At 68.8% G+C, this 205,805-nt stretch carries 205 protein-coding genes, 2 tRNA genes, 1 other RNA gene and 5 pseudogenes (1 of these 213 only partly in view); 133 read left to right on the top strand and 80 right to left on the bottom strand.

Annotated elements, in window-relative coordinates:
* Positions 1-287: 287 nt before the first annotated feature.
* Positions 288-1,352, bottom strand: coding sequence for an ATP-dependent DNA ligase (locus ACIBK6_RS17840; protein WP_399052184.1), 1,065 nt, complete (start codon positions 1,350-1,352; stop codon positions 288-290).
* Positions 1,353-1,407: 55 nt separating this feature from the next.
* Between ACIBK6_RS17840 and ligD the strand changes: the two genes are divergently transcribed.
* From ligD to ACIBK6_RS17820, 4 genes are all read left to right on the top strand, one after another.
* Positions 1,408-2,424 carry a non-homologous end-joining DNA ligase gene (ligD, locus tag ACIBK6_RS17835; protein WP_399052183.1) on the top strand — a complete coding sequence of 339 codons (1,017 nt, stop codon included), beginning with the start codon at positions 1,408-1,410 and terminating at the stop codon, positions 2,422-2,424.
* Between the two features lie 106 nt (positions 2,425-2,530).
* Entirely contained in the window at positions 2,531-3,322 is a 792-nt protein-coding gene (locus tag ACIBK6_RS17830) for a VOC family protein (protein WP_399052182.1), read from the top strand.
* Positions 3,323-3,501: 179 nt separating this feature from the next.
* A complete protein-coding gene (locus ACIBK6_RS17825; RefSeq protein ID WP_399052181.1) occupies positions 3,502-3,762 on the top strand; it encodes a WhiB family transcriptional regulator in 261 nt (86 codons plus the stop codon).
* A gap of 85 nt (positions 3,763-3,847) precedes the next feature.
* The gene (locus tag ACIBK6_RS17820; RefSeq protein ID WP_399052180.1) at positions 3,848-5,449 is read left to right on the top strand and encodes a GMC family oxidoreductase; all 1,602 of its coding nucleotides are present in this window, start codon (positions 3,848-3,850) and stop codon (positions 5,447-5,449) included.
* A gap of 118 nt (positions 5,450-5,567) precedes the next feature.
* Here ACIBK6_RS17820 and ACIBK6_RS17815 read toward each other — a convergent pair whose 3' ends face one another.
* The 3 genes from ACIBK6_RS17815 to ACIBK6_RS17805 all read right to left on the bottom strand — a co-directional run bounded on the left by ACIBK6_RS17815 (position 5,568) and on the right by ACIBK6_RS17805 (position 9,214).
* The gene (locus ACIBK6_RS17815) at positions 5,568-6,536 is read right to left on the bottom strand and encodes an acyl-ACP desaturase (RefSeq protein WP_399052179.1); all 969 of its coding nucleotides are present in this window, start codon (positions 6,534-6,536) and stop codon (positions 5,568-5,570) included.
* Positions 6,537-6,705: 169 nt separating this feature from the next.
* The gene (locus tag ACIBK6_RS17810) at positions 6,706-8,358 is read right to left on the bottom strand and encodes an ABC-F family ATP-binding cassette domain-containing protein (RefSeq protein WP_399052178.1); all 1,653 of its coding nucleotides are present in this window, start codon (positions 8,356-8,358) and stop codon (positions 6,706-6,708) included.
* A 439-nt stretch (positions 8,359-8,797) separates the two neighbouring features.
* Positions 8,798-9,214 carry an SsgA family sporulation/cell division regulator gene (locus ACIBK6_RS17805; protein WP_399052177.1) on the bottom strand — a complete coding sequence of 139 codons (417 nt, stop codon included), beginning with the start codon at positions 9,212-9,214 and terminating at the stop codon, positions 8,798-8,800.
* Between the two features lie 227 nt (positions 9,215-9,441).
* Between ACIBK6_RS17805 and ACIBK6_RS17800 the strand changes: the two genes are divergently transcribed.
* Positions 9,442-10,512 carry a WD40/YVTN/BNR-like repeat-containing protein gene (locus tag ACIBK6_RS17800; protein ID WP_399052176.1) on the top strand — a complete coding sequence of 357 codons (1,071 nt, stop codon included), beginning with the start codon at positions 9,442-9,444 and terminating at the stop codon, positions 10,510-10,512.
* Between the two features lie 18 nt (positions 10,513-10,530).
* Here the strand turns inward: ACIBK6_RS17800 and ACIBK6_RS17795 are convergent, their stop codons facing one another.
* On the bottom strand, positions 10,531-10,830 hold the full coding sequence (locus tag ACIBK6_RS17795; RefSeq protein ID WP_399052175.1) for a YciI family protein: 300 nt from the start codon (positions 10,828-10,830) through the stop codon (positions 10,531-10,533).
* Between the two features lie 87 nt (positions 10,831-10,917).
* On the opposite strand from ACIBK6_RS17795, the gene ACIBK6_RS17790 reads away from it, so the two are divergent.
* On the top strand, positions 10,918-11,619 hold the full coding sequence (locus tag ACIBK6_RS17790; protein WP_399052174.1) for an endonuclease V: 702 nt from the start codon (positions 10,918-10,920) through the stop codon (positions 11,617-11,619).
* 19 nt (positions 11,620-11,638) lie between these two features.
* On the opposite strand, the gene ACIBK6_RS17785 is transcribed toward ACIBK6_RS17790, so the two are convergent.
* Positions 11,639-12,820, bottom strand: a complete 1,182-nt coding sequence (locus tag ACIBK6_RS17785) for a saccharopine dehydrogenase family protein (protein ID WP_399052173.1) — start codon at positions 12,818-12,820, stop codon at positions 11,639-11,641.
* 237 nt (positions 12,821-13,057) lie between these two features.
* Here ACIBK6_RS17785 and ACIBK6_RS17780 point away from each other — a divergent pair, with 237 nt between their 5' ends.
* From ACIBK6_RS17780 to ACIBK6_RS17765, 4 genes are read left to right on the top strand one after another with little or no spacing between them, the layout of a single operon-like run.
* Positions 13,058-14,239 (top strand): CaiB/BaiF CoA transferase family protein, encoded by a 1,182-nt coding sequence (locus tag ACIBK6_RS17780; RefSeq protein ID WP_399052172.1) that lies wholly within the window; start codon positions 13,058-13,060, stop codon positions 14,237-14,239.
* Between the two features lies 1 nt (position 14,240).
* The gene (locus ACIBK6_RS17775) at positions 14,241-15,383 is read left to right on the top strand and encodes an acyl-CoA dehydrogenase family protein (protein WP_399052171.1); all 1,143 of its coding nucleotides are present in this window, start codon (positions 14,241-14,243) and stop codon (positions 15,381-15,383) included.
* A 43-nt stretch (positions 15,384-15,426) separates the two neighbouring features.
* Positions 15,427-16,641: an acetyl-CoA C-acetyltransferase gene (locus tag ACIBK6_RS17770; RefSeq protein ID WP_399052170.1), complete on the top strand. Its 1,215-nt coding sequence runs from the start codon at positions 15,427-15,429 to the stop codon at positions 16,639-16,641.
* A gap of 38 nt (positions 16,642-16,679) precedes the next feature.
* Positions 16,680-18,854, top strand: a complete 2,175-nt coding sequence (locus ACIBK6_RS17765; protein ID WP_399052169.1) for a 3-hydroxyacyl-CoA dehydrogenase NAD-binding domain-containing protein — start codon at positions 16,680-16,682, stop codon at positions 18,852-18,854.
* A gap of 73 nt (positions 18,855-18,927) precedes the next feature.
* On the opposite strand, the gene ACIBK6_RS17760 is transcribed toward ACIBK6_RS17765, so the two are convergent.
* The 3 genes from ACIBK6_RS17760 to ACIBK6_RS17750 all read right to left on the bottom strand — a co-directional run bounded on the left by ACIBK6_RS17760 (position 18,928) and on the right by ACIBK6_RS17750 (position 21,371).
* The gene (locus ACIBK6_RS17760; protein WP_399052168.1) at positions 18,928-19,662 is read right to left on the bottom strand and encodes a MerR family transcriptional regulator; all 735 of its coding nucleotides are present in this window, start codon (positions 19,660-19,662) and stop codon (positions 18,928-18,930) included.
* A 208-nt stretch (positions 19,663-19,870) separates the two neighbouring features.
* Entirely contained in the window at positions 19,871-20,080 is a 210-nt protein-coding gene (locus ACIBK6_RS17755) for a hypothetical protein (protein WP_399052167.1), read from the bottom strand.
* Positions 20,081-20,273: 193 nt separating this feature from the next.
* Positions 20,274-21,371, bottom strand: coding sequence for an alpha/beta hydrolase (locus ACIBK6_RS17750; protein WP_399052166.1), 1,098 nt, complete (start codon positions 21,369-21,371; stop codon positions 20,274-20,276).
* A 368-nt stretch (positions 21,372-21,739) separates the two neighbouring features.
* Here ACIBK6_RS17750 and ACIBK6_RS17745 point away from each other — a divergent pair, with 368 nt between their 5' ends.
* Both ACIBK6_RS17745 and ACIBK6_RS17740 read left to right on the top strand, forming a co-directional pair.
* Positions 21,740-22,213: a hypothetical protein gene (locus ACIBK6_RS17745; protein ID WP_399052165.1), complete on the top strand. Its 474-nt coding sequence runs from the start codon at positions 21,740-21,742 to the stop codon at positions 22,211-22,213.
* 234 nt (positions 22,214-22,447) lie between these two features.
* Positions 22,448-23,326 (top strand): oxygenase MpaB family protein, encoded by an 879-nt coding sequence (locus tag ACIBK6_RS17740; RefSeq protein WP_399052164.1) that lies wholly within the window; start codon positions 22,448-22,450, stop codon positions 23,324-23,326.
* A gap of 72 nt (positions 23,327-23,398) precedes the next feature.
* On the opposite strand, the gene ACIBK6_RS17735 is transcribed toward ACIBK6_RS17740, so the two are convergent.
* Both ACIBK6_RS17735 and ACIBK6_RS17730 read right to left on the bottom strand, forming a co-directional pair.
* Entirely contained in the window at positions 23,399-24,424 is a 1,026-nt protein-coding gene (locus ACIBK6_RS17735) for a LacI family DNA-binding transcriptional regulator (RefSeq protein WP_399052163.1), read from the bottom strand.
* Between the two features lie 150 nt (positions 24,425-24,574).
* Positions 24,575-26,107 carry a M1 family metallopeptidase gene (locus tag ACIBK6_RS17730; protein ID WP_399052162.1) on the bottom strand — a complete coding sequence of 511 codons (1,533 nt, stop codon included), beginning with the start codon at positions 26,105-26,107 and terminating at the stop codon, positions 24,575-24,577.
* Positions 26,108-26,308: 201 nt separating this feature from the next.
* Here ACIBK6_RS17730 and ACIBK6_RS17725 point away from each other — a divergent pair, with 201 nt between their 5' ends.
* Entirely contained in the window at positions 26,309-28,312 is a 2,004-nt protein-coding gene (locus tag ACIBK6_RS17725; protein ID WP_399052161.1) for a Xaa-Pro dipeptidyl-peptidase, read from the top strand.
* Positions 28,309-29,586: a M14 family metallocarboxypeptidase gene (locus ACIBK6_RS17720; protein ID WP_399052160.1), complete on the top strand. Its 1,278-nt coding sequence runs from the start codon at positions 28,309-28,311 to the stop codon at positions 29,584-29,586. The genes ACIBK6_RS17725 and ACIBK6_RS17720 overlap by 4 nt, the downstream gene beginning before the upstream one ends.
* A gap of 1 nt (position 29,587) precedes the next feature.
* Here ACIBK6_RS17720 and ACIBK6_RS17715 read toward each other — a convergent pair whose 3' ends face one another.
* Entirely contained in the window at positions 29,588-30,529 is a 942-nt protein-coding gene (locus tag ACIBK6_RS17715; RefSeq protein ID WP_399052159.1) for an FAD-dependent oxidoreductase, read from the bottom strand.
* Positions 30,526-31,008, bottom strand: a complete 483-nt coding sequence (locus ACIBK6_RS17710) for a thioesterase domain-containing protein (RefSeq protein ID WP_399052158.1) — start codon at positions 31,006-31,008, stop codon at positions 30,526-30,528. Before ACIBK6_RS17710 ends, ACIBK6_RS17715 begins: the two co-directional genes overlap by 4 nt.
* A 3-nt stretch (positions 31,009-31,011) precedes the next feature.
* Between ACIBK6_RS17710 and ACIBK6_RS17705 the strand changes: the two genes are divergently transcribed.
* The gene (locus tag ACIBK6_RS17705) at positions 31,012-32,649 is read left to right on the top strand and encodes an ABC-F family ATP-binding cassette domain-containing protein (RefSeq protein ID WP_399052157.1); all 1,638 of its coding nucleotides are present in this window, start codon (positions 31,012-31,014) and stop codon (positions 32,647-32,649) included.
* 137 nt (positions 32,650-32,786) lie between these two features.
* Here ACIBK6_RS17705 and ACIBK6_RS17700 read toward each other — a convergent pair whose 3' ends face one another.
* Together ACIBK6_RS17700 and ACIBK6_RS17695 are read right to left on the bottom strand one after the other, a co-directional pair.
* A complete protein-coding gene (locus ACIBK6_RS17700; RefSeq protein WP_399052156.1) occupies positions 32,787-35,234 on the bottom strand; it encodes a Tex family protein in 2,448 nt (815 codons plus the stop codon).
* 66 nt (positions 35,235-35,300) lie between these two features.
* Complete coding sequence (locus ACIBK6_RS17695) at positions 35,301-36,164, bottom strand: hypothetical protein (RefSeq protein ID WP_399052155.1); 864 nt, start codon at positions 36,162-36,164, stop codon at positions 35,301-35,303.
* A gap of 131 nt (positions 36,165-36,295) precedes the next feature.
* Here ACIBK6_RS17695 and ACIBK6_RS17690 point away from each other — a divergent pair, with 131 nt between their 5' ends.
* Both ACIBK6_RS17690 and ACIBK6_RS17685 read left to right on the top strand, forming a co-directional pair.
* Positions 36,296-37,258, top strand: a complete 963-nt coding sequence (locus ACIBK6_RS17690; protein WP_399052154.1) for a GlxA family transcriptional regulator — start codon at positions 36,296-36,298, stop codon at positions 37,256-37,258.
* 96 nt (positions 37,259-37,354) lie between these two features.
* Positions 37,355-37,993 (top strand): DJ-1/PfpI family protein, encoded by a 639-nt coding sequence (locus ACIBK6_RS17685; protein WP_399052153.1) that lies wholly within the window; start codon positions 37,355-37,357, stop codon positions 37,991-37,993.
* Here the strand turns inward: ACIBK6_RS17685 and ACIBK6_RS17680 are convergent.
* Positions 37,965-38,732, bottom strand: coding sequence for an enoyl-CoA hydratase/isomerase family protein (locus ACIBK6_RS17680; RefSeq protein WP_399052152.1), 768 nt, complete (start codon positions 38,730-38,732; stop codon positions 37,965-37,967). The genes ACIBK6_RS17685 and ACIBK6_RS17680 overlap by 29 nt on opposite strands.
* Positions 38,733-38,843: 111 nt before the next feature.
* Between ACIBK6_RS17680 and ACIBK6_RS17675 the strand changes: the two genes are divergently transcribed.
* Positions 38,844-39,521 carry an HdeD family acid-resistance protein gene (locus tag ACIBK6_RS17675; protein WP_399052151.1) on the top strand — a complete coding sequence of 226 codons (678 nt, stop codon included), beginning with the start codon at positions 38,844-38,846 and terminating at the stop codon, positions 39,519-39,521.
* A 133-nt stretch (positions 39,522-39,654) separates the two neighbouring features.
* Complete coding sequence (locus ACIBK6_RS17670) at positions 39,655-40,155, top strand: ATP-binding protein (RefSeq protein WP_399052150.1); 501 nt, start codon at positions 39,655-39,657, stop codon at positions 40,153-40,155.
* Here the strand turns inward: ACIBK6_RS17670 and idi are convergent.
* Both idi and ACIBK6_RS17660 read right to left on the bottom strand, forming a co-directional pair.
* Positions 40,130-40,735: an isopentenyl-diphosphate Delta-isomerase gene (idi, locus tag ACIBK6_RS17665; RefSeq protein WP_399052149.1), complete on the bottom strand. Its 606-nt coding sequence runs from the start codon at positions 40,733-40,735 to the stop codon at positions 40,130-40,132. The two genes, ACIBK6_RS17670 and idi, sit on opposite strands and share 26 nt — an antisense overlap.
* A 118-nt stretch (positions 40,736-40,853) precedes the next feature.
* Positions 40,854-41,795 carry a cation diffusion facilitator family transporter gene (locus tag ACIBK6_RS17660; RefSeq protein WP_399052148.1) on the bottom strand — a complete coding sequence of 314 codons (942 nt, stop codon included), beginning with the start codon at positions 41,793-41,795 and terminating at the stop codon, positions 40,854-40,856.
* A 398-nt stretch (positions 41,796-42,193) separates the two neighbouring features.
* Here ACIBK6_RS17660 and ACIBK6_RS17655 point away from each other — a divergent pair, with 398 nt between their 5' ends.
* The 19 genes from ACIBK6_RS17655 (at position 42,194) to ACIBK6_RS17565 (ending at position 63,232) form a co-directional block, all read left to right on the top strand.
* Positions 42,194-43,999, top strand: a complete 1,806-nt coding sequence (locus ACIBK6_RS17655) for a DUF5941 domain-containing protein (protein WP_399052197.1) — start codon at positions 42,194-42,196, stop codon at positions 43,997-43,999.
* Positions 43,996-44,733, top strand: a complete 738-nt coding sequence (locus tag ACIBK6_RS17650; protein WP_399052147.1) for a sugar phosphate nucleotidyltransferase — start codon at positions 43,996-43,998, stop codon at positions 44,731-44,733. The genes ACIBK6_RS17655 and ACIBK6_RS17650 overlap by 4 nt, the downstream gene beginning before the upstream one ends.
* Entirely contained in the window at positions 44,721-45,782 is a 1,062-nt protein-coding gene (locus ACIBK6_RS17645) for an iron-containing alcohol dehydrogenase family protein (RefSeq protein ID WP_399052146.1), read from the top strand. The genes ACIBK6_RS17650 and ACIBK6_RS17645 overlap by 13 nt, the downstream gene beginning before the upstream one ends.
* Entirely contained in the window at positions 45,760-46,539 is a 780-nt protein-coding gene (locus ACIBK6_RS17640) for a CDP-alcohol phosphatidyltransferase family protein (protein ID WP_399052145.1), read from the top strand. The genes ACIBK6_RS17645 and ACIBK6_RS17640 overlap by 23 nt, the downstream gene beginning before the upstream one ends.
* Before the next feature lie 8 nt (positions 46,540-46,547).
* A complete protein-coding gene (locus tag ACIBK6_RS17635; protein WP_399052196.1) occupies positions 46,548-47,420 on the top strand; it encodes a glycosyltransferase family 2 protein in 873 nt (290 codons plus the stop codon).
* Between the two features lie 72 nt (positions 47,421-47,492).
* On the top strand, positions 47,493-48,374 hold the full coding sequence (locus ACIBK6_RS17630) for an ABC transporter permease (RefSeq protein ID WP_399052144.1): 882 nt from the start codon (positions 47,493-47,495) through the stop codon (positions 48,372-48,374).
* Positions 48,361-49,176 (top strand): ABC transporter ATP-binding protein, encoded by an 816-nt coding sequence (locus tag ACIBK6_RS17625; RefSeq protein WP_399052143.1) that lies wholly within the window; start codon positions 48,361-48,363, stop codon positions 49,174-49,176. Before ACIBK6_RS17630 ends, ACIBK6_RS17625 begins: the two co-directional genes overlap by 14 nt.
* Before the next feature lie 402 nt (positions 49,177-49,578).
* Positions 49,579-50,490, top strand: a complete 912-nt coding sequence (gene hpnC / locus ACIBK6_RS17620; RefSeq protein WP_399052142.1) for a squalene synthase HpnC — start codon at positions 49,579-49,581, stop codon at positions 50,488-50,490.
* Positions 50,487-51,437, top strand: a complete 951-nt coding sequence (gene hpnD, locus ACIBK6_RS17615) for a presqualene diphosphate synthase HpnD (RefSeq protein ID WP_399052141.1) — start codon at positions 50,487-50,489, stop codon at positions 51,435-51,437. Before hpnC ends, hpnD begins: the two co-directional genes overlap by 4 nt.
* A gap of 136 nt (positions 51,438-51,573) precedes the next feature.
* Entirely contained in the window at positions 51,574-52,956 is a 1,383-nt protein-coding gene (hpnE, locus tag ACIBK6_RS17610) for a hydroxysqualene dehydroxylase HpnE (RefSeq protein WP_399052140.1), read from the top strand.
* The gene (locus ACIBK6_RS17605; protein ID WP_399052139.1) at positions 52,953-54,062 is read left to right on the top strand and encodes a polyprenyl synthetase family protein; all 1,110 of its coding nucleotides are present in this window, start codon (positions 52,953-52,955) and stop codon (positions 54,060-54,062) included. Before hpnE ends, ACIBK6_RS17605 begins: the two co-directional genes overlap by 4 nt.
* Positions 54,063-54,169: 107 nt before the next feature.
* Entirely contained in the window at positions 54,170-56,164 is a 1,995-nt protein-coding gene (gene shc / locus ACIBK6_RS17600; RefSeq protein WP_399052138.1) for a squalene--hopene cyclase, read from the top strand.
* On the top strand, positions 56,164-56,811 hold the full coding sequence (locus ACIBK6_RS17595) for a 1-hydroxy-2-methyl-2-butenyl 4-diphosphate reductase (RefSeq protein ID WP_399052137.1): 648 nt from the start codon (positions 56,164-56,166) through the stop codon (positions 56,809-56,811). Before shc ends, ACIBK6_RS17595 begins: the two co-directional genes overlap by 1 nt.
* A gap of 5 nt (positions 56,812-56,816) precedes the next feature.
* Positions 56,817-57,839, top strand: coding sequence for an adenosyl-hopene transferase HpnH (gene hpnH, locus ACIBK6_RS17590; RefSeq protein WP_399052136.1), 1,023 nt, complete (start codon positions 56,817-56,819; stop codon positions 57,837-57,839).
* Positions 57,840-57,843: 4 nt separating this feature from the next.
* Positions 57,844-59,010, top strand: coding sequence for a flavodoxin-dependent (E)-4-hydroxy-3-methylbut-2-enyl-diphosphate synthase (gene ispG / locus ACIBK6_RS17585; protein WP_399052135.1), 1,167 nt, complete (start codon positions 57,844-57,846; stop codon positions 59,008-59,010).
* Between the two features lie 50 nt (positions 59,011-59,060).
* Positions 59,061-60,968: a 1-deoxy-D-xylulose-5-phosphate synthase gene (dxs, locus tag ACIBK6_RS17580; RefSeq protein ID WP_399052134.1), complete on the top strand. Its 1,908-nt coding sequence runs from the start codon at positions 59,061-59,063 to the stop codon at positions 60,966-60,968.
* Complete coding sequence (locus ACIBK6_RS17575) at positions 60,965-62,392, top strand: aspartate aminotransferase family protein (protein WP_399052133.1); 1,428 nt, start codon at positions 60,965-60,967, stop codon at positions 62,390-62,392. The genes dxs and ACIBK6_RS17575 overlap by 4 nt, the downstream gene beginning before the upstream one ends.
* 66 nt (positions 62,393-62,458) lie before the next feature.
* Complete coding sequence (locus ACIBK6_RS17570; protein WP_399052132.1) at positions 62,459-63,052, top strand: helix-turn-helix domain-containing protein; 594 nt, start codon at positions 62,459-62,461, stop codon at positions 63,050-63,052.
* A gap of 15 nt (positions 63,053-63,067) precedes the next feature.
* Positions 63,068-63,232 carry a DUF6126 family protein gene (locus ACIBK6_RS17565; protein ID WP_399052131.1) on the top strand — a complete coding sequence of 55 codons (165 nt, stop codon included), beginning with the start codon at positions 63,068-63,070 and terminating at the stop codon, positions 63,230-63,232.
* Positions 63,233-63,245: 13 nt separating this feature from the next.
* On the opposite strand, the gene ACIBK6_RS17560 is transcribed toward ACIBK6_RS17565, so the two are convergent.
* Entirely contained in the window at positions 63,246-64,058 is an 813-nt protein-coding gene (locus ACIBK6_RS17560; RefSeq protein WP_399052130.1) for a tyrosine-protein phosphatase, read from the bottom strand.
* 162 nt (positions 64,059-64,220) lie between these two features.
* Here ACIBK6_RS17560 and ACIBK6_RS17555 point away from each other — a divergent pair, with 162 nt between their 5' ends.
* The gene (locus ACIBK6_RS17555; RefSeq protein WP_399052129.1) at positions 64,221-66,350 is read left to right on the top strand and encodes an alpha-galactosidase; all 2,130 of its coding nucleotides are present in this window, start codon (positions 64,221-64,223) and stop codon (positions 66,348-66,350) included.
* Between the two features lie 166 nt (positions 66,351-66,516).
* Positions 66,517-67,308 carry an SGNH/GDSL hydrolase family protein gene (locus ACIBK6_RS17550; protein WP_399052128.1) on the top strand — a complete coding sequence of 264 codons (792 nt, stop codon included), beginning with the start codon at positions 66,517-66,519 and terminating at the stop codon, positions 67,306-67,308.
* 128 nt (positions 67,309-67,436) lie between these two features.
* Here the strand turns inward: ACIBK6_RS17550 and ACIBK6_RS17545 are convergent, their stop codons facing one another.
* The 3 genes and pseudogenes from ACIBK6_RS17545 to ACIBK6_RS17535 all read right to left on the bottom strand — a co-directional run bounded on the left by ACIBK6_RS17545 (position 67,437) and on the right by ACIBK6_RS17535 (position 70,165).
* The gene (locus ACIBK6_RS17545; RefSeq protein WP_399052195.1) at positions 67,437-68,414 is read right to left on the bottom strand and encodes an NAD-dependent epimerase/dehydratase family protein; all 978 of its coding nucleotides are present in this window, start codon (positions 68,412-68,414) and stop codon (positions 67,437-67,439) included.
* 123 nt (positions 68,415-68,537) lie between these two features.
* Positions 68,538-69,305: pseudogene (locus ACIBK6_RS17540) on the bottom strand (polysaccharide deacetylase family protein).
* A 260-nt stretch (positions 69,306-69,565) separates the two neighbouring features.
* Positions 69,566-70,165 carry a GNAT family N-acetyltransferase gene (locus tag ACIBK6_RS17535; RefSeq protein WP_399052127.1) on the bottom strand — a complete coding sequence of 200 codons (600 nt, stop codon included), beginning with the start codon at positions 70,163-70,165 and terminating at the stop codon, positions 69,566-69,568.
* A 70-nt stretch (positions 70,166-70,235) separates the two neighbouring features.
* On the opposite strand from ACIBK6_RS17535, the gene ACIBK6_RS17530 reads away from it, so the two are divergent.
* A complete protein-coding gene (locus ACIBK6_RS17530) occupies positions 70,236-70,682 on the top strand; it encodes a TIGR03618 family F420-dependent PPOX class oxidoreductase (protein WP_399052126.1) in 447 nt (148 codons plus the stop codon).
* Between the two features lie 311 nt (positions 70,683-70,993).
* The gene (locus ACIBK6_RS17525; RefSeq protein ID WP_399052125.1) at positions 70,994-72,238 is read left to right on the top strand and encodes an MBL fold metallo-hydrolase; all 1,245 of its coding nucleotides are present in this window, start codon (positions 70,994-70,996) and stop codon (positions 72,236-72,238) included.
* Between the two features lie 443 nt (positions 72,239-72,681).
* Here the strand turns inward: ACIBK6_RS17525 and ACIBK6_RS17520 are convergent, their stop codons facing one another.
* Both ACIBK6_RS17520 and ACIBK6_RS17515 read right to left on the bottom strand, forming a co-directional pair.
* The gene (locus ACIBK6_RS17520) at positions 72,682-73,263 is read right to left on the bottom strand and encodes an HD family hydrolase (RefSeq protein WP_399052124.1); all 582 of its coding nucleotides are present in this window, start codon (positions 73,261-73,263) and stop codon (positions 72,682-72,684) included.
* Positions 73,264-73,280: 17 nt separating this feature from the next.
* Complete coding sequence (locus tag ACIBK6_RS17515) at positions 73,281-73,850, bottom strand: hypothetical protein (protein ID WP_399052123.1); 570 nt, start codon at positions 73,848-73,850, stop codon at positions 73,281-73,283.
* A gap of 759 nt (positions 73,851-74,609) precedes the next feature.
* Between ACIBK6_RS17515 and ACIBK6_RS17510 the strand changes: the two genes are divergently transcribed.
* The 5 genes from ACIBK6_RS17510 (at position 74,610) to ACIBK6_RS17490 (ending at position 77,949) form a co-directional block, all read left to right on the top strand.
* Positions 74,610-74,828, top strand: coding sequence for a hypothetical protein (locus ACIBK6_RS17510; RefSeq protein ID WP_399052122.1), 219 nt, complete (start codon positions 74,610-74,612; stop codon positions 74,826-74,828).
* Between the two features lie 317 nt (positions 74,829-75,145).
* The gene (gene dapF / locus ACIBK6_RS17505) at positions 75,146-75,946 is read left to right on the top strand and encodes a diaminopimelate epimerase (RefSeq protein WP_399052121.1); all 801 of its coding nucleotides are present in this window, start codon (positions 75,146-75,148) and stop codon (positions 75,944-75,946) included.
* Positions 75,943-77,028, top strand: coding sequence for an ATP-grasp domain-containing protein (locus ACIBK6_RS17500; RefSeq protein ID WP_399052120.1), 1,086 nt, complete (start codon positions 75,943-75,945; stop codon positions 77,026-77,028). Before dapF ends, ACIBK6_RS17500 begins: the two co-directional genes overlap by 4 nt.
* A 43-nt stretch (positions 77,029-77,071) precedes the next feature.
* On the top strand, positions 77,072-77,599 hold the full coding sequence (locus tag ACIBK6_RS17495; RefSeq protein WP_399052119.1) for a C39 family peptidase: 528 nt from the start codon (positions 77,072-77,074) through the stop codon (positions 77,597-77,599).
* Complete coding sequence (locus ACIBK6_RS17490) at positions 77,596-77,949, top strand: glutamate ligase domain-containing protein (protein WP_399052118.1); 354 nt, start codon at positions 77,596-77,598, stop codon at positions 77,947-77,949. Before ACIBK6_RS17495 ends, ACIBK6_RS17490 begins: the two co-directional genes overlap by 4 nt.
* On the opposite strand, the gene ACIBK6_RS17485 is transcribed toward ACIBK6_RS17490, so the two are convergent.
* On the bottom strand, positions 77,946-78,158 hold the full coding sequence (locus ACIBK6_RS17485; protein ID WP_399052117.1) for a hypothetical protein: 213 nt from the start codon (positions 78,156-78,158) through the stop codon (positions 77,946-77,948). The genes ACIBK6_RS17490 and ACIBK6_RS17485 overlap by 4 nt on opposite strands.
* Positions 78,159-78,365: 207 nt before the next feature.
* Between ACIBK6_RS17485 and ACIBK6_RS17480 the strand changes: the two genes are divergently transcribed.
* Positions 78,366-78,695, top strand: coding sequence for an Lsr2 family protein (locus ACIBK6_RS17480; RefSeq protein ID WP_399052116.1), 330 nt, complete (start codon positions 78,366-78,368; stop codon positions 78,693-78,695).
* Positions 78,696-78,746: 51 nt separating this feature from the next.
* Here the strand turns inward: ACIBK6_RS17480 and ACIBK6_RS17475 are convergent, their stop codons facing one another.
* On the bottom strand, positions 78,747-78,947 hold the full coding sequence (locus tag ACIBK6_RS17475; protein WP_399052115.1) for a hypothetical protein: 201 nt from the start codon (positions 78,945-78,947) through the stop codon (positions 78,747-78,749).
* Between the two features lie 2,270 nt (positions 78,948-81,217).
* Between ACIBK6_RS17475 and ACIBK6_RS17470 the strand changes: the two genes are divergently transcribed.
* From ACIBK6_RS17470 to ACIBK6_RS17425, 10 genes are all read left to right on the top strand, one after another.
* Positions 81,218-81,305, top strand: an RNA gene (locus ACIBK6_RS17470) — hammerhead ribozyme type II.
* A gap of 19 nt (positions 81,306-81,324) precedes the next feature.
* The gene (locus ACIBK6_RS17465; protein WP_399052114.1) at positions 81,325-81,627 is read left to right on the top strand and encodes a hypothetical protein; all 303 of its coding nucleotides are present in this window, start codon (positions 81,325-81,327) and stop codon (positions 81,625-81,627) included.
* Between the two features lie 879 nt (positions 81,628-82,506).
* Entirely contained in the window at positions 82,507-83,154 is a 648-nt protein-coding gene (locus ACIBK6_RS17460) for a hypothetical protein (RefSeq protein ID WP_399052113.1), read from the top strand.
* A gap of 117 nt (positions 83,155-83,271) precedes the next feature.
* Positions 83,272-83,754, top strand: a complete 483-nt coding sequence (locus tag ACIBK6_RS17455) for a hypothetical protein (RefSeq protein ID WP_399052112.1) — start codon at positions 83,272-83,274, stop codon at positions 83,752-83,754.
* Positions 83,754-84,038, top strand: a complete 285-nt coding sequence (locus ACIBK6_RS17450; RefSeq protein WP_399052111.1) for a hypothetical protein — start codon at positions 83,754-83,756, stop codon at positions 84,036-84,038. Before ACIBK6_RS17455 ends, ACIBK6_RS17450 begins: the two co-directional genes overlap by 1 nt.
* 516 nt (positions 84,039-84,554) lie before the next feature.
* On the top strand, positions 84,555-85,592 hold the full coding sequence (locus ACIBK6_RS17445) for a DUF3987 domain-containing protein (protein WP_399052110.1): 1,038 nt from the start codon (positions 84,555-84,557) through the stop codon (positions 85,590-85,592).
* 68 nt (positions 85,593-85,660) lie between these two features.
* The gene (locus ACIBK6_RS17440; protein WP_399052109.1) at positions 85,661-86,251 is read left to right on the top strand and encodes a hypothetical protein; all 591 of its coding nucleotides are present in this window, start codon (positions 85,661-85,663) and stop codon (positions 86,249-86,251) included.
* Positions 86,252-86,352: 101 nt separating this feature from the next.
* On the top strand, positions 86,353-86,745 hold the full coding sequence (locus tag ACIBK6_RS17435) for a histone-like nucleoid-structuring protein Lsr2 (RefSeq protein ID WP_399052108.1): 393 nt from the start codon (positions 86,353-86,355) through the stop codon (positions 86,743-86,745).
* Between the two features lie 48 nt (positions 86,746-86,793).
* Positions 86,794-87,342 carry a hypothetical protein gene (locus tag ACIBK6_RS17430; protein ID WP_399052107.1) on the top strand — a complete coding sequence of 183 codons (549 nt, stop codon included), beginning with the start codon at positions 86,794-86,796 and terminating at the stop codon, positions 87,340-87,342.
* Entirely contained in the window at positions 87,335-87,922 is a 588-nt protein-coding gene (locus ACIBK6_RS17425; protein WP_399052106.1) for a hypothetical protein, read from the top strand. The genes ACIBK6_RS17430 and ACIBK6_RS17425 overlap by 8 nt, the downstream gene beginning before the upstream one ends.
* A gap of 140 nt (positions 87,923-88,062) precedes the next feature.
* On the opposite strand, the gene ACIBK6_RS17420 is transcribed toward ACIBK6_RS17425, so the two are convergent.
* Positions 88,063-88,605, bottom strand: a complete 543-nt coding sequence (locus ACIBK6_RS17420) for a hypothetical protein (RefSeq protein ID WP_399052105.1) — start codon at positions 88,603-88,605, stop codon at positions 88,063-88,065.
* A 69-nt stretch (positions 88,606-88,674) separates the two neighbouring features.
* Here ACIBK6_RS17420 and ACIBK6_RS17415 point away from each other — a divergent pair, with 69 nt between their 5' ends.
* Positions 88,675-88,818: a hypothetical protein gene (locus ACIBK6_RS17415; protein ID WP_399052104.1), complete on the top strand. Its 144-nt coding sequence runs from the start codon at positions 88,675-88,677 to the stop codon at positions 88,816-88,818.
* A gap of 139 nt (positions 88,819-88,957) precedes the next feature.
* Here ACIBK6_RS17415 and ACIBK6_RS17410 read toward each other — a convergent pair whose 3' ends face one another.
* The 10 genes from ACIBK6_RS17410 to ACIBK6_RS17365 form a co-directional block, all read right to left on the bottom strand.
* Positions 88,958-89,158, bottom strand: a complete 201-nt coding sequence (locus tag ACIBK6_RS17410; RefSeq protein WP_399052103.1) for a hypothetical protein — start codon at positions 89,156-89,158, stop codon at positions 88,958-88,960.
* Between the two features lie 42 nt (positions 89,159-89,200).
* Positions 89,201-90,025 (bottom strand): peptidoglycan-binding protein, encoded by an 825-nt coding sequence (locus tag ACIBK6_RS17405; RefSeq protein WP_399052102.1) that lies wholly within the window; start codon positions 90,023-90,025, stop codon positions 89,201-89,203.
* A 72-nt stretch (positions 90,026-90,097) separates the two neighbouring features.
* The gene (locus ACIBK6_RS17400) at positions 90,098-90,337 is read right to left on the bottom strand and encodes a hypothetical protein (RefSeq protein WP_399052101.1); all 240 of its coding nucleotides are present in this window, start codon (positions 90,335-90,337) and stop codon (positions 90,098-90,100) included.
* A gap of 9 nt (positions 90,338-90,346) precedes the next feature.
* On the bottom strand, positions 90,347-90,862 hold the full coding sequence (locus ACIBK6_RS17395; protein ID WP_399052100.1) for a hypothetical protein: 516 nt from the start codon (positions 90,860-90,862) through the stop codon (positions 90,347-90,349).
* Between the two features lie 53 nt (positions 90,863-90,915).
* Positions 90,916-91,758 carry a hypothetical protein gene (locus tag ACIBK6_RS17390; protein ID WP_399052099.1) on the bottom strand — a complete coding sequence of 281 codons (843 nt, stop codon included), beginning with the start codon at positions 91,756-91,758 and terminating at the stop codon, positions 90,916-90,918.
* A 282-nt stretch (positions 91,759-92,040) separates the two neighbouring features.
* The gene (locus ACIBK6_RS17385; protein WP_399052098.1) at positions 92,041-92,934 is read right to left on the bottom strand and encodes a hypothetical protein; all 894 of its coding nucleotides are present in this window, start codon (positions 92,932-92,934) and stop codon (positions 92,041-92,043) included.
* A complete protein-coding gene (locus ACIBK6_RS17380; RefSeq protein ID WP_399052097.1) occupies positions 92,924-93,673 on the bottom strand; it encodes a hypothetical protein in 750 nt (249 codons plus the stop codon). Before ACIBK6_RS17380 ends, ACIBK6_RS17385 begins: the two co-directional genes overlap by 11 nt.
* Positions 93,673-94,707 (bottom strand): hypothetical protein, encoded by a 1,035-nt coding sequence (locus ACIBK6_RS17375; RefSeq protein WP_399052096.1) that lies wholly within the window; start codon positions 94,705-94,707, stop codon positions 93,673-93,675. Before ACIBK6_RS17375 ends, ACIBK6_RS17380 begins: the two co-directional genes overlap by 1 nt.
* Before the next feature lie 17 nt (positions 94,708-94,724).
* A complete protein-coding gene (locus ACIBK6_RS17370; protein ID WP_399052095.1) occupies positions 94,725-95,729 on the bottom strand; it encodes a phage distal tail protein in 1,005 nt (334 codons plus the stop codon).
* 3 nt (positions 95,730-95,732) lie between these two features.
* Complete coding sequence (locus ACIBK6_RS17365; RefSeq protein WP_399052094.1) at positions 95,733-96,929, bottom strand: siphovirus ReqiPepy6 Gp37-like family protein; 1,197 nt, start codon at positions 96,927-96,929, stop codon at positions 95,733-95,735.
* 496 nt (positions 96,930-97,425) lie between these two features.
* On the opposite strand from ACIBK6_RS17365, the gene ACIBK6_RS17360 reads away from it, so the two are divergent.
* Positions 97,426-97,683: a lactococcin 972 family bacteriocin gene (locus ACIBK6_RS17360; RefSeq protein ID WP_399052093.1), complete on the top strand. Its 258-nt coding sequence runs from the start codon at positions 97,426-97,428 to the stop codon at positions 97,681-97,683.
* Between the two features lie 21 nt (positions 97,684-97,704).
* Positions 97,705-98,325 (top strand): hypothetical protein, encoded by a 621-nt coding sequence (locus ACIBK6_RS17355; RefSeq protein ID WP_399052092.1) that lies wholly within the window; start codon positions 97,705-97,707, stop codon positions 98,323-98,325.
* Between the two features lie 59 nt (positions 98,326-98,384).
* Here ACIBK6_RS17355 and ACIBK6_RS17350 read toward each other — a convergent pair whose 3' ends face one another.
* The 14 genes from ACIBK6_RS17350 to ACIBK6_RS17285 all read right to left on the bottom strand — a co-directional run bounded on the left by ACIBK6_RS17350 (position 98,385) and on the right by ACIBK6_RS17285 (position 114,599).
* On the bottom strand, positions 98,385-105,017 hold the full coding sequence (locus ACIBK6_RS17350) for a CHAP domain-containing protein (RefSeq protein WP_399052090.1): 6,633 nt from the start codon (positions 105,015-105,017) through the stop codon (positions 98,385-98,387).
* 11 nt (positions 105,018-105,028) lie between these two features.
* Entirely contained in the window at positions 105,029-105,415 is a 387-nt protein-coding gene (locus ACIBK6_RS17345) for a hypothetical protein (RefSeq protein WP_399052089.1), read from the bottom strand.
* Between the two features lie 17 nt (positions 105,416-105,432).
* The gene (locus ACIBK6_RS17340) at positions 105,433-105,726 is read right to left on the bottom strand and encodes a hypothetical protein (RefSeq protein ID WP_399052088.1); all 294 of its coding nucleotides are present in this window, start codon (positions 105,724-105,726) and stop codon (positions 105,433-105,435) included.
* Positions 105,727-105,807: 81 nt separating this feature from the next.
* Complete coding sequence (locus tag ACIBK6_RS17335) at positions 105,808-106,509, bottom strand: hypothetical protein (RefSeq protein ID WP_399052087.1); 702 nt, start codon at positions 106,507-106,509, stop codon at positions 105,808-105,810.
* 790 nt (positions 106,510-107,299) lie between these two features.
* A complete protein-coding gene (locus ACIBK6_RS17330; RefSeq protein ID WP_399052086.1) occupies positions 107,300-107,692 on the bottom strand; it encodes a hypothetical protein in 393 nt (130 codons plus the stop codon).
* Positions 107,682-107,918, bottom strand: coding sequence for a hypothetical protein (locus ACIBK6_RS17325; RefSeq protein ID WP_399052085.1), 237 nt, complete (start codon positions 107,916-107,918; stop codon positions 107,682-107,684). Before ACIBK6_RS17325 ends, ACIBK6_RS17330 begins: the two co-directional genes overlap by 11 nt.
* A 432-nt stretch (positions 107,919-108,350) precedes the next feature.
* Positions 108,351-108,932, bottom strand: a complete 582-nt coding sequence (locus tag ACIBK6_RS17320; protein WP_399052084.1) for a phage gp6-like head-tail connector protein — start codon at positions 108,930-108,932, stop codon at positions 108,351-108,353.
* Between the two features lie 141 nt (positions 108,933-109,073).
* Positions 109,074-110,081, bottom strand: a complete 1,008-nt coding sequence (locus ACIBK6_RS17315; protein ID WP_399052083.1) for a hypothetical protein — start codon at positions 110,079-110,081, stop codon at positions 109,074-109,076.
* A 25-nt stretch (positions 110,082-110,106) separates the two neighbouring features.
* Entirely contained in the window at positions 110,107-110,691 is a 585-nt protein-coding gene (locus ACIBK6_RS17310) for a hypothetical protein (protein WP_399052082.1), read from the bottom strand.
* 65 nt (positions 110,692-110,756) lie between these two features.
* Complete coding sequence (locus tag ACIBK6_RS17305; RefSeq protein ID WP_399052081.1) at positions 110,757-112,202, bottom strand: phage portal protein; 1,446 nt, start codon at positions 112,200-112,202, stop codon at positions 110,757-110,759.
* Positions 112,195-113,217: a hypothetical protein gene (locus tag ACIBK6_RS17300; protein ID WP_399052080.1), complete on the bottom strand. Its 1,023-nt coding sequence runs from the start codon at positions 113,215-113,217 to the stop codon at positions 112,195-112,197. The genes ACIBK6_RS17305 and ACIBK6_RS17300 overlap by 8 nt, the downstream gene beginning before the upstream one ends.
* 22 nt (positions 113,218-113,239) lie before the next feature.
* Positions 113,240-113,809 (bottom strand): hypothetical protein, encoded by a 570-nt coding sequence (locus ACIBK6_RS17295; protein WP_399052079.1) that lies wholly within the window; start codon positions 113,807-113,809, stop codon positions 113,240-113,242.
* Positions 113,810-113,828: 19 nt separating this feature from the next.
* Complete coding sequence (locus tag ACIBK6_RS17290; protein WP_399052078.1) at positions 113,829-114,224, bottom strand: hypothetical protein; 396 nt, start codon at positions 114,222-114,224, stop codon at positions 113,829-113,831.
* A gap of 24 nt (positions 114,225-114,248) precedes the next feature.
* Positions 114,249-114,599 (bottom strand): HNH endonuclease, encoded by a 351-nt coding sequence (locus ACIBK6_RS17285; protein ID WP_399052077.1) that lies wholly within the window; start codon positions 114,597-114,599, stop codon positions 114,249-114,251.
* A 905-nt stretch (positions 114,600-115,504) separates the two neighbouring features.
* Between ACIBK6_RS17285 and ACIBK6_RS17280 the strand changes: the two genes are divergently transcribed.
* From ACIBK6_RS17280 to ACIBK6_RS17205, 16 genes and pseudogenes are all read left to right on the top strand, one after another.
* Complete coding sequence (locus ACIBK6_RS17280; protein ID WP_399052076.1) at positions 115,505-116,143, top strand: hypothetical protein; 639 nt, start codon at positions 115,505-115,507, stop codon at positions 116,141-116,143.
* Between the two features lie 42 nt (positions 116,144-116,185).
* Complete coding sequence (locus ACIBK6_RS17275) at positions 116,186-116,647, top strand: hypothetical protein (protein ID WP_399052075.1); 462 nt, start codon at positions 116,186-116,188, stop codon at positions 116,645-116,647.
* 367 nt (positions 116,648-117,014) lie between these two features.
* Positions 117,015-117,242: a hypothetical protein gene (locus ACIBK6_RS17270; protein ID WP_399052199.1), complete on the top strand. Its 228-nt coding sequence runs from the start codon at positions 117,015-117,017 to the stop codon at positions 117,240-117,242.
* Positions 117,142-118,023, top strand: a complete 882-nt coding sequence (locus tag ACIBK6_RS17265; RefSeq protein ID WP_399052194.1) for a PD-(D/E)XK nuclease family protein — start codon at positions 117,142-117,144, stop codon at positions 118,021-118,023. Before ACIBK6_RS17270 ends, ACIBK6_RS17265 begins: the two co-directional genes overlap by 101 nt.
* A 75-nt stretch (positions 118,024-118,098) precedes the next feature.
* Positions 118,099-118,233 carry a hypothetical protein gene (locus ACIBK6_RS17260; protein ID WP_399052074.1) on the top strand — a complete coding sequence of 45 codons (135 nt, stop codon included), beginning with the start codon at positions 118,099-118,101 and terminating at the stop codon, positions 118,231-118,233.
* A gap of 14 nt (positions 118,234-118,247) precedes the next feature.
* Complete coding sequence (locus ACIBK6_RS17255; RefSeq protein ID WP_399052073.1) at positions 118,248-118,775, top strand: hypothetical protein; 528 nt, start codon at positions 118,248-118,250, stop codon at positions 118,773-118,775.
* 53 nt (positions 118,776-118,828) lie between these two features.
* A complete protein-coding gene (locus tag ACIBK6_RS17250) occupies positions 118,829-119,644 on the top strand; it encodes an AAA family ATPase (protein ID WP_399052193.1) in 816 nt (271 codons plus the stop codon).
* The gene (locus ACIBK6_RS17245; protein WP_399052072.1) at positions 119,637-120,014 is read left to right on the top strand and encodes a hypothetical protein; all 378 of its coding nucleotides are present in this window, start codon (positions 119,637-119,639) and stop codon (positions 120,012-120,014) included. The genes ACIBK6_RS17250 and ACIBK6_RS17245 overlap by 8 nt, the downstream gene beginning before the upstream one ends.
* 10 nt (positions 120,015-120,024) lie before the next feature.
* The gene (locus ACIBK6_RS17240) at positions 120,025-120,801 is read left to right on the top strand and encodes a BRO family protein (RefSeq protein WP_399052071.1); all 777 of its coding nucleotides are present in this window, start codon (positions 120,025-120,027) and stop codon (positions 120,799-120,801) included.
* Between the two features lie 9 nt (positions 120,802-120,810).
* A pseudogene (locus ACIBK6_RS17235) lies at positions 120,811-121,017 on the top strand (hypothetical protein); the annotation flags it as partial.
* 25 nt (positions 121,018-121,042) lie between these two features.
* On the top strand, positions 121,043-121,696 hold the full coding sequence (locus tag ACIBK6_RS17230) for a toprim domain-containing protein (RefSeq protein WP_399052070.1): 654 nt from the start codon (positions 121,043-121,045) through the stop codon (positions 121,694-121,696).
* Entirely contained in the window at positions 121,696-122,142 is a 447-nt protein-coding gene (locus ACIBK6_RS17225; RefSeq protein ID WP_399052069.1) for a DUF3310 domain-containing protein, read from the top strand. The genes ACIBK6_RS17230 and ACIBK6_RS17225 overlap by 1 nt, the downstream gene beginning before the upstream one ends.
* Positions 122,139-122,900 (top strand): hypothetical protein, encoded by a 762-nt coding sequence (locus ACIBK6_RS17220; protein ID WP_399052068.1) that lies wholly within the window; start codon positions 122,139-122,141, stop codon positions 122,898-122,900. Before ACIBK6_RS17225 ends, ACIBK6_RS17220 begins: the two co-directional genes overlap by 4 nt.
* The gene (locus ACIBK6_RS17215) at positions 122,897-123,577 is read left to right on the top strand and encodes a hypothetical protein (protein ID WP_399052067.1); all 681 of its coding nucleotides are present in this window, start codon (positions 122,897-122,899) and stop codon (positions 123,575-123,577) included. Before ACIBK6_RS17220 ends, ACIBK6_RS17215 begins: the two co-directional genes overlap by 4 nt.
* Before the next feature lie 8 nt (positions 123,578-123,585).
* Positions 123,586-123,738, top strand: coding sequence for a hypothetical protein (locus ACIBK6_RS17210; RefSeq protein ID WP_399052066.1), 153 nt, complete (start codon positions 123,586-123,588; stop codon positions 123,736-123,738).
* A complete protein-coding gene (locus ACIBK6_RS17205; protein ID WP_399052065.1) occupies positions 123,728-123,973 on the top strand; it encodes a hypothetical protein in 246 nt (81 codons plus the stop codon). Before ACIBK6_RS17210 ends, ACIBK6_RS17205 begins: the two co-directional genes overlap by 11 nt.
* Positions 123,974-124,327: 354 nt before the next feature.
* On the opposite strand, the gene ACIBK6_RS17200 is transcribed toward ACIBK6_RS17205, so the two are convergent.
* The gene (locus tag ACIBK6_RS17200) at positions 124,328-125,896 is read right to left on the bottom strand and encodes a recombinase family protein (RefSeq protein WP_399052064.1); all 1,569 of its coding nucleotides are present in this window, start codon (positions 125,894-125,896) and stop codon (positions 124,328-124,330) included.
* 90 nt (positions 125,897-125,986) lie between these two features.
* Between ACIBK6_RS17200 and ACIBK6_RS17195 the strand changes: the two are divergent.
* A pseudogene (locus tag ACIBK6_RS17195) lies at positions 125,987-126,340 on the top strand (MBL fold metallo-hydrolase); the annotation flags it as partial.
* 748 nt (positions 126,341-127,088) lie between these two features.
* Positions 127,089-127,757, top strand: a complete 669-nt coding sequence (locus ACIBK6_RS17190; protein WP_399052063.1) for a pentapeptide repeat-containing protein — start codon at positions 127,089-127,091, stop codon at positions 127,755-127,757.
* 1 nt (position 127,758) lies between these two features.
* On the opposite strand, the gene ACIBK6_RS17185 is transcribed toward ACIBK6_RS17190, so the two are convergent.
* Positions 127,759-128,637 (bottom strand): aKG-HExxH-type peptide beta-hydroxylase, encoded by an 879-nt coding sequence (locus ACIBK6_RS17185; RefSeq protein WP_399052062.1) that lies wholly within the window; start codon positions 128,635-128,637, stop codon positions 127,759-127,761.
* Between the two features lie 57 nt (positions 128,638-128,694).
* Positions 128,695-128,874 (bottom strand): hypothetical protein, encoded by a 180-nt coding sequence (locus tag ACIBK6_RS17180; RefSeq protein ID WP_399052061.1) that lies wholly within the window; start codon positions 128,872-128,874, stop codon positions 128,695-128,697.
* A 729-nt stretch (positions 128,875-129,603) separates the two neighbouring features.
* Between ACIBK6_RS17180 and ACIBK6_RS17175 the strand changes: the two genes are divergently transcribed.
* The 4 genes from ACIBK6_RS17175 to ACIBK6_RS17160 are packed head-to-tail and all read left to right on the top strand — an operon-like array spanning position 129,604 to position 131,563.
* Complete coding sequence (locus ACIBK6_RS17175; protein ID WP_399052060.1) at positions 129,604-130,011, top strand: hypothetical protein; 408 nt, start codon at positions 129,604-129,606, stop codon at positions 130,009-130,011.
* Entirely contained in the window at positions 129,983-130,507 is a 525-nt protein-coding gene (locus ACIBK6_RS17170; RefSeq protein WP_399052059.1) for a DUF6879 family protein, read from the top strand. The genes ACIBK6_RS17175 and ACIBK6_RS17170 overlap by 29 nt, the downstream gene beginning before the upstream one ends.
* Before the next feature lie 10 nt (positions 130,508-130,517).
* The gene (locus ACIBK6_RS17165) at positions 130,518-131,363 is read left to right on the top strand and encodes a helix-turn-helix domain-containing protein (RefSeq protein WP_399052058.1); all 846 of its coding nucleotides are present in this window, start codon (positions 130,518-130,520) and stop codon (positions 131,361-131,363) included.
* Between the two features lie 14 nt (positions 131,364-131,377).
* Positions 131,378-131,563 (top strand): DUF397 domain-containing protein, encoded by a 186-nt coding sequence (locus ACIBK6_RS17160; RefSeq protein WP_399052057.1) that lies wholly within the window; start codon positions 131,378-131,380, stop codon positions 131,561-131,563.
* Between the two features lie 101 nt (positions 131,564-131,664).
* Here ACIBK6_RS17160 and ACIBK6_RS17155 read toward each other — a convergent pair whose 3' ends face one another.
* The 5 genes from ACIBK6_RS17155 to ACIBK6_RS17135 all read right to left on the bottom strand — a co-directional run bounded on the left by ACIBK6_RS17155 (position 131,665) and on the right by ACIBK6_RS17135 (position 137,621).
* The gene (locus tag ACIBK6_RS17155; RefSeq protein ID WP_399052056.1) at positions 131,665-131,880 is read right to left on the bottom strand and encodes a hypothetical protein; all 216 of its coding nucleotides are present in this window, start codon (positions 131,878-131,880) and stop codon (positions 131,665-131,667) included.
* Positions 131,881-132,024: 144 nt separating this feature from the next.
* Positions 132,025-132,348 (bottom strand): putative quinol monooxygenase, encoded by a 324-nt coding sequence (locus ACIBK6_RS17150; RefSeq protein ID WP_399052055.1) that lies wholly within the window; start codon positions 132,346-132,348, stop codon positions 132,025-132,027.
* 518 nt (positions 132,349-132,866) lie between these two features.
* Complete coding sequence (locus ACIBK6_RS17145) at positions 132,867-133,292, bottom strand: hypothetical protein (RefSeq protein WP_399052054.1); 426 nt, start codon at positions 133,290-133,292, stop codon at positions 132,867-132,869.
* Positions 133,293-133,498: 206 nt separating this feature from the next.
* Positions 133,499-134,914, bottom strand: coding sequence for an efflux RND transporter periplasmic adaptor subunit (locus ACIBK6_RS17140; RefSeq protein ID WP_399052053.1), 1,416 nt, complete (start codon positions 134,912-134,914; stop codon positions 133,499-133,501).
* Positions 134,915-135,065: 151 nt separating this feature from the next.
* Positions 135,066-137,621: an MDR family MFS transporter gene (locus ACIBK6_RS17135; protein ID WP_399052052.1), complete on the bottom strand. Its 2,556-nt coding sequence runs from the start codon at positions 137,619-137,621 to the stop codon at positions 135,066-135,068.
* 212 nt (positions 137,622-137,833) lie between these two features.
* On the opposite strand from ACIBK6_RS17135, the gene ACIBK6_RS17130 reads away from it, so the two are divergent.
* Entirely contained in the window at positions 137,834-138,427 is a 594-nt protein-coding gene (locus ACIBK6_RS17130) for a DUF6232 family protein (RefSeq protein ID WP_399052051.1), read from the top strand.
* Positions 138,424-138,780, top strand: coding sequence for a hypothetical protein (locus ACIBK6_RS17125; RefSeq protein WP_399052050.1), 357 nt, complete (start codon positions 138,424-138,426; stop codon positions 138,778-138,780). The genes ACIBK6_RS17130 and ACIBK6_RS17125 overlap by 4 nt, the downstream gene beginning before the upstream one ends.
* A gap of 32 nt (positions 138,781-138,812) precedes the next feature.
* Here ACIBK6_RS17125 and ACIBK6_RS17120 read toward each other — a convergent pair whose 3' ends face one another.
* A complete protein-coding gene (locus ACIBK6_RS17120; protein ID WP_399052049.1) occupies positions 138,813-139,301 on the bottom strand; it encodes a MarR family winged helix-turn-helix transcriptional regulator in 489 nt (162 codons plus the stop codon).
* Between the two features lie 260 nt (positions 139,302-139,561).
* On the opposite strand from ACIBK6_RS17120, the gene ACIBK6_RS17115 reads away from it, so the two are divergent.
* From ACIBK6_RS17115 to ACIBK6_RS17080, 8 genes are all read left to right on the top strand, one after another.
* Positions 139,562-140,992, top strand: a complete 1,431-nt coding sequence (locus ACIBK6_RS17115) for an RICIN domain-containing protein (RefSeq protein WP_399052048.1) — start codon at positions 139,562-139,564, stop codon at positions 140,990-140,992.
* Positions 140,993-141,183: 191 nt separating this feature from the next.
* Entirely contained in the window at positions 141,184-142,041 is an 858-nt protein-coding gene (gene lgt, locus ACIBK6_RS17110; protein ID WP_399052192.1) for a prolipoprotein diacylglyceryl transferase, read from the top strand.
* Between the two features lie 125 nt (positions 142,042-142,166).
* Positions 142,167-144,230 carry a transglycosylase domain-containing protein gene (locus ACIBK6_RS17105; RefSeq protein WP_399052047.1) on the top strand — a complete coding sequence of 688 codons (2,064 nt, stop codon included), beginning with the start codon at positions 142,167-142,169 and terminating at the stop codon, positions 144,228-144,230.
* A gap of 413 nt (positions 144,231-144,643) precedes the next feature.
* Positions 144,644-146,569, top strand: coding sequence for an ATP-binding protein (locus ACIBK6_RS17100; RefSeq protein WP_399052046.1), 1,926 nt, complete (start codon positions 144,644-144,646; stop codon positions 146,567-146,569).
* A 7-nt stretch (positions 146,570-146,576) separates the two neighbouring features.
* Complete coding sequence (locus ACIBK6_RS17095) at positions 146,577-147,011, top strand: roadblock/LC7 domain-containing protein (protein ID WP_399052045.1); 435 nt, start codon at positions 146,577-146,579, stop codon at positions 147,009-147,011.
* A gap of 2 nt (positions 147,012-147,013) precedes the next feature.
* On the top strand, positions 147,014-147,385 hold the full coding sequence (locus ACIBK6_RS17090) for a DUF742 domain-containing protein (protein ID WP_399052044.1): 372 nt from the start codon (positions 147,014-147,016) through the stop codon (positions 147,383-147,385).
* Positions 147,363-147,980, top strand: coding sequence for a GTP-binding protein (locus ACIBK6_RS17085; protein WP_399052043.1), 618 nt, complete (start codon positions 147,363-147,365; stop codon positions 147,978-147,980). Before ACIBK6_RS17090 ends, ACIBK6_RS17085 begins: the two co-directional genes overlap by 23 nt.
* 2 nt (positions 147,981-147,982) lie before the next feature.
* Positions 147,983-148,552: a GAF domain-containing protein gene (locus ACIBK6_RS17080; RefSeq protein ID WP_399052042.1), complete on the top strand. Its 570-nt coding sequence runs from the start codon at positions 147,983-147,985 to the stop codon at positions 148,550-148,552.
* A gap of 27 nt (positions 148,553-148,579) precedes the next feature.
* Here the strand turns inward: ACIBK6_RS17080 and ACIBK6_RS17075 are convergent, their stop codons facing one another.
* Positions 148,580-149,785: an acyl-CoA dehydrogenase family protein gene (locus ACIBK6_RS17075; protein WP_399052041.1), complete on the bottom strand. Its 1,206-nt coding sequence runs from the start codon at positions 149,783-149,785 to the stop codon at positions 148,580-148,582.
* A gap of 1,226 nt (positions 149,786-151,011) precedes the next feature.
* Here ACIBK6_RS17075 and ACIBK6_RS17070 point away from each other — a divergent pair.
* The 5 genes from ACIBK6_RS17070 (at position 151,012) to ACIBK6_RS17050 (ending at position 157,117) form a co-directional block, all read left to right on the top strand.
* A complete protein-coding gene (locus tag ACIBK6_RS17070; RefSeq protein WP_399052040.1) occupies positions 151,012-152,193 on the top strand; it encodes a Gfo/Idh/MocA family protein in 1,182 nt (393 codons plus the stop codon).
* Between the two features lie 158 nt (positions 152,194-152,351).
* A tRNA-Pro gene (locus ACIBK6_RS17065) sits at positions 152,352-152,428 on the top strand.
* Between the two features lie 176 nt (positions 152,429-152,604).
* Complete coding sequence (locus tag ACIBK6_RS17060) at positions 152,605-153,183, top strand: hypothetical protein (RefSeq protein WP_399052039.1); 579 nt, start codon at positions 152,605-152,607, stop codon at positions 153,181-153,183.
* 133 nt (positions 153,184-153,316) lie between these two features.
* Positions 153,317-155,986 (top strand): TIM-barrel domain-containing protein, encoded by a 2,670-nt coding sequence (locus ACIBK6_RS17055; RefSeq protein ID WP_399052038.1) that lies wholly within the window; start codon positions 153,317-153,319, stop codon positions 155,984-155,986.
* A gap of 147 nt (positions 155,987-156,133) precedes the next feature.
* Entirely contained in the window at positions 156,134-157,117 is a 984-nt protein-coding gene (locus tag ACIBK6_RS17050) for an MDR family oxidoreductase (RefSeq protein WP_399052037.1), read from the top strand.
* 30 nt (positions 157,118-157,147) lie between these two features.
* Here ACIBK6_RS17050 and ACIBK6_RS17045 read toward each other — a convergent pair whose 3' ends face one another.
* Together ACIBK6_RS17045 and ACIBK6_RS17040 are read right to left on the bottom strand one after the other, a co-directional pair.
* Positions 157,148-158,035, bottom strand: a complete 888-nt coding sequence (locus ACIBK6_RS17045) for a DMT family transporter (protein WP_399052036.1) — start codon at positions 158,033-158,035, stop codon at positions 157,148-157,150.
* The gene (locus ACIBK6_RS17040) at positions 158,032-158,850 is read right to left on the bottom strand and encodes a phosphatase PAP2 family protein (protein WP_399052035.1); all 819 of its coding nucleotides are present in this window, start codon (positions 158,848-158,850) and stop codon (positions 158,032-158,034) included. Before ACIBK6_RS17040 ends, ACIBK6_RS17045 begins: the two co-directional genes overlap by 4 nt.
* A 170-nt stretch (positions 158,851-159,020) precedes the next feature.
* Between ACIBK6_RS17040 and ACIBK6_RS17035 the strand changes: the two genes are divergently transcribed.
* Positions 159,021-159,620 (top strand): TetR/AcrR family transcriptional regulator, encoded by a 600-nt coding sequence (locus ACIBK6_RS17035; RefSeq protein ID WP_399052034.1) that lies wholly within the window; start codon positions 159,021-159,023, stop codon positions 159,618-159,620.
* Between the two features lie 73 nt (positions 159,621-159,693).
* Here the strand turns inward: ACIBK6_RS17035 and ACIBK6_RS17030 are convergent, their stop codons facing one another.
* Positions 159,694-160,473, bottom strand: coding sequence for a DeoR/GlpR family DNA-binding transcription regulator (locus ACIBK6_RS17030; RefSeq protein WP_399052033.1), 780 nt, complete (start codon positions 160,471-160,473; stop codon positions 159,694-159,696).
* A 141-nt stretch (positions 160,474-160,614) separates the two neighbouring features.
* Here ACIBK6_RS17030 and ACIBK6_RS17025 point away from each other — a divergent pair, with 141 nt between their 5' ends.
* From ACIBK6_RS17025 to ACIBK6_RS17000, 6 genes are all read left to right on the top strand, one after another.
* Entirely contained in the window at positions 160,615-161,499 is an 885-nt protein-coding gene (locus tag ACIBK6_RS17025) for an SIS domain-containing protein (RefSeq protein WP_399052032.1), read from the top strand.
* A 54-nt stretch (positions 161,500-161,553) separates the two neighbouring features.
* A complete protein-coding gene (locus tag ACIBK6_RS17020) occupies positions 161,554-162,411 on the top strand; it encodes a ketose-bisphosphate aldolase (RefSeq protein WP_399052031.1) in 858 nt (285 codons plus the stop codon).
* A gap of 160 nt (positions 162,412-162,571) precedes the next feature.
* Positions 162,572-163,801, top strand: a complete 1,230-nt coding sequence (locus ACIBK6_RS17015) for a cytochrome P450 (protein ID WP_399052030.1) — start codon at positions 162,572-162,574, stop codon at positions 163,799-163,801.
* A 49-nt stretch (positions 163,802-163,850) separates the two neighbouring features.
* Positions 163,851-164,606, top strand: a complete 756-nt coding sequence (locus ACIBK6_RS17010) for a (Fe-S)-binding protein (protein ID WP_399052029.1) — start codon at positions 163,851-163,853, stop codon at positions 164,604-164,606.
* Positions 164,603-166,021: a LutB/LldF family L-lactate oxidation iron-sulfur protein gene (locus ACIBK6_RS17005; protein WP_399052028.1), complete on the top strand. Its 1,419-nt coding sequence runs from the start codon at positions 164,603-164,605 to the stop codon at positions 166,019-166,021. The genes ACIBK6_RS17010 and ACIBK6_RS17005 overlap by 4 nt, the downstream gene beginning before the upstream one ends.
* Entirely contained in the window at positions 166,018-166,647 is a 630-nt protein-coding gene (locus tag ACIBK6_RS17000; RefSeq protein ID WP_399052027.1) for a lactate utilization protein C, read from the top strand. Before ACIBK6_RS17005 ends, ACIBK6_RS17000 begins: the two co-directional genes overlap by 4 nt.
* Here ACIBK6_RS17000 and ACIBK6_RS16995 read toward each other — a convergent pair.
* Positions 166,637-167,122: a DUF309 domain-containing protein gene (locus tag ACIBK6_RS16995; RefSeq protein ID WP_399052026.1), complete on the bottom strand. Its 486-nt coding sequence runs from the start codon at positions 167,120-167,122 to the stop codon at positions 166,637-166,639. The genes ACIBK6_RS17000 and ACIBK6_RS16995 overlap by 11 nt on opposite strands.
* 93 nt (positions 167,123-167,215) lie before the next feature.
* On the opposite strand from ACIBK6_RS16995, the gene ACIBK6_RS16990 reads away from it, so the two are divergent.
* Both ACIBK6_RS16990 and ACIBK6_RS16985 read left to right on the top strand, forming a co-directional pair.
* Positions 167,216-167,289: transfer RNA gene (locus ACIBK6_RS16990), tRNA-Pro, on the top strand.
* A gap of 186 nt (positions 167,290-167,475) precedes the next feature.
* Positions 167,476-168,192, top strand: coding sequence for an MgtC/SapB family protein (locus ACIBK6_RS16985; protein ID WP_399052025.1), 717 nt, complete (start codon positions 167,476-167,478; stop codon positions 168,190-168,192).
* Here the strand turns inward: ACIBK6_RS16985 and ACIBK6_RS16980 are convergent.
* Complete coding sequence (locus ACIBK6_RS16980) at positions 168,177-168,989, bottom strand: hypothetical protein (protein WP_399052024.1); 813 nt, start codon at positions 168,987-168,989, stop codon at positions 168,177-168,179. The two genes, ACIBK6_RS16985 and ACIBK6_RS16980, sit on opposite strands and share 16 nt — an antisense overlap.
* Positions 168,990-169,282: 293 nt before the next feature.
* On the opposite strand from ACIBK6_RS16980, the gene ACIBK6_RS16975 reads away from it, so the two are divergent.
* The 4 genes from ACIBK6_RS16975 to ACIBK6_RS16960 all read left to right on the top strand — a co-directional run bounded on the left by ACIBK6_RS16975 (position 169,283) and on the right by ACIBK6_RS16960 (position 173,378).
* The gene (locus tag ACIBK6_RS16975; RefSeq protein ID WP_399052023.1) at positions 169,283-169,966 is read left to right on the top strand and encodes a chaplin; all 684 of its coding nucleotides are present in this window, start codon (positions 169,283-169,285) and stop codon (positions 169,964-169,966) included.
* Between the two features lie 219 nt (positions 169,967-170,185).
* On the top strand, positions 170,186-171,052 hold the full coding sequence (locus ACIBK6_RS16970) for an ABC transporter substrate-binding protein (RefSeq protein ID WP_399052191.1): 867 nt from the start codon (positions 170,186-170,188) through the stop codon (positions 171,050-171,052).
* A gap of 131 nt (positions 171,053-171,183) precedes the next feature.
* Entirely contained in the window at positions 171,184-172,416 is a 1,233-nt protein-coding gene (locus ACIBK6_RS16965) for a cytochrome P450 (protein WP_399052022.1), read from the top strand.
* 134 nt (positions 172,417-172,550) lie between these two features.
* Complete coding sequence (locus ACIBK6_RS16960) at positions 172,551-173,378, top strand: SAM-dependent methyltransferase (protein WP_399052021.1); 828 nt, start codon at positions 172,551-172,553, stop codon at positions 173,376-173,378.
* 59 nt (positions 173,379-173,437) lie between these two features.
* Here the strand turns inward: ACIBK6_RS16960 and ACIBK6_RS16955 are convergent, their stop codons facing one another.
* The 3 genes from ACIBK6_RS16955 to ACIBK6_RS16945 form a co-directional block, all read right to left on the bottom strand.
* A complete protein-coding gene (locus tag ACIBK6_RS16955; RefSeq protein WP_399052020.1) occupies positions 173,438-173,695 on the bottom strand; it encodes a hypothetical protein in 258 nt (85 codons plus the stop codon).
* Positions 173,696-173,856: 161 nt separating this feature from the next.
* Positions 173,857-174,753 carry a hypothetical protein gene (locus ACIBK6_RS16950; protein ID WP_399052019.1) on the bottom strand — a complete coding sequence of 299 codons (897 nt, stop codon included), beginning with the start codon at positions 174,751-174,753 and terminating at the stop codon, positions 173,857-173,859.
* On the bottom strand, positions 174,750-175,754 hold the full coding sequence (locus ACIBK6_RS16945; protein WP_399052018.1) for an SPFH domain-containing protein: 1,005 nt from the start codon (positions 175,752-175,754) through the stop codon (positions 174,750-174,752). The genes ACIBK6_RS16950 and ACIBK6_RS16945 overlap by 4 nt, the downstream gene beginning before the upstream one ends.
* Positions 175,755-176,059: 305 nt before the next feature.
* On the opposite strand from ACIBK6_RS16945, the gene ACIBK6_RS16940 reads away from it, so the two are divergent.
* Positions 176,060-177,316: a hypothetical protein gene (locus ACIBK6_RS16940; protein WP_399052017.1), complete on the top strand. Its 1,257-nt coding sequence runs from the start codon at positions 176,060-176,062 to the stop codon at positions 177,314-177,316.
* 331 nt (positions 177,317-177,647) lie between these two features.
* Positions 177,648-177,848: a hypothetical protein gene (locus ACIBK6_RS16935; RefSeq protein ID WP_399052016.1), complete on the top strand. Its 201-nt coding sequence runs from the start codon at positions 177,648-177,650 to the stop codon at positions 177,846-177,848.
* A gap of 111 nt (positions 177,849-177,959) precedes the next feature.
* Here the strand turns inward: ACIBK6_RS16935 and ACIBK6_RS16930 are convergent, their stop codons facing one another.
* From ACIBK6_RS16930 to ACIBK6_RS16920, 3 genes are read right to left on the bottom strand one after another with little or no spacing between them, the layout of a single operon-like run.
* Positions 177,960-178,640: a phosphatase PAP2 family protein gene (locus ACIBK6_RS16930; protein WP_399052015.1), complete on the bottom strand. Its 681-nt coding sequence runs from the start codon at positions 178,638-178,640 to the stop codon at positions 177,960-177,962.
* Positions 178,637-179,218, bottom strand: coding sequence for a phosphatase PAP2 family protein (locus ACIBK6_RS16925; RefSeq protein ID WP_399052014.1), 582 nt, complete (start codon positions 179,216-179,218; stop codon positions 178,637-178,639). The genes ACIBK6_RS16930 and ACIBK6_RS16925 overlap by 4 nt, the downstream gene beginning before the upstream one ends.
* Complete coding sequence (locus tag ACIBK6_RS16920; protein ID WP_399052013.1) at positions 179,218-179,895, bottom strand: DedA family protein; 678 nt, start codon at positions 179,893-179,895, stop codon at positions 179,218-179,220. Before ACIBK6_RS16920 ends, ACIBK6_RS16925 begins: the two co-directional genes overlap by 1 nt.
* Before the next feature lie 132 nt (positions 179,896-180,027).
* Here ACIBK6_RS16920 and ACIBK6_RS16915 point away from each other — a divergent pair, with 132 nt between their 5' ends.
* The 6 genes and pseudogenes from ACIBK6_RS16915 to ACIBK6_RS16890 all read left to right on the top strand — a co-directional run bounded on the left by ACIBK6_RS16915 (position 180,028) and on the right by ACIBK6_RS16890 (position 183,781).
* Complete coding sequence (locus ACIBK6_RS16915) at positions 180,028-180,414, top strand: BlaI/MecI/CopY family transcriptional regulator (RefSeq protein WP_399052190.1); 387 nt, start codon at positions 180,028-180,030, stop codon at positions 180,412-180,414.
* Positions 180,411-181,352 carry a M56 family metallopeptidase gene (locus tag ACIBK6_RS16910; RefSeq protein WP_399052012.1) on the top strand — a complete coding sequence of 314 codons (942 nt, stop codon included), beginning with the start codon at positions 180,411-180,413 and terminating at the stop codon, positions 181,350-181,352. Before ACIBK6_RS16915 ends, ACIBK6_RS16910 begins: the two co-directional genes overlap by 4 nt.
* A 251-nt stretch (positions 181,353-181,603) precedes the next feature.
* Entirely contained in the window at positions 181,604-182,140 is a 537-nt protein-coding gene (locus ACIBK6_RS16905; RefSeq protein ID WP_399052011.1) for a DoxX family protein, read from the top strand.
* 321 nt (positions 182,141-182,461) lie between these two features.
* Positions 182,462-183,330 (top strand): annotated as a pseudogene (locus ACIBK6_RS16900) (Scr1 family TA system antitoxin-like transcriptional regulator).
* Positions 183,327-183,512, top strand: coding sequence for a DUF397 domain-containing protein (locus ACIBK6_RS16895; RefSeq protein WP_399052010.1), 186 nt, complete (start codon positions 183,327-183,329; stop codon positions 183,510-183,512). The pseudogene ACIBK6_RS16900 and the gene ACIBK6_RS16895 overlap by 4 nt, the downstream one beginning before the upstream one ends.
* An 83-nt stretch (positions 183,513-183,595) precedes the next feature.
* Positions 183,596-183,781 carry a DUF397 domain-containing protein gene (locus ACIBK6_RS16890; RefSeq protein ID WP_399052009.1) on the top strand — a complete coding sequence of 62 codons (186 nt, stop codon included), beginning with the start codon at positions 183,596-183,598 and terminating at the stop codon, positions 183,779-183,781.
* Between the two features lie 194 nt (positions 183,782-183,975).
* On the opposite strand, the gene ACIBK6_RS16885 is transcribed toward ACIBK6_RS16890, so the two are convergent.
* Positions 183,976-185,523 carry a hypothetical protein gene (locus ACIBK6_RS16885; RefSeq protein WP_399052008.1) on the bottom strand — a complete coding sequence of 516 codons (1,548 nt, stop codon included), beginning with the start codon at positions 185,521-185,523 and terminating at the stop codon, positions 183,976-183,978.
* A 360-nt stretch (positions 185,524-185,883) separates the two neighbouring features.
* Between ACIBK6_RS16885 and ACIBK6_RS16880 the strand changes: the two genes are divergently transcribed.
* A complete protein-coding gene (locus ACIBK6_RS16880) occupies positions 185,884-187,701 on the top strand; it encodes an APC family permease (protein ID WP_399052007.1) in 1,818 nt (605 codons plus the stop codon).
* Between the two features lie 113 nt (positions 187,702-187,814).
* On the opposite strand, the gene ACIBK6_RS16875 is transcribed toward ACIBK6_RS16880, so the two are convergent.
* Entirely contained in the window at positions 187,815-188,342 is a 528-nt protein-coding gene (locus ACIBK6_RS16875) for a universal stress protein (RefSeq protein ID WP_399052006.1), read from the bottom strand.
* Between the two features lie 386 nt (positions 188,343-188,728).
* Between ACIBK6_RS16875 and ACIBK6_RS16870 the strand changes: the two genes are divergently transcribed.
* From ACIBK6_RS16870 to ACIBK6_RS16850, 5 genes are all read left to right on the top strand, one after another.
* Entirely contained in the window at positions 188,729-189,310 is a 582-nt protein-coding gene (locus ACIBK6_RS16870) for a hypothetical protein (RefSeq protein ID WP_399052005.1), read from the top strand.
* A gap of 100 nt (positions 189,311-189,410) precedes the next feature.
* On the top strand, positions 189,411-189,776 hold the full coding sequence (locus ACIBK6_RS16865) for a hypothetical protein (protein ID WP_399052004.1): 366 nt from the start codon (positions 189,411-189,413) through the stop codon (positions 189,774-189,776).
* 199 nt (positions 189,777-189,975) lie between these two features.
* Positions 189,976-190,407, top strand: coding sequence for an aspartate 1-decarboxylase (gene panD / locus ACIBK6_RS16860; protein ID WP_399052003.1), 432 nt, complete (start codon positions 189,976-189,978; stop codon positions 190,405-190,407).
* Between the two features lie 94 nt (positions 190,408-190,501).
* Complete coding sequence (locus ACIBK6_RS16855; protein ID WP_399052002.1) at positions 190,502-190,840, top strand: GNAT family N-acetyltransferase; 339 nt, start codon at positions 190,502-190,504, stop codon at positions 190,838-190,840.
* Entirely contained in the window at positions 190,837-191,472 is a 636-nt protein-coding gene (locus tag ACIBK6_RS16850; RefSeq protein ID WP_399052001.1) for an aspartate/glutamate racemase family protein, read from the top strand. Before ACIBK6_RS16855 ends, ACIBK6_RS16850 begins: the two co-directional genes overlap by 4 nt.
* Before the next feature lie 733 nt (positions 191,473-192,205).
* On the opposite strand, the gene gndA is transcribed toward ACIBK6_RS16850, so the two are convergent.
* Positions 192,206-193,648, bottom strand: coding sequence for an NADP-dependent phosphogluconate dehydrogenase (gene gndA / locus ACIBK6_RS16845; protein ID WP_399052000.1), 1,443 nt, complete (start codon positions 193,646-193,648; stop codon positions 192,206-192,208).
* Between the two features lie 230 nt (positions 193,649-193,878).
* Between gndA and ACIBK6_RS16840 the strand changes: the two genes are divergently transcribed.
* Positions 193,879-195,066, top strand: a complete 1,188-nt coding sequence (locus tag ACIBK6_RS16840; RefSeq protein WP_399051999.1) for a peptidoglycan DD-metalloendopeptidase family protein — start codon at positions 193,879-193,881, stop codon at positions 195,064-195,066.
* On the opposite strand, the gene ACIBK6_RS16835 is transcribed toward ACIBK6_RS16840, so the two are convergent.
* Positions 195,036-195,971 (bottom strand): DMT family transporter, encoded by a 936-nt coding sequence (locus ACIBK6_RS16835; protein WP_399051998.1) that lies wholly within the window; start codon positions 195,969-195,971, stop codon positions 195,036-195,038. The genes ACIBK6_RS16840 and ACIBK6_RS16835 overlap by 31 nt on opposite strands.
* A 345-nt stretch (positions 195,972-196,316) precedes the next feature.
* Between ACIBK6_RS16835 and ACIBK6_RS16830 the strand changes: the two genes are divergently transcribed.
* The 4 genes from ACIBK6_RS16830 (at position 196,317) to ACIBK6_RS16815 (ending at position 199,612) form a co-directional block, all read left to right on the top strand.
* Positions 196,317-197,048: a (2Fe-2S)-binding protein gene (locus tag ACIBK6_RS16830; protein WP_399051997.1), complete on the top strand. Its 732-nt coding sequence runs from the start codon at positions 196,317-196,319 to the stop codon at positions 197,046-197,048.
* A gap of 33 nt (positions 197,049-197,081) precedes the next feature.
* Complete coding sequence (locus ACIBK6_RS16825; protein ID WP_329461777.1) at positions 197,082-197,324, top strand: hypothetical protein; 243 nt, start codon at positions 197,082-197,084, stop codon at positions 197,322-197,324.
* A 2-nt stretch (positions 197,325-197,326) separates the two neighbouring features.
* Positions 197,327-197,872, top strand: coding sequence for a Clp protease N-terminal domain-containing protein (locus tag ACIBK6_RS16820; protein ID WP_399051996.1), 546 nt, complete (start codon positions 197,327-197,329; stop codon positions 197,870-197,872).
* Between the two features lie 213 nt (positions 197,873-198,085).
* Positions 198,086-199,612, top strand: coding sequence for an SDR family NAD(P)-dependent oxidoreductase (locus ACIBK6_RS16815; RefSeq protein WP_399051995.1), 1,527 nt, complete (start codon positions 198,086-198,088; stop codon positions 199,610-199,612).
* 74 nt (positions 199,613-199,686) lie between these two features.
* Here ACIBK6_RS16815 and ACIBK6_RS16810 read toward each other — a convergent pair whose 3' ends face one another.
* Positions 199,687-200,259 (bottom strand): HD domain-containing protein, encoded by a 573-nt coding sequence (locus ACIBK6_RS16810; RefSeq protein ID WP_399051994.1) that lies wholly within the window; start codon positions 200,257-200,259, stop codon positions 199,687-199,689.
* Positions 200,260-200,603: 344 nt separating this feature from the next.
* On the opposite strand from ACIBK6_RS16810, the gene ACIBK6_RS16805 reads away from it, so the two are divergent.
* On the top strand, positions 200,604-200,777 hold the full coding sequence (locus ACIBK6_RS16805) for a hypothetical protein (protein WP_399051993.1): 174 nt from the start codon (positions 200,604-200,606) through the stop codon (positions 200,775-200,777).
* Between the two features lie 74 nt (positions 200,778-200,851).
* Here ACIBK6_RS16805 and ACIBK6_RS16800 read toward each other — a convergent pair whose 3' ends face one another.
* The 3 genes and pseudogenes from ACIBK6_RS16800 to ACIBK6_RS16790 all read right to left on the bottom strand — a co-directional run bounded on the left by ACIBK6_RS16800 (position 200,852) and on the right by ACIBK6_RS16790 (position 201,882).
* Positions 200,852-200,995, bottom strand: coding sequence for an amidohydrolase family protein (locus ACIBK6_RS16800; RefSeq protein ID WP_399051992.1), 144 nt, complete (start codon positions 200,993-200,995; stop codon positions 200,852-200,854).
* A gap of 82 nt (positions 200,996-201,077) precedes the next feature.
* Positions 201,078-201,444: pseudogene (locus ACIBK6_RS16795) on the bottom strand (amidohydrolase); the annotation flags it as partial.
* A gap of 30 nt (positions 201,445-201,474) precedes the next feature.
* Positions 201,475-201,882, bottom strand: a complete 408-nt coding sequence (locus tag ACIBK6_RS16790; RefSeq protein WP_399051991.1) for an amidohydrolase family protein — start codon at positions 201,880-201,882, stop codon at positions 201,475-201,477.
* On the opposite strand from ACIBK6_RS16790, the gene ACIBK6_RS16785 reads away from it, so the two are divergent.
* Both ACIBK6_RS16785 and ACIBK6_RS16780 read left to right on the top strand, forming a co-directional pair.
* On the top strand, positions 201,847-203,871 hold the full coding sequence (locus ACIBK6_RS16785) for a prolyl oligopeptidase family serine peptidase (protein ID WP_399051990.1): 2,025 nt from the start codon (positions 201,847-201,849) through the stop codon (positions 203,869-203,871). The genes ACIBK6_RS16790 and ACIBK6_RS16785 overlap by 36 nt on opposite strands.
* Positions 203,872-203,971: 100 nt before the next feature.
* Positions 203,972-205,805: the 5' portion of an alpha-L-fucosidase gene (locus tag ACIBK6_RS16780; RefSeq protein WP_399051989.1), read on the top strand. Its footprint extends 521 nt past the window's final position; the window shows 1,834 of its 2,355 coding nt (coding positions 1-1,834); it begins with the start codon at positions 203,972-203,974; the stop codon falls past the right edge of the window.

The following is a 205,805-nucleotide window of genomic DNA, read 5'->3' as shown; positions in this document are numbered from 1 at the left end:
AACATCGCCCGGACACGGTTCACTTCATGTACGTCCACACTCCCAACATGCTCGCGATCAGGACTAATAGGAAGACCTAACGGAGTCCTACTAGGGGGTGTCCGGTGGGTCATGGCCGGGGGCGCGGCGTCTGGCACGGCACCTCGCCGCGTTGCCGAAACGTCCCCATAGCTCCTCCCCCAAGGCCTTAAGGGCCAGGGGGGACCCCCATTGAAGACGCTCCGGCGCCTTGCGATGCACCGCACCAGACGCCGCGCCCTATCCGCCCCTGACCCACCGGACACCCCCTACGCCAGCACCTCCGCCAGGTCGTACCGGACCGGCTCCTCCAACTGGGCGTAGGTGCAGCTGGCAGGAGCGCGGTCCGGGCGCCAGCGCCGGAACTGGGCGGTGTGCCGGAACCGGTCGCCCTCCATGTGGTCGTACGCCACCTCCGCCACCAGCTCCGGACGCACCGCCAGCCACGACAGGTCCTTCTTGCCGGTCCAACGGCTGGTCGCCCCGGGCAGCCGGGCGCTCTCGTGCGCCGACTCCTCGGCCCAGGCGGCCCAGGGATGACCCTGGGCCACCGGGTCGTCCATGAGTAGCGGCGCGAGCTCCTCGATCAACTCCGCGCGCCGTTTCATCGGGAAGGCCGCGCACACGCCGATGTGCTGGAGCCCGCCCGCCGAGTCGTACAGGCCGAGCAGGAGCGAGCCAACCACCGGGCCGCTCTTGTGGTGGCGGTATCCGCCCACCACCACATCCGCCGTGCGCTCGTGCTTGATCTTGTACATGAGGCGGGCGTCGGGCCGGTAGGGGAGATCGAGCGGCTTGGCGATCACCCCGTCGAGCCCGGCACCCTCGTACTGCTCGAACCACCGGCGGGCCACGTCGATGTCGGTGGTCGCCGGAGCCAGGTGAACGGGCGCCGAAACCGCTCCCAGGGCTTTGACCAGCGCCGACCGCCGCTCGGCCAGCGGGGTGTCGAGCAGCGACGCGTCCCCGAGCGCGAGCAGGTCGAAGGCGATGAAGCTCGCCGGGGTCTGTTCGGCGAGGAGCTTCACCCGGGACGCGGCGGGATGGATGCGCTCGCTGAGCCGGTCGAAGTCGAGCCGCCCCTCATGGGCGATGACGATCTCACCGTCCACCACGCAGCGCTCGGGCAGCCGCTCCAGGAGGGCCCCGGCCAATTCCGGAAAGTAGCGGGTCAGCGGCTTGCCGTTGCGGCTGCCGATGACGATCTCGGCGCCGTCCCGGTGCACGATCGCCCGGAACCCGTCCCACTTCGCCTCGTACTGCATTCCGGGCGGAATCCTCGCCACGGACTTGGCGAGCATCGGCTTCACAGGTGGCATCACCGGGAGATCCATACCGTCGATTCTCGCCGATATGCGGCATTGATGCCCTCCGCCTACCGTGGCCTGCATGGGCAAGGGCGAGGCGATCGAGCTGGTGGCCGGCGGGCGGACCATCCGGCTCTCCAATCCGGACAAGGTGTACTTTCCGGCGACCGGCTACACCAAGCTGGACGTGGCGAACTACTACCTGTCCGTCGCCGACGGCATCACACGCGCCCTGCGCGACCGCCCCACCACGCTTGAGCGCTACCCCGACGGCATCGAGGGCGAGTCCTTCTTCCAGAAGCGGGCCCCGAAGAACCTCCCCGACTGGATCCCCACCGCCAGGATCGCCTTCCCCAGCGGCCGCCACGCCGACGAGATCTGCCCCACCGAGCCCGCCGCCGTCCTGTGGGCCGCCCAGCTCGGCTGCCTGACCTTCCACCCCTGGCCGGTACGGCGCGAGGCCACCGACCATCCCGACGAACTCCGCATCGACCTGGACCCGCAGCCCGGCACCGACTTCGGTGACGCCGTCCCGGTCGCCCACGAACTGCGGGCGCTCCTCGGTGAGTTGGGGATCAAAGGCTGGCTCAAGACGTCCGGCGGGCGCGGCATCCACGTCTTCGTACCGATCGAACCCCGCTGGACGTTCACCGAGGTGCGCCGCTGCGCCATCGCGATCGGCCGCGAGCTGGAGCGCCGCATGACGGGCCGGGTCACCACCGCGTGGTGGAAGGAGCAGCGCGGCGAACGGATCTTCGTGGACTACAACCAGACCGCCCGCGACCGCACCATCGCCTCGGCCTACTCGGTACGCCCCAAACCGCACGCCCCGGTATCGGCGCCGCTGCGCTGGGACGAGCTCGACGACGTGCACCCCGAGGACTTCGACCTGCGGACCATGCCCGCGCGGTACGCCGAACTCGGCGATCTCCACGCGGACATGGACGACCACGCCTTCGGCCTCGAACCGCTCCTCGAACTCGCCGACCGCGACGAACACGACCACGAACTCGGCGACATGCCGTACCCGCCGGACTACCCCAAGATGCCGGGCGAACCCAAACGGGTTCAGCCGAGCCGAGCCGCCAAAGGGCCGTAGGACCCCCCTCGGCCCCAGGGCCTCCCGGGGCGCTCACCCCGGATTGTCAGTGCCCGGTGCAAGACTCAGGATTGACAGGACAACGGGACACCCGAAGGAGCTCACCATGCTCACCACCCGTTACGTCACGGGCTCTCCCAGCTGGATCGACCTCGGCACGCCGGACATCGACGCCGCGGCCGCCTTCTACACCGGCCTCTTCGGCTGGACCTTCCGGCCGGGCGGGCCGGAAGTCGGCGGATACGGCACGTTCCAGGCGGCCGGCAAGACCATCGCGGGCGGCATGACCGTCCCTGCCGAGCAGAGCGGCCCGGCCTGGAACGTGTACTTCCAGACCCCGGACGCCGACGCCACGGCCAAGGCCGTCGAGCAGGGCGGCGGCAGCATCACCTTCCAGCCGGTGGACGTCATGGAGCTCGGCCGCAGCGCCTACTTCCGCGACCCGGCGGGCGTCGGCTTCTCGGCGTGGCAGCCCCGGCAGATGAACGGCATGGAAGCCGCCGGCGAGCAGAACACACTGAGCTGGGTCGAGCTGTACACCCCGGACGTCCAGGCGGCCACCGCGTTCTACCACACGGTATTCGGCTGGGAAACCTCGGAAGTGCCCTTCCCGGGCGGTACTTACACGACCGTGAACCCCTCGGGCGCGGGGCCCGACTCGATGTTCGGCGGCGTCGTCCCGATCGACAGCGACCCGCTGGAGGCCGAGGCGGGACCGTACTGGATGCCGTACTACGAAGTGGCCGACGCCGACGCGATCGCCGCCAAGGCGCAGGAGCTGGGCGGCCAGGTCCGCATGGCGCCGGTGGACATGGCGGACGTGGGCCGGTTCGCCAAGCTCGCCGACCCGCACGGCGCGCGCTTCGCCATCATCAAGAGCGCGACGCCGACGTCATAGCCGGAGTCGGACGCCCACGTCATGGGCACAGTCACGGGCGGATGCCGGGTCCGGGCGCGGCAGCGCGGACGTCTGGACCCGGCGGCGCAGGGATGTCGACCGTACGGGAGGCGGTGATCAATTTCGGCGTTCAACGTTCGTTGACCGGACGTTGATCAGCGGCGGGCAACGTGGTCCGCATGCTGAACGACACCATCACCCCCGGGCCGGAACTCGCCTGGCAGGAGAGCGCGTTGTGCGCCCAGGCGGGAGCCGAGTTCTTCTTCCCCGCCCCGGGCAGCTCGACGCGCGAGGCCAAGCAGCTCTGCGGAGCCTGCGACGAGCGGCTGGCCTGCCTGGAGTACGCCCTGGCCAACGACGAGCGGTTCGGCGTGTGGGGCGGCCTCTCCGAGAAGGAGCGGCTCCGCCTCCAGCGCACCAGACAGCGCGACCGCGCCTGACCGCCCGACGTCCCCTGGCGCCACGGCGCCGGGGCGGTCCATGCTGGCCCCGCACGCCCCACAACTACGGGACGAGGGAGCCGGGTTGAGCACTCGGGGAACAGCGGGCAGCGGGACGTACGACTACATCGTGGTGGGCGCCGGATCCGCGGGCTGCGTCCTCGCGGCGCGGCTCTCGGAGGATCCCACCGTCCGGGTGGTCCTCGTCGAATCGGGCCCGCCCGACCGCAAGGCCGAGATCCGGATCCCGGCCGCCTTCCCCAAGCTCTTCAAGTCGCCCTACGACTGGAACTTCACCACCGCCAAGCAGGAGGCGCTGGGCGGCCGCGAACTGTACTGGCCGCGCGGTCACACCCTGGGCGGCTCGTCATCGATGAACGCCATGATGTGGGTGCGGGGCCACCGCGACGACTACGACGCCTGGGGCCGGGCGGCCGGGCCCGACTGGTCGTACGACCGGCTCGTCCGCTACTTCCGGCGCGCCGAGAACTGGACCGGGCCCACCGCCGACGGCACCGTCCACGGCACCGGCGGACCGCTCTTCATCTCCCCGCAGCGCGACCCGAACACCACGACCGGCGCCTTCCTCGCCGCCTGCCAGGAGGCCGGGCTGCCCGAACTGCCGGAGCTGAACGCGCCGGACCACTCGGGCTGCGCGATCACCCCGGTCAACCAGCGCGGCGGCCGCCGCTGGAGCGCCGCGGACGGCTATCTCAAGCCCGCCGCCCGCCGGCCCAACCTCGACGTCCTCACCCAAGTGCGGGTGACCGGGCTCCGGTTCGACGGGCCCCGCGTCACCGGTATCGCCGCCGAAGGCCTGCCGGGACCGCTCACCGCCCGCCGCGAGGTGGTCCTCAGCGCGGGCGCCATCGGCTCGCCCCATCTGCTGATGCGGTCCGGGATCGGCGACCCCGAACGGCTGCGCGCGGCGGGCGTGACCGTTCGGGTCGCCGCACCGGAGGTCGGCAGGCACCTCCAGGACCACCTGGCCTACGCGGTCACCGTGCGCTGCCCGATCCCCGTCAGCCTCACCGGCGCCGACTCGCTCGCCAACGTGGGCCGCTTCCTGCTGCGCGGCCGCGGTCCGCTCACCTCCAACCTCGGCGAGGCGGTCGCCTTCCTGCGCACCGACCCGCAACTGGCCGCCCCCGACATCGAGTTGGTCTTCGCGCCGGGGCCCTTCGTCAACCACGGCCTGACCCCGCCGACCGAACACGGTCTCACCATCGGCGTCATCCTGCTCCAGCCGGCCAGCGAAGGCCGGATCGACCTGGCGGGGACCGAGGCGTCCACCGCGCCCCGGATCGACCCCGGCTACCTCACCGCGGAAGGGGACCTGCCCCGGCTGATGGCGGGGATCCGCAGGGCGGAGGAACTCTTCGCGCGCCCCGCCCTCGCCCCGTACGTCTCAGGACCCATGGAGCCCTACCCGGGCACGGTCGACGACGAGCGGCTCGCCCGGTCGGTGCGGGACGTCGCCGAGACGCTGTACCACCCCGTCGGCACCTGCCGCATGGGCAGCGACGACGGCTCGGTCACCGACCCCCGGCTCAAGGTGCGGGGAGTCGAGGGGCTGCGGGTCGTGGACGCCTCAGTCATGCCGCGCATCACCCGCGGCCACACCCACGCGCCCACGGTCGCGATCGCCGAGAAGGCGGCGGAGATGATCCGGGAGGACGCCAGATAGCGCGACGGCGGACGCCCGCCGGTGATCCGGGGGCGTCCGCCGAACGGAGTGTGAGCGTGCGATGAGGAAGGCTTCCCGGCCCGCGACGAAGGCCTATCCGGCTCGCGCGGCGGGCTCCTCAGGCCCGCGCGGCCATCCGGGCCTTCCGCGCGGCCAGCTTCTCGTCGAACTTGGCCGCCTCGGCGTTGAGCCCGCCCATGTACATGCCGAGCTCCTCCTGCGCCTTGAGACCCTCGGGGCCGAGCCCGTCGATCTCCAGGACCTTGAGGTAGCGCAGCACCGGCTGCAGCACGTCGTCGTGGTGGATCCGCATGTTGTAGATCTCGCCGATCGCCATCTGCGCGGCCGCCCGCTCGAAGCCCGGCATGCCGTGACCGGGCATCCGGAAGTCCACGACGACGTCGCGCACCGACTGCATCGTCAGGTCCGGCGCGATCTCGAAGGCCGCACCGAGCAGATTGCGGTAGAAGACCATGTGCAGGTTCTCGTCGGTCGCGATCCGCGCCAGCATCCGGTCGCAGACCGGGTCGCCCGACTGGTGGCCGGTGTTGCGGTGCGAGACCCGGGTCGCCAGCTCCTGGAAGGCGACGTAGGCGACCGAGTGCAGCATCGAGTGCCGGTTGTCCGACTCGAAGCCCTCGCTCATGTGCGCCATCCGGAACTGCTCCAGCTTGTCCGGGTCCACCGCCCGCGAGGCGAGCAGGTAGTCGCGCATCACGATGCCGTGGCGGCCCTCCTCGGCGGTCCAGCGGTGCACCCAGGTGCCCCAGGCACCGTCCCGGCCGAACAGGGACGCGATCTCGTGGTGGTAGCTGGGCAGGTTGTCCTCGGTGAGCAGATTGACCACCAGGGCGATCTTGCCGATGTCCGTGACCTTGGACTGCTGGGGCACCCACGCCTCGCCGTCCTCGAAGAGCCCGGGGAAGTTGCGGGCGTCCGACCACGGCACGTACTCGTGCGGCATCCAGTCCTTGGCGACCTTCAGGTGCCGGTTGAGCTCCTTCTCGACCACCTCTTCCAGCGCGAACAGCAGTCGGGCGTCGGTCCACGCGTCCGAACTGCCGAGGTGGGGAGAGGTGATCGTCACGGGGGTGCTCCAGGGGGACGGAAACGGGGACGGCAGGCTTACCTACGGATTCGTAGGTTACGAGACCGTAGGTTAAGGCGGCGGTAAGCCCCCGGCCAAGCCCGCCTTCCCCTTCGTCCGGTTACGTTCTGTTATATGCGCAGGCCGTCGGTGTGGATGGAGAGGCAAGTCACTCGGTTCGGGAGTGGACCACCGCCCCCTCCCGGACCGCCTCGGCCGTGGTGTCGGTCAGCTCGCCGTCGAGCAGCAGCCATCGGGTGACCCCGATCGCCGCCAGGAACGGCACATCGTGACTGGCCACGATCAGAGCGCCCTCGTAGGCGTCGAGCGCGGCCGTGAGGGCGCGCACACTCGCCATGTCCAGATTGTTCGTGGGCTCGTCCAGCATCAGGAGCTGCGGGGCGGGCTCCGCGAGCAGCAGCGCCGCCAGCGCGGCCCGGAACCGCTCACCGCCCGAGAGGGTCCCGGCCGGCCGGCCCGCCCGGGCCCCCTTGAACAGGAAGCGCGCGAGACGTGCCCGGATGGCGTTGTCCGTCGCGCCCGGTGCGTACCGGGCCACGTTCTCCACCACGCTCAGCGCGTCGTCCAGCACATCGAGACGCTGGGGCAGGAACCGCAGCGGAACATGCGCCACCGCCTCGCCGGCCACCGGCTCCAGCTGCCCGGCGAGCGTCCTGAGCAGCGTCGTCTTGCCGGAGCCGTTGCGTCCGACCAGCGCGATCCGCTCGGGTCCGCGCACGTCGAGCTCGCCCTTGACGCGTGCCCCGTAAGGGAGTCGGAGCTCCCGCAGGGTCAGCACGGCGCGCCCCGGATGCACCTTGGTGTACGGCAGCTCGATCCGGATCTCCTCGTCGTCCCGCACCGCCTCCACGGCCTGGTCGAGCCGCTCGCGCGCCTGGTCGAGGCGCTCGGTGTGCAGGATGCGGTGCTTGCCCGCCGACACCTGCGCCTCGCTCTTGCGGCCATTGGCGACGATCTTCGGCACCACCTTGTTCTCGAAGCTCTTCTGCGCGTACTTCCTGCGCCGCGCCAACTTCACGTGGGCGTCGGTCAGTTCGCGTTTCTGGCGCTGTACGTCGGCCTCGGCGACCCGCACCATCCGCTCGGCCGCCTCCTGTTCGGCCCGCAGTGCCGCCTCGTACGCCGTGAAGTTCCCGCCGTACCAGGTGAGTTGGCCCTCGCGCAGATCGGCGATGCGGTCCACCCGGTCGAGCAGTTCCCGGTCGTGGCTGACCACCAGGAGTACCCCGCTCCAGGCGTCGACCGCGCCGTACAGCCGCTGCCGCGCGGGCAGGTCCAGGTTGTTCGTCGGTTCGTCGAGCAGCAGGACGTCCGGGCGCCGCAGGAGCAGTGCGGCAAGCCGCAGCAGCACCGACTCGCCGCCCGAGACCTCGCCGATCGTGCGGTCCAGGCCGATGCCGTCGAGGCCGAGCTGGTCGAGGGTGGCGCGGGCCCGCTCCTCGACGTCCCAGTCGTCGCCGACCGTCTCGAAGTGCCGCTCGTCCGCGTCGCCGCCCTCGATGGCGTGCAGCGCCGCGCGGACCGCGTCGATGCCGAGGGCCTGGTCCACCCGCAGGGCGGTGTCGAGGACCAGGTTCTGCGGCAGGTATCCGATCTGGCCGGCGGTCTTGATGTGGCCATCGGTCGGGGCGAGTTCACCGGCGATCAGCTTCAACAGGGTTGACTTCCCGGAGCCGTTGAGACCGACCAGGCCGGTCCGGCCGGGGCCGACCGCGAGCTGGAAGTCCTCGAAGACGGGGGTTCCGTCCGGCCATGCGAAGGAGAGCGCGGCCGAGTTGATCTGAAGGGGGAAGGTTGACATACGGGTCTCCCGGTTGCGGGGAAGGAGTGGGAGCCCGGGGCGTGAAGGGGCCGGGCTCTGAGGGCAACGGGGGTTCTGAGACACCGCTCAGGGCACGAAGAAGGCCCTGGTCGTGGAGGACATGGCTCGGAGGCAGAGGTCACACCGGGCGCGCGACACGGAAGGAAGTGCGCGAAACGGTGTCTCAGGGCCTCAGACGAGCAACGTCCTTCTCCGTTCGACGACAACAGGGCCAGTCACGAACGTACGCCGGTCCGGCGCGGACCCGCAAACGAATTAATCCGGATCGCGGGTCCACGTGAGGCGGGCTCACTTGAATGCGGAACACGGGTCCGCCGCCGACGCGGGGGAGCTGTGCATCGTCACGACCGGGCAGGAGCGGAGACGGTGCGGGGGGGGTGCCTCCCTGGAACTGGAACGCCTCCGCAGGATGGTGGACTCAGCAGGCGTCGCGCAGCAGCGCCGCGAGATCCCCGTCCATGTCGAGGTACTGGTGTTCGTGGCCGGCCGGCACCATGAGCTGCGCGCTCTTGAGGAAGCGGCGCACCTCGGACGTGCGGATGTGCACCATGGCGACACCCTCGCGGGCGTGGAATTCGAGCACCGTGCGGTCGTAGCCGTACGGCCGCACCCGCACGTCACCGACCCCGGCGGGCGCCTCGATCCCCACTTCGAGCAGTTCGCGGGCGAACTCCCAGGCGACTTCGGCGCCTTCGAGGGTGGCCGGGGCGGGGAACGCCATCTGGACGGCGAACGGGTCGTCGCGGTCGTAGCGCAGCGTCGCGGGCACGGTCTCCATGCGGGGCGCGGACGCGATCAGGCGTACCTGGACAGGCTGCTCGATGACGGTGGACAAAGCCCTGCTCCCTCAGCCTCGGTGGTTCTCTCCTGCCGCCCGGAAAGACGGCGGAACGCAGCATTCCGTGCACCGGCGGTTCACGTGAGCTGTATCACTACCGCTATTGCCGGGCTTCTTTCAGCTGTATGAGGAGATTGCCGCGCAGCGCGTGGCGGTGCCCGGCGCAACGGGCGCACTCTGGACGGGCCCGGCGCGCTGGGCTAGCTTCCGACGCCATGAGGCCCATGGGGAAGACGAGAAGGATGCTGTCGGTGGGACTGGGCGGGGTGGCGCTGGCGGCCGCGATGACCGCGCCGGCCCAGGCGCACGGGCACGGCCATGACGCACCGAAGTGGGAAGTGAAGGCCACCGGCACCGATGCCCGCTTCCGCGGCCTCGCCGCGGTCAGCCGGTCGACCGCGTGGGTCGCGGGCTCGAAGGGCACGGTGCTGCGAACGTCCGACGGCGGCCGCAGCTGGAAGAACGTGTCGCCGCCCGGCGCGTCCGGTCTGGAGTTCCGGGACGTGGAGGCCTTCGACGGGCGGCGCGCGGTCGTGCTGGCCATCGGTGAGGGCGAGGCGTCCCGGGTCTACCGCACCGAGGACGGCGGGACCACCTGGAGCGAGTCGTTCCGCAACACCGATCCGAAGGCGTTCTACGACTGCCTGACCTTCCTGGACGCTCGACACGGTCTGGCGGTGAGCGACCCTGTCGACGGCAAGTACCGCATCCTGTCCACGGCGGACGGCGGCCGCTCGTGGAAAGTCCTGCCGAACACCGGGATGCCGGCCGCCCAGCCCGGCGAGGCGGGCTTCGCCGCGAGCGGCCAGTGCCTGGTGAGCTCCGGGCCGCGCGACGTCTGGCTCGCCACCGGCGGCGGCGTGACCGGCCGCGTCCTGCACTCCTCGGACCGCGGGCTCACCTGGACGGCAGCCGAGACGGCCATCCCGGCCGGCGACCCGGCGCGCGGGGTCTTCGGCCTCGCCTTCCGCGACCGTACGCACGGACTCGCAGTCGGCGGCGACTACCGGGCCGGTCAGCCGTCACCGTCGGCCGCGGCCGTCACCGGGGACGGCGGCCGCAGCTGGCGGCAGGCCGCGACACCGGTCGCCACCTACCGCTCGGGCGTCGCCTGGCTGCCGCACTCCCGGTCGGCCGCGCTCGCCGTCGGGCCCACCGGCACCGATCTGACCCGCGACGGCGGCCGCACCTGGCGGACCGTCGACACCGGCTCGTACGACACCGTCGACTGCACCCCGGACGGCGGCTGCTGGGCCTCCGGCGAGCAGGGCCGGGTGGCAAGGCTCGCCGACTAGCGCGCGTCCGGTGCTCTCTCAGCTCGGCAACTCCTGCCGGTACGGGGCGAGTTCGGGCGCCACCTTGGTGGCGAGGAACTCGGTGATCCCGTACGCGCAGGCGCCGTTGACGACGAAGGGGTCGGTCGCCACGAGCTGCTCGATCGCCGCGCGATCGTCCCCGACGGCGAGGATGATCCCGCCGTCGCGGGGCTCCTTGCGCCCCGAGGCGATGAAGGTGCCCGCCGCGTAGTGCGTGTTCAGCCAGGCGACGTGGGTGTCGAGCAGCTCGTCCACGCGGGCGAGCGGGGCGGTGTAGGTCAACTCCAGTACGAACATGATCACCAGGCTACTCGGGGCCCGTCCGGCGACCCGGGCCCGCCCCTGGGCGCGGTAAGTCCCCCTGGGCACCCTTAGGGTGGCGGCATGGAGATGATCACGGGGATTCCGGACGGCTGGCCGGCCGATGAGGCGGCCGCCCTCGCCGTACAGGACGAGCTGCGCGGCCGCGTCGTACTCGACCAGCCGGGGCCGCCGCCCGGGAAGGGGCTCGTCACCGGGGTCGACGTGGCGTACGACGACGAGCGGGACCTGGTCGTCGCGGCCGCCGTCGTGCTGGACGCCGCGACCCTGGAGGTGGTCGAGGAGGCCACCGCGGTGGGCCGGGTGGCCTTCCCCTACGTTCCCGGACTGCTGGCCTTCCGCGAGATCCCCACCGTGCTCGCCGCACTGGAACGGCTCAACTCCGGCCCGGGGACGGTCATTTGCGACGGATACGGCCTGGCTCACCCGCGTCGCTTCGGGCTTGCCAGCCACCTCGGCGTGCTCACCGGGCTGCCCGTCATCGGCGTCGCCAAGAACCCGTTCACCTTCACCTACGAGCAGCCGGGCCCCCGCCGCGGCGACAGCTCAGCGCTGCTCGCCGACGACGGGACCGAGGTCGGCCGCGCCCTGCGCACCCAGGACGCCGTCAAGCCCGTCTTCGTCTCGGTCGGCCACCGGGTGAGCCTCGACAACGCCTGCGCGCACACCCTCCGACTGGCCGGGCGCTACCGCCTCCCCGAGTCCACCCGGCAGGCCGACTCGCTGTGCCGCCGGGCACTGAAGGCGGCGGTCGGCGCCCGCTGACCTAGGTTTCCGCCGCGGCTCAGCGTGTGCCGGCCACCCGGAAACGCATTCCGGCCGCCCGCAGCCGCTCGGTCAGGGTCTCGCCCATCGCCGTGGCAGGGGTCAACTGGCCTGCCAGTTCAGGGAGTTTGTCGAAGGCGAGGCTCAGCGCGGCCTCGGCGAGGATCTTCGCCGTCTCGTCGTAGCCGGGGTCGCCCCCGGAAACCTCGGTGAAGACCCGCCGACCGCCGCCCTCGCCGACGAACCGGACCGTGAACCAGCTGCGCCGGCGCCGCGCCTCGTCCGGACCGCGCCCCGATTCGTATCTGCTCATCAACCAATCGCGTGCGGGCGGTAGTTGAGTGGCGGCGGCGACGGCGCCCGCCGCGGCCACCCCGCCGATGGCCACCGGGAGGTGCTTCACCGCGGCGAAGTGCCGGTAGCGGAAGTCGGGCCCGTACCGCGCGTCGGCCGCCGCGGAGCGGGCGATCACCTGCGGGTCGATGGTGGGCAGCGGTACCGCCCAGGCGCCGGCCTCCCTGCTGAAGTGCGGGGCGCCGATCGGGGCGCGGGCCCGGCGCCCCACCAGGCGCGGCTCGTACAGCCGGCGCTCCCGGGCGGCCCGCGCGGTCTGCACGCCACGGCCCAGCGCGGTCAGCGCGGAGGCCAGGGTCCCGCCGGAGAAGGTCGCATTCGAGCGTACGAAGCCGTCGATCCGCAGCGGCACCCCAGCCGGCAACTGCTGCACGGTGAACAGCACCCCGAGGTCGTGCGGCGCCGAGTCGAAACCGCAGGAGTGCACCAGACGGGCGCCCGTCTCGCGGGCCCGCGCATCGTGACGTACGTACATCGTGTCCACGAACTCCGGCTCGCCGGTCAGGTCGAGGTAGTCGGTGCCCGCCTCGGCGCAGGCCGCGACCAGACCCTCGCCGTACCAGACGTAGGGGCCGACCGTGGTGGCGACGACCCGCGCCGATCCGGCGAGCGCGCGCAGCGAGGCCGGGTCGGTCGAGTCGGCGGTGACGAGGGGGAGCGTGGCGCACGCCGGGTCGATCTCCGTGAGCCGCTCGCGCAGCCGCTCCAGCTTGGCCCGGCTGCGGCCGGCGATCGCCCACCGGCAGTCCGCGGGCGCGTGGGCCGCGAGGTATTCGGCGGTCAGTGACCCGACGAAACCCGTCGCGCCGAACAGCACGATGTCGTAATCCCGATTCGACCGTTCCACCCTTGTGCCTCCGCACTTCTGCTGCCTGGTGCTGCCGTCGGCTGACGCCGGTTGCAGAGGCTAGCGTGCGTCCGCGCCGCGGGCAGCCCGGAGCATGCCGCTGCCATGGCCAAAGGCGGGGAAGAGGGGTGCGTATGCCCGGCATATCGGGCAACTGGCGCCCGAACTCCACTCCATCGCACTAAGCGCTTGCTCGCTGGGGCTTGTGCGGAGTGGAACGTGTTCTTAGCATCACTGATGTTACATCAGTTGTGTCACAGTGCTGGGGGCTTGATGACAGCGACAGGAACCGGCCCGCTGGCCGGGGTGCGCGTGGTCGAGCTGGCGGGCATCGGGCCGGGCCCGTTCGCCGCCATGCTCCTCGCCGACCTCGGCGCCGACGTGGTGCGCGTGGACCGGCCCGGCGGCGCCGGCCTCGCCATCGATCCGGCGTACGACCTCACCAACCGCAACAAGCGCTCCGTGATCATCGACCTGAAGGCGGCGGAGGGTCCGGCCCGCGTCCTCGACCTGGTCGAGCGCGCGGACGTCCTCATCGAGGGCTACCGGCCCGGCGTCGCCGAGCGCCTCGGCGTCGGCCCGAAGGACTGTCTCGCCCGCAACCCCGGGCTGGTCTACGGGCGGATGACCGGCTGGGGCCAGGAGGGCCCGCTCGCCCGGCGGGCCGGGCACGACATCGCGTACATCGCCGTCACCGGCACCCTCAACATGATCGGCAAGCCCGACGAGGGCCCCACCGTCCCCGCCAACCTCGTCGGCGACTACGCGGGCGGCTCGCTCTACCTCGTCATCGGCGTGCTCGCCGCCCTCCAGCACGTGCGGACCCAGGGAGCGGGGCAGGTCGTCGACGCGGCGATCGTGGACGGGACCGCGCACCTCGCCACGATGATCCACGGCATGCTCGCGGCCGGCGGCTGGCAGGACCGGCGCGGCGCCAACCTCCTCGACGGCGGCTGCCCCTTCTACGGCACGTACGAGACCTCCGACGGCCAGTACATGGCGGTCGGCGCCCTGGAGCAGCAGTTCTACGACCAGTTCATCCGGCTCCTCGGCATCGAGGACGCCGCCCCGGCGCGCAAGGACCTCGCGGGCTGGCCCGACCTGCGCACCACCATCGCCGAACGCTTCCGCACCCGCTCGCGCGCGCAGTGGACGGCCGTCTTCGAGGGCTCGGACGCCTGTGTCGCGCCCGTGCTGTCCCTGACGGAAGCGCCCCACCACCCGCATCTGGCGGCCCGGGGCACCTTCACCGAACACGGCGGCATGACGCAGCCCGCGCCCGCGCCCCGCTTCTCCGCCACCCCCGGATCCATCCACCGGCCCCCCGCGCTGCCGGGCGCCCACACGGCGGAGGTCGCCCGCGACTGGGACGTACCGGCCCTGGCCGACTATCCGGCAACTCCCGTACAGGAGGCTTGAGTTGAAACGGCAGATCTTCACCGCCGAGCACGAGGCGTTCCGCGAGACCGTCCGCACCTTCCTTGCCAAGGAGGTCCTGCCGCACTACGAGCAGTGGGAGAAGGACGGCATCGTCTCGCGCGAGGCCTGGCTCGCGGCCGGCCGGCAGGGGCTCCTCGGGCTCGCCGTGCCCGAGGAGTACGGGGGCGGCGGCCAGGCCGACTTCCGCTACAGCGCGGTCCTCGCCGAGGAGTTCACCCGGGCCGGGGCCGCCGGACTCGCGCTCGGCCTGCACAACGACATCATCGGCCCCTATCTGACCGGGCTCGCCACCGAGGAGCAGAAACGGCGCTGGCTGCCCGGATTCTGTGACGGCTCCCTGATCACCGCGATCGCCATGACGGAACCCGGCGCGGGCTCCGACCTCCAGGGCATCCGCACCACCGCCGAGGACCGGGGCGACCACTGGCTCCTCAACGGCTCCAAGACGTTCATCTCCAACGGCATCCTCGCCGACCTGGTCGTCGTGGTCGCCAAGACCACCCCCGAGGGCGGCGCGAAGGGCCTGTCGCTGCTGGTCTTGGAGCGCGGCGCGGAGGGCTTCGAACGCGGCCGCAACCTCGACAAGATCGGGCAGAAGTCGCAGGACACGGCCGAGCTGTTCTTCCACGACGTACGCGTCCCGAAGGACAATCTCCTCGGCGAACTCAACGGCGCGTTCATCCACCTCATGACCAATCTCGCACAGGAGCGGATGGGCATCGCGGTCGCCGGAATCGCCGCCGCCGAACACCTCCTGGAGATCACCACGAGTTACGTCAAGGAGCGCGAGGCCTTCGGCCGGCCGCTGTCCAAGCTCCAGCACATCCGGTTCGAGATCGCCGAGATGGCCACCGAGTGCGCCGTCACCCGCACCTTCCTCGACCGCTGCATCGTGGACCACTCCAACGGGGAACTCGACGCCGTGCACGCCTCGATGGCCAAGTGGTGGGCCACCGAACTGCAAAAGCGCGTCGCCGACCGCTGCCTCCAACTGCACGGCGGCTACGGCTACATGACCGAGTACCGGGTCGCCAGGGCCTTCACGGACGGCCGCATCCAGACGATCTACGGCGGTACGACCGAGATCATGAAGGAGATCATCGGCCGCTCCCTGCTCGGCTGAGAACGCTCTCACGAACCACCCTCATCTGGAAAGGCTGCTGACGTTGAGCACCGAAGCGTATGTGTACGACGCGATCCGCACCCCGCGCGGACGCGGCAAGGCCAACGGCGCCCTGCACGGCACCAAGCCGATCGACCTCGTGGTCGGCCTGATCCACGAGATCCAGGCGCGCTTCCCGGGCCTGGACCCGGCCGCCATCGACGACATCGTGCTCGGCGTCGTCGGCCCGGTCGGCGACCAGGGCTCCGACATCGCCCGGATCGCGGCGATCGCCGCCGGACTGCCCGACACGGTCGCCGGCGTACAGGAGAACCGCTTCTGCGCCTCCGGCCTCGAAGCGGTCAACATGGCAGCCATGAAGGTCCGTTCGGGCTGGGAGGACCTGGTGCTCGCGGGCGGCGTCGAGTCCATGTCGCGCGTCCCGATGGCGTCCGACGGCGGCGCCTGGTTCGCCGACCCGATGACCAACTTCGACACCAACTTCGCCCCGCAGGGCATCGGCGCCGACCTCATCGCCACCATCGAGGGCTACTCGCGGCGCGACGTGGACGAGTTCGCCGCGCTCTCCCAGGAGCGGGCCGCCCAGGCGTGGAAGGACGGCCGGTTCGCGCGCTCCGTCGTCCCCGTCAAGGACCGCAACGGCCTCGTCGTCCTCGACCACGACGAACACCTGCGGCCGGGCACCACGGCGGACTCCCTGGCGGGCCTCAAGCCCTCGTTCGCCGCGATCGGCGACATGGGCGGCTTCGACGCCGTCGCGCTGCAGAAGTACCACTGGGTCGAGCAGATCGACCACGTCCACCACGCCGGCAACTCCTCGGGCATCGTGGACGGTTCGGCCCTCGTCGCCATCGGCTCCAAGGCGGTCGGCGAGCGCTACGGCATGACCCCGAGGGCCCGCATCGTCTCCGCGGCCGTCTCCGGCTCCGAGCCCACCATCATGCTCACCGGCCCCGCGCCCGCCTCCCGCAAGGCGCTCGCCAAGGCCGGACTGACCATCGGCGACATCGACCTCGTGGAGATCAACGAGGCCTTCGCCGCAGTCGTGCTCCGCTTCGTCAAGGACATGGGCCTCAGCCTCGACAAGGTCAACGTCAACGGCGGCGCCATCGCCATGGGCCACCCCCTCGGCGCGACCGGCGCGATGATCCTGGGCACCCTCGTGGACGAGCTGGAGCGCCGCGACCTGCGCTACGGCCTCGCCACGCTCTGCGTCGGCGGTGGCATGGGCATCGCCACCGTCGTCGAGCGTCTCTGACCGTCCTTCCCGGCACCCTCATACGGAGAATCCGAGCCATGACCGAGAGCACCACCATCCGCTGGGAACAGGACGAGACCGGCGTCGTCACCCTCGTACTGGACGACCCCAACCAGTCCGCCAACACCATGAACCAGGCCTTCAAGGACTCCATCGCGGCCATCGCGGACCGCGCCGTGGCCGAGAAGGACTCCATTCGCGGCATCATCTACACCTCCGCCAAGAAGACCTTCTTCGCGGGCGGCGACCTCAAGGACATGATCCAGGTCGGCCCCGAGCTCGCCCAGCAGGCCTTCGACACCGGCACGGCCATCAAGAACTCGCTGCGCCGCATCGAAACCCTGGGCAAGCCGGTCGTCGCCGCCATCAACGGCGCGGCCCTGGGCGGCGGTTACGAGATCGCGCTCGCCTCGCACCACCGCGTCGCGCTCGACGCGCCCGGCTCCAAGATCGGCCTCCCCGAGGTCACGCTCGGACTGCTCCCGGCCGGCGGCGGAGTGACCCGCACCGTGCGCCTCATGGGCATCACGGACGCCCTGCTCAAGGTGCTGCTCCAGGGCACCCAGTACTCCCCGCGGCGCGCCCTCGAAAACGGCCTCGTCCACGAGGTCGCCGCCACGCCCGAGGAGATGCTGGCTCAGGCGCGCGCGTTCATCGACGCCCACCCCGAGTCGCAGCAGCCCTGGGACGTCAAGGGCTACAAGATCCCTGGCGGTACGCCCTCCAACCCCCGCTTCGCCGCCAACCTGCCCGCGTTCCCCGCCAACTTGAAGAAGCAGTTGCAGGGCGCGCCCTATCCGGCGCCGCGCAACATCCTCGCGGCCGCAGTGGAGGGCGCGCAGGTCGACTTCGAGACCGCGCTGACCATCGAGGCCCGCTACTTCACCGAGCTGGTCACCGGGCAGACCTCGAAGAACATGATCCAGGCGTTCTTCTTCGACCTCCAGGCCGTCAACTCCGGTGTCAGCCGCCCCCAGGGCATCGAGGCGCGCCCCGTCCGCAAGGTCGCGGTCCTCGGTGCCGGGATGATGGGGGCGGGCATCGCGTACTCCTGCGCTCGGGCGGGCATCGACGTCGTACTGAAGGACGTGTCGCTCGAAGCCGCCCAGAAGGGCAAGGCGTACTCCGAGAAGCTCCTCGCCAAGGCGCTCTCCCGGGGCCGTACGACCGAGGCCAAGCGCGACGAGCTGCTCGCCCGCATCACGCCGACCGCCGACCCGCAGGCGGTGGCGGGCTGCGACGCCGTCATCGAGGCGGTCTTCGAGGACACCTCGCTCAAGCACAAGGTGTTCCAGGAGATCCAGCACATCGTGGAGCCCGACGCGCTGCTGTGCTCCAACACCTCGACGCTGCCCATCACTTCACTGGCCGAGGGCGTCTCGCGACCGGTGGACTTCATCGGCCTGCACTTCTTCTCGCCCGTCGACAAGATGCCGCTGGTCGAGATCATCAAGGGCGAGCGCACCGGCGACGAGGCCCTGGCCCGCGCGTTCGACCTGGTACGCCAGATCAAGAAGACGCCGATCGTCGTGAACGACTCGCGCGGCTTCTTCACCTCGCGGGTGATCGGGCACTTCATCAACGAGGGCGTCGCCATGGTCGGCGAGGGCATCGAGCCCGCGTCCGTCGAGCAGGCGGCGGGGCAGGCCGGCTACCCGGCCAAGGTCCTGTCCCTGATGGACGAGCTGACCCTGACCCTGCCGCGCAAGATCCGCAACGAGACGAAGCGCGCCATCGAGGAAGCGGGCGGCGTCTGGCCCGGCCACCCCTCGGACGCGGTCATCGACAAGATGGTGGACGAGTTCGGCCGGACCGGCCGCAGCGGGGGCGCCGGGTTCTACGAGTACGGCGAGGACGGCAAGCGGGGCCTGCTGTGGCCGGGACTTCGCCAGCACTTCACGAAGCCCGGATACGAGATCCCGTTCGAGGACATGAAGGAGCGGATGCTCTTCTCCGAGTCCCTGGACACGGTGCGCCTCTTCGAGGAGGGCGTCCTCACCTCGGTCGCCGACGCCAACATCGGCTCCATCATGGGCATCGGCTTCCCGGCCTGGACCGGCGGCGTCATCCAGTACATCAACGGGTACGAGGGCGGACTGCCGGGCTTCGTGGCCCGCGCCCGCGAACTGGCGGAACGCTACGGAGAGCGCTTCCAGCCGCCGGCACTCCTTGTGGAGAAGGCGGAGAAGGGGGAGCGGTTCGGGGACGCGTGAGGTGAGAGCCCACGGGCTCTGCGGGAGCGCCGGCCGGAGAGCCCGGCCGGCGCCCGCCCGCTCAGGGCTCGTGTCACGCCTCGTCCGCGTACCGGGCGCGCAGTTCCTCCTTCAGGGAGCGCTGGAACGCGGTCACCAGGGCCTGTACCACCATGGGCTGCATGTGGGCCGAGAGCGATTTCATCGCCTCGACGGCCTCCGGGTCGCGCTCGCGCTGCCGGTAGGGCCCCCACACCTCGTCCTGGAACAGCCGGGTCAGCTCCTTCGCCGCCGCCCGGGTGTGTTCGAGCACCACCGTGCGCGCCGCCAGGATCGTCTCGTGCGCGATCGGTACGTCGAGGAGCTGGACGCCCAGCGCGAGGAGCCCCGGGTCCACGCGGAAGGCGTCGGGCGAACCGGGGACGCGCTCCAGGACGTTCATCGCCGCGAGGCGGTCGATGTCGTCGGCCGGGAGCGCTCTGCCCGCGCGTCGCTCCAGCTCGGCGCGGGTCGCGTCGTCGGCCGAGTCCGGGGCCCAGGAGGCCACCACGGCGCGGTGGATGGCGAGGTCGTGCGCGCTCAGGTCGTGCGGAAGCTGCTGGAGGTAGCGTTCGATCGCCGCCAGCGTCATCCCGTGGTGCTGCAACTCCTCGATGAGGGCGAGCCGGGACAGGTGCGCGGGACCGTAGTGGCCGACGCGGCGCGGCCCGATCACGGGCGGCGGCAGCAGCCCGCGCGTGCTGTAGAAGCGGATGGTGCGCACGGTGACGCCGGCCCGCGCGGCCAGTTCGTCGACCGTGAGGGTCGGCTCCTCGGTCTCCGTCGCCATGGCGGTGCCTCGCTTCCCGGTATCCCCCGGCCGCCGGTGTGCGCGGCCTATCCGGTGCAACAGTATTGCTGTCTCACCACAGTTGTGAAAGGTGTCCGGGGGCCGGGCAGGGGTGCGGGCGGTCGCTGTACGGGAGTGGACACCGCCGGGCGGACACCGCAGAGCCCGGCCCGAGCGGCAACTGCCGTCGGGCCGGGCCGAGTTGGGTTCAGGAGCAGGAGGAGAGGGTGGTGCTGGTGTTCGCGATGTGCAGCGAGCCGTTCTGCACGTCGAGCGCGCGACCGTTGCTCAGTGACGTGAAGTTCGCGCACTGGACCGGCGTGCCGCAGGTCCCGTCCGCGTGCGCGGTGCCCGTCATGGACGGGGACAGCGCGATCCCCAGGGCGACGCAGCAGGTCGCCACCAAGGCGGCGATCATCCGCAGGTAGCGGACCGGGTGTCTCGGGGGATGGTTCGTGACCAATGACTTGGTTCAGTCCTCGTCTCTTGGGGCGCGCGTGGGTTCTTGGACGCGCGCCGTCTCTTGGATGCGCGTCGTATCGGGACGCGTTTGAGGGATGCGTGGTGGGCGATGGAAGGGCAGGGACGGGCAGGGACGGGCCGCCGATGGGTCAGGCTGAGGCGAACGCCGCTTCCAGGCGCGGTACGTAGTCCACGAGGTCCTGGGCCCAACAGCCGCCCTCGTGGCCGCCGTTGCAGTGGGAGCCCCAGCCGGTACCGTTGCCGTAGTCCACGTAGTGGTACGGGTGGGCGAGAGCGTCCAGGTGGTCCTTGGCGTGCTGTGCCGCCGACTGGGCCCAGAACTCCATGTTCGCGGGATCGCCGTTGCCGTTGCCGGTGTAGATCGCGATGCCCGTCCCGGCCAGCGCGGCCATGTGCGTGGACGGGTCGGCCTCGTTCCAGCGCCAGTCGGCGTTGAACACCGGGTACGGGGAGCCGAAGATCGCTTCGCCGGAGACCGTGGGGCCGAAGGTGAGGGAACAGGTGGGGGAACTGGAGCCGCAGAGCGGGGCACCGGCATTGGTCAGCGTGGCGACGACGGCACCGCGCATGACCATGTGGTCCACCGAGAGGTCGTCGGCGCCGGAGAACGAGGCCACCTGACTGAACAGGCCGGGATGCCGCTGGGCGTAGGAGAGGGCGCCGAAGCCGCCCATGGAGATCCCGCCGACGGCCCGGCCCTGCCTGGTCGCGAGGGTGCGCAGGTTGGCGTCGATGAAGGGGATCACCTGGTTGATGTGGAAGTTCTCCCAGTTCTGCGCGCCCGCGACGGTGCTCTGGTCGAGCCAGTCGGTGTACCAGCCCCGGAGTCCGCCGTCCGGGATCACCGTGATCATCGAGGTGGCCGCGGTGAGGGCGGGGTAGGCCAGGTACGGGTTGGCCGGGTCGTCGGAGGCGCCGTGCAGGAAGTAGAACACCGGGTAGCGCTTGGCGGGGTCCGCCGCGTAGCCGGCGGGCAGCAGGATCCGGATGTGGTGCTCTCCGGCGACCTGGGCGGTCTTCACGGTGATCACGAAGTTGGTGGCGGTGCCGGTGGCGGCGCCGGCCTGGGTCAGGCCGAATCCGTCGGCCATCGTCGGCGGGGCCGGGGCATCGGCGTGCGCCGAAGGCGCGCCCAGCAGGAGGAGCGCGGCGCCCACCGCGGCGACCGCCGCCTTCAGACGCAGGAACCCCGGCCGAGGTCTGACCCCGCCCCGCCCGGCCTTCACGGCGCACCCCCGCCGTCGCGGATCCGTCTTTCGTCGGTACGGAGCTTCATCGGAGATCCCCCCTGCAGAACCGGTCAATGGACTGCGGTCGGCCACGCCCGGACGGGAACTGCCGCGGCGGCCTGCCGCGCACCATAGCCAGATCTAGAACGGGTTTCTATAAGAACGTTCTAATCCAGCCAAGGGTGAAGCCGACCGTGAACTCCCTTTCGCGCTCGGGTGATTGGACCCCCGGGCGCACAACGCCGGCCGCGATCGGCTGGAGGCAACCTCCCTGCGCTCGCTGTCGTACCCCTGTCGTACGATCTGGAGAACGACAGCTCAGGCCGCATGAGCCCCGGGCGCGTGTGAGAGAGAAGGTGCCAGGCGTGAATCTCCTCCCCATCGATGTGGGCCCGCTCAATCCCACGGTGCCGGATCTGCTGATCGGCCTGGTGCTGTTCGCGCTCTGCTTCTGGGTGATGGCCGGCGTTCTGCTGCCCCGCATCAAGCGGACGCTGGACGAGCGGGAAGCACTCACCACGGGCCGTACGCACGAGGCCGAAGCCATCCTCACGGAGGCGGCCGAGGTACGCGCGCGGTACGAGGCCGAGCTCGCCGACGCGCGCCACGAGGCGGCCCGCATCCGGCAGCAGGCCAAGGAGGACGGCACCGCGGCGATAGCCGCGGCCCGCGCCGAGGGCGTCCGGGAGCGGGACGAGATCCTCGCCGCCGGCACCGCGGACATCGCCGCGTCCCGAGCCGCCGCCGAGGCCGAACTGCGCCCGTACGTTGACGTTCTGGCCACCGAACTGGCCGGCCGCATCCTCGGCGAACCCCTGCCGGCCCCGGCCGGGCGCTGAGCCGGACAGCAGGAACACCCCGGCGAGACGGCCTCGCCGGGGCATTGGCCGCAGGCAGGGGTGGCCTGCGAGGCATGGCCGTAGGCAGGGGTGGCCTGCGCGGCGTGTGATCGGAGTTGCTCCCTCTGTGACCTGAGCCCCCGCCTGCTTCCGTGCCCCTGGGTGATCGCATACTGGAAACACCCATAGACCCGGCAGTGCATAACGACCCCGTCAGTCCCAGGAAGCCCACCCATGAACCGCCGCGACGCCGCACCCGTGCCGCCTCCGCCCGGCGGCGTGCTGTGGAGCCTCGTCGGGGACGTCCGAATGCTCCTCACTCTGCCCGCCGCGCTCACCATGCAGGTCGCGCACCCCGCGGTCGGCGCGGGCGTGGACGAGCACTCGGTGTTCCGCACCGACCCGTGGGGCCGGGGGGAGCGCTCGCTGCGTTCGTTGCAGCTCTGGGTGTACGGGGGCGACCGGGCCGCCGAGGAGGGGCGCCGGCTCCGTCAGCTGCACAAGACCATCCAGGGTACGGACGCCACGGGCCGGCGCTACCACGCGCTCACGCCCGCCTACTACGCGTGGGTGCACGCCACCGGATACCCCGTCTTCGCGCACGCCCAGCAGTACCTCGGCCGCCCGTTCACCGACGCCCAGCACCGCAAGCTGTACGCGGAGTGGCTCCAGGTCGGCCGAATACTCGGGATCCACGACCGGGACATGCCGCAGACCATCGAGGAGTTCTGGCCCTACTACCGCAAAGTCCTCGCCGACGAGATACACACCAACACCGTGGTAGAGGAGCTGGTCGCCACCGACCGGCCGGTCCCGGCCCCCGACCGCGGTCCGCCGCTCCTGCGGCTGCTCCTGAGAGCACTCTGGCCGGTGCTGCTGCCGCCACTCGCGCGCTTCAGGCGGTTCGTCACCATCGGATTCATGCCGCCGGACGCGCGCGAGGCGATAGGGCTCGACTGGACGGACGAGCAGGAGCGGAAGCTGCGCCGCTTCGGCCGGGTGGTGCGGGCCGTGGTCCCCGTACTGCCGGAGCGGCTGCGCTATCTGCCGCTCGCCCGCAGGGCCAGAGCGGAGTTCAGGCACTCGGCGGGCGGGCGGGTGCGATCCTGCTGACTGCTGACTGCTGACTGCTGACTGCTGACTGCTGACTGCTGACTGCTGACCCCAGGCCCCAGGCCGCTGACCTCACGCCGAAGCGCGGCGGACCAACGCCGTCGAGGTGATCACCGAGGCGGGCGGGGCCGCCCCGGCGCCGCCCTGGTCGAGTCCGCGCAGCAGCAGGCGCGCCATCAGCCGGCCCATCTCCTCGATCTCCTGGCGTACGGTCGTCAGCGGCGGATCGGTCGCCTCCGCCACCGAGGGCATGTCGTCGAAGCCCACCAGCGCGACATCCTCAGGCACTCGCCTGCCGCGCTCCCGCAGTACCCGCAGCGCACCCGAGGCCATCAGGTCGTTGGCGGCGAACACGGCGTCCAAGTCCGGGCGGCGCGCGAGCAGTTCGGCCATCGCCCGGGCCCCGCTCTCCGCCGTGAACGCCCCCTCCGCCACCAGCGTCGGATCCGCTTCCGGGAGTACGTCCCGGTACCCGTCGAGGCGGTCCGTCGAAGCCGTCTGATCGAGCGGGCCCGCGATGTGCGCGATGCGCCGGCGGCCGATCGAGAGCAGATGGCGTACGGCCTCGCGCGCCCCGCCCCGGTTGTCGGCATCGACGTAGGGGACATTCGTGGGCCAGCCGGGCCGACCGCCGTAGACCGTCAGCATCCCGGAGCCGCGGATGATCGCCGGCAGCGGATCCTCGTCGTGCAGCGAGAAGGCGAGCGCTCCGTCGACATGGCCACCCGTCAGATAGCGCGACACCCGCCCGTAGTCATCGGGGCCCTCCACCAGGAGGAGCACCAACTGGGTGTCGCGCGCGGTGAGTTCCCTGCTGATGCCGCGGATCTGCTGGGAGAAGAAGGGGTCGGCGAAGAACCTGGTCTCCGGCTCGGCGACGATCACGGCGACCGCGCCGGTGCGGCGGGTGACGAGCGAACGGGCCGCCGGATTGGGGATGTAGCCCAGCTCCTCGACCGCCTGGCGCACCTTGTCGACCAGGGGCGGACGCACCCCCGTACCTCCGTTGACGACCCGGGACGCGGTGGCCCGGGAGACACCGGCACGCGCGGCGACGGCTTCGAGGGTGGGGCGCGTCCCGAAGTGCTGCTCGGCCAAGGCGAGTTCTCCTCATCGGCGGATCCGGGCCAGCGTATCGGGTGCCGGACACGCAGGGGAGGCGAGCGGAAGAGCTCCGCCCGCTGCGGAAGAGCTCCGCCTGCCGCGGAAGAGCCGCCTGCTCTCCTCGCTCGCCCCCCGCTGCTCTCCTCAGTGCCCCGCGTGCACCGAATGCGTATCGGAGATCTGCTTCCACGACTTCGGCTCGACGGGCTTCACCGGGTCGGCCGCCTTGCCCGGCTGCGCCCCGCTGATGCCCGCTCGGGCCACGAACCTGGCCTTCGCCGCAGCCGAGTTGGACGGCCTGGCTGGCTGGAAGAGCCAGGTGTCGAAGAGCCCCGCGAGCGGCTTGCCCGAGACCTTCTCGGCGTACGTCACGAAGTCGCCCACCGCCGCGTTGCCGTAGGCGTGCTCGGCCGGCCAGCCCTTGAGGATCTTGAAGAAGGACGTGTCGCCGACCGTGTTGCGCAGCGCCTGGATGGCGAGCGCGCCCCGGTCGTAGACGGCGGCGTCGAACTGGTTGTCCGGGCCCGGGTCGCCCGGCTTCACCTTCCAGAACGGGTCGTCGGCCGGGTGCTGCGCGTACACCCAGTCCGCCAGTTCCTGCGCGGTGCCCTCGCCCTCCTTCTCCGACCAGAGCCACTGGGCGTAGGACGCGAAGCCCTCGTTGTCCCAGATGTCCTTCCAGCCCTTGACCGAGACGCTGTCGCCGTACCACTGGTGCGCGAGCTCGTGCACGACCACCGAGACGTTGGCGCCCTTGGCGAACTGCGCGGGGCTGTAGAACGGGCGGGTCTGCGTCTCCAGGGCGAAGTGGCTCGGCACGTTCGGGACGTACCCGCCGAGCGCGTTGAAGGGGTACTTGCCGAAGACGCTCTCAAGCCACTCGGCGACGTCCTTGGTGCGCTCGACGCTGGCGCGCGCCGCCCCGTCGTTGTCGCCGAGATCCTTGCTGTACGCGTTGAGGACCGGCAGTCCGCTCGCGGTCTTGTCGGTGGTGATGTCGAACTTGCCGACGGCGAGCGTGGCGAGGTAGGACGCCTGCGGTTTGTTGGAGCGCCAGTTGTACGTCGTCCAGCCGAGCTTCGAACTCTGGCCCTGGAGCACGCCGTTGCTGATGGCCTGGGTGCCGTCCGGAACCTTCACCGACACGTCGTACGTGGCCTTGTCCAGCGGGTGGTCGTTGGACGGGAACCACCACACGGCGGAGTCCGGCTCCTGGGCCGCGACGCCGCCGTCCGGGGTGCGCTGCCAGGCCGTCCAGCCGTCGATCTTCAGCTCGGAGGGCTTGCCCGCGTACTTCACCACCACGGTGATGGACCGGCCCTTCGGCAGCGGGGCGGCCGGAGTGATCTCCAGCTCGTGGCTGCCGGACTTGGCGAAGGTCGCCTTGGCGCCGTTCACCCGCACTTCGCTGACGGCCAGCCCGAAGTCCAGGTTGAAGCGGGAGAGGTCCTGCTGGGTGGTGGCGAGCAGTGTCGCCGTGCCCTCCAACAGGTCCGTCGCGGGCTGGTACTTGAGCCTCAGGTCGTAGTGCGAGACGTTGTAGCCGCCGTTGCCGCTGGCCGGGTAATAGGGGTCGCCGATGCCCGGGGCGCCCGGAGTGAAGTCCGCGGCCGATGCCGGGATCACCAGCAGCAGCGAGGCGGCGAGCACGCTCGGGGCGATGATTCTGCGGTACACAAAAGCTCCAAGTCGTCGGGGTCGTCGTGGGGTGAACGATCTCTTCGGACCCTATTCAGCCCCGGCCGCTCCGGTCATGTCCATGGCCCCTGCTGTCACACGATCGCCATTCGGCCGACATGTTGACTTGTGCGGCTTCGGTCGCTTTAGTTCTTCGACTGCCCCCTTTTGCACGGGAGTTGACCGGAGTACCTTCCGCCCATGCTGATACGCACACGGGGCATCCGCCTCAGGACACGATCCAACAGGTTGCGGCCCCTCAGATCCTTCGTCTTCGCGGCCGTGGCCGCCCTGGCCGCGGTGCTGGTCACCCCGGCGGGCGCCCAGGCCGCCCATGTCCGGGAGAGCCAGCCGGTCTACTCGTACGAGAACGCCATCCGCGAGGCCGTCTGGGTCGACACCGGTCTGGACGGTGACGGGGACGGGAAGAGCGACCGGGTCGCGGTCGACATCGTCCGGCCGCGCGAGCCCGCGCAGCAGGGCCGCAAGATACCGGTCATCATGGATGCCAGCCCCTACTACTCGTGCTGCGGACGCGGCAACGAGAGCCAGCTCAAGACGTACGACGCGAACGGCGACGTCGTGCAGATGCCGCTGTTTTACGACAACTACTTCGTGCCGCGCGGCTACGCCTTCGTCGGCGTGGACCTGGCCGGAACCAACCGCTCGGACGGCTGTGTGGACGTGGGCGGCCGCTCCGACGTCCAGTCCGCCAAGGCCGTGATCGACTGGCTGAACGGCCGCGCCCGCGCCTACACCACGCGGACGGGCAGCGAGCGCGCCACCGCCGGGTGGACCAACGGCCGCACCGGCATGATCGGCAAGAGCTGGGACGGCACCATAGCCAACGGGGTGGCCGCCACCGGCGTCGCGGGCCTCAAGACGATCGTGCCGATCAGCGCCATCTCGTCCTGGTACGACTACTACTTCGCCAAGGGCGCCCCGCTGTACGACGGGGGCCCCGCCGACCTCGCCGGCTACGTCGAGAGCCCGGACGCGCAGGCGCACTGCGCCGCGGTGCAGCAGAAACTCGTGGCGGGTTCCCCACGCACCGGCGACTGGACGAATCTCTGGACCGAACGCGACTACGTCCGCCAGGCCGGCAACGTGCGGGCCAGTGTCTTCGTTGTGCACGGCATGCAGGATCTCAACGTCCGTACGAAGAACTTCGGCCAGTGGTGGGACGCGCTCGCCGCGCACGGCGTCGAGCGGAAGATCTGGCTGTCGCAGACCAGCCACGTCGACCCGTTCGACTACCGGCGCGGCGACTGGGTGGCCACCCTCCACCAGTGGTTCGACCACTATCTGCTCGGCTACGACAACGGCGTCGAACGCCGGCCCATGGCCGACATCGAGCGCCACCCCGACCAGTGGAGCACCGACCGCGTGTGGCCGCCGGCGGGCACCGCGACGACCGTGGTGAACCCGGTGAGCGGACCGGCTCCCGGCGTCGGCGGGCTCGCGCTGAGCCCCGCGCCCGCCGGAACCACCTCGGCGTTCACCGACAACCCGGCTCAGGACGAGACGAGTTGGGCGGCCCAGATCGACAAGTCGACGCCCGACAAGGCGGGTTTCACCACCCAGCCGCTCACCAAGGACCTGCGGGTGTCCGGCTCGTCCAAGGTGACCGTCACCGCGACCCCGACGACCAGCAGCGCCCACCTCTCGGCGGTCCTCGTGGACCTCGGGCCCGACACGATCCGCAACTACGCCGGGGCGGGCGAAGGCATCCTCACCGGCACCGACCGCACCTGCTGGGGCGAGAGCACGGCCGGTGACAGCTCCTGCTTCCTGACGACCTCCGCCGACAAGAAGGACGTCGGCTACACCGTCTTCAGCCGCGGCTGGGCCGACCTCGGCCACTACGCCTCCGCCACCAAGGGCGTCCCGCTGACGCCCGGCAAGCCGTACACGATCACGCTCGACCTGGCCGCCACCGACCACGTCGTACCGGCCGGACACCGGCTCGCGCTGATCGTCGCGGGCACCGACAACGGCCTCATCAATCCGCCGACGAGCACGCCGACCCTCACGGTGGACCTGGCGCGCACGGCGGCGAAGGTGCCGTTCGTGGGCGGCCCCTGGGCGTTCGCCCGGGCCACTTCCGGTACGCATCCGCAGCTCGGTGCCGGGAGCTCCCTGACACCCAAGGGCGTTCCGGTCCCGCGCATGACGCAGCGGCTGCCGGGGGATCTCCGCCGGTGAAAGCACGTCTGGTGCTGCTGGGGGTGACGGCGGCCGCGCTCGCCGTCCCCCTGGCGACCGCGCCCGCCGCGGCGACCTCCACCGTGCCCCGGACCGGCTTCGAGAACAGCGACGGGGCACACTGGACCAGCCAGCCGGAGGAGCAGACGTTCCTCGCCGCGGTCGACCGGCTCAGCGAACGGACCTCGGTGCGCCGGATCGGCACCACCCGGCAGGGCCGTCCGCTGCAAGAGGTGCGCATCGGCGGCGGACACACCACGGACACCGTGCTGCTTGTGTGCAGCCAGCACGGTGACGAACCGTCAGGGCGCGAAGCGTGTCTCACCACGATCCGCGATCTCGCGCTGACCCGGGACGGGACGACGCTGCGCTTCCTGGAGCGCACCGCCGTCCTGGTCATCCCGACCGCCAACCCCGACGGCCGGGCCGCCGACACCCGGGAGAACTCCGAAGGCGCCGACATCAACCGCGACCACATGGCCCTGAAGACCGCGGAGGCGCGGGCCACGGCCACGGTCCTGCGTGACCAACACCCCGATGTCGTCTACGACTTGCACGAGTACCGGGCCACCCCCGAGTACTACGACAAGGACCTCTTCGACCTGTGGCCGCGCAACCTCAACACCTCTCCGTGGGTGCGTCAGGAGGCCCGGAACCTGTCCGGTGACTACGTCCGCGAGGCCGCCCGGGATGCGGGCTACCGGACCGGCACCTACGGCATCTGGACCGACCCGGCCACCGGCGCCCCCGTCAAGCAGGTCACGGGCGACGGCCAGGAACGGATCCTGCGCAACACCGCGGGCATCAAACACGCCGTGGCCCTGCTCATCGAGAGCCGCGCGGATGCGATGACCGAGGCGGAGAAGGCCGATCCTGCGGTCAACAACCGGCGTCGGGTGGATTCCCAACTGGCCGGACTCAACGGGCTGTTCACGTTCGTGACGGACCGTCGGGGGTCCCTTGAGGCGGCCACGCGAGCGGCCCGTGTCGCCGGGTACCGCGACCAAGGGCCGGTCTACCTCAATGGTGCGGACAACGCGCCCCCGGCCCCGGCGGACATCCTCCGCGACCCGCCGTGCGGCTACCGTCTGAGCCCCGCCCAGTACGAACAGGTCAAGGAGCAACTCGCCCTGCACGGCGTCCAGTTGAAGCGGACCGCCGACGGGGGAGCCTTCGTGCCGCTGCGCCAGTCGCTGCGCGCCCTGGTGCCGCTGCTGCTCGACGCACGGGCCCAGTACGACCTGATCGCGGCCGAGCCCGTCGAGCGCTGCTGAGTCAGCCGGAGGAACGCGGCGCGGGGGAGGAGGTGGCGAGCGCCGCCGCCTCCTCGGCGCAGCCCCAAGCCACCGTCACCCCGGCGCCGCCGTGCCCGTAGTTGTGCACCAACACCCCGCCGTCCGGGGTGTGTTGACGCTCGACGCGCACCCCCGAGTCCCGCGCCGGGCGCAGGCCGACGCGGTGGGCGACCACGCGTGCTCCGGCGATCTCGGGGCGTACCAGCGCACAGCGCGCGATGATCCGCTCGGCCGTCACCGGATCGGGCGCCAGGTTCCAGTCGTCCTCCTCGGCGGTGCCGCCCAGGAGCAGCCCGTACGGCTGGGGAAAGAAGTAGGTCGTCTCCGGGCCGCCGTGCTCCACCGAGGTGTACCAGTCCCGGATCCCCGGATTCTCGACCACCACCAACTGGCCCCGCACAGGCCGTACTTCGGGATCCGGTACCAGATCGCGGGCGCCGAGCCCCGTGCAGTTGACCACGACCGGTGCATCCGGAAGACGCTCGGCCTCCCGCGTCTCGACCGTCCCTCCCGCGGCCGCCAGCCGCCGCTCCAGCCACCGCAGATGGACCGGCATGTCGATCAGCGGGAGCCTGGCCCGCAGGCCCTGCGGGCAGGCGCGCAGCCCGGCCACCTGGGCCGCCCACGGCCCGAGACCGTCCAGCCAGGTCCCGGCGTGCAGCCCCTCGACCAGCCGCACCCCGGTCTCCTCCGACTTGTGGGCCAGCTCCTCGTACACTCGGAGCGAGGTCAACGCCCAGGCGCCGACGCGGATTTCGGGATCGATGCGGTACGGCCACCACAGCGCCCCGGCCGTCGCGGACGTCGTACCCCGCGCCGGCTCCGCGCGCCACACCGTCACCCGGTGCCCCGATTCGGCCAGGACGATCGCCGTCGTCAGCCCGATGACCCCGCCGCCCACCACGATCACTTCGCCGCTCATGACCGGCCCACGCTTCCCAGCGTTTCGGTCGGGTCCGACGCCCGCACTTGGCGGTGGTGCGGCGCAGGGAAACCGGAGACGATCAGCCGGTCGGGCTGCTGTCGGCCGGCGTCCCGCAGGGCGCGGATCCCGTACGAGACCGGGGCCCCCGGGCTGTGCCCGAAGAAGGCGTACGGCGCCCGGCTGAGCGGCACATCGGCGAGGAACGCCGCGACCTTCCGGAGCGGTGCCGCGAGCCGGGGCGCGGGTGGGTGGCTGGCGTTGCCTGGTTCGGCGGGGTGCGGTGGGGTCGGCGGTGCCGGGTTTGGCGGGGCTTGGTGTGTGGCTGGGGCGGGGTGCGGTGGGGTCGGCGGCGCCTGGTTCGGCGGGGTGCGGTGGGTGGCTGGCGTTGCCTGGTCCGGCGGGGTTCGGTGGGTGGCTGGCGGTGCCGGGTTCGAGGGGGCTCGGTGTGTGGCTGGCGACCGCTTAGGATCGGTCACCTCATGACTGCAACCCTCGTCGCCAAGGACCTCGCCGCCGGCCACGGCGACCGCACCCTCTTCGCCGGGCTCGACCTGGTGGTCGCCCCCGGCGACGTCATCGGCCTCGTCGGCCCCAACGGCGCGGGCAAGTCCTCCCTGCTCCGCCTGCTCGCCGGGCTCGACACCCCCGAACAGGGCGAGCTGCGGCTCTCCCCGCCCGGCGCGACCGTCGGCCACCTCCCGCAGGAGCCCGACCGGCGGCCCGGCGAGACGATCCGCGCGTTCCTGGCCCGCCGCACCGGGGTCGCCGCCGCCCAGGAAACCATGGACGCCGCCACCCAGGCCCTGGTCGACGGGGCCCCCGGCGCCGACGACGCGTACGCCGACAGCCTGGAGCGCTGGCTCGCGCTCGGCGGCGCCGACCTGGACGAGCGGGCCGAGGAGGTCGCCGCGTCGCTCGGCCTGACCACCGGCCTCGACCAGCCCATGACCGCGCTCTCCGGCGGCCAGGCCGCCCGCGCGGGCCTCGCCTCGCTGCTCCTTTCCCGGTATGACGTGTTCCTGCTCGACGAGCCGACCAACGACCTCGACCTGGACGGTCTGGAGCGGCTCGAAGCGTTCGTGAAGGGGCTGCGGGCCGGCACGGTCGTCGTCAGCCACGACCGCGAGTTCCTCGCCCGCACCGTCACCAAGGTGCTCGAACTCGATCTCGCGCAGCAGCAGATCAACCTGTACGGCGGCGGCTACGAGGCCTACCTGGAAGAGCGCGACACCGCGCGCCGCCACGCGCGCGAGGACTACGAGGAGTACGCCGACAAGCGCTCCGCCCTCGAAGGCCGCGCCCAGATGCAGCGCTCCTGGATGGACAAGGGAGTCAAGAACGCCCGGCGCAAGGCCACCGACAGCGACAAGCTCGGAAAGAAGTTCCGCAGCGAAGCCAGCGAGAAGCAGGCCTCCAAGGCCCGCCAGACGCAGCGCATGATCGAGCGCCTCGACGTCGTGGAGGAGCCCCGCAAGGAGTGGGAGCTGCGGATGGAGATCGCGACCGCACCCCGCTCGGGCGCCGTCGTCGCGACGCTGCGCGACGCCGAGGTGCACCGCGACGGCTTCACCTTCGGGCCCGTCTCGCTCCAGATCGACTGGGCCGACCGGGTCGCGATCACCGGCGCCAACGGCTCCGGCAAGTCGACCCTGCTCGCCGCCCTCCTCGGCCGGCTCCCGCTGGACGCGGGCCACGCCTCGCTCGGCTCGGGCGTGGTCGTCGGCGAGGTCGACCAGGCGCGCGGCCTGTTCCTGGGTACGGAGACTCTGCTCGACGCGTTCTGCGCCGCGGTCCCCGATACGGAACCGGCGGAGGTCCGCACCCTGCTCGCCAAGTTCGGCCTCAAGGCGCACCACGTGCTGCGCACCGCGGCCTCGCTGTCCCCGGGCGAGCGCACCCGCGCCGCGCTCGCCCTGCTCCAGGGCCGGGGAGTCAACCTCCTGGTCCTCGACGAGCCGACCAACCACCTGGACCTCCCCGCGATCGAGCAGCTGGAGTCCGCCCTCGACTCGTACCAGGGCACCCTGCTCCTGGTCACCCACGACCGGCGCATGCTCGACGCGGTCCACACGACGCGCCGCCTGGAAGTGGCGGACGGAAAGGTGACCGCGTACTGACCCGGCCAGGACCTGCTCGTGCTGTGCGGTCACAGCGGGCCCGGTCGCCCTGGGGCTGACACCGCCCGCGCTTGTGCCAACGAGGGGCAGGCGCACGCCAGTTGACGCGGCGCCTGCCCCTCGGCGCAGGCTCGTGCTCAGCGTCCGCCGCGGCCCTTCGGGTCGAGCAGGCCCGCCTTCCGCAGGGCGTCCGCCATCGCGCTGTTGGCGGGAGCCGGCGCCGGGGCACGGCCCTGGCCGCCCTGCCGGCTGCCGCCACGGGCCTCGCCGCCGCCGTTTCCACGGCGCTGCTGCCCTTGACTCTGCCCCTGCCCCTGTCCCTGGCGCTGCTGCGGAGGCCGGCCGCCCTGGCCCTGACCCTGGCCGCCCCGCTCGCCGCGTTCCCGCTTGGGCGCGCCGCCCGGCGCCGCAGCATCGTCGTCCAGCCGCAGCGTCAGCGAGATCCGCTTGCGCGGTACATCGACGTCGAGGACCTTCACCTTGACGATGTCGCCCGGCTTGACCACGTCGCGCGGGTCCTTCACGAACGTCTTCGACAGCGCCGAGACATGCGCGAGCCCGTCCTGGTGCACACCGATGTCGATGAACGCGCCGAACGCCGCCACATTCGTGACGACACCCTCCAGCACCATCCCGGACGCCAGGTCACCGATCTTCTCGACGCCCTCCTTGAAGACGGCGGTCTTGAACGCCGGACGCGGATCGCGGCCCGGCTTCTCCAGCTCGCGCAGGATGTCCGTCACCGTGGGCAGACCGAAGGTCTCGTCCACGAAGTCGTCCGGCCGCAGCGAGCGCAGCACCCCGGTGTTGCCGATGAGGGAGGCGACCTCGCTGCCGACGGTCTTCACCATCCGCCGCACCACCGGATACGCCTCGGGGTGCACGCTCGACGCGTCCAGCGGGTCCTCGCCGTCGCGGATCCGCAGGAAGCCCGCGCACTGCTCGTACGCCTTCGGGCCGAGTCGCGCCACGTCCTTGAGGGCCCGGCGCGAGCGGAAGGGGCCGTTGGCGTCGCGGTGCGCCACGATGTTCTCGGCGAGGCCGGAACCGATGCCCGAGACCCGCGAAAGCAGCGGCGCGGACGCGGTGTTGACGTCGACACCCACGCCGTTCACACAGTCCTCGACCACCGCGTCGAGCGAGCGCGACAGCTTCACCTCGGACAGGTCGTGCTGGTACTGGCCGACGCCGATGGACTTCGGGTCGATCTTCACCAGCTCGGCGAGCGGGTCCTGCAGGCGCCGGGCGATGGATACCGCGCCGCGCAGCGACACGTCCATGTCCGGGAACTCCTGGGAGGCGAACGCCGAAGCCGAGTACACCGAAGCGCCCGCCTCCGACACCATCACCTTGGCGAGGTTCAACTCCGGGTGTTTCGCGATGAGTTCACCGGCGAGCTTGTCCGTCTCGCGGGACGCCGTGCCGTTGCCGATGGCGATCAGCTCGACCGCGTGCTCCTGGGCGAGCCGGGCCAGCTTGGCCAGCGACTCGTCCCACTTGTTCGCCGGGACGTGCGGATAGATCACGTCCGTCGCCACGGCCTTGCCCGTCGCGTCGATCACGGCCACCTTCACTCCGGTACGGAAACCGGGGTCGAGGCCGAGCGTGGCGCGCGTGCCGGCCGGGGCGGCCAGCAGCAGGTCCCGCAGGTTGGACGCGAAGACCCGCACCGCCTCGTCCTCGGCGGCCGTACGCAGCCGCAGTCGCAGGTCGATGCCGAGATGCACCAGAATGCGGGTGCGCCAGGCCCAACGCACCGTGTCCGCGAGCCACTTGTCACCGGGACGGCCCCGATCGGCAACACCGAAGCGGCGCGCCACCATGTTCTCGTACGTCGAGGGGCCCGGCTCCGCCGAAGGCTCCTCGGGCTCCAGGACGAGGTCGAGGACCTCCTCCTTCTCGCCCCGCAGCATCGCGAGCACCCGGTGCGAGGGCAGCGCGGTGAACGGCTCGGTGAAGTCGAAGTAGTCGGCGAACTTGGCGCCCGCCTCCTCCTTGCCCTCGCGTACCTTCGCCGCGAGGCGGCCCTTGGTCCACATGCGCTCGCGCACCTCGCCGATCAGGTCGGCGTCCTCCGAGAACCGCTCGGCGAGAATGGCGCGGGCACCCTCCAGGGCGGCCGCCGGATCGGCGACGCCCTTGTCGGCGTCCACGAACGCGGCCGCCGCGGCGAGCGGCTCCACCGACGGGTCGCCGAGCAGGCCGTCGGCGAGCGGTTCCAGGCCCGCCTCGCGCGCGATCTGCGCCTTGGTGCGCCGCTTCGGCTTGAACGGCAGGTAGATGTCCTCCAGGCGGGCCTTGGTGTCGGCGGCCCGGATCCGCGCCTCCAGCTCCTCGGTGAGCTTGCCCTGCTCTCGTACGGACTCCAGGACCGCGGTGCGCCGCTCTTCCAGCTCCCGCAGGTAGCGCAGCCGCTCCTCCAGCGTGCGCAGCTGCGCGTCGTCGAGCATCTCGGTCGCTTCCTTGCGGTAGCGCGCGATGAACGGGACGGTGGACCCGCCGTCGAGCAGCTCGACGGCGGCCTTCACCTGCCGCTCCCGTACGCCGAGTTCCTCGGCGATCCTGCCTTCGATGGACGTCGTCACGTTGCCGTACCGCCTTCTCGCTGAGCCTGAGGCGCCATTGTGGCAGGAGGCACCGACAATCGACGATCAGCCCTTGCCGATGAGGTCCGCCGGGAAGCCGCCCGCCAGGGCCGCCGTCACCAGGTAGCCCTTGGCGAGCTCGGTGAGCCGGGCCACGCCCTGCTCGCCGAGGAGTTCGTACGGGGCGAGGTCGAGGCGGTCGGTGCGGTCCTCCAGCTCGGCGCGCAGCGCCACCCCGGCCTCCGTCAACTGGCCCTCGGCATCGAGCAGTCCGCGCTCACGCAGCCGCCCGGCGGCCGCGTCCCAGTCCGACTGCTCCCAGCCGCGGGTGACGAGGATCCAGCGGGGCGCCATGCCGTTGCCGGTCGCGGTGTGGCTGACGAGGGCCTCCAGCGGGTCGAGGCCCAGGTCGAGCAGGACGGCGAGGTGACCGTCGCCCCGGTGCTCGCGCAGCAGGGTCGTCGCGTGCCAGAACGCGAGGTGCGGCTGCTCCGGCACGGGCAGATCGGCGTGCGCGGCGTACAGCGGGCGGGCGTGCCGGGTGCAGCCCTCGGTGGCGCGCAGTGCGAGACGCGCCGCCTCGGCCATCTCGTCCGAGGCCAGCGCCTCCTCGCCGAGCAGTCGGCGCAGCGTGCTGTCGACGCCCCGCAGCCGCGCGGCCAGGACGGCCTCGGGGGAGGCGGTCCGCCACACCATGGGCAGGTGCCGGGCGATCACGTCGGGGCGGAAGTTGTAGAACGTGGCCGCCACGACACCGGGACCCACGGCGCCCATCGCGGCCGCGCGCCCCGCGAAGTAGGCGGCGGTGCGGTCCTCGATGCCGATCCCGGCGAGCTCCTTGGTGACGTCCGGCGAGAAGTAGACCGTGGCGTGCAGGGAGTTGAGGGGGCTGTGGCAGCGGCGTCCGGCGCGCGGCGGGAGAGTACTCATACCCGGCACGTTACCGACTGGTCGGTACGCCGTGAAGGGGTGGGGCGGACCGAAGCTCCCCGATTCCGATGGCAGGATAGGTGGGATTCTCGTCATTGCGGCCAGCGCGGCGGAGGCCAAGGATGGAGGGCATGACGAAGCGCTCGGTGCTGGTCGTCCTGTTCGACGGCGTCCAGAGTCTCGATGTGACCGGCCCCGCCGAGGTGTTCGCCGGGGCGGGGCAGGTCATCGGCGACCCCACCGCCTACCGGCTGCGCTTCGCCTCGCTCGACGGCGCCCCGGTCTCCTCGCACTGCGGGCTGCGCCTCATGGCCGACTCCGCGCTCGCGGACGCCGACCCGACGGACATCCTGCTCGTCCCCGGCGGCGAGGGCACCCGCCACCCCGACCCCCGGCTGATCGACTGGCTACGGGTGCACGGCCCGCGTGCCACAAGCCTCGTCTCGGTGTGCACCGGGGCGCTGCTGCTCGCCGAGACCGGGCTGCTCGACGGGCGCCGGGCCACCACGCACTGGGCGTTGTGCGACCAGATGGCCCGCCGCTACCCGGCGGTGCGCGTCGACCCGGACCCGATCTTCGTGCGGGACGGCACCATCGCCACCTCGGCCGGGGTCACGGCGGGGATCGACCTCGCGCTCGCCCTCGTGGAGGAGGACCACGGCCGGGAAGCGGCCCTGGCCGTCGCCCGCCGTCTGGTCGTGTTCCTGCGCCGCCCCGGCAATCAGGCCCAGTTCAGCGCGCAGCTCGCCGCGCAGACGGCCAGGCGTGAGCCGCTGCGCGAGCTCCAGCAGTGGATCACCGAGCACCCCGACGGCGATCTGTCCGTCGAGGCGCTGGCCGGGCGGGCCAGGCTCTCACCGCGCCACTTCGCCCGCGCCTTCAACGCCGAGACCGGCACGACCCCCGGCCGCTATGTGGAGCGCGTCCGCCTGGAACACGCCCGGCGCCTCCTGGAGGAGACCCCGGACGGCGTGCGCGAGGTCTCCCGCGCGGCCGGTTACGGCACCCCCGAGGCGATGCGGCGCGCCTTCGTCAAGCAGCTCGGCACGGCCCCCGCCGAATACCGCCGCCGCTTCCGCCCCACCTCCGCGTAGCCCCGTCACTTCTGCGCGGCCCCGTCACCTCCGCCCGGCCTCGCCACCTCCGCCCAGCCCCCGGCACCTCCACGTAGCCCCGTCGAAAGGCAGCCCATGCAGATCGCGATTCTGCTGTACGACCGTTTCACCGCGCTCGACGCGGTGGGCCCCTACGACACCCTCAGCCGGCTGCCCGGTGCCGAGACGGTGTTCGTCGCCGAGCAGGCCGGGCCCGTACGCAACGACAGCGGGAGCCTCACGCTCGTCGCCGAGAAGTCCCTGGCCGAGGTGGTCCGGCCCGACATCGTGATCGTGCCGGGCGGCCCGCCCGAAGCGGTCGAAGCGCACCTGGAGGGCGGGCCGGTCATCGACTGGCTGCGCGCCGTGGACGTCACGTCGACGTGGACCACCTCGGTGTGCACGGGCTCGCTGCTGCTCGCCGCGGCCGGGCTCCTGAAGGGGCGCCGGGCCATCTCGCACTGGCTCGCCCTCGACCACCTGGCGACGTTCGGCGCGACACCGACCGGCGAGCGGGTCGTGGCCGACCACAAGTACGTGACCGCGGCCGGTGTCTCCTCCGGCATCGACATGGGGCTCACCCTGCTCGGCCGGATCGTCGGGGACCGGTACGCGCAGGCCGTGCAGCTGCTCATCGAGTACGATCCGCAGCCGCCCTACGACGCGGGCTCGCCCGACAAGGCGCCCGCCGAGCTCGTGGAGAAGTTCAGGACGGAGGGCTTCCCTCGGGACTGACCCGCCAGGTGAAGCGCGGAGCCCGGCGCTCCAGGAAGGCGGCGACCCCCTCCGCGGCGTCGCCGCTGCCGCGCGCCTGCTCCGCCCAGTGGGCCTCCCGGTCGGTCCTGCCGTCCGCGAACTCCTTCGCCGCCGCCTGGGTGAGCTGCGAACGCGACGTCAGTACGCGGGTGAACTCGGCCACCCGCTTGGCCAGTTCGCCCTCGGGCAGCACCTCGTCCACGAACCCGGTCCGCAGCGCCCGGCCGGTGTCCATCAACTCGCCCGAGAACAACAGGTACTTGGCGGCGGCGGGCCCGACCAGGGCGGCCAACCGCCGGGTGGCGGACGCCGGGTAGACGATGCCGAGCTTCGCGGGAGTGATCCCGAACGAGGCGCCCTCCTCCGCGAACCGCAGATCGCACGCCGCCGCGAGCTGGCTGCCGCCGCCCACGCAGTAGCCGCGCACCGCGGCCAGCGTCGGCTTCGGGAAGGCCGCCAGCGCCTCCTCGGCCCGTACCGCGAGGGACTTGGGGTCCTCGCCGGGCTCCCGCAGCGCGGAGATGTCCGCCCCGGCGCAGAACGTGTCCCCGGCCCCGGTCAGTACCAGCGCCCGTACGTCCGGGTCGGCAGCCAGGCCCGCGAGGAGCGGCGGCAGCGCCCGCCACATCGCGGACGTCATCGCGTTGCGCTTGGCGGGATTGCTGATGACGACGGTGGCGACGCCCTGGTCAAGGCTCTGCTCCAGCTGCGGCTGCATGCGCCGGATGCTATCCGGGGACCCGGAACCTATGATCGTCAGGGGGTGTCCGACCGCGACCACCGGACAACCCCCGAGGGGGGCCGCACGCGGATCTGTGAGGAGACGCCGATGGCCGAACGCACTCAGCACGTCGGGCGTGACGGCAGGAAACTGCGCCGCAGCTTCGGACGGCTCGCCCTGCTCGGTGTGATCCTGGTCGTGGCCGGTCTCGTGGGCCTCGCCTATACGGGATTCGCGACCCTCACCACCATGCTGCTCTTCGGCTGGCTGCTGCTCGTCGGCGGCGTCGTCGGTCTGGCGCACGCGATCCAGTCGCGCGGCTCCAGCTTCTTCTGGCTCGGCGTCGTCGTCGCCGCGCTGAACCTCGCCGCGGGCGTGGTGGTGATCCGCCGGCCCGAGGGCAGCGCGGAGGCGCTCACCATGTTCGCCGCCCTGCTGTTCCTGACCGGCGGAGTGTTCCGCCTGGTGGGCAGCGTGGTGGTGCGCGGGCCGCAGTTCGGCTGGACGCTGGTGCAGGGCGCGTTCGGGGTGCTGCTCGGCGTGCTGGTGCTCGGCAGCTGGCCGAGCAACAGCCGCTACGTCATCGGCACCTTCTTCTCGCTGGCCCTGCTCTTCGACGGCCTCGGGCTGATCGCCATCGGAGTGGGCGGACGCAGAATCGTCACGCTGGTGAATGAGGCGACGACCCCCGCGGAGGCCGCGGAACACACACCTCCGATGTCTCCGACACCCCCGCAAGGCATGGCAAAGCCCTCAGACGAGGATCAGAACCCCATGGAGAAGTGACTTTCTCTGGCATCGGGGAGCAAATAGCGGCGATAGGTGCTGACTTCTGTTCAGTGTGCTGGCCCGGACCAGCACACTGCCGACACTCTTCAGTAGACGGGTGCAGCCGAGCCGCGAGGGTGGGTGCCGGAACATGGAGATCCGCGGGAGCCTCCCGCCCGACCCCGCCGCGCTGGCCGGTGCGCGTCCGTACGAGGGGGTGTGGCGGTTCACCGCCCCCGCCGTCGAAGCCTCCGTCCCGCAGGCCCGGCACGCGGTGCGCGACCTGCTGGCCCGCCAGGGCGTACCGGCCCACGACGAGCTCGTCCAGGGACTGCTCCTCATCGTCTCCGAGCTGGTCACCAACGCGGTCAGACACGCGGCACTGCTCTCTCCCCAGGTCGCCGTCGAGGTGGCGATCGGCGCCGAGTGGATCCGGGTCGCCGTCGAGGACAACCACCCCTACCGCCCCAAGGCCCTTGAGGCCGACTACGCCCAGACCGGCGGCAGGGGACTGCTCCTGGTGCGGGAGATCACCGAGGAGGCGGGCGGGGTGTGCGACGTCGAGCAGACCGCGAACGGCGGAAAGATCGTCTGGGCCGCACTCCCGCTGGCCCCGCTGCCGGGGATCACCAGCCCGCGTCGGGCCCCGTGAGCTCCTTGACCGCGGGCCGGGCCGCGTCGAGCACCGTCATGAACCACGCCGAGAACGTGGCGCGGGCGTGCCGCTCGGCGAGCTCCTCGGGCGTCACGAACGCCGTCTCGCCGACCTCCTCGGGGTCCGGCCGCAGCGGCGACTGCACGAGGCCCACGAAGAGGTGGTTGTACTCCTGCTCCACCAGCCCCGAGTCCGGGTCCGGGTGGTTGTAGCGGACCGTGCCCGCCTCGGCGAGCAGCGTCGGCGAAATGCCCAGCTCCTCATACGTACGCCGGGCGGCCGCGGCGAACGGGGACTCGCCGGGGTAGGGGTGGCCGCAGCAGGTGTTGGACCAGACACCGGGGGAGTGGTACTTGCCGAGCGCCCGTCGCTGGAGCAGCAGCCGGCCCGCCGGATCGAAGAGGAAGACGGAGAACGCCCGGTGCAGCTGACCGGGCGCCTGGTGGGCGGCGAGCTTCTCCGCCGTTCCGATGGTGTTGCCGCTCTCGTCGACCAGTTCGAGCATGATCTCTTCCGCGGCTGCGCCCGTGGTCCCGTTCGACGAGTTGTTCGCCGTGGTGGCTGGTGTGCTCGGCATAACCATCCTTCGCTTCGGTCCTCGGCTGCCCAGTCTGCCGTACAAAAGCGGCGTGTCCGCACTTCCACGGGCACCCGCATGTCCCTGCCCCGCGAAGGGCGCCGGGAACCGCGGAGGGTCAGTGGCAGAGCTTCGCCTCGTGCTCGGCATGGCCGCCGGGCTCCAGCTGGAAGGTGCAGTGCTCGACGTCGAAGTGATCACCCAGGCACCCCTGCAACTCGTGCAGCAGCTTCTCGTGCCCCACCGTGTCGAGGACCTCCTGGCTGACCACCACGTGCGCGGAGAGCACCGGCATCCCGGACGTGATCGTCCACGCGTGCAGATCGTGTACGTCCTCGACACCGGGCAGCTCCACGATGTGCGCCCGCACCTCGCCCATGTCGACCCCCTTGGGAGCCGATTCAAGGAGCACGTTGAGGGTCTCGCGCAGCAGCTTGACGGTACGGGGCACGATCATGAGGCCGATCACCAGCGAGGCGATCGGGTCGGCCGCCTGCCACCCGGTGGCCATGATGACCAGACCGGCCAGCACGACGGCCGCCGAGCCGAGCGCGTCGGAGAGCACCTCCAGGAACGCGCCGCGCACATTCAGGCTGTCCTGCTGCCCCTTCATGAGGAGGGACAGCGACACCGAGTTGGCGACCAGCCCGATCAGACCGAAGACGACGGCCGTGCCGCCTGCGGTGTCGGCGGGCTCCACGAACCGGGAGACCGCCTCGAACAGGACGTAGCCGCCCACCCCGAGCAGCAGCAGGCAGTTGGCGAGCGCGGCGAGTATCTCGGCGCGGGCGTAGCCGTAGGTGCGGTTGCCGCCGGCCGGCCGGTTGGCGAAGTGGATGGCGAGCAGCGCCATTGCGAGCCCGAGGCCGTCGGTCGCCATGTGCGCGGCGTCCGCGACGAGCGCGAGCGAGTCGGCGAGCAGACCGCCGACGATCTCCACGACCATCACGGTCAGTGTGATGCCGAGCGCGATCCGCAGCCGCCCCCGGTATGCGGCGGCGGCGGTGCCGGTCGGCGGCGGCCCTCCGTGCGTGTGTCCGTGGTCGTGCCCAGCCCCCATGAGAGCCCTCCTGGATCCGGTCCCGTTCGATGGTGACATCTGTGTACGAGGGGTCAGTGAACTACGGGTGGGGGGTATCTGCAACACGAGACTGAACACCGTTGTCATGTGCTCTGACCTGCGGAAATGCTCGCAGGTCAGCGGCTCGGCCGGAGCGCCGCGCGAGCGGCAGGGCGGCCGGGCCCGCAGAGCGCGCGGTACGCGGTTTGTGGGCTGCGGCCTTGATCGACAATGATGGCCGGGGCGCCCCGCAGCGGGCGCCGCCGGGCCCGGCCGGGCGCGAACGGCCAGTGAATTCCCGGTTCCGTACATCCGATAGCCTCTGCCGACGTGCCGCCCGCGCCGTGCCGGGCCGAGCCGCCGCGCATCCGTCCTGCCCGTCCAAGGAGTGAGTTCGACTGTCGACCGCCATCCTGACCGGTCCCCCGGTCCCCGGGTCGCAGCTCGGACCCGAGCTGGGTTCCTTGGGCTTCGACGTCCGCTCCGCCCAGCGGCCCGAGGACGTGTCCGACCTGCTCGCCGAGGTGTCGGCCGGTGAACGCGTCGCCCTGGTCGACCCGCGCTTTCTCGGACACATCCACTCCCTGCGCCTGGCGCTGACCGACCCCCGCTTCCCGGCGGCCGCCGTGCCCGGCGCGCTGACGGTCCAGGCCGAGGCCCGCCCCGCGCTCGCCCGCGCCCTGGCCGGCGCTCCGGCGGCGCCCGGCGCCCCGGTGCGTACGGGCTCCGTGCTCACCGACGACATCGCCGCGGCCATCGAGGCCGACGGCGTCGCGGTGCACCGCCCCGAGCTCGGCTCGCTGATCGCGACCGTCCCCGCCGACGAGGTCGCCGCGGCCGCCGCGAGCCGGGCCATCGCCGCCGTGGACGACGAGGCCGTACGCCTGCGCAACGCGGTCAAGTCCCGCGACGGCTTCTTCACCACCCACTTCATCAGCCCGTACTCCCGCTACCTCGCCCGCTGGTGCGCCCGCCGGGGACTCACCCCCAACCAGGTCACCACCGCCTCGCTGATCACCGCGCTGATCGCGGCCGGCTGCGCGGCGACCGGGACCCGCGGCGGCTTCGTCGCGGCCGGACTGCTGCTGATCTTCTCCTTCGTCCTGGACTGCACCGACGGGCAGCTGGCCCGCTACTCGCTCCAGTACTCGACGATGGGCGCCTGGCTCGATGCCACCTTCGACCGCGCCAAGGAGTACGCCTACTACGCGGGGCTCGCGCTCGGCGCGGCCCGGGGCGGCGATGACGTATGGGCCCTCGCGCTCGGCGCGATGGTGCTCCAGACCTGCCGCCACGTCGTGGACTTCTCATTCAACGAGGCGCACGTCGTGGGCACCGACGCCACCGCCAACGCCAGCCCCACCGCCGCCCTCTCCGACCGGCTCGACTCGGTCGGCTGGACGGTCTGGGTACGCCGCATGATCGTGCTGCCGATCGGCGAGCGCTGGGCGATGATCGCCGTGCTGACCGCCGTCACCACGCCCCGCATCGTCTTCTACGCCCTGCTCATCGGCTGCGCGTTCGCCGCCTGCTACACCACCGCAGGCCGGGTGCTGCGCTCGCTGGCCCGCCGGGCCACCCGCACCGACCGGGCGGCTCAAGCACTCGCCGACCTCGCGGACAGCGGGCCCCTCGCGCAACTGGTCGCCGCGAAGGCGCCCCGGGTGCCGGGAGCCCCCGTGGTGGCCGCCGTCGGCGTCGTGGCCCTCATCACTACCGCGCTCACGCAGCCGGTCGGCAGCCGCCAGATGGTCGTCGCGGCCGTCTTCTACGTGATCCTGTCGGGCCTCGCCGTCGCCCGGCCCCTCAAGGGCGCCCTCGACTGGCTCGTACCGCCGCTGTTCAGAGTGGCCGAATACTGCACGGTCCTGATCCTGGCCGCCCGCTCCGGGGTGGACGGCGCCCTGCCCGCGGCCTTCGGGCTCGTGGCCGCGGTCGCCTACCATCACTACGACACGGTCTACCGCATCAAGGGCGGCTCCGGCGCGCCGCCCCCGTGGCTGGTGCGACTGATCGGCGGCCACGAGGGCCGCACGCTCGTGGTGGCGGTGCTCGCCGCCGTCCTCGCCACGCGAGACACAGACTTCACCCTGGCGCTCACCGCCCTCGCGGCGGCCATCGCGCTCGTGGTGCTCGTGGAGTCCATCCGCTTCTGGGTGTCCTCCGGAGCACCTGCCGTACATGACGAAGGAGAAACAGCATGATTGGCCTCGTACTGGCAGCCGGTGCCGGACGGCGTCTGCGCCCCTACACCGACACGCTCCCGAAGGCCCTCGTGCCTGTCGACGGTGACACCACCGTCCTGGACATCGCGCTGAAGAACTTCGCCGAGGTCGGCCTCACCGAAGTCGCCATCGTCGTCGGCTACCGCAAGGAGGCCGTGTACGCGCGCAAGGAGGCCCTGGAGGCCAAGTACGGCGTCGCGATCACGCTGATCGACAACGACAAGGCCGAGGAGTGGAACAACGCCTACTCCCTGTGGTGCGCCCGTGAGGTCCTCAAGCGCGGTGTGATCCTCGCCAACGGCGACACGGTCCACCCGGTCTCCGTCGAGAAGACGCTGCTCGCCGCGCGCGGCGACGGCCAGAAGATCATCCTCGCCCTCGACGCGGTGAAGCACCTCGCCGACGAGGAGATGAAGGTCATCACCGCCGACGGCAAGGGCGTCCAGCGCATCACCAAGCTGATGGACCCGGCGACCGCGACCGGTGAGTACATCGGTGTCACGCTCATCGAGGCCGAGGCCGCCGAGGAGCTCGCCGACGCCCTGAAGACCACCTTCGAGCGCGACCCCGACCTCTACTACGAGGACGGCTACCAGGAGCTCGTCAACCGCGGCTTCACCGTCGACGTGGCGCCCATCGGCGAGGTCTCGTGGGTCGAGATCGACAACCACGACGACCTGGCGAAGGGCCGTGAGATCGCGTGCCAGTACTGACTCGGCTCATCCCCTCGCCGGTTGTCGTGGACATCCGGCGGGGGGCTCTGGACGATCTGGCGGTCGTCCTCGCCGACCAGCGCATCTCGGCCAACGGCAAGCTGGCGATCGCGATCAGCGGCGGCTCCGGCCTGAAACTGCGTGAGCAGTTCGCCCCGCTGCTGCCGGGCGCCGAGTGGTACCCCGTCGACGGCGGCACCATCGACGCGGCGGTCAAGCTCGCCGACGCGATGCGCGGCAAGCGCTACGACGCCGTGGTGGCGCTCGGCGGCGGGAAGATCATCGACGTGACGAAGTACGCGGCGGCCCGGGTCGGGCTGCCGATGGTCGCGGTCGCCACGAACCTCTCGCACGACGGCATCTGCTCGCCGGTCTCCACCCTGGACAACGACAACGGCCGCGGCTCCTACGGGGTGCCCACCCCGATCGCCATCCTGATCGACCTGGACGTGATCCGGGACGCGCCCGCGCGCTTCGTGCGCTCGGGCATCGGCGACGCGATCTCCAACCTCTCCGCGATCGCGGACTGGGAGCTGTCGCACCGCGAGACCGGTGAGCCGGTCGACGGCCTGGCCGCGGCGATGGCGCGCAGCGCCGGCGAGGCGGTGCTGCGCCACCCCGGCAGCGTCGGCGACGACGACTTCCTGGTCACCCTCTCCGAGGGCCTGGTCATGTCCGGCATCGCCATGTCGATCAGCGGCGACACCCGGCCCTCCTCCGGCGCCTGCCACGAGATCAGCCACGCCTTCGATCTGCTCTTCCCGACGCGGGCCGCCAGCCACGGCGAGCAGTGCGGCCTCGGCGCGGCCTTCGCGATGCACCTGCGCGGCGCGCCCGAGCAGTCCGCGCTGATGGCCGAGGTGCTGCGCCGGCACGCGCTGCCGGTCCTCGCGAGCGAAATCGGCTTCACGGACGACGAGTTCGTCCGGGCCGTCGAGTTCGCCCCGCAGACCCGCCCCGGCCGCTACACCATCCTCGAGCACCTCGACCTGTCCACCGACCAGATCAGGGACGCGTACGCCGACTATGCCAAGACCATCCGTAGCTGAGCTCCGCCCGGTCGTGCACCCGGCGGGTGTGAAGGACCGGGTCAGCGGAGAACACTGGGGCGGCCGCCTGTACATGCGCGAGATCTCCCTGCGCATCACCCGCCGCCTGGTCACCACCAAGGTCACGCCGAACCAGCTGACCTACCTGATGACCCTCTGCGGTGTCCTCGCGGCCCCGGCCCTGCTCGTCCCGGGCATCTGGGGTGCCGTCCTCGGCGTCGTGGCCGTCCAGCTCTACCTGCTGCTCGACTGCGTCGACGGCGAGGTCGCCCGCTGGAAGAAGCAGTTCTCGCTCTCCGGGGTGTACCTGGACCGCGTCGGCGCCTATCTGTGCGACGCGGCGGTCCTGGTCGGCTTCGGCCTGCGCGCCGCCGACCTGTGGGGTTCCGGACGGATCGACTGGCTGTGGGCCTTCCTCGGTACGCTCGCCGCACTCGGCGCGATCCTGATCAAGGCCGAGACCGACCTCGTCGGCGTCGCCCGGCACCAGGGCGGGCTGCCGCTGGTCAAGGACGCGGCGGCCGAGCCGCGCTCCTCCGGCATGGCACTCGCCCGCCGGGCCGCCGCCGCGCTGAAGTTCCACCGGCTGGTCCTCGGCATCGAGGCGTCCCTGCTGATCCTGGTCCTCGCGGTCGTGGACCAGATCCGGGGCGACCTGTACTTCTCGCGGCTCGGCGTCGCCGTGCTGGCGGGCATCGCGCTGCTTCAGACGCTGCTGCACCTGGTGTCGATCCTCGCTTCCAGCAGGCTGAAGTGAGCGCCCCCATGAAGGTCGGCGCGGTCGTCATCACGATGGGCAACCGCCCCGCCGAGCTGCGGGCCCTGCTCGACTCGGTCGCCAAGCAGGACGGCGACCGGATCGAGGTCGTCGTCGTCGGCAACGGCGCCCCGGTGCCGGACGTCCCCGAGGGCGTACGCACCGTGGAACTGCCGGAGAACCTGGGCATTCCGGGTGGCCGCAACGTCGGTATCGAGGCGTTCGGCCCGTCGGGCGCGCAGATGGATGTGCTGCTCTTCCTCGACGACGACGGGCTGCTCGCGAACCCGGACACCGCCGAGCTGTGCCGGCAGGCCTTCGTGGCCGACCCGGAGCTCGGCATCATCAGCTTCCGCATCGCCGACCCGGAGACCGGGGTCACCCAGCGCCGCCACGTCCCGAGGCTGCGCGCCGCCGACCCGATGCGCTCCTCGCGCGTGACGACGTTCCTCGGCGGCGCCAACGCCGCGCGCACCAAGGTGTTCGCGGAGGTCGGCGGGCTGCCCGACGAGTTCTTCTACGCCCACGAGGAGACCGATCTGGCCTGGCGGGCGCTGGACGCCGGCTGGATGATCGACTACCGCGCGGACATGGTCCTGCACCACCCGGCGACCGCCCCGTCCCGGCACGCGGTCTACCACCGGATGGTGGCTCGCAACCGGGTCTGGCTGGCCCGGCGCAACCTGCCCGCGCCGCTGGTCCCCGTCTACCTCGGGGTCTGGCTGCTGCTCACCCTCGCCCGCAAGCCGTCGGGCCCCGCGCTGAAGGCGTGGTTCGGCGGTTTCAAGGAGGGCTGGACGACGCCCTGCGGACCGCGCCGCCCCATGAGGTGGCGTACGGTCTTCAGGCTCACCCGGCTGGGCCGTCCTCCCGTCATCTGAGAGTCTCGGATCTGAGAAGTCCTGGGCTCTGAGACCATCGGGTGTACTTCATGACCACGAAAGTTTTCACTTGTGAGTGACACAACCCTGTCCCCGGCGGACCTCGCCGCCAAACACGGGCTGTCGGTGAGCGGGGCGCGGCCCCAGCTCACCGCCTACATCAAGCAGCTCTGGGGTCGGCGCCACTTCATCCTGTCCTTCTCGTCGGCCAAGCTGACCGCCCAGTACAGCGAGGCGAAGCTCGGCCAGATCTGGCAGGTGGCGACGCCCCTGCTGAACGCGCTGGTCTACTACTTCATCTTCGGCGTTCTGATGAACGCGAAGAGGGGCATCGACGCGAACGCGTACATCCCGTTCCTGGTGACCGGCGTGTTCCTGTTCACCTTCACGCAGAACTCGCTGATGGCCGGCGTACGGGCGATCTCGGGCAACCTGGGCCTGGTGCGGGCCCTGCACTTCCCGCGCGCCTCGCTGCCGGTCTCCTTCGCGCTCCAGCAGCTCCAGCAGCTGCTGTTCTCCATGATCGTCCTGATGATCGTGGTGGTCTCGTCCGGCTTCATGCCGGGCATGACCTGGCCCCTGATCATCCCGGTGCTCGCGCTGCAGTTCGTCTTCAACACCGGCCTGGCGCTGATCTTCGCGCGCCTGGGCGCCAGGACGCCGGACCTCGCGCAGCTCATGCCGTTCATCATGCGTACGTGGATGTACTCGTCCGGCGTGATGTTCAGCCTCAGCACCGTGCTCAAGGGCAAGCCGCACTGGCTGAAGGACATCCTTCAGTGCAACCCCGCCGCGGTCTACATGGACCTGGCGCGCTACGCCCTGATGAACGGCTACGGCGGCCACGGGCTGCCCCCGCACGTGTGGGCCCTCGCGGTCGGCTGGGCGGTCGTCGTCGGGGGACTGGGATTCGTGTACTTCTGGAAGGCTGAAGAGCGGTATGGTCGTGGCTGAGGACATCAACGACCGCGATGCGGCGGTCGACGCGCGCATCCCCACCGTCATCTGCGACGACGTGCACATCGTGTACACCGTCAACGGAGGCGGCGGCGGAAAGGGCAGCGCCACCGCCGCCCTGAGCCGCATAGTCAAGCGGGACAAGACCGGTGGCGCCTCCCGTGGCATGCGCCGCGTGCACGCCGTACGCGGCGTCTCCTTCACCGCGTACCGCGGCGAGGCGATCGGTCTGATCGGCAGCAACGGCTCCGGCAAGTCGACGCTGCTGCGGGCCATCGCGGGTCTGCTGCCGCCGGAGAGCGGGCGGGTCTACACCGACGGCCAGCCCTCGCTGCTCGGCGTGAACGCGGCGCTCATGAACGACCTGACCGGCGAGCGCAACGTGATCCTCGGCGGGCTGGCCATGGGCATGTCGCGCGAGGAGGTCAAGGACCGCTACGAGGAGATCGTCGACTTCTCCGGCATCAACGACAAGGGCGACTTCATCTCCCTGCCGATGCGGACGTACTCCTCCGGCATGGCGGCCCGGCTGCGGTTCTCCATCGCCGCGGCCAAGGACCACGACGTCCTGATGATCGACGAGGCGCTGGCCACCGGTGACCGGCAGTTCCAGATCCGCTCCGAGGAGCGGATCCGGGAGTTGCGCAAGCACGCCGGCACCGTCTTCCTGGTGAGCCACAGCATCGGCTCCATCCGCGACACCTGCGACCGCGTGCTCTGGCTGGAGCGCGGCGAGCTCCTCATGGACGGGCCGACCGACGAGGTCGTCAAGGCGTACCAGAAGGAATCCGGCCGCTGACGCTCAGTCATTTTCCGGACCGCGCAACCGGAGCCCCTGTCGATCAACCCCGGCGGGGGCTTTCGCGTCCTAGGGTGTGGCCGGAGGGTCAAGATCCCGTCAAGTTCCCAGTGTACGGGGAAGGTTGGGCCGGATTGGAGTGTTCTTGTAATGCTCTCAACACCCCGATGTGTTGTCGGCCGTTGTACAACGTAAGCTGTACCGGTGCTGATTCGCGGCAAGTGGGGTAATACGCCCCGGGCGCACTCGCGAGACGGGTCACCCCGTCCGGGGAGGTCAGGCGGCGTGTCCGAAATAGGATGTTTTGGGTCGGCGGTGTAGAACGGGAGATGTGACGGCCATGGCTACGGAAGATCTCCAGCTCAGAGGGACGGCCGCCGTTCCCGCGCCGGGCGGTACCCGGTGACCCCAGTCCGGGACGCGCGTACCGGATCCTCCTCGCGCAGCACGCTCGACAAGGCCACGGAAGAGAACTTCCCGGTGGCCCCCTTCTTTCTGCCGCGCGCCTGGCGCGACGACCTGATGGCCGTCTACGGCTACGCCCGCCTCGTCGACGACATCGGTGACGGCGACCTCGCCCCCGGCGGCGCCGACGCCCGCCACCTCGGCGTGGACCCCGCCGACGCGGACGACCGCCTCCTGCTGCTCGACGCCTTCGAGACCGATCTGCGCCGCGTCTTCGACGGGACCCCGCACCACCCGCTGCTCAAAGCCCTCCAGCCCACCGTGCGCCGCCGCTCGCTGACCCCCGAGCCGTTCCTCGGCCTGATCGCGGCCAACCGCCAGGACCAGCGGGTCCGGCGCTATGAGACCTACGGGGAACTGCTCGCCTACTGCGAGCTTTCGGCCAATCCCGTGGGGCGGCTCGTCCTCGCCATCACCGGCACCGCGAGCCCGGAGCGCGTCCGGCGCTCCGACGAGGTCTGCACGGCGCTGCAGATCGTCGAACACCTCCAGGACGTGAAGGAGGACCTCGGCCGGGACCGGATCTATCTCCCCGCCGAGGACATGGCGCGGTTCCACGTCACGGAGGCCGACCTGGCCGCCCCCCGAGGGAGCGCCTCGGTGCGTGCCCTGGTCGCGTTCGAAGCGGAACGCGCCGGGTCGTTGCTGAATGAAGGCACCCCCCTGGTGGGTAGCGTCCACGGCAGACTCAAGCTGCTGCTGGCCGGATTCGTGGCCGGAGGACGCGCCGCGCTCGACGCGGTCGCTGTCGCCGGCCACGACGTACTCCCGGGACCGCCCAAGCCCACCAAGGCAAGGCTGCTGCGCGAGGTGGGAGCCGTCTTGCGAGAAGCGCGTAGAGAGGGGTGAGCCGGACCGTGGAGGCACAGGCACCCGTGTCCGCACCGGTACAGGCCGCATACAGCTACTGCGAGGCGGTGACCGGGCAGCAGGCGCGGAATTTCGCCTACGGCATCAGGCTGCTGCCGGCCGACAAGCGGCAGGCGATGTCGGCGCTGTACGCGTTCTCGCGCCGGGTCGACGACATCGGCGACGGGTCGCTGGCGGCGGACGCCAAGAAGACGCGTCTGGAGGAGACCCGGGCGCTGCTCGGGCGCGTCCGGGACGGCGAGGTCGACGAGGACGACACCGACCCGGTGGCGGTGGCGCTCGCCGACACCGCGCGCCGCTTTCCGGTGCCGCTCGGCGGGCTCGACGAGCTCATCGACGGCGTCCTGATGGACGTGCACGGTGAGAGCTATGAGACCTGGGACGACCTGAAGGTCTACTGCCGGTGTGTCGCGGGCGCCATCGGCCGGCTCTCCCTGGGTGTTTTCGGTACGCAGCAGGGCGCACCGGGCACCGAACGCGCCGCAGAGTACGCCGATACGCTGGGGCTCGCCCTCCAACTCACCAATATCCTGAGGGATGTTCGGGAGGACGCGGGCAATGGAAGAACTTATCTCCCCTCCGACGACCTGGCCAAGTTCGGCTGCTCGGCGGGCTTTCACGGCCCGGTGCCGCCGGCCGGCTCCGACTTCGCGGGCCTCGTCCACTTCGAAGTACGGCGCACCCGGGCCCTGTTCGCCGAGGGCTACCGGCTGCTGCCGATGCTGGACCGGCGCAGCGGCGCCTGCGTCGCCGCCATGGCCGGAATCTACCGGCGCCTCCTCGACCGCATCGAACGCGACCCGGAGGCGGTGCTGCGCGGGCGGGTCTCGCTGCCCGGACGGGAGAAGGCGTACGTCGCGGTACGCGGCCTTTCGGGTCTCGACACCCGGCACGTCTCCCGGCAGACCGCCAGGAGGCGCGCCTGATGCCCGACGCACACCTGGACGAAGGGCCGAGCGCGATGACGCGGGCCCGGCGTGCAACTTCGAGGCGGCCTGACGCGTCCCTGACTGCATCGGCCTGCCGTGCGCCCCGCGCCGGCGCGGCCGGAGGGGAGGGCGCATGAGCACGGGGCAGCACCGGCGCGCGGTGGTCGTCGGCGGCGGACTCGCCGGCATCACCGCGGCGCTCGAACTCGCCGACGCGGGCCTCGACGTGACCCTGATCGAGGGCCGGCCGCGCCTCGGCGGCCTCGCGTTCTCCTTCCGGCGCGGCGACCTCACCGTCGACAACGGCCAGCACGTCTACCTGCGCTGCTGCACCGGCTACCGGTGGTTCCTCGACCGGGTGGGCGGAGCCGAACTCGCCCCGGTCCAGGCCCGGTTGGACGTGCCCGTCCTCGACGTGGCACACCCCAAGGGCCCCCGGCTCGGCCGACTGCGCCGCACGGCCCTGCCGGTGCCGCTGCACCTCGCCAGGAGCCTCGCGACCTACCCCCACCTCTCGCTCGCCGAGCGGGCCTCCGTCGGGCGCGCCGCACTCGCGCTCAAGCGGCTCGACCCGGCCGACCCGGCGCTGGACGGCGTGGACTTCGCGACCTGGCTGGGGCGGCACGGCCAGTCCCCCCGCACCATCGAGGCGCTGTGGGACCTGGTCGGCGTGGCGACCCTGAACGCCACCGCGCCGCACGCCTCGCTGGGCCTGGCCGCCATGGTCTTCAAGACCGGACTGCTCTCCGAGCCGGGCGCCGCCGACATCGGCTGGGCCCGCGTGCCGCTCGGCGAACTCCACGACACGCTGGCCCGCAAGGCGCTCGACGCGGCGGGGGTACGCACCGAGACGCGCACCAAGGCCGAGTCCATCTCCCGTACCGAGAACGGGAGTTGGCAGGTGCGGGTGACTGGCGAGACGCTGGACGCCGAGGTCGTCGTGCTCGCCGTACCGCAGAAGGAGACGTACGACCTGCTGCCCGACGGCGCGCTGGACGATCCGGGCAAGCTGCTCGACATCCACACCGCCCCGATCCTCAACGTCCATGTCGTCTACGACCGCAAGGTCCTGCGGCAGCCCTTCTTCGCCGCGCTCGGTTCCCCGGTGCAGTGGGTCTTCGACCGGACCGACTCCTCGGGGCTGCGGGGCGGCGGTCAGTATCTGGCCATTTCCCAGTCGGCCGCGCAGGACGAGATCGAGCTGCCCGTGGCCGAACTTCGGGCGCGCTATCTCCCCGAGCTGGAAAAGCTGTTGCCCGCGGCGCGCGGCGCGGAGATCCTCGACTTCTTCGTCACCCGGGAGCGGACAGCGACGTTCGCCCCCACGCCCGGCGTCGGACGGCTGCGGCCGTCGGCGCGGACCCGCGCGGACGGCCTGTACCTGGCCGGAGCGTGGACCGCGACCGGCTGGCCCGCGACCATGGAGAGTGCCGTGCGCAGCGGATTCAGCGCCGCCGGCGCCGCCCTCTCCACCCTCGGCCGCCCCCATGTTCATCCGCTTCAGGAGGCGGCATGACTGTTAGCAGTACTGGAACAAGAGGAGAGACTGTGCCGACTGTGCCTTCGGCTTCGGCGAATCCGGCTGTGGACACCGTGGACGTCACCGCCCTGCTGGAGCGGGGGCGCGCGCTGTCGACTCCGGAGCTGCGCGCGGCCGTCGACCGGCTCGCGGCTCCCATGGACACCGTCGCCGCCTACCACTTCGGCTGGATCGACGCCCAGGGCCGCCCGGCGGACGGCGACGGCGGCAAGGCCGTACGGCCCGCCCTCGCCCTGCTCTCCGCGGAGGCGGCGGGCGCCGCCGCCGAGGTCGGCGTCCCCGGCGCGGTCGCCGTGGAACTCGTGCACAACTTCTCGCTCCTGCACGACGACCTGATGGACGGCGACGAGCAGCGCCGCCACCGCGACACGGTGTGGAAGGTGCACGGCCCGGCACAGGCGATCCTCGTCGGCGACGCCCTGTTCGCCCTCGCCAACGAGGTCCTGCTCGAACTCGGCACGGTCGAGGCCGGCCGAGCCACCCGCCGACTCACCACCGCGACCCGGAAGTTGATCGACGGTCAGGCCCAGGACATCTCCTACGAGCACCGCGAGCGGGTCACCGTCGAGGAGTGCCTGGAGATGGAGGGCAACAAGACGGGCGCGCTGCTCGCCTGCGCCGTCTCCATCGGCGCGGTCCTCGGCGGCGCCGACGACCGGACCGCCGACACCCTGGAGGCGTACGGCTACCACCTCGGCCTCGCCTTCCAGGCCGTCGACGACCTGCTCGGCATCTGGGGCGACCCGGACGCCACGGGCAAGCAGACCTGGAGCGACCTTCGCCAGCGCAAGAAGTCGCTGCCGGTCGTCGCGGCCCTCGCCGCGGGCGGCCCGGCCTCCGAACGGCTCGGCGAGCTGCTCGCCGCCGACGCCAAGAGCAACGACTTCGACAGCTTCTCCGAGGCGGAGTTCGCCACCCGGGCGGCCCTGATCGAGGAGGCCGGCGGCCGCGAGTGGACCTCTCAGGAGGCCCGCAGGCAGCACGCCATCGCGATCGAGGCGCTCCGCGCTGTCGACATGCCGGAAAAGATCCGCGCGCAGCTCACCGCGCTGGCGGACTTCGTCGTCGTACGAAAGAGATGATCACCATTCCCATATGACTCGCAGTCGCCGGAAGGGCCCGGGAGACCGGGCCCCGTCCGACGGAGACCCCAGCACAGCAGAAGTAGCTACTGCACGAAGGGGAAGCCATGACAGCGACGACCGACGGAAGCACCGGGACCCCGCGGCCCCGGGCCGCCGCGGCCAGTGCACCAACCGGGACGGCTCCCGGCGCGGACGCGGCACTCGAAGCCGCCCGGCAGGCCGCCGAACGCGGCATCGAGCACCTGCTCGGCAGGCAGGACGCCCAGGGCTGGTGGAAGGGCGACCTGGAGACCAACGTCACCATGGATGCCGAGGACCTGCTGCTTCGTCAGTTCCTCGGGGTGCAGGACGAGAAGACCGTCCAGGCGGCCGCCCTGTTCATCCGGGGCGAGCAGCGGGACGACGGAACCTGGGCGACGTTCTTCGGCGGCCCCGGGGAGCTCTCCACCACCATCGAGGCGTACGTCGCCCTCAGGCTCGCCGGAGACCGGCCCGAGGACCCGCACATGGCCCGCGCCTCCGCCTGGATCAGGGCGAACGGCGGAATCGCCGAGGCCCGGGTCTTCACCCGGATCTGGCTGGCCCTGTTCGGCTGGTGGAAGTGGGACGACCTGCCCGAACTGCCGCCCGAGCTGATCTTCCTGCCCACGTGGGTCCCGCTCAACATCTACGACTTCGGCTGCTGGGCCCGGCAGACCATCGTGCCGCTCACCGTGGTCTCCGCGAAGCGCCCGGTACGGCCCGCCCCCTTCGCGCTGGATGAGCTGCACACCGACGCCCGCACCCCCAATCCGGCCAAACCCCTTGCGCCGGTGGCGAGTTGGAACGGCGCGTTCCAGCGGCTCGACACGGTGCTGCACGCCTACCGCAAGGTGGCCCCCCGCAAGCTGCGCCGGGCCGCGATGCGCAGCGCCGCCCGCTGGATCGTCGAGCGCCAGGAGAACGACGGCTGCTGGGGCGGTATCCAGCCGCCCGCCGTGTACTCCGTGATCGCCCTCCACCTGCTGGGCTACGACCTCCAACACCCCGTGATGCGGGCCGGGTTGGAGTCCCTGGACCGGTTCGCGGTATGGCGCGAGGACGGCGCCCGGATGATCGAGGCCTGCCAGTCGCCGGTGTGGGACACCTGCCTGGCCACCATCGCGCTCGCCGACGCGGGCGTACCCGCCGACCATCCAGCCCTCGTCAAGGCGGCCGACTGGATGCTCGGCGAGGAGATCACCCGCCCCGGCGACTGGGCCGTACGCAGGCCCCAACTCGCGCCGGGCGGCTGGGCGTTCGAGTTCCACAACGACAACTATCCGGACATCGACGACACTGCCGAAGTGATCCTGGCGCTGCGCCGCGTCCAGCACCCTCGGCAGGAGAAGTCCGAGGCCGCCATCGCCCGCGGGGTGCGCTGGAGCCTCGGCATGCAGTCGAAGAACGGCGCCTGGGGCGCCTTCGACGCCGACAACACCAGCGCCTTCCCCAACCGGCTGCCGTTCTGCGACTTCGGCGAGGTCATCGACCCGCCCTCGGCCGATGTCACCGCGCACGTCGTGGAGATGCTGGCCTTCGAGGGCAAGTCGCACGACCCGCGCACCCGGCGCGGCATCGAGTGGCTGCTCGCCGAACAGGAGGCCAACGGGGCCTGGTTCGGCCGCTGGGGCGTCAACTACGTATACGGAACAGGGTCGGTGGTGCCCGCCCTGACCGCCGCCGGGATCCCCGCCTCGCACCCGGCGATCCGCCGCGCGGTGGGCTGGCTGGAATCGGTGCAGAACGACGACGGCGGCTGGGGCGAGGACCTGCGCTCGTACGGCGAGACCGAATGGATGGGCCGCGGCCCCTCGACGGCCTCGCAGACCGCCTGGGCGCTGCTCGCGCTGCTCGCGGCGGGGGAGCGGGACGGCAAGGCGGCCGAGCGCGGCATCGCCTGGCTCGCCGAGAACCAGCGCGAGGACGGCTCCTGGGACGAGCCGTACTTCACCGGCACGGGATTCCCCTGGGACTTCTCGATCAACTACCACCTCTACCGGCAGGTGTTCCCGCTGACCGCGCTGGGGCGCTATGTCCATGGAGAACCGTTCTCCCTCAACAGCACCAAGGGGAGTTGATGGACACACCCCAGGCCCCGCAGCCCGTGCCGCTGGTGATCGCCTGCGCGCTCACCATCGAGCGGCTCGCGCTGCGCGGCGCCGCCCGCGCCGGCGCGGACACCCCGGTCACCGTGCTGCGCAGCGGCATGGGCCCCCGGGCCGCCGAACGGGCCGTCGCGCGCACGCTGGGCGCGCCCGCGAACCGCGACGCGGTGGTCATCGCCTCAGGCTTCTGCGCCGGCCTCGCCCCCGGGATGCACCCCGGGGACCTGGTCGTCGCCGGGGAAACCCGCGATCCGCGGGGCACCACTTCGTGCACCGACACCGAGGTGCTCGCCAAGGCGCTCGCCGAGGCACTGCCGGGCCGCACCGTCCACACCGGCCCGCTCACCGGCTCCGACCACGTCGTACGCGGCCCCGAGCGGGCCGATCTGAGGGCGACCGGGGCCATCGCGGTGGACATGGAGTCCGCCGCCACGCTGTGGGCCGCCCAGCAGGCCGGACCGCGCCCGGTTGCGGCCGTACGGGTGGTCGTGGACGCTCCAGAACATGAACTCGTCCGGATTGGCACGGTGCGCGGTGGAATATCAGCCTTCCGCGTTCTCCGTGCCGTCCTTCCCGCTTTCTTTGAATGGCACCGTTCTTTGCTGCTCCCCAGGAGGTGAGCCAGATGGCCATGCCGCTTCGCCAGTCCATCAGGGTCGGGACCTATCTCTTTGAACAGAAGCTGCGCAAGCGCAAGAAGTTCCCGCTCATCGTCGAGCTGGAACCGCTCTTCGCCTGCAACCTGAAATGCGAGGGCTGCGGAAAGATCCAGCATCCGGCCGGGATCCTGAAGCAGCGCATGCCGGTGGCGCAGGCCGTCGGGGCGGTCCTGGAATCCGGTGCGCCGATGGTCTCCATCGCGGGCGGCGAGCCACTGATGCACCCTCAGATCGATGAGATCGTGCGGCAGTTGGTGGCCAAGAGGAAGTACGTCTTCCTGTGCACGAACGCCCTGCTGATGCGCAAGAAGCTCAAGGATTTCACACCGTCGCCGTACTTCGCTTTCGCCGTGCACATCGACGGGCTGCGTGAGCGGCACGACGAGTCGGTGGCGAAGGAGGGCGTGTTCGACGAGGCGGTGGAGGCGATCAAGGAGGCCAAGCGGCAGGGCTTCCGGGTCACCACCAACTCGACGTTCTTCAACACCGACACCCCGCAGACCATCATCGAGGTGCTCAACTTCCTCAATGACGACCTCAAGGTGGACGAGATGATGATCTCGCCCGCCTACGCCTACGAGAAGGCACCCGACCAGGAGCACTTCCTGGGCGTCGAACAGACCAGGGAGCTCTTCAAGAAGGCGTTCGCCGGCGGGAACCGCGCGCGCTGGCGGCTCAACCACTCGCCGCTCTTCCTGGACTTCCTGGAGGGCAAGGCGGACTTCCCGTGCACGGCGTGGGCGATCCCCAACTACTCGCTTTTCGGCTGGCAGCGACCCTGCTACCTGATGAGCGACGGGTACGTGCCGACGTACCGGGAGCTGGTCGAGGAGACCGACTGGGACAAGTACGGCCGCGGCAAGGACGATCGGTGCGCGAACTGCATGGCGCACTGCGGCTACGAGCCGACCGCCGTGCTCGCGACCATGGGGTCGCTGAAGGAGTCGCTCAGGGCGGTCCGCGAGACCGTCCAGGGAAACCGCGGGTGACGTGATGGGCCTCGGAGAGCCGGTCTCCCTGGGGCTCCCCGCGCTGCCGGCCCGGCCGCTGGCGGTGCGCCGCACCTCGCGGCGCATCCAGGTCGGGTCGGTGGCGGTCGGCGGGGACGCGCCGGTGTCGGTGCAGTCGATGACGACGACGCGGACGTCGGACATCGGGGCGACGTTGCAGCAGATCGCGGAGCTGACGGCGTCGGGCTGTCAGATCGTGCGGGTGGCGTGTCCGACTCAGGATGATGCGGATGCGCTGGCGACGATTGCGCGGAAGTCGCAGATCCCGGTGATCGCGGATATTCATTTCCAGCCGAAGTACGTGTTCGCGGCGATTGACGCGGGGTGTGCGGCGGTGCGGGTGAATCCGGGCAATATCAAGCAGTTCGACGACAAGGTGAAGGAGATCGCGCGGGCGGCGAAGGATGCGGGTACGCCGATCCGGATCGGTGTGAACGCGGGTTCGTTGGATGCGCGGCTGCTGAAGAAGTACGGGAAGGCGACGCCTGAGGCGTTGGTGGAGTCCGCGTTGTGGGAGGCGTCGCTCTTCGAGGAGCACGGCTTTAGGGACATCAAGATCTCGGTGAAGCACAACGACCCGGTGGTGATGGTGAATGCGTACCGGCAGTTGGCGGCGCAGAGCGACTATCCGCTGCATCTGGGTGTGACGGAGGCGGGTCCTGCCTTCCAGGGCACGATCAAGTCGGCGGTCGCCTTCGGGGCGCTGCTGGCCGAGGGGATCGGTGACACGATCCGGGTTTCGCTGTCGGCTCCTCCGGTGGAGGAGATCAAGGTCGGCATCCAGATTCTGGAGTCGCTGAATCTGCGTCAGCGTCGTCTGGAGATCGTGTCGTGTCCGTCGTGCGGGCGTGCTCAGGTGGATGTGTACAAGCTGGCGGAGGAGGTCACGGCGGGCCTGGAGGGGATGGAGGTTCCGCTGCGGGTGGCTGTGATGGGCTGTGTGGTGAACGGTCCGGGCGAGGCGCGTGAGGCCGACCTGGGTGTCGCTTCCGGCAACGGCAAGGGCCAGATCTTCGTGAGGGGCGAGGTCATCAAGACCGTCCCGGAGTCGAAGATCGTGGAGACGCTGATCGATGAGGCGATGAAGATCGCCGAGCAGATGGAGAAGGACGGCGTCGCATCGGGCCGGCCCGACATCACCGTGCGTTGAACCTGAGCTTGATCGTGAGCTGAACAGGATCCGAAAAAGGGGGCCCGAGCGTGACGATCTTGGAGAACATCCGGGGGCCGCAAGACCTGCAAGCGCTGGACCAGGCGGCACTTGGCGAACTCGCCCAGGAGATCAGGGAGTTCCTGATCCAGGCGGTCGCGCGGACCGGCGGTCACCTGGGGCCCAATCTGGGGGTGGTCGAGCTCTCCATCGCCCTGCACCGGGCCTTCGATTCACCGGTCGACCGCATCCTGTGGGACACCGGGCACCAGAGCTACGTACACAAACTCCTCACCGGGCGGCAGGACTTCTCGAAGCTGCGCACCAAGGGCGGCCTCTCCGGCTATCCCTCGCGCGCCGAGTCCGAGCACGACGTCATCGAGAACTCGCACGCCTCCACCGTGCTCGGCTGGGCGGACGGGCTCGCCAAGGCGAATCAGGTGCTCGACAGGGACGGCCACGTCGTCGCCGTCATCGGCGACGGCGCGCTCACCGGCGGCATGGCCTGGGAGGCGCTCAACAACATCGCCGCCGCCCGGGACCGCCCGCTGATCATCGTCGTCAACGACAACGAGCGCTCCTACGGGCCGACCATAGGCGGACTCGCCAACCACCTCGCCACCCTGCGCACCACCGACGGCTACGAGCGGATCCTGGCCTGGGGCAAGGAGGTGCTCCAGCGCACCCCCGTCGTAGGGCAGCCGCTGTACGAGTCGCTGCACGGCGCGAAGAAGGGGTTCAAGGACGCGTTCGCCCCGCAGGGCATGTTCGAGGACCTCGGGCTGAAGTACGTCGGCCCGATCGACGGGCACAGCACGGAGGCGGTCGAGTCGGCACTGCGGCGGGCAAAGCGCTTCCACGGGCCGGTCGTTGTGCACTGCCTCACCGAGAAGGGGCGCGGCTACCAGCCCGCGCTCGACGACGAGGCCGACCGGTTCCACACGGTCGGCGCGATGGACCCGCTCACCTGTGAACCACTGGCTCCCTCCAACGGCCCTTCCTGGACAGCGGTGTTCGGAGCAGAACTGGCCCAACTCGGCGCTGAGCGGCGGGACATCGTCGCCATCACCGCGGCCATGCTGCACCCCACCGGCCTTAGCGCGTTCGCCGAGCGCTTCCCGGACCGGGTGTGGGACGTCGGGATCGCGGAGCAGCACGCGGCCGTCTCCGCGGCCGGACTCGCCACCGGCGGCCTGCACCCGGTCGTCGCCGTGTACGCGACCTTCCTCAACCGGGCCTTCGACCAGGTGCTGATGGACGTCGCGCTGCACAGGTGCGGAGTCACCTTCGTCCTCGACCGGGCCGGGGTGACCGGGGTCGACGGCCCGTCCCACAACGGCATGTGGGATCTGTCGGTCCTCCAGGTCGTACCGGGGCTCAGGATCGCCGCGCCGCGTGACGCCGGCCAGCTGCGGGCCCAACTGCGCGAAGCCGTGGACGTGGCCGACGCGCCGACGGTACTGCGCTTCCCCAAGGAGTCCGTCGGCCCCGACCTCCCGGCCGTGGCCAGGATCGGCGGCATGGACGTGCTGCGCCGCGACGAGGACGCCGATGTGCTGCTCGTGGCGGTGGGCGTACTCGCGCCGGTCTGCCTCCAGGCGGCCGAGCTGCTCGCCGGGCGCGGCATCCGGTGCACGGTGGTCGACCCGCGCTGGGTCAAACCCGTCGACGAACAGCTCGCCCCGCTGGCCGGGCGGCACCGCCTGGTGGCCGTCGCCGAGGACAACGTCCGTACGGGCGGGGTCGGTTGGGCCGTGGGGCAGAGTCTGCGCGATGCCGGGGTGGACGTCCCGCTGCGCACCTTCGGCATCCCCGAGCAGTTCCTCGCGCACGCCAAGCGCGGCGAGGTACTCGCGGACATCGGGCTCACCCCGGTGGAGATCGCGGGACGGATCGGCGCCGCGCTGGCGGCCACGGAGGAAGCCGCCGCGGCGGCCGAGAAGGAGAACGACGCATGACCGAAGGCGAGCCGAAGGGCTTCGCAGCACCGGGTCCGCAGGTCAAGGGCTTCGACCTGACGCGACTCCTCGCCGAGCGCGGGGCCGAACGCTACGAACTGCACACCAAATACCTCAACCATCAACTGCCGCGGATGCTGCACACCATCGGCTTCGACAAGGTCTACGAGCGGGCCGAGGGCGCGTACTTCTGGGACTCCGAAGGCAACGACTACCTCGACATGCTCGCGGGCTTCGGAGTGATGGGGCTCGGCCGCCACCACCCCGTCGTGCGCAAGGCCCTGCACGACGTGCTCGACGCCTCGCTCGCGGACCTGACCCGCTTCGACTGCCAGCCGCTGCCCGGACTGCTGGCCGAGCGGCTCCTCGCGCACAGCCCGCACCTGGACCGGGTGTTCTTCGGCAACAGCGGCACCGAGGCCGTCGAGACCGCGCTCAAATTCGCCCGGTACGCCACCGGAAAGCCGCGGGTCCTTTACTGTTCGCACGCCTTCCACGGCCTGACGACCGGCTCGCTGTCGGTCAACGGCGAGTCCGGGTTCCGCGACGGCTTCGCGCCGCTGCTGCCCGACACGGCCGTACCGCTCGGTGATCTCGCCGCGCTGGAAAGGGAGTTGAAGCGCGCTGACGTGGCCGCGCTCATCGTCGAGCCGATCCAGGGCAAGGGCGTCCACGAGGCGCCGCCCGGCTATCTGCTCGCCGCGCAGGAACTGCTGCACCGGCACAGGGCCCTGCTCATCGCCGACGAGGTGCAGACCGGTCTCGGCCGTACCGGGGACTTCTACGCCTACCAGCACGACCAGGGCGTCGAACCGGACCTGGTGTGCGTCGCGAAAGCGCTCTCGGGCGGCTATGTGCCGGTCGGCGCGACCCTCGGCAAGGAGTGGATCTTCAAGAAGGTCTACTCGTCCATGGACCGGGTCCTGGTCCACTCGGCCAGCTTCGGCTCCAACGCCCAGGCGATGGCGGCCGGGCTCGCCGTGCTGTCGGTCATGGAGGACGAGGGGGTGGTCGAGAACGCGCGCGCGACCGGTGATCTGCTGCGGACCCGGCTCGCCGCCCTCACCGACCGCTACGAGCTGCTCTCGGACGTGCGCGGGCGCGGGCTCATGATCGGCATCGAGTTCGGCAGACCGTCCTCACTGGGCCTTCGCAGCCGCTGGACCATGCTCCAGGCCGCCCGCAAGGGCCTCTTCGCGCAGATGGTGGTCGTGCCGCTGCTCCAGAAGCACCGCATCCTGACCCAGGTCTCCGGCGACCACCTGGAAGTGATCAAGCTGATTCCGCCGCTGACCATCGGGCAGCGCGAAGTCGACCGGTTCGTGGCGGCGTTCACGGCCGTGATGGACGACGCGCACAGCGGCGGCGGACTGATGTGGGACTTCGGCCGGACCTTGGTGAAGCAGGCGGTCGCCAACCGCTAGTGAGCCGCCTTTGCCTCAGAGGCAAAAAGTTTGCCCCTGAGGCAATGGCCTGTCTGAATGGAGTGCATGAGCACTCCTGCCGACGATGTCGCGGCGCTCCCCGGCGTCGCGTCCCGGCTGCGCGAACTGCGCCGCCGCCGCGCCCTCACGCTGGAGGCCGCCGCCCAGCGGGCCGGCCTCTCGCCCGCGCACCTCTCCCGGCTGGAGACCGGCGCCCGTCAGCCCTCGCTGCCGATGCTGCTCGCCCTGGCCCGTATCTACGGTACGACGGTCTCCGAGCTGCTCGGCGAGATGCCGCCCGAGCGCGAACCCGTCATCCGGGCCGGCCGCGCCGCGCCGCGCGAGGCCGACGGCTGGACGTACCACCAGACCGGCGGCCCGGGGCGGGCCATGCAGGCGCTGCGCGTCGAGGTCCCCTACGGCACCCAGCGGGAACTCGTCCGGGTCCACCCCGGCGAGGAGTGGCTCTACGTCCTGACCGGGCGGCTCCGGCTCAGCCTGGGGGATGCCACGCACGAACTCGACCCCGGTGACAGCGCGCACTTCGACTCGCTCACCCCGCACCGGATCTCCGCGGTCTCCCGCGGCGGAGCCGAGTTCCTCTTCGTACACACCCTGCTGCAGAGCCCGGACCCGCATCCGCACCACCCGCACAGCTGAGAGGACGGCTTGGTCATGTCCGAGCACGAGACCACACCCGCCACGCCCCGCAAGAACACCGAGGACACCGCGCAGACCAAGTTCCCCCGGGGCCTGGTCGTCCGGCTCTTCGCCTACCTCATCGCCGGACACATCTTCGCGGGCTTCCTCTACCTGCTGTTCGAGGTGGGCGGACGGTAGTCACACCCGTCAGTCACACCCCGTCCAGGAGCCGCTCGCGCAGCCGCTCTCGGGTCTCGGGCGCAAGGCCCAGGCCCTCGGAGAAGTAGCGCTCGGTGCTGCCCCAGGTCTTGTCGATGGTGTCGAACGCCGCGTGCAGATAGCTGGCGCGGGCGTCGAAGAGGGGGCTCAGGAGCTCCATGACCTCGGGGGACATCGCATCCGCCGACTCGCTGGTGCGGCGCACCTTGTAGCGGCGGTGCGGGTCGTTGGACTTGAGGTAGTCGGCCTCGATCGCGTCCCGCTCGACGCCGACCGCGAGCAGCGCCACCGCGATGGACAGGCCCGCCCGGTCCTTGCCCGCCGCGCAGTGCATCAGCGCAGGGACGCTGTCCTCGGCGAGCGCGTGCAGCACCCGGCTGTGCTCGGCCGTGCGCAGGGTGATGATCTCCCGGTACGAGTGGATCATCCGGTCCGCGGCCCGGCCGCCGGACAGGGCGGAGCGCAGTTCGTCCAGGCCGCCGTCGCGGACCATCTTCCAGAACTCCGCGCCGTCGGCCGGATCGCTCAGCGGAATGTTGATGTTGCGCACGCCCGGCAGCGCGATGTCCGGGCCCTCCAGCTTGTGGTCGCCCGCATTGCGGAAGTCGAAGACGGTGTGCAGCCCGAGGGTGGCGAGGAAGGCAGCGTCCGCCTCGGTGGCGTGCGCGAGGTGCCCGCTGCGAAAGAGCCGCCCGCCGCGCACCCGCAGACCGTCCACGGTCGGCAACCCGCCCACGTCACGGAAGTTGCGCACCCCCGCCAGCTCGGGCTCTGTCGAGGGGACCTGCGGAATCTGCTGGGTCACGGGGGCTCCTGACGTCGATCCGGGGTGGGCGCGGCCTGCGCGTCTCCCGACGATACGACATGCGTTTACGGGGCAACCTTCCCCGTGCGTACCGCACAGGCGTTGCCCCGGGGGCATCCCCACCCCGATCCTGTGCGTACGTGTGCGGATCTGGGGGTCGGGATGATTGAGATCGGTGACAACGGACGTCTTTGGCTGCTGTCCGGCCGGACCAGCAGCTATGCGTTGTACCTCACGGACCGGGACGAACTGCTGCACCTCCACTGGGGCCCCCGGATCTCGGGTGCCGACGCGGCGGCGCTGGCCCGCGTACCGCTGCCGCCCCCCTGGCCCTTCGAGTCCAGCCTGGACGGAGCGGAGGAGTACCCGGTGGAAGGCGGGCCCCGCTTCGTGCGCCCGGCGCTCTCGGTGCGTACGGGGGAGGCGCGGGGCACCGCATGGCGCTTCACGGACGCGGACGCCGACGGTGACGAGCTGCGGCTGGGGTTCACCGATCCCGTGAACGGGCTCGCGCTCACCCTGCACTACCGGATGCGGGACGACTTCGACGTCGTGGAACGGTGGGTCACCGCGGAGCATCAAGGGGCGGACGGCGCACTGGAGTTGCTGCGCGCGGACGCCGCGACCTGGACACTGCCGCAGCGCGACGGCTGGCGGCTCAGCCAGCTGCACGGCCGCTGGGCCGCCGAGTCCCGCCTCGTACGCTCCGAACTGGCCCCCGGCGAGCAGGTGATCGGCAGCCGGCGCGGGCACACCGGGCACCAGCACCTGCCCTGGGCCGCGCTCGACGCCGACGGCGCCGCGACCGAGGAGAGCGGGGAGGTGTACGGGTGCGCGCTCGGCTGGTCGGGGTCCTGGCGCATCGCGGTGCACCGGCTGCCCGACGGGCGGGTGCAGATCAACGGCGGTGCCGGGTACGACGATTCGGGTCTGGTGCTGCTTGCGCCCGGCCAGGCGTACACCTCGCCAGTGTTCGCCGGACTGTGGAGCGAGGGGGGCTTCGGCGGCGCGAGCCGGGAGTGGCACGCCTGGCAGCTGGCCCGGGTGGTTCCGCACGCCGACGAGGTGCGGCCGGTGCTCTTCAACTCCTGGGAGGCGACTCTCTTCGAAATCTCCGAGGACCAGCAGCGCGCCCTCGCCCACCGGGCGGCCGACATGGGTGTGGAACTGTTCGTGGTGGACGACGGCTGGTTCGGCGCCCGTACCCACGACGCGGCGGGACTCGGCGACTGGACTCCTAACCCGGGGCGTTTTCCTGGGGGGTTGAAGCCGTTGGCCGACGAAGTGCACGCGCTCGGCATGCGGTTCGGGATCTGGGTCGAGCCGGAGATGGTCAATCCCGACAGCGAGCTCTACCGCGCCCACCCCGACTGGGTGCAGTTCCAGCCCGGTCGCGCCCGCACCGAGTTCCGCAACCAGCTCGTCCTGAACCTCGCGCGCCAGGACGTGCGCGAACATCTGTGGGAGCGGTTGGACGGGCTGCTCTCCAGCGTTCCCGTCGACTATGTGAAGTGGGACTTCAACCGCTGCTTCACGGACGCGGGCTGGCCGGGGGAGCCGTACCCGCAGAAGCTGTGGGTGGAGCACGTGCACGCCTTCTACGCACTTCTGGACCGGCTGCGCGCCGCACATCCACGGGTCGCCTTCGAGTCCTGCTCGGGTGGCGGCGGGCGGATCGACCTCGGGGTGCTCTCGCGCACCGACCAGGTGTGGACCTCCGACAACACCGATCCGCTGGACCGGCTCGCCATCCAGCACGGCTTCAGCCAGCTGCATCCCGCCCGCGTGATGGCGGCCTGGGTGACCGACAGCCCCAACACCCAGCTCAACGGGCGGGTCAGCAGCCTCCGCTTCCGCTTCGTGAGCGCGATGGCCGGGGTGCTGGGCGTCGGCGGCGACCTGACCCGGTGGAGCGCGGCCGAACTCGCCGAGGCGCGCGACTGGGTCGCGCTGTACAAGGCGATCCGCCCGGTGGTGCAGCTCGGCGCCCAGTACCGGCTGCGGGCACCCGAGGGCGGTCTGAGCGCCGTCCAGTACACCCGGGGCGAGGACACCGTCGTACTCGCCTGGCTCCAGGCCCAGCACCACGGGGAGCGCCCGCCCGCGGTCCGGCTGCGCGGGCTCGACGCGAGCGCGGCCTACGAGTGCCTCGACACCGGGACCGTCCACCGGGGGGCCGTGCTGCTGCACCAGGGGCTCGTCACCGGCCTTCGGGGCGATCTGGACGCGGCGGTGTTCCGGCTGCGGCGCGTTGGCCGAGAGCGCCCCGCTCGGCCTGAACCACTGGGGTAACCGGGGCAGTTCGGCGCGCACACCGGAGCCCCGCGTTCCGTGCCGCGGGGCTCCCCAGCCCCTCTATTCCCGGTACGGGGAAACTGACCGGGTGGTCTATCTCACCCGCCGTCAACCCCTCCCTACGGTGGCGTAGGTCACTTGCGGGGGTGGAGGATAGGCCCTCGTGGCAGACGATTCGAGATCACTCAACAGCGGCACGTTCGGGTCGTACACGGCGATCGGCGACAGTTTCACGGAAGGCGTCGGCGACCCCGGCCCGGACGGGGCGTACGTCGGCTGGGCGGACCGGTTCGCCGTGCTCCTCGCGGACCAGCGGCCGGAGGGGGAGTTCCGCTACGCCAACCTCGCGGTGCGCGGCAAGCTCCTCGACCAGATCGTCGAGGACCAGGTGCCCCGGGCCAAGGAACTCGCCCCCGACCTGGTGAGCTTCTGCGCGGGCGGCAACGACATCATCCGGCCCGGGACGGACCCCGACGAGGTGGCCGAGCGGTTCGAACGGGCCCTCGCCGACCTGAAGTCGGCGGTCGGCACCGTCATGGTGACCACCGGCTTCGACACCCGGGGCGTCACCCTGCTCCGCCATCTGCGCGGCAAGATCGCGACGTACAACGGGCATGTGCGGGCCATCGCGGACCGCTACGACTGCCCGGTGCTCGACCTCTGGTCGCTGAAGTCCATCCAGGACCGGCGGGCCTGGGACGACGACCGGCTGCACCTCTCGGCCGAGGGGCACACCCGGGTCGCGCTGCGCGCCGCCCAGGTGCTCGGCCTCGACGTGCCCGCCGACCCGGACCAGCCGTGGCCCCCGCTGCCGCCGCGCAACACCCTGGAGGTGCGGCGCGACGACATCCACTGGGCTCGCGAGTATCTGGTGCCGTGGATCGGGCGGCGGTTGCGCGGGGAGTCCTCGGGCGACGAGGTCGCGCCCAAGCGCCCTGACCTACTGCCTCTCTGACGCTTCGTTAGATGTGATGGTTAGTCACATCCCAGTCCGGGCAGGGTTGATGGGCGCCTGCTTCCGGCCTGTACGCAACGGACGGGGCCCGGGGCCAGGAGCGGTCGCCCGCCCCGCCCCGGCCCGGGTCAGCCGCCGAGCACCTTGGCCTCCGTCTCCGGGTCGAGGCCGACCTGGGGGCGGTCCGGGCGCTGGGGTGCTGTTCCGCCGATCGAGCGGAGCCAGGCCCAGGTGTCGGCGACCGTCTCCTCGACGGGGCGGCAGCGCAGCCCGGCCGCGACGGCCTTCGCCACCGACGAGCCGTGCATGGTGTCGTGCATCTCGCCCGGCGGAATCCACACCGGCAGGTGGAGCCACGGCTCGATCCCGGCCGCCAGGATCGGCTCGGCATCGGTCCAGCGCGGCACGGCCACGCCGCCGGTGACCTCGACGCACGCATCCAGCAGCCCGCCCATGGTGGTGTGGCCGGGCGGGCTGACCAGGTTGTACGGGCCGCTGAGCCCGGCCTCGGCCGCGTCCAGGGTCCACTCCGCCAGGTCGCGGCAGTCCAGGTACTGGATTCCCAGGTCGCGCGGTCCGGGCGCGAGCATCTCGCCGCCGCGCGCGGCCCGGGTCAGCCACCACGGCAGTCGGCCGATGTTCTCCCACGGCCCGAGGACCAGACCCGCCCGCACCAACAGCGCCCGGTCCACGCCGAATTCGCGCACCGCGGCCAGTTCGCCGCCGCGTTTGGCCTGCGCGTAGTCCACCTCGCCCGCGTCGTCGGGGGAGCCCGGCACCAGTGGCGCGTCCTCGTCCGCGCCGAGTGCCGTGGGGTGGACGTACACGGACCGGCTCGACACATACACGTACCGGCCGGCCCGCCCGCTCAGCAGCCGGGCCGCGTCGCGGACCGCGGCCGGGGCGTGCGACCAGGTGTCGACGACCACGTCCCACTCGCCGTCCGCGAGCGCCGCGAGTCCGCCCTCGGCGGTGCGGTCGCCGTGCAGTGAGACGACCCCGGCCGGCGGCTCGTGGCGCCCCCGGTGGAAGACCGTCACCTCATGGCCCCGAGCCAGCGCCGCCTCGGTCACGGCCCGGCCGACGAATTCCGTTCCACCCAGCATCAGGAGTTTCATGGCCGCAACTCTGCCTGCGGGACGGGCCGCGGGGAACGGTTGCTTGCTGTGGGCGTAATCGGGGTGACCGGCGTACTCGGTGTGGTGCGGACGGGCCGGAACCACAGGCTCTCAGGGCCGGTAGACGGTGCCGGGCTCGGCGGTGCCCGGGGCGAGCAACTGCGGGACGGTCGCGAAGGTGTAGCCCCGCTTCTTGAGCCCGTCGATGATGCCGGGGACGGCGGGCACGGTGCCGTCGTAGATGTCGTGCAGCAGGATGATGCCGTCGCGGCCGGCCTGGTCGAGTATCCGCTTCTGGATCAGGGCGCTGTCGGTCGTCGCGTAGTCCTTGGCGGTGGCGCTCCACAGCACTTGGGAGAGCCCCAACTCCTTGCTGACATCGGCGACTTCGCCGTCGGTGCGGCCCTGTGGCGGGCGCATCAGCGTGGGCTCGCGACCGGTCAGGGATTTGATCGCCTGCTGGGTGCGGCCGAGTTCGGAGCGGATCTCGGCCGGGTCGAGCTGGTCGAGGCGCCGGTGCGTCCAGGTGTGGTTGGCGATCTCGTGGCCCTCGGCGGCGGCCCTGCGGACCGTGTCGGGGTAAGTGTCGACGTGGTTCTTGCCGAGCAGGAAGAACGTCGCCTACACGTTCTTCTCCTTGAGGGTGTCGAGGAGTTGGGGCGTGTGCGGGCCCGGGCCAGCGTCGAAGGTCAGCGCGATGCACTTGTCCTGGGCGCAGTCCACGGCGCCCGGGGCGCTCGCGGCCTTGACCTCGGCGCGGCCGCGGGCGTCCTTGGGGGACGTGGAGTCCTGGCCGCAGCCGCTCAGCGCCAGGGCGAGCGCGGCGGCCGCCGCCAGGCCGACGGCGGCTCGGGGCCGTATGCAACGTGATCTCTTCATGGGCATGGCGGTGCTCTCCGACGGTGGAATTCCCCTCGCGACCCTCTCCTGAGGATCCCTGGTGGACTATACGCGACGTGTATACACCGAGTGTATAGTGGGTCGGTTTCGGACCGGGTGATGATGCGCGCCGGAGGAGGATTCGCGCCGAATGACGAGGGGAGCCGGGGCAGCGGTGGGTGTCGGAGCTGTCGCAGGGGGCCGGGCACAACCGCCCGGTGAATTCCGGGAGGTTGTTCAGCGGCCCCGGCCGCCCCGGGTCAGCCGCCCGACGGCCAGGGGTCGCCTGCCACCCGGGCGTGCAGATGCTCGTCGTGCCAGCCATCGGCGTGCAGCAGCGCGCTGCGCATCGTGCCTTCCAGGGCGTACCCGGCACGCTGGGCCACCCGGCAGGAGGCCGGGTTCGCCACCGAGTGCGTGATCCGGATCCGGTGCAGCCCGAGTTCCTCCAGCGCCCACCGGCTGACCCGAAGGGTGGCGTCGAGCGCCGCTCCCGCCCCGCGTCCGGCCGGCAGCAGCCAGTAGAGGATCTCGCCGCTGCCGCCCCGCAGATCGAGGTCACCGATCCCCATGAGCCCCACGGCTTGGTCGTCGTCCCGCCGTGAGATCGCCCAGATCGCGGCGGCCTCGTCGGTCCAGCGCTGCCCCCAGCGGGCGATCTTCTCGCGGGCGGTGCGTGCCGAGAGGCGTTCGACGCGGTTCCACTGGACGATCGCCGGATCCCGGCCCGCGGCCACCAGCACGTCGGCGTCCGACTCCCGCCAGGGGCGCAGCTGCCGCCCGCCGGGCAGAACGAAGGAGGGCTGCGCCTGCCGGGCCATCCGTCCGGCGGGCACCACGGGAGATATCGGAGTGATCATCCCCGCATCATGGCAGGCGCCGCGGGGCGGTCCCGGGGAATCCGGCAGTCCCTTTCGGCGTTCCCCAGCCATGACGGCATTCGACGCACCCCAGGAAGCCCTGCTGAAGCTGGTCGCCGAACAGGACGGCGGCGTCCTCGTCACCCTGAAGCGCGACGGGCGGCCCCAGCTCTCCAACGTCAATCACGCCTATTACCCCCACGAGGGCGTCATCAAGGTCTCGCTCACCGACGACCGGGCCAAGACCAGGAACCTGCGCCGCGATCCCCGCGCCAGCTACCACGTCACCAGCGACGACCGCTGGGCGTGGACCGTGGCCGAGGGGACGGCCGATCTCACCCCGGTCGCGGCGGACCCGTACGACGAGACGGTCGAGGAACTGGTCTCCCTCTACCGGGACTTGCGCGGCGAGCACCCCGACTGGGACGAATACCGCGGCGCCATGGTGCGCGACCGGCGGCTCGTGCTGAGGCTGCGCGTGGAGCGGGCGTACGGCCAGCCGCGCCAGGGAGTCTGAACGACCGACGAAGCCGCGGTGGAGCGCGTGCACGGTGGTTTTCGCCGGGGAGTCTGAACGACGGGCGAGGCTTCGGTGGAGCGGGCGTACGGTCGGTTGCGCCAGAGAGTCTGAACGACCGGTGAGGCCGCCGTGGAGCGGGCGCACGGGCGGTTGTCCCGGGGCGCATGAACGACGGGCGAGGCTGCGGTGGAGCGGGCGCACGGGCGGTTGTCCCGGGGAGCCTGAATCACTGTCCCGATGCCACCTGCCCGAACGTGCGCTCGCGGCCGCCGCACATAATGGAACGACCCCGAGCCCCAGGAGGTGCCGTGACCGGCGCTGGTTCTCTGCTTCCACTCCGCTCCAGGCTGCGCGAGCTGCGGCCCGACGCGTTCGGTGCCGACCCGACGGGGGAGCGGATGGCTCGGATCCGCCGCTCGCCGAACTTCGCGGACGGCGTGTTCCAGAACCCGGAGGGCGCCCGGACCAGACCGTCGGGTTCCACCCTGGAGTTCGCGAAGCTGTTCTTCGAGAAGGAGCAGCGGGTACGCCGGGCCCCCACCGGCAACCTCCCGGTGTACCCGACGACGCTCGCGGACATCGCGAAGCCGCCGGTCACCGGAGTGCGGCTCACCTGGATGGGGCATTCGAGCGTGCTCGCCGAGATCGACGGGCGCCGGGTGCTGTTCGATCCGGTGTGGGGCGAGCGCTGTTCGCCGTTCCCGTTCGCCGGGCCCAGGCGACTGCACCCCGTCCCGGTACCGCTCGCCTCGCTCGGGCCGGTGGACGCCGTCGTCATCTCGCACGACCACTACGACCACCTCGATCTGCCCACGATCCGCGCGCTGGCCGGAACCGGTACGGTCTTCGTGGTGCCGCTCGGTGTCGGCGCCCACCTGGAGCACTGGGGCGTGCCGGCCGACCGGATGCACGAGCTGGACTGGAACGAGTCCGCCAAGGTCAACGGGATCACCCTCACCGCGACCCCCGCCCGCCACTTCTGCGGCCGCGGCCTGCGCAACCAGCAGCACACGCTCTGGGCGTCCTGGGCGGTGACCGGGCCCGAGCACCGGATCTACCACAGCGGCGACACCGGCTACTTCGGCGGCTTCCGCGACATCGGCGCGGAGCACGGCCCGTTCGACGCCACCATGATCCAGGTCGGCGCGTACAGCGAATTCTGGCCCCAGAACCACACGGAGTGTACGCCGCTCCCTGGCCCGTGGCCAGACATCCACATGTCGCCTGCTCAGGGGGTGCAAGCACACCTTGACCTGCAAGGAGGCGCCGCGAGCGGTGTCATGCTGCCGATCCACTGGGGCACCTTCAACCTAGCGCCGCACGCCTGGGCCGAACCCGGTGAGTGGACCCTGGACGCGGCAGAGGAGGTTGGCCAGGTCGTAGCGACCCCTCGGCCCGGCGAGCCTTTTGAGCCCGCTGGGACGGTTCCGGCCGATCCCTGGTGGCGAGCGGTGTCGGCGCCGATCGCCCATCCTTGGCGCCGCCCTGCGAGTGTGCTCACCTCACGGGTTACCGCTCCGGAGGCTGACCTTGACCTTGCTGGCGACCGGTGACGCCTGGCTATGAGTGATCTCGATGAGATGGCGCGGTTATGGGGCGGGATGACCAGTGAGGAGCGTGACCGGCTTGTGCGAAGGATCGACGGTCCGGTCAGGCCTGCGCGGAACGAAGAGAGCAAGCAGTTCACGCCTCTGCCTACTTCAACTGGGAAGTCGCGCATCGTTGTTCGAACTCGGTTCGTAGGGCCGCAAGATGCACCACCGTGCGACGAGTGAAAGTCAAGGCAACGAAAGATCAGTAAAGTCGGGGCGGCGGGCTGCTGAGCGCGCCGCCCCGGCCGTCACAGTATTGAAGCCGCATCCACCGATGTGATCAGGCAGCCCAAGCGGCGGTGTGCACGATGGGCAATCACGGCAGTGCTAACAGGCCAGCCGCCGAAGGCCCTCGCCCCTGGCAATTCCGGGCTCAGCGGAGGGCCTTCGCGCATTGCACGACGTCACTCACCGAGGAACGTCTTTCGCCACTCCAACGGCGACATCGTCAGTGCGGCCTCGGCGAGCGCCTGCGCGGAAGCCGTCTTGAGGCTGCTGAGTGAGGTGTCGATCCAGTCTTGGACCAGGCTGTAGCCCTGGGCGCGGTATTCGACGGCCTGAACCAAGCACTCCAACTTGTCGGCATCCTTGGCCACGATGGCTTCCGGCGTGCCGCTGTTCTCGTACTCCTCGACGACGCGCTGTACCCCGGCCTTCACGGCCGGGTGGGCCGCAGAGACCTGGTCGGCGGTGACCTTTTCGTTCGTCGCTGCGTCGATGTAGCGACGGCCGATGTGCGGGATGTCGCCGAGCCGGGTCTCCTGCGTGTCGTGGAAGAGACACATCAGTGCGACTTTCGCAGGGTCGACGCCCTCCATCATCGCCAGGACGGCGCCAATGATGCCCACACGGAACGAGTGCTCGGCGATCGACTCAGGGTTGTTGTTCCCGGTAAACCACCAGCCCGTGCGCTTGGCGTTCTTGAGAACCCCCATCTCGAAGAGGTATCCGGCCGTGCCCTGAGCGTTCGTCGTCTCGTCTGCCATGTGGTGGACCTCCGATTTCAAGTGCGATCACGAAGAAGGTAGTTCACGGTGCCGAGTTCCCGCCGGGACCTTTCGGAGATGCCCCCTCCGTCCATGAGCCGCTCCGTACGCCCCGCCAGCTCACGCGCGAGCAGGCCCGACGCCTGCGGCAGCCACGGATGCGCGGTCAACAAGGACCACAGTGTGTGTGCGTACAGATCGACGTAACCCGGGGCGTCGTGAAGGCCGTTGGTCAGGCTGCGCAGGAGCGTGACGGGGTCCCAGCCGGTCAGCTTCCGGTCCCGCATGAACCCGTCGTCGGCCTGCGGCAGCGGGGTGCCGCCCAGCCAATAGGCCCAGTAATTGAGATTGGCAGCCTCCCCGGCGTCGTCGTTCACCACTGCGCGCTCGATGAAGTCCCAAAGGGGCTGTGGATCGCCGAGCCGGGCAAGCGCGGTAGCGGTCGAACGTGCCTCCGCCCACTGGGGAGTCCAACCCCTGCGCGAGAGAAGGCCTCGCCTCGTATGAAGCGCCTGCGCCGTCCAGGACACCGCCTCGGGGCTTCGATCGTACGAGGTCAGATAGAGCGCCTGACGGTGGAGAAGCACGCCCTGGGCCTCCGTCCTGGGCGCCGCCTCCGCCGTGGTCCGCAGTTGCTCGAAGAAGACTCGGCGGTCTTGTGCAGGGAGGAGCGGGGAAGCCGCTGCCGGTCCTCTCCGGCGCGAGGATGGGACCAGGACAAGCGAGGGCGGCCGAGCCCCAGTGAGGGCCCACGCCAGCATGTGCGCGGTATCGCGGGTGTGCACCCACTCAGCGAGAGGGTGCGGCCCCCCAATGGGCCGGAGAGTGGCGCTGATGATCCGGTCAGCGTCCATCGCCGCATCCAGCATCCCCACGGCAGCCGGGTCCGCCCCCAGCGTGGGTAACCGCCGCCGGAGGGCGATCAAGTCCGCAGCCTTCATATTTGCGACCGGCCGCCGGCCCGACTCCCAGCCCTGCACCGTGGCGAGATCAACGCCCAGTAGCTCGGCCATCGCCACCTGTGTACGCGGGATGGACTCACGCGCTGTGCGCAGCACAAATCCCGCAATCGTTCCGGTGATTTGTCTCGCGGCCATGACACCCCCGAATGCGGTCCGTCCCTCAAACACGTACCCGTGGTCAGTCCTACCGCACCCAGCGCGACCGTACGTTCATCTCGCGGAATCAACCAGGGGCCTCCCACCGCCCGGAAGTTGACGACGCAGCCGCCCGGAGCTAGCCAACCGCACAGGGTTCCCCTAGCACTCTGGACGGCCCAGTCAGCGGCCGGTCCTCGGCGTCCCCCGTCGTCGGTGACCGGCCGCCATGCACCGAGGAGCCTCCTCATGAACACAGTCGACTCACTGGGGCATGAGCGGGACCCCCGTATCGGGAGACGGGTCCGCGACATTGCCTCGCAGGGTGAAGGCGAGCTGACCGCGATCGTCCGCGAGAAGGTCTCCCGCAGTGGAGACGAGCCCCGGTATGCGCGCCTCGCCTACATCAAGTCCCCGTCCGGCGTTGAGTGGTCCACCGCCCCTGAGAACATCGAGGTGCTGCGATGAGCGGCCGTCACGGCCGCGAGCCCGAGCCCGTCCGGTTACCTGGCGTCGGATTGTTGGCCGCGCTGCTCGGCATCGGGCTCGTCGGCCCCGCCATCGTCTTCCACGATCGTGTCGCTGACCTCTGTCAGGCTGACTGGGCCCCGGCGCCGGTAACCGCGCCCGACAGGCTGCCGCCCGGCGAGTAGAACCCCCAAAGCTCCGCCCGCCCCTCCTGGCAGTCGGCACGGGCGGAAACCGGCGCCGGGGCCTTCCCCCCCGATGGCTCCGGCGCCACCTTCCTTCGGATCAGTCATGTCGGTAACCACGAGGAGACCCACTTGAAATTCCGAAAAGTCCACGGGGCGGGGAACGACTTCGTCCTCCTCGCCGGATCACCTGAAGACCTGCGCAAGGACTGGAGCGGCACGGCGCGAACCCTGTGCAGCCGCCGAACCGGTATCGGTGCGGACGGGTTCGTCGTCAGTGCGCTGCTGGACGACGCACCTGACGTAATCGGTGTCGCGTGTATCAACGCGGACGGCTCGGTCGCCACCATGTGCGGCAATGCCCTGCGGTGTGTCGCCCGGTGCGCTGCCGAGGATTACGCCCTTCGGGACATGACTCTGGTCATGTCTGGTGTGAAGCACAAAGCTCTCGTGCGCGACACCCAGGTTGAGGTGACCGCCGAAGTCGGAGCCGTCGACCTACGGCTCTTCGAGGCCGTGTGGAACGGCCGGCCGTTCTGGTTCGACTCTGCGCACACTGGTACCGAACATGTCGTGGCGGTCGTTGAGAACGTCGATGCCGTTGACGCTGCCGCCTTCGGCCGCCTCGTGCGCCACCACCCCCAGCTCGCGCCCATCGGCTCGAACGTCAACTTCATCCAGACGACGGGGCCGAGCGAGCTGAAGATCCGTACCTACGAGCGCGGGGTGGAAGCCGAGACGTTGTCCTGCGGCAGCGGCGCCGTGGCCGCCGTCGTCATCGCACGCCACCGCGGCCTCGTCGGAAAGGACGAGGTCACCGTGCACAACGAATCTGGGACACCGCTTACCGTGCGCCCCCACTGGGATCGCCCCGCGCGAACCTACTGGGTCGGCGGCCCGGTCACCCACGTCTTTGAAGGAGCGACGGCATGACGATCTTCCTCGACCCCGCTGACACGGGGAACGTGCAGCGTGCCACCGGCTGCCTTCGAGGGTGGCGCCGTGAGCACCAGGGCCTGAAAGTTGCAGTGGTCTACGGCCCGGTATCAGCCGAAGACCAGCTCTACCACTCGAAGTGCCCCGTGGAGCAGCGGTCAAGCACCGCGTTGGCGGAATCACTCGCGGCGGTCGGCGTGTGGTTCAAGGTACTCGACCCGACCGAACCGGACTTCGTTCAGGAGCTGGTCGGGTACGACGTGGCGCTCTCGAACCTCCACGGCCCCTTCGGAGAGGACGGGAGGTTACAGGGCCTGCTCGACTACCTTCGGATGCCGTACTGCGGCAGCGGCGTGGCCGCGTCAGCCGTAGCGGCCGACAAGATCCTGTGCAAGCGGGTCATGGAAAACCTCGGGGTTCCGACTCCCGGCTGGCGGCTGTGGTCAGGCGGGGCACTGGAATGGGGCGGTGGTGCCGTCATGGTGAAGCCGCCGTTCGGGGGCTCCAGTGTGGGGATGACGCTAGTTCGCGAAGAGGCGGACTTGCTTGGGGCGCTGGTGGATGCCGCCGGTCCCGAGGGCGCGCCGGTTCTGGTTGAGGACTATGTCCCTGGCGTTCCGGTGACGGTGGGCCTGCTGGAATTGCCCGCAGGAGAGGTACTGACCTTCCCCCCGCTCGCGACCGAAGTCCACGAAGCCGAGTACTACGACGCCGAGACGAAGCTGGACGTGGACTCGAAGGGAACGGTGACGGTATCGCCAGCGGACCTGTGGCCCGAGGTTCTGGCGGCAGTAACAGGGCACGCCCAGGCGCTGTGGGACGGGCTCGGCCTGCGAGGACAGGCACGGGTGGACTTCATGGTGGCCGGCACTGACGACGTATACGCGCTGGAGGTGAACACCACGCCGGGCATGTCGTGGTGCTCCAACTTCGTCACGGGCGCGGGGCTGTGCGGGCTCACCCACAGTGATGTCGTACTGGCCATGCTCCACGAAGCGCTCGCACGGCCGCCGTACGATGTGCCCCTGCCCGCTCCCGTATTCGCCCGCTCGACTTCGGTACGGGAGGCTGCTGCCTGACCCGTAGGAGTCCGCCACTGTGCCGCGCGTCCACGATGTCCCCATGTGCCGCCAGCTCATCGACCCCGCCGAGTGGGATCTCCACGGGGGGTGGGCACTCGGAGACAGGACCGAATGGTCCAACCGGGCGTGCGGCCTGGCATCGCTGAGAATGATCTTGCTCGCCTACGGCCGCCAGGCGCCGACCGTCACGGAACTGCTGAAGCTCGCGGTCAAGCACGAGGTTCTGACCCCGCGCGGAGCGCTTCATGCCGGTATCGCCGCCCTGGCAACCGACCTCGGAGTCTCCTCCCGCGCGGAACCAGCCACGACCGGGGAACTGCTCGATCGTCTCGACGATGCTCCGCTGATCGTGTCGGTGACCGAGCAGTTCCCCGACGACGGCCGCGAGGGCGGCCACCTCGTCATCGCGCGCGGCTACGAAGAAGGGCCCGACCCCGACATCCTCATCCGCGATCCGTCCTCCTGGGGGCAGACCCACGACCGGGTGTCCCTGAGGCGTCTGTCCGCTTCGTACACCGGGCGTGCGATCACCTTCGCACCCCTGACCACCGGAAAGGCGCAGTTGTGACGGAGACCGAAGGCGGCCGGAGGATCGCCGTACTCGGGGAAATGCTGGAGCTGGGCGGCGAAGCGCTTGAAGGCCATCGAGCCGTGGGGCGCATGGCGGCCGAGAACGGCGTCGATCTGCTCGTGGCCGTCGGCGGGGACCTCGCCAAGCAGCTTGCGCTCGCCGCCGGAGCGGCAGGCGTACCCGAAGTGGCAATTGTCGCCGACAACGCCACCGCCGCCGCTTTCGTCAACGCCCAACTCCGCCCCGGTGACGTCGTATTGACCAAGGCATCTCGCGGCGGCCAGCTATGGCAGGTTGCCCAGGCCCTCACCGGGCAGCCTGTTACGGGCCTCGAAGGCAATCATTAGGCCTCATCGGGCCAGTCCTCCACGCCGCCGCCCCGCCACTCGATCAACTCCGAGTCATTGAGGTCAATGTCGTCGGGGTCTAGGCCCGCCTGTCGGAGGAACTCAACGACGTCGGAGAACCTGTAGGCGACCCCGTAGCGCTCGCCGCGGATCGTAACCAGGCGGCCCTTGGCCCCGGGCGGATGGACGACGACAGGCGGGTGGTCCATGGGTCCAGCGTGAGGCGCCGACGGTCCTACCGCATGTCGAGTACGCCCTCGATGCCTCTTGGTGCCCATCGGGGGCACTTTTCATGGCTGCCGACCGCCTATCGGCAGTCCCGCTACTCCGCCCTTCACAGTTCAGCTGCGTAAGCAGCACTACCAAGGTAGAGAGAACGGATATTCATGGCCTCAAATCAGCCATAGACTCCGCTCATGGCACAGAAGATCGTAACCATCTACACCGATGACCTCACGGGCAAAGAGTCCGAGGAGGCCGCAACCCACACCATCGTGATCGACGGAGTGGGATACGAAATCGACCTCGGCTCCGACAGCTACGACAAGCTGCTTGAGGCCGTCGCCCCCTTCACCAAGGCGGGTCGCCGCATCAAGGCAGGCCGCATCAAGACCGCCCCGAAGGCCACAGGCGGGCGTACCGACACGGCGGCAATCAGGGCCTGGGCCAAGGAGAAGGGCTACGACATCAACGACCGCGGCCGAGTGCCGGCCGAGATCCGCGAGGCCTACGACAAGGCCAACTGAACACGACGCACCTCATGAGGAAGGCCCCCGTAATGGGGGCCTTCTTGTGTCTCAGGCCAGCACTCCGAGGCTCGTGAGCACCAGGAGCAGGAGGGTCAGCGAGCCCCCGAAGGCCACAGTGCCCCGTGCGATGCGTGCGGGCATCTGGTTGCCGTCGAGGCGCGCAAGCATCCCGGCCAGCATCCCCACGATGACCGATACCAGCGCCGCCGCCAGGACGAGCAGCAGCTTCACGCTGAACGACAGTCCCACTTCAACCTCCGTTGCACACAGCCCAGATGACGCCATCAGCATCCGCGCGGTCCAGTGATGCGACTACGATTCTGGAGTACCTAAGAACTAGTCAGGACTACTCGGGACTACGGCCTCGGCTCTACGGAGAGGACTACGGTGAGTCACTATGGGGAGACGGCCCAATAAGTTAGACCCGAGTAACCCTCTGCACTCCTTTGCTATCGAGCTTAGGAAGTTGCGAGACTCGGCTGGTGCGGCGGGCGGGTGTCAGGCTACCTGCAAGAGCGCTGGTATTTCTAAGGCTACTTATTATGCATGGCTGAGCGGTGTGCAAATTCCAGGTCGAGCCGCCTTTGAGCTCGCAGTTGCTTCATGGCGTGGAGATCGTCAGTATTGGCTGTCGCTACGGAGGAACGCCGAAGACCGCACATTGGAGAAGGGAGCAAAATCTCCTACCGAAGACCGCACATTGGAGAAAACAGCAAAAACTCCTTCCTGGCCGTTCGAGCGATCAGCGGAAGAGTCCGCATTGTATGCGGAGGATATCCCTATCACAGATCAACAAGCTCGATCTCTCCTGTCAGCGTACCGGAACGCAGTGACAGTTTTCACCGAATCCTTGTACAGCCTAAGATGCTCCATGGGCTCTCCTGGGGCCGACGAGCTGGTAACTCTCAGGTTATCTCCCAGCCGCGTGAAATCCATTCTAGATGGAGAGGCCCTGCCGATTGATGTCGTGGAAACCTGTCAGCAGCGAATCGAAGTAATCAATGCGCTTGTCTTCTATGCGCAGGAAAGTAGGATTTCAACAACGCGGATGAGAACAGTCGCTGAAGGGTGCCGAGAAGAGGCTCGGGATCTTCTGAGGCTCATGAGCAAGAAAGATAAGTAGGTAGGCGGTTACAGCCGAGACTCAGATGCGTACGTAGGGCGAGGACGGGCCTCGGCTGGCGGTTCCGACTGAGAAAGCAAAACATTACCCCGCCTAATCTTCTACCTATTTAACTATTCGCCTTTCAATTCTTCTGGCATCAAGCCTTCATGCGTCGAAGCATGCAGATATAAAGGCGCGGGGAAAGATAGGTAAGCCGCCGGGAGTCGGAGAAAGTGGCCCGCCGTAACGTCGGAGTGGTGGTCCATATCCACTCACCGTGAGCCCCGATAAGCCGCCTGGGCGTCATCCTGAGGGCCCATCTCTGACCCCACGGGTAGTTGCCTATCGCCCGCTTTCCAGGGCCCCGGGAGGCCGTTAAATTGATCCCGGATTTCGGCGTACTGGATTACTCAACTCTGTACGTGTGGTGCTATAGTTAAGACATCGCCGAGAGGGGAAGGCGAAAAGCGGGACCGAAAGGTATCGCGATTCGCCCCCTCGGGGTGGTGCTAGCAGTATCGATTGATGATGCCCGGAGGGGCGTGGATCGGCCTGTGACGCGATGGTTGGTGCAGCGATAGGCAAGCTGCACTCGTGTGACTCCATCGTACGAGGCTGCCTAAGTGAAGCGTCGCAAAGGAAGCATTTGTTGCTTGAGAACTGAATAGTGTAGCCATGTTCGCGGGTGGATACCTTTACTGGCGATACAGCGTTACGGCAGACGGGATACTTGTATCTCTGACTAGCTCCCTGGGCTTGCCTAGGGATGACTACCGTAGTGCGCGTCAATAGTACGGCTTTCTGTCGTGATCGGATCTGCTTTCGATCCCGCGAACTTCTCCAATTTCTTTCTTTCTCTCTTTGTGCTTCGGTGCAGCGTGGGGGACAAGTCGGGGTGCTGCCTGCCTAGGTGGTCCTCTAATGCCAGTCTTGTCCTCGGCGCTGCCCTCACAGGTTCGCTTCTGTGAGGCAAGTCGATGTCAGAGGAAATGTAGGGTTTATTTTTTTGGCAAGTAAGTCAACTCTGTACGCCCTGCGGTAGGGAGAGTGAGATGTCACGAGTCTTTGGTCTGTGGCGCGGTGGGTCTGGATATGGCCTCGGCGACATGTTCGAAGACATGGAGTCCTGGCCGTCACGGAAGGCGGCCAAGACGGCTCTGTGGCGACGAGCGGAAACCGGAATGTGGCCCTGCGACGACCATGCCCAACGCGTCGAATTCGACGATGAAGGATTTGCCTCGCTGGGAGAGGCGGTTGGTGCTGTTGCATATCCGCTCGTCGAATCGGGCGAGTGCAGCCTGGAAGTCTTCGGTTCCGAGCGGCAAGGCCAAAAGTGGGCTGTGTCGGGTGAACCCATTGAGCGATGGACGCTTGGCTCTCGCGGTGGAGTCCGCGTTGAGAGCTGCTGAGAGATTGCCGAAACATCCTCTTCCCTCGCGGCCGGCCAGGGGAGAGGTGTGTCCGCGGAACGTGGCCTTTCCGCGCTGATGAGGCAGGCCATTGAAAGACAGGAGATCTGTGATGACTCAGAGCGTCGATGCAAATGATGGATTTGTCGAGACGGATGAGTATGCGCCTTGTTCAGGGTGCTGGAGGTGTCACGGCACGCAGGACCTCTTGGCGCAAGTTAAGCGGTCGATTGAAGAGGACCGAGTGAAGAGCTATCTGCTTGATGTCTTCGATGTCGACACGCAGGAGACGGTGCATTTTGTTGCTCTTAAGTGCAAGGACTCTGATTACGAGAACCGAATCACGGAACTCGTTAACGCCTTCATGGCTGTTTCTGGGCGGGATGTAGAAGCCTCGGTGATACACGAGGCATAGCCGAAACGTCGTTCCGGGGGTTTCTTCGAAACGGCGTCCACGGGAGTTCGCCTACCCGTGCTGATGAGGCAGGCGTCGAGAAAGGAGAAGTCATTGCGAAACGGACCGATGCTGTGTGGTCAATGCAGTACTGGCATGTTCGCTGACGTGAGGCGCCCGTATTACGAGTGCACGGAGTGCGGGCACAGGCTGGCTCTCAGAGACATTGTGCTTGATCCGGGAGAGACAACTTACCTGGTTCATAGCCGTCTCTACATCCAGTACGCCGATTCGTATGTTCCGGAGGTTTCCTGCGGTGAGTAGTTCCGCGATGTTCTATTACCGAGTGGTGGTATTGAAGCGGACTTACGGGGCTGGTGTGAGCTATAGGGAAGCCATCCGTCAAAGGCAGCATGGAGCGCGTCTTAGGGCCACCAAAATGGAGGCCCGGCAAGTCGACTACGTATCTGCCAAGTATTCGAGTGAGTTGATTCACCGATTCGGTGACCTTACCTACGGTTTCTCGCTGTTCAGTCTGGCGTCTGGTTCTGGTCCTGGTTACAAAGTGTCTGCCTATTGGCCGGGCCAGGACTCCGCTGTGAGTCAGTGCTATATCTTCCGCGATCGGCGCGAGGCGATACGGGCTGCTCAGCATCGAATGGTGCTGGAAACAGCGGCCTACGCGTATAGGGCGGAGCGTTCCTATGACCGAGCGGAGAAGCGGCGCCTATATGTAGGCGACCAGCCTTTCCAGCGAACAGTTCTCTGGCATAGCGAGATGGAGTGGTGACGTAGCGAAAGAGCCCCGGATCGCCCATGGGTGAACTGGATACGTGCAGGTTCGATTCCTGTCCGGGGCGCCGCAGTCATGACGGCTGCGAGAGAAAGAACAGGAGACACATGGAATACAGGAACGTCGCGTTCGGCTACGTCCCTCAGGCTGGTTACGTCCGGCTGGAGTGGAACTGCGAAGGCGACATCAAGGCCACCCGTATGTTCACAGGCCAGACCATGGACCTGTGCGGGGAGGCCCACGGCCCGATTCCAGAGGAGGCCACACCTCAGGCCCTATTCGAGGCGTTGGCCGCGTGCAACGGGCACGCGCTGTTCGGTGAACCGGCGACCTGGTCCCGCTACGAGGCCCTGTGGGGCGATGACTCCATGCACCGTCGTGCTCGGCACGGCCACGGCATGGGGATCACCTCCGACAGCCTCTTGAAGGTCTTGCAGAAGGCCGCGTCCTGGGACCGGATCGAGATTGCCGTAGAGCAGTTGCAGGCCCCCGCGGCCTGGCAGGCAGGCATGCACGTACCCAAGCCACACGTGGATGGGGAGTGGTTCGAGCCTGTCCTTGTCGATGCCGGCGACGTGCGCACGATGCTGCGTACTGCCGACTACCTCATGCCCGAAGACAGCCTTGTTGCGGGCGTCGTTGTCGACCTCTTGCAGACAGACGGGGCTCGCGTAGCCAAGTTTATCGAGCACGACCTCACGCCCTATGAGGCTGAGGCGACCTTGGAATGGGCCATCTTCGGCTCTGGTTTATGACCGACTGATTCAACTGATTTAAATCAGCCCCTACCCCGTTCGGGGAGGCGTACCGGTTCGATTCCGGATAGGGGTGCTGTGGCCTGCCCTGGCCACGCTGAGAGAAGAGGGAGAAGAGTGAATCACGACGACTTGAGGTACGGCAATCTCAAGCATATGCAAACGGCCTGGAGTGAAGCGACTCCGGGAGTTGTGCATGCCTCTTGGTCGGGACACCGCACAGCGTGTGGGAAGTCAGTGGTTGAGGCGAAGCCTGTCTATGAATCGCACCCGCGTGACATCACGTGTGCGGAGTGCGGTGCAACGGCAGTTTTCGACCTTAATACTGCCCGTGAGCACGCTAGGGCTGTCACCGAGAAGTACGAGGCCAGTGGTGCAATCAGGCACGACTTTGCATCTAGCTTTCGAGAGGAGGCTATCGAAGCGATAGCCCCAAAGGCTTTCGAGATGCGCAGGAACGGTGAGTCGTGGAACAAGATCGCCACGGACTTTCTGCTGATTGCCGCATCTGGCGAAGATGGTACGTCGAGGTTCGTCGGCAAAGTCGGCCAGGCTGTGATTGACGCTCTGGAAGAGTCCGAGTTCCCGGAGGGTTACTGATGTCGGTCAGGTATCACGGTCGCGATGTCGATCCAATCGAGCCACTGAATGAGATGGTGGCCGAGGTGGTAAAGCATGGCGTCGAATGCCGTCTGCGGCCTGAGCGTGGTGACTTCCTCATCACCTCAGGTGCCTGGGCCGAGCGAATGCGCATCTCTTATGACAACGGTCGAGGGATGTTCGTGGCTGAGGTTATCACCTACGGTGAGAACGAATGGCGTCAAGCCGGATTCCTTCCGCCGACATCAAGCGCGCGCTACTTCGCGCAGCGGGTATTTCGCTAAATAAGTAGAAGCCCTCCTAGGTGGATCAGGCCGGTTGCAAATGCCGGGCGGGGCACAATGCTGCCTTTTTCAGGTGGCAGAGAGAGAAAAGGAGAAGGTCATGCGATGTGGACCCTGCGCAATGGAGGGAACCACTACCGATGCCGTAGGTCTGCTCAGCATGACCTTCGGCAGCGTAGCCGAGACCGGAATGTGTCAACGTCATGGAAAAGCCCTATGGGACTACTTCATGGACGCTTTCGGCTCGGTTGCCGTGATCGACGGAGAGGAACAATGAACGGATCGCGGGACGTAGAATTCTACGGGCCAATCGGCGATGCAGTGCAGCGGATAGCTCCGTACGTTGAAACGGATCCTGTTGGTATCTATGCGGCATGCCTGTCCATGTGGTCAATGGCCATAGGGAACAGGGTGTTCATGGATGCCGGCCGCAGGCGGAGCCCCCTCGTGTCCACAGCCATCGTGGCTGATACGGGTTCGGGTAAGGGCGTATCGCTTGAGGGAGCTCGACACATCATGGCCGAGTCGATCGGGCGTGACATTGAGCTGAGGGAGACCTCCGGCCTGACATCGGGTGCCGCCTTGGTGGACCACGTGTACAGGCAGATGGTTAAGACCGAAGAGGCTTACGGGATTGCTGACACTCGGGTCCTGGTCGTTGAGGAGGAGTGGCGGGAGATCCTGGAGAGGACTGCCCGAGACTCGTCCTTCACGTCCAAGATTCGGCACTGCTGGGACTGTGCCACTCTGCGGAACACGACGAAGAAGAAGTCAGAGAACGACACTCCACAGGAAGTACGTCATGCGCGGGTGGTCTTCCACACGCACATCACACCTTCCGACTGGAAGAAGTTCGTCAGCTTCACCGACGCGGCGGGCGGAAGTTTCAACCGAATCCTGCCCATCGCTCTGGACGACGTACCGCTCCTGAGGAAGCGCAAGCTACCGCCAGTTGACACCACTCGATTGATCGAGGCGTGGGACTGGGCCTCAAGCGAGCGACATGTCATGCAGTTCACGACTGGCGCAGACAATCTCAACTGGGTACTGCGCAGGGCGGAACGCATTCTCCTGAAGGCCTTGCCTTCGCATCAAGGGGACTTCGTCGCACGAACCGCTGAGCAGACGACGCGCGTTGCCGCACTGCTGGCGACGTCGGAGGGCACACACCGCATCACCCGAACTCATATGGACGCCGCTGTCACCTTTGTGCGGCACAGCGTTCGTACCGTCCTGGATCTCACCAAGGACGGACCGGGGAAGAAGGTGAAGTCCACGCCCGAAGATCGCGTGTTGAGCGAGCTGGGGAAGCATCCCGGCGGCATGCGGTCGGCTGTCCTGCAACGAGCAACGGGCGCACTCGCGCACGACCTCCAGAACATGGAGGAGCGCGGCCTCATCAGGCATCGCGTGATCAAGGAGGGCCCCGGCCGCCCGGTCAAGCAGTACCAACTCGTCGGAAAGTCCGGCGTGCTAGCGCGGCCGGCCTCGGGTACACCCATGCCTTCTTCCACGCGAGGCAATCCGTTCCTGATGGCGCTTCAGAGCGCCTGAATCCTCCGTCGCTCTATCCGCAACTCCTATGGGGTTGCTGTATCCAGCACATGAAATAGGGAGAACACATGCTGTACCAGGCGCCGACCGGCAAGGTGCATTCCTCGCTGGTCGACCACGACCTGTGCGTCTTCATTCGTAACAACGCGAAGACCGACTACGCGGCTCTTTCGGAGCTACCGGTTGGCGGGTACGAGCCGGGTGACGACTGCCTCAACTGCCAGTCGGCTATCGCGGAAGAACTGAAGTCGGCTCCTGACCTCGAAGGTTCGAACCAGGCCGATAGCGGCGAAATGCTGTTCGGGCAGGGCGGCGACGAATCTGACGTTGACGATTGGGAGGACGAGGATGAATTTGTCGTCGACCCGGAGAAGAAGGCCGCAGCCGAGGTAGACCTCGGGATCCGGGATGCAGAACAGGCCCTCTACAACTGGGAGTACATCGTCGACCAAGCAAGGAGCGACCAGGGTCGGGAGTTCTGGCGAAAGAAGATCCAGGACCTCCGAGACGCCATCGAGTTCAGGCCGGAGGCAGAAAACCCCACCGGCGGACAGGAGGAGATTTCGGCGCAGGAAGCAGTCGAGGACGAGAGAGTTGCGCCGAAGGGGACTGCCTCACGCCGTAAGCCTGTGAAGAAGGCGGCGACATCTGCCGCGTAGACCATCAGCCCGCCTAGTTTGGGTAAGCCGTGGTGCAAATCCACGGCCGGGCACCATGCCGATCAAGTCGGTCGGTAGCAGAGAAGGACATGGAGGCAGAGATGGCAGTCATCAAGCGTGTGGTTCATGACTACACGGACGATATGACGGGTCTGGAGATAGCAGAGTCTGACGTCGAGTTGAAGTTCACATTCTCGATTGATGGCGCACGATTCCAGATCGATACTCACTCGGAGACTGCGAAGGAGCTCCGCGAGTGTGTTGCGCGGGCTGCTGCTAATGGATCGATTAGCTACTACGTGGAGAAGCCGCCCGCACCCCAGGTCAAGAAGAGGACCAATCCGGAGCGGAGCCGACTCCTGAAGAAGATCCGATACTGGGCTAACGAAAACGGCAAGCAGGTAGCGAGCCAGGGAAGGATCCCGGAAGACATCGTCACCTCTTACCGCACTGCCAACCCCGGCGTAGACATGATGCCTTACGACTCGGAGTAAAACGAATAGTTAGCTTCGATAGGGGCGCGGTCACCAAGAGGGGTGGTCGTGCCCTTTGTCGTGGCTGCCTATCGGGGCGGTCCGAAAGAGAGGCTGACAGTGGGAACTTGGAAGTATGAGATCTGGGAATGCAAGACCGGCTTCACCGAGCCACACGAGCATGACGGCTCATGCGGCTTGTGGGAACGAACCGCGATTTGCTGGGATTCACTGTGGTTCTTGGCGATCGAGAAGGCGTCGACCCTCCCGCACGCATTCGTGCAGTCCATCTACACCGTGAACGGCAAGACGAGGACGATCTACGAGCACGTGGAAGGTGGCGGCCTGTGCCATGGATGCTGGGAGCGGCACGAGAACACGCACACCAAGCACGAGCTCGACGAGAAGACAGGCCTGTGCACACCGTGCGTAGACGTTCAGAAGCGGAGAGGCCCATATACACGCACCGCATCCGGCAACGAGTTCATGTGTGAGGACTGCCGGGCTGCATTCCGGCGCGTGCACGAGCAGACAGCGTATGAGATGGGATGGGACGCAAACACGCGGCTGTACCGGCCAGTCCTGGACATCTCGCGCGAGGATGCGAACCGTGACTGACCCCGCAGAAGAGAGAGTGCTTCGATTCCTCAAACGCTCTCAGGCGCCGGTAAGAACGTCAGAGATCCTGCGGGGCACGGCCATCAAAGCAGCCACGCTCAGAACCATGGAGGCACGTGGTCTCATTCTGTCCGAGTTAGTTCGTATAGAAGAGCCCGGCCGACCTGCCCGCATGTACCGGCTGCCGTACGGATCACTCGACCCTGTAGACGTCCGGGCTTACACGGTTGCTAAGGGGCTTTACGACGCGAGCGACACATCACCGGTCACCCTTCCGGAGTTCCGGGCCTACGAGGCTCATCTGCAACATCAGGAGAGGCGTGCCCACGCAGACACGGCAAGACAGAGGAAGGAGGCCGCCGATCTCCGACGGCAGCATCGCAACGACCTGGTGGCCAGTTGGCCGCACACCAAGATCCCTCGCGTGCGCAGATGGGCCGAGCACAAGGGCTTGGACATAGGCAAGAGGGGGCGCCTGCCGCAATGGGTCATGGACAAGTACGACCAGGAGGTGGACGACCAGGCCGAGCTTCAGTCCGTGCTCAGGAACCTTGGGCTATTGGATGACGTGAACCGGTAGAACGCAGAAAAGGCCCCCAAGGCGCGCCGCGATGGCATGTCTTGGGGGGCTTCTGTGGTTAGGGGGAGGGCCGGTGCTACAAGAGGTCACATCATTTGAAAGGCGAGGGCCTCACCCCTGCTCCTGGCCCAGGCGCTGGTTCAGTTAAAGGAGCAGGGGATGACGAAGTCGTCGTAGGAGCGCTTCACGTCGATTGCGCGGTCCGAGCCGTAGTATCCGCCGACCTGGTAGTAGGACACGTCAAGATGGCGGAAGCCGCACTTGATGATCCCGATGCCCCGGCCCTCATTGTTGCTGCGGGATTTCTGCTCCCAAGTGACCGGTTGCGTGACTGAGGGGCCACCTTGGGACGGGCTGGCGCTCATGTTGACGGTCGCACTTACGCGGGCACTGTAGCCGGCGGTGGTGTTGTACCAAGCGCCGCTCCACCAGTAGGTGTTCCTGTCGGTCTCGATGCTCACGCTGGATCGACCTTCACGGTCTCCAACTTGGACACAGACGCGGAAATCGGTGAAGGTGTAGTCGCCACGGCCGTAGACCGATTCCCAGGGGGTGCAGTGCGTGCCAACTTCGGGGTGGGGGCCGTCGGCGGCGGCCGGCGAGGCCGCGGGAGCCATAAGGACAGATAACGCCATGGCCGAAGCTGCGGCGGTGGTGCGGGCCAGGTGCTTGATCTTCTTCATGGAGACTCCTCCGTGCGGCGATCCCGCCGCCGTGGGTGCGCGACATTGGAATTTTCCCAATGAGAAGGCGTGCCAGGAAATGCCCCGAAGGTGTGGGTTTCATTCTGCTTCGGCTGGTTCTTCGTGGCCTACGACATGCGGTCGACCAAGTCGCATCACGACGCGATGGCTGACTGGCGGCAGCAGGCGCGCAGGCCGCAAGACGAGGACTAGCTTCGGGTTAGCTTCGATGTTCTGACTACCCGTCGGCCGGTGGTACCAAGGGCGATACAGCGTGCCCCTGGCCCTCAGGCGTGACGACCTCTGGCTTCTGGGGCCACCCGCTATCTCGGTCGCAGTTACGGGCAAGCCCTTAGCCGAGAGTGACCTCCTGCCCGGCTGCTGTGGTCTTGCTGTCCTCGGTGCGCTGGACGGCTTCACCGACACCGAGCACGGCCGCCGCAAGTCCAAGGCCCAGTGCGGTCGGCAGGTCCGGTATGTAGTGGGCGGCCAGGGCGAGTGCCGCGACCAGGACGGCGTAGATGCGCGCGGGGTGCCGCTTGATGAACTCCACGTGGTTCCTTTGCTGTTGGTGGCGTTGCGAGTGGGGAGGGGGTTAGACGGCCGGGACCTTGAGGGCATCCCAGCTCTTTCGTCCGGGCCAGCCGTCGGCGTCGCTTCCGGCGTAGCCAAGGTGCCGCTGCCACTTCGCGTAGGAAGTACGGTCGGCGCTGGTCCACTGCGGGGCCGGCCCCTCGTCGTACGCGGAGCAGCCTTCGGAGACCAGGCGCTTGCCCATGGCCGTGATCAGCGCGGAGCGCGGTTGTGCGCGGAACCAGTCAGGCCCCGGAAAGGCGGCGTACCCGCTCGGGGTGCTGCCGCCGTTCGGGATGTCGGCCTCGCTCGCCTCCTGGCCGAAGTAGACGACACCCTTGCGGCCCTTCCAAGACGGGTCGGCCAGGACCACGCCCTCAGGGAAGTCGGGGATGCCGTAGCCGTACACGTACGACGACTTGCGGGGACGGGACTTCAGGTACACGCCGTCGCCCTCGGCACTGCCGTTGACGTTCGTGTTGCCCTCGATCGTGAAAATGGTGTCGCTGGTGTAGGCGTAGACGATGCCGGTGTGCGTGCCACCGCCGGGACCGTAGAAGACCTGTCCGCCGATCACCGGGTAGTCAGTGAAGCGTCCGCGCTGCTCGAACCAGTCGACGCCCTCAGCGCATGACGCGGTTCGCGGGTACAGGGATGCCGCGCCGGCCTGCATGGCGGCCCATGAGGTGAAGACGGCGCACCAGGGCTCTTCGTCGTCGGAGACCCATGCCAGGCCCGGCACCTGACCGGCGTACTTTTCGCGGTTGTTCCAGTGGCCGTTGCTGCGGCCTTCCTGGTATCCCTTCTCGGCCTTGGCGATACGGATGACGTTCTGAGCGATTGACAAGTGCGCGTGTTCCTCTGTTCGGGGGCATGAAAAAGGCCTGCCGTAGCGGGCCGACATGTACTGAGATGGGGCTTAGCTGCGTGCGATCTGCACGAGAGCTACGATCGCGGAGGCGGTTGACGTGACGACCGATGCGGAGATGGCGTAACGCCATTTCTCGATCCCCCGGATACGTGTCTCGTGGTCGTCCAGTCGACTGGCATTGGAGTCCATGACCTGTCCGATTCGCTGTACCTCGATGGAGAGCGTGCGCAGTTCGCCGTAGATGTCACGAGCCGTGATGGTGACGACGGCGTCAGTGTTGTCGGGCAAGTGCGTGCCTTACGGAGTGATGGCGCCAGGGGCAATGAGCGTGAACGTGACGCTGTTGAGTTGGCCGCTGGGGCGGGTTCCAGAGGAGACCTCCCACGCGCCCGTACGCGCGGCGGCGTTCGCGCGGATGGTGAGGCGATCTCCTTGTGTGGCAAAGACGAGGCCCCGCATGGAGCTCGTGAGATAGGTGCTGGGAACCAGGACCGTGTTGTACGAGCGGAGCCACTCGCGTTCCCCGCCGGTGGCCTGCATGTTCACGCACACGAGGCGGAACGCCGGGTACTTGCTGACGTCGGTGGGCACGAGGGCGGTGACGCTGGCGGAAGTGAAGTAGATACCGGTGGCCGGTACGGTAAACGATTCGCTGTCGTTCGTGGCCCATCCGCCGTACTGATCCGCGCTATCCCACTTGAGAGGCTTGTATATGCCGTCGTCGGGGATGCTACTGATCTTACTCAATCCGCTGATAGCGAGCCGTGGAGGATTGGATAGACCGCGGATTGAGTCGCGGATTCTGGAATTCATCTTGGCTGCATCTGCGAGGTCTCGCGGATGCCATGCGCTTACGTCGACTGGTCTTACCCCTTCGTGCTGATCGCGGTTGATCCCAACATGACGGCACCAAATGCATGCCATCCGTCATTGCTGGGCTCGGGCCGCCATGTCAGTCCCGTACCAGTTCCCATAAGTTCAGTAGAAACGGTGTCGCCCGCCGCGAGGTACAGAACCTCACTGAGGGGAATGGTGGTTGAGTAGCCAATGCGCGTGTTCTGCCGCTGCCGTACCGCGAAGGGCTGGCCATTCCGCAACAGGTTGACCTGGTAGGACCCGTAGGGCCCTTGCGTACCGTCGCGCTGCACTCCCGTGAAGGCGGTGACCAGGTAGACACCTGAGCGGGGGACCGTGAACGTGGTGCCGTCGCCGCTGATCCTCCACCCGCCGCACTCCTCCATGACGGCGGTACTCCACGGGATGAGAGTCCGCTGATTCGAGGCGGACGTGTACGGAGCAACCGCGCGCGTGAGAACCCGTACGGGGCTGTAGAGGGTGCGTAGGGGAGCGGTGATGCGCGTCGTCATGTCGGCCGCAGTAATCACGGCCTGGTCCATCCAGTCCGCCAGGGATCCGACGGGAACCGGTGTCTCTGCGAAGGAGGCCGCTCCGGCACCGACCATGAACACGCTGAGGTGGCATTCCCACTCGCCGCCCTGGATTGCGTAGGCGGGATTGGGCGAGCCGGAGTCGAGATAGGACGCCACCGCGACGGCTTCGCCTGCCCGGAGGTGGGCCACCGTGCATACGGAGACGACTTGGACCGATGCCTGAACCGAGAGCTCGCGGACGGTGGCAATGGGGGAGATCGTTCCGTTCACTGCCCGGCGGTCCACGTAGAGAACGACACCATCTCCAGTTGCTGCCACGGCAGTTGTGCTGACGCTGAGGGTCGAGGAGAGGACGTAGATGCCGGTGTCTGGCGCGGTGAACCATGTGCTGTCCTGGCTGGTGAAGCCGGTCAGGCTGGGAGGCGCCCATGCAACGTAGATCTTCCTTCCCCGAGGGATCTTCTGCCCGGCCGTGGCGCCGCGAGTGGCTATCCGCGGGGGGTTAGATAGATAGGTCAGAGGGCTAAGGATGCTGTCGAGGCTGTCGGCGGTGACGACTTCACGTTGAGCCCATGTGGGCAGAGGCGGCGCTGCTATAGGTCACTCCAGGTAGGTGGTCTTGCCGAGGACGGAGGCGGCCTGGTCACCGAGGATCCACACTCCATGCCCGTCCGGATTGGCCCTGCCGGGGATGGTGATCAGGGCTACGCCCACCTGGTCGACGGTGGCGTCGAGTTGGAGCACTCCAGGTGAAGCGGGGGCTCCTACGGTGTCTGCGGCCATCATGTGGACCTGTAGATCGCCGAACCGGCCGTAGGCGTCGCGGGGGTCGGTGAATCCCGTGGGCCAGGCATTGCCGGTGAGATCCCGTGACAGGGCGACGACGACGTACAGCGAGGTGAAGTCGCTGCCGGCCTGGAGGTCCAGGTGGTCTGTGCTGACTGCCGTCTTATAGTCGACGATCGGTTCTGCGGGCAGTGCGGCCGTGTTCGCCTGCCGGTAGATGAAGTTGGCGACCACGGCTCCGGTGTCCTTCTTGCCGGAGACTCGCCAGGACACTGAGCGGCCCTGGCTCGGATGCCACTCGACCATGCTCACCTTGAGGCGGAGTTTGGTCGGATCGAGCACCGCGGCATAGGCGCCACGGAGCGGTTCGAACTCGGTCTCAACACCCCTGTCCTGAGGCGAGTCGCTGGCGAGCATGCGCCGGGGTGCGGGCTCGGCTTCTCCGTACGACGCGCATACCGAGACCACGACGTCCGAGAGGCGTATCCCGTCCGGGAGCGGAAGAGTGATCACATCCACGTCGGTGAAAGCACCCTTGGTACTGCCGATGTACCGGGGGAACTCGACAGCTGGCAGGCGTGCGGTGCGCCACTGCGAACCGTCCCAGATGCGTGGTGGATCAGATGGCTTCCACGCCTTGCTTGTCCGCGCCTGAAGCGTGGCCACCCGCCACTTGGTGCCGTCCCAGGTCAACGTCTCATTCGGCATACATCACCCACACATCCCCAATCTGTGGATTGTCAGGCGGAGTTGCTCCGGAGAAGATGCGGGCGTTGCCGATGTTGGTGCCTGTGACGGTTCCGGCTGAGATGACCGAGCCGTCCGCCTTGACCGTGAAGACAGAGCCTGTGATTGCGGGGGCTGAGCGTCCAGTGTGAGCGGTGATGAAGTTGCCCGCGGGGGTTGATGTCCCAAGGGCAAGAGCGGTTGGAGCACCGGAGACAGGGTCGATGTGCAGGGCGCCGTTGTTGAACAGGCGGGTGTAGACATCGGTTCCGTTGGTGAACTGAACGACTGTGCCGGCTCCGTCACCAGGCACGCGAACAGTGAGCCAGTCGCGTTGCTCGGGTGCCTGGACGGTTCCGCCGGCCTTGGGCAAGGCGCGGTCGAAGATGGAGTTCGCGTAACTGCGGTCACCGTGGGGATCGAGTCCCTGCACGTGCTCGTCGAGGCGGGTGACGGTGTCGGTGGGCAGCATCATGTACTTGCCGGATCCGAAGTCCACCCACAGGTAGCGTGCCCCATCGGGCCCGTAGAACGCTGGAACCATGCCGTTCTTGTCGGCGCTCAGCATGGACATCGGGTTGCCGTTGATGTCGATGAGATCGGTGAGTTGACTGGCGTCCGCGGCGCCTGAACTCCACACCGTGCCCGTGGCGTTGGGGAGTCTGGCGCCAGTGGCGGTCTCGGCTGCGGTGTCGGTCGTGCCGCCGAAGAGGTATCGCATCAGGCATTCCCCTCACGGAAGTAGTCGGCAACGTAGACACCGGTAACGATCAGTGTGGAGTCCACAGGGAACGTTCCCCACCAGTCGCCGCCGTTCATCGGGGGCCCGGTGGTCTGGAACACGGGCTGGCAGGTGGATCCGCCGTAGGTGTAGGCGCTGCCAATGACGTAGTTCGGCATGCCGCCGTTGCCGTCGGCGTGGTCGTTGTTCATCAGCGCGCATGTGAGTACCTGCCACATGCCGCCCCGGGACTTGGTGGGGAGTGACACGCTCAGCGCATCGGTTCTCCACGTCTTGCCGCTGGTGTTGCGGACGTTGAGGGAGACGAACATGGAGTTCGAGCTGAGCCACTGGTACTGACCCTTGGCGCTGTAGCTTCCGGCCGACCAGTTGAGCTGTGGCGTGTAGCTGACGGCCTTGCCGAGGCTTGCCGCGATCGACCAGCCTCCATTGGCCGCATACATGTGCAGCTCTTCGGCGCCCGTGTCCTGGCTCTTGTAGTAGGCGAGATCACCAGGTGTCGGGTTGGTGGGGATGTTGGTGTTGGCCACCGCGGGCGGCCTGCCCGAGTCGATCAGCGTGCGCACGTCCCGAATGAAATCGACTGCTGTCTGTCCGCGCCGCACGGTGACCTGCGCGAGTGGGTATTGCCAAGTGCCGCCGTCGATCTGGCGGACTCCAGGCGCTACAGGCGTCGTGGCCGGCTGGCCCTTCACGACGCGGAGAGCGGCCTTGCTGTTGGGAATGTCGAGCTCGACCACCACGAGGTCGATGCGGGGATTCGGCTCGGTCTGCGTCGTCAAAGTAAGGGTGACGGGCTGGTCAGTTTGGTAGATGACGCCGCGTACGAACGCCTTCCCTGGTGCCACATCCACGGCGCCGGGCTGAGTGGAAGAGACGGACACCGACAGGGCGGAATCGCCCCAGCGTCCGATCACACCGTTCGCCGATCCCGGAGTGATGAGGGACTGCCAGCGGGGGGGATCAACGCGCTGTCCGTCGCCCTTGTCGAAGGGCCAGGAGGTCTCTGCCAAGAAGAGGTTCCTTTGGTTCAGCCCCCGACGTAGGAAAGGTAGCGGGGGACATGGTGCAGTCGAATGAGGGTGGTGGGGCCGACATCAGTCGCCATGACACGGAGCTGGTTCCTGCCAGGGCGCAGGGGCCATAGGGCCGAGTCGGCGTTCATCTGCGGCCACGCGTTCACGCCGTCGAGTTCAACGGTCTTGATTCCGGGCCGTGTGTCGATCACCAGCGCCTTGCCCGTGGGGACGGTGACGTTGTCGCGCAGGCGGAAGCGCTGGCCGGTCGTGACGTTCTCCAGAGCCAGGCTCGTGAGGGGCCCATAGGCCGTCCATACGGGCCAGGCCTCAACGGAGGAGTCATTGACGGCGTCGACCAGGCCGCCGGGGCTGAACCCGGCGCTGCTGATGCGCATGGGGAAGAAGCCGGGGTAGGCAGCATTCGACAGGAACGGCATCGCCGTACCCGTATCAAGGTGCCAGTCGTATTGCCGCTCGGCCGCGGAGTACCAATAGGGGTCCATCGCGCGCAGAACGAGCGCCATCTTCATCCAGGTGAACGCCCCGTTCTCCTCGGTCTCGGAGCCTTCCGCGCCGGAGATGTAGTAGCACTCCAGGTGCCGGGCGATACCGTCGCCCTCGGTTGCGGTGATCCAGCCCGGCCCCGTATTTGGGTTGAGTGCGCGCAGAAGCCGGTTGTGCATCTTGAGCAGGCTCGTGCGGTCCACACCCCGGATGATCAGCGGAATGGTGATGTCCCGTGTGGTCGCCCTTGTCGAGCGGAACAGGCCGCCGTCCATGTTGGGCAGCTGATCGGCTTTGAGGTCGAACGTTGGCATGCCCAGACCTGCCGGTCCCTTGGCGATGGCGATGCCGGCCGGAGAATCGCGGCCGGTGATGTCGCCGGTCAACGGGATGGTGTCGCCGTTGGATCCGCACCAGGTAAGGAAGGTACGAGGCCATGGGACCGGTGTATAGGTGGTGTCACTCGGCTGTCCGATGTCGGGCCGGTCGTCGTATGTCGCCGGAATCGGCATCGATCACATCCTGGTACTGAGAGCGTTGACCTTGCGCCACAGCGCCTTGATCTCGCCGAACACGTTGGAGGGCTGGTCGGTGCCCTGATTGCCGATGCTCGGTGTGATGGTCGAGCCGTCGGCGGAGTCGGAGATGGTGACCTGCCGGACAATGTCCTCTCGAACCACACCGTCGACAAGGCACGTGACCTTGTCGCCCAAGCGCCAGTGCACACCGAACGTCTGCGAGGGAGTGTCGATCGGATACACCTGCATGTTGCCCACGGCCTGGCCCTCGCTGAGAGCGGCTGCTCCGCGCTGATCCATCGTGGCCTGAGCGGTCGCCACAGTGGTGCCCTGCTCGGCCTGAGGCGCGAGAGCGGCCTTACCGTCCTTGCCCTTCACCAGCGGAATGTCACGAGCGTCAACGAACTGCTCCGCGACGATGCCCCAGTACACCTCAGCGTTCGTGTCGATGTACTGCTTGATCCAACGATCCTTGCCCTCACCCTGGGCGGCAACGATGGCACGCGTGACCTTCGGTGCGGTCTGGCTATAGACGACCTGCTTCAGGTTTCCGAGATCGGGACTGAAGCGGACCGTGTCGGTGCGGTCCTCAACCTGGTAGGTCTCCAGGCGGATGCTGCGGGACTCGGGGTCATAGACGTTGCGCCATCCCAACTGGCCGGCCTCGGCAATGGGCCTGATCGCATCCCGCAGATTGTCGAACCTGGCACTGAACGGCGTCTTCGGCCCCCAGCGGTCATAGGGCCACGCAGCACCGTCCGGTGTGGTGTATCCCAGCGGTCGGCGGTCACCGCGGGCATGTGTTCCCACGTTCCAGTCGACCAGGGACTCCAGGGCATACGCGGACTCTCGATCAGTCGCACTGTCGGTTGCCCGGGTCTGCTGATCCACTGCATTGCCCGGATCGGGGAAGGCAAGACGACCAGCAACGATCTGGTTGTCATCGGCGCCAGTGATCCACAGAGCGCCGTCCCCGGAGTCCTCATCGACGGTCCAGTACTTCTGAATCCCCTGGACGGGACCGCTCATGACGGGCTGCCCCATGCCATCGCGGTACACGGCAATGCCGCAACCCGGCTGAAGGAGACGTGTATGGGGTCGGCCCGCATTGATCTTCAGCGTCCATTGGCCGACGTCGTTGAACTTCAAGACCATCTCAAGGGAGAGGTAGTCGTCGATCTGGCCAATGGGCACGAGCTGGCTGTCACGGACGATGATTCGGTACTCGCCGATAGGTGACTCCCTTCGTGGGGCCGCTGTCCACAGTGGATGCGATGGGCGGCAGGGCGCCAAGATCGCCAGCTTCCAACGAAATATTGACGCAACAGCACGCTGAGACGGCGTCGCTAAGTGCAGAAATATCCGGAACGCGCGTACAGATCGGGCAAGGATAGTTTTCGGTCAACTGGTTTAGCTTCTCTTTACAGGCAGGTGTAGACCTGTAGATGATCTCTTCCGGTTCCCACACGGGGAATCAACGGGAGGGGTTTTCGTGAAGATTTTCGGTAGGTCGGTTGGATTCGCCGTTGCGGGTGCAGCCCTAGCTGCTGGAATGCTCGCCACACCGGCCACTGCGGACAGTGCTCAGCGCGATGGCTCTGCCGTCATCACTGTCCACCACCGCGGGGATGGAACCCAGCCGCCCGCAGAACTGGGCAACCCCAAGGAGTGGGGCGTTATCACGTTCTCCGTGAACGACTCGGCGGGCCGCATGAAGCCGATGGCTGTCGAGCACCCGGGTGGGGGAGACTGGTACTACGGTTCCGAGGCCAGGGACGACCACAAATACTGCTACTCGAACTACTACCACCCCAGCGTGCAGCACGGCTCGACCGCGAAGCTCGGCAACGCCTCGAACAAGGGTGTAGCGTTCCCGGGCCAGATCTCCTACGCCAACGTCACGGGCAAGCTGTGGGAAGACTGCTCCGCCTACTACGCGAAGTACTAGACAACTAGGCCAAGAGGAACCGTGAATACACTCCGCACCCGTGTCGTTTCCATTGCGCTAACTATCGGTGCGGGTGCGGCTCTTGGTCTGCTCGGACCGGTGGCAGAGAAATTCAGTAACCCAGTATGCCAGGCCGTGGGTGTTGTGTTCACCGGAGGTTGGCCGTGGGCGTGCTTCGCATTTATGGTCGGGTATTTCTGCCGGTCCTGGATCGAGGCGGTCCTCGTAGCACCCCCGGCTCTGGGCATCGGCGTTATTGTGTATTACCTGGCGAAGGCACTGCACCCGACCGGACTAGGCGGTGCCGGCCATGGGGCGGTGTCGGATATCAGCTCCATGACCGTGGTGTGGTGTATCGGCGCCGTGGTCCTCGGCGTTCCGCTCGGGGCCATCGGATATCTAGCGGCCACCCCTGGTATTGCCGGGCTTTCATTCCGGCTGCTCATTCCGGTGATCGCATTCATGGAGACCGGCTGGCGCCTGGATACGGCGGGCGGGTTGGAGAGCCCGGTTGCCGCCGTGACTTGGGGCGCGGTCCATATTGGTGCTGTCGCGGTAGCCGTGGCTCTTTTGGGACATACGGTATGGAGCTGGCATGCTCGGCGCAGCCAACCTGATAGACGAGCAAAAGCCGATGCGTAGGCTCGTGCGTGTAGCAGGACGGAACGCGCGGCTCACCGAAATACGGTGAGCCGCGCGACCTACAGTCCGTGCATGATGTGCGCCCGCTCCAGAGCCCGAAGAATGGTCTCCTCGGTGGGCACGTCGGGAGCCGCGTACACGTTCACCGTGATGTCCCGGCCGCCCATCATGGAGGCGGTGTCACGAGCGGAGAACACCCGCTCTCCGCCCTGCATCTGGATCAACTCAGGACCCTGCTCGCCGACCAGGGCCAGGCCCGGTGACGCGCTCTTGGTGCCCTTGGCGTACCAGTGGTTCCGCTTCCAGAAATCCCAGGCCTTCGCCGGATCCCCGTAACGGTCCTTGATGTAGCCGAGCCCCCAACGCTCCTGCGTGACGGGGTTGGTGAGCCAGTCAGGTCCAGCCGTTGCCATCTTGTCGGCGGGGAGCGACTGGGGGATGCCGTACGCCCCACTGCTCGGGTTCTTGGCGTACTGGGACCACCCTGACTCGCGCGACCACATGGAATCGAGCGCACCGAACTGGCTGCCCCATCCCATCTGGTTGAGGAGCTGCTTGGCGACGCCCTTGTTCTGCTCGGGGGTGCCGCCGTCGAGTCCGCCCGCAGTCGGGATGTCCACACCTGTGGCGTACGCGCCGGGCCAGCCGGAGAACGATGCTCCTTCGGCCTGGCCGCCCTTGGCCCGGAACACGTGATCCGGGTCCGAGAGTGCCCGTGTGAGGCGTCGGACGGACGGACCGGTGTTGCCTTCGATGGTGTGCAGGACGCCGTTGGCGACGGATTCGACCAGGCCGATATGCCCGCCGTTCCGGAAGGACACGACGTCACCGGCACGGGCCTGTGAGGCGGAGATCTGCGAGCCCGCGGCCTCGCTGTTCCAGGTGGAAACGCTCGGCCAACGGCTGCCCGGAGTCCCTGTCGGGCTGTTCCAGTACGACGCGTTCGCGGAGGCCTTGTCGACGACCCAGGAGAGGAAGTCAGCGCACCATTCCTCACCGTTGAACTGGTTGTACTTGACCATGTTCGGTCCGGTCTCGGTGTAGCCGAGCTCCTGCTGAGCTTGCTTCACCACTGCTGATGCGCCGCCTACGTGGTCATCGAGGTACTTGCCCCAGGACAGGACGGAACCCTTGAAGTGCTCCACCGTCCCGGAACTGACGACACCCGCAGTGGCGAAGGCATCGTTCACCGTGCGTGTCATCGCCTCGACGATCTCAGACCATCCGTGCCCGAGGGCATCGGCATAGCCGGTATAGGCGTCGTTCTTGTGGGCCTCCACCCATGCGCTTGCGGTCGGGGACTTCCAGCCGATGGGCTGGACGATGCCACCGTTGGCGAACATGTTGCCGCCCATGCGGGCCGCACGGTTCCATGCGTGGATGACGTCCGGCCCGAGGGCTCGAACGACTTCCGGGCGCAGGATTCCCTCACCGGGACTCAGTACGGCCGGCACCGTGTCATTGCCCGGCGAATAGCCAGGAACGACACCACCGTGCGCGAACTTCAGTGGCTTCAAGGGAGCCGGAGCACCCGACAGCGAGGCCATGGCCGAAGTCATCGACACCACACCCGAGTTGTACGGGCCGTTCAGTGTCGACCTCGTGGAGGAGTCCACGTAGGACATGGCAGAGCGCCATGAACTGGTGATCTCCGATCCAGCTGACCCGAAGGTGTCCCGCAGGCCGCTGACGCCGGACGCCAGGGACCCGAACGAGGACAGTGACGATGCCTTCGACTGATCAACCTGCTGAGCAGCGGCCGACCAAACGCCCTGATGAGCGGCCAGGAAATCGCGTTCAGAGGAGGTGAGATCACCACGTACGCACGAGGACCAGGCGCTCGTCGTCGGTAGGACGTCGTTCTGCCATGTGGCCCGTACCGTCGTGCCCACGGTCGTCCAGGTGTCCACGCTGGTGGCCTTGAACGCGTTCGTGGTTGGAGTGAGGTCGGTCTTGACCTCCTGAGACATCGACACGAACGACGGTTCGATGAGCGTGCGCCACATGCGCTCGATCAACTCGGCCAGGCCCTGGAAATTCCCGGCCCGTGCCGCCGAGTTCATACCGTCGATCTGATCGGAACCGAGCATGCGCGTGATCTCCGGGCGAAGGATGGCCTCACCGGGGCTGAGCATGGCCCGGACGCTGTCGCGGCCCGGCGAGTAGCCAGGCACGACGCCACCCGAGGCATAGCCCTTGGAGAAGTCGAACAGGCCCGTCATGTTGGGCAGGGCATCTTTCAGGCCCTGGAGGAGATCGTCCAGGACCTCCTTCGCATAGCCGGAGGGGCTCGATGCGATGGCGTCGATAGCCCGCCAGGCGTCGGAGAACATCCCGACGAATCCGGTGAACTGCTCGGTCGCCCAGTCCTTCAGATCGCCGAGGACGCCACCGGGATCGGTGATGAACCGGCCTGCCAGCGACAGGAGTTCCTTGACGCCCGTCCACACGTCCTTGATCAGGCTGAGCAGATTGTCGAAAACCTGCTCAACGGTATCGAGGCTGAAGACCTCCCCGGCCATGCGCTTGGCACGCCCAACGATGTTGCCGTCACCGTGGTAGACCTGCGACATGAAAGCGTCGCCAACTACCGGCGAAACCAGTCCTGTTGCGAGGCCGGCAAGCTGCGTCCACGGAGCACCTTCCGCCTGTTCGATCAGAGCCGGAGGCAGCTTCTTCGTGACCCACTTGAGCAAGTTGTCGGGCAGGCCCTGAAAGCGGCTTCCGGCCCACGTGACCTTGGTGCCGACGAAATCGCGGATGTTCGCGCCCGTCTGACCGAGCTTGGTCGTGGCGCCGTCTACGCCGAGTGCGGCCGTAGCGGTACGGGCCAGACTCGACAGGTCGAGCATGCGACGCAGTTCGTCGAACTGCGAGAAGAGCGAACCCAGTCGGCCACCGCCACCACCGCCACTGCGTCCGCCTGCCGCTGGTGCTGCCGCAGCGCGCGCCATACTCGGCGCCGCCATGAGGGAGAACCCAGCAGGAGAAGCAGCGGAAGCACTCGGACCAGAGGCCCCGCCACCCGCAGCCGGACCGATCGATCCGCCACCGAATGACGCGTGAACGCCGGTATCAACAAAGCCGCGAAGCGTGGGACCAGGCGCGGAACGGGTCTTCTTCCCGCCGCCCTTGTCCTTGCCGCTTCCTCCGCCGTTGCCGCCCTTGGACGAGCCACCGCCGGTGGCTTCATCCACCGACTTCAGGGCCAGGACCAGAGCACCTGTGGCTTCAGTGACGCTCTCGATCTTCTTCTTGAGATCGTCGAGCTTGCCCTGGGCGCCCTTGAACTCGACATTATTGATCTTACTCAGGGCCGAGTTCAGACCCGTCTTGGACGTCGGAAGGCCCGTCGCATCCTTCACCTCGTCAACGGCACTCTTCAGGCTTCCCGGGCCGTTGAAGCGTGCCTTGATCGCCTCAAGGCTGATGTCCGCAACGTTGGTGATAGCCGACGCGAGACGGGATACGGACTCCTTCGCACCCTGTGCGGCAGTGCGAACAGAGCCCTCTGCGCCGTCGAGCTGGCCGCGTACCTGGGCAGTCGAAGCCCCCTGATTAAGATCAGTAAGAGCAGAGCCGACACCGTGAACATGACGCTCAGCCGTCGAGGCAGATGAAGCGACAGAGGTCGTTTCACCACTGAGTTCAGACTGGGCAGGGCCAAGACTGGTGGTGTTCAGTGGTTCCAAGGCCTGGGTCTTGATGGCCTTGACAGCGCTCTCGGCCTTGGCCGCCGAGGACTCCAGAGAGGAGCCGCCCTCCAGGCCGGCCAGACGTCCGCGGAGCTGGCCTACGTCCGCCTGGTTGAGCGGCGTGATACCGAGCGTGCGGATGTGGTCAATGGCGTCCTGAGCCTTGACCGCCATGTGGGAGATCGACTGCGGCTGACCGTCGAACTCGCCCTGAACATGGGCCAGTCGCACGTCATTGACGCGCCGGAGATCAAGGTTGAGTGCCTTGATCTTCTCCTGGAGCTGCTTGATCGCGGTCTCCGCTTCGGAGACGTTGATCCGGATCCGCTCCTCCTGCGTCTGCGGGACGGCAGGGAGGTGATCACTTGCGGTCCGGCGAGCAGTGCGGCGCCGCTCTCGTCCCTCTTCCCGGCGCTGACTGCGCAGCTGGCGGTTGAGGAGATCACTCTCATCGTCGGAGAGGTCACCGCCATCCCTCGCCCGGGATATCCCTTCGCGAGTCTGGCGACGAGAGGCCCTTGCCTGCTGGCGGGGCGTGCGGCGGTTCTCTCGGTAGCGCTGCCGGTTCGCACGGATATCACGCTCGTTACGGACCAGTTCACCCGCGTTCTCCGCCGTCTGCGGAGTGACATTGCGGAACTGGCGAAGAGCACGGTTACGGCGCCGGAACGCATCGCGGTCGCGCGCTCGCCGATCGCGCTCATCAAAGTCGATCAGCCCGCCAGTGGCGTACTGAGTGGTTGCACGACCGTAGCCACGAATCGTCTCGGCGCGTCCGGCACCCCAGCGTCGGCGAGCGTTGTCACGGCTGTCACGGAGCCGGTTCGTCCAGCCCCAACCATCCTCCCGTGCGGCATTGCTCCGGCTGCGGGACGCCTGATAGCCGCCGAGGAAGCTGCCCCCGTTGCGGCGCGAGATCGCCCCGCTTGCTGTGTGCTTGATGCCTCGCGAGAGGGCCAGGCCGGACTTGCTGATGCCCTTGGCCGTACCCAACGCGGCCTTGCCGAGTACCTTGCCGGAACCGAGGAGACCGCCGACCATCCCGCCGAACTTGCCGAGGACCTTCGCGGCGACACCGAAGGCAATCAGTAGCGGTAGGGCCTTGACGGAGAACAGTGCTGCGGTCTTCAAGGCACCGGCGAGTGCCGGGTGATCGCGGATGAACTCCACGGTGGTCGTGGCGATGGCGATGACCTTGTTCACGCCGTCGACGAATGCTTTCGCGGCGACCTTCAGGCCGGGAAGGCTGACCTTCCACAGGTATTGCAGGCCGTCGAGGACCTTGAGGACGTGCTTGTACAGGTCGGTCTGGACGTGCGTGAGCATCCCTGTATTGGGGTCACGCTGGACCTCGAAGTTCCCGTTCTTGTCGCGCTTGGCGAACAGGCCCATGAGGTCTCGCTGGGCGTTCTCCTTCATCGCCTGGAGGCGGCCCTTGACCGTCGCGTTCTGAGCGCGCTTGGCCGCGCCATCGATGCCGACCCCGGACTTGATCAGGGCTTCAATGAACTCGTGACCGGACGGCGCGACTGACTTGGTCATGGCCGCCATGAGCTGAGCGGACGCGCTCTTGCCCTTGGTGGGGGTGCCCTTATCTTCCTTGTAGACGGCCTTGCCGTCCTGGAAGCCGGACTTGATGAACTTGCCGTCGTCGTCCTTGACCCACTTGCCGCCGACCTGGCTGAAGTGCTGGCCCTTGGCCTTGGTGGTGCCGCCGCCCGGCGCATCCTTGTACCCGAGCATGGTGGCGATCTGCTGCATGCTCATGTTCGTGGCGTTCTCGAACGGCTTGAGATTGCGCAGCGTCAGCTTGTCGGTGTCGAGGATGTACGCGATCTGCTGCATCGCCCGCGCGAGCTTGTCAGGGTCGGTGATACCGCCCTTGGCCGCATTGTTCGCGATGGCCTTGATCAGCGCCTCAGACTGTGTGGCTGCCGCGTCCGGCTTGGTGCCGTGAGACGTCAGGATCCTGACGTACTGCGGGGCGAACTCGTTCATGTCGTCCAGCGAGAAGGACGAGTTGATGGCGAACTGCTGAAGATCGTTCAGCAGGCGCTTCGTGGCGCCGATCGACACACCGAGCCCGCCAAGGGAGTTGGCGGCCTTGTCGAAGCTGTCGGTGGCCTTGATGCCGAACACGGTCGCCATGCCGCCCGCTGTGGCCAGGGGCGTGACGATGTTCCGGTTGATCAGGTTGCCGAGTTCCACGGACTGGGTGCCCATGTGCTCGATCTGCTGGGAACCGCGCTTCCACCGGGTCGCGGCCGTGGCGAAAAGCCCGGCCTGCGTGGCCGACGCGGTCTCCTGCGCGCGGGTTGCGGCGGCCAGCTCGGTACGCAGGGAGGTCAGCCGCTCGGCGAGCTCGGCCTTGTAGGCGAGCGTGGCCTCCCGCTCGGCCGCGATCTCCTGGCTCTTTGCGGCCTTGTAATCCCGCAGTCCTTCACGGAGGTTGGCGACAAGAGCTGTCTGGTTCTCCCGAAGGACTGCCTTGTACTGGAGGCTGGTCTCCTTGAAGGCCTGCTGTTTGCGGGCCTCGCCGAGTCGGCTCGCGCGAACCATCGCCTTGACGGCGGACTCTTCGTCCAGGCCCATCGTGGAGAGGATCCGCTTGTGCCGGGCGGACAGGCCCAGCAACGCGCGATGCTTTTCGTCGGCCGCGCTGAAGGCCATCTTCACGACGGCGGCGACGGCCTGGCCTTCCTTCTCCACCACCCAGTCGATAGCTCGGGCCTGGGCCTGAGATGCCCGAGTGGCGGCAGCCTTGAGGGCGGCTTCGGAGCGGCGGCCGGCCTCGGCAGAGGACACGGCCAGGCCCTCAAGGGCAGCATCAACCCTGGGGACAAAGCCCCGGTCGAATGCGGCACCAGCACCTTCACCGGCCTGGCCCATGGCCCGCTCGACAGCCTGCTTCATGCGCCGAGCGCCGGACTCATCCAGCGTCGGTGTGACGGGAACCTTGGCCCGCGCTACGGGGATGCCCGAGTCTTCACCAGCCAAGTTCACGTTCCTTAAAGCGAGTTCATGTGACCGAACCAGGCCGCCACATCGGCACCCGACGCCGTAACAGGGGCCGGAGGTTCGGAAGGTTCAATGCCAGGGCGCCACATCGGCTCGGGCGCATCGAGGGTGGTGTCACCCGTCGAGTTGGCGCTGATGAAGAGCCAGTTCGATGCCTCAAGCGCGTCAGAGATCCGCGCAAGGATGTGCGCCTCATGAGTCCAGATGGCCGACTCATCGATGGCGGCGACCAGAGCACCGGTGCCCTGACGAGTCAGGAGAGACGAGATCAATACGTGCAGGCGCCGCAGTGAGATCCGACCCGTCCAGAGGTCCAGCAGATCGACGCTGAAGAACTCCAACAGGTCGGCCTCAAGCGCGTCGCTGTGCTCCCTCACCACGGTGAGGGTGCGGATCAGTTTCCCGAATCACCGAACCCGGCAGCCTCGGCCACGTCCTGGGCGAACTCCTCGAAGTCCTCGATGGTCGGGCGGGTGTCCTTGAACGCTACCCACTGCTCGGGGCCAACGATGGAGCGGATGATCGCAACTTCGCTTCGGTCATCGTCAATGGCCTCCAGGACCTCGAATGGCAGCTTCTTCGCGGACGGGATTGTGAACTCAACACCGTTGAACTCAAAGGTGGTCGGCGCGTCGGTGGCCTCGGCCTTCTTCGCGACAGTGGTCTTCTTCGTGGTGGTGGCAGCCATGGTCATACTCCGTAAGCAAGGATGAGAAAGAACAGGCCGGAGCGGTTAGAGCCAGCCCCGGGAAGGCGTTAAATCAATAAGTCAGGCGCCGATCGGCTTGTTGCCGCCGCCGATGTCGAGCGGGTTCTCAATCGGCGAAGACGTCCCGCCGGCGTCCGGCAGAGACTTCGGAGCCGGAGGAATGACCGGCGGAGGGGTCGGAGAGATCGAAGGGTCATCACTCAGGAAGTAGCCCAGAAGGCTGTCCGAATCGAGAGCGTCAATCGTGAGCTCAAGCCCCTGGTTCTTGGTGCGGGTCAGAGAGATGGAGCCGCGGTCAGAAACCATCGCCCGCCCGATCACCGCACGATAGGAGGCAACGTCGTCCGACCAGTCGACCGCGAGCGAGATCTCCGCAAGATCGGGGTTGGAGGACAGGTCGAGCCGGTACTGATCCCGTCCGGCCTTCGTCTTCTCCGTGGTTTTGGTCCACTCGGCGCCGTAGAACAGGCGCGTGGTGTTGGCGTTGACCTGCTGGAGAGTCGACTTGATCTGGAAGCTTGCGGACTTCACGTATCGCAGCACCGGGACGCTGGACTGCCACACGGACAGTTCGTCAGTCTCGATCTTCGGCGTGATCTCCACGCCGTCCTCCGACGTGTAGCCCAGTTCAATGAAGCCCGTTGCCGTGAGGTCTTCATCAACGGCCTTGGGAAGAGAGGCGCCGGGCAGGGCGCCGAAGTGAACACTGAGCTTGCCCTTGGGGGCGAAGCGGATCTGAGAAGCATTGTTGGCATTGGCCACAGACAGGCAGTTCCTTACGAGGTGGGGACATGCGAAGGTACGGCCACCCCGAGTATATGGGCGCCGAGTCATGAATTAGAAGCGAGGAGATTCGAGATTTTGGAAAGCAGCCCCTGTTGGGACGGATTACTGATGGGCGGCACAACCCGGCTGCTGCCCCGGGTGGTGAGCTCAGACACCCGGGAATCGAACAGGGGGGCGGAGATTCGGCAAGGGGGTATCTCCGAGCGAGGGCAGGTGCTCCGAATGGCATTTCTGAAAACGGATATCGTTTCACGCCTACCGCTAATTTCAGCCCAAACTCAACTGAATTCAGCCACGGCGCATAGTTTGAATCGGCGAGGGGCAGCACTGGATTTGGGCGATCCCCGGCCAATTGATGACCGTTGACCCCAGGAAAAATGAAAGCGAGGCGCCATGAATTCGAACGAAGGTACTGTTGCTGGCGACTGCACATGCGGCCCGGGCTGTAGTTGCGGATGCCAGAGCGGCGGCCCCTGCCAGTGTGGCGGTTCATAGACGAGCAACATGATGAGCCCCTGGATAGCCTGTCCGGGGGCTCTGTCGTATCCCGGAGAAGAACCGAGCCACGTGGGCACATCATCCCGGAGCCCCGAACTCCGTTGCGGTCTTGAGCTGGTGGCACCCCTGGCCAGCACTTGCACATTGCTGTCTATGTCCTCCGCCGCTGAGTGACAGTGGGTGCACACGGTCCACGTCCACCACGTCCGCGGGGAAGTCGCCCAAGTATCAGCGCAATAAATCAAACACTGTGTCTGAGTTGTGCGTGTTAGACAGACGCTTCGGTGAGGTAGACCGCGATAGCTGCGACGTAGCGGTACTCACCGGAGGTCATGTCGGCCAGGAAGAACGGACTGTGTACCTCGGTGACGTCGAGGACCAGGCCGCCGCTGGCCACCGTTCCGGGAAGCTCTTCAAGGAGGCGTTCCCGCAGGGCGAATGCCAGGTCGGCAGCCTGGTGCATGGTGCGGTGGTAGGTGTTGATGGTGAAGTCGGCGCGGTCGGCGCGATGGCGTACGACGCGGTATCCGCCGGTGCCGTCGAGGATCACGGACGGTTGTCCTTTGACCCGGTCGATGAGGGATGCGGAGACGAGGATCCCGGCGGTTTCCGGGAGGGCTGTGAGGTAGGCGTGCAGGACGCGCATCGGATCAGTCCGCATGCGTCGTCCGCTCGCGCATCACAGCATCCCGGAGCAGATGCCTGCCAGGCGTCTTGTTGGTGCCGTACTCCAGGTGCATCGCATGAGCGGCGCCGCTGGGAACGTCAGCATCGGGGATGACACCGCCGACCGGTTTCCCGTCGATCCACACCATGGCGGTGCGTACGTTGATGGAGGCGGCAGTCTTGTTGCCTTTGGGGCGCTTTCGGTTGTAGCGGGCCAGCATGGCGCGATAGCGGCGAGCGATCCGCAGGGTGGCCTTCTCGACTTCGGCCGCGGCTTGGGTACTGCCCTCAAGACGGACGATTGCGCGGGGATCCCACTCGATCTCGTAGGGCTGCCGGCTCAGTGGGTCACGCCCCAGAGGCGGACCTTTACGTGGCGAAGGCGTCCCTTGTCCCAGCGAGCAGGCTCGCCGAGCACGTCGTACCAGGACCCGTTATAGAGGACGCGGTCAGCCGAATCCGGCTCCGCTGATATGGGCAGGTAGGCGTTCAGCATGGTGCTTGCGGTCTCGTTCGACGGGTCGCGGTCCTCGTACGCCTTGTAGGGCTGGACGCTGGCCGGACCTGACCAGATGCGGCGGGCGTTGTCCCAGTCGCGGCGCCGGGTGTAGGCGTCTTGGCTGATCGGGGCGCGGTAGATGTCGAGGACATCGTCAAAGCGAATGGGACCTCCTCACGTGGGTGGATGCGACGCGTCGCCGGTGGTTACGAAGTGCCTGTTCGGCTGCGGGTGACAGGCTTTGTGTGGGGGCGGCTGTGCCGTAGTGCATCTCCAGTTCGCCGACCTTTTCGGCGGTGACACCGGGTTGCACGGCAAGCCAGCGGATGACCTCGGTGCAGATGACGGCGGTCACCGTGGGAGGCACAGCGGGATAGCCGTAGGAGGCCCGCACGGTAATCGTGCGGGCCTTCCCACTGGCGGGAGGCTGCCACCCCCCAGCGCGCCACAGAGAGCGGCGGCTGTAAGACCAGTCCTCGACGAGCGTCCCGTCACCCCACCTGACCTCGATGACAGAGGTGAGCGGGAGCATGAAGCGGGGGAGCGGCAGTTCCACCCCGGAGACCGGATCGAGCACGGCCAGGCCGTCGTCGTGACGCTGGAAGTCGGTGCCGCAGTAGTCAGTGACCAGGGTGGAAACATCGAGGAGGAAGGCGCCGATGCGGGGCTTCTCCTCCTCGATGAGGGGGCGGCCGATCCGGGCCGCCACGTCCTCAATCGTCGCGAGGCTCGACATCAGCCTCCTTGGGAACTGCCTTCTTCCGCGCCCGGCGGACAGGCTTCTTCACCGCGGGAGCGGCGGATTCGTCACCCTCTTCCCAACCGTCAATCCGCTCTGCAGCGCGCATTGCGGTGACGGCACTTTGCGGGGAGAGGGTCAGGGAGAAGGGGCCGACTTCGGGCCCACCGCGATCAGCTGCTCCGGCCTGATGATCTTCGCGTCATAGTGGACACGCGACTTGATGGCGTCGGTGAACTTCTTCTCAGGCTTGTACGCGGCCATCTCCGCATGCGGGATCACCACCGACACGCAGTTGGTCGCGCCGAGCAGCATGTCAACGTTCCGCAGGGCCGTATCGAGCGCGGGCTTCACCAGCGGCTTGCTGGGCGTCTTGACCGTGCCGAGCTGGTTGGAGACGTACACCGGAACACCGAGGATCTGGCCGATGTGGCCGGTCGGGATGACCGGCTGGCCGCCGTAGTAGCTCGCGTTGACGAACATCTCGTCCTTCAGGAGTTCCTTGCGGAGCGATGGCGAGATGATCAGGTAGCGGTCTTCCGGAGCCTCGATGTAGTCGAGCTGCATCATCGCCTCAAGGACCATGTCGTAAGCGGAGTCCTTGGCCGTGCGTTCGATCTTCTCGACCTTGCTGTGCAGGTCGAGCATCTTGGTCTCGTCGGTGATGCCGGACGCGGCGCTGTTGTAGTCCTTGCCGTTCATCGCGTGCCCGATGGTGTTGGCCACGAGCTTGTCGATGGACTTGGCGGCCTGCTTGGCACGCTGGGCCATCAGGTTGGTCATCTTGGCGATGCCGGGCTGGGTGAAGAGCTGATCCAGGGCATCGATCTCGATGTGGAAGGAGCTGCCCTTCTGCACCGTCATGCGGATGTAGTCGAGCTCCGCATGGTCGGCGGTACCGATCTCGCCGTACGACGGCACCACACCCTTGTCCTCCACGGTGTCGAGGAAGTGCGGGATGCGGATGGTGTCGCCGCCACGCTTGAACTCGCCCTCGTAGCTGTTGTTGACGATGAGGGGGGAGGACAGGATGGAGTTCTGTTCCAGGTCCTGTAGGAGCTGGGCAGTCCAGATCTCGGGGGAGAAGACGCCCTGTACGCCAGCGTTGAGTCGCTGGCCGGCGTCCTTGTAAAAGCCAGTAGCCAAGTGGAGAAACGTTCCTTCTGAGTGGTTAGAGCTCCCCGCGCATCAGCGCGTCCAGGAGGCCCTTGGAGCGGGCTGCGTTGATCTGGGCGGGCGTCATGCGGGAGAGGTCGGAGCGGGTGAGCTGTCCTGCCTGGCTGGTGCCCTGGCGGCCAAGGCCGATGTCCTGCTTGTACTCGGGCTGCGGCGGCGTGTTCGTGGACAGGGTGGTGACAAAGTGGGTGATGGCGTTGGTGTCCGGCTGGCCGTCCTCGCCGAGGAAGCGGGAGAGGTTCAGATAATCGGCGGCCGGGAGCGTGGCGCCGGTGCTTGCGGCCTGGGCGCGCAGTTCAGCGGCCACCAGCTGGCTCCCGACTTCGGAGAGGGCAGCGGTGCGAGCCTCGGCACGGGCGGTTTCGATGGCCCGCTCCTGTTCGGTCATGGCGGCCTGGCGGAACTGCTCAAGTTCCTTCGAAGCGTCCTTGAACGCCTTCTCGTTCTTGCGGCTCATCGAACGCCACTTGTCGACCTCGGCCGTCAGGACAGTCGGATCCGGCGCCTGCTCGGACCCCGAAGTGGTCGAGTTCGCGGCAGGCTCGTTGGTGGAAGCGGGGGCGGGAGTCAGCTCAGTCATGGGGCTATCAGTCCGTTTCGGAGGTACAGAAGGCTCCCGTTGCGGGAGCCATGGGAAGGAGCGCTCTAGCGGCGCGTTCCGTCATCGCCTGCACGCTTGCGTGCGGAGTTTCCGGCGTTGCCCTGCGGGGCGGTAGCAGCCATCTCGGCTGGATCAACGGTCTTGTCCGTGCCGGAGGATCCGTCGCCGGAGATGGCAGAGGGATAGGAGCCGATCAGCTCCTCCTGGTCCTCCAGGAGGGCAGGGAAGCGGTCGATCTCCTGAGGAGTGAAACCGGCGCGCTCCCACAGGACAGCGGCAGGAACACCGAGAGAGAAGAGCTTTACCAGGGCATCCATGTGCTGTGCTTCGGACCGGTTCTCGACGTCGGCCCAGATGACGGACGCGTCGAAGGCGTCGGCCCGGCGGTCCTTCTTGACCTTGAAGCACAGGCGCATGACCTCGACCCAGGCACGCCCGAAGTGAAGGATCCGCTCCCGGATCTTGGCGACCAGGCCGTACTCGGCGGCCTCGGCGCCTTCGCCTGTTGCGGGCTGTCCCGTGGAGTCGATCATCCAGTGCGGCAGGCGGGCGATGCTCGCCAGGTGCTTGGTCAGCAGGTCGACCAGCGTGCCGTAGTTCGACAGGTCTGCGGCCTGGAACTGTCCGAACTTCGCGTTCGGGTCCTCGGCCTGGAGGACCTTGTCGATAGCGACACGGAAAGGTTCGATCGGGTTGCCGTCGGCGTCCTCCGCGATCTCCAGACCCGTGACGAAGCGCGCCGGGAAGGCCGCCATTTCGGAGGCCACCAGAGCATCGGTGATCGTCTTGTTGATCGCGTCCTGGAGGGGAATGATCGCCTTGAGGTCCGACTGTGCGGTACCCGTCAGCCGAAGCCGATTGGAGATCGGTACCACGGGAACCACGCCGAGCGGGTTCCGCGCCCGTACAGGCTCAAGCCATCCGTGGTCGCCGGTCACCGACGTATAGAGGTACTCCGGAGTCCACAGCGTGACGTGATCGCGGCCCCAGTCGTCCGTGAAGAACTTCGCGGCGGCGTCCAGTTCAGTCCGGCTCCCGGGCTTGTACTGCACCACTACGTGCTCTGCGGACTCGCAGGAGATGACGGGTTCGCCATCGACGCCGGCCCACACAATGGCGTAGGACTCGCCGTGAATCATCGCGTCGAGGTGCGCCGCACTGGACTGCACGTCCATCTGATTGCGCTGCCAGATCGCGTGGGCATCCTCATCCGCATCCGGATCCTTCGTCATGCGGAAGCCGATGACCTTCATGCGCTCGTTGACCGCGTCGACGATCAGCGCACAGAAGTTGTCGGACCAGGAGCGGAAGGTGTCGCCGAAGGCGGTGTTGTAGATCGCCTGGGAGAACGGCATCGTCTCCTGGCGGCCCTCGTAGTACTCGGCGTACCGGCGGATCTGCGAGAGCTGTGAACCATGCTTGCCCTGGAGGTAGTTGATCCACTCAAGGGCGGTGGTGGGTGGGGAAGTGAAGTTACTGATCTTATCCAAAGCCGACTACGCGTCTCCTCTTTCTCGTCAGTCGCCCGTCGGCTATCGCATCGGCCCGCGCCTCGAACGCCAACACGGCGCATACGGCCAAGTCGATCTTCCTCTTGGACTTCGGGGAGTCCTTGCGGATCAGCACGCCTTGGGGAACCTCGCGGGCCACGGCGTTCAGCACGTGGCGAGTCAGCTTGGTCTCGTCGGAGTGGCTGAGGTCCTTGGTGGTCACCGCGGTACGGAAGCGCTCGATGGCATTCACCATCCGGCTGGGCTTGCTGGTCCAGTACTCAAAGACCCTGTCGTCGCCGTAGGCCAAAGCCCAACGGCCAATGGCCTCCTGCCAGTGCGGCGGATCGGCGTACATCCACTCAACGGTGTAGTCGCTGAAGGCCCGTTGAACTGCGGCCTCCACGGCCAGGACGTCCACCTCCCAATCGGGGCCGGCCGTCTCCGGCTTCTCCCACACACCGATCGTGAACAGACGCCCATCCCTCAGACGGACGCCCACGATCCCGGTGGCGTCATTGAAGAGGCTCCCGTCGAACCCAAGGGCGATCTGATCCCCGGGACGGATCGGATCATCGTCGGTGAAGCACGCTTCCCACTCGGTCTTACTCATCCACGAGTCAGCGGACTCCGCAATGTTGTTCAGGTAGAACCGGTAGTCATGGGCGGCATTGGTGCCGTACACGATGACGCTGACGAGCTGCTCGATCGGCGCCCACCAGGAGTCCCCGTAGGCCTCGATCAGTCCGGCCCGGACTGCATCCGGATCCTTGAGGTTGATACCAGGGGAAGCCTCGCGGCAGTCGTAGAGGATCAGCGGGTTGCCGTTCAGCACCTTCTCGTGTGTGAGCTGAGCAACCGATTCCTCGTTCGGGTCGTACGCGTTCGTCGTCTGGACGACCCGCGAACCCTGACTCAACGTCTTGTTGGTGTTGCGGCCCAGGGTCTCGAAGAACCCCGGGCCCGCGTTGCTGTGCACCCAGTGGTGCGTCTCATCGGCTACGACGAACGCCACGCGGCCCCGGCAAGCAGTCAGCTCACCGGGGCCGCGCAAAGGTGGGCCTCGCCCCCTCATTGCCACGAGTCGAGGACGTAACCGGCGTGATCTTTCCAGGGCGGTTGCCCTTGAACTGGATCATCGTCTTCGAGATGTCCAGGTCGTATTCACGCTCGGCCGGCGACTCCGAGAGCATCCCGCGGATCATGTCCATCGTCTGGGCCGTCTGGTCCAGTGAGGTCGCAGCGAGCTGCACAAGGGGGAGGTGCACCGGCTTGCCTACCGGGATCAGTGTCCCGTCCTTGGCTGTTTTGATCTGGCCCGTCCAACGACAAGGCCCGATGAACTCAATGATCGCGAGCGCTGCCAGAAGAGGCGTCTTACCAAAGCCCTTGGCTCGGCGCAGGGTGGCCTCTGTATAGGCCCAACCGCCATCAGGCTTCAGGGCGTAGAGCCAGAGAATGAAGTGACGCTGCTCGGGAGTGAAGCGCCATGGGCTTCCGGCGTTCTCTCCATCGGGCTGGACGATGTAGCGCTCTGCCCAGGCCAGAATGTGATGCCCGAGGGTGAGGTCAGGCTCATGCGCGGGGAGATTTCCCGTCTGCGGCACAGCCCTCCCTCGATCTTATTTATCCAATCAAGTCGTCCAGGACGTCATCACCGGTCGACTGTTCACTGTCCTTCTTCACCTTCATCCGCAGCCGTTGACGGTCGAGGACCGTGCCACCGAGAAGGGACTCCTGCTGCCGGAGCTCGGCATACGCCTTGAGGTCTGCACCTTCCATCTCGTAGATGCGCTGGACCAGAAGGACCAGGATCTTGAGGCGCTGCACGTCGGTAGGAAGGAACTGCTCAGCCTGTGCAGACCGTCGCCAGGTCTCCCACCACTCCTGTACCGCCGGAAGGTATCGCTCGGCGTTGGGAAGCTCGGGGACGATGCTGGAACCGGCACCGGTAAGAGGTGCTTCCATGTGCTTGTTGCGGCGTACCGCGTTGATCTTCGGCGGCACACCCCTGCCAGCCATGCAGGCTCCTTTGAGTTAAATAAGTCAGTGTCCGTAGCGGCCCTGTCGGGCCTCACGGCGCGTCTTGTCCTGATGACAAGTCCGGCAGCAAGCCGAAAGATTCAGTGGGGATTCGGTACCGCCGAAGGCGACAGGAACAATATGGTCCACCTCGTTCGCCTTTGCTCCGCAGAGGTAGCAGCGGTAGTTATCCCGCCGGAGGATTGCCAGACGAATCCTGTTCCATCCTGTGGAACGTGACTGGTTTCTCTTGGACTTGTTGGCCCAGGGCTTTCGATGGTCAATGTACTTGGGTGCGTGTTCTGCACACCCGCCGGACTTGATAGCTACCCTGGGGCATCCGGACCTGAAGCAGATCTGTCGAGCTCTGGGCATTTGAAATCCTCGGGGCTTCGCCCCGGGTGAGACCAGACTGCACAGCCTCTGTCGACGTGTTGAAATCTCACCCGGGGAAAAGAAACCCCGCAGGGGTGCTCAAACCTTTAAGGGAGCATCAACCCTGCGGGGAGTCTCTTAAGTATTGAAAATAAAGGAAGTCTCTACTCTTCTAAAGAAGTAGAAGAGTTTTTGTTTTTCTTACCTCTCATACTTAAGGCATGGTCACGGAGGCCGGATCCCACTCGCGCTGCGATGTGATCGTCGTCACGTGGTGTCGAGTTGCCTAAGCGTACAGAGTTGAGTAACTTTCTGTCTGTCACCGCACAGCACGTGCTTGAGACCCTCCGGCTTCTGCTGGATTGACAACCTCAGAGCAACACCCGGAGGCCACCCCGAGAGCGCGGGAGGCCCCACTAGACCTAGGCGCCAACTCTGGTTGGCGCCGCCGTCAGCGGCCTGCGAGCCACCAAGGATTCACCGTCTTCTGCAGCCCGTCGAACAAGACCCGTCGTTGCCGGCTTCGGCCGGATGCTCAGTGCTAGCGATTCGACAGCACCAGCGCGGGGAGCGGTGCGAAAGCCTGCCTTGATGAGCAGTTCGTTGACTGCTGACGGCCAGTAAGTAGTAACTCCCTGATGGTCTTGCCGCAGTGCCCCGGCATCGACGGGGTCCCGAGGCTGGATCATCAGGCTCTATTGAGGATCCAGTATGAGCAATACCCAACGTGAGCGGGAGAAGTGGCGCAATAAGCGTCGCCAGGAGCGAGAGGCGCTTAGTGTCTTCTCGTCCGTCAAGCCTGTGCAGCGGATGAATTTAAAGATTATTCGTCACACGCGAGCTGAATGGGATGCAGTCCCGCAGGAGATCTACCACAGAAACAACGGGGCTATCACGGGAGTCGATTGCACAACTTCATAGTAGAAGGTGAGGAGTTTGCGAGGGCTGCCTACAACGCTCTTGCGTTCACCCCTGCGCGTTCACCGGTGCCCGCCGCCATGTTCTATGTATCGGATACGGAAGTGTTCTTCCTGGCTACCGACACGTACGCCGTGGGGCGGCCAACCCTTGGTGAGGTGCCGGATGCGAAGTGTGAGGCAGCAGTTGAACTCACGCGTGCGGATCTTGCCAACTTGGATAAGCTAGGCCGTACATGCAAGGGGGAACTGCGTGTGGCCATCCCAGACGGCCGCGGACTCGTTGTGTCCGGAGTTCAGGCCACCATGCAAGAGGTGATACCCAGTCGGGTTGAGTCTCTGAGCTACGACCGCAAGGTCTGGGAGCTCTGTCATTCCCTTTTGAACCATTTGGATCGGAAGGAGGCGAATATGCCAGAGCTCCTGGCCCTGGACCCTGGGCTTCTGTCGCGGTTCGGAAAAATCAAGACGCCGCGTGGGACAAGTCCAATGCTTGATATGAAGATCAGTTCCGATAGGGATCCGATCCTCGTCAAGTGTGGGCCGAACTTCAAGGGGGCTCTCATGCCAGTAGACAGAGAAGTAGCAGGAAGCGCTGCTGCCCGTGGTAGTGACTTTCTCTGGTGAGGGAACGGTTAGTGTGACAGCAATCTGTATTGGAGAACCGAAATGGGGCGCCCACCCATCCTGCCCCCGGCCAGCGAGATATTCCGAGATCTCGCTCTGGGGAAGTACAAGGACAAGGCTTCCATCGCCAGAGCTTATGGCGTAACCAAGGGCGCGGTGACCAAGGCTCTTGCCCCGTATGAAGAAGGTAAGATCGATTACCGGGCGTTGATGCCATGGGATTTCAAGGTGTCTACCGACGCCTACAACGCCAGGCCTGCTAGGATGCTTCGTTTGCATCTCAAAGCCCAGTTGCAGAACCATGCGCTGACCCAGAAAGAGGCTGATGACCATCACAATTGGATCGCGAGCCTCGCAGATCGGACGCTCGCCTATTCTGCGGACGAGCGTTGGCACTATGTGCCCCGTACCCCTGAGCACAGGGGTTTGGTTGCTGTTCTCCCTGTAGAGGCAGAGTTGCCCGCTGAGACGGTATCGCTCTACGAGCGGATCGAGGCGGGCTAGAGCCCGTTAAGCGTCATTAGGCAAACGAGCCGCCCCCTTCGGGAAGCGGCTCGTTGGCGTTTTGGGCGGCATCCGAGACGCGTGCGTCGACTCACATGATCAACTCCGTTGAAAAATAGTCCTGTTGAAAGTGTCAGGCCGTGCTCACTTTAATGCTAATTGACGAACCGTTAACCATTGCATAGGTTGACTTCGGGCCTTCGCCGGGGTGGGAGAAGGCTGATCGGACGCGCGAGATGTGATCTCGCGGCATCCCTGTCGCAACAGGGAAAGGGGAAAGATAGTAGTGGCAACACCGACCATGGTTCCCTCAAGCTATCGGTCACTGCTCGAAGTGGCTCCGGAGGTAACTCGGATCATCGGGGGGATGACTGCCGTAGCGGGTTTTGTTGTACGGTTTGAGCACCGCGACGGCGACCACATTGTTCATTATCACTGCGAAAAGACCGACGGGCGGCAGCACCGTGCCCATTTCGACGCTATCCCCGACGGGTATGACTTCCTTCGGACAGAGAAAGTCGAGGGATTCGAGTACGTGCCCGTCAACGGAGGGGGAAGATTTGCCGACGTCTACCGGCAAAGGAAAGCCGCGTAGTCATAGTCAATACAATCGATACGCCCAGTGCGGCGAAGCGTACAAGCTGGAGCGAATAGATAGGCGCCCCAGCGATCCGGCCGGATGGTTCGTACAAGGCACCGCAGTGCACAGCGGAGTCGAAGCGTACGAACGATCCGGCCGAAGTCTTTCCCGGGCTCAAACGGTCGCCTCCTACCGACATGCGTGGGAGCGGGAACTCGCGGCCGGCCTCGCGAAGCAGAGCGACATTAGCCAGTGGATGACTGGCGGATTCAAGTCGGGAGCCAAGGATCTAGCCGACCGCCGCGAGCTCGGCGAACACCAGGTACTCGACTACATCGACTACGCCGAGCAGTCGGGAGAGTCCATCTGGACCACCCCGGACGGCAAGCAGGCGATCGAGCTTGAGTTCAAGATCCGCCTCGGTGATGTACCCGTCCGGGGATTCATTGACCAAGTCGTACAGACGCCGTACGGCCTGACCGTCCGTGACATCAAAACCGGCACCAAGAAGCAGTCCTCTGCCCTCCAACTCGCCCTGTATCGACGTGCGATCTGGGAGACCTACCAGATTGACATCACCTGGGGGGATTTCTTCACGTGCGCCCGCAAGGGCCGCTCACCCAAGCAAGGAGGGCCCACCGAGCCCTATGACCTGACACGCATCGACCAGCACTGGCTCGAAGCGCAATACGCAGCAATGGACGCCGCGGAACGTAACGGCGTCTACCTGGCCAACCCTGGCGACCACTGTGCCACATGCGGAGTCAGCCGCTTCTGTAAGGCGAAGGGAAACTGAGTGAACGATCCGGGCTTCACCTGCACATTCCGGCCGGCACCCAATGTCGAAGTGGCCTTCCACGGAGAAACACCCATGACAGTCGGACCAAACGTAGAGGCCTTTGCCGTAGCGGCACCCCGATACGCCGACCTCCTCAACCAGGCCCAGGCCGCCTTCAACCTCGGCGACCTTGGCGCCACCGTCATAGCGACCACCAACCCTCGATAGTAAGGGACCTCCTCTTGCACGACAACACCACCAACGACTTCGCCCCGAGCGCTCCCATGGGCAAGACCTTCAAGTTCAGCAACGTCGGAGACACAGTCAACGGGTACGTAGAAAACGTGTCCCAGCGGATTCCGCTCAACAAGTTCGGGACCGAGCAGCAGGACACCGATCACAACGGAAATCCTCGCTGGCAGCGTGTCATCACCCTGGCCACTCCAGAGGGAGGGGACTCGGATGACGGTCTCCGTACTGTCTGGATGCCCGTGGGATCCCAGATGGCTACGGCCATCGGGGACGCTATGAAGCGCGCAGGTGCGGCCACCGGTAACCCCGCCAGCGGCGCCTTCTTGAAGCTGACCTTCGCCCGAACGCGTCCCTCGAAGTTCGGCAATCCGGCCAAGATTTACGTTGCCGAGTACACCCAGCCTGCCGCAGCTCAGGCCAAGCCGGTCCCCGAGAGCGCAACGAGCTCCTGGCCGACGAACAGCAACGGATGGGCGCCGCCGACACAGAACGCTGCCCCTGCCCCCTGGCAGCAGTAACCCCACCCCCTTTTTTTGCTCGATTAATCAACTCTGTACGCTGATGGGTCGGTATTGGCCCACCCGCCACGGGGAGGTCGCTCATACTCACGCTCTCGCAGGCACTCCATAAGCGGGGCTCAGCAGGCGAGCCCATCCCAACCAGCCTTAAGGCCCTGCACGATCTGGGTGTCCACATCCGTCGCGGGCAGCTCCACCTCATTGCGGCAGGACCCGGCACTGGTAAGTCAGCGCTCGCCTTGAACATCGCGATCAAGTCGGCGGTCCCTACCTACTACTTCAGCGCCGACAGTGACGCCTTCACCCAGTACGTTCGCAGCGCCGCGAACATCAGCGGCTGGACCACCGCACAGGTGGAAGAGGCGATCGAGCAGCAGCGGACCGAGGCCTTCGACAAGTCTCTGGCCGACCTCGACATCCGATGGAACTTCGACGCGTCGCCAGACCTCGACGAGATCGAACAGTCCCTCAAGGCCTACGCCATGATCTACGGCTGGCCGGCCCTTGTCGTGATCGACAACGTGACCAACGTCAGCGCCCCCGAGATGGGGGAAGGGCATGCTGCGCTCGATGAACTCTGCGCCTTTTTCCATGACTTGGCCCGCCGAACAGGCAGCGCCGTTGTCCTCCTGCACCACGTCACCGGCCCGTACAACGACGGCGTCAACCCCATCCCGCTCAGCGGCATCAAGGGCCAAGTCGGCCGAGTCCCCGAAGTCATCCTCACCCTCCATCGCGGCGGCACCGAGTTCGAGGGCTACGACCTACGGGTGTCCAACGTCAAGAACAGAGGCGGCAAGGCCGACGCCTCCGGCTTCACCTTCGCCCGCCTCCAGTGGCAGCCCGAAAGGATGCAGATCATTGGCTAACCCCAAACCTCGCAAGCTCACCAAGCCCAACGGTGCCGCCGTAAAAGCCAGGGGCCGCAACTGGGAGAACGACCTCGTCAAGGTCTTCCACGACCTGGGATACGAGGATGCCAAACGCAACGGCGCCATCTACGGATCGCACGACCGCGGCGACATCGGCAACATCCCACTTACCGTTCAGGCCAAGGCGGTTGACCGCATCCAACTCTGGAAGCACCTGGACGACGCCCTAGTGCAAGCCCACAACAACGGCACGGGTGATGAGGCGTGCGTGATCTACAAGCGGCACAACGCTCCCACCGAAGACGCCGCATGGGTGCTTCCCGGGGCGTTCGCTGAACGACTCATTCACACCTACTACAACAAGTAAGAGGAACGAAGTGTTCAACAAGATCTTCAAGCGCAACGACGGAAAGCAGTTCGAGGTGCGGGTGCACCAGGACATGCAGGGCGATCCTTGGTTCGTGGCTGGCGACGCCTGCAAGGTTCTCGACCTGGGCAACGTCACGATGGCTCTCTCGCGGCTTACCCCCTCTGACCTGCGAACTTTCAGCGGTACTGAAAGTCTGCCGGGCTTCCGCAGGGACACCCGATGGATCAATGAATCCGGGCTGTATGACCTGATCCTCGACAGCCGGAAGCCGGAAGCCAAGCAGTTCCGTCGCTGGATCACCTCGGAGGTCCTGCCGACTATCCGCAAGACGGGTAGCTACCAGGCTGACGACGTTCTCCAGGCCGCGATGCAGCAGCTCGTCTCTGACCCAGCCGCTGGCCTCATGAAGCTGGCCGAGTTGAGGAAGCGTGTGGACCAGGCCGAGGCTCTGGTGGAAGAGCAGGCACCCAAGGTCAGTGTCTACGACCAGATCATGGCGTCCGAAGGCGACTACGACGTGGTCCAGGCCGCGAAGGTGCTCGCCCCTCTGTTCGGCGGCGAATTGGGCCGCAACCGTCTCTTCGCCCTCCTCGTAGACGAAGCAATCCTCATTAAGAACCGGAAGGGTTACCGGCCTTACCAGCATGCAGCCCACCACTTCCGAACTCTCACCTGCTCCGTCGAGCACGGCAATGGATCATTCATCGCAACAGGAGTGAAGATCAAGCCCTCTGGTCTCGTATGGCTCTTCAAGCGCTTCGAGGCCAAGGCGGAAGCGGTGTGAGTTGCCGTGATGGTAGGGCGCAGCGAAAAGCCCCCCATTCTTGAGGTCCTGAAGCACTACTACGCCGACTGGGAAACACCCCGCCGAGATAGCGGTACCTGGCAGGCATGCAAATGCCCGGCACCCGACCACGACGATACCAACGCCAGCGCCTCAATCAACATTGACGAGAACGTTATCCACTGTCATGGCTGCGACTTCAGCCATGACAGTTGGAGCGTCATCATGGAAGAGGAGAGGTGTGACTTTCTCGCCGCCATCGAAGCAGCGAATCGCCTTTTTGAATCAGGCAGCAGCCACCTACCACAAACAGCTCGACGGCTCACCCGCCGCCGAGTATTTGAAAAAGCGGGGCCTATCCCAGGACAGCGTTCAATACTTTCGACTCGGGTACGTCGCAAGCCCACTCTCGGGTCATGAACGTTACGCCGGACTACTTGCTATTCCCTACATCAACCGCCAAGGCGTCGTGGCAATCCGGTATCGCTGCATAGCCGATCACGACTGCAAGACCATCGACAAGCACACCAAATACATCAGGGAACCGGGCGACGACGCCAAGCTCTACAACATCCTGGCCCTGACACTCCCCGTCTCCCGCCTCGCGATCTGTGAGGGGGAGATCGACACAATCACCGCCTGGCAGGCCGGTATCCCAGCCGTCGTTGGAACGGCCGGCGCGCAGAACTGGAAGCCCATCTTCAACCGACTGATCTGGGGATACAACGAAGTCATCACCCTCGCAGACGGCGATACCGCAGGTCTCAAACTCGCCGACACGATCGCCGAGAAGAACGAGCGCGCAACCACACGTCAGATGCCCCACGACCTGGACGTGAACCAGTACTACCGAGAACACGGCCAAGCGGCCCTTCTGGAAAAGGCGGGCTTTTGATGTCCCCATACAGCATCGGCGACTGGATCGAGGTCAATGCTGAAGTCTATCGAGAACACCGGCACTTCCACGGAAAGCGTGGCGCTATTACCGCCAAGGACTACGTCGATCGCTATGACGGCCAAGCATGGCGTGTGCTTCTCGAAAGCGGCGGCGAGATCACTCTGTACGAGAAGGAGATGAACCTCGTTGACTGGAACATAGACAAGTCCAAGCCCGTGCAGTCCTCGACGATCAACGACGCTGTCAACAGCCCCTCGTACTACACACAGGGATACGCCAACGGCGCTGAAGTCATCGACATTGCCGAGGCCCTGCCTTACAACCGGGGCGCCGCACTGAAGTACCTCGCACGTGCCGGGAAGAAGGAGAACGAGATCGAGGACCTGCAAAAGGCCCTGTGGTACATCAAGCGCGAGCTGGAGCGAATCGGGGCCAGCGCTTGAAGCGAATCATCCTGATCTCCGACCTCCAGATGCCGCTTGAGAACAAGCGGGCCAACCGCAACCTCATCAACCTCATCCACGACTCCCAGCCGGACGAAGTGATCAACATCGGCGACATCAACGACTACACGGCGTCGGGTAGATGGTCGGCCGGCAAGCGCGCCGAATACGGAATGACCGTCCGGCAGGAAGCCAACTACACCATCAGGACCCACATCCAGCCGCTACGAGCCGGATACGACGGGCCTATCACCCTGCTTGGCTCCAACCACGGGGAAAGGCCACACAAGTACCTCGTGGACCGGGCCCCCGCCCTGTACGACGAAGAGTCCTTCCGTGAGGACAAGCTCCTCCGCCTGGACGACTTCGGGATCAAGTTCGAGCCCGTGCGCTACGACTTCGCCCCCGGCTGGAGCGCCATTCACGGCCACGGCAAGGGCATCAACCTGGCCCGCTACTCAGGCGGAACCGCCATCAACGCAGCCCGCCGGTACGGACGTTCCATCGTCATGGGCCACACCCACCGTGCGGGCATCGTCTCCGAAACCACCGGCCCAGCCGGTTCCAAGACCGTCACCGGCGTCGAGCTCGGCCACCTCATGGACATCACCAAGGCCGCCTACCTGGGCCCCGAACGCCTCGCCAACTGGCAGTCAGCCTTCGGCCTGTTCTACGTCGACGGCACCACCGTCACACCCCACCTCATCCCAGTCAGCCGCAACGGCTCGTTCATCGTGGAGGGCGAACGCTACAAGTGACCCAGATCAACCCCGAGATCATCAACACTTCCCGCAGGGTGGCCTCCAAGCTCCAGCGGGAGAACCCCTACTGCGAAGCCGATGACATCTCGCAGTTCATCCTCCTCAAGTACTGGGAGAGCAGGCACCGTTTCGACTCCTACGAGCCCGCCGTCCTCTACACGATCTTCCGGGGCATCGGCGTCGAGCACTGCAAAGCCGAACGACTGCACTACACGTACAACACCGCCGAATGGATCTACACCCCCAAAGAAGTCCGCAACGTCCTCCAGCACGCCTACTACCGCGAAGAAGCCCGCGAACTCATCCCCAACCGAAAGGACGACCTCCTCCGCGTGGCAGGGGACCCCGGCAGCGTCGCCCTCAGCATCTGGGACATCGACGAAGCCATGAGCAGCCTCTCCGATGCCCACCAGGCCGCCATTGAACGGGCCTTCCTCCACGAGGAGAAGCCCCCGCACGGCAGCGCCGAACACAAACAGCTTCAGCGTGCCATCGACCGGCTCACTGAACGACTCAACAGCAAGACCGACCAGCGAGGCCGCGAACGAGCCGCCGCGCAAGGGAATGCCGGCCGGATGGGATCCGCCGCCGCAACCGCCGTCGCGGACACCACCTACTACGGGGCTGGTGGCGCCTCCATGGCCTACGTCATCACAGAACGAATCGGAGCCTAGAACCACCCATGCTCGACAACACAGTCGCGTGGCTCAGCGTCAACCGAGAGGCCATTGCCTTCAGCCTCGGCGGGGGTGTTCTCGCGCTCACCGCCTGGACGTGCGGCCTCATCACCCGAACCGTCATCGACACCATTGCGAAGGAAGACTGTGACTGCTGACTCCATGCCCGACCCTGACGAGTTTGCCGCCTACCTGCTCAACCTCGACGCGGAAGGCCTGGCCGACAACCTCAAAGAAGAGGCCTTCAAACGAGCGGCGGAAGGGGCCGAAGTCGTCATCCGTTACGCATCAACAGTCCGCCAGAAGGCCCTTGATGCCGGGTTCTCCATACCGACCGCAGAACGCATGGCCCTCGACTTCTGGGACGTAGCAAGCGGCCTGGGAGATGCATGAGCCAGAACATCGCCAGTACTCGTGAGGAGCCCCCTAGCACGCATTACTGCCCAGGATGCACCGACTGGAGGATCGAGTACGCCTCGGTAGACATCACTACTCCGACGGGCAAGACCACGATCTGCTGGTCCTGTCGCGAGATCCTGGACAACCTTGGCTTTTCTGACTGATCTTACTGATCTTACTGAACGGCAAGAGAGCTGAGTGCGACGTTTGAACACAGTTATCTGTGTGGGAGCTGCTGTGAAGGTCTATGTCTACACGGTCAGCAAATCAGGCGAGCGGAAGCTGGTCACCGTGGCTGAGCGCTGATCGAATCCCGCCACACCCTCAGGTGTGGCGGGATTCTTTGCGTTACAGCTTCTTCTCGAAGTAGTCCTTCCTTATGACCAGGCGACTCTTCACGTCATCGGGGATGAGCAGATCGCAGTGGTCTGGGTGGACGACGAACGTGATGCCAGCACGCAGCAGGTCTTTCTCTATCTGTTCGGTTCCGAGCCGTGTCCAGTGCTCGCGGTAGGTCACACCCATCGAGGTGTATGTCCACCGGTCCTTTGTACTCTCGGGGTCGATCTGCTGTAGTTCGACGCCAAGGCTTTGGAGGGTCTCTTCGGCCTGCTTCTGGATGAAGCCACCCACGGAGAATGTGCCACCGGGCGCAAGGCCATCCATGTAGTGCTTGATGGATGCCTGCAATTCGGTAACCCGAGCGAGGTTTTCGGCACCCATGGCGTACTCGCGGTGAACTACCTCGTAATCACCCAGTTGATCTAGCGCAGTGTCAGACAGCGCTGTGTACATCACGTCGGGGTCGAAAACCGGAGCACCGCACGGTTCTGTGGTGTACGTAGAACAGCGAAGCTTGGGGTATCGGCGAACCTCGCCGTTCTTGCGCTGCTTGGTCGAGACATGCTTGTACATGTTCGCCAGGCAGTTGCCACACTTGATCACCCCGAGGAAGCTCGACAGCTTCTTGCCCTTCCCGGTCCTCTGCCCGTGCTTGGCGTTTCGCTTGAGCAGAGCTTGGATCTCGTCGAACTCCTCGTCGGAGAAGATCGGCGGAGCGACCCTTACGGGCTGTCCGTCCGACCCGTAGACGATGCGGGAAATCTCGTTGCTCGTAGCCTTTGGCGGGCGGATCACTCGAACCCCCTTCAGTGCGGGGTTCGTGAGGATCGCAGTGAGGTTCCTTGCGTACCACTTGCCGCCGTTTGGTGCAGGGGCACCTGCGCGGTTCACGATCTGCGTGATCTTGTACATGGATCGCCCGCGCTTGAGCATGGCGTAGATCCACCGGAGTACCTTCCGCCTGAAGGGGTGGACGACCAGCTTGCGGCCTTCAGCCGTGTCCTCGCTGATGTAGCCGTAGATCGGCTTACCGATCACCCAACGCTCGGTGGTCCGGGCGTACTTCCAGAGTGATTCCAAGCGAACCCCGGTGTTTGCAGCCTCGATGCGCGCCATGCCAGCGATCATCGTGACCATCATCTCGCCGTATGCGCTGTCAAGGTCGATGGGGTCCTTGTCGGCTGCAAGGACCTTGTTGTGCTCCTTGCACCACTCGATCATGAGGTGCAGGTCGGAGATGCGCCGAACGAAACGGTCGAGCTTCCAGAAAAGGATCTGGTCGAACTCGGGCGCCCGGTTATTGATCCAGTCGCCCAGTTCCGGGCGGCTCCACGGTGGCACCTTTGTGGCGGACACGTTGAGGTCCTGGGCCACACCCACGACACGGCAGCCCCGGTTGATGGCGAAGCGCCGAAGATCCAGCTCTTGCCGTATGGGGGAAGTGGTCTCATCCGTAAGTACAGAGAGACGGACGGAGAGAAGGGCCCTGGGCGCGTCGGCTGGCAGAAGAAGTTCCCTCTGCCTGAGATCCTCTAGTTCCCGCAGCTCAGCAAGCGACCACGCTATGTGAAGCACCAGCTAATCCTAACCATCGGTGACACATCGGATGGTTCGAGGCAGAGCTGCACGCATGTGTAGATGACCGCTGGCCTCCACGGCGTGTGGTTCTGGCCGGACATCCACATGACCCCGGCCGAGGGCCTGCGCGCCCATCTCGATCTCCAGGGCGGTGCGCCGCACGGCGTGCTGATGCCGATCCACTGGGGCACCTTCAACCTTGCGCTTCATCCGTGGGCCGAGCCCGCCGAGTGGACACTCGACGTCGCGGACGAAGTTGGGCAGGCCGTAGCAATTCCTAGGCCAGGTGAACCCTTCGAGCCCGCTGGCAAGCTTCCTTCTGACTCCTGGTGGCGGGCGGTGTCGGCGCCGATTGCCCATCCCTGGCGCCGCCCTGCGAGCGTGCTGACCCCACGGGTTACCGCTCCTGAGGCTGATCTCGACCTTGCTGGCGACCGGTGACGCCTGGTTATGAGCGATCTCGATGGGGTGGCGCGGTGATGGGGCCGGATGACCAGTGAGGAGCGCGACCAAGCCGTGCGGAGGATCGACGGCCCGGTTAGACCCGCACAGAGCGAGCCGCCTCAGCATGTCACCCCCCTGCCCACTTCAAGTGGACGGCCGCGCGTGACTGTTCGGACAAGGTTCGTGGGGCGGCGCCTTGCAGGGAGTGACACCTTGGAGACAAGGAAAGATCAGTAAAGTCGGGGCGGCGGGATCCTCATCACGCCGCCCCGCGCAGGGACCGGCGATGGGTCATCGGCCGAGTGTTGTCTTGCTGGCGAGCAAGAGGGCAAGCGGCCCGGCCGGGAGGAGGAAGCGGCCTGCCTCTGCCGCTTTGATGGCATCGTCCATGCGCCACCACGCGAGGTTGAATCCCACTTCCGTGCAGGTGAGATCTTGTGGCCCACACGTCAGTTGTCGAGTCTCAAAGAGGTGCACGCGCGCTGTTGAGGCGAGATTCGGCGTACGAGCGGAGTGGGCGCCATTCTTCGGCAGCGCCGCCAGCCTCCTCGCGCAACGCTGTGCAAGGAGTAGACGGAGCGGAGGGCCACGGGACAGTCAACCCCGTTCTGCTCGAAGCGCGGTTTCGCTGAAATGAGTGCCATCGAAATCTGTCGCCCTTAAGAGTGATGAACGAGACGTGCTGGTGGATGCAATATGGCTAGAATCGAGGGCACCGCCACGCCTCGAAGAATGGAGATCTTCCATGCCCCAGATCACCCGTCAAGGTGGAAAGATCAAGGCGCCGGAGGCTCCTCGAATTCCTTCTGTGCTGAGGCCCGCAGATGGTGTCGAGCTGGAGGACGACGCGATCCTGAAGGGGATCAACTTCGATGGTGAGACCTTCGTGGGGCTGGAAGTCGAAGCCGCCGAGGCCGACTCCTGCGTCTTCGCCAACGTCCGCTTCACCGGCACCAGCCTGCGCCAAACTCAGTTCAGTGACAGCAAGTTGGACACCTGTGACTTCTCCCAGATGTCCGCCGGAGACGTTTCGCTGATCCGGTGCACGGTGGAAGGCAGCAGGCTCACCGGCTCCTCGTGGAAGGCCGGTACGTTCCGGGACGTACGGCTCTCCGGCTGCGTAGCAACGCCCGGGATGTTCCGGAATATGAAGATCTACGCGACCGTATTCGAGGATTGCCGACTCGCGGGGATAGACTTTCAGTTCACCGAATTCCACAACGTCAGGTTCGTAAATTGTGACCTGACCGGTGCTCAGTTCGGAAACGTGAAAGTCGGCTCCATGCGAATCGAAAATTGCACGCTTCTCGACGTGGGGGGAGCGGCGTACCTGCGGGGGACCACCGTGGCAGGCCCGGGGTCGATGGAGCTGGCCCTGAGCCTGGCACGTGAGGCAGGGATCGTCTTCGAGTAGGTCAGGCTGCGACCTGTGGGCGGTAGCCGGAGAACTCCGGGCTTGTGATGCCCCGGACGACCCGGTCGAAGTCGACCGGGTCGGTCTTCACCCATGCGGTCATCTCGTCCAGGATGAGCTGGCCGTATTCGGTGAACAGCTCCCGCTTGGTCTGCATGTCGTCGCAGGCGTCCCGAAGGGACGCCGTGTACTGGTCCACGAGCACGTGCTCGCCCTGGCTGTGCTCCATGTACATCAGCGGTACCGCGACGGCCGCAGCGTGCAAGGCAGCGTGCAGCGGCCTCTTCTCGCCGATCTTCACGGCCGAGAGCGCGCGGTTCTCCGCCTTCCCCAACTCGGCCGGCGGGAGGGTGAACATCGGAGACACCGAGTCGAGGATGAACAGCCCCGTGTGGAGGCCCTCATGGACGACGCACATGGCGTAGTCGAGGGTGAGCCACGTCGCCCCGGGGCTCACCATCACGACCCCAGGCATTCGGTTGGCGGAACCGCCGCCATCCGCGCCTGAGTTCAGGACCACGATGTCGGTGACCAGCAGGTCCACCATCCGACGCAGGCCCGGGTTGATCTTCGTGATGAGGTCCAACGCGTTGGTTACCTCGCGGTCCCATACCTCGCGGGTCGGTCCGTCCGAGGGGGAGGCCGGTCCGACGATGTGCGCGAAGATCTGGTTCTCCTTGCAGTGGCCCACCCACCCACTGTCCTCGTATCCGAGCTTGATGCCCTCGGGTTCCGCCTGGAGGGCGGCAGGACGCAGGGTGTTGATCGCCTCGACGTACGCCGGGCGCAGGCAGTCGATCGAGTCCACGTGCTTGCCATTGATGGCGTGGACGAACCGGGCCAGGGTCTCCACCAGATGGCCGGTGTTCAGCATGTGCATGGTCGTGTAGCCCCTCTGCCAGGTGACGGGGTGTGCGCGCCCGGAGTGAGGTCGTCTTCAACTCCGGACGCTGTGTGCAACTGCTGGGCCTGGGTGGCTAGTCATCACAACCTCGGCGTCCGACTGGGCCGTGGTGACCCGGCTCTTGATGCCGGCCGCGACGGGCTCCGGGTCGGACTGGATGGCCGTGATCAGCTCGGCGAACTGCGGCTCGGTGCGCTCGATCTTGACGGGCATAACTGCTCCTTCGTCGGATGAACGTGGGACCTTGCTACCCGCCCCGTGAGGAGCGGGGGCTTTGGGGGCGTCAGACGGCCATGCCGCGCGCCACTATGAGCGCGACGGTGGCAACCCATGCGATGGCGCCGAGCGTCACGGCGATGGCGTCACGCTTCACGCTTCGCTCCGGTCCGGCAGAGGTAGCACCGGCACGGCGGCCACATGTCGGCAGCGGGGGTGGGCGGGGGCGTCTCTTTGTTCGTGGGGTAGACGACCTGGCCCGCGAAGGTCCGGCCGTTGTCCCGCGAAACTCGGATGGTCATGGTCACGGCCGTCACCCCGCCTTGATCGGTCGGTTCAGGTGCGGGTGTCGCAGGATCTCCCGGTTGCACTCGCCCACGGTGCGGAAGTCCCCTTCGCCGTAGGCGTCCGTGCGCTTCTCCGACTGGCTTAAGCACGTCATGCACCGGGGGGGCCGTGCAAGGTGCGCGCTCGGAGGCGGTCCCCGGGCCGGCGCAGTCCGAGGGAACCTTTCGAGCCGGTGAACAGGTACTTCCTCGGAAGCTCGCCACGGCTTCGCCTCGTTCCTGTGTCGCTCGGGGGTTCTCAACGAACGTAAAGCCGGGTGTCCCCAACTCCCAAGAAACTTGCAGATGTTTGCAGCATGGCGATTGACGGGCCTGAACAGTCAGACGACCATCTGACCACCGCGCAAACTCGTGCAAGACAGAAGACGGGAGAGCGATCATGAAGCTACGGTTCTTGGGTAAGAACTCGACTCCGGGCGACAGCCCGACGTTGTACGCCACGGACAAGGGCAGCTACGTCGTGCAGGGTTGGAAGATCTTCGCGAACGATCTGCTCATGCAGCTCGACGTGCCAGCCGGGCACACGGCGGTCGAGGTCCCGATCGAACTGTTTGAGCACCTGACCAAGGACGGACTATCGTCCGGGACGATCAAGAACTTCGTGGCCCCGATCATGATCGTCACCGACCACGGGACGTGCATCCTGCAGGGTCCCAAGATGCGTGACCCGGAAGCCCTGAGCCAGATGCGGCTGCCCGACTACGAGGACTGCATCGAAGTCCCGCGATCCGCGATCCTGAATCTCCTGGAGAAGAAGAGTGGACCTGATCACCAGCGCGCAGCGTGACGAGTTGTTCAACAGCTTCGAGCGCGACGCCTTCCACCTGGAGCTGAGGGACGACTACGGCTCCCCGGTAGAGGACACGCCGTACGTGCGTTGGCAGCGGGGCGAGCCGGACAGCTACGAGTGGCTGGACCCGTGGAAGGACCTGATACGCCGGGTCACGGGGGAGGGCAAGACCGTGCGGCGGGTTCGGGTGATCACGGAACCCCACTCTCAGTACGTCAGATGGGAGCACTCCCTCACGTCGCAGAACATCGACGTTGGCGAGGACATTCGCTGGCTCCCGCGTCACCAGCTCCCCGAGAGGATCAACTTCCCCGTGCAGGGAAATGACTGGTGGCTCTACGACGACAGGCTGCTCGCCGTCGGCCACTTCGATGGCGAAGGCCGTGTTCTCGGATCTGAGCTGATCACCGATCTGGAGACCGTGACTGAGTGCGTCCGCATCCGGGACCTTCTCTGGGGCCTCGCTACTCCCCACACTGAGTACAAGCCCTGATCACCGGATCGTGAGCACAGAGGCACAAGACCAACGAGAGGCGCTGGGCGCCCGCTTGCGCGTGTTCCGGAGAAACGCCGGATACGCCAGCGGGCGTTCCTTCGCTGCGGCCACGGGCTTCCACGAGTCCAAGGTCTCTCGGATCGAGCACGGGCGGCAGACGCCCAGCGAGAACGACCTCCAGGTCTGGTGCGAGGTGTCCGGCCAGCAGGCACAGCTTCCGGACATGATCGCTGCTCTGCGGCACATCAACGAGCTGTGGTTGGAGTGGAAGCGTCAGCTCTCGGATGGAGCGGCGGCGAGGCAGCAGAAGGCCATACCGGTCTACGCCAGGACCAAGCTCTTCAGGATCTGGCATCCGACGCTCATCTGGGGCGCCCTGCAAACCGCGGACTACGCCGAAGACACCTTCAAGCAGGTCGTCAGCTTCTTCGAAGTTCCTGACGACATCGAGGCCGCCCGGGACAAGCGTTTGGAGCGGCAGAAGTACCTCTACGAAGGCGACAGGTCATTTCACGTCCTGCTCGCAGAGCAAGCCCTCTACAGCAACTTCGGCGGCCGGAACGTGATGCTCGCGCAGCTTGAGTGGCTACTGAACGTCATGCGGCTTTCACGATTGAGTCTGGGGTTCATCCCACGGTCGGCCCCGTTGTGGATCTGGCCCGGCAACTCGTTCTCGATGTTCGACGACAAGCTCGTCCTGGTGGAGACGTATTCCGCAGAGCTGACGGTGACGAAGCCCTCGGAGATCGAGATGTATGTCAAAGCCTTCGGGCTTCTCAAGCGATCAGCGGTCTATGGGGACTCGGCCAAGGAGCTGATACGTGGTGCCATCCGGCACTACGACCGGTACTGACACTAGGAGACGAAATGACCGGACGTCTGAACTGGCGTACCAGCACCTACACGAAGACGGACAACTGTGTGGAGGTGGCCGACAACGATCCGGCCACGATTCACGTCCGTGATACGAAGGATCGGACCTGTCCAAAGGTCGAGGCCGGCCGGAAGGCCTGGGGAGAGTTCATCGACTACGTCAGCCACCCCGAGGTCTGATCACACGATGACACAGCGCCGACTTGCCTCGTTCGCCGAGGGCATGGCAAGGCGCGTTACGCAGCTCGGCACGGCGAACCCCGGAGTGAGTACGAGGTCGATCACGAATCCGGGGCTGGCCGGTTCTCCACGCCGCCGCCCCGCCACTCGATCAACTCCCAGTCACTGAGGTCAATGTCGTCGGGGTCGAGGCCTGTCTGTCGGAGGAACTCAACGACGTCGGAGAACCTGTGGGCGACTCCGTAGTGCTCGCCGCGGATCGTCACCGGGCGGCCCTTGGCCCCGGGCGGGTGGACGATGACGGGCGGGTGGTCCATGGATCGCCGTGTCGGGTGGTGCCGAGTTGTCACCGGATGCACGGGTAGGCGGGTAAATCGCTGTCGCGCAGTCGCTCTTGAGCTCGGCCCGTCCGGAGGGTCCGCTGCCTTGCGCTGTCTCGCGGCGGCGGCTCTTGTTCCTCGTCACTCAGCCGTTCGGCCGTGAACGTAGACGGCATGGCCGTAGGAGCCTTCGGGTTGCTTGGCCAGGAGCGGAGGAAGGCGCTGTGACACCGTTGCGACCGCTTCGGAATGGGTGGTGGTGTCGTGTGCTTCCCTATCGGTCCACAACTGCGTCATCCAAATTGTGTCCGGGTCCTCAGGTGCCGTGTTGATGCTGTAGGTCAGCAAGCCGCTGTCATCGCCGCTGGCGCGGAACGCTTCATGGAGCAAGGCGATGAGCGCGTCGCGCCGTCCAGGCAGTGCGGTCATTCGTCCGTAGACGCTGAACATATTCGCGCTGGACATGCCTCGCCCTTTCGCTGGATCTGTCCGCGCCCAGCCTACTCGCCCCCTCCATCACGCGTACTGGTCGTCCTGCGCCGAAGGAGAGCCAGTGTGATGCGCCAGTAGTGGTACGTCAGTTGTTGTGTGACTTCTGCTGCTGGTGCGTCAGTTCCTTGTCGCGGTCCGAAGCTGGAGCCGTTGCTTCTGGCCGAGGACGAGCGGGTGGTGCTGGAACGACGGCCCCGTCGGCCGAAGTCGGCGCAGGCACTTGCTCTGCGGGCGAGGATCGTGCTGGCGTGCCGTGACCGGGCCCATCCCCCATCCCCGGCGGCGGCCGATGCCGGGCTTGGCGGGGCCGGAGACGGCCCCGGCGGAACTGGATCTCGCGGGCGAGCGATAAGCGACAACGGACGGTGGTGACCCTGACCGCCCTGTCGCCCGAACCCGGCCCGATGCGCGGGCCGGGGTTCGGGCCGTCGCGGGATGATCGCCCGCCGCCCGCGGCTACCTCCGGCGACCGGCCCAGCGCATCGGCAGCCTCACGAACGGGACGCGGCCAGGGCGGAGGAGTCGCTGGTGGTGTGCAGGGCCGCGGCAGGCGCGGGCTTCTCGGGGTGGCGGAGATGGTGCTTCTCCACCAGTGCCCCGGCCATGAAGGCCAGCGCCGCGGCCACGCCGACGGCCAGGAGCAGCGTCAGCCACGGCATGTCCCGCCACGGCGGAGCGCTGCGCTTCTTCAACTCGCCCGGCGTGCACGGCAGTTCCGCGAAACCCTGCGCGGGCGAAGGCGTTGATGGAGTCGATGCGCCGGTGCCATCGGTGGGCTGTTCGTGAACCACGGGCTGAACCTCGGCCTGAACCACGGGCTGGACCGCGGTGGGGGCGGGTGAGGGGGCGGTCGCTGGAGAGGCTGGCGTGGGGTCCTGGCCGTCGGGCTTCGTGAACTCGTCACGGTCTCGGACCATGTTTTCGGTACTCCCTTGGTTCGTGTGTTGGTGCGGTCGTGATGAACGCCGTGAGAGTGGTGATGAACGCCGTGAGAGGGCCGCACGGCGGGCGGGCCGGGGACCGGACGCCCTGTCACACACCCCGTGGCCACCCTGATCGCGACCGCGTCGCCGACCGGATCAAGGGGAGACTCACCGTCGCGGACACCGCCCCCGGCCCCGGATCAGTACCGGTTGCCGAGCGCGCCGCTCGCCGAGCCGCTGTGGCCGGACGGCGCAAGGGTGGTGATCCGCACCTTCTGCCCCTGCGTCAGGCCGCTGGTGATCTGGGTGTTGGTGTCTCCCTCGACGCCCACCGTCACCGATGCGGGGTGCGCGGTGCCATCCGTTCCGACCACCGTTACCGTGCGGGTGGGCCCGGTACCGCTCAGCGCCGCCGTCGGCACGTACAGGGCATCGGACGCCTCACCGGCGACGATCTGGACGCTGACGCTCTGTCCGGTATGCAGGTCCTTGGTCGGGCCCATGATGTCGAGCGTCACGGGGTACTGCGCGGTGGTGCCGCCACCGGTGCCGGCGCCGCCGTTCACCGCGAGCGTACCGACCGACAGGACCTTGGCGTTGAGCACGGTGGTGGCCTGGGCGTTCAGGGTGACGGTGGCCGGCTGGCCCGGCTTGAGCCTGAGCGCGTCGGCTTCCGAGACGTTGGCCTTCACCTGCATCCCGGTCGGGTTGGTGATGACGATGAAACCGCTTGGTGCGGACGGGGTGCCGCCCGTGCCGTTTCCGCCCGGGGTGCCCGATGTGGCCGGCGCGCCCGGTGCCGAACCAGGGGCGGCGCCCGATCCGGAGGTGTACGTCGTGCCGATGACCGTCTGGCCGACGGCGGCGCTCACTGATCCGACCGTCCCGTCGACCGGTGCGGTCATCACGGTTCCGTCGACCGTGTGCTGGGCGTTGTCCACCGCGGTCTGCGCCTGGGCCACCTGCGTCTGGGCTTGCAGGAGTTGGGTGGGATCCACAGGTCCGGCGGCGGGGACCGCGTCGACGAACGAGGCGTTCCGGACGGATATGCCGCTGAAGGCCGCGCTTGCGGGCGAGGCGGTGGACGACGAGGGAGTGGGAGTCTTCTGACTGGGCGTCGGTGTCGGGGTGGACTTCGGGGTGGGGGTCGGCGTGGGCGTGGGGGTCGGCGGCTGGCTCGGACCGCCGGAGGGGTTGGCACCGGGACTGGCCGGCGGGCTGGGTGTCTGACCCTCCGTCACCTTGGTGAGGTACGCCTTGGCCGCTGCCAGCGACGTCTTGGCCTGGGCGAGTGCCTGGCGCGCCGCCGTGTCGTCGACCTTGGCCATCACCTGCCCCTTGGTGACCTTGTCGCCGGCCTTGACGTCGACTTCGGTCAGTTGCCCACCGGTGGTGAAGTTCACCAGGGCATCGCTCGGCGATGTCAGCGAACCGGACCCGGTGACGGTTGCCTGCACCCGCCCCGTCGCGACGGCGACCGTGCGGGTGTCCGTCCGGGTGGGAGGGGCGTCGTCGGAGTTCACCACCGCGTAAGCACCGCCCACGGCTGCAAGGAGTACTACGCCGAGCGCCGAATTCAACAGGACGGCTCTGTGCAGCCGTGGAAGGACCTTCATACCGCGGATCCTGACACCCGCCCCCGCCGCGCACCATGACCCTTCGGCCAAGCTTCCGGACCAGGACGTTGGTTAAATGATCTAGCGTACGGGGCCGTCAGGCGGGCCGGAAGGCCCTCGTGCCGACGGGGCGGAGGAACACAGGGGCGTCCTAACTGCGGTTGGGGTTCGGCGCCTTGGCCGTGACCGTCAGCCCGGCGACCAGTCCGGCGAGCAGCAGGGTGGCGACCACCCACCAGAGGGTGGAGGTGTATCCGCCCATGGTCGCTTCGGCGAGCGGCTTCCACAATGCCGGCGGAAGCCCTCGCTGCCCGACGGCGTGCCCGCTCCGGGCCAGCTCGTCAAAGACCGGCGGAGCCCCTGTCACACCACGCAGCCGGGCGGCGATGACCGAGCCGAGGACGCTGCTGAACGCCACCGCGCCGATCGAACTCCCCAGCTGCTGGGCGCTGTTCACCGTCGCCGACGTCACACCGGAATCCTGCGGGGTGCTGCCGGCCGTCGCGATGGCGAAGAGCGGCATCAACGTCACGCCCGTCCCGAGGCCGGTGAGCAGCATGCTGGGTAGCACCTGGGTCGGGTAGGCGCCGTCGAGCGTGAGGCCCCTCAGAAGCAGCACGCCGAGGGCTACGAGCGCCAGGCCCGGCACCATCAGGGTGCGGGGTGCGACGCGGTGCAGCAGCCGGGCGGAGATCTGGGTGGAGCCGACGGCCATCGCGGCGACGGAGGGCAGGAAGGCCAGGCCGGTCCTGGCCGCGTCGTAGCCGAGGACGTCCTGGAGGTAGAAGGTCTGGGTCAGGGAGAGCGCGAGCAGGGCCATGCCGACCAGGAACAGGGTGAGGACGGCACCGAGGCGGTTGCGGTCCTTGAAGACGTACGGCGGCAGGAGTGGACTCGACGCTCTGGTCTGCCACCACGCGAAGACCGCGAGCAGGAGGACGCCACCCACGAGCAGCGCCACGATCCGGGGGTCGGTCCAGCCCCATGTCCCGGCATTGCCGCAACCGTAGGTGAGGGCGGCGAGTCCGCCGGTGCCGAGGACCGCGCCCGGCACGTCCGGGCGCGCCGCGGTACGGCCCGGCCGGTCGTGCACCAGGGTGGCCGCGCCGACCGCGGCGATCGCGGCGATCAGGACGTTGGCGTACAGGCACGGGCGCCAGCCCAGTGCCGTGAACAGCCGGCCGCCCGCGAGCAGGCCGATCGCCCAGCCGCCGCCGGCGATCACACCGAAGACCCCGAAGGCCCTGCCGCGTTCCTTCGGGTCGGTGAAGGAGGTGGACAGCAGGGACAGCGCCGACGGCCACAGCAGCGCGGCGAAGGCACCCTGGAGGGCGAGGGAGCAGATCAGCATGCCGCTGACGGGGGCCGCGCCGCCGAGCGCGGAGGCCGCCGCGAAGCCGACCAGGCCGGTGATCAGCGCCCGTTTGCGGCCCACGAGATCCGCTGTGCGCCCACCGAGCAGCAGCAGACCGCCGAAGGCGAGCGGATAGGCGAGGAACAGCATCCTCAGGCCGGCGACGGGCAGGTGCAGATCGGCTTGGAGGGACGGCGCCATGACGCTCAGGTACGACGCGTTGATCAGCACGAGCAACTGCGCCAGCGTGATCGCCACCAGGCCCCACCAGCGCCGGGGATGCGGACCCCGGACATCGGCGGAAGGCGCGGGCGCGGCGCCGGGGTACGGTCCCGGCGGCGGGCCGAAACCCGGCGCCGGGCGGAGGTCCGCCGGGGCCGTCGGCGCGTACGCGGGCGGTGGAGGCAGCGGCTGGGCGGGCGGGGCAGCAGGGACCGGCGGGGCGGCCGGAGCCTCGGGCGCATAGTCGAGCAACTGGGCCGCATGGCGCCCGAGTTGGGCAAGGACCGGGCCCGGGAGCCACTCCTCGGCCCGGTCCGTCGCCGTGCGCGCGGCCACCTCCGGTGGGGTGGGACGCCCGGCCGGATCCTTGTGCAGACACGCGCGTACGAGGTCGACAAGCGATTCCGGTACGCCCGTCAGGTCCGCCTCTTCCTCGGCGACCCGGAAGAGGTGGGCGTTCAGACCGGTGTCGGTGGCGCCGAAGAGGAGGCGTCCGGTGGCGGCGTGGACCAGGAGCGCGCCCAGGCAGAAGACGTCGCTGGCGGGGGTGAGTTCAAGGCCGCGTACCTGCTCCGGCGACATGAAGCCGGGAGAGCCGACCAGGATGCCGGTGCGGGTGTGCAGGCTGTCCCCGGTCAGGCTGTCCAGCGCCCGCGCGATGCCGAAGTCGATGACGCGGGGGCCGTCGACGGTGACCAGGACGTTGGACGGCTTGAGGTCACGGTGGATCAGGCCCGCCTCGTGCACGGCCTGAAGGGCCAGCGCGAGGCGGTTGGCGAGGACGTGGACCGAGTGCTCGGGCAGTGGCCCGAAGTCCTTGGCGACCACGGTGTGCAGGTCGGGCCCGGGAATGTACTGGGTCGCCACCCAGGGCACCGCGGCCTCGGTGTCCGCGTCGAGCACGTCCGCCGTCCAGGCCCCGCCCACCCTTCGTGCCGCGCCCACCTCGCGCGTGAACCGCTTGCGGAACTCGGGGTGGTGGGCGAATTCGGCCTGGACGACCTTGACCGCGACGGTCCGCCCGATGTCGGAGCGGGCGAGGTAGACGCGCCCCATACCGCCCTCGCCGAGGCGGGCGATGAGGCGGTAGGAGCCTATGTGGGTCGGGTCTTCGGCGATCAACGGGTCCACCCGCAGGAAGTTAGCAAACCGGCCTGCTCCTTGGCCGGTTTTGGCAAGGACGGAACCGTAACTCCCTTTCACGGAAAGGGAGTCGTGTTGTTAATGTTCCGGATGCGCGTGGCGCTTCGGACGACATTTCGGGGGGATTTGTGCAGAACTCAGAGCCGATGCGGCCGGCCGAGCCGCCTGGGCCGCCGGGGGCGACGAGCTCGTGGCAGCACATGCCGGACGTTCCCGCTCCGCCTGCGGCGGCGCCGACCGTCAGCATCGATCTGCGGGTCAGCAAGCGGTTGTTGTGGATCGGCGATGCCGTCTACCCGCTGCGGAACATAGCGCGGGTCCACACGTTCACCATCCACCCCAGGCGCAAGGAAGCCGCACTGCTCTTCTTCAAGAGGGCGGCGATCACACTGTCGGGGGCGATCGGTCTGACCCTGCTGAGCGCGGCCTGGGGAGGACTGCACTCCTTCGGCGGCCGCTCCGACGGCGGGGCCGGAACGCTCCTCGTCTTCGTGTGGCTGGGCGCTGCGGCGGCGCTGATCTGGTCCGGGGTGGAGCTGGCGTCCGTACTGACGGCCCAGTCGCACTACGTGCTGTCCGTCGAGACGTCCGGCCCCTCCATCGCGGTGGTGACCAGCGCCAACCCGGGACACCTGCGGCAACTCGTCGGCTACCTCACCAACGCGATCGAGCACCCGGAGACCGAGTTCCACGTACGAGTGGAGGCTCTCACCATCAGCCCCAAGAACTACTACTTCGGCGACAACGTGAACATGTACGGCGGATCGGGAAACGTGGGGATGGCCAACTCATGAGCGGCGACAACTACTACTTCGGCGACAACGTCACCATGCACGGCGGCCGGAACAATACCGGCATGATCAAGAACTCCGGGACCGGCGACACCCAGGAGGTGCCCCCGGCGCTGACCGAGGCCCTCACGGAACTGCACCACCTGCTCCAGGACCTGCGCGCTCAGGTCCCGCCCGCCAGCGTCCAGGCCATCGACGACTCGTTGCCGAGCATCACCACCGACGCCCCGGTCCCGCAGCAGGAGCGCCACCGCGCGCTGATGGCCGTCGCGGGCATCGCCGCGACCGTGGGAACGGTGGGGCGCCCGGTACTGGAGACGGTCAACAAGATCCTGGACCTCGTGGGCGGGCGGTAACCGCCGCGCAGTCCGGGCGTCTGGGCTGCCGTTCAGGCCCCCGCCTCGTCGCCGTCGAGGTGTTCGGCGATGCGCAGCAGGGCGGGCAGGGCAGCTCGTACGGCAGTGCGGTCGGCCTCGTTCAGGGCGTCGAGGGCGGTGTCCAGGCGGCGTTCGTGGGCCTGGGCCCAGGAGGTGAGCTGGGCGCGGCCGGCTTCGGTGAGGGTGACGACGGAGGCGCGGCGGTCGGCGGGATCGACCTCGCGGGTGACGAGTCCGGCGGTGACCATCTGCCCGACGAGACCTGAGACGGTGCTCGCGGCCAGCCGCTGGCGGGTGGCGAGATCGCTGACGCGGGCCGGTGAGTGCCCGGCGAGGACCTGCAGGAGCTCGACCTGGGCCATGGGCAGGGTTTCCCACGGGTAGTCGGTGCGGATCGACGCGCGCAGCGCACGTCGCAGCCGAGTGACGGCCTCGGTGAGCACGCGGGCGTCCGGCGCGGCGGTCCCGCCGGGCGGCGTCTCGGTGCGGGTCTGCGGCATGGCGTCAGCCTAAAGGGCGTTGCGGCAGGCTGGGTGCGGGGCGTTTTGCCATGCCTGATCTTGCGTGGGTATCCCCGGCTTCAACCGGGGGAGGAGTCACGACTGCTCGGTCCGGGAACCCTCGCGGGACCGGCCCGTGCAGTGGATCGGCGCGCGCGGGCGGACGGCTGGTCACGCGGTGCGGCGGGGCAGCGGTGACTGCCTCCGGAGCTGTCCGCTCCGCCGGTGTACGGGCCGACGCGGGGCATTTGAATCGGTGCGTGAGTATCTGGACTTTACTGGAGCCCGCCGCGACGAGTGTCGACCCGGGGGACAGCGCCGTGGTGAGGCTGCGGGTGCGCAATACCGGGGACACGGTCGAGGAGTACCGGCTGTCCCCACTGGGGGACGGGGCGGGCTGGACCACGGTGGAGCCTGCCGCGCTGCGGCTCTATCCGGGTACGGAGGGGATCGCGGAGATCACGGTCGCTCCGCCCCGCACCCCCGACGCGCCCGCGGGTCCGATGCCGTTCGGCATCAGGGTCGAGCCGCGGGAGCACCCCGGTGCGGGTGACGTGGTGGAGGGCCGGGTCACGATCGGTGCGTACCACGCACTGCGGGCCGAGCTGGTGCCGCGCACGGTGCGCGGGTGGCGGCGGGCCAAGGGGCGCATCGCGGTGGACAACCTGGGCAACCAGCCCCTGACGGCGTCGTTCTCGGCCCGGGACAACGGGGACGCGGTCGAGGTGGCGGCCTTGCCGGGGGCGGTGCGGGTGGCGCCGGGCCGCGCCGGGTTCGCGGAGCTGAACATCACGCCGGGCAAGGTGAAATGGGTCGGCACCACCACCCAGCACCCGTTCTCCGTCTCGGTCCTACGGGCCGACTCACCAGCGCCCGAGGAACTGCACGGCACGTACATCCAGCCGTCGGTGTTTCCGCGCTGGGTGCTCGCGGCGGGCTCGGTTCTCGTGGCGGCGACGGTGGCGCTGACGGTGGTGTGGTTCCAGCACGATCCGAACATCAAGACCCAGGCCGGCGAGAAGGCGGAGGGCGCGGCCCAGCTCACACCCCAGCAGAACTCCCAGGGCCCGGTGGCCAGTCAGGCCCCCTCGGCACCACCGTCGCCGCAGGCCTCCGGCGCGGCCGGCGCCCCCGCGGCCCCGCAGGTGCCCCCGAAGGCGGACGCCCCCAAGGGTGGCGGTGGTGGTGGCGGAGCCGCGCCGCCGCCCCCGGCCAGGAGCGACAGCGGCAAGAAGCTCTCGGTGTCCGAACCGGTGGTCATCAAGAGCCGCGGGAACTCCATCGCCGTGCTCGACGTCCTGGGGGGCAGCAAGGAGAACGGCGCCAAGGTCACCACGTACCAGTGGTCGAACGAGCAGTACGGCCGCAACCAGTGGTGGACGCTGTACCGCTACCCCGACGACACCGTCGCCTTCGTCCCGGGCAACGCGCCGGGGAGCGTGCTCGAAAAGAACGGGAACGACCGGGACACCGCCATCCGGTCGGTCAACGGCGGTGACCAGTACCTCAAGGAGGGCAGGCTGCCCGCCAACCAGAAGTGGCGCCTGGTGGACAAGGGCAATGGCTACGTCAACATCCTCAGCGTCGAGACCAACCAGTGCCTCAGCGACCCGGCGGCCCTCAACGAAGCGGTGCTGGTCTATGACTGCAGCCAGGCCAACGCCCCCTGGCAGGAGTGGAAGATCGGCTGACGCGCCGCCCAGCGGTATCTCCATGCCTCGCGAGGCACCGCACCAGCCGCCGCGCCCCGCCCGACCCTGACCCACCGGACACCCCCAGGTCGCCGGATCCCATCCGTCACTCGAAAGGTTCGGGGCCCGATGTAATGTCGTGCGGGTCCTCCGGCACTGGCCCGGACCGTACGGCGAGAGCGATGACCCCCATGACGCTGGCGTATCTGCCGAGCCCCTCCCAGGGGGTGTGGCACCTCGGGCCGGTGCCGATCCGCGCGTACGCGCTGTGCATCATCACCGGCGTATTCGTCGCCGTGTGGCTGACCGGGCGGCGGTGGGCCGCGCGGGGCGGCAACCGGGAGGACATCGCCGACATCGCGGTGTGGGCGGTGCCGTTCGGCCTGCTCGGCGGGCGGCTGTATCACGTGATCACCGATCCGGAGCTGTACTTCGCCGCCGGAAGGCAGCCCATCCGCGCGCTGTACATCTGGGACGGCGGGCTCGGCATCCCCGGCGCCGTCGCACTCGGCGCGGTCGGGGCGTGGCTTGGCTGCCGCCGGCGCGGCATCAAGCTCGCGGACTTCGCGGACGCCGCCGCCCCGGGCCTGGTGCTGGCCCAGGCGATCGGGCGATGGGGCAACTACTTCAACCAGGAGTTGTTCGGCGTCCCGACCAGCCTGCCCTGGAAACTCCTGATCGACCCGGCGCACCGCCCGGACGACAGCCCCACCGTCGCCTTCTACCACCCCACCTTCCTGTACGAGTCGCTGTGGGACCTCGGCGTGATGGCCCTGCTGCTGTGGCTCGACCGGCGCTACCGGCCGCGCCGGGGGCGGCTGTTCGCCTGCTACGTGCTGGCCTACACCGCGGGCCGCGCCTGGATCGAGGCGCTGCGCGTCGACCACGCCAACCACTTCCTCGGGCTGCGCCTGAACGACTGGGTCTCCGTCGGCCTGTTCGCCGGGGCCCTCGGCTACCTGTACGCCACCCGCCGCTCCGGGCCCCGCGAGACGCCCCCGGAGACGGCGGACACCGGGGCCGGGCACGAGGACGGCGAGCAGCGCTGATCCGGCAGCGGGGACGTCGGCGACAGCGGCGAACGTCCAGGTCGTCGGCCTGAGGGCAGCCGGAATTACCCTCCAAAGACGATTATTTGACGGAATTCATAGGTGTGCTGCGTATGTTTCGCAGTATGCCCTCGATGCGCTCCCGCCCGCCCGGATCCACCACCGCCCGCACCTTCCGGTTTCTCGGGGTCAGTATCCTGGCGGGCGCGCTGGCCGCCGGGATCGCGCTGCCCGTGGTGGGCGCGCTCGGGATGGGCGCCAAGTCCGCCGCGCAGAGTTTCAACAGCCTTCCGGACGTGTTCAAGACGCCGCCGCTCTCCCAGGCGTCCCAGATCTACGACGCCGACGGCGGTCTCATCGCCACCGTCTACGACCGCAACCGCACCGTCATACCCGGCGGGCAGATCGCCCCGGTCATGCGGAAGGCGCTCGTCGACATCGAGGACAACCGCTTCTACCAGCACGGGGCCGTGGACCTGCAGGGCGTGCTGCGCGCGCTGAACAAGAACGCGGCGAGCGGCAGCGTCGCCCAGGGTGCCTCCACCCTCACCCAGCAGTACGTCAAGAACGTGTTCGTGGAGCAGGCCGGCAGTGACCAGAAGGCGGTCCTCGAAGCCCAGCGCCAGACCGTCGGCCGCAAGATCCAGGAACTGCGCTACGCGATCGAGCTGGAGCAGACCCTGCCCAAGGACCAGATCCTCACCAACTACCTGAACATCACCTTCTTCGGCGAGCAGGCGTACGGGATCGAGGCGGCCGCTGAGCGCTACTTCAGCGTGCACGCCAAGGACCTCTCGCTGCCCCAGGCGGCGCTCCTGGCCGGGCTCGTCCAGTCGCCGTCGATGTACGACCCGGTCACCAACGCCCGCCTGGCCAAGGAGCGCCGCGACACGGTGCTGACCAAGATGGCCCAGTACGGCTCGATCACCACCGCACAGGCCAAGGAGGCGATCAGCACACCGATCAAACTCCAGGTCAGCGCGCCACGGCAGGGCTGCATCACCGCCCAGCAGGGTGAGGGCTTCTTCTGCGACTACGTACACCGGACCCTCGTCACGGATCCGGCGTTCGGCAAGACCGCCGCCGAGCGGCAGGCCCTGTGGAGCAGGGGCGGTCTGCAGATCCGCACGACGCTCGCCCCGAAGGCGCAGAAGTCCCTCCAGCAGTCGGTCACCTCCCATGCGTTCACCACGGACGATGCGGCCGCCGTGATGAGCCTCGTCCAGCCCGGCACCGGCAAGATCGTCGCGATGGGGCAGAGCCGCGACTACGGCCTGGGCGCCCACCAGACCGAGATCAACCTCAATGTCGGCACGGACCTGGGCGGCGGTCTGGGCTTCCCGACCGGCTCGACCTTCAAGCCGATCGTGGCGGCCGCCGCCCTGGAGAACGGCACACCACCGGACCAGCGGTTCCCGGCGCCGTACTCCATGCCGTGGCCCGCCATGTCCGACTGCTCGGGCCACACCTACCCGGAGAGCGGCGAGGTCCACAACGACAGCAAGTCCCTGGCCGGACCGTTCGCCATGCCGGACGCCATGGCGCAGTCCGTCAACACCTACTTCGCCCAGCTGGAGGCCGACACGGGTCTGTGCCCGGTGGCGAAGATGGCCAACGCGCTCGGCATCACGGTGCAGGCAGGCGGCACCAAATTGCAGGTGGTCCCCTCGCTCACGCTGGGCAGCAACGACCTGACCCCGCTGGAAATGGCCAATGTGTACGCGACCTTCGCCAATCACGGCACGTACTGCACCCCGGTCGCCATCACCTCGGTGACCAAGCCGGACGGCCGGAACGTCCCGGTGCCGCAGGCCAATTGCCATCAGGTGATGTCCGCGCAGACCGCCGACACCGTCACCACCATGCTCCTGGGCGTCGTCCAGGACGGCACCGGCAAGCCCGCCGGGCTCACCGACCGGGACAGCGCGGGCAAGACCGGCACCACCGACGCCAGCAAGCAGGTCTGGTTCGCGGGGTACACCCCCGAACTGTCCGGCGCCGCCGTCGTCGGCGACACCAGGAGCCCGCAGGACCTCGACGGCCAGAGCATCGGCGGCAGCACCGTCGGCCAGGCATTCGGCGGCACCCTGGCCGGCCCCGTCTGGCGCGACGCCATCGAAGGAGCACTCGCCGGAGACCCCGCCGGAACGCTCACCACGACCCCGCTGCCCGGATCGAAGAAGGGGTAGGGATCCGGCGCGGATCGGTCCGCGCCGGGGAAGTCCCGGCAGCCGTCGCCGATGCGGTCCCAGCCGTCGCTGCCCTTCGAACCCACGTAGCAGCACATTCCGGCCACCTGTGGCGGCGACCCTGTCACCGCCGCGCGGCCGCACCGGCGTACGACACGAAACGGAACGCGGAAGAGCAGAAAGCGGCAGTAGCCGTTCCGTAGTGGGCAGTTGAAGATCCCGCACGTTATCGGTCTGTCGTACGATGCGTCATACCAGAGCGGGACGCTGTGCGTGGAACTTTGCCAACTGAGCACCGAGGGTGATGGATTGACGACTACCGTAAGTGGTCGCCGATCAATGTGGGCCCTACAGCAGCCGAGTTGGGCCTGCCACAATGATCCCTGGGACCACCCCACGCACCGAGGACGCCGATGTCTCATCTCCGCGCACCCGCCGCGCGGCCGGACCGCCGCGAGGGCGGGCGGCACGGCCGCAACGCCACCCGGCCGCAGCAGCCCCCGGCCGACGCCGGTCGCCAGACCCCGGCCGGCCGGGCGCCGACGCCCCCCGGGCCGCGCCCGTCGCCCGAGTCCCGCATACGGCCGCAGCTGCTGCGCGCCGCCGTGCTGCCCGCCACCGTGGCGGTGCTGTGCGGCGCGGCCGCCGTTGCCTTCACTCTGCACTCCACCGGCAAACACCCCTCGCCAGGACTCTGGGCCGCGCTCGCGGGCCTGGCCGCGCTCGCGATCGCCGCTCTGGTCGCGGCCGGAATCGGCGCGGACCGCGCCGCCAAGACGGTGCTCGGCCGCGCCAACGGACTGCGCCGCGGCACCGCCCGATCCGCCGCCGACCTCCGTACCGTCGTCGAGGCGCTGCGCCGCGGCGAAGGCCCGCCCGGGCGCCATGCCCCGGCCCAACTCCCGGCGGGGGCCGACGAGTTCGAGCTGCTCGCGCATGAGCTGAACCGCTCGCACGACGCCGCGGTGGCCGCCGTGGTGCAGGCCTCCCAGCTCTCCAGCAGCGTCGGCAACGAACAGAAGGTCGAGGTCTTCGTCAACCTCGCCCGCAGGCTCCAGTCCCTCGTGCACCGCGAGATCCAGCTCCTGGACGAGCTGGAGAACGAGGTCGAGGACCCGGAGCTGCTCAAGGGCCTGTTCCACGTCGACCACCTGGCCACCCGCATCCGCCGGCACGCCGAGAACCTCGCCGTGCTCGGCGGCGCCATCTCGCGGCGCCAGTGGTCCCACCCGGTCACCATGACCGAGGTCCTGCGCTCCTCCATCGCCGAGGTCGAGCAGTACCCCCGGGTCAAGCTGGTGCCGCCGATCGACGGGACGCTGCGCGGCCACGCCGTCGCCGACGTCATCCACCTCCTCGCCGAACTGGTCGAGAACGCCACCGTGTTCTCCGCCCCGCACACCCAAGTCCTGCTGCGTGCCCAGCATGTGACGGCGGGTCTGGCCATCGAGGTCGAGGACCGTGGCCTCGGCATGCCGCTCACCGAGCAGAACAAGATGAACGCACTGCTCTCCGACCCCGACCAGGTCAACGTCGCCCACCTCCTCCAGGACGGCCGCATCGGGCTGTTCGTGGTCTCGGCCCTGGCCCGCAGGCACGGCATCGCGGTCCGCCTCCAGACCAACATCTACGGCGGAGTACAGGCCGTACTCGTGCTGCCGCAGGGCCTGTTGGGCGCCGAGCAGGAAAGCACCAGCCAGTTGGGCGACGCCCCGCAGCACGCCACCGAGAGCACCGGCCGGATGCCCGCCGTCCCGGCGCCCGCCCAGGTCGCGCGACCCGCCGAGGTGAGCGTCCCGGTCCCGGCCGCCGTCCCCGCGCCCGCCCTCGCCCCCGCACCTGCGCAGCCCGCGCACCAGGCGCGGCCGACCCACGACCTGCCGCGGCCGACCCACCACCTGCCGCCCGTGCCCAGGCCGCGCCTGGACGAGCCGACCACGGCCGGACACGGCAGTGTGCCGCTGCCCGTGCGCGGCACGCACGACGAGCGGCCCAACCCGGCCGCCGCGCCCCCCGGCATCAACCACGGCACCGCCCCCGAGCCCGCCGAACCCCGGCTGCCCCCCGTGCCGCGCGCCCAGAACGGCGCCGTGCGCGGCACCATGGGCCGCCCCGACCTGCCCCGGCGCCGCAGCCAGGAGCACCTCGTACCCCAGCTGCGGGACGCACCCGCACCCCGCCGGGAAGACGAACACGCCCTGCACGACCCGGGGTTGATGGCCGCCTTCCAGCGGGGCATCGGACTCGCCGAGTCCCAGCCGACCCACTCCGCACAGCCGACCCACCTCTCCCTCCAGGCGCACCAGTTGGACACTGACGCCGAACACTCCAAGGAGTAGATGCACCATGGCGAGCGATGCCCCGACCGGACACGTCTCGGACCTCGACTGGCTGCTGAGCGGACTGGTCCAGCGGGTGCCCTACACCCGCAATGCGGTTCTGCTCTCCTCCGACGGTCTGGTGAAATCCGTTCACGGCCTGGACACCGACAGCGCCGACCACATGGCAGCCCTCGCCTCCGGCCTGTATTCGCTGGGCCGCAGCGCGGGGGCGCGCTTCGGCGACGGCGGCGAGGTCAGGCAGGTGGTGGTGGAGCTCGACTCCACGCTGCTGTTCGTGTCCACGGCCGGCTCGGGCACCTGTCTCGCCGTCCTCGCCGGCCGGGAGGCCGACGCGGCGGTCCTCGGCTACGAGATGGCCATGCTCGTCAAGAGCGTACGGCCGTATCTCGTGACCCCGGCCCGGCAAGGCGCCGGATCACCGAGCGGCCTGAGGAATTGACCGTGCCGGCCCCGCAGGACGGCCCGTGGCTGGACGATGCGGCGGGGCGGCTGATCCGCCCCTACACCGTCAGCAACGGACGCACCAGGCCGACCGCGACCCTGGACCTGCTCTCCCAGGTCATGGCCACCGGCTCGGTGCCCCAGGCACACCTGGGGCCCGAGCACTCGCAGGCCCTCGGCCTGTGCAAGGGACCCACCTCGGTGGCGGAGATCTCGGCGCACCTGCGGCTGCCGGCCGTCGTCACCAAGGTGCTCCTGTCCGACCTGGTGGACTGCGGGGCGGTGACCGCACGGGCCCCCCGCTTCCACCACACGCCCACCGACCGATCTCTGCTGGAGGCAGTCCTCGATGGCCTACGACGACGGCTTTGAAGCCCTCCCCGCCGGGGACGCCGTGGACCTGTTCCCGACCGCGCTGAAGATTCTCGTCGCGGGCGGGTTCGGGGTCGGCAAGACGACCTTTGTCGGAGCGGTCAGCGAGATCGAACCGCTCTCCACCGAAGAGCTGCTCACCACGGTCAGCGTGGCGCACGACAGTCTCGAAGGGGTCGAGTCCAAGACGACCACCACGGTCGCCATGGACTTCGGCCGCATCACCCTCGACGACCGCCATGTGCTCTATCTGTTCGGCACGCCCGGACAGGAGCGCTTCTGGTTCATGTGGGACGAGCTGTCCGAGGGGGCCCTGGGCGCGGTCATCCTCGCCGACACCCGGCGGCTCGACGAATGCTTCTCCGCCGTGGACTTCTTCGAGCGGCGCGGGATCGGATTCCTCGTCGCCGTCAACGAGTTCGACGGTTCCTACCGCTACGAGCCGGAGGAGGTGCGGGCCGCCATAGACCTCAAGCCCGAGGTCCCCGTCGTGCTGTGCGACGCCCGCATCGGCAGTTCCGGCATCAGCACGCTGGTCACCCTGGTCCAGCACCTGCTCGCCACCATCCCGGCAGCCACCAGCCATGGAGCCTGACTATGACGTACGACCCGACCGGACACCTGCTGCTCACCCCCGTCGACCGGGAGGCGCCGGTGCGTGTGCAGCGGCTGCGCCAGCTGGGGATAGGGGAGCAGCCCGACCCCGCCTTCGACGAGTTCGCCCACAAGCTCGCCGAGGTGACCGGGGCGCCCTTCTCGATGGTCAACTTCATCGATGAGAACCGGCAGTTCTTCGCCGGACTCCACACCCCGGACGGCACCCGCACCGGCTCCGACCTCGGAGCCGCGGCCACGGCCGGCGGGGTCAGCCGGATCATGGCGCGCGACCACGGGTACTGCCCGCACGTGGTGGTCCGCCGCAAGGCGCTGGTCCTGGAGGACGTCTGCGACTACCCGCGCTTCGCGGGCAATCCCGTCGTGGACGAGATCGGCATCCGGTCGTATCTGGGGGCGCCGCTCATCGACCGTACGGGGATCGCGCTCGGCACGATCTGCGTGGTCGACACCGAACCCAGGCCCTGGGGCCGGGCCGGGCTCGAAACCATCAAGTCGATGGCGGCGGAGCTGGTCGAGCAGATCCACCGGCGCGAGGACGGCGGCTACTGACCGCCGTCCCGCTCGTACGCCGCGCGGTCAGTGGGCCGCGGCCAGCTCCTCCATGCGCACCAGCTCGGAGAGCCGCTGGGACCACTGGCCCTTCGCCGTGCCAAGCGCCGCCTCGGCCAGCCGCAGCAGCTGTACGTCCGAGGTGCCGGCCGGGGCGAAGATGTGGTGGGCATCGCGCAGATACCGCTCGATGGGGCGGTCGGTGAACAGACCGGCCGCCGCGTGGATCTCCATGGCGTTGCGGGCCGAGTCCAGCGCCGACTCCACGTTGACCACCTTGGCGTTCATCAGCTCGGCGTCGCACGGCAGACCCTGGTCGAGCAGATGGACCGCGTGGTAGGCGGCGAGCCGGGCCGTCATCAGCCGGGACTGCAACTGCCCCAACTTGATTTTGATGTTGGGGAGTTCGTGCAACGGCTTGCCGTAACGGATCCGCTCCGTGCAGAACGTGGCCGTCTCCTCCAGGATCGCCTGGTGGATGCCGAGCGAGACGGCGGTCAGGTTGGCCCGCCCGTACAGCACGCTGGAGGAGTACGCGACGGCGAGCCCGTCGCCCTCCTCACCGAGCCGATTGACGGCGGGGACACGGCAGTTGTCGAAGGACAGCTCGCCGAAGCTGAAGCCGTGCAGGCCCATGGACTCGCGGTGCTCGCCAAGGGAGAAGCCCGGCCGGTCGGACTCGACGAGGAAGGCGGAAAGCCCCTGGGAGCCGGGCCCGGTGCGCAGCACCACACCGTGAAGATCGCCGACATGGCTGTTGCCGACATACACTTTCCGGCCATTGAGTAGGTAGTCGTCACCGTCGCGGACCGCACTCGCCGCCATTCCCAGCACATGGCCGCCCGACTCGGGCTCGGTGACCGCGATCGTCGGCAGGCACTCACCCGCGGAGACCGCGGGCAGCCAGGTCTTCTTCTGCTCCTCGTTCCCGAAGTGGACGATCTTGGCGACACCGAGCTGGGAGGCCTGCACCATGGCGCCCATCGCGCCGCTGACCCGGGAGAGCTCCTCGATGATGATGGTCTTGCCGAGGTGCCCCACCCCCATCCCGCCGTACGCGGGGCTGACGGTGGCTCCGATCCAGCCCTGCCGGGCGATGAGCCGTGACAGCTCGTGCTGGACGGTGCGAGCTGCCTCCATCTCGGCGATCCGTGGCCGGACCTCGCGTTCCGCGAAGTGCCTGACGTCTTCCCTGAGTTGATGGTGCAGCCGGGTGTTGAAGTATCCGTCCATCCGTGAGCCCTCCTCCGCGAAACGCCTGTCGCGGGTGGCCCGCGCAGGTGGTGCATCGGCAGTGGTCCCGTTCCGAAGAGGCCGACCCCCCTCATGCTGTTGATCACCGTCGGCTCGTACAACGTTCATCGTCAACTTTGGCCGGAACCCGGCGTGTTGACGTGTGGTTGACGATGTGTTCTGTGTGGTCCGGCCCGTTCGGTCCCCGTCGATTGCATCCCCTTCACCCATGTTTCTGCCACATGCCCACGGCAAAGGTTTCGTGGGCATGTGGCACTGAGGGACAGCAAGCGGAATCAGATGGGCACGGTCGTGACATCCGAGGACAGTTGAAGAACCGATTCGGCTTCGAGATCGACGGAAATGAACTCTCCTTGATCCGTGTGGGTGAACGGCACAAGCCCACGCTGCCGTACGGACCAGCCCCTTCCCTTCGCTGAGGTGGCGTCGGGTGGCGGATCGCCCCGCAGCGGACCGGAGTTGACCCGCGAACAGACGCCCCGCGCAACCGACCCGGAATGCCGCGCGAGCACCCCTGCCGCACCGCTGACCTGGCCGCCTTCCGTACGGGGCGAAGCATGGCGGAACCCTGTCCGGCGGCGGTGCGAGCGGTTGCGGAGCGAGGCGCGGCGAGTGAAGCGCTGAATCGACGGTACGGCACCGCCCGGGGAAGTCCGCGCGGGCCGAGGGCCCCGATGTCTGAACTTCCGTTCACCGCAGGGGAGTCGATCACAAACGAAGCGAGCCTGAACGCCCTTTCGCACGAGAACGCCAACGCCCGTGCGCAGCGCGTTGGGGTACGGTGCGGCGCGAACGGTGTGACTGGGTGGTGCAGGGGCGCAGGCCGGAGCGGGCGATGCGGAACCGGGCGCCGCTGTCGTCGCGTTCCCTCGGTATTGGCGCGATCCGGCCGGGAAGCAACTGTATCCGGACACCCGCCACTGAGGCGATACCCGGATTGGCCGAGCGGCGCGCGTGAGGGAACAGGCCCGCGTGGTCCGTGAGGTGTGGGGAAGTGGTGAGGAATCCGGCCACCTGCCGTGTCATGCGAGCGAGGGCCCGGCCGATGCCGGGAACCGGCTGCCGCGATGTACCCGCATCGGCCACCGGCATCGAGAACAATGCCCAGCATGCCCGTCGGCCGGCGCCCCGCCGCCCTTCGCACCGGCGTTGCCCTGCGCCGCCCGGCCCGCCCGGCAACACCGCCCGACGAGAAGGAAGTTGACATGACCGACCTCCGTATCGGCGTCATCGGATACGGCATGCGCGGCAGCATCGCGCGCACCGCGCACCGGCCGGGACGCGGTGCGACCGTCGCCGCCGTCGCGGACCCCGACCCCAGGGCCCGCGCGGCCGCCGCCACGGCGTTTCCCGGCGCGCGCGTCGCCGGTGACCACCGGGAGGTGACCGAGGCCCCGGACCTCGACGCCGTGCTCGTCCTCACCCCGGACCACACGCACGCCGACGTCGCCTGCGCGGCCCTGCTCGCCGGCAAGCCGGTCTTCGTGGAGAAGCCCCTCGACATCACGGTCGAGCGCTGCGACGAGATCCTGCACACCGCGCGCGAGACCGGCACCCGGCTGTACGTCGGCCACAACATGCGGCACATGCCCGTCGTGCGGATCATGCGCGATCTCATCGGCCGGGGCGCCATCGGCACCGTCAAGACGGTCTGGGTGCGCCACTTCGTGGGGTACGGCGGCGACTGGTACTTCAAGGACTGGCACGCCGAGCGCCAGTACACCACCGGCCTCCTGCTGCAGAAGGCCGCGCACGACATCGACGTACTGCACTGGCTGTCCGGCGGCTACACGCGCGACGTCCAGGCCATGGGCGATCTGATGGTGTACGGCGACAACCCGCATCGCAGGGCGCCCGGCGAGCCCAAGACGGACGACTGGTACACGGAGGACGGCCACTGGCCACCGCACAGCCAGCGCGCGCTCAACCCCGTCATCGACATCGAGGACGTCTCGCTGCTCAACATGCGCCTCGACAACGGCGTCCTCGCCTCCTACCAGCAGTGCCACTTCACCCCCGACTACTGGCGCAACTACACGGTCATCGGCGACGCGGGCCGCCTGGAGAACTTCGGCGACGGCCCCGGTGGCCAGGTGAAGGTCTGGAACTCCCGGCGCTCCGAGTACCGCCCCGAGCCCGACGAGACGCACGAGATCCCCCAGGCCCAGGACGACCGGGGGCACGGCGGCGCGGACCCACTGATCATCGACGAGTTCCTGCGCTTCGTACGCGAGGGGGGCCGTACCGACACCTCGCCGGTGGCGGCCCGGATGGCGGTGGCGGCGGGCTACCAGGCCACGGCCTCCCTACGGGCCGGCGGCACCCCCCGCGAGGTCCCGCGGCTCGACCCCGAACTGGCGGCGTACTTCGAGCGGGGGCAGCGGTAGGGGAGCGGCCGAGGCCGGGTCGGGGCTCGGGCCGTGGGCGGGCGCGCGGCCGGGCTGCGTCGTGCGTCGCGCCGGGAACGGGTTCGTGACCACCCGGCGAAGTGCGGTATTGTTCTGATGCGCGTTCGGCCCGGGGAAACCCCAGGTCAGACGAGCACCGGGACGTGGCGCAGCTTGGTAGCGCACTTGACTGGGGGTCAAGGGGTCGCAGGTTCAAATCCTGTCGTCCCGACCAGCGTATTCGCCGGTCGGAGGCCGCTTTCGCAGAGATGCGAGGGCGGCCTTTCTGCTGCCTCCGGGGCCGTGCGGAGTCGAGTGGTCACGGTCTGTGTCCGGGCTCGTGCCAGGGTGTGCCGCTGCGGTGACAGGGGGGAACACCGTGGCGGGGGAAAGCGATTACGATCCGGGCTCATGAGCACCTCGGATCAGGAACAAACGGTGGACGCGGCCGCGGAAGCGCCCACAGCGGCGAAGGCGACGATACCGGAGCAGCCCCCGGCGCGGCGGCCCTCGAACCCGGAGAGCCCCGAAGCCCGCGAGGGCGCGCAGAGCTCCGAGTCCCCCCGGTCCGAAGCTCCGGCAGCCGCCCAACAGGCCGATGGTTCCACTGACTTGAAGGCCCAGGAGGGCCAGAAGGGCCGCGAGAGCTCCGGGGACTCCGATGACTTGAACGCCGCGGTGGCCCCCGAGAGCTCCGAGGACTCCGACGGCTTCGCGGACGAGCCCGCGCGGCAAGGTATGGCGCCCCGGCAGGCGCGGCGGCTGCGGATGGTTGCCGCCGGTGTGCTCATGGCGGCGATGGCGGTGGTCCTCGTCGTACGCCTGGCGAGCCGCTCCTCCGTCCTCGTCGTCGGCGTGTACGGACTCGCGCTGATCCTGTGCGGTGTGGTCATCGAGCTGAGCCGCAACGGGCGTACCCGGCTGGGTTCCTGGCTCCTCGTGGCGGGTCTCGCGGCCGCGCTCGGCATGGACTGGTTCGTCCTGCCGTAGTAACCGGCCGCCGCCCAGCCGTTGACATGTACCCGGCCCACGGTGAATCTTGATGCTCGAAACTCCAGTGTTCCAAGCACGAACGCGCACGCCGCGCGCTCGGCTGCTGCTCGGTACGAACGGAGAACGACTCTTGCGGATCCACCGGCACCGTCCCCACCCGCCCAGGCGGCCCGCCGTCGCCGTGCTTTCGGCGCTCGCGCTCGCCCTCACCGCCCTGACCGTTCCGGCTGCCCGGGCCGAGGCCGCGGCGCCGCCCGGCGGCGTCCTGGACAGCGGTACGAAGTCCGTGACCTGGCAGAGCCCGGTCTATGAGAAGGGCACGGTCGGCTCGCCCGACAAGTGCCCACCGCTCGCGCAGGACCCGGCGAACGCGGTCTGCGACCGCTTCGACCTGACCGTGAACCCGCCGGCCGGCCAGTGGGACGACAACCCGGAGGGCGGGGTGCCCGTCTCCATCCAATGGGCCACCCCCACCGACGACTTCGACCTGTACATCTATGACGCCGCCGGCAAGCAGGTCGCCTCCAGCGCGGGCACCGCCGACCCCGAGGCGACCGTCATCCCGAAGGCGTCGGGGACGTACCACGTGGTCGTCGTCCCCTACGACGTGCACCACACCTCCTTCACCGGCAAGGCGTACCTGCCCGAGCCCACCGACGCCGGGAACCTCACCGGCTTCAGCGGCAAGGGCGGCACGTACGACATCGCGGCGGGCCCGCTCAAGGCCCGCGCGGACTTCCTCGCCGACGACACCCTGCGGCTGCGCGCCGCCCCGGACGGCACCTTCACCGACCCGCCAGGCAGCCACATGATCCAGGCCGAGCCGAAGCCGCAGAAGGACACCAAGTCCTTTGACGCGGGCGCCTATTACGGGATCCGGAGCAAGGGCGTCGTCCTGCGCGTCTACAAGAAGCCGCTCCGCTTCGCCCTCTACAAGGGCGACAACCGCACCGCGATCTGGTCGGAGGCCGACCCGCTGCGCTGGACCTCCGGCGGCATGCGGCAGAGCCTGACCCGCGGAACGAACGAGCAGTTCTTCGGCGGCGGCGAGCAGAACGGCAGCTTCTCCCACCGCGACCAGGTGATGAACGTCGGCAACAACACCAACTGGAACGAAGGGGGCTGGAACAACTCGCAGCCCTTCTACATCTCCTCCGCCGGATACGGCGTGTTCCGCAACACCTTCTCGCCCGGCGTGTACGACTTCGGGCCGCACGTGCGCACCGGGCAGCAGGAACGGCGGCTGGACGCCTACTACTTCACCGGTGACGTGAAGTCCGTCATCAACAAGTACACCTCCCTCGTCGGCAAGCCCTTCATGCCGCCCGTGTACGGACTCGAACCCGGCGACTCCGACTGCTACCTCCACAACGCCAACCGGGGCGAGCGGCACACCCTGGACGCGCTCAAGGTCGCCGACGGCTACGTCCAGAACCAGATGCCGCTCGGCTGGATGCTGGTCAACGACGGCTACGGTTGCGGCTACGAGAACCTCGCCGAGACCGGCAAGGGCCTCCAGGCCCGCAACACCCAGCTGGGCCTGTGGACCCAGGACGGCCTCGACAAGCTCGCCGAGCAGGTCAAGGCGGGCCAGCGGGTCGCCAAACTCGACGTGGCCTGGGTCGGCAACGGGTACGGCTTCGCCCTGAACGCCTGCGACCAGGCCAAGGCCGGCATCGAGAACAACAGCGACGCCCGCGGCTTCGTCTGGCTGCCCGTCTCCTGGTCCGGCGCCCAGCGCTGCGGCGTCCTGTGGAGCGGCGACCAGAAGCTCAGCTGGGACTACATCCGCTGGCAGATCCCCACCTACGCGGGCGCCACGCTCTCCGGCATCGCGTACAACACGGGCGACATCGGCAGCATCTTCGGCCACGACCCCAAGATGTACACCCGCGACCTCCAGTGGAAGGCCTTCCTGCCCGCCGTGATGACCATGGACGGCTGGGCCAAGGACCTCACCACCGGCAAGGCCGCCGACCAGCAGCCCTGGCTCGACGGCGAGCCGTACGCCGCCATCAACCGCAAGTACCTCCAGCTGAAGGAGCGGCTCGTCCCGTACATGTACGGGCTCTCCAAGGACGCCGCGAAGACCGGCGTCGGCGCGGTCCGGCCGCTCTCCCTGGAGTACCCGGACGACCCCAACACCCTTGGTCCGGACGCCAAGTACGAGTTTCTGGCCGGGCCCGACTTCCTGGTCGCCCCGGTCTACAGCGACACCAGCGTCCGCAACGGGATCTACCTGCCCAAGGGCACCTGGACCGACTACTGGACCGGCAAGACCTACCAGGGCCCGACCACCGTCAACAACTACGCGGCACCGCTCGACACCCTCCCGCTGTTCGTGAAGGGCGGCTCGATCGTGCCGATGTGGCCCAAGGGCACGACGTCCTGGCAGACCCGGGACAAGGGAGAACTCGACTACGACATCTACCCGCAGCGGGGCAGTTCCTCGTACACGCTGTACGAGGACGACGGGGTCACCCGGCAGTACGCCCAGGGCTCCTCGGCCACCCAGCGGGTCGAGGTCACCTCGGCCGGGCGCGTCTCGGTCGTCAACGTCGGTGCCAGTGTGGGTAGTTATCAGGGGAAGCCGTCCACCCGGTCCTACCGGTTCACCGTGCACACCAAGTCGGCTCCCGCGGTCGTCGCCCTCGGCGGGGACCGGCTGCACCGGTACGGTTCCGCCGCCGAGCTCGCCGCGGCGGGCAGCGGATGGTGCTACGACGCCGCGACCGGAGTGACGGAGGTCAGGACACCGTCGCTGCCGACCGGGCACGGCTTCTCGGTCGAGCTCGCCTGAACGGCCGTCACCAGGTCGGGGGCCGTACCGTGAGCCGTCCGGTACGGCCCCTCCGCACGGCGGTAACGGCGGTGGGGCAAGATCGAGTCGCGGGCGGCCGTACCGCCCGCGGCTGATCAGGCACTCGACTGCTAGGGGATCGATTCGATGTCATTCCGCGCCATCCGCGTGAGCAAGGACGAGCAGGGCCGCCGCGTCGAGACCGTCACGCTGGAGGAGAGCGAGCTCCACGAGGGCGATGTGACCGTCGCGGTGGACTACTCGACCGTCAACTACAAGGACGGCCTCGCGCTCGCCGACAAGGGCATCGTGCGGACGTATCCGCTGGTGCCCGGCATCGACTTCGCGGGCACCGTCGAATCGTCCGGCCACCCCTCCTTCGCGCCCGGCGACAAGGTCGTGCTCAACGGCTACGGAGTCGGCGAGAGCCACGACGGCGGCTTCGCGCAGAAGGCCCGGGTCAGCGGCGACTGGCTGGTCCCGCTGCCCGCCGGGCTCAGCACCCGGCAGGCCGCCGCGATCGGCACCGCCGGATACACCGCGATGCTCAGCGTCCTCGCCCTGGAGGACGCCGGAGTGACCCCGGCGAGCGGCGACGTGCTCGTGACCGGCGCCGCGGGCGGTGTCGGCTCGGTCGCCGTGGCGCTCCTCGCCAAGCTCGGATACCGGGTGCTCGCCTCCACCGGGCGCCCCGCCGAGGCCGACTACCTGCGCGAACTGGGCGCCGCCGACATCATCGACCGGGCCGAACTCTCCGGCCCGGGCCGCCCGCTCGGCAAGGAACGCTGGGCCGGGGCGGTCGACTCGGTCGGCAGCCACACCCTCGTCAACGTCCTCGCGGGCACCCGCTACGGCGGTACGGTCACCAGCTGCGGGCTCGCCCAGGGACCCGATCTGCCGGGCACCGTACTGCCGTTCATCCTGCGCGGGGTGACGCTGGCGGGCATCGACTCCGTGCAGGCGCCGATGGAGCGCCGGGTGAGGGCGTACGAGCGGCTGGCCCGCGATCTCGATCTGGCGAGGCTGGAGACGATGACCACGGTCGTCGGCCTGGACGAGGTGCCCGCCGTCGCGGAGCGCATCCTCGCCGGCCAGGTGCGCGGCCGCACGGTCGTGGACGTCAACGCCTGACCGGCAGGTCCGGTGCGGTCCGGCTCGCCCTCAGGCGGCGATCCGGACCGGCTCGGGGGCCGGCAGCTCCGCGGGCAGTTCCGCCGGGGTGGCGCCGGTCAGCATGATCACGCCGCGGGCGGCCACCCCCGCCGACGCGGCGGCGATCGCCCAGCCCACCGGCCCGCCGTGGAAGCTCTCGCCGAGCAGCGCGACACCGATCACCGCGGCCGCCGCGGGGTTGGCCAGGTTCACCACGGCCAGCGGGGCGGCCAGGCCACCGCGGTAGGCCGCCTGCGAGAGCAGCAGCCCGCCGACCGCGAACGTCGAGACGAGCACCGCGATCAGCGCGGTCTGCCACCAGGCGAGCGCGCTCCCGGGCACCTCGCGGGCCAGTGCCGCGGTGACCGTCTGGGTCAGCGCGGACGCCACCGCGGAGGCGACGCCGGACGCGGTGGCGAGGCCGAGGCGGCCGCCGTGCGCGGAGTGCGCTCCGGCCCGTACCAGGAAGGCGAGCAGCAGTGCGGTGGCCGCGGCGATGGCGAGGGCCTCGCGCAGGTTCAGCGCGGCGCCGGGGGTGGCGGGTCCGGTGACCGCGATCAGTCCGGCGAGCCCGGCCAGCGTCCATGCCGCGCCGCGCCACTCGCGCCGGGTGACGCGGCGCCGCTCGTAGTACGCGGAGAGCGGGAGCGCCGCGACCAGGGTGAGCGCGCCGAGCGGCTGGACCAGGGTGAGCGGGCCGAAGTGGAGCGCGGCCACGTGCATGAGCGCGCCGGCCGCGTTGAGGCCGACCGCCCACCACCACAGCGGCCGGTTGAGCAGCTTGCCGAGCCCGCCGCCGCCCTGGGCGGCGAGCCGGGACTGGCCGACGGCTGCCAGCGCGTAACCGGCGGCCGAGGCGAGCGAGAGCAGGATGGCGAGCAGCGCGGACTCGTTCATCGCACGGCCTCGGAGAGCTGGGGCGCGGCGGTGCGCGGGACCGGCACGGATGCGGCGGGCTCCGGCGCGCGGCGCTTGGGTGCCGGGACGAAGCAGAGCGCCGCGCCGAGCAGTCCGGCGGCCACGATCGCGTCCAGCCAGTAGTGGTTGGCGGTGCCCACGACCACGAGCAGGGTGAGCAGCGGGTGCAGCAGCCACAGCCACCGCCGGCGGCTGCGGGTCGCCGCGATCAGCCCGATGGCGACCATCAGCGCCCAGCCGAAGTGCAGCGAGGGCATCGCGGCGAACTGGTTCGCCATGGCGTCGTCGTCCGGCGTCGCCGCGTACACGGAGGGCCCGTACACCTGCGCGGTGTCGATGAGGCCGGTCGCCGCGAGCATCCGGGGCGGGGCGAGCGGAAGCGCGATGTGCAGCACCAGGGCGCCGGCGGTGAGCGCGGCGAGCACCCGGCGCGACCACAGGTAGTGCTCGGGGCGGCGCAGGTAGAGCCAGACCAGGAAGGCGACCGTGGCTGGGAAGTGCACCGTCGCGTAGAAGGTGTTGGCGGCCTTGACCAGGGTGTCGCCGTGCAGCAGCAGATGCTGTACGGCGCCCTCGCCGGGCAGGTGCAGCGCGCGCTCCCAGCTCCACACCCGGTCGGCGTTGTCGAAGGCCCTCGCCTCGTGCCCGTTCGCCAGCTGACGGCCGAACTTGTAGACGAGGAAGAGCGCGGTCACGAGCAGCAGCTCGCGTACCAGGGGCGGCCGGGATGCGGTCGTCTCCGGTCCGGCGGGACGGGTCTGACGACGCGTCCCCTTGGTTATACCGGCAGGCATTCTCCGGCCCCTTTGAACCTGGATCGATACGTGGCAAAAACACAAGCAAACGTAGGAAGGCTAGATCGAAACTCATCGAGACGCAAACGTCTCGATACGTTTGCGTCTCGGTTGAGCGGAGCCTACTCTCGTATGTGCAGGAGCACCCCGTGTTTTCTCCGGAGGGAACGATGTCGACGCAGGCCGCCACGGCCGCTGCCCGCCGCAGCAAGATCAGCCCCGAGCGCGAGCTGGAGCTGTACGAAGCGGTGCTCGACCTGCTCAGAGAGGGCGGCTACGACTCCGTGACGATGGAGGGCGTCGCCGCGCGCACCAAGTGCGGCAAGGCCACCCTGTACCGGCAGTGGAAGAGCAAGCCGCTGCTCGTCACGGCCGCGCTCGGCAAGAGCCGCTGCTCCTTTTTCACCGGCATCGACACCGGCACCCTCGCCGGGGACCTGCGCGAGGCGGCCCGGGCGGTCGGCCGGCGCGAGGGGCCCGACACCGAGCTGATGGAAGCCGTCGGCCAGGCCTACATCAAGCACCCCGACCTGCGCGAAGCCCTCCGCGAGACCGTTCTGAACCCTGAGATCGCCGCACTGGACGCGATGCTCCGGCGCGGCGTCGAACGCGGCGAGGTGGCCGCGGACAATCCCGCGATCGGCTACGTCGCTCCCATGGTCATGGGCATGCTGCGCGTCGAGCGCCTCTTCGAGGACCGCTTCCACGGCGAGAACACCCTGCTCGGCCTGCTTGAGTCGGTCATCTTTCCGGCGCTGCGGATCGGCTGACCGGACGCGCGAGTTCCGGGCAACTGCCGCAACCCGCCCCGGTGTTGGCGCCCGCCACCGTCCCCGCCAGCAGTCACACCGCGAGGACTCGTACCCCGGCCTCGGTGAACGACGCGGCCGTCTCCTCGGACACGGCCGTGTCGGTGACCAGCGTGCCGACCTGGGCCGTCGCACAGATCCGGGCGAACGTGCGCTTGCCCAGCTTCGTGGAGTCCGCGGCCACGATGACCCGCTCGGCCCGCTCGCACAGCAGGCGGTTGATGCCGGCCTCGTCCTCGTCGTGCGCCGATGCCCCGTGCGTCACATCGAAGGCGCCGACGCCGAGCACCGCCACATCCATCGTGATCTGGTTCAGCACCCCGCCCGCGAGCGGCCCCGTGAGCTCGTACGACTGCGGACGGGCCACCCCGCCCGTCACCACGATCTTGAACTGCGGGCGCACCGCGAGTTCGTTCGCGATGTTGAGCGCATTGGTCACGATCGTCAACGCCGGTGATCCGGCAGCCAGTTCGGGGCGCACGGCCAGCGCGCGGGCGACCTCCGTCGTCGTGGTGCCCCCCGTCAGGCCGACCGCCTCGCCCGGGGCGATCAGAGCCGCCACCGCCTTCGCGATCCGCTGCTTCTCCGAGGCCTGCCGCGCCGTCTTGTAGCGCAGGGGCAGCTCGTAGGAGACGCCGTGGACGACCGCGCCACCCCGGGTGCGCACCAGCATCTGCTGCTCGGCGAGCTGGTCGAAGTCGCGGCGGATCGTCGCTGCCGACACCCCGAGGGCCGCCGCCGCCTCGTCGACGTCGAGGCGGCCCTGCTCCACGAGGAGTTCGAGCAGTGCCTGCCAGCGGGCGTCGCGCGACATCCGCACCCTCCGTTCTTCGTACCGGTAACCGTCCGTAATGACCTTAGCGCACCCTTGAATGCTTGATTGTGCTCGAAATCGAGCTATATTTTGCATAAACAAGCATGGGAACGCGTCAGATCCAGAGGGTGGGAGCCCGGCATGAGCCATGTCGAGAACGAACTGAGCAGTCAGCCCGAATGCTGGAAGCGGGCGGCCGAACTGGCCGTCCGGCACAAGGACGCCCTGCCGGCCCCCGGCGAACGCGTCGCCGTCGTCGGCTGCGGCACCTCCTTCTTCATGGCGCAGGCCGTCGCCGCGCTCCGCGAAGGCTCCGGCCTCGGCGAGACCGACGCCTTCGCCGCCTCCGAATTCCCCGCCGGACGCTCCTACGACCGGATCGTCGCGCTGACCCGCTCCGGCACCACCACCGAGGTGCTCGACCTGCTCACGCTGGTACGCGGCCGGACCCGTACCACCGCCATCACGGCCGACCCCGCCACCCCGGTCATGCGGGCCGCCGACGACATCGTCGTACTCGACTTCGCGGACGAGGAGTCGGTCGTCCAGACCCGCTTCGCCACCACCGCCCTCACCCTGCTCCGCGCCCACCTCGGACTGCACACCGAGCAGGCCGAGGCCGACGCCCGCACCGCACTCGCCGAGCCGCTGCCCGAAGGGCTGGTGGGCTGCACCCAGTTCACCTTCCTGGGCCGCGGCTGGACCAACGGCCTCGCCCAGGAGGCCGCCCTGAAGATGCGCGAGGCCTCGCTGTCCTGGACCGAGGCATACCCGGCGATGGAATACCGGCACGGCCCCATCAGCATCTCCACCGCCACCACCGCCACCTGGATGTTCGGCGAAGCCCCCGAAGGCCTGGCCGACCAGGTGGCCGCCACCGGCGCGCGGTGGATCGAGGGCCGCCTCGACCCGCTCGCCGAACTCGTGCGCGCCCAGCGCCTGGCCGTGGCCGTCGCGGCCGCCCGCGGACTCGACCCCGACCGGCCGCGCCACCTCACCCGCTCCGTCATCCTCGACGGCGCCTGACCCGGCCGGGCTCATGACAGAGATCACCATGACGCAGGCGAAGGGGAAGTACTGATGCCACTCGCACGGACCGGCACACTCGTCGCCGAAGCCGCCGTCAAACGCCGCGCGGTCGCCGCTTTCAACATCATTACGCTGGAGCACGCCGAAGCGGTCATCGCGGGCGCCGAGGCGGCCACATCACCGGTCGTCCTCCAAGTCAGCGAGAACGTGGTCAAGTTCCGCTATGGCCGGGTCCTGCCGCTGGCCCGCGCCGCCGCCGCGGCCGCCGAGGCCGCCTCCGTACCGGTCGCGCTCCACCTCGACCACGTCAAGCAGGACGAACTCCTGCGCCAGGCCGCCGACGCCGGATTCAGCTCCGCCATGTACGACGCCGCCCACCTGCCGTACGAGGAGAACCTGGCCGCGACGCGCGCCGCCGCCGACTGGGCGCACACCCAAGGCCTGTGGATCGAGGCCGAGTTGGGCGAAGTGGGCGGCAAGGACGGCAAGGCGCCGCTCGACGCCCACGCCCCCGGCGCACGCACCGACCCAGACGAGGCCCGGCAGTTCGTCGCCGAGTCGGGCGTGGACGCGCTCGCCGTCGCCATCGGCAGCTCGCACGCCATGACCTCGCGCACCGCCGAACTGGACCACGCCCTGCTCGCCAGGCTTGACGGCGCCCTGCGGGTGCCGCTGGTCCTGCACGGCTCCTCCGGAGTCCCGGACCAGGCACTGTCGGCCGCGGTCGTCGGCGGCATCGCCAAGGTCAACATCGGTACCGCGCTGAACATCGCCATGACCGACGCCATCCGCAGCTACCTCGCCGCCCACCCCGAAGCCGTGGACGCCCGCACCTACCTGACGGTCGGCCGCCAGGCGATGGCGGCGACCGTCACCCGTCTCATCGGGGTACTCGACGGGACGAGTTGAGGGGTAGGTACGCCCCGGTTCCTTGAGAGCGCTCCCGCGGGAGTGCTCTCAAGCAGCCCTCGCGGTGAGAGCGCTCCCATCACCGTCCGCCCCCACGTCCGCCCCCTTCCGCTCGCCCGGCGCTCTTCCGATGTCGCCGGACGTCGTAGACGATGGGCCTGTGGACCGGCATGAGCACGCTCGGCTCGACGCGCTGCAGCGCGACCCCTATCCGCACTATGAGCGGGCCCGGCACGCCGAGGGTCTGACCTTCGTGCCGGAGCTCGACGCCTGGCTGGTGGCCCGCGACGCGGATGTGCGCGAAGTGCTGCGCCGCCCCGAAGCGTTCTCCTCCGCCAACGCGCTGCGCCCCGACGTCCTTCCGGGGCCCGCGGTGCTCGCCGAGATGGGCCGGGGTTTCGGTGGCCGCCCCGTCGTGGTCAGCTCCGACGGAGCCCTGCACCAGCGGCTGCGCGCCCCGATCGTGCACGGCCTCTCGCCGTCGCACGTGGCCGCGATCGTTCCGTACGCCGTCGAACGGGCCTCGGCGCTGATCGACGCCTTCGCGGAACGCGGTTCGGCCGAACTCATGGCGCAGTACGCGCTCCAACTGCCCGGCGAGGTGATCGGGCGGCTGATCGGCCTGGACCCGGCAGATGTCCCGCTCGCCGTGCACGGCGGCCACCGGGCCGAGCAGTTGCTGTTCCGGCCGATGGAGGAGGCGGAACAGCTCGCGGCGGCCCGTGACGTGGTCGCGCTGCAGCATCTCCTCGACACATACGTAAGGGACCGGCGCGCCCACCCCCAGGACGATCTGTGCACCGCTCTGATCACCGCGCTCGCGCCCGGCGGCGGGTCGGCCGCCGGCGAACTCACCCTCGACGAGCGCCACGAAATGGTCGCCCATCTGCAGAACTTCCTGCTCGCCGGGCACCTCACCACCAGCGCGCTGATCGGATCGACACTGCTGCATCTGATGCGCCACCGCGCGCAGTGGGAACTGCTCTGCGAGAAGCCCGACCTGATTCCCGCCGCCGTCGAGGAAGCCGCCCGCTACGACAGCCCGATCCAGGGCTTCCGCCGCGTCACGACCCGCCCCGTCGTCCTGTCCGGCACCGAACTGCCCACCGGGACCGTGGTGTTCGTCGCGTACGGCTCGGCCAACCGCGACCCCAGCCGCCATGAACGGCCCGACGTCTTCGACGTCACCCGCACTCCGGCCCGCCATCTCGCCTTCGGGTACGGCGTGCACGGCTGCCCCGGCTCCCAACTGGCCCGCGAACAGCTGCGGATCACCCTGGAGCAGCTCACCTCGCGGCTGCCGGGACTGCACCTGGCGGAGGACAGACCGGTCGCCATGCGGCCCACGTTGATCCACCGCTCCCCGGAGGAACTGCCACTCGTCTGGTGAACCGATCACGGTCCTACCGCGCGCTCCCGGTGCGGCATATCCTCCGACCATGCGAGTCGCACTCTTCGTCACCTGCGTCAATGACGCGGTGTACCCGGCCACCGGCATCGCGACGGTGAAGCTCCTGGAGCGGCTCGGGGTGGAGGTCGAGTTCCCCGCCGGGCAGACATGCTGCGGGCAGCCGCAATTCAACACCGGCTACCGGCACGAGACCGAGCCCCTGGTGCGTCGGATGGGCCGGGTCTTCGAGGGCTACGACCACGTGGTCACCCCGTCCGGCTCCTGTGCGGCGATGGTCCGCGACAACTACCCGCGCATCGCCCGCAAGGCGGCCGCCGAGGGACGCGGCGCCGAGCTGGCGGAGATCGCGGAATCGCTGGGGCCGCGCATGTACGAGCTGACCGAGTTCCTCGTCGATGTGCTCGGAGTGACCGATGTGGGCGCGTACTTCCCGCACACCGTCACCTATCACCCTTCCTGCCACGGCCTGCGCGCACTCGGTCTGGGCGAGCGCCCCCGCAGACTGCTCGACGCCGTGAAGGGCCTGGAGCTGCGCGAACTCCCGGGTGCCGACGAGTGCTGCGGGTTCGGCGGCACCTTCGCCGTGAAGAACCCCGATGTATCGGCCGCGATGGGCACGGACAAGGTGCGCAACGCCGTATCGACCGGCGCGGAAGTGCTGTGCGGCGCCGACAATTCCTGCCTGATGCACATCGGCGGCATCCTCCACCGCCAGGACGCCCCGCTGCGGGCGCTGCACATCGCCGAGATCCTTGTCAGTACGGAAGCGGAGCCCCACGTATGAGCGGCACCTTCATCGGCATGCCTGCGTTTCCCAAGGCCGCACACGACGCCGTACGTGACACCACCCTGCGCGCCAATCTGCGCCACGCCACCCACACCATCCGCGACAAGCGCGCCAAGGCGGTGGCCGAACTCGCCGACTGGCAGCAGCTGCGCGAGGCGGGCAAGTGCATCAAGGACCATACGCTCCGCCATCTTGACCGCTATCTCGTGCAGTTGGAGGAGTCGGTCACCGCGGCCGGCGGCACCGTGCACTGGGCCGCCGACGCGGACGAGGCCAACCGGATCGTCGCCGATCTGATCAGAGCCACCGGTGAGAGCGAGGTGGTGAAGGTCAAGTCGATGGCGACTCAGGAGATCGGCCTCAACGAAGCGCTCGCCGCCGAAGGCATCCACGCGTACGAGACCGACCTCGCCGAGCTCATCGTCCAGCTCGGCGACGACCGGCCGTCCCACATCCTGGTCCCCGCCATTCACCGCAACCGGGGCGAGATCCGCGACATCTTCCTTGAGAAGATGGGGAGTTGGGGCAGGGCAGCTCCGGACGGTCTCACCGATGCGCCGGCCGATCTCGCCGAAGCAGCCCGCCTGCACCTGCGGGAGAAGTTCCTGCGGGCGAAGGTGGGGGTGTCGGGCGCCAACTTCATGGTCGCCGAGACCGGCACGCTGGTCGTCTTCGAGTCCGAGGGCAACGGCCGGATGTGCCTCACCCTGCCCGAGACCCTGATCTCGGTCGTCGGCATCGAGAAGGTGGTCCCCAGCTGGCAGGACCTGGAGGTCTTCCTCCAGACCCTGCCACGCTCCTCGACGGCCGAGCGGATGAACCCGTACACCAGCATGTGGACCGGCACGGCCGACAGCGACGGTCCGGCGGAGTTCCACCTCGTGCTGCTCGACAACGGCCGCACCGACGCACTGGCCGACGAGGTGGGCCGGCAGGCGCTGCGCTGTATCCGCTGTTCGGCCTGCCTCAATGTGTGCCCGGTGTACGAGCGGGCGGGCGGCCACGCGTACGGCTCGGTCTACCCCGGCCCGATCGGCGCCATCCTCACCCCTCAACTCCGCGGCACCACAAGCGAGATCGACGCCTCACTCCCGTACGCCTCGTCACTCTGCGGCGCCTGCTATGAGGTCTGCCCGGTCGCCATCGACATCCCGGAGGTCCTGGTCCACCTCCGCGAGAAGGTCGCCGAACAGGGCGGCCCGGGGCACTGCCTGGAGAAGGCCGCGATGAAGGCGGCGAGTTGGGCCATGGACCGTCCGCGGGTGCTGGCCGCGGGGGAGCGGGCGGCGGCCAGGACCCGCGGGCTGCACCCGAAGCGGCCGCCCGGCGCGACGGCCTGGACCGACAGCCGCGACCTGCCCGCATTCCCCGAAGAACCCTTCCGGGACTGGTGGAAGAAGAACCGCTCATGAGCTCACGCGACCGCATCCTGGCCCGGGTCCGAGCCGCCGTGGACGGCGCCCCCGCCGCCCCCGCCGTCACCCGCGACTACCTGACGAGCCACACCCCGGACGACCCGGCGGCCGTACTCGACCTGCTGCACGAGAACCTCGCCGACTACCGCGCGACCGTGCATCGCACGGACCCGGCCGGGGTCGGGCCCCTCGTGGCGCGGCTCCTCGCCGCACGAGGGTCCGCGAGCGTCCTGGTGCCGGCGGGGCTGCCGCCCGAGTGGCTGGGCTCCGCCGCCGCCGTGCGCGTCGACGACACCGCGCAGACCACGGCCGCCGAACTCGACGCCGTGGCCGCCGTCGTCACCGGCTGCGCCCTGGCCATCGCCGAGACCGGCACCATCGTCCTGGACGGCGGACCAGCCCAGGGACGCCGCCGCATCACGCTCGTCCCCGACCACCACATCTGCGTCGTACGGGTCCCGGACCAGGTCGTCGCGTCCGTACCGCAGGCCATGTCCCGCCTGGACCCCACCCGCCCGCTGACCTGGATCTCGGGCCCGTCCGCCACCAGCGACATCGAACTCGACCGGGTGGAGGGCGTCCACGGCCCCCGCGCCCTCGAAGTGGTCCTGCTCAGCGCCTGAGAGCGGGAGCCTCGGCCGCCGCGTCCACCGGACCCGGCAGGCGGTTCGTCAACTCCCGTGCCCATGCGGCGAGTTCACCGAGATCGAGGCCGTACGTCGGTACGCCGCCCTGTTCCGCGTACCGGGCCAGCGAACCCGTGCCCCGCTCAAGGAGGGAAGCCGCGCCCGTCGCGTTGCCGCGCGCCGCATGTGTGAGCCCCACCGCGAGCTGCGCCAACCCCCGCCACAGCGCCTCCTCCTGGGCGGGCCCCGTCTTCCAGGCGTCCTCGAACACCTCGTGCGCGTGGAACGGCATTCCCGCGTCCAGCAGCCGCTGCGCCTCGCGGAGCGTCTCCTCGGGCGAGCGAGCCACTCCTTCCGGCTGCCGTGCCACCCCCTCCGCTCCATAGGGCAGCGGCCGGCCAAGCCCGTCCCTGGGCCGGGCGTTGCGCGCCCGTCCCTCGGCGTCACGATCCCGGCGTGCAGAACTCTCCATGCGCCGATTGTCCCCCGTTCCTGATCGGGGCCCGGAGTGCGGTATGGTTCTCATGCACGAACGGCCGGGGGAAACCCCAGGTCAGACGGGCACCGGGACGTGGCGCAGCTTGGTAGCGCACTTGACTGGGGGTCAAGGGGTCGCAGGTTCAAATCCTGTCGTCCCGACTCGAAAGAGTCGTACATGCAGAGGCCGTATCGGAACATTCCGATACGGCCTCTGCTCGTTTTCGGTCACGGGCGGGCCGGGTTCGGCGGACAGGCGGCGCGTCATGGAATGTGACTGTATGGGTAGGGGAAGTAAGGGAAGCCTATTCATGCCGATGGGGAAGTCCGGGTTGGAAGGGGCGTGGGATGGCGCTGCTGACGGCGGGGGTCCTGGAGCCGAGCGGGCAGGGCTGGCTGCAGGTCGGTGAGTTCGGGCTGGCGTTCCTGCTCTCCGCGGCCATCGGTCTGGAGCGGGAGATCCGCCAGAAGGCCGCGGGCCTGCGGACGTACACCACGGTCGGCGTGGGTGCGGCGCTGTTCACGCTGGTCAGCAAGTACGGGTTCAGCGACGTCCTGCACGCCGGGACCATCGCGCTCGACCCGTCCCGGGTGGCGGCGCAGATCGTTTCCGGGGTCGGCTTCATCGGCGCCGGGGTGATCTTCGTGCACCGGGGTTCGGTCCAGGGGCTCACCACGGCGGCGACGATCTGGCTGGCGGCGGCGGTGGGCGCGGCCGCCGCGGCGGGGCTTCCCCTGCTCGCGATACTGGCGACCGCCGCGTACTTCGTCGCCGCGTACGCGGTCCGCCCGCTGGTCCACCGGCTGCCGGCCATGCGGTCGCTGGCGCTGACCTTCCGGATCGCGTACGAGCAGCGGCCGGGGCTCCTGCAGGAACTCCTGGAGCAGTGCGAGCGCGGCGGGTTCACCGTCGCCGGACTGCAGATGGTCAGGGCGGGCGGCACGGGGGACGTGGCCGAGGTCCTGGTCTCGACGGTCGGCCGCGGTGACCCAGGCGTCCTGACGGCCCGGTTCGCCGATGTGGCGGGCGTGGTGGCTTGCAGCCGCAATTACGAAGACGAGTGAGCCGGATCGGGGAGGGCGGTCCGGCCGGTCCTGCGGGTGGCGAGGAGGCCCAGGAGTACGGCGACGGTGATGGCCACGATGTGTTCGCGGCCCGCCAGGTTCGGCTTCTCGAAGGCTCTGACGACGGTCGGCACGACGGCGATCAGGAACAGGACGGGCGCCCGCTTCACCGTGGCGATATGGGCGAAGAGGCCGACCACCGCCGCGGAGGACCCGGTGTCGATGACATGGGCCGCTTCGGGCGGCAGCCCCCACCACTGGGGCCCCGCCGCGATCATGACCCGGGCGCTGAGCGTGCCCGCGAGCGACACGGCGTACGCCACCAGCACGGTCCGGGTGCGCCCGAGCACCAGCTGGGCCAGTGCCACGCAGAGGAACAGGACGGGTATGCCCGGCCAGGCCGCCAGGTTGCGGGCGGGGACGAACAGGGAGAGGGGGGTGCGCAGCAGAACGACGGGGAGCGACACGTCGCCCCGCACGTGCGAGGTGAGCCGCACCAGCGTCGCGCCGGTCCGCGATTGGTCCACCTGGTGCAACAGGAGCACCGCCGCGGACGCGAGGATCGCAAGCAGGACGCCGGGCACGCCGCGCCGCACCAGTGCGCGGGCCGGCTCCACGACGATGGCGCGGAACTCGCGGCGCAGGTTCCGTCCGAGGAAGCGTGCGAACCGCTTGAGGCTCCGTTCGCCCGCGCCGAGCCGTTCGGTCTCCGGAGCGGCAACGGGTCGCCGAACCTCCGCGGGGGCCGATTCCGGCTCTCCCGCTCGTACCCGGGCTTCCGTGTCGCCGCTCACCATCAACCCCCAGACCCGCCCCGGCCAGGGACTCCCCGCCGACCTTCGGACGATCCTGCCATGGGGCACGCGCTGGCCAGGGGCCGCCCCCTGCCCCATTCGACCAGGTGTACGGCGCCTTGTCGCGGGCCCGCATATTGGTAGATAAAGAATAAAGCTTACCTTTCCTGACGGAATCGATAAGCGGGCCACTCGTATGGGGTGAAGGGCGTATCGGGCATAACCCTTCAGGCATGTTCCGCGTTGATGGTGGTGCGGGCGAGTGTCCCGCGACAGACTCCGGAAGGCAGGAACCCATGAGACGGGTCGCCATGAAAGGCCTGGTCACCGCGGTGGCCACGGGCGGCGTGCTGGCCGCGACCGGTTACGCGTTCGCGGACTCGGACGCCGCCGGCAGCGCCGAAGGCTCCCCGGGACTGCTGGCGGGCAACGCCATCCAGCTTCCGGTGGACGTCCCGGTCAACGCGTGCGGAAACACCGTCGACGTGCTCGGTCTTCTCAACCCCGCCGCGGGCAACACGTGCGTCAACGCCTCCTCCGCCCACCACGACGGCGAGCGGGGCTCCTCGCACGCGGGCAACGGCGGTGGTGCCTCCGCGATTGGCGTGGCAAAGGATTCGCCCGGGGTGCTCTCCGGCAACGGGCTCCAGCTGCCGGTCGATCTCCCGGTGAACGTCAGCGGGAACTCGGTCAGCGTCGTCGGGGTGGGTAACCCGGCCGTCGGCAACACCTCCACAAACCACTCCGCGCCGGCTCCGCACCACCGCGCCACGCCGCCCGCGCCGGTGGTACCGGCTCCGGCCCCGGCCGCGCCCACCCAGGCCGCGCCCACCCAGGAGGCGTCCTCCGTCTCCGCGACGCAGGGCGCTGTCCTCGCCCACACCGGCGCCGACGGACTCGGCTACGCCATTCCCGCGTCCGCGGCCCTGCTCCTGGGCGGCGCGGTCCTCTACCGGAGGTTCCGCAGCACCGGCCAGTAGCTCGTACGCGATGTCACCCTGGCCCCGGCCTCCAGGCCGGGGCCATCGTCGTGCGAACGGCGAACCACGACTCGGGCACCGAACAAGACTGATGTGTAGGGGAGTTGGGCCTCGATGGGTCCGGGCGGGGAACAAGGGTGATGCGCCCGGGCGTTGGGCAGGGAAGCGGGGTACGGCTTCGTACGAGCCGGCAACGCGACCGCATTGGGGGCGGATGACGTGATGGAGAAGACGGCCTGGCGATTCTCGGACGACCGCGGACAGCTGTCGACGGCGGCGGCACCCCCGTCCCGTGTGGTGGCCTACATACAGGCCGGTGCCACGCTCTGGGACCTGGGGATACGTCCGGTGGCGCTGTTCGGGTCCTTCCACGACGGCCCGGATCCCGACCTCGCCAAGTCCGGGGCGCTGCCGCTGGACGAGGTCGGCTACCTGGGAGCGGGTGCGGACCTCGGCGCCGAGACGCTGCTGGGCGCAGGACCGGAGCTCGTCGTGGCGGTCAGCTATGGCGGCGGCCAGGTGTACGGGCTCGACCCCGAGACGGCCAAGCATCTGGAGGAGCAGGTTCCGGTGGTCGTCCTGGACGTGGGCCAGGCCCGCACCCCGGCTCAGGTGCGGGGCCGATTCGCCGATCTGGCGCGGTCGTTGGGGGCCGCGCCGCAGGACACCGCCGAGCTGGCCGCCGCCGAGGCCCGCCTGCGAGCGGCCGCCGCGCGGGCACCCCGGCCGCGGGTCCTCGCGCTGTCCGCCGCGAGCCCGGACCAGGTCCACCTCGCCAGGCCCCGGGCCTGGCCCGAGCTGCGGGACCTCGCGGCGTACGGAGTCGACCTGATCGAGCCGGGTGAGGACGCGGGCGCCAACTGGTCCACGACCGGGTGGCGCGAGGCGGCCGAACTGCGCCCCGCCATCGTCCTCGCGGACGTGCGGTCGAACGCCGCCCCACTCGAGGTGCTGCGGCCCGACCCGTCGTGGCGCGCCCTGGAGAGCGGGGCCCGCGTCCTTGCCTGGAACCCGGAGTCCCCGTGCAGCGCCCGAGCTCACGCGGCCTTCCTGCGGCTGGTCGCGGAGGCGCTGGAAGGGGCGTGAGGGGACGCGGTGCGGGCGGGGTGGTGGTACACGGGATTGCGTACGGGATCGGCCAAAAGCGGCGCAACAGCGGTCAATGCCATTGTTTACTTGGCAGGTTAATCACCCATCCAGTCGGGAAGTGACAGAGGATGACCGCGCTGACCCGTGTGCCCCTCGACCCGTTCGGTAAGGACATAGCCGCCGAGAGCGCCCGGCTGCGCGCGCTCGGGCCGATCGTGCCCATCACGCTGCCCGGCGGCATCCCCGCCTGGGCGCCCACCGGCTACGACACCCTCAAGGCGCTGATCCTCGACCCCCGCGTCAGCAAGGACCCGCGCAAGCACTGGTCGCTCTTCCCGGAACTGGGCCAACACCCCGACTGGGGCTGGATCCTGGGGTGGGTCGGCGTGATCAACATGCTCTCCACGTACGGTCCCGACCACGCCCGGCTGCGCAAGCTGGTCGCCCCCAGCTTCACGGCGCGGCGCACCGAGGCGATGCGGAGCCGGGTCGAGGAGATCACCGCCGAACTCCTCGACGGCCTCGCCGAAGCGGCCGCCTCCGGCGGGCCCGTCGACCTCAAGGCGGGCTACGCCCACCCGCTGCCGATGCGCCTGATCTGCGAACTCTTCGGTGTGCCGGGGCACTTGACGGAGTCCACCGGCCGGCTGATCGCCGCCATCATGGACACCTCCGACCCGACCCCCCGGCACGCCGCCTTCGTGCAGGAGCAGATCGCCACCGTGCTGCCCGCGCTCGTCGCCTACAAGAGGGAGCGGCCCGGCGACGACATGACGACCGAACTCATCAAGGTGCGCAACGACGACGGGGACCGGCTCAGTGAGCAGGAGCTGGTCCACACCCTGCTCCTGGTCATCGGGGCCGGGTTCGAGACCACGGTGAACCTCATCGGCAACGCCGTCGTGGCGCTCCTCGGCCACCCGGGCCAGCTCGCGGCCGTCCGCTCGGGAGAGACGAGCTGGGACGCCGTCGTGGACGAGACCCTGCGGGTCCAGCCGTCGATCGCCAGCCTCCCGCTGCGGTTCGCGGTCACGGACATCACGGTCGACGGCGTCACCGTCCCCGCGGGCGACGCCATCATCACGACCTACGCGGCGGCGGGCCTCGACCCGGCACACTACGGCGCCGGGGCGGACTCCTTCGACGTCGCGCGCGGCGCCGACGACCATCTGGCCTTCGGTATCGGAGTGCACCGGTGCATCGGCGCCCCGCTCGCCAGAATGGAAGCCCTCACCGCGCTCCCGGCACTCTTCGACCGCTTCCCGGACCTCGAACTCGCCGTCAAGTGCGAGGAGTTGAGGCAGGTCCCCTCGTTCATAGCGTTCGGCTGGCAGGAGATTCCGGCGCGGCTCGGGGAGTAGCTCAGGACTGGCCGGGCGCGAGTTCCCGGGATGCGGGTGTGCGGCGGCGGGGTCTCTGTGACAGATCGCAACGCCAGTACCTAGATTGGCCGTTGACGCAGCGCCGCACCTCCAGAACGCCAGGAGAGACACCCGTGACCGAGAACCCCGCACCCGCCTCGACGCCCGACCATGTGCGCGACCGCATCAACACCGCGCAGCCGCACACCGCCCGGATCTGGAACTACTGGCTCGGCGGCAAGGACAACTACCCCGTGGACCGCGAGGTCGGGGACCAGATCCGGTCGCTCCACCCGGGCATCGGCGACTACGCGCTCGCCGACCGGCTGTTCCTCGGGCGGGCCGTGCGCCATCTGGTGGCCGACCGTGGGGTGCGCCAGTTCCTCGACATCGGCACCGGGCTGCCCACCGCCGACAACACCCATGAGGTGGCCCAGCGGCTCGCGCCGGACGCCCGCGTCGTTTACGTCGACAACGACCCGCTCGTCCTCGCGCACGCCCGGGCCCTGCTCACCAGCACCCCCGAAGGCCGCACGGACTACCTCGACGCTGATCTGCGCGACGCCGGCGCGATCCTGGAACATGCGGCGAAGACCCTCGATCTGAGCCGGCCGGTCGCGCTGATGCTGCTCGGCGTCGTCATCTTCATCCCGGACCACACCGAGGCGCGCCGGCTCGTACGCGAGCTGATGAAGGAGCTCCCGGCGGGCAGCCACCTCGTGCTGTCGCACACCATCACCAGCCCGGCCATGCCCGATGTGGACGCCGCCGTGGCGTTCTGGAACGAGCACGGCACGCCGAAGCTGACCCAGCGCACCCCGGAGCAAGTGGCCCAGTTCTTCGAGGGACTTGAGCTGCTCGACCCCGGGGTCGTCTCGTGCTCGCGATGGCGCCCGGAAGCGGGCGAGGACGCACTGCCCGACGAGGTCGCGATGTACGGCGGCGTCAGCCTCAAGCGCTGACCCGGCCGCCGGCGCCGACACAGCCTCAAGCGCCGGCACACCGGCCCGCGGCTGCCGGGTCACCGGCGGGGCCGCCCCTGTGCGGGCGCCCCGCCGCCATGCAGGCTGCCGACGAGGGTGAACAGCGCCTCCTCGTTGCCCGCGAGGCCAGCCAGCGCGAGCGCCTCGTCCGCTTCCGCGATCACGCCCTCCAGGGCGAGCGGGCCCTGCGGCCGGTCCGCGGGCGAGTCGAGGGCGGCGCGCACGGTGCTCAGCAGCCGCAGATAGGCCTGAGCGGCGGAGCGTTCATGGGACGTCATCACAACGGTGGCGGTCATCGGCAGCCTTCCCTCGGCAGTACGGGCTCACCATCACGATGCCGTACGGCACTGACAATCGGCCGTCACGGCCTGCTGACGCGCGGCCGCGCAGCCGATCCTTGTACTCAGAGTGCTCAGCAATCACAGGGGTCTCAGCGTTCTGAGCGCTCTCGGCGTTCTCAGACCACCAACCGCAGCGCCGTGTCCGCGACGCCCACGCTCACCGACTGACCCCAGGTCAGATCCAGCGCATCGCCCTCCATGCCGTCGCCGAACGCGACCAGACGGTCGGACTCGACGGTGATCCGGAGCCGCTGCGAGCGCGACAACTCTCCCTCGACCAGCGAGGTTCCGGTGACGGGCGAGGGCCACGCCTCGCGCACGAACCACACCAGGCGGGGATCCGCGCGGGACGGCAGGACGGGAGCGCTCTCACGCTGGCGCCACAGCGAGCGCAGCCAGCCGGTGGCCCCCGTGCCCGTGCCGATCAGGACACCGGAGGAGGCCTGTGCCTCGGCGGCGTCCGGGGCTTCGGCGGCGATGCGGTAACGGGCGGTCTGATGGCCCGGGGCGCCGAGGTAGATCTCGTTGAGGGCGAGCAGGCGCTGGGTGTCGTCGGTGACCGCCTCCACCATCGTGAGTTCCTCGACCGCGCAGCCGCGCGAGGCCGCCGCGGGCAGCAGCGCCGCCGCCACGGACGGCTGGTGGCGCACCAGGACCCCGGGGTTGCGCCCCGGCTCGGTGTCGATGCCGATCACCGGCTGCCCCGACAGGTACTTGGCGGCGTTGGCGACCAGACCGTCCTGCCCGACCACCACGACCACGTCCTCGGCGGCGAACAGGAAACGGTGGAGGTCGGCGCGCTCGACCCGGGCCTGCCGCCACTGCGAAGGCACCGCCGCCGCCACATCGGCGAGGGCCCGCCGCACCCGGTGATGGCGTTCGGCGACCTCGCGGATGCCGCGCCCCCGAGAGGAGAGGAAGAACTCCGCCTGGCCGTACGTGCCGTGTCTGGTGAGCAACTCCTCGTACTCCGAGGTGCGATGGACCAACACCGCTCGCGGGGCCAGACTCACGGCCGTTCACCCCGGCCGAGCCGGGCGACCAGCGCGGTGAGTACGTCGGGGGACAGGGTGAGGCTGTCGATGCGGGGCAGATTCTCGGCCAGCCGGGTTGCGGCCAGGGCGTGCAACGTGGCCGCGTCCGCCTCGCCGTGCACCCGGAGCCAGGCCGCCTGCGCGCCCGCCCGCGCCTCGCCCGACGCGCGGGCCGCTTCCGCCTGGGCCTGCGCGAGCCGCACCGTGCGGGCGGCCTCCGCTTCGGCGCGCACCGCGTCCGCCGCCGCTTCCTCCTCCGCCTCCCGGCGGGTGTTGGTGCCGCGCTGCTCCACCAACTCCTCCTCGCGCCGGGCCAGTTCGATTCGGCTCGCCAGTTCGTTCTCGGCGATGGCCCGCTCGCGTTCCACCGCCACGGCCCGCCGCTCGTACGTCGCCCGGTCCGCATCCTGCTGGATCTGCTCCCGGGCCGGCGTGCGCAGCGCCCGCTCCACCTCGGGCTCGGGGCGGATCGCGACGACCCGTACGGCCACCACCTCGATGCCGGTCGTGGGCAGCCGGGCCTCCGCCGCGAGACCGGCCGAGATCCGCTCCCGTACCGCGGCGACACCGTCGGCGAGCGCGGCCGAGAGCGGGGTGCGGGTGAGCACGTCGAGGGCGTGCTGCTGGGCCGTCTCGGTCAGCAGGGTCGACAACTGCTCCAGAGGGTCGCCGCGCCAGACCCCGGTGTCCGGGTCGATGGAGAAGTCGAGCCGGTCGGCGGCCCTGCCCGGCTCGGTGATCCGGTAGGTGACGGTCGCCTGCACGGTGACGTCCTGGAAGTCGCGGGTGCGGGCGTGGAAGGCCATGGCCAGTTCCCGGTCGTTGACCGGCACTTCGGAGAGAGCGGCGCTCAGCGGCCGGAACCAGAAGCTCAGCCCGGCGCCGTCGTGGGCGGGACGGCCGTTCTTGTGATGCCGGACATGAGCGGTGGGCGCGGAGCGCAGATGGCGCCAGCCGAAGCGCCGGGAGATGTCGGCCATGGCGGAACCCCTTTCTTTTCGTCTCAATGACGATATTGAGATTTCGCGTTATCGTCAAGATGACATGAATGGGGGAAGAGTGGCTCGGCTGGCGTGAGTTGAACGGGGTGGGCGCCCGAGGTGGGAGTGGCTGGATCCAAGCCATGTCTGTCGGATGGTCTACGGAGAGTCAAAGGTTGGTCACGCGTGGTGATGGTGATGCCGAAGTGACGGGCGGGCGGCCCAATATCATCTGATATTGGGTTAATTCAGGGCTCTGCGGTCTACACATCAGAGGTCCGCTTTGATGAGTGACGGGAGCAGGCATGCGGGACATCGGTCGAAGGGGATTGCTGGGCGCGGGACTTGGGGCGGTCGCCGCGGCGGGGCTCGCCGGATGCGGCTCGGCAGGCGATGAGGGCATGGGACGGCCCGGTCAGCCGGCTCGTGGGGAGGGAGTGGCGCCCGCAAAACGGCAGGCCAGACTGATCGGTGACGGTTCGACGGCGGACACCGGAAAGCAGCCGAACCAGCCGGACAAGCCAGTTCCGCTCGAACCCGGCCAGACCCCGCCCCAGTTCGTGATCTTCTCCTGGGACGGTGCGGGTGAGATCGGCACCGGCCTCTTCCCGCGCTTCCTCGAACTGGCCAGGAATCACGGGGCGGGCATGACGTTCTTCCTCTCCGGGCTGTACCTGCTGCCCGAGTCGAAGAAGAGCCTGTACCGGCCGCCGAACAACCCCGTGGGCGCCTCGGACATCGGCTACCTCACCGATCCGCACCTCAAGGAGACGCTGAAGTACACCCGGCAGGCCTGGGCCGACGGCCATGAGATCGGTACCCACTTCAACGGCCACTTCTGCGGTGGCTCGGGTTCCGTCGCCGACTGGACCGCCTCCCAGTGGCGCAGTGAGGTCGAGCAGGCGGTCTCCTTCGTCACCGAATGGCGTACCAACACCGGCTGGCACGACGCCGACCCGCTGCCCTTCGACTACCGCAAGGAGCTCATCGGCGGCCGTACGCCGTGCCTGCTCGGTCAGGAAAACCTGCTGCCCATCGTGAAGGAACTGGGCTGGCGCTACGACGCCTCATCGCCCGGCGGCCGCCAGAAGTGGCCCGGGAAGCGCCAGGGAGTATGGGATCTTCCGCTGCAGGGCATCCCGTTCCCCGGGCACTCCTTCGAGGTCCTGTCGATGGACTACAACATCCTCGCCAACCAGTCGAAGAACACCACCAGGGGCATGCCCTCGCGCTATCCCGGCTGGCGGGAACAGGCCACCGCCTCGTATCTGCAGGGCTTCAGGCGCGCGTACGAGACGAATCGCGCGCCCTTCTACATCGGCAACCACTTCGAGGAGTGGAACGGAGGCATCTATATGGACGCCGTCGAGGAAGCGCTGAAGGGGATGGCGGGCAAGAAGGACGTACGTCTCGTGTCGTTCCGCCAGTTCGTGGACTGGCTCGATGTGCAGGACCCGAGGGTGCTGGACAGGCTGCGCGGCCTGGAGGTCGGACAGGCGCCTCCGGGCGGCTGGAACGCCTTCTTCAAGGCGGCGCGAGGCGTGGGTGTCAAGGTGGCGTAAAGGGTGCGGAGTTGACGGCCGGGGCCTCGGCGGTCACTCGTTCGGGCGCCCGGCGCGGCATTTTGCCCGGATCCGGGCTGACCGCCGCACCCTGCGGCGATGTATGCCGTCAAGTGCGACACGCCGGATCCGGCGCGGCGGTCCGGGCGTCACCGAGAGGCGGGCACGCGGGCCGCGGGGTCTGCTGGAAGTGACGGCGCCGGCTCCGCGCGGCCGTGAACGCCGGCGGGGACACCCCCTGGGCCTTCAGCACTCGGATCCTCAGGCCTCGGATCTTCAGCACTCACAGCGGAAAGCGGCCCCGGTGCAGCCGGGGCGGAGGGAGCAGACCATGCGTGAACTGCGAGCGGAAGCGGTTCTCGACCGGGCGGGTGCGGAGGCCCGCGACACCCTCCTGTGGCACGTCATGAGCGCCGAGGACCCCACCACCCTGTGCGGACGCAGCCTCGGCCGACACGAGGCGGCGACGCCGATGAAGTCGGACTTGACCAACGCCGACCGCTACTGCGAGGCCTGCATGGCCGCCTGCTGAACCCCGGTGGCGTGAACACGGGCCGTCCACAAGGAGTTCAGGGACGGGATCCAGTCAACCCCCTTTCCGGACAAGGTGGTTGAAGGTCGTCCCCGCTCGGTGGGACCGCTGTCAGTCCCGCCGGGCGGCCGGTTCGGTGAGGGCCTCGGGGCCCGCCATGTGGGTCCGTATGAGAGGAGCCGTGGCCAGGGCCGCGAGGCAGAGCCAGAGCGAGGCGAACAGCCAGCCGCCCAGCACATCGCTCGCCCAGTGCACGCCGAGATAGATCCGGGACAGGCCGACGGCCGCCGCCCACAGCAGGAGCAGAGCGACCGTGACGCGGGCGGCCGAGGAGCGGGACCGGGTCAGCACCGCCCAGACGAGCAGTCCGGCGGTGAGCGCGCCCGTGGCGGCGTGCCCCGAGGGGAAGGAGTGGCCGGAAGCCGTGGTCGCCCAGTCGAGGGCGGCCGGGCGCGGCCGGGCGACGACCGCCATCAGGCCGTACCGCACCGCCTGGCCGAGGGCCAGCACCGCGAGGGCTCCGGCCGCCGCGTACCAGCGCTGTTTGCTGTCGTGGCCCGCGATCAGGCCCGCGGCGACGGCCAAAACGTAGGGGAGGACGCCGGTGCCGGTCGCCGTGACGGCGCGGGCGGTGGCCACGGCGACCGGCGGGCGGTGGTCGAGGGGCCAACGGTGCAGGGCCAGGTCGCCGGGCAGCGGCGCCCCGTGCCGCACGGCGACCAGCACCGTGAGCGGCACGAGGAGCAGAAGCAGCACGCAGGCCGCCGTGCCCGTGCGCCGGGCCTTCGTCATCGAGAGGTCACCAGCGGCCGCAGCCGGGTGTCACCGAGCCGTTCCACGAAGGGCGCGGCGCGGCGGGCGGCAGGCATGAGGATGGCGGCGACGGCCGCACCGACCAGCAGGCCGATCACCACGTCGTGCGGGTAGTGCGCCCCGATCCAGACCCGCGAGGCGCCCATGAGGAGCGCGGCGGGAACCGCGATCTTGCCCAGCGTGCGGTCGGTGAGGAGGATCGCGACGGCCGCGGCGGCCGCGATCGCCGCGTGGTTGCTGGGGAACGACCAGTCGCCGAGCGGCGGGCAGGCCTCGACGGTCACCGTGTGCAGGGTCTGGCACGGGCGCTGCTCGTGGACGGCCATCTTGAACAGGTCGTTTATGACATAGGCCGCGACCACGATGAGCGGAGCGGCCAGTGCCATGGCGGTGCGGGTACTGCCGAGCGGGCGGGCCCGCCACCAGGAGGCGACCATCAGCACGGCGAACAGCGCGAGCCCGTAGTCCGACCAGACCGAGATCAGCGTGTCCAGCGGCCCGGGCGCGCGGTGCGCCAGGTCGGTGATCCAGGTGTACAGCCCGTCGTCGAAGTGCATCAGCGGGCGTCCTCGGGGGTCGTGGTACGGGCGCGGCGGGCGCGCAGGACTTCCAGGGCGACCGGAATCAGCGAGACCACCACGACCAGCGCGACGAGCGGCAGCAGATAGTGGTCGATGTTCGGCACGGACGAGCCGAGCGCGTAGCCGCCGAGGACCAGCGCGCAGGACCACACAAGCCCGCCGACGATCTGCCAGAGGGCGAACACCCGGGCCGGTACGCCGAGGGCGCCCGCGAGCGGGTTGAGCACCGTGCGGACGATCGGCACGAAGCGGGCCAGCATGATCGCCTTGGCGTGACCGTACTTGGCGAGCAGTTCCTCGGCGCGGGCCGCACCCTCGTGCAGTTTGCGGGACTTGCTGCGGGCGAGCAGGGCGCGGCCGCCACGGCGGCCGATCCAGTAGCCGGTCTGGGCGCCGACGAGTGCGCCGGCCACCGAGGCGATCAGGACCTGCGGCAGCGAGAGCGACACCGGCCCGTTGCCGCCGGGCACGCACAGCAGGCCCGCCGTGAAGAGCAGCGAGTCGCCCGGCAGGAAGAAGCCGACGAGCAGACCGGTCTCGGCGAAGAGCACCACGGCGATGCCGAGCGCGCCGAACGCGGCCAGCACCGACCCGGCGTCGAGAACGTTCACGGCCTGCGGAGCCGCGGCTGCGAACAGGGGTGCGACAGGCATGTCAGTGGGCCCTCCCATAATGGTGGTCGGGCCGTTCGTTCTGCGGATGCACGCGGCCCTGCTGACTACAGTGATGTAGACGGTCTACAGCACTGTAGACGAACGAAGCGGGAGGAGCGTTCCATGACAGCCATGGGAGAGGTCGAGCACGGGGACGCACGACGGCCGGCGGGCGGGCTGGAGGGCGGCGTCCTGGCCGCGCTGTGGGCCGCCGACGCGCCGCTCACCCCCGGCGAGGTCCAGTCCGAGCTCGGCGGCAGTCTGGCCCGTACGACGGTGACGACGATCCTCACCCGGCTGTACGAGAAGGGCGCGGTCACCCGCCAGCGTGCCGGGCGGGGCTACGCGTACACGCCCACCGAGGACGCGCCGGGCCTCACAGCCCGCCGCATGCACACCGAGCTGGCCAAAGAGGAGGACCGCTCCACGGTGCTGGCCCGGTTCGTCTCCCAGCTCAGCGACGAGGACGAGCAGCTGCTGCGCTCCCTCCTGGAGGACTCCGGAGGCGACGGCCGATGATCTTCTTCGTCTGGATCCCGCTCCTCGTGCCGTTCCTCGCCGTGCCGACGGCGCGCCGGCTCGCCGAGGCGCTGCCGCCCCGGCCGGCCGCCTGGCTGCTCGCCGTCGCGGCCACCGGCCTCGCCGCCTGCTCGACCGCCGCGCTGGGCCTGCTCGCGCTGGCCGGGGCGCTGCGGCTGCCCTTCTTCGCCTCGCTGGAGCACCTGGCGGCCCCGCTCGACGCGCTCCCGGCCTGGCTCGCCCTCCCGGCCGCGGCCGCCGCGGCCGGGCTGTTCGCCGTGTCGGGGACCGCGCTGGTCCGCACCGCCCGCCGTCAGTTCGGCGAACTGCGCGCCGCCCGGCGCCGGTTGAGGCCCGGCACCGGCGAGCTCGCCGTACTGCGCGACCCGAGCCCCGACGCCTACGCGCTGCCCGGCCGTCCGGGCCGGATCGTCGTCACCACCGGAATGCTGCGCGCCCTCGAACCCGCCGAGCGGGAAGCCCTGTTCGCCCACGAGCGGGCCCACCTCGCCGGCCGCCACCACCTGTTCCTGGCCGCCGCCGAACTCGCCGCGCACTGCCACCCCTCGCTGCGCGCGCTGCGTGACCCGCTCGCCTACGCCCTGGAGCGGTCCGCCGACGAGTACGCGGCCGGAGCGGTGGGCGACCGCAAGCTCGCCGCGCGCGCCATCGGCCGCGCCGCCCTCGCCTCCCGGGCCGCCGCCCCGGGCCCGGCCCGCCCGCGCGCGGTGCTGGCCGCGGCGGCCGGACCGGTGCCGCGCAGGGTCGCCGCACTCCTCGACCGCCGCCCGGCACCGAGGCTGCCCCGCTCGCGCGGCGCCCGGCTGATAGCCGCCGTCCTGCTGGGCTGCCTGTGCGTCTCGGCCGCCTCGGCGATCGAGGCCGCCGCCGATCTGCACGGCGGCATCGAGACGGCCCAGGGGGAGGCCGGCCGGTAGGGGGTGCCCGGCGGGTCAATGGTCGGGCCACGTTGGACGAGTGTCCGCGGGGCCCTTGGCCGGGCCATGCTTGGCGAGTGTCCGATGGGCCGTGGCCGGGCCATGTCGGGCGAGTGTCCGGCCGGGGCACGGTCGGACACTCTGGGCGGGCGAGGGCTTGTGACCCGTACGGCCCAGCACCACTGAGGGTCGGCGCGGTGCGCGCCGGAGAGTGGACACCGAGCCCATCGCCCCACGCTCCGGGAGACGCCATGACCTGCCTCAGCCGACGTGACCTCGGACTGCTCGTGCTGCGGGCCGGGACGGGAGCGGTACTGATGGCGCACGGTGCCCAGAAACTGTTCGGCTGCTTCGGCGGCGGCGGGCTCGAAGGCACCGCCGCCGCCATGGAGCACATGGGCTTCCGTCCGGGCAGGCAGAGCGCGATCGCCGCCGGCCTCGGCGAGATGGGCGGCGGAGCCCTGCTGGCCGTCGGCCTAGCCACCCCGGCCGCCGGAGCCGCGGCGGCCGGCGCCATGGCGGGCGCCGTCGCCGTGCACGCACCGGCCGGCTTCTTCAGCCAGGGCGGCGGCTTCGAATACCCGGCGTTCCTCGGCTTCACCGCCGCCGCGATCGGCCTCACCGGCGCCGGGCGCTACTCCCTCGACCACGCCACCGACCACGTGGTCGACCAGCCCTGGACCGTCGCCATGGCCTTCCTCGGCAGCGCCGTGGCGGCCGCGGCGGTGGTCGGCCGACGCGCCAGGGAACAGGCCCAGGCCCAGGCCGAGGTGGAGACCTTCGACTGAGGAGGGGGCCGGGCCTTTGCGCGGTGCGCACACTGCGGTGCGGTGGCCTGGAGGCGGGCGCCGCAGAAGGCGAGAGTGCCGCAGGTGGGCGGATTCAGAGGGGCGCTTCCGAGTGAAAGTGCGCACGGTAGCCGGGATGTGGGGCGCGGTGGTGTTGATGGGGCCGCTGTGGCGGGCGCGCGGGGGCGCGTTCCAGAGGTGCGGTCCGTACGGTGCGTCAGCGTACGGGGACAGTGTGTAGACGGTACGCCGATCTTGCCGTCACTCTGGGTGAGTCGATCGCGGGGAACAGCGCACGTACGCACCTGGAGGTGGCCGCGTATGACCGACGGTACGGAGACCATGGACGGCGATGACCTGACGGCCTGTGAGGTGGAGCGGGAACCCGACCCCTCGGACAGCCTGCGGACCTTCGGGGCGGTCGTCCAGGCCCTGCGCGAGCATGCGGGGTTCAGCAGGACCGACTTCGGGGACCTGGTCCGATTCTCCAAACACACGGTGGAATCGGTGGAGTTGGGGCGCCGGATGCCTGACGAGTCCTTCGTGGAGCGGGCGGAGGCGGTACTGGGGAACACGGGTGCGCTGCGGAAGGCGGCGAGATTCCTTACGCGGGGGGAGGCGGGGCTGGCGGCCTGGTTCCGGCGGTGGGCGAGGCTGGAGAGGATCGCGGTCAGCCTGTGTACGTATGAGTGCAGGCTGGTGCCGGGGTTGTTGCAGTCGGAGGGGTATGCGCGGGCGGTGTTCGACAACGGCATTCCGCCTTTGTCGGATGGGCAGTTGGAGGCCCAGGTTGCTGCTCGACTGGAACGCCAAAAGCTGTTGCGCGAGAGGCCGAACGTCCCGTTCAGCTTCATTGTGGAAGAGCACATCTTCCGGCGGCGGCTCGGCGGTGCCGAGGTGACGCGGGGCTTGCTCGACCACTTGCTGGCACTCACTGCCCCACGCAACGTGACGTTTCAGATCATGCCGCTGGGCGCCGAGTTCCACGCGTGCCTCGATGGTCCCGTGCGACTGCTGGAGACTCCGGAGCGTCGGCGGCTCGCGTACTCGGAGGGGCAGCAAACGGTCGCCTGATCAGCGACGCGAAAGAGGTGAGCCTCCTCTACCAGTGCTATGACACACTGCGCTCGCAGGCCCTGAACCCCCAAGACTCGCGGGGTCTGTTGGAGCGACTCCGAGGAGAGCTATGAGCACGATGGAACTCGCCTGGTTCAAGTCCAGCTACAGCGGCACCCAGGGTGACGACTCCATTGAGGTCGCCGTCACCGAACAGGCCATCTGCATACGGGACTCCAAGGATGTGGCGCGCCCTTGCTTCGCGGTCGGGCGTGAGGGCTGGACGTCGTTCGTCCGGTACGCCGCGCACGGCTGAGCCCTTTGGATGGGCCCAGCCGTAAGGTGGTTGAACCTCAGCCAGCCTCGGGCCGGGCTTCGTGAGCGACTGCGAGGAGAGCTATGAGCACGACGGAACTCGCCTGGTTCAAGTCCAGCTACAGCGGCAGCCAGGGCGACAGCTGCGTTGAGGTCGCCGTCACCGAACTGGCCATCTGCGTACGGGACTCCAAGGATGTGGCGCGCCCTTGCTTCGCGGTCGGGCGTGAGGGCTGGGCGTCGTTCGTGCGGTACGCCGCGCACGGCTGAGCCCTTTGGATGGGCCCAGCCGTACGGTGGTTGAACCCCCTCAGCCGGCCTCGGGCCCGGCCTCGTGTCGGGGCCCTGGCCCGGGGCCGGGGTGAGGATGGAGGTGGAGTTCGCGCCATGGGTCAGCGGAGTCTCCAGGCTGAGTCCCGCTTTGCAGGAGCGGAGCGCGCCGAGCGGCTTGCCCGTCCGGTGTCTTACGAAGCGAGTTTCGCGGCGATGAGCTTCTTGGCGCTTTCGGGCTCGTCGTTCATCTTGAGTCCCTCCCAGTCGAGTCCGAGGGCGGCGACGGTCTTCCGTGCTTCCTCAGTACGGACGGCGGACGAATCCGGCCCGCCGGTACGGACGGCGTCCGCCTCCGGCTCGCCCTTGGCCATCCGGTAGAGCGCGGAGGCGTACTCTTCGCGCTTGCCCGGTCCCGCCTTCTTCCAGAAGGCGAGGGTCCTGCCGAACCGTTCGAGTGGCGGACGAGTGGGTTTGCCCTCGGCGTCGGGCTCGGCCGTCTGTTCCCAGCGCTTGGCGAAGTACTTCCACAGCTTGTACGCGGCGAGGCCAAGACCCGCCGCGGAGGCCGCGCCCGCGAGTCCCCAGCCGACCGGAGTCGCCAGCAGCGCGCTCGCACCGGCGGCCGCTCCCGCCGCGACGGCGATCGAGGCGACGAGGGCCGCGACGGCACCCGCCGATCCCAGGGCCCCGCCCGCGGCCGCGATGATCTTCTTGATCCGGCCGCGCTCGTTCTTCCGTACCGCGTACGCCTGGATCATGCGCAGTGAGATCTTCTGGGGTGCGCCCGTCCGATGCTGCCTGACCTCCTCGGCAGCCTCACCGAGCGCTCGGTCCATGGCGTCCCGGGCGTCCTCGCGCTCCCTCTGCTTCGCCAAGGCCTCCAGGAGACCGAGGTCGGCTTCCTGGAGCTTCCGCTCCAGTTCATGGACCTCCATCTTCACCTGCGTCAGGATGTTCAGGTCCGTTCCCAGCGGACGGTCCAAGGGGGAGCGGCCGATCTCCTGAAGATGGTCCTGGTACGTCGCACTCTTGATCTTGAACAGCTCGTCCACCGCGTTCACCAGCTCGCGGCAGGCCGCGACTTCCTGGTTCGCGGCGGCCAGTGCCTTCTTGGGCTCCGCCGCCTCCGAGGCCATGAGCGTGCGCAAGCCGTCGACCCGGGCCTGCGCCTTCGCGGCCTTACGGGCGTACCGTCCGGTCTGCACCAGCGAAGCGGGCAGCGCCGCCGCTCCGCCGGCCGAGAGGACCGCGTTGTACACCGCGGGGCTCTGCCCGGCGAAGTTCATTGCTCCGCCGGCCCCGTTGAGCATGTTGCCCACCAGGCCGGAGGCGCTCTGGCCGACGTCCGCGCGAGCGCTGCCGAGACCGCGGGAGGCCTCCCGGTGCGGCGCGCTGCCCACCTCATGGGCATCCCTGCCGCGCCGGCCGTCCCGCATCGCCCCGATGCCGGTGACGAGCCCGGCGCCTGCCGCGATGCCCGAGCCGAACGGACCGGCCATGCCTCCGGCGTACGAGGCGGGCGTGCTGAAAGTGGGGTCGATGAACTGATCCCCGACGGTCATGGCGGTCGTCGTGCCGACGCCCTGAGCGGTGGCGTCCAGGGTGTCCTTGACCCGGCCCGTCGTGACCTCGGCGTCCTCGGCCTCCCGTTGAACACTGACGGCCGCCGACCGGAGCGCCGACGCGACGGCGGCGTTGCCCGCGGTCCGCTGCAACGCCAGCACTTCGGACCGCGACATGCCGGCGCCAACCGGCCGGGGAGCCGGTCCGGCAGGACGGCGTGGAGCAGTGGCTTCCGAGACCCGCTGCGACAACTCACTCCGAGTGTCCCGTCCGTGCACGCTGCTCTCCCGACCAAGTCCCGCACACCTCACGAACCGATGCCTGGATCCTTCACCCCGCGTTCCACCAGGCGCAAGATCGAAAGCCCGGGACGAGGATCAAGGATCTGCTAACGGTGCGCGGACCCTCCGCCTCCGGCACGGACGGCTCTCCGGACCATGCGCGCGAGCCTTGGCGCGTCCTTGACGGCCTGCGCCGCGGTCGGCCCGGCACACTGTGCCGGGACAGCATCCGCACCCTGCCCCGCGAGGTTCCCCATGGCGTACGGACTGGCCCGCCGCGAGCTGCGGCCGAGAGTTCCGCTGCAACACGGGGAGGGCGACAAGTACCGGCTCACCAGTATCGAGGGGCTCGCCGCGCTGTCCCTCGACGCGCTGAGCTCGGTCGCGTACGGCCCCGAGGCGATCGTTCTGGTCCTGGTCGCCGCCGGGACCGGGGCACTGACCGCCACGCTGCCGGTGACCCTCGTCATCGCCGCACTACTGGCGGTCCTCGTCGTCTCGTACGGGCAGGTGATCGCCGTGCACCCGGACGGCGGGGGTGCCTATGCGGTGGCGAAGAAGGACCTCGGGCCCAGGACGAGTCTGCTCGCGGCGGCCAGTCTCGTCGTCGACTACATCCTCACCGTGACCGTGAGCCTCGCCGCCGGTGCGGCGAGCCTGGCCTCCGCGTTCCCGGCCCTGGGGTCGCACCTGCTCGCGGTCTGCCTCATCGGGCTCGCCCTCCTCACCGCCGTGAACCTGCGCGGAGTGGCCGAGAGCGCCCGGGTGCTCATGCTGCCCACCGTCCTGTTCATTGTGAGCATCCTCGGCATCATCGTCGTCGGTCTGCTGCGCTCGCACCCCGCAGCCGTCGTCGGCAGCGCCCAACCCGTGCACGCCACCGAGGCGTTGGGGGTGCTGCTGATCCTCAAGGCGTTCTCCTCCGGCTGTTCCGCACTGACCGGCGTGGAGGCCATCGCCAACGGAGTGCCCGCCTTCCGTACGCCGCGGGTCAAACGGGCACAGCACACCGAACTCATGCTGGGCGCGCTGCTCGGGCTGATGCTGATCGGCCTAGCGGTGCTGATCCGCCGCGACCAGGTGGCCCCGCGCGGCGGCGTGACCGTCCTCGCCCAGCTGACCGCGGGCTCGTACGGAACGGGCTGGCTGTACTACGCGACCAATCTCATCGTCACGCTCGCCCTCGCGTTCGCCGCCAACACCAGCTTCGGCGGGCTGCCCGTCCTGATGAGTCTGCTGGCCCGCGACCACCGGCTGCCCCACCTCTTCGGGCTGCGCGCGGAGCGACCCGTCTACCGCTGGGGAGTAGTGGCCCTGGCCCTGCTCGCGGCGCTGCTCCTGATCGCCGTGAACGCCGACACGCACCGGATGATCCCGCTGTTCGCGATCGGCGTCTTCATCGGATTCACGATCAGCCAGATCGGGCTCGTGCGGCACTGGGCCGGTCAGCGGCCGCCCGGCTGGCTGCCGCGCGCGCTGCTCAACGGTGTCGGCGCGGTACTCACCACAGTGGCGGGGATCGTCCTGCTGGCCACCAAGTTCCTCGAAGGCGCCTGGGTGGTGGTCGCCACCGTGCCGTTGCTCATGCTGCTCTTCGCCCGAATCCAGCGCTACTACACGGCAGTTGGGGCAGAACTCGGGCTCGGTGAGATTCCGCCGCCGCCCGTGCGGTACACCGATTCCCTGGTCATCGTGCCGGTAGGCGAGGTCAGCAGGCTCACCGAGTACGCGCTGACGGCCGCCGGCACCCTCGGCCGCGAGGTCGTCGCGGTCGCCGTGCACAGCGATCCCGACAAGGTCCGTGCCCTGAAGGAGAGCTGGGCCCGCTGGAACCCGGGGGTACGGCTTGAGGTCATCGACAGTCCGCACCGCTCCCTGGTGCAGCCCATCGTCGACTACGTTCTGGAAGCGGCGGAAGGAGGACGGCGGATCGCCGTCCTCATCCCCGAGGTGGAGCCGCGCCGCCGCCGCTACCGGATCCTGCAGAACCAGCGCGGCATCCTGCTGGCCACGGCGCTGAGAGCACGGACGGATGTCGTCGTCTGCCTCGTGCCGTACCGGCTGAGCGTGTGACGGGTCGCAGTACCGGCCGGTGCCCGGGCCGAGGGATTCGGTGGCGGCATGACCGCGGTCTGCGCGCTGAACCCCCGCACCCGGCCCCCCGCATGGCGGGTGGCTCGGACGGCTCAGTCGGCCAACTCGCGTGCGTCGAGGGGCATTCGCCAGGTGATCCGGCGCTGTAGGGCGTCGATCCCGTCCTGCAGGGGCGAGGGCGGCACCGCCAGTACCGGGCACGTGGCGTGCGCGAGGCAGTAGCGGGCGACCGACGGCCGCAGCGCACGCCGCAGCCGCCCCCGGGGCCCGGCCCCGACCACCAGCAGGTCGCCGGGGCGGCCGGCCGCTTCCAGCAGGGCGGCACCCGGGGTGCCCAGGACGACCAGGCCCGCCATTGGCACCCCGGGCCCGGCGCCGCCGAAAGCGGTGTCCAAGGCTTGGAGCAGCCGCTCGCCCGCCAGCCGACGGCACCGGGCAAGCAGTTCCGGGCAGCCCGAGCCGCGCTGCCCCAGCTCACCGCCGAGCGGTTCCCAGGCCAGCACGGCCCACAGTTCAGCGCCGGTACGCCGGGCTTCGACCGCCGCGCGGTGAAGCGCGGTGAGGCTCCCCAGCGATCCGCTGACTCCGGCCACAACACGCGGGCCGTCGGCTCCGTCCATCCGTCCCCGCTCCTCGCCGTACAACAGGTGCAGGCACCCATGAAAACGCCGAAGAGGGCAGGAGCCCCGCCGTGTTGGCACTTCCCTGACGCGCGGTGAGTACTCCATGACGCGCCCCTGACGCGCTGCACGCGGAGCCGGGTCATTGCTCGCTTCACACAAGTTGCTCCGACGATTCGCCCTTGCCGTGCACGCCACCGGATTTCCTTGGTTTCCCTATGGTTCCGGCACATCAGGAATGGCCGATTTCCCCATGGGGATCACTGCTTGTCCGCTGCTTCGCTTATGCGTGGCGGGGTCAATTGGCTGGCCTCTTGCCATGAACTCAAATCCGAATGCAAGGGGGAAGCGTGTTAAGGAAACGCTATTTCTTGGGGCTTCGCCGGGTGCTGCTCGTAGTCGTGGCGCTCATGGGCGCGCTGACACTGAGCGTGGGCGCAGCGACCGCTCAGCCTGCGGCTTCCAGTACTCCGCCGGCCGCCGCGGACGTGCAGCCGGGGCCGGGTAACGACGGTCTGGTCGTCGGGCACGGACCGAGGCCGAGCACTGAGGACATCCTGGCGAAGGTGCGCCGGGTTCAGCCCCGTACCCCGACGGACAAGCTGTGCACGGGCTGGTGGCTGCACCCCGTCTCGAACGTGAACTTCCAGCGTGGTCTTGGTGGAACACTTGCCTGGGCGTTCAAACTGACGGGAGCGGCGCAGGACCAGCTCGGCTGGCTCGTCGACGTGTCGATGCCGTACGCCGCGGTGAATGACCGGGCAATCAATCCGCCGTACCAGTCGCACGTTCTGTGGAGCTGGTACAACTTCCACGGAAGTCTGAACAATTACCAATTGCTGGGTGGCGGCAACGGCACAATTGCCACCGGAGACAAGGTCACCCTCTTGTGGGCCATCGAAGGCGTGAGCGGCTCCTGGGCCTACCGGTACACCACCTGCCAGGTTCCGGCACCGGGTTCGGCCTGAGGCCCACCACGGGACGCGGTTCACTTGACGCAGACAGCGGGGCCGGAGCGTGGGCCGGCCCCGCCGCCACCGGGCCGACGCGTGGGAAGGCAGGCAGGACATGGCTGGGATTCACGTCGGCAGGACCGTCCAGGTCCTGGGCGGCAAGCACCAACTCACCGTGGACCGCCTTGACATGGAGCCGGGCGGGGTCACCTTCCACTACACCGTCAGCCCGCCCCTGCCCGAGGTGGTCGCCGGTGGAGGCATGCTTCTGCTCTACGTGACGGCCACGGACGACCAGGGAAATGTGTACACCGATGGGGGAGGCGCCTTCGGGACGGCTCCGGACGGCAGCCATACGGAGGGCAGCGTCACGGTGCAGCCGGCGCCTCCTGCGGGCGTCCGTGACATCACTGTCGACCTCGTCCTCAGCGAGTCCCCGACCGAAGAACCCCATCACCGCTTCACCGTGCGGATTGGTTAGACCGTGCCGATGGGTTGGGTGGACGCCGGTCCACTGAGTGATCTTCCTGCGCGTTACGTCGGGAAAGTCGGCAATCGGTCGGCGTCAGTCCGCCAAACCTGGGGAAAATCCGACCGCGGATGCGTCTCGTTGTAAGGTAAGGGAACCGCACTTGACCTGTGTAAAAGCAGGCAGGGAGCCTCATTCCGGGAGTACCTCGATGCTGCGCACCATGTTCAAGTCCAAGATCCACCGTGCCACCGTGACCCAGGCCGACCTCCACTACGTGGGCTCGGTCACCGTCGACGCCGAGCTGATGGAGGCGGCCGACCTGCTGCCCGGCGAGCTGGTGCACATCGTCGACATCGACAACGGCAACCGCCTGGAGACGTACGTCATCGAGGGCGAGCGCGGCTCCGGCGTGATCGGGATCAACGGGGCCGCCGCCCACCTCGTGTACCCCGGCGACCTGGTGATCCTCATCAGCTACGCCCAGGTCGACGACGCCGAGGCCCGCACGCTGCGGCCCAGCGTGGTGCACGTGGACGCCGACAACCGGATCGTGGAGCTCGGCACCGACGCCTCGGCTCCGGTGCCCGGCAGCGACCAGCAGCGCAGCCCGCACGCCCGGATTCCCGCCCCGCAGGGCTGAGAGCCTGCGGCCTGAACCCCGCTCGGACCCGCGCCGGAGCCTGGACACCGGCTACGAACGGTCGGCCGCCCGTCACCGGAAAGGACCCCGCACCATGGCAGAGATCCGAGACGACCGCGCCAGAGGACTGCTCGACGTGTCCGACGGCGGTGAAGTGGCCGGTCGCATCTCCTACTTCACGCTCGACGGCCGACCGCCCGCGCTCGTGGCGGTGCACACCGTCGTGGAGGCCGCGCACGCGGGCAAGGGCCTGGCGGGTGCCCTGGTGCGGGAGTTCTACGCCATGGCCGCGCGCGAGGGCGTGCCGGTCGTGCCGCTCTGCCCGTACGCCGCGAAGTGGGCGGAACGCCACCCGGACGAGGCGCCCGCCACCCCGGCCGGACTGATCGAGGCCGCCCAGGCTCAGCTCGCCGCGAACCCGGAGCTGTGGTGAACGTCCTCGCTCTGCTGCACACGTCGCCGGTCCACGTCCCGGTCTTCGACGCCCTGCGCGACGAGGACGCCCCGGGCCTCGAACTGCGCCACCTGGTGCATGAGCAACTGCTCGGCAGGGCACGGGAGTTGGGGCCGGAGGCCGTGACCGAGGCCGTCCGGACCGTCCTCGCCGGGGCGGTGGCCGGGGGAGCGGACGCGGTGCTGTGTACGTGCTCCACGATCGGCGCGGTCGCCGAGGCGGCCTCGGCGTCGCTCGGTGTCCCGGTGCTCCGCGTCGACCGGCCCATGGCCGCGGCCGCCGTCGCGCAGGGCCACCGGATCGCCGTGGTGGCGACCGTGGCGTCCACCCTGGAGCCGACGGTGGCGCTGATCCGCGAGGAGGCGGGCGACCGGCCCGTCGCACTGCGCACGGTCCTCGCGGAAGACGCCTGGGCGCACTTCGAATCGGGCGACCCGGAAGCGTACCTGGCGGTGATCGCCGGGACGCTGGACACGCTGACGGACGTCGACGTCATCGTCCTCGCCCAGGCATCGATGGCCGCCGCAGCCACCCGGACGACGACCTCGGTCCCCGTCCTGTCCAGCCCCCGCCCGGGGCTGCGGGCGGCGGCCGCCGCGGTGGGTGCCTGAGCGGGCTTTCCGGAGGCTGTGCTGACAGCGGGGCGATGCCTTGCGGGCGGCGTGTCGGGAGTCGGCCGTCCGGCGGCGTTTGCGGCTAGCGGGGCGATGACTTGCGGGCGGGGTGCTGCGAGTCGGCCGCCAGACCGCAGCGCGCAGACCCGGACGGGCCCGCCCCGCCGCCCCACCCCGCCGCCCGACAGTGGTGCGCAGACTCGGACGGGTTGAACCGGCGGGCGCCGGGCACGCGCGCAGGTGAAGCTGAACGGAGACCCCAGGAGGCCGAGCATGAACGATCCGCATCCGGACCCTGCCGTGAGCACCCTGTGTCCGGGCCCAGCCGTGAACGGTTCGCATGCGGGCCCCGACGTGAACAGCCCGGATTCGGGCCCTGTCGCGAACTACCCGCATTCGGGCCCAGCCAGGAACGACCCACACCCCGGCCCCGCCATGAACAGCTCGCACCCCGCCCCCACCACCCCCACCCTCACCGTCCCGCACCCCGAGCCCGCCCCGCCGTGGCCCTCGCCGCTTCCCGACCCCGAACCTGGTCCGCTGCCCCGTCCGCCGGGGCCTGCGCCTGGGCCGGGGCCCGATCCTGAGCCTCCCGCGCCCGGGCCGGACCCCGTGCCGCCCAAGCCGGGGCCCGACCCCGATCTGCCCGACCCGGTGCCCCAGCCGCCCGGCCCGGACCCCGCGCCGTACCCGACGAAGCCCGAGCCGGCCACCTGAAAGGGCCCGCTGATCAGCCGGTGCTCACCTCGGACCGGTCCCCGCCCCACAGCGTGTGGAACGAGCCCGCCCGGTCGGTCCGCCGATAGGTGTGCGCGCCGAAGAAGTCGCGCTGGCCCTGCGTGAGCGCCGCCGGAAGCCGCTCGGCGCGCAGCGCGTCGTAGTACGCGAGCGCCGCCGAGAAGCCGGGCACCGGCACCCCCTGCCGCGCCGCCGCCACGATCACCGCGCGCCAGTCGTCCTGCGCCGCCCCGATCTCGTCGGCGAACCGCTTGTCCGAGAGCAGGCTCGGCAGCTCGGGCTGTGCGTCGTAGGCGCCCCTGATCCGGTCGAGGAACGCGGCCCGGATGATGCAGCCCGCGCGCCAGATCGCCGCGACCGTGCCCGGGTCCACGTGCCAGTCGTACGTCTCGCTGCCCGCCTGGATCTGGTGGAAGCCCTGCGTGTAAGAGACGATCTTCGACGCGTACAGCGCCTGCTCCACCTGTGCGGCGAAGGCGGTCGCTTCGGCCGCGTTCAGCGGGGCGGCCGTCGGCCCCGCCAGCGTGCGGGCCGCCTCGCGGAGCTCGGCGTGGCCCGACAGCGAGCGGGCGAACACCGCCTCGGCGATGCCCGACACCGGGACGCCGAGGTCGAGTGCGATCTGCACCGTCCAACGACCGGTGCCCTTCTGCTCCGCCCGGTCCTCGACCACATCGATGAACGGCTTGCCGGTCGCCGCGTCGACATGTGCAAGGACCTGCGCCGTGATCTCGATCAGGTAGGAGTCGAGGCGCCCGGTGTTCCACTGCTTGAACGTCTCGGCGATCTGCGCGGGGGAGTAGCCCGTGACCGCGCGCAGCAGGTGGTACGCCTCCGCGATCAGTTGCATGTCGGCGTACTCGATGCCGTTGTGCACCATCTTCACGAAGTGGCCCGCGCCGTCGGGGCCGACGTGGGTGACGCACGGCGTGCCGTCCGGGGCCTTCGCGGCGATCCGCGCGAGCAGCGGTCCCAGCGATTCGTACGACTCGGCCGAGCCGCCCGGCATGATGCTCGGCCCGTGCAGCGCGCCCTCCTCGCCGCCCGAGATCCCGGCGCCCACGAAGTGGATGCCCCGCTCGCGCAGTTCGCGTTCGCGCCGGCGGGTGTCCTCGAAGTGCGCGTTGCCGCCGTCGATGATGACGTCGCCCGGTTCGAGGAGCGCCGCGAACTCCTGGATCACCGCGTCCGTCGGCTCTCCCGCCTTGACCATGATGACGAGACGGCGCGGGCGCTCAAGGGCGGCCACGAAGTCCTCGGCCGACTCCGCCGCCACGAACGTGCCCTCGCCGCCGAACTCCTCGACCAGTGCACGGGTCTTGGCGGCCGTCCGGTTGTGGACGGCGACGGTGAAGCCGTTGCGGGCGAAGTTCCGGGCGAGGTTGCGGCCCATGACCGCGAGTCCGGTGACGCCGATCTGGGCTGTTCCACTCATGCGTGTGCTCCTGGATCCAAGGGATTCGCGGGCCATGCGCGTGCGCCACGGCGCGCACTACCCGCCCACAGTACGTAACGCTCCACGTCGCGGCGTGCCGTCGGGAGTCCCGACCCGCCGGGCCGAATGACCCACCCGCACGGAGGCCCTCCCTCCGCTTGTCTGACCCCTTGTCATGGCCTCTTCGCAGCCCCTATTTTGGCGGCTCTTGATGCCTTCGAGGGGGACTCATGGCCTTACGCGGCCGGCACCGCCGGTACCAGCCGAGCCGGATCAACCGGGCGTCGCTGACGGTCACGGCGGGCGGGGCGGGGATAGCGCTGCCGCTGATCGGCGCGGGCACCGCGGACGCAGCCTCCATCGATGTGTGGAACAAGGTGGCGTCCTGCGAGTCCACCAGCAACTGGCACATCAACTCGGGCAACGGCTTCTACGGCGGGCTCCAGTTCACCCAGTCCACCTGGGAGGCGTACGGCGGCCGCCAGTACGCGCCGCGCGCGGACCTGGCGACCCGGGACCAGCAGATCGCGATCGCCGAGAAGGTCCTCAAGGGGCAGGGGCCGCACGCCTGGCCGGTCTGCTCGGCGGAGGCCGGTCTCACCCGGGGTGGCGCGGCCCCGCAGCCGAGCACCGCCACCCAGCGCCGCACGGAGATCAAGCCCCACGCCGCACCGAAGCCCGCCGCCAAGCCCCCCGCGGCGAAGAAGGCCGAACCGGCGAGCCCCACCAAGGTGCCGGGCAAGCGGGATTCGTACACCGTCGTGCACGGCGACTCGCTGTCCACGATCGCCGGCCGTGAGCAGGTCCGGGGCGGCTGGCCCCAGTTGTACGCCGAGAACCGTACGGTCGTCGGCTCGGATCCCGACCTCATCCGCCCCGGCCAGCAGCTGACCCTGCCCGGTGCGGCCCCCGCGAAGCCGACGGCCCCGCCCAAGTCGGCGGTGCCTGCGCCGAAGGCGCCCGCCAAACACCCGGCCCCCAAGCAGCCCGCGGCGAAGCCGGCCGGCACGTCGGCGGGGTTCACCGCACCGGTCGACGCGAGCCCCGGCACCCCGTACCACAAGGCCGGTGCGGCCTGGGCGAGCGGCTACCACACCGGCGTCGACTTCCCGGTCTCCACCGGCACCACCGTGAAGGCTGTGACCTCGGGCACGGTCGTCGAGGCCGGCTGGGGCGGCTCGTACGGATACCAGGTGGTGATCCGGCACCACGACGGCCGGTACAGCCAGTACGCGCACCTCTCGGCGCTCGCGGTGAAGGCCGGCCAGCAGGTCAACACCGGCCAGCGGATAGGCCGTTCGGGATCCACCGGCAACGCGACCGGGCCGCATCTGCACTTCGAGATCAGGACCGGCCCGGCGTACGGATCCGATGTCGACCCGCTGGCCTACCTGAGGGCGGGCGGCGTCGCCGTCTGATCCGAGCTGTCCCCCTGGCGCCCGGCGGGACCGGGCGCCGCGGGTATGCGCGCGGCCAGGACCTGCTCCCCGCGCCGGCCCGCGCTCAGCCGTTCCGTCGTGAGCAGGATCAGTCCGCCCGCGGCCACGACCCCGAAGCCGAGGGCGATCGCGGTGCCCGCTGCCCCGTACCGGAACGATTCGCCGAACAGGGTCAGACCGATGGCCGCGGCGACCACGGGGTTGACGACGGTGACCGTGGCGAGCGGCGCCGCGAGGCCCGCGCCACGGTAGGAGGCCTGCGAGAGCAGCAGACCCGAGACCGCGAACCCGGCTATCGCGAAGAGGCTGGGCAACTCGCCGAGGGGGAGCCCCGACTGCCAGTCCTCGGCGACGGACTTGGTGAACACCGAGGCCAGACCGAAGGCGCCGCCGGCCGCGGTGGCGAGCACGACACTGCGGGTGGCCGCCCGGCGCAGGGCCTTGGACGCCACGAAGAGCGCCGCGACGCAGCCGAACCCGGCCGCCGCGAGGGCCAGCCGCTGCCCCATGGCGAGGGCATCCGTGTCCGTCCCCCGGGTCAGCGCCAGCAGGCCCGCCAGGCCCGCGGTGGCCATGACCGCTCCACGCCAGGCGGTGGCCCCGGCCCGGCGGCGGATCAGCACGGCCGACATCGGCAGCGCGAACACGATGGTGAGCGCGCCCATCGGCTGCACCAGGGTCAGCGGGCCGAACGCCAGGGCCGCCACATGCAGCGCCGCGCCGAGGCCGTTGAGGGTGACCGCGCCCCACCACGCCGGGCGGCGCACGGGGGCGTACGCACTGCTCGGGGCGGACGCGGCGACGCGCTCCTGAACGATCGCCGCGGCCGCGTACGCGACGGCGGAGACCAGGGACAGCAGCACGGCCAGGACAAGGGCGCTCATAGCTCCACGATGTCTCGTTGCGGACCCCGTGTCGTCGTCCCTGAGCACCGATTGCCTTGTACTCCCGGAGGAGTAGGGGCGTACGACCAAAGTCGTCCCAGATATCGGACTTTCAGTAAAAGCGCAGCTCAAAAAGGGCGTCAAGGGCGGGCGGAAGAACGGCTTCCGATCGCGCCCGCGGCCGGGATGCCCATCACCCCCGTGCCGGGGCGTGCGGGGCGCGGGCGGGGCCCGTTGAATTCGTGCCAGGCTGGCACGAACTGCCAGATCAAGGTGGCGCGAACACGCCATGTTCCACAGGAAACGGCGACTGCGACTGCGACTGTAGCGGTGGCCGTCACGGCGATGGAAGAAGGGGAACCAGGCTTGACTCCGGAGGAATGGGCGGAAACGTCATCGGTCGGGGGCTTCTTCGCTCTCCGTGTCGGGACCGCCACTCACCCGTACGTGCCGCTCGCCTCCCTGTACGCGGGACGGACGGCGCCGCTCACCGCGCGGATCGACACGGTGGCCGCACGGCTCGGCGCGCCCGAACGCCGGGCGGCCGCCTCCATCGCGCACCTGGGCCTCGCGGCCCGGCTCTGGTCGATCGCCCTCGGCCCGGCCGCGCTCCACGGCGTACTGCCGGACCTGGCTCCGGACCGGCTGTACTGGGACGCCGGCCGGACCTCGCCGGAGGATCTGCTCCTCGTGCCTCCCGTGCGGTCGCGGGAGGCCACTTCCGGGCGGCTCCTGGAGGCGGTGCTCGACGGCCATCTCGCCCCGCTCACCGAGGCCGTGCGCCGGGACACCCGGGTGTCGTACGGGCTGCTGCGCGGCAACGCCGGGTCGGCCCTCGCCGGAGCCGTGCGCGAACTCCACGTCTGGGCAGGGAAGTCGGGCCGCCCTGAGGTGGCGGAGCGGGCCCTGGCCCTTGGCGCCGAACTGTTCGCGCACCCTCAACTCGCGGGTACCGGCACCCTGTTGCCGGGTCCGGCCTTCCGGCGCCGCAGTTGCTGCCTCTACTACCGCTGCCCCGGCGGCGGGCTCTGCGGGGACTGCGTCTTCGAGCGGCTCCCCGGTGTCAGGATTCCTTGACAACGCCACCTCTGTCAGGGCAACCTGACAGGCATGGGAGCTGAGGACACACCGGCCTCGCTGGCCGGACAAGTCACCAACAAGGACCCCGCCGTCGGTCTCGCGGCGGTCGTCGCGCTGCGCCGCCTCCTTGAGGAACTGGAGCGCGTCCACGTGGACAACGCCCGTGACCAGGGCTGGTCCTGGCAGAGCATCGCCACGTCGTTGCAGGTCAGCAGGCAGTCGGTGCACGAAAAGCATGCGAGCAGGCGCAAAGCCACGGGCAAGGAGGACTGAAGGTGTTCGAGTTTTTCACCGAGCGGGCCAAGCGGGCGGTGGTGGCTTCGCAGGACGAGGCGATCGCGCTCGGCCACGACTTCATCGGCACCGAGCACATCCTGCTCGGGCTCGCCGGAACCGAGGACAGCACCGCCTGGGAGGTGCTGACCGCACAGGGCATCGAGCTGAACCGCACCCGCGAGGAGACCGTACGGCTCCTGGAAGCGGCCGGGGTGCCGAGCAGCGGCGGGCAGCCCGCGAAGGACGCCCTCGCCTCGATCGGCATCGACGTCGAGGAGATCAAGCGCCAGGCCGACAGCAGCTTCGGCCCCGGCGCGTTCCAGTACCCGAGGCCCGCGTACACGCCGCACGCGAAGCAGGCCCTGGAGTTCACCCTGCGCGAGGCGAAGGCCCTCGGGCACGAGCGGTTCGGCACCGAGCACATCCTGCTCGGCCTGCTGGCGGCCGGCGAGGGGCGGGGCCTCGCGGTCCTCGCGGCGCTGGGCGCGGACCCGGCCGACCTGCGCGCGGCCGTCCTGGCCAAGGTGGCTCCGGAAACCCCATAGGAGACCTGCTGACTCCACGCGCCCCATAGGAAACCCGGCTGACTCCGGCACCCCCAGGGGGCCCGGGTGGCCCCGGACACCCCCTAGCAGCCCCTGCGCCACCGCCCGCCCCGGCTTCCCCGGGGCGGGCGGTTTGGTACGGACCGCGATCGCTCCGTACCATGGCGCTTTTGGGAACGTGATACTCACGACTGATCGAGGAACGCAGCGGCGATGACGGTGACAGAGGACTTCCAGGACCAGGAGCAGGGTCCCGGCATCGACGAGCGGACCGACCAGGAGACCCGGGGGGACTTCGGCCCCGGTATCGACCCCGAGCGGCTCGCGCTCTGCCTGAGTGTGCTTACGGAACTCGACACCATCGAGGTCGACCACCCCGACGCGATCGCGGTGCGCCGCGCCACCGCCGCGATCTACCGGACCGTGAAGCAGCGCCGCCGCCAGGAGCGCCGCGCCGCCAAGACCGCCCACGACCGGGCCGTCACCGAGGCCACCGCCACCGGCTCCGCCGAGCGCATCGACGACGAGACCGAAGGCCTGCTGCCCTCCTCGTCCGTCACCGGCGAGATCGCGGGCATACTCCAGCGCCCCCGGTCCTGCTACATCTGCAAGAGCCGGTACGTCGAGGTCGACGCGTTCTACCACCAGCTGTGCCAGAAGTGCGCCGCCGAGAACCGGGCCCGCCGCGATGCCCGCACCGACCTCAGCGGCAAGCGCGCGCTGCTCACCGGCGGCCGTGCCAAGATCGGCATGTACATCGCGCTGCGCCTGCTTCGCGACGGCGCGCACACCACCATCACCACCCGCTTCCCCAACGACGCGGTCCGCCGCTTCAAGGCGATGGACGACTCCGCGGACTGGATGCACCGCCTCGAAGTCGTCGGCATCGACCTGCGCGACCCGGCGCAGGCGGTCGCCCTGGCCGAGCGGACCGCCGAGCAGGGCCCGCTGGACATCCTGATCAACAACGCCACCCAGACCGTGCGCCGGCTGCCGTCCGCCTATGCCGCCCTGGTCGACGGCGAGAGCGCCGCGCTGCCCGCCGGTGAGCTCCCCGCCCGCCACGTCATCGGCGCCTTCAACTCCGGTGCGGTCGACGGCCTGACCGCGCTCCCCGCCGGCACCTCCGGCCTCGACGCCCAGCGGGTCGCCGACCTCGCCCTGGTCGCGGGCAACGCCAGCCTCGCCCGGCACCAGGACGGCACCGCCCTCGACGCGGGCGGGCTGCTCCCGGACGTCGTCGACAGCAACACCTGGGTGCAGTCCATCGACCAGATCTCCCCGGTCGAGCTGCTCGAAACCCAACTGTGCAACTACACCGCGCCGTTCATCCTGATCAGCATGCTCCGCCCGGTGATGGCCGAGGCCGCCCGCAAGGCGCCGAACGGCCGTGCCTACGTGGTGAACGTCTCGGCGATGGAAGGCGTCTTCAGCCGCGGCTACAAGGGTGCCGGGCACCCCAACACCAACGCCGCCAAGGCCGCCATGAACATGGTCACCCGGACCAGTGGCCAGGAGATGTTCGAGACCGACAAGATCCTCATGACCTCGGTCGACACCGGCTGGATCACCGACGAGCGCCCGCACCACGACAAGCTGCGGCTCGCCGAGGAGGGCTTCCACGCCCCGCTCGACCTCGTGGACGGCGCGGCCCGCGTCTACGACCCGATCGTGCGCGGCGAGCTGGGCGAGGACCTGCACAGCGTCTTCCTGAAGGACTACGCGCCCGCCAACTGGTAGTCCGCGGTTTCCACAGTTCGGGGGCGGCACGCGTCAGTGTGCCGCCTCCGGCGTCAACAGGCCCCCCGCGAGCGCTACTTGAGCTGTCCGGCGACGCGTTCCAGGACCGGCCGCCAGTCCTCCATGACACCCGCGTCCAGGCCCACGACCTTCCCCGCGTCGTCGGCCTGCCGCAGCGTCACCGCGTCCTCGGCCAGCGGATCCCGTGCGAAGGCCGCCGCCTCCTCTGGACCCATCACGCCGCCCTGCGCCCGCAGGGTCAGCGCGCTCTGCGGTGAGAGCGTACGGTCCGGCTCGACGGCCGCCAGATAGCGCTTGGCCGGCACATGCAGCCGTACGAGCCGGGCCACCCGCCCGCCGAGCAGCGGCCGCACCACCTGGGCCGCGGTGTCGGCGTGGCCCGCGTCGTCACCCGGCCGGAGCAGATGGCCGAGATCGTGTACGAGCCCCGCGAGCTGGAGCTCCTTGTCGGCCGGGTGCGAACGGCGCAGCAGGTGGGCGGTCTGCAGGGCGTGGTCGTGCAGGTCGACCGGGTCGCCACTGCGGTCCGGGGTGTCCCAGGCCCCCCGGCAGGCTTCGAGCAGCTCCATCAGCTCGTCGACCGAGCGCACGGGCACCACCGGACCGGGCCTGCTCGACAGCTCCATGAGGTCTCCTCCCCGCGCGCGGCAGCCGACCCCATCAGCAGATCATGGCGGGATGAACACCGGGCTGAACGCCCGGCGAAGGAAAGTTGACGCAAAGGAAGCGCCACTATCGAGCGCGACTGCGCTCATTTGGTTACTCTTGAGCGAACGGTAGCCACAGCGGGTCCACCAACCCTCGAGGCCCGTTCCGGATCCGGCCTGCAACCTGTGGCCGTGATGCGGACAGAGTGCCGGCGCCACCGCGTCAGAACTTCCCTTGCCCCTGCCCTGCGGGCGGACGGACACCGGGTCGAGACCGACGCAGCCGGGCCGCCCCAGGGTTACGCGACACAAAGGAGTGCGCGGTGACACCAGAGACGACAGAACGCGAACCCCGGACGCCGGAACGCGGCGGCGAGCGGGCCGGGCGGCCCGAGAAGCTCCGCAACCTGGAGGTCTGGGCCCGATCGGCCCCGATCCGCCTCGCGGGTTACGAAGACGACCTCGCCGAGCCGCACATCCTGCCCGGCATCGACTGATCGAGAGGCCGACGTTCGAAGTACCGGACCGTGTCCCCCGCGAACCGCGGGGGACACGGGCATGCCGGGGCCGCCTACCCCTTGGGCCGCACGAGCGGTTCGGGATGGATGGTCCGCCCCTCCTTGACGGTCTCGATGACCTCGATGTCCCGGATCGCGTCGGCGGGCACGGTGAGCGGATTCGCGCTCAGGATCACGAGGTCGGCGAGCTTGCCCACCGCGATCGAGGCCCTTGACGGCCTCCTCGAAGTACTGGTGCGCGGCATGGATGGTGGTCGACCTGACCGCGTCGAGCGCGGAGACCCGCTGGTCCTCGCCCAGTACGTGGCCGCTGCGCGTCACCCGGATGACCTGGCCGGCCAGGATCGCCGCCGAACTGGGCAGCGCCACCGGGGCGTCGTGGTGCGAGGTGTAGATCATGTTCCGGCGCAGTGTCCTCGCGCGCGGTCTGGGCGTGGATCGCCACCGGGCGCGGGTCGACGGGCCGGTGCCTGGCCGTGGCCTGCCGTACGGCCATGATGAACTCGTCGATGGCCGCGTCGCCGTTGGTGTGCGCGAGGATCTGGCGCCCCTTCGCGTACGCGTCGCCGACCGCGGCCACCACCTCCGCGTCGCCGAGCGCCGGATAGCCCCGGTAGTCCGCGCCCTCCCCGGCGGGCGGCGTCAGATACGGCCGGGTCAGCCAGGCGGTGCGGCCCTACGGCGAACCGTTCACGCCGCCGGCCGGGTCCTCGGAGTCCGCGTCGTACCCGAGCAGTTCGAGCGCCTTGCTGTTGACCGAGCCGAGATGGCTCGACTGGTGGATGACCAGGACCGGGCGGTCCGCGTCCACCGCGTCGAGGTCGTCACGGGTGGGGTGCCGCGCCCCGGCGAACTGCGCGTCGTGTGCGACGGTCCCGCCGCTGGAGAGGCGCCGCGCCCTCGCGTGCGCCGATTCCGGCGATGCTACAAGCGGCCCGTCGACCCCATAAGGGCTGAAGTGGCCGATCCATGGCTGGATGTGACGGTATGTCAGGTGTTCGGAAGGGCGCCCTGTCGTCCGGGAGGGCCGCGCGGCAGGATGACCGGCATGTCCGAGACACCCGGTGACACCACCGCATTCCACGACCTGTCCGCCTTCCTCGCGACCCCGCGCGTCAACGGCCTCGCGCTCTCGCCCGACGGGAACCGGCTGGTGGCCGCCGTGCAGAGGCTCAGCGGCGACGGCACCCGGTATGTGTCCGCGCTGTGGGAGATCGACCCCGCCGGGGTGCGCGAGCCGCGTCGGCTGACCCGCTCCCGCAAGGGCGAGTCCGCGCCCGCGTTCGCCTCGGACGGAACCCTGTACTTCCTCTCCGGACGCGCGGACAGCGACCCCGGCGCGGCCCAGGACACCGAGGAGGGCTCCGGGGTGTGGGCCCTGCCCGGGAGCGGCGAGGCCGCCCTGATGGCCCGCCATCCCGGCGGAATCGCCGGATTCGCGCTCGCCCGCGACACCGGCGCCCTCGCCTACACCGCCGGGCTGCTGCCCGGCGCGGCCGACGCCGAGGCGCACGGAAAGCTCCGCAAGGACCGCGCCGACGCGAAGGTCACCGCGATCCTGTACGAGTCCGGGATCACCCGGTTCTGGAACCGCGACCTCGGCCCCGACGAGCCGCACACGTTCGTCCGCCGCACCGGCGAGGACAGCGCCGCGGTCGACGCGGGCGGGCAGGGCTTCGTGAGCGAGGCCGAGACCGCGCTGTCGCCGGACGGCACGCGCGTCGCCCACACGCGCTTCGTGCACGGCCGGGTGCCGGACGAGAACCGCATCGTCGTCGTGGTCGCCGACGCGACGACCGGCCGCGAACTGCGCCTGGTCGACCGGGACGGATACACCTACAGCGCCCCGCTGTTCACCGCCGACGGAACCGGCCTGATCTGCGCCCGCCAGTTGAGGGAGACGTACGAGGAGCCGTACAGCTGGACCCTCGTGTGCGTCGACCTGGCGAGCGGCGCGGAGAGCGAGCTCGTGCCGGACTTCGAGAACTGGCCCCTCGGGGCCGTCGTCTCGCCGCGCCCCGACGACGCCACCCTCTGGTTCGCCGCCGACGAGCTCGGCCACTCGCCCGTCTTCCGGCGCGACCCGGACGGCACCGTCACCCGGCTCACCGCCTCCGGCGCGTACACCTCGCTCTGTGTCGCGCCCGACGGACGCACGCTGTACGCGCTGCGCAGCGCAGTCGACGCCCCGCCCACCCCGGTCCGGCTCGATGCCGCCGAGCCGGACCAGGAGCCGGTCGTGCTCAAGGCGCCCGGCCGGACGGGCCGGCTGCCGGGCACTCTGACCGAGGTGCACACGGTGGCCGACGACGGTTTCCCGCTGCGCGCCTGGCTCGTGCTGCCGGAAGGGGCGTCCGCCGAGCGGCCCGCGCCGCTGCTCCTCGTCCCGCACGGCGGCCCGCACACCTCGTGGAACGGCTGGACCTGGCGCTGGAACCCGTGGCCGTTCGCGGCCCGCGGCTACGCGGTGCTGCTGCCCGACCCGGCGATGTCGTCCGGCTACGGGCCGCGGATGCACGAGCGCGGCTGGGGGCAGTGGGGCGGCCAGCCCTACCGGGACCTGATGGCGATGACCGACACCACCGAGGCCCGCCCGGACATCGACGCCACCCGCACCGGCCTCGCGGGTGGCTCCTACGGCGGCTACATGGCCAATCGGGTCGCCACACTGACGGACCGCTTCAAAGCGATCGTCTCGCACGCGAGCCTGTGGGACCTGCCGTCGCACCAGGCCGTCACGGACGCTTCGGCCTACCACCGCCGGATCTTCGGCGACCCGCTGACCCGGCCGGAACGCCACGAGGAGAACTCGCCCCACCTCGCGGCGGACCGCATCCGCACGCCCATGCTGGTGGTGCACGGAGCGAAGGACTACCGCGTGCCGGTCGGCCAGGGCATGGCTCTGTTCCAGGAACTCCAGCGCCGTGAAGTCCCCGCGAAATTCCTGTACTTCCCCGAAGAGGGCCACTGGATCCTCGGCCCCGGCCACGCCCGCCTCTGGTACTCGGCACTCCTGAACTTCCTGGACCACCACGTCCTCGGCGAGGAGTGGCAGCGTCCCGAACTGCTGTAAGCCGCCGCCGTGAGAGATCGGATGAGTTCGAGAGAGGATTGCATCCTTGGCCTGCGAGATGCATTGACATGCCTCCGATTCGCTTCAATCATCGGATGTCATGACCGAACTTCCCAGACGCCATGTACTCGGAATGACGGCGGGGGCGGCAGTCGGCGCCGCCCTTCTCTCCCCGGCCACGGCCGATGCGAGCCCCCTGACCACCCCAACCGGCGCTGCCGCCAAGGACGGTGAGTGGGGGACGGTCCCGCCGGCCGTCCCGGTCGCCCTGGACCGCTGGTTCGACAACGACGGCATCGACACCGCGAACGCCCGCGGCGGCGACTTCGACGGCTCCGGATACACCTTCCCCGGTGAGGAACTCCCGGCGGGGAACGTGCAGTTGGACGGAGTGCCGTATGTGTTCCCCGGCGCCGCCGCCGGGGCCAACAACAACATCGTGGCGCTCGGGCAGCGCATCGACCTGCCCCGGGGGCGCTATCTCTCCGGCCTGTTCCTCGTGGCCTCCAGTTACGGTGACGCGTCGGGGCAGGCGACCGTCCACTACGCCGACGGCGGTACCTCCGCCGCAGCCCTCGGCGGCCCCGACTGGTACAACGGCAGCGGGCAGTTGACCGCCGCCTACCGCTACGGGCCGGGCGGGGTCAAGGACCCGCACCAGGTCGTCGTCGCCACCGCCGAGCTGCCCATGGACCCCGGCCGCGAGGCGGTCGCGCTCACCCTCCCCGTCACCAGCCCCGCGCAGCCGGACAAGCCGTCGCTGCACGTCTTCGCGCTCTCCCTGCAACCCGCCGCCGAGGGGCGCGCGGTCATATTGCGCGACGCCCGCTCGACCACCACGACGCTCGCCTCGGGCGCCCAGAGCGTCGAGGCCACCGTGATCAACGCGGGCACCGTCACCCTGCTCGCCTCCGACGCGCTGAGCGTCCAGGTCGAGGTCGACGGGGCCCGTACGGTCGAACCCGCCCTGATTCCCCGGCTCCATCCGGGCGACCAGGCCAGGGTCCGCATCGGCATCCGGCCCGGCACCGGCACCTCCCCGGGCACCGAGCGCGACGGACGCGTGGTCGCCCGCGGCCGCGGCCGGGAAGCCGCCTCGGCCACCCGCCAACTCGCGCTGGGCGTACCGGACTTCACCCCCACCGATGCCTCGCTCTCCACGCACCAGGCGCCCTACTGGTTCCAGGACGCCAAGTTCGGCATCTTCATCCACTGGGGCGTCTACTCGGTACCGGCCTGGGCGCCCGTCGGCGTGCAGTACGCCGAGTGGTACTGGGCCCAGATGCAGGACCCGAACAACCCCACCCACGCCTACCACCGCCAGACCTACGGCGAGTCCTTCAACTACGACGACTTCATCCCCCGCTTCACCGCCGAACGGTTCGACCCCCGCTCCTGGGTCGAGCTGTTCCGCGACGCGGGCGCCCAGTACCACGTCCTCACCTCCAAGCACCACGAAGGCTTCGCGCTGTGGGACACCAAGGTGTCCGACCGTAACGCCGTCACGATGGGGCCGAAGAAGGACCTGGTCCGCGCCCTGTTCGAGGCTTCCAAGCAGTACGCGCCCGAACTCCACCGGGGCCTGTACTTCTCGATGCCGGAGTGGTTCAACCCGGACAGCCCCTGGCAGGGGCACGGCCCGCGCAATCCGTACACCCTCCAGCCGCTCCCGTACACCGGTTACACCCCCGGCAAGGACTACATCAAGGACCTCCAGGCACCGCAGATGCTGGAGCTGGTCGAGGGGTACGACCCGGAGATCCTGTGGTGCGACATCGGCGGTGCCAATGACAGCCACCGGGTGCTCGCCGAGTACTTCAACCACGCGAAGAACCGGCGCCGCCCCATCGAGGTCACCGTCAACAACCGCTCCGGCATCGGTCCGCACGACTTCACCACGCCCGAGTACGCCACCTACGACACGGTGGTGACGG

The organism is Streptomyces sp. NPDC050485 (assembly GCF_044458185.1).
Classification (GTDB): Bacteria; Actinomycetota; Actinomycetes; order Streptomycetales; family Streptomycetaceae; genus Streptomyces.
This window is presented reverse-complemented; position numbering and strand designations above follow the sequence as displayed.

Coding starts and splice junctions, on each gene's coding strand:
- ACIBK6_RS17270 (WP_399052199.1), top strand. CDS start 117,015: ATGACTGCCGTAGCGGGTTTTGTTGTACGGTTTGAGCACCGCGACGGC.
- ACIBK6_RS16915 (WP_399052190.1), top strand. CDS start 180,028: ATGGGAGAGGTCGAGCACGGGGACGCACGACGGCCGGCGGGCGGGCTG.
- ACIBK6_RS16925 (WP_399052014.1), bottom strand. CDS start 179,218: ATGCACTTCGACGACGGGCTGTACACCTGGATCACCGACCTGGCGCAC.
- ACIBK6_RS16810 (WP_399051994.1), bottom strand. CDS start 200,259: ATGGAGCTGTCGAGCAGGCCCGGTCCGGTGGTGCCCGTGCGCTCGGTC.
- ACIBK6_RS17675 (WP_399052151.1), top strand. CDS start 38,844: ATGGCCGAACGCACTCAGCACGTCGGGCGTGACGGCAGGAAACTGCGC.
- ACIBK6_RS17790 (WP_399052174.1), top strand. CDS start 10,918: ATGGAGATGATCACGGGGATTCCGGACGGCTGGCCGGCCGATGAGGCG.
- ACIBK6_RS17290 (WP_399052078.1), bottom strand. CDS start 114,224: ATGGCTGGCAGGGGTGTGCCGCCGAAGATCAACGCGGTACGCCGCAAC.
- ACIBK6_RS17545 (WP_399052195.1), bottom strand. CDS start 68,414: ATGCTGGGTGGAACGGAATTCGTCGGCCGGGCCGTGACCGAGGCGGCG.
- ACIBK6_RS16825 (WP_329461777.1), top strand. CDS start 197,082: ATGGGAGCTGAGGACACACCGGCCTCGCTGGCCGGACAAGTCACCAAC.
- ACIBK6_RS17120 (WP_399052049.1), bottom strand. CDS start 139,301: ATGCCGCAGACCCGCACCGAGACGCCGCCCGGCGGGACCGCCGCGCCG.
- ACIBK6_RS17670 (WP_399052150.1), top strand. CDS start 39,655: ATGGAGATCCGCGGGAGCCTCCCGCCCGACCCCGCCGCGCTGGCCGGT.
- ACIBK6_RS17570 (WP_399052132.1), top strand. CDS start 62,459: ATGAGCACTCCTGCCGACGATGTCGCGGCGCTCCCCGGCGTCGCGTCC.
- gndA (WP_399052000.1), bottom strand. CDS start 193,648: ATGAGTGGAACAGCCCAGATCGGCGTCACCGGACTCGCGGTCATGGGC.
- ACIBK6_RS17565 (WP_399052131.1), top strand. CDS start 63,068: ATGTCCGAGCACGAGACCACACCCGCCACGCCCCGCAAGAACACCGAG.
- ACIBK6_RS17480 (WP_399052116.1), top strand. CDS start 78,366: ATGGCACAGAAGATCGTAACCATCTACACCGATGACCTCACGGGCAAA.
- ACIBK6_RS17155 (WP_399052056.1), bottom strand. CDS start 131,880: ATGGACCACCCGCCCGTCATCGTCCACCCGCCCGGGGCCAAGGGCCGC.
- ACIBK6_RS16945 (WP_399052018.1), bottom strand. CDS start 175,754: ATGGCCGACATCTCCCGGCGCTTCGGCTGGCGCCATCTGCGCTCCGCG.
- ACIBK6_RS17185 (WP_399052062.1), bottom strand. CDS start 128,637: ATGCACATGCTGAACACCGGCCATCTGGTGGAGACCCTGGCCCGGTTC.
- lgt (WP_399052192.1), top strand. CDS start 141,184: ATGACGCTGGCGTATCTGCCGAGCCCCTCCCAGGGGGTGTGGCACCTC.
- ACIBK6_RS17140 (WP_399052053.1), bottom strand. CDS start 134,914: ATGAAGGTCCTTCCACGGCTGCACAGAGCCGTCCTGTTGAATTCGGCG.
- ACIBK6_RS17385 (WP_399052098.1), bottom strand. CDS start 92,934: ATGCCGAATGAGACGTTGACCTGGGACGGCACCAAGTGGCGGGTGGCC.
- ACIBK6_RS17605 (WP_399052139.1), top strand. CDS start 52,953: ATGACTGTTAGCAGTACTGGAACAAGAGGAGAGACTGTGCCGACTGTG.
- ACIBK6_RS17035 (WP_399052034.1), top strand. CDS start 159,021: ATGTCGACGCAGGCCGCCACGGCCGCTGCCCGCCGCAGCAAGATCAGC.
- ACIBK6_RS17625 (WP_399052143.1), top strand. CDS start 48,361: ATGGTCGTGGCTGAGGACATCAACGACCGCGATGCGGCGGTCGACGCG.
- ACIBK6_RS17045 (WP_399052036.1), bottom strand. CDS start 158,035: ATGAACGAGTCCGCGCTGCTCGCCATCCTGCTCTCGCTCGCCTCGGCC.
- ACIBK6_RS16895 (WP_399052010.1), top strand. CDS start 183,327: ATGAGCACGATGGAACTCGCCTGGTTCAAGTCCAGCTACAGCGGCACC.
- ACIBK6_RS17680 (WP_399052152.1), bottom strand. CDS start 38,732: ATGCAGCCGCAGCTGGAGCAGAGCCTTGACCAGGGCGTCGCCACCGTC.
- ACIBK6_RS17150 (WP_399052055.1), bottom strand. CDS start 132,348: ATGTCCAGCGCGAATATGTTCAGCGTCTACGGACGAATGACCGCACTG.
- ACIBK6_RS17825 (WP_399052181.1), top strand. CDS start 3,502: ATGCTGAACGACACCATCACCCCCGGGCCGGAACTCGCCTGGCAGGAG.
- ACIBK6_RS17340 (WP_399052088.1), bottom strand. CDS start 105,726: ATGGCTGCCACCACCACGAAGAAGACCACTGTCGCGAAGAAGGCCGAG.
- ACIBK6_RS17715 (WP_399052159.1), bottom strand. CDS start 30,529: ATGAGCGGCGAAGTGATCGTGGTGGGCGGCGGGGTCATCGGGCTGACG.
- ACIBK6_RS17690 (WP_399052154.1), top strand. CDS start 36,296: ATGACGAAGCGCTCGGTGCTGGTCGTCCTGTTCGACGGCGTCCAGAGT.
- ACIBK6_RS17840 (WP_399052184.1), bottom strand. CDS start 1,352: ATGGATCTCCCGGTGATGCCACCTGTGAAGCCGATGCTCGCCAAGTCC.
- ACIBK6_RS17650 (WP_399052147.1), top strand. CDS start 43,996: ATGATTGGCCTCGTACTGGCAGCCGGTGCCGGACGGCGTCTGCGCCCC.
- ACIBK6_RS16865 (WP_399052004.1), top strand. CDS start 189,411: ATGGCTGGGATTCACGTCGGCAGGACCGTCCAGGTCCTGGGCGGCAAG.
- ACIBK6_RS17595 (WP_399052137.1), top strand. CDS start 56,164: ATGGACACACCCCAGGCCCCGCAGCCCGTGCCGCTGGTGATCGCCTGC.
- ACIBK6_RS17070 (WP_399052040.1), top strand. CDS start 151,012: ATGACCGACCTCCGTATCGGCGTCATCGGATACGGCATGCGCGGCAGC.
- ACIBK6_RS17225 (WP_399052069.1), top strand. CDS start 121,696: ATGTCCCCATACAGCATCGGCGACTGGATCGAGGTCAATGCTGAAGTC.
- ACIBK6_RS16980 (WP_399052024.1), bottom strand. CDS start 168,989: ATGGTGAGCGGCGACACGGAAGCCCGGGTACGAGCGGGAGAGCCGGAA.
- ACIBK6_RS17095 (WP_399052045.1), top strand. CDS start 146,577: ATGGCGAGCGATGCCCCGACCGGACACGTCTCGGACCTCGACTGGCTG.
- ACIBK6_RS17325 (WP_399052085.1), bottom strand. CDS start 107,918: ATGCTGGCCCGCTACAACCGAAAGCGCCCCAAAGGCAACAAGACTGCC.
- ACIBK6_RS16910 (WP_399052012.1), top strand. CDS start 180,411: ATGATCTTCTTCGTCTGGATCCCGCTCCTCGTGCCGTTCCTCGCCGTG.
- ACIBK6_RS17780 (WP_399052172.1), top strand. CDS start 13,058: ATGTTACATCAGTTGTGTCACAGTGCTGGGGGCTTGATGACAGCGACA.
- ACIBK6_RS16890 (WP_399052009.1), top strand. CDS start 183,596: ATGAGCACGACGGAACTCGCCTGGTTCAAGTCCAGCTACAGCGGCAGC.
- ACIBK6_RS17535 (WP_399052127.1), bottom strand. CDS start 70,165: ATGATCACTCCGATATCTCCCGTGGTGCCCGCCGGACGGATGGCCCGG.
- ACIBK6_RS17310 (WP_399052082.1), bottom strand. CDS start 110,691: ATGACTGAGCTGACTCCCGCCCCCGCTTCCACCAACGAGCCTGCCGCG.
- ACIBK6_RS16930 (WP_399052015.1), bottom strand. CDS start 178,640: ATGACGAAGGCCCGGCGCACGGGCACGGCGGCCTGCGTGCTGCTTCTG.
- ACIBK6_RS17030 (WP_399052033.1), bottom strand. CDS start 160,473: ATGTCGCGCGACGCCCGCTGGCAGGCACTGCTCGAACTCCTCGTGGAG.
- ACIBK6_RS17130 (WP_399052051.1), top strand. CDS start 137,834: ATGCCGGACGTTCCCGCTCCGCCTGCGGCGGCGCCGACCGTCAGCATC.
- ACIBK6_RS17465 (WP_399052114.1), top strand. CDS start 81,325: ATGACTCAGAGCGTCGATGCAAATGATGGATTTGTCGAGACGGATGAG.
- ACIBK6_RS17075 (WP_399052041.1), bottom strand. CDS start 149,785: ATGGACGGATACTTCAACACCCGGCTGCACCATCAACTCAGGGAAGAC.
- ACIBK6_RS16830 (WP_399051997.1), top strand. CDS start 196,317: ATGGAAGAAGGGGAACCAGGCTTGACTCCGGAGGAATGGGCGGAAACG.
- hpnE (WP_399052140.1), top strand. CDS start 51,574: ATGAGCACGGGGCAGCACCGGCGCGCGGTGGTCGTCGGCGGCGGACTC.
- ACIBK6_RS17265 (WP_399052194.1), top strand. CDS start 117,142: ATGACTTCCTTCGGACAGAGAAAGTCGAGGGATTCGAGTACGTGCCCG.
- idi (WP_399052149.1), bottom strand. CDS start 40,735: ATGCCGAGCACACCAGCCACCACGGCGAACAACTCGTCGAACGGGACC.
- ACIBK6_RS17575 (WP_399052133.1), top strand. CDS start 60,965: ATGACCGAAGGCGAGCCGAAGGGCTTCGCAGCACCGGGTCCGCAGGTC.
- ACIBK6_RS17010 (WP_399052029.1), top strand. CDS start 163,851: ATGCGAGTCGCACTCTTCGTCACCTGCGTCAATGACGCGGTGTACCCG.
- ACIBK6_RS17740 (WP_399052164.1), top strand. CDS start 22,448: ATGAACCGCCGCGACGCCGCACCCGTGCCGCCTCCGCCCGGCGGCGTG.
- ACIBK6_RS17530 (WP_399052126.1), top strand. CDS start 70,236: ATGACGGCATTCGACGCACCCCAGGAAGCCCTGCTGAAGCTGGTCGCC.
- ACIBK6_RS17105 (WP_399052047.1), top strand. CDS start 142,167: ATGCCCTCGATGCGCTCCCGCCCGCCCGGATCCACCACCGCCCGCACC.
- ACIBK6_RS17640 (WP_399052145.1), top strand. CDS start 45,760: ATGCCAAGACCATCCGTAGCTGAGCTCCGCCCGGTCGTGCACCCGGCG.
- ACIBK6_RS17725 (WP_399052161.1), top strand. CDS start 26,309: ATGCTGATACGCACACGGGGCATCCGCCTCAGGACACGATCCAACAGG.
- ACIBK6_RS16855 (WP_399052002.1), top strand. CDS start 190,502: ATGGCAGAGATCCGAGACGACCGCGCCAGAGGACTGCTCGACGTGTCC.
- ACIBK6_RS17080 (WP_399052042.1), top strand. CDS start 147,983: ATGACGTACGACCCGACCGGACACCTGCTGCTCACCCCCGTCGACCGG.
- ACIBK6_RS17260 (WP_399052074.1), top strand. CDS start 118,099: ATGACAGTCGGACCAAACGTAGAGGCCTTTGCCGTAGCGGCACCCCGA.
- ACIBK6_RS17320 (WP_399052084.1), bottom strand. CDS start 108,932: ATGTCGAGCCTCGCGACGATTGAGGACGTGGCGGCCCGGATCGGCCGC.
- ACIBK6_RS17330 (WP_399052086.1), bottom strand. CDS start 107,692: ATGCGGACTGATCCGATGCGCGTCCTGCACGCCTACCTCACAGCCCTC.
- ACIBK6_RS17440 (WP_399052109.1), top strand. CDS start 85,661: ATGCTGTACCAGGCGCCGACCGGCAAGGTGCATTCCTCGCTGGTCGAC.
- ACIBK6_RS16995 (WP_399052026.1), bottom strand. CDS start 167,122: ATGGAGAGTTCTGCACGCCGGGATCGTGACGCCGAGGGACGGGCGCGC.
- ACIBK6_RS17760 (WP_399052168.1), bottom strand. CDS start 19,662: ATGGCGACGGAGACCGAGGAGCCGACCCTCACGGTCGACGAACTGGCC.
- ACIBK6_RS16785 (WP_399051990.1), top strand. CDS start 201,847: ATGTCCGAGACACCCGGTGACACCACCGCATTCCACGACCTGTCCGCC.
- ACIBK6_RS17830 (WP_399052182.1), top strand. CDS start 2,531: ATGCTCACCACCCGTTACGTCACGGGCTCTCCCAGCTGGATCGACCTC.
- ACIBK6_RS17025 (WP_399052032.1), top strand. CDS start 160,615: ATGAGCCATGTCGAGAACGAACTGAGCAGTCAGCCCGAATGCTGGAAG.
- ACIBK6_RS17395 (WP_399052100.1), bottom strand. CDS start 90,862: ATGAATTCCAGAATCCGCGACTCAATCCGCGGTCTATCCAATCCTCCA.
- ACIBK6_RS17755 (WP_399052167.1), bottom strand. CDS start 20,080: ATGATCGCCGCCTTGGTGGCGACCTGCTGCGTCGCCCTGGGGATCGCG.
- ACIBK6_RS17635 (WP_399052196.1), top strand. CDS start 46,548: ATGAAGGTCGGCGCGGTCGTCATCACGATGGGCAACCGCCCCGCCGAG.
- ACIBK6_RS16835 (WP_399051998.1), bottom strand. CDS start 195,971: ATGAGCGCCCTTGTCCTGGCCGTGCTGCTGTCCCTGGTCTCCGCCGTC.
- ACIBK6_RS16975 (WP_399052023.1), top strand. CDS start 169,283: ATGAGACGGGTCGCCATGAAAGGCCTGGTCACCGCGGTGGCCACGGGC.
- ACIBK6_RS17005 (WP_399052028.1), top strand. CDS start 164,603: ATGAGCGGCACCTTCATCGGCATGCCTGCGTTTCCCAAGGCCGCACAC.
- ACIBK6_RS17145 (WP_399052054.1), bottom strand. CDS start 133,292: ATGGTCCGAGACCGTGACGAGTTCACGAAGCCCGACGGCCAGGACCCC.
- ACIBK6_RS17450 (WP_399052111.1), top strand. CDS start 83,754: ATGTCGGTCAGGTATCACGGTCGCGATGTCGATCCAATCGAGCCACTG.
- ACIBK6_RS17800 (WP_399052176.1), top strand. CDS start 9,442: ATGGGGAAGACGAGAAGGATGCTGTCGGTGGGACTGGGCGGGGTGGCG.
- ACIBK6_RS17275 (WP_399052075.1), top strand. CDS start 116,186: ATGGGGCGCCCACCCATCCTGCCCCCGGCCAGCGAGATATTCCGAGAT.
- hpnH (WP_399052136.1), top strand. CDS start 56,817: ATGGCCATGCCGCTTCGCCAGTCCATCAGGGTCGGGACCTATCTCTTT.
- ACIBK6_RS17285 (WP_399052077.1), bottom strand. CDS start 114,599: ATGCCCAGAGCTCGACAGATCTGCTTCAGGTCCGGATGCCCCAGGGTA.
- ACIBK6_RS17765 (WP_399052169.1), top strand. CDS start 16,680: ATGACCGAGAGCACCACCATCCGCTGGGAACAGGACGAGACCGGCGTC.
- ACIBK6_RS17160 (WP_399052057.1), top strand. CDS start 131,378: ATGACCGGACGTCTGAACTGGCGTACCAGCACCTACACGAAGACGGAC.
- ACIBK6_RS17040 (WP_399052035.1), bottom strand. CDS start 158,850: ATGCCTGCCGGTATAACCAAGGGGACGCGTCGTCAGACCCGTCCCGCC.
- ACIBK6_RS17500 (WP_399052120.1), top strand. CDS start 75,943: ATGACGATCTTCCTCGACCCCGCTGACACGGGGAACGTGCAGCGTGCC.
- ACIBK6_RS17085 (WP_399052043.1), top strand. CDS start 147,363: ATGGCCTACGACGACGGCTTTGAAGCCCTCCCCGCCGGGGACGCCGTG.
- ACIBK6_RS17060 (WP_399052039.1), top strand. CDS start 152,605: ATGAGCACCTCGGATCAGGAACAAACGGTGGACGCGGCCGCGGAAGCG.
- ACIBK6_RS17495 (WP_399052119.1), top strand. CDS start 77,072: ATGTGCCGCCAGCTCATCGACCCCGCCGAGTGGGATCTCCACGGGGGG.
- ACIBK6_RS17210 (WP_399052066.1), top strand. CDS start 123,586: ATGCTCGACAACACAGTCGCGTGGCTCAGCGTCAACCGAGAGGCCATT.
- ACIBK6_RS17485 (WP_399052117.1), bottom strand. CDS start 78,158: ATGGACCACCCGCCTGTCGTCGTCCATCCGCCCGGGGCCAAGGGCCGC.
- ACIBK6_RS16920 (WP_399052013.1), bottom strand. CDS start 179,895: ATGCCTGTCGCACCCCTGTTCGCAGCCGCGGCTCCGCAGGCCGTGAAC.
- ACIBK6_RS17050 (WP_399052037.1), top strand. CDS start 156,134: ATGTCATTCCGCGCCATCCGCGTGAGCAAGGACGAGCAGGGCCGCCGC.
- ligD (WP_399052183.1), top strand. CDS start 1,408: ATGGGCAAGGGCGAGGCGATCGAGCTGGTGGCCGGCGGGCGGACCATC.
- ACIBK6_RS17190 (WP_399052063.1), top strand. CDS start 127,089: ATGCCCCAGATCACCCGTCAAGGTGGAAAGATCAAGGCGCCGGAGGCT.
- ACIBK6_RS16940 (WP_399052017.1), top strand. CDS start 176,060: ATGCGGGACATCGGTCGAAGGGGATTGCTGGGCGCGGGACTTGGGGCG.
- ACIBK6_RS17685 (WP_399052153.1), top strand. CDS start 37,355: ATGCAGATCGCGATTCTGCTGTACGACCGTTTCACCGCGCTCGACGCG.
- ACIBK6_RS16935 (WP_399052016.1), top strand. CDS start 177,648: ATGCGTGAACTGCGAGCGGAAGCGGTTCTCGACCGGGCGGGTGCGGAG.
- ACIBK6_RS17125 (WP_399052050.1), top strand. CDS start 138,424: ATGAGCGGCGACAACTACTACTTCGGCGACAACGTCACCATGCACGGC.
- ACIBK6_RS17445 (WP_399052110.1), top strand. CDS start 84,555: ATGGCCGAGTCGATCGGGCGTGACATTGAGCTGAGGGAGACCTCCGGC.
- ACIBK6_RS16885 (WP_399052008.1), bottom strand. CDS start 185,523: ATGTCGCGGTCCGAAGTGCTGGCGTTGCAGCGGACCGCGGGCAACGCC.
- ACIBK6_RS16905 (WP_399052011.1), top strand. CDS start 181,604: ATGACCTGCCTCAGCCGACGTGACCTCGGACTGCTCGTGCTGCGGGCC.
- ACIBK6_RS17705 (WP_399052157.1), top strand. CDS start 31,012: ATGACTGCAACCCTCGTCGCCAAGGACCTCGCCGCCGGCCACGGCGAC.
- ACIBK6_RS17175 (WP_399052060.1), top strand. CDS start 129,604: ATGAAGCTACGGTTCTTGGGTAAGAACTCGACTCCGGGCGACAGCCCG.
- ACIBK6_RS17520 (WP_399052124.1), bottom strand. CDS start 73,263: ATGGCAGACGAGACGACGAACGCTCAGGGCACGGCCGGATACCTCTTC.
- ACIBK6_RS17000 (WP_399052027.1), top strand. CDS start 166,018: ATGAGCTCACGCGACCGCATCCTGGCCCGGGTCCGAGCCGCCGTGGAC.
- ACIBK6_RS17810 (WP_399052178.1), bottom strand. CDS start 8,358: ATGTCAACCTTCCCCCTTCAGATCAACTCGGCCGCGCTCTCCTTCGCA.
- ACIBK6_RS17660 (WP_399052148.1), bottom strand. CDS start 41,795: ATGGGGGCTGGGCACGACCACGGACACACGCACGGAGGGCCGCCGCCG.
- ACIBK6_RS17695 (WP_399052155.1), bottom strand. CDS start 36,164: ATGAGTACTCTCCCGCCGCGCGCCGGACGCCGCTGCCACAGCCCCCTC.
- ACIBK6_RS17380 (WP_399052097.1), bottom strand. CDS start 93,673: ATGCGATACCTCTTCGGCGGCACGACCGACACCGCAGCCGAGACCGCC.
- ACIBK6_RS16840 (WP_399051999.1), top strand. CDS start 193,879: ATGGCCTTACGCGGCCGGCACCGCCGGTACCAGCCGAGCCGGATCAAC.
- ACIBK6_RS17100 (WP_399052046.1), top strand. CDS start 144,644: ATGTCTCATCTCCGCGCACCCGCCGCGCGGCCGGACCGCCGCGAGGGC.
- ACIBK6_RS16815 (WP_399051995.1), top strand. CDS start 198,086: ATGACGGTGACAGAGGACTTCCAGGACCAGGAGCAGGGTCCCGGCATC.
- ACIBK6_RS17020 (WP_399052031.1), top strand. CDS start 161,554: ATGCCACTCGCACGGACCGGCACACTCGTCGCCGAAGCCGCCGTCAAA.
- ACIBK6_RS17435 (WP_399052108.1), top strand. CDS start 86,353: ATGGCAGTCATCAAGCGTGTGGTTCATGACTACACGGACGATATGACG.
- ACIBK6_RS16985 (WP_399052025.1), top strand. CDS start 167,476: ATGGCGCTGCTGACGGCGGGGGTCCTGGAGCCGAGCGGGCAGGGCTGG.
- ACIBK6_RS17555 (WP_399052129.1), top strand. CDS start 64,221: ATGATTGAGATCGGTGACAACGGACGTCTTTGGCTGCTGTCCGGCCGG.
- ACIBK6_RS17795 (WP_399052175.1), bottom strand. CDS start 10,830: ATGTTCGTACTGGAGTTGACCTACACCGCCCCGCTCGCCCGCGTGGAC.
- ACIBK6_RS16965 (WP_399052022.1), top strand. CDS start 171,184: ATGACCGCGCTGACCCGTGTGCCCCTCGACCCGTTCGGTAAGGACATA.
- ACIBK6_RS17460 (WP_399052113.1), top strand. CDS start 82,507: ATGGAATACAGGAACGTCGCGTTCGGCTACGTCCCTCAGGCTGGTTAC.
- ACIBK6_RS17420 (WP_399052105.1), bottom strand. CDS start 88,605: ATGAAGAAGATCAAGCACCTGGCCCGCACCACCGCCGCAGCTTCGGCC.
- shc (WP_399052138.1), top strand. CDS start 54,170: ATGACAGCGACGACCGACGGAAGCACCGGGACCCCGCGGCCCCGGGCC.
- panD (WP_399052003.1), top strand. CDS start 189,976: ATGCTGCGCACCATGTTCAAGTCCAAGATCCACCGTGCCACCGTGACC.
- ACIBK6_RS17510 (WP_399052122.1), top strand. CDS start 74,610: ATGAACACAGTCGACTCACTGGGGCATGAGCGGGACCCCCGTATCGGG.
- ispG (WP_399052135.1), top strand. CDS start 57,844: ATGGGCCTCGGAGAGCCGGTCTCCCTGGGGCTCCCCGCGCTGCCGGCC.
- ACIBK6_RS16955 (WP_399052020.1), bottom strand. CDS start 173,695: ATGACCGCCACCGTTGTGATGACGTCCCATGAACGCTCCGCCGCTCAG.
- ACIBK6_RS17180 (WP_399052061.1), bottom strand. CDS start 128,874: ATGCCCGTCAAGATCGAGCGCACCGAGCCGCAGTTCGCCGAGCTGATC.
- ACIBK6_RS16880 (WP_399052007.1), top strand. CDS start 185,884: ATGGCGTACGGACTGGCCCGCCGCGAGCTGCGGCCGAGAGTTCCGCTG.
- ACIBK6_RS17370 (WP_399052095.1), bottom strand. CDS start 95,729: ATGCCGATTCCGGCGACATACGACGACCGGCCCGACATCGGACAGCCG.
- ACIBK6_RS16875 (WP_399052006.1), bottom strand. CDS start 188,342: ATGGACGGAGCCGACGGCCCGCGTGTTGTGGCCGGAGTCAGCGGATCG.